Genomic DNA, 226046 nt, shown 5'->3' on the forward strand with positions numbered 1-226046 from the left:
AGCCCGTCGACCAGTGTGGCCGTGGCGGCGCGGCCGTGGGTCTCGACGACGGCGACGACCACGTCGCGGCCCTCGGCGCGCAGTCGGTGCCCCTCTTCGAGCATCGTGAACGTCTTGCCGACACCGGGCGCCGCACCGAGCAGGACCCGCAGCTTCCCGCGCTTCACGTGCTCATCCTCTCGCGTCCACCCTTGCTCCACGACCGATCGACTGATATTCTCCTCACAACCGTTCCCACCAAGGCTCGAGCATCAGCTTCCTCAAATCGGGTGGGACTGTCCCGTCCCGCGTCCGTCTCGGACGCGGGACGGTGTTCTTCCCCGCTCACGTTCGTTCCCTGCGCTGTAGTTGCTGCCGGCTTGCCCGAGATCACACGTTCCCCCGATCTCGGAGCCGATCGATGCCAGACCCAACGGTCGCGATGTCCCGCTACCGCCACGCGCAGTTCCGGCAGGCGTTGCAGGCGCTGGGGCTCGATGACTCCGCGTCCTCGGTCTGGCGGGTGCACGACTTCGACAGCTCGCTGCGATCGGTCACACTCGGTCTGGTCGAGCAGGTCGAACTCGCGCTCCGTGGTCGGCTCGACGTCGCAGCCGGAGCCCGTTTCGGATCGCGCTGGTACGTCGACCCGCGGTCCTTCCGCGCGACGTTCGACCACGGTGCGATGCTCCGCCGCGTTCGATCGGCACTCGAGCACGCGGCCGATCCCGCCGTCGGGTCGGCATGGCGCGAGCGGCGGTTCGAACGCGTCCCGTTCGGGATGCTCGCCGAAGCGCTCAGCCTCGGCGAACTGTCCCGGATCGCCGCAGGTGTCGAGCCGGCCACCCGCGACGAGATCGCCGCAGCGTTCCGGCTCCCACCCGCGACGCTCCGCCCCTGCCTGCAGCACCTGACGCACGTGCGCAACTGCTGCGCGCACCACACGCGGATCTGGGCCCGGAAGTTCCGGATCCCGCCGCCGACGTTCGGCTCCCCACCCGACCTCGTCGCGCGACTGTCGAGCCTGCCGAAGCGGACCCCGGTGCACTCGCTCGAGCTCCTGGCCCACCTCGCCGAGACGGTCGGACCGTGCGACCGCCACGCCGCAGCCGTCCGGCGCCTCGTCGACGAGCACGACGACCTGGTCGTCGGCATCGGCGGGCGGCCGACTTGGGCAGCGGCGTGACGGCACGGTCAGGACGCCTTCGCGAGCGCCAGGTTCAGCTCGAGCACGTTCACCACGGGCTCCCCGAGGAACCCGAGCTGCCGCGCCTCGGTGTGCTGCTCCACGAGCGTGCGCACCGCCGACTCCGACATCCCCCGCGCAGCGGCCACGCGGGACACCTGCTGCAGCGCGTACTCCGGGCTGATGTCCGGGTCGAGGCCGGAGCCCGACGCCGTCACCGCGTCCGCCGGCACGTCGGCGACGGGGACCCCGTCGGCCTTCGCGACCGCCGCACGCCGCTCCTGCACGCTGCGGAGGAGGTCGGGGTTCGACGGCCCGAGGTTCGACCCGCTCGACGCCCCGGCGTCGTAGCCCTTCTCCCCCGCGGCGCTCGGCCGCGACTGGAACCACCGGTCGGCTCCGCGGCCGTCGAACGACTGCCCGATGAGCGACGACCCGACGACGGTGCCGTCCGACGACGTCACCATCGAGCCGTTCGCCTGGTCGTGGAACGCGGCCTGGCCGACGCCCCACACCGCGAGCGGGTAGGCGATGCCGAGCACCACGGTGCTGAGCAGGGTGAGCCGGACGGCCACCCCGAGTGAGCGGAACGAGGAACGAGATGCAGACGTCATGAGGAGAACCCCGGGATGAGACCGACCACGAGGTCGATGAGCTTGATGCCGATGAAGGGGACGACCACGCCGCCGAGCCCGTAGAGGAGCAGGTTCCGGCCGAGGATCGACGATGCCGAGGCGGCGCGGTAGGCGACGCCGCGGAGGGACAGCGGGATGAGCGCCACGATCACGAGCGCGTTGAAGATGACGGCGCTGAGGATCGCGGACGCGGGACTGTGCAGCCCCATGACGTTGAGCGCGGCGAGCCCGGGGAACGCCATCTGGAACATCGCGGGGATGATCGCGAAGTACTTGGCGATGTCGTTCGCGATCGAGAACGTCGTGAGCGCCCCGCGGGTGATGAGCAGCTGCTTGCCGATGCGGACGACGTCGATGAGCTTCGTCGGGTCCGAGTCGAGGTCGACCATGTTGCCGGCCTCCTTCGCCGCGGTCGTCCCGGTGTTCATCGCCACGCCGACGTCCGCCTGCGCCAGGGCCGGGGCGTCGTTCGTGCCGTCACCGGTCATCGCAACGAGGTTGCCGCCCTCCTGCTCCTTGCGGATCAGGGCGAGCTTGTCCTCCGGCGTGGCCTCGGCGAGGAAGTCGTCCACACCGGCTTCGGCGGCGATCGCCTTCGCGGTGCGCGGGTTGTCGCCGGTGATCATCACCGTGCGGATCCCCATCTCGCGCAGCTCGGCGAACCGTGCCGCCATGCCGTCCTTGACGACGTCCTTGAGGTGGACGACCCCGAGCAGCGTGACCGCACCGGAGGGTGCGCGGCGTCCGACGACGAGCGGGGTACCGCCCTGGTCCGAGACCTCGACGACCGTGGCGTCGATGGCTTGCGCGACCTCCTCGGGGACACCGGCTGAACCGGTTGCAGCCCAGGCGAGCACTGCCGACGCGGCACCCTTGCGCACGGAGCTGCCGTCGGGCAGGTCGACGCCGGACATGCGCGTCTGTGCGGTGAAGGGCACCTCGACGGCACCGGCGGGGAGGTCCGGGGCGACGCCCGCTCCCGCGGCGAGGTCGACGATGGACCGCCCCTCGGGGGTCCCGTCCGCGGCGGACGACAGGGCGGCCGCCTCCATCAGGGCCGGCTCCGTGACACCGGGGACCGGCACAACACGCGACGCCCGGCGGTTGCCGTACGTGATCGTCCCGGTCTTGTCGAGCAGCAGGGTCGTGATGTCCCCGGCGGCCTCGACCGCACGGCCGGACATCGCCAGGACGTTGTGCTGCACGAGTCGGTCCATGCCCGCGATGCCGATCGCGGAGAGCAGGGCACCGATCGTCGTCGGGATGAGGCAGACGAGCAGGGCGATGAGCACCGGCACGCTGACGGTCGCCCCGACGAGCCCGGCGATCGGCTGCATCGTCAGGCAGACGATCACGAACACGATCGACAGCGAGGCGAGCAGGATGTTCAGCGCGATCTCGTTCGGCGTCTTCTGCCGGGCGGCACCCTCGACGAGCCGGATCATCCGGTCGATGAAGGTCTCACCGGGGGTCGACGTGATGCGCACGACGATGCGGTCCGAGAGCACCCGGGTGCCGCCGGTGACGGCACTCCGGTCGCCGCCGGACTCGCGGATGACCGGGGCGGACTCACCGGTCACGGCCGACTCGTCGACGGACGCGATGCCGTCCACGACGTCGCCGTCGCCCGGGATCACCTCGCCCGCGACGACGACCACGACGTCGCCCTTGGCGAGGTCGACGGACGCGACCTCCTCGGTCTCGTTGCCGGTCGCCGCCGCGTCGGACCGGTCGTACCGGAGCACCCGACGGGCACTCGTGGTCGAGCGGGTCTTCCGCAGCGTGTCGGCCTGTGCCTTGCCCCGGCCCTCGGCCACCGACTCCGCGAGGTTCGCGAAGACGACGGTGAGCCAGAGCCACACGGCGATGGCGATGGTGAACGCGGACGGCTCGACGACGGCTGCTGCCGTCGTCAGCGCGGCGCCGACCTCGACGATGAACATGACGGGGTTCCGCCACATCAGTCGCGGGTCGAGTTTGCGCAGGGCACCCGGGAGGCCCGCCACGAGTTGACGGGGTCCGAAGGCGGACGAGCGTGTGGCCGGCCTGGAGGCGCTGGTCGCCTCGTGCTCGGAGGTCGCGGTGGTCATGGTATCGGCTTTCATCGGGCGAGGGCTTCTGCGAGCGGTCCCAGTGCGAGCACCGGGAAGTAGGTGAGTGCGGTCACGACGACGGCGACGCCGCCGAGCAGGACGATGAACAGCGGCCGGTGCGTGGGCAGCGTGCCGACGGTCTCCGGCACCCGGTCCTGGGTCGCGAGGGACCCGGCGAGCGCCAGCACGAACACCATCGGGACGAACCGGCCGAGCAGCATCACGACGCCGAGCGCGGAGTTCATCCACGTCGTGTTCGCCGTCAGGCCGCCGAACGCCGAGCCGTTGTTGTTCGCGCCCGAGGTGAAGGCGTAGAGGAGCTCGGACAGGCCGTGGTTGCCCGGGTTGAAGATCGACGTGCCGACGACCTGCTCGCGGACGCCCGGGAGCACCAGGGACAGGCCGGTGCCGAGGAGCACCAGGGTCGGGGTGACGAGGATGTAGAGCGACGCGAAGGTCATCTCGCGGGCCCGGATCTTCTTGCCGAGGTACTCGGGGGTCCGACCGACGAGCAGCCCGCCGATGAACACCGTGATGACCGCGAGCACGAGCATCCCGTACAGCCCGGAGCCGACGCCGCCGGGGGTGACCTCGCCGAGCATCATGTTGACGAGCGCCATCATCCCGCCGATCGGCGTGAAGCTGTCGAACATGCCGTTCACGGCGCCGGTCGACGTCGCGGTCGAGGTCGTCCCGAAGAGCGTCGTGCCGAGGATGCCGAACCGCACCTCCTTGCCCTCCATGGCGGCCCCGGCGGCGTGGGTCGCGCTGCCGCCGCCACCGAGCTCGGCGATCGACATCACCGAGAGCGAGACGAGGAAGATCGCGCCCATCACGGCGAGGATCGCGTAGCCCTGACGGTCGTCGTCCACCAGGCGGCCGAACGTGCGCGGCAGCGAGAACGGGATGACGAGCATGAGGAAGACCTCGACGAGGTTCGTCCACGCCTGCGGGTTCTCGAACGGGTGCGCCGAGTTCGCGTTGAAGTAGCCGCCGCCGTTCGTGCCGAGTTCCTTGATGGCCTCCTGCGAGGCGACGAACCCGTCCGGGATGTGCTGCGTCCCGCCGACCAGGGTCGTGACGTCGGTGCCGCTCCCCCACGACTGGATGACACCACCGGCGACGAGCACGATCGCGAACACGAACGCACCCGGCAGCAGGAGCCGGCCGGTCCCGCGGACGACGTCCACCCAGACGTTGCCGAGCGTGCCGGAGCGTCGACGGGCGAAGCCGCGGACGAGCGCCACGGCGACGGCGAGCCCGACCGCCGCGGAGAGGAAGTTCTGCACCGCGAGGCCGGCCATCTGCACCGTGTACCCGACGGTGACCTCGGGCGAGTACGACTGCCAGTTCGTGTTCGCGACGAACGACGCCGCCGTGTTGAACGCGAGCGACGGCCCGACGTTCGGCAGCCCGAGGTCGCCGGGCAGCACGACCTGGATGCGCTGCAGGAGGTACACGAGCAGCAGCCCCACGGCACTGAAGAGCAGCACGCCGCGCAGGTAGGCGGGCCACGACTGCTCGGCATCGGGGTCGACGCCGATCACCCGGTAGACCCCGCGCTCGACCCGGCTGTGCCGCGTCGGCGTGAACACCCGCGCCATCCAGTCGCCGAGCGGCCGGTAGGCGACGACGAGCAGCAGCACGAGGGTGGCGACCTGGACGATCCCGGCCCACGTGTCCGCGGTGCTCATCAGAACTTCTCCGGGCGCACGAGGGCCCAGACGAGGTACACGAGCGAGGCGACGCCGAGGACGGCGGCGGCGATGGTGATGACGATCACAGCCGTTCCACCGCCTTGGCGATGAGTGCAACCACGCCGAACACGGCGAGGACACCGGCGACGACGAAGACGTCGAACACGAGGGACTCCAGAGGTTCACGGGGTCCGCGCCGGGCGACGCGGACGGCACCACGTGTGGTGCCGAACCGATGCTGGATCCGACACCGCACCTCCAGACCCGTCCCTAACGGTTTCCTGACGCGCTCCTGACACACGCATGCGCGTCACTAACGCCCGCTCGCTCGCCCCAGCCGCTCGGCGAGTACGGCCGTCGCCGCACGGAGTTCGTCGGGCCCCTCGACGGTGAAGTCCGCGGTGGCACCGGCGAACGCCGCCGCGAGGCCCTCCCACGACCAGGAGCCGCGCGTGAGACGGCACCGGTCCGGGCCGAGCGGCTCGAGCACGGCGTCGTCGGGGAGGTACGGCGCGACGGTCTCGGCCGGCACCTCGAGGACGGCGGTGCCGGTGCAGGGCCAGACGTCCTCGCGGTCGGACCCCTTGAACCGCGCGGCCACGAACGCTGCCGGATCGCCACCGGGCACGGGACGCGGCGTGAACGGCACGCGCGTCCGCATCCGCGGGGTGATGCGGTCGACGCGGTGGGTGCGCCAGTCGTCGCGGTCGAGGTCCCAGTCGAGCAGGTACCAGCGGCCGTTCCGGGCGACCACCGCGTGCGGCTCGACCCGGTGGGGCGTCTCGTCGGGGCCGTACCCGAAGCGGAGGACCTCGCCGAGGTGGACGGCCTCGCTCACCGCGACGAGGACCTCCGGGTCGACGGGGGTGCGACCGGCCGAGGTGACCGCGTCGATCGCGTCCACCCGTGTGCGCAGACGCGCGGGCATCACCTGCCGCACCGTCGCGAGCGCACGGGCGGCCGATTCGGCGATGTCCGCGCCGGACGCGGGCGCCACGGCGAGCGCGATGGCGATCGCGACCGCCTGGTCGTCGTCGAACAGGAGCGGGGGCAGGTCCGCACCCGCTGCCAGCCGGTACCCGCCGGCCGGGCCGCGCAGTGCCTCCACGCGGTAGCCGAGGCCGCGGAGCCGGTCGACGTCGCGGCGGAGCGTGCGCGGGCTGACCTCGAGCCGTCCGGCGAGCTCGTCGCCGGGCCAGTCCCGGTGCACCTGCAGCAGCGAGAGCAGCGCGAGCATGCGCGAGGACGGTCCGGACATGCCTCCAGTATCGGTGGAGAAGCGGACAGGATCTGACCGCAATGCCCGGGATGCTGGTCCCATGAGCATCGAAACGACAACCCACCTCAACTTCGACGGACAGGCCCGCGCGGCCCTCGACTTCTACGCCTCGGTCTTCGGCGGCGAGGTCGCGTCCATGACCTACGGCGCGATGGGCGCCTCGGACGAGCCGGACTGGGCCGACCGCATCGTCTGGGGTCAGGTCGCCACCGACGCCGGGCTGCGCGTGATGGCCTTCGACGTCTGGCCGGGGCAGCCGTACGACCAGGGCACGAACGCGTTCTACGTGTACGTGCACGGTGACGACGCGGCCGAGCTCGAGCGGTACTGGGCGGCGCTGTCCGAGGGGGCCGAGATCCGGCAGCCGCTCGGTCCGTCGGCCTGGGCGCCGCTGGCCGGGCAGCTCCGCGACCGCTTCGGCGTGATCTGGGCGCTCGACGTCGCGTGACGTTTCCGAGCCACTTCCCCACGAAATCCGACCGCCGGTAGCGTGCCGGCATGCCCGAGTTCCGTCCGATGCCCGGCTACGAGCTCGGCGACGGGTGGGTGGCCGCGCGTCGACGCCGCTCCCGGTTCGGCCGGGTGTGGCGCTGGGCCGGCCCGCCGGTGGCGCTCCTCGCCCTCGTCGCGGCCGTGCTGCTGTTCCGCTGGTACGCGGGCGTGGCCGACCAGGTCCGGTGGGAGTGCGCCGTGTCCACCTGCGGGACGAACGACCCGCGGTCCTTCGCGCCGGAGGGGTGCTGGGCGCTCCTGGTGCTGTCCGCGCTCGGCGTCGGACGGCTGCCGGGGCGCTGGTGGTGGCGAGCCGGAATGCTGCTGGCGTTCGCCGTCGTCGCCGCGTGGTCGATCGACTGGTGGAGGATGCCGGGGATGGACCTCGGCCTGTTCGTGACCCCGATCGGCACGGGTGGTGTCGGCGCCGTGCTCCTGCTCGCCCGGATCGGGATCGCGGTCGATCGTGCACGTGGGCGAGCCCACACCGCCCGGCGACAGGCGCGGTGACGGGCGGTCAGCGCGCGGGACTCCACGTGCTGACCGTCACGGCAGCGGTGACGCTCGTCGGCGCGAACACCTGCCCCGGGTCGACGTGGTGGTGGCTCGGCCCCATGTGCACCACGTCGTGGACGTCCTCGGCGGACAGCTCCATCGTCCACGTGAGGTCCTCGGCCGAACGCTGCTCGAACGCGGGCGTGAGGGAGTCGTGCAGCCGCCGTTCCTTCTCGGGGTCCACCGTGATCGTCGCCTCGGCCAGCTCCGCCAGGTGTCCGGTGCGCGGGGTCACCACCACGAGGAGGCCGTCGGGGTGCAGCACCCGGGCGTACTCCGTCTGGTTGCGTGGCGCGAAGACGTCCAGCACGACCGCGGCTGCGCCGTCGACGACCGGGAGGCGCTCGGTCACGTCCCCGACGACGGCCCCCGCACGCTCGTGGATGCGAGCGGCCCGTCGGATCGCGACGGCGGACAGGTCGAGTGCGACACCGAGCCGCGAGACGGCCTCGAGCGCGTGCGCGAGGTACGTGCCCGGCCCGGACCCGACGTCGAGGACGACACCGGGCACGTCCACCGACGCGACCGCCCGGGCCACGGCCCGTTCGACCGGCGCGTAGTGCCCCCGCCCCAGGAATCGGAGTCGGGCGTCGACCATCTCCGGGGTGTCCGCAGTCAGCGCACGACGCTTCGCGGGCAGCAGCGTGAGGTGCCCCTGCTTGGCCTCGTCGAACCGGTGGCCCGTGGCGCAGCCGACCTGGCCACCGTCGACACGGCCGAGGGGCTCGGCGCAGACGGGGCAGGCGAGCATCGGCAGCAGGTCGTCACGCACCGGCCCAGCGTACGGGGCCTCGCTAGCCTGGCCGGATGTCGCTGCAGCAGCTCTTCGGCCTCGACGGACGCACCGCCCTGGTGACGGGAGGCAGTTCCGGCATCGGGCGAGCGATCGCCACCGCCCTCGCGGACGCCGGCGCACACGTGCTCGTCGCGGCCCGGACCGCGGCGACCATCGACGCCACCGTCGCTGCGATCCGGCAGGCGGGTGGCTCGGCCGACGGCATCGTCGCAGACCTGTCCACGCGCGCCGGAGCCCACGCCCTCGCCGACACTGCGGGCGATGTCGACGTGCTCGTCAACTCCGCGGGGATCAACCTGCGGCCGCCCATGGCCGACCTCGACGAGGACACCTGGGACGCCACGATGGCCGTGAACCTCGACGCACCGTTCGTGCTCGGGCAGCGGCTCGCGCCCGGCATGGCGGCCCGCGGGTACGGTCGCATCATCGGCATCAGCTCCCAGCAGGCGCACCGCCCCTTCGCCGCCAGCGGCGCGTACGGGGTCTCGAAGGCGGGCCTGGAGGCGCTGGCCCGGTCCCAGGCAGAGGCCTGGTCCGGGCACGGGGTCACCTCCAACGTCCTCGTCCCCGGTTTCGTCCGGACCCCGCTCAACGAACGGCTCAGTGCCGACCCCGCGACCGTCGCCGCCCTCGCGGCACGGACCCTGGTCGGGCGGAACGGGCTCGCCTCGGACTTCGCCGCCGCCGCGGTGTTCCTCGCCGGCCCCGGTTCGGCGTACGTCACGGGGCAGTCGATCGCGGTCGACGGCGGGTTCTCCGTGCACTGACCCCGGTACGGTCGGGGCATGGCCGTCATCCACCGCGCAGAACTCCGCCCGTCGAAGCTCGAGGCGCTCGCCGCCTGGCTGCCGGACCAGCCCTGGAGCGGGGTCTCCGCCGGCGACGACCTCGCGATCGCCGGGAAGTTCCGGTTCGACGACCCCGCGGGCGAGGTCGGCGTCGAGACGGTGCTCGTGCGCACCACGGACGGCCGGGTGCTCCAGGCACCGCTGACCTACCGCGGGGCACCGCTCGACGGCGCCGAGGCCTTCCTCGTGACCGAGATGAACCACTCCGTGCTCGGACGACGCTGGGTCTACGACGCCGTGGGCGACCCGGCGTACGCCGACGTGCTGCGCCGGGCGATCGCCACGGGCGGGCACGAGGCCACCCTCGAGCGCGCCGACGGATCCGGGGCGTGGGACGCCGAGGGCACGGCCTCGGGCAGCGGGTCCGACGCCGACTCCCCCGCCGTGACGACCGTGGACGCGCAGACCTCCGGCGCCCTGACCTCCGTCGCGACCGACCACGGGACGCTCGTCGTCGCCCGTGTCGTCGGGGCGGAGCTGCCCGCAGGCCGCACGCTCACCGGCAGCTGGTCCGACGGGACCGGCGTGCTCGCGGTCCTGGTGCCCTGAACCGGACCGCCTGACAGCCGCGACGGCCGTGGCGGGCCGAGCCGCGCCTCCCGTCCGTCGCTCGCGCCGATGCCGGTACGGACAGGGCCTGCCTGCCCGGGCACGCCGATGGCAGGATCGAGGGCGTGAAGACACTGGAGTTGCCACAGACGGACCTCACCGCCTCCGACGTCGTCGTCGGCCTGATGCGGATCAACGACATGAGCGACGAGGACATCCGCGCGCTCTACCGCGCCTCGCGCGACGCGGGCGTGACCATGTTCGACCACGCCGCGGTGTACGGCGGGTGGCACGGCTGCGAGGAGCGCTTCGGCTCGGCCGTCACCCTCTCCCCCGCCGAGCGCGCCGAGATCGTGCTGCAGACCAAGGTCGGCATCCGCCCGACCCCGAACGGTGCGTACTTCGACTTCTCGTACGAGCACATCATCGAGTCCGTGCACGAGTCCCTCACGGCACTGCAGACCGACCACATCGACGTCCTCCTGCTGCACCGTCCCGACGCCCTCGTCGAGCCGGAAGAGGTCGCGAAGGCCTTCGACGAGCTGCACGCCGCCGGCAAGGTCCACCACTTCGGCGTCTCGAACCACACGCCGGGGCAGGTCGACCTGCTGCGCCGCTCGGTGCGGCAGCCGCTCGCGTTCAACCAGGTGCAGCTGAGCATCACGCACGCGAACGTCATCGCGCAGGGCGTCACGGCGAACATGGGCGGCCTCGACCAGTCGATCGACCGCGACAACGACATCCTCAACCACTCGCGCAGCAACGACATCACGCTGCAGGCCTGGTCGCCGTTCCAGAAGGGCTTCTTCGACGGCGTCTTCCTCGGCGATCGCGAGCACTACGCCGAGCTGAACGACGTCCTCGAGGAGCTCGCGGCCGCGCACGGGGTCACCCCGACGGGCATCGCCGTGGCGTGGATCACCCGCCACCCGGCGCACTTCCAGGTCGTCCTCGGCACGACGAACCCGCAGCGCGTCCGGGACTCGGCTGCCGGGTCGGACGTCGTGCTCTCGCGCGAGGAGTGGTACCGCGTGTTCACCGCCGCGGGGCACACCGTTCCGTGAGCGCATCGGGCAGGGTGGGACCCGTGCTCCACGACCTCACCCTGCCCGTCACCCTCGTCGCCCGCTCCGGCCCGGTCACCGTCCGGGACGCCTCGCCCGACGACCTCGACGCCCTGATGGCGCTGCTGTCGGACGACCCGATCAGTGCCGCACGCGGGGACGTCGCCGCGCCGGAGGACGAGCCGCTGTACGCCGCCGCGCTCCGGGCGATCGTCGAGGATCCGGCGAACGCGCTCCTCGTCGTGACGGACGAGCGGGACGTCGTCGTCGGCACGCTGCAGCTCACGCGGATCCCCGGGATGGCCCGGCGTGGGTCCGCCCGGCTGCTCGTCGAGGCCGTCCGGGTGAGCAGTGCCGTGCGCTCGGGCGGGATCGGCAGCGCGGTGATGCGGTGGGTGACCGACGTCGCCGCCCGGGAACTCGGGACGCCGCTCGTGCAGTTGACCTCGGACGCGGACCGGACGGACGCGCACCGGTTCTACGAGCGGCTGGGGTTCACGGGCTCGCACGTCGGGTTCAAGTACCGCGTGCCCGGCGGGCGCGCCGGGCGCTGACGCGCCGCGGGGCCCGCGGTCGCGGCCCGCGGCGCGCGGCCCGCGGCCGCGGCGTCGCTTGCCGTCGCACAACCGAACGCGCGTCGAACCGCGGTTCCGCGCGGTTCGTGGTGCGTTTGGTTGTGCGCAGCACAAGCGCTGCCGCGCGCGGCGCAGGCAGCAGCGCGCGGCGCGGGCAGCAGCAGCGCGCGGCGCGGGCAGCCGCGCGCGGGTCGGCGCGCGGGTCAGTCGGCGCGGGTGGGGGCGCTCGGGACCGCCACGTCCACGGGCGACACCCCCGCGGGGTCGGCCGACGCTCCGCCGACGACGTCGAACGTGATGCCGAGCTCGGCCGCCGACTCCTCGTCGAGCTCGAGCCCGTCTTCCTTCACCTGGTCCTCGGGGATGGCACGGCCACCGGACGGGTCCCACGAGTTCGCGATCGACATGCGCCCGAGCATGCCCGGTCCGCTTGGCAATCGCCCTGGAAACGCGTCAGAGATCGTCCGGGTGCAGGCGGTCGCCGGCCTGCGGTCGCCGGAACACTGGGCCGCCGCCGGCCTCGTCCTCGTCGTCGTGACGGACCGGTGAGACGCTCGGGTCGGCGGAGTCCTCGCCGACGTCGGCGCCGCGGTCCTCCTCGATCTGCAGTTCGTCCTCGTCGGAGCCGTCCACGGGGATCGAGCGGCCGTCCTGTTCGGGATCGAAGGGTGTGCTCATCGACATGAGCCGAGCATGCCCCCGCCCGGTGAACGGCGGGTCAACGCTGTCCGTCCGCCGCGATCAGCTCGAGCTGGGTGATCGGCAGGTCGGAGACGGCCGTGAACGTGAAGGCCGTCCCGGAGCCCTGCAACCGGAACACCCGGGTCTGCCCGGCCCAGTCGAACACCGCGTCCTGCACGGCGACGCGGGTGTCCCCGAGCGCGGCCTCCCACGAGTGGACCCCGGGTTCCGCCGCGGTGACCGTGTAGAGCGAGGTCGGGACGTCGGGGACGTCGAACGACACCGAGGTCCCCGCGGCGAGCACCGTGACCGTCCGCCCGGTGTCGTCGACGAGCGAGGAGGCGGGCGACGGGAGGTCGGCGGACGACAGGCCGACCGGCAGCAGGTCGACGGGGGTGTCCCGGTACCCGTGCACGTCGGACGCGGACACCGGGCGGGTGTCCGATGCCCAGCCCTGCGGCTCGGGCGACAGCGTGAACACGATCCGCGATGCCGACACCACCACCGAGTGGGGGATGCTCACCGACGTCCAGGGTGAGCCGTCGACCGTCACCGACGCGACGTACGCGCCCTCGGAGCCGTCGGCGACCTCGATGACGGTGGGCGCGCCTCCCGGCTGCTGCAGCACCGTCCTGCGGACCGACGGCGGCACGAGGACGTAGGTGCCCGTGGACGGGGCCAGCGGGTAGAGGCCGATCGTCGCGAAGACGTACCAGGCGCTCATCTCGCCGTTGTCCTCGTCGCCGGGGTAGCCCTGCCCGAGGTCGGACCCGACGAAGAGCCGTTGCAGCGCCTCGCGGACGATGCGGTGCGCCTCGTCGTGCCGCCCGGTGAACATCGGGGAGAACGGGATGTGGTGCGCGGGCTGGTTGGAGAGCCCGAGCATTCCCATCCGCACGTCGCGGGCCTCGGTCATCTCGTGGATCGGGAAGCCGTAGGAGCCGGAGCGGACGGTCGCGCCGGTCTCCGGGGTGGTGAAGAACGCGTCGAGCGCGGCGTCGAAGCGGGACGGGCCGCCGTGCAGGTCGACGACGCCGGACCCGTCGTGCGGAGCGGTGAAGGCGGTCCCCCACGCGTTCGTCTCGGTGTAGTCGTCGCCCCAGTCCCGCGGGTCGAACTCGGTGCCGACCCGCCACGACCCGTCGGGGTCGCGCCCGATGAAGAAGCCCCGTTCGGAGTCGAACACGTTCCGGTACTGCAGGGACCGACGGGCGAACCACTCCGACTCGGCTTCGTAGCGCGCGAGGTCGGCGGGTGTCCGGGCACGCGAGGCGAGCAGGCCCGCCATGACGGCGAGGCCCCAGTCGTTGATGGCCGCGTCGAGGGTCCAGCTCATCCCCTCGTGGGTCGCGGTGTCGACGTGGCCGCGGAAGGCACCCGGGAGGCTCCCCTTGCGTCCGACACGCTCGTCGCGCGGCGGGACGGTCGCGTTCCGCAGTGCGCTGCGGTACGCCTGCGCGAGGTCGAACCCGGTGACGCCCTTCACCGCGAGGTCCGCGAAGACGGTGTCGCTCGTGGTGCCGGTCATGCAGTCCTCGGCGCCGGGGGCACTCCACCGGGGCGTCCACCCGCCGTCGTGGTGGTGCTCGACGAAGCCCTGCGCGAGGTCGCCCGCCGTCTCCGGGGTGAGCAGGGCGAGGAGCGGCCAGGCGGTCCGGTAGGTGTCCCAGAAGCCGTTCGTGGTGGTGAACGGCCCGTCGACGACCTCGGGTCCCGGCTCGTCGCGGATCGGCTCGGCCTGCACGGAGCCGTACGGGGAGCGGTGCCGCGGAACCCCGTCGCGCGCGGTCTCGCCGGCACGGTTCGGGTAGAGGAACAGGCGGTAGAGCCCCGAGTACAGGCTCGTCAGCTGGTCGGGGGTCGCGCCCTCGACGGAGAGCGTGGCGAGCTCGTCCGTCCAGAGCTGCTCGGCACGGGCGCGCATGGTGTCGAACGGGCCGGCGGCGTCGAGGTTCGCGCGGGCGTCCTCGAACGAGACCGTGGAGATCCCGAGCAGCACGTCGGTGCCCTCGGCCTCGTCGGACAGCGACAACCAGCCGCGGAGCTGCTGCTCGCCGACGGTGGTGTGGTCGGCCGTCACCCCGGGGACCCGGACGTGCACGAAGTGGGGCGGGGTGCCCGGACGGTCGTCGAGCAGGGCCTCGACCACGGCGGTGCCGTCCGTGACCGTCACCGAGACGTCCGAGACCCGGCCGTGGTGGTCGAGCACGATGCTCCGGGTGCCGGTGAACCGGAAGCCGAGGGCGAACTCCCCCGCGGTCATCTCGGCCGTGACGCCCTCGTCGAGGTCGACCCGGTAGCGGTGCGGGCCGTCCTGCTCGTCGTCGTGGTCGAAGCCGAGGGCACGGGCGGCCCGGTCGGGATCGGGGGTGTCGAGCGGGGAGGGCATGACCTGGAAGACGCCCCGGTCCCCCATCCACGGTGACGGGATGTGGCTCGTCGCGAAGGCCTGGATCGCCGGGCGGACCCGGCCGGTCGCGTCGGTGCGGTCGTGCTCCTGGTAGGCGTACGGCCAGCGGTTGCTCGAGGCGTCGGTCATGGGGAGGCCGAAGACCCCGCCGTGCGGGATGCCGACCAGCGGGGCGTTGTTGCCGCGGGAGAACTGGGAGGACGCCTGCGTGCCGCGGGTCGTGCGGACGTGGTCGAGCGGGGTGCGCGGGACGGGGCGCGCGGGCCCGATGCGGACGGCGTCGAGCCAGCCGCGGAGGTGCGGGCGCGACCCGTCTGCGGTCGTGGGGTGCGGGGCGGAGCCGAGCCGCGCCTCCAGGCGGTCCACGACCCGGCCTGCGAGCGGGGTGAGGTCCACCGCCCGACGGTTCCACTGGTCGACCCACTGCTTGCGCGCGGCGTCCTGCGCCTCCGGCGTGAGCGCGTCGCCGTACTGGTCGCGCGCCGCGTCGCTCAGCCGCGTGCCGTCGGTGCAGACCAGGTCGAGCGCGAACGCCGTCGCGTCCCAGAAGTGCGGCAGGTCGTCCTCGGTGGGTTCCGTCGCACCGTCCGGCAGCACGCGCTCCGGGAACCACACCCACGAGAGTTCGTCACCCGACTCGATCGTCCGACCGGCGAACCCGGGGACGACCGCGGCGGCGACGTGCTCACCCGCGGGTCGTTCGACCAGCCAGCCCTCCGCCGAACCGAAGCCGACACCGTTCCGCGCGGCGACGGCCGTCGTCGGGCCACCGCTCCGTTGCAGTTCTCGCACCGGCCCAGCGTATTTGGTCCACCGTCTGGAGGAAAACCCTCGGCGTGTCAGCCCCGGTTGTGCCCCGGCGCGTTCGCCGAGTTCCCGGGGCCGGAGCTGCCCGGACCGCTCGTGTCGACGGCCGGGTCGGCGCCGTCCTGCGGAGCCTGCACGGGGTTGGACGCCGGGCTCGACGGCTGCGGCCCCACCGAGGGGTCGTCCGCCGGGTCGCTCGGCTGTGCCGGCTCGGACGGCTGCTCGGCCGGTTCGGACGGCTGCTGTGCGGGCTCGGACGGCTGCTCGGCCGGTTCGGACGGCTGCTCCGCCGGCTCGGACGGCTGCTCCGCCGGCTCACTCGGCTGCTGGTCGTCGGTCGAGGGCGAGCTCGACTCGGTCGGTGCCGGCGTCGACCCGTCGTCCCCGTTCAGGGCGAACACGGCGACGACGATGCCGGCGAGCACGAGCACACCGATCACCACGGCGGCGATGATCGGCCCGCGTCGGCGCCGAGGTCGGTCGTCCGGAGCCGGGGCCGGGGGTGCCGCGACCGGGCCACGGGGGCCTCCGGCACGGCCGACCGCTCCGGTCGCGCCCTCCGCACTGCGGCCCCCCTGCGCGCCGAGCACCGTGGTCGCGACGTCGTCGGAGGCGTTCGGCCGCTGCGCGTCCAGGACGCGCGTCGCGTCGTCGGCGCCGCCGGGCTGCGCGGTCGGCATGGCTCGCGTGGCGTCGTCGGCCCCGGAGGCGCGACTCGCCGGCATCGCCTGCGTCGCCTCGTCCGCACGGGCGGCACCCGCAGCGCCCGCCGCCACGGCACCGGCCGCCGCCCCCGCCACGGCCGGCGTGACCGTGCCGGGACGGCCGGGGAGGAGTTGCGTGGCCGGAGCGGCGTCGTCGTGGCCGAGCGCACGGAGTCGCTGTGCCGCCTCGGCCGCCGAGGGCCGGTCCGCCGGGTCCTGCGCGGTCATGACGTGCAGGAGCGTGCGCCAGGCGGTGGGCAGGTGCGGGTCGATCTCCGGACCGCGGGTGAGGCGAGCGGTCGCGGACTCGACCGCGCTGCCCGGGAACGGCTGCTTGCCGGTGAGCGCCTCGAGGAGCATGAGGCCGAGCGCGTACACGTCGGCCTTGCCGGTGATCGGCTGCGCCAGGACCTGCTCCGGTGCGATGTACGCCGCCGTGCCCATCACCGTGCCGGTCTGGGTGGCCCGGGCGCCGTCCCGCAGCAGGGCGATGCCGAAGTCGGCGAGCTTGACGTGGACGCCGTCGCTCTCGAGCAGCACGTTCGCCGGCTTCACGTCGCGGTGGACGATGCCCTGCGCGTGCGCCGCCGCGAGGCCGTCCGCGACCTGCGCCCCGACACCCGCGGCGGTGGCACGGTCGAGCGGCCCCTCGCGCAGTCGCGTCGCGAGGTCGCTGCCCGGGACGAGTTCCATCACGAGGTACGAGTCGCCGTCCACGTCGTCGAGCGCGGCGTCGTACAGGGTCACGAGTGCCGGGCTGCGGAGCGCCGCGAGGGTCTGGATCTCCGCCTCGGCACGGGCGCGTTCGCCGTGGTCGACCGCTCCGATGCGGAAGACCTTGACCGCCACCTCACGCCCGAGCTGCTCGTCGACCGCCCGGTAGACGGAGGCCATGCCACCGTGCCCGAGCGTTCCCGTGACGCGGTACCGACCGCCGAAGACCCGTTCTTCCATGCGGGGCAACCTACCGGGACGACCTGACGGGTCGCGCACCGCGGCGGAGCGCCGTGAGGTAGAGGCGGTGCGCCGTGATCACCAGCGCGAGCCAGGCGAGCCCGAGCGCCCACGCCGCCAGGACGTCGGTCAGCCAGTGGTGACCGAGGAACACCCGCGAGATGCCGACCGAGACGACGAAGAAGGTGCCGGCGACGATCGTCAGCACCCGGGTCACGAGCTTCGACTGCCGGAGGAGCAGCAGGTAGACGATCGTCCCGACGATGACGGTCGCGTTGAGCGTGTGCCCGGACGGGAACGACGGCGAGTGCTCGTACGGCGGGACGGCGTCGCGCAGCGGCGGCCGGGCACGGCCGATGAGGTCCTTGCCCGCGACCGTCATGAGCAGGGACCCGCCCGCGGCCGCGACGAGCAGCACGAGGGGCGTCCAGGCACGACGCTGGATCGTGAACCCGACGAGGAACCCCAGGGCGACGATCGGCATCCCGATGGTGCCGGCGACGTCCGTCCACCAGGTCACGAGGGTGTCGGCCGTCGGCGACCGGAGCGTGAGCATCCAGTCGAGCACGGGGCGGTCGAGCACGGCGACGTCGTCGGCCTCGCGCACGGCGTCGTAGACCTCGGAGGCCGCCCAGGTCGCGGTCACGGCGACCCCGATGCCGATCGCGAGGGTGACCACGAGCAGCGGGAGCGCGCCCCAGCGGTGGCCGAGCGCTGCCCAGCCGTCCGCGGACGCCCGGCCGGCGCGGGTGCGCCACGTCGTGAGGTCGACGTCGCCGACGCGCTGGTCGGGGGCCTCGGGGTGATCGGTCTGCATCGACCCACCCTGCCCGAGTCCCGGTGTGCGAGTGCGGGAGGTCAGCGGAGTGCCGGTGGACGCATCGTGACGGCCACGACGTTCGACGCGCGGAAGACCCTGATCCCCTGGCGCTCCACCTCGCTGAGGATGCCCAGCTCGCACAGCTTCGCCACGGCGTTGCTCGCGGCCTGGTACGTCCTGCCCGTCGCCGCTGCGAGCATCGGGATCGAGACGAACGGCGTACCGATGAGGAAGTCAGCGATCTCCAGCACCATCCCGCGTCCGCCGCTCGCGCGGATGCGCTCGCGGTACTCGGCCTGGACGGCGAGCAGCTCGGTCATGCGCGTGCCGGTGTCGATCGCCGACTGCTCGATGCCATCGGCGAAGAACCGCACCCAGGCGTCCCAGTCCCCGGACGCGCTGACCTCGGCCAGGTGGTCCTGGTACCGCTCTCTTCGCGCCTCGAACCACGGGGACACGCTCAGGAGCGGCTCGGTCAGCACTCTCGCACGCATCAGCTGCAGGACGATCAGGAGCCGACCGAGCCGACCGTTGCCGTCGTTGAACGGGTGGATGGTCTCGAACTGGTAGTGCGCCATCGCCGTTGCGAGGACCGGATCCTCCTGCCGATCGCCGGCATCCTCGATCCAGTGCACGAGGTCCGTGAGCGCCGCGCGCAACCCGGTACCGGGTGGCATCGGGACGAACCGCGCGTCCTCGATGCCGCCACCACGGGTGCCGATCGCGACCGGGACCTCACGGACGCGTCCTGCCTGCCCGGTGTCGGCAGCCGTGCCGCGGACGAGCAGCCCCTGGAGTTCCTCCAGGAGACCGAGGGTGACCGGCGCGGTCGCGACCCAGTCGAAGGCCCGCTCGGCGGTCTCGACGTAGTTCAGCACCTCGGACAGGGCAGCCGAGCGCCCGCTCCCCCCGACCGCCTCGGCTGCGAGCACGTCGTCCAGCGGCGCGAACGTCCCCTCGAGCGCTGACGTGCTCTGTGCCTCGCGTCGGAGGGTCGGTTGGCGGAGGATCCCGGGGTTCGGAAGCAGGACGGCGCCCTGTTCGAGCCGGCCCAGCGCACGGTTCGCCCGCGAGACAGCGGCCCAGGTACTCCCGCTGAGCGGTGGGGCATCCCCGAGCGGGTGCGGCGAGAAACCGAAGTGGTCGTACCGCAAGCCGGTGCGACCGTCGACACCGCCGACCGGTACGAGCGCACCGAGCGGGCTGTCGCGGAAGCGGGCGATGTTCACCTGACGAGTTTAGGCGCCAGGACTTGAATCACGAGAGAACATGTTCAATCAACAAGCCTGGTACTTGCATCATCGCCAGGTGGTTCAAGTCTTCGTCAGTCCTTCGCGGCGCCGTAGTCGTCGACGACCGCCACGGAGAGCGGGAACACCACCGGGAAGTCGCGGAACAGCAGTCGCCCGGCATCGGCAGCGGCGGCCCGGATCTGCTCGGCCACCCACTCGGCGTGCTCGGCCGGGGTGTGCACCACGATCTCGTCGTGCACGAAGAACACCAGGTGCGGGCCGTCCGTCACCGGCCCCGGGAAGCGCTCGGCGAGCCGCGAGCGCAACGACCCCATCCACGCGAGCGCCCACTCGGCAGCGGTGCCCTGCACGATGAAGTTCCGGGTGAACCGCCCCCAGCTCCGTGCCCGCGACTCCACCGCCCGCTGCATCGCCGGCGTCCCCTCGACCGTGTAGGCCTGGTTCCGCGCCGCGAACCACGAGGCGTCCGGCACCGGTGACGTCCGGCCGAGCAAGGTCGTCACGGGTTCGCCCCGCTCCCCCGCCCGGGCTGCCCGGCTGACGAGTCCGAGCGCGGCCGGAAACGCCCGCTCGAGCCGCGGGACGAGCCGCCCGCCCTCGCCCTGGGTCGCCCCGTACATCGCGCCGAGCATCGCGCCCTTGGCCTGCTGCCGGGTCTCGACCGCCCCGGAGGCCACGACGCCGTCGTACAGGTCGCGCCCGTCCCCGGCCGCCGCCATCGCCCGGTCGCCGGCCATCGCCGCGAGCACCCGGGGCTCCAGCTGCGCCGCGTCGGCCACCACGAGCTTCCACCCGTCGTCCGCGACCACGGCGGCGCGGATGCCCTTCGGCAGCTGCATCGCTCCCCCGCCGTCGGCCGCCCAGCGCCCGGTGACGACCCCGCCGACCAGGTACTTCGGGTGGAACCGACCGTCGTGCACCCACTCGTCGAGCCAGGTCCAGCCGTTCGCGGTCAGCAACCGCGCGAGCCGCTTGTACTCGAGCAGCGGTTCGATGACCGGGTGCTCGATCTCCTGCAGCTCCCACTTCCGCGTGCTCGTGACCATCAGGCCGGCCCGGCGCAGGGACTTCAGGACGTCGGCGGGCGAGTCCGGGTTGAGCGACGGGTCACCGAGCCGCTCGCGCACGACGGCCGCTATCTCCTCGAGCCGCCGAGGTCGCACGCCGTACGGCACCCGCGGTCCGAGCGCGTCCTCGAGCAGTCGTTCGTGCACGTCGGCGCGCCAGGGCAGCCCGGCGTGGAGCATCTCCGCCGCCACGAGCGCGCCGGCGGACTCCGCCGTCACCAGGAGCCGCAGCGCACCCGGCGCGGTCGACGACGCGACCGCGTCGAGCTGCGCCCGCAGCTCTGCCACCGGGTCCAGCTCGTCGTCGGGAGGCGACACGTCGAAGAGCGCGTCGTCGAAGAGGCGGGCGTGCGTCGGGCGGGTGACCCGCGCCTCCTGGACGGCGGCGTCCCACGCGTCGACGGGCGCGGCGGCGAGCGCGGTGTCCCGTGCCGCGAGGGCCGATCGCAGGATGCGGCGGCACAGGCGCAGGTCGATGCAGCGCCCGACCCGGCCGCCGGCCGCGAGCACGGCCGGGTACCAGCGCGCGGTGTCGTCCCACACCCAGCGCACGTCGGGCGCGTCCCGGGACGCGACGAACGCCGGGAGGCGCGGCTCGTCCACCCGGATCGGCTCGCCGTCTGCGGTCCCCGCGTCGGTCAGGGGCGTCGCGAGGACGCCGCCGTCGACGCGGCGGAGGACGAGGTGCACGGAACGATCATGCCGTGCGCCACCGTCAGTCGAGCTCGACGACCTCCGCGCCGGGCGCGTTCTGCTGCACGGAGGCGATGCCGTTCTTCGCACCCGCCTTCGAGGCGTACCCCTCGGACGTGGCGATGACCTCGCCGTTGCCCGCCTTGAGGTGGAAGCGGTACTCCCCCTTGGCGTCGGTCCAGATCTCGAACTTGCCGGCCATGTCGACTCCTCGCGTCGATCCGATGGTGCCCGTTGTCCGCGGAGCGCGGTCTGCTCCGCACGCTACTGGCCGGGACCGGATCGCGGAAGCCTCAATCCGCGGTGTTCGCGTCCCCGTCACCGCGGGGTCGCTGCGAGGTCCCGCCGCCGGGGCGGACCGCGGCGCTGTCGGAGACGTCGATGCGGACGTCGCCGTCCTCGGCGCGGGACACCTCGATCCGTGGGTCGGCGTCGTGCTCGTCGGAGCCGGACATGCGTCGGAAGGTGTCCTGGCGGCGTTCTTCGAAGGACATGTCGACACCGTCGTCGAGGTGGTCGCGGTCGGGCCTCGTCATGCGTGGGACGGTACGCCCGGGGTGCTGGCACCGGGTCGGGCGGCTCCGGACGATCGCGCTCCGGGCGGTCGCCCCGGGTCGGCGACCCGGATCGTCCCGGTGCGGGCCGTCCAGTGCTCGCCCGACCGCCACCGGGCTGCGACCCCGGCGGCGAGGCGGCCGGAAGGGATCGACCCGCGTGACACCGCCGCGCGGGCGTCGGGCAGCGTCGTGCCGAGGACGAACTTCGCGACACCGCCGTCCCCTTCGGCGGCGTCACCGGACGAGGGCGGTCCCAGTTCGAAGCGACGGGCGAACCGTACGAGGTTCGCGTCCGGGCCGAGCACGTCGGCGAGCCCGGGGTCGAGGATCCACGAGCGGCACTGCCACCAGCCGGCCACGTGCGCCGGTGCCACGGCACGGAGGAGCGCGGGCGCTTCGTCGAACGATCGGTCGCACGCGGGGGCGTCGAGGGGACCCGTCTCGGGGACGTGGACGCCCCAGGCCGCGGAGCCGTCGGCCGTCGTGTCGCCGATCTCGAACTGGAGGCGCCCCACCGTCACCACGCGGGCGGTGAGGATCGCGCAGAACCAGTCCAGACCGGTTCCCCGGAGGCCGTACCGCGCGAGCTTGCGGTCGACGTCCGCGATGCTGTCGGCCGCCTGGTCGGCCGAGGCGCCGTGGGCACGCAGCCAGGCTGCCGTCCGGGGTCGGACGGCGCGGAGGACGTCGACGATCGCGCTGTCGGGCAGGCCGTGGACGGTCGACTCGAGTGCGGCGGCCAGCTCTCCTGGGTCGGGGACGGTTCCGATCGCCGCGGCGAGGAGCTCGGTCCCGTCGTGCACGATCCGGTCGTGGTCGGGCCGGTCGCGGTCGAGCCGGTCGCGGTCGAGCCGGTCGTGGTCGGGCGTCACTTCAGTCCGGACGCGGCCAGGCCGTCGATCACGCGGCGTTGCAGCACGACGAACATGATCAGCACCGGCGCCATGGCCATGAGGCTCGCGGCCATGAGCACGGGGTAGTCGATCGTGCGGTCGCTGGAGAGGGTCGCGAGGCCTGCGGCGAGCGGCATGTCCTCGGCACGGGTCGACACGACGAGCGGCCAGAGCAGCTCGTTCCACGACCAGAGGACCGTGGTGATCGCCAGCACGCTGATCGACGGTCGGGCCAACGGCAGCATGATGCGCCAGAAGGTCGGGAACGGGTTCGCGCCGTCCATCCGAGCGGCTTCCTCGAGCTCCGGCGGGAGGTTGAGGAACGCGGTCCGCATCAGGAACGTCCCGAAGGCACTGAACAGCCCCGGTGCGACGATGCCCATCAGGGTGTCCAACCATCCGAGCCCCTGCACGATCTGGTACTGGGAGATCAGGTACACCTGCGACGGGACGAGCAGGATCGACAGGACGATGGCGAGCAGGATCGCCCGGCCGCGGAACCGCATGCGGGCGAACGCGTAGCCGGCGAGGGTGCAGAGCACGATCTGCGCGAGCGTCCGGATGATCGTGACCATCACCGACGTCCCGAGCTGGCTCAGGAACGGCAGGCGTTCGAACACCTGCGCGTAGTTCTGCCACTGCAGCTCCCCCGGCCAGAAGGTCGGTGTGACGGACTGCACCTGCGCGTTCGTCGACAGGGACATGATGATCTGCCACAGGAACGGGAACGCCATGACGAACCCGCCGACGCCGAGGACGACGTGGATCCACCAGTGGCTGCCGCCGCGGCGGCCCGGCCGGCGGCCGGTCCTGGTCGGTGTGACGGTGGCGGTCATGCCTGGACCCACTTCCGCTGGAACCGGAACTGCACGAGCGTGACGATGCCGATGAGGACGAAGATCACCATCGCGATCGCCGCCGCGAAGCCCTTGTCGTTGTCGATGAAGCCGGCGCTGTAGAAGTAGAAGACGAGGGACATCGTCTTCGGGATCACCGGGTTGGTGCTGCCGAGGATCGCGTAGAGCAGGTCGAACAGCTGGAAGCTCGAGATGGTCGTGACGATCACCACGAAGAAGATGCTCGGGCTGAGGAGCGGCACCGTCACCGATCGGAACTGCCGCCAGCGAGAGGCGCCGTCGAGCTCGGCTGCCTCGTACAGCTCGGGCGGGATGTCCTTGAGGCCGGCGCCGAGGATGATCATCGAGAACCCGAGCGAGGACCACAGCCCGACGAGGCTCACCGCGACGAGCGCGAAGCCGGGCGTCGAGATCCAGTACGGCCCGTCGATCCCGAACAGCCCGATGAACCAGTTCACGATGCCGTAGTCGCCGTTGAACATGATCCGCCAGACGAGTGCGATCGCGGCGGGCATGGCGACGTAGGGCAGGAAGAAGAGCACACGGTAGAACTGCGCGAACCGCAGGCCCGGGGTGTTGAGCAGACTGGCGAGCCAGACCGCCACGGGGATGCCGAGCAGGACGATCACGGTGTAGATCACCGTGTTGAGCAGCGACTGGTAGAGCTGCGGATCGGAGACCAGCCGGACGTAGTTCGCGATGCCGGAGAAGGTGGCGCCGCCGAACACACCCCAGGTGGTGAAGGAGTACCAGAACGTCTGGATGATCGGCCAGATGTAGAACGTCCCGACGCCGACGAGCAACGGGAGGACGAACAGCCACGGCCAGAACCCGTCGGTCCGGTGCGCCGGAGGTCTGGTCGTGCCGGCGGTCGGACGCCGGGAGCCCGGGGCCCCGGGCCCGGACGCACGCTGCGTCCGGGCCGGGGCGTCCGAGGTCGGGTGTCGCTCGGTGTGGATCGTCACGGTGTGGGGCTCACTGTTCCTTGGTGAGGGCGGCGTCCATCTTCTGCGCGAGCTGCTTCGCCACGTCGTCGACCGGGGTCGATCCGTCGAAGGCACTCGGCAGCAGGTTCGTCTCGAGGGTGTTCCACGCCGCCGTGTTCTTCGAGACCGGGAGCGGCTTGGCGTAGTCCACCGCGTCGAGGAAGACCTGCAGGTCGGCGTCCGGCATCGTCTTCGTGAAGGCGCTCTGCGTGCCCTCGTACGCCGGGATCACCGCACCCATGTCGCCCTGTTGCTGCTGGGCCTGCTTGCTCGCGAGGTAGACCTGGAGCGCCTGTGCGGCGGCCTTGTTCTTCGTGTTCGCGGACACGACGTTGGAGACACCGTGGATGACCGTCGCCTGCTCCTTGCCCTTGGGGAGCGGGTACACGACGACGTCCTTCTCGAGGTCGGTGCCGGTCAACGCGGAGCGGAACCAGCTGCCGCCCTGGTACATGGCGAGCTTGCCCGAGGTGAACCACTGGTCGGCGGTGGTGTCGGTCAGCTGCTTGATCGAGGGCGACGCCCCGGACGCGATGAGGTCGGTCCAGAACTGCAGCCCGGCCTCGGCGGCGGCGGTGTCGTACTCGGACTTCGTGCCGTCCGCGTCGATCACGTTCCCACCGGCCTGGAAGATCGTGTCGTAGTAGGTGGTCTGCCCGTCCATACCGCCGGCCGCGCCGTACGCGCCGTCGGCCGTGAGCTTCTCGGAGAGCTCGGCTCCGGTCTTCTGGAAGTCGTCCCAGGTCCAGTCCTTCGAGGGCATGGCGACCCCGGCCTTCTCGAAGAGCGCCTTGTTCATCCAGACGCCGATGGTGTCGAAGTCCTTGGGGACGCCGTACTGGGTCTTGTCGTACGTGTACAGGTCATTGAGGGCGGACGAGTACTTCGCGGGGTCGATCGCGCCGGCCTCGACCTCGCCGGTGATCGGCGCGAGCTTGCCGTTCGCCGCGTAGAGCTGGAAGTTCGGGCCGTTCATCCAGAACACGTCGGGCAGGGTGTTGCTCGAGCCCTGGGTCTGCAGCTTCGTCCAGTAGCTGGCGAACGGGGTCACGTCCACGTTGACCTTGATGTCCGGGTACTCCTCGTTGAACCCTTCGAGGTTCGCCTTGATCGCCTTGACCTGGTTCTCGTCCCAGACGGCGTACGTCAGGGTCGCCTTGGTGTCCTTGGCGGCCTTCTCGTAGTCGCCGCCGGCGCTGGAGGCGCCGGAGGACGTGCTGCAGCCGGCGAGGAGCACGGCTGCGCCGATCGCGGCGACGGCGCCGAGGAGCGCACGGCGACGGCCGCGGCCCTTGGCAGAGGTGGGTGCGTGCATCGGGTGTCCTTTCGCGAGTCCGTCAGCGGGTGACGGCCGGGGTGGGGTCGGTGAAGTGGGCGATCGTCGCGGCCGCGAGCGGCGGGACGTCGATGGGGACGGATCCGTTCCGGAGCGACCGGGTCGCGAGCGCTCCTGCGGCGACGGCGGCACGGGCCGCGATCGGCGAGAGGGTCGTCGGCTCCCCCAGCGCGACGTGCCGGAGGAACTCGGTCATCGTGAGGAGGTCGGCATCGGCGTGGCCGGCGGCGACCCCGTCGATCGGGTACTCGCGGTCCCCCGCGACGTCCCAGCCGCGACGACGGCTCCAGACCTTCACGACGCCACCGCCGGTGTCGCCGATGTTCTCGAGCCGCCCCTCGGTCCCGATGACCGTGTAGTTGCGCCAGTAGTCCGGCGTGAAGTGGCACTGCTCGTAACTCGCCTGCACACCGTTGTCGAGGGTCATCATCACCATCGACACGTCCTCGACGTCGACGACGGGGTTCAGCCCGGTCTGCTCGAGGGGCGGCCAGTTGTCGAGGGAGAACCAGTCCCCCATGAGCTCGCCGCTGCGGTCGCGACGGTCGGTGACGTCGCCGTAGACCGACAGCGACCCCATGCCGACGACCCGCGCGGTGTCCCCGCCGCCGAGCGCGTGGATGACGTCGAGGTCGTGGCTGGCCTTCTGCAGGAGCAGGGAGTTCACCTTGGTGCGGTCGGCGTGCCAGTCCTTGAAGTAGTAGTCGCCGCCGTTGCCGACGAAGTGCCGGCACCAGACCGCCTTGACCTGGCCGATCTCCCCGCGGTCGACGATCTCGCGCATCAGCCGCACGACCGCGGCGTGACGGAAGTTGTGCCCGACGTACAGCGGCGTGCCGGTCTCCGCAGCGGTGTCGAGGACGGCGTCGGCGTCCTCGACCGTGATGGCCATGGGCTTCTCGAGGTAGACCGCGATGCCGGCGCGGAGCAGGTCGATCGCGATCGCGGCGTGCGTCCAGTCGGGGGTCGTGACGATCGCCGCGTCGACGACCCCCACGAGTCCCCCGTGGTGCTCGACGACGAGGGCGTCCGGGTACTCGGCCCGGGCCCGCTCGCGCCCCTGCTCGGTGACCTCGGCGACGGCGACGACCCGCGCCTCCAGGTCGGGAGCGGCGGCAGCCGCCTCGGCCACGTGGCGGGCGATCGCCGCACGCTGCCCCATGCCGACGATGCCGACCCGTAGTGGTCGTGCTGTGAACGCGTCACCCATGCTCATCTCGCTCCCTTGCGTGATTGTGACGCCCATGATGCCGAATCGATCATGAATGCACAATAGGCGCTCAACGAACGCTCATGGGGAGGGTGTGGATGGTTTTACACGATCGAAACGTCGTGCACAGACCTACGCCGGGGAGTCCCCCGGAGGACTCGTCCGCTCAGTCGGCGACGACGAGCTCCACACCGGCACTGGCGAGCTCCGCGGCGAACGCGGACGGGACGGGCTGGTCGGTGACGAGTGCGTCGATCCGGTCGAGCGGACAGATCCGCGCGAAGGTCGCCCGTTCGATCTTGGTCGAGTCGGCGACCACGATCACCCGGCGCCCGACGGACGCGAAGTGCCGGCTGACCTCCGCCTCGCCCTCGTGCATGGTCGTGGCGCCGTACTGGCCGCTCAGCCCGTCGACACCGAGCACGACGACGTCGAGCGCGAACTCGTCCAGGGTGTCCCGGACGAGCGGGCCCACGAGCTCGTAGGACTGCCGCCGCGCGACGCCGCCCGTGACCACGATCTTGACGTTGGCGCGGACCGACAGCTCGTACCCGATGTTCAACGCGTTGGTGACGATCGTCACCCCGTACTCGCCGTCCGCCCGGGTGAAGCGCTCGCTCTTGCCGAGCTCACGGGCGACCTCGGTCGTCGTCGTCCCCCCGTTCAGCCCGACGGTGTCGCCGGGCTGCACCAGCCGCGAGGCGGCGCGGGCGATCGCGGTCTTCGCCTCGGCCTGACGGGCGATCTTGTACTGCAGTGGCAGTTCGTAGCCTGCCCCGAGCGCCGCGGCACCGCCGTGGGTGCGCGTGACCAGGCGCTGGTCCGCCAGCGTCGCGAGGTCGCGTCGGGCGGTCGCGGGCGAGATCCCGAGCAGCTCCCCGATCTCGGCGATCGACACGTTGCCGCGTTCGCTCACCAGTTCGAGCAGGGCGTTGAGCCGCTGTTGAGGGGTCATGTCGGCCATCTTATGGCGTCACCGCGCGCAGCCGATGATCGGGAATGACGTTTTGCTCTTCCATCGCGCACGATCGCTCGCTACGCTTCCTCATCATCGATCACCCGGATCGAACCGGACCGGAAGGCACCCATGACCGACACCTTCGTGAGCGCAGAACTGACGTCGCAGCCGGAGACGTGGCGCGCTGCCGCCGCGCTCCTCTCGTCGTTCGAGGCGTCGCTCCCCCAGCCCGGAGAACGCGTGGCCGTGGTCGGCTGCGGGACGAGCTGGTTCATCGCGATGAGCTACGCCGTCGCCCGTGAGCAGGCGGGCCTGGGCGTGACGGACGCCTTCGCCGGCTCGGAGTACCCGATCGGCCGCGACTACGACCGGGTCGTGACGATCAGCCGGTCCGGCACCACGACCGAGATCGTGGACCTGTTGCAGGCCCTGCGCGGTCGACGCACCGTGCTCGTCACCGCGGTCCCGGACAGCCCGGCCGCCGCCGTCGCCGACGTCGTCGTGGCACTGCCCTTCGCCGACGAGCGCTCGGTCGTGCAGACGCGCTTCGCGACGACCACGCTCGCGCTCCTCCGTGCGTCGATCGGTGACGACGTGGACGCCCTCGCAGCGCAGGCCGAGACCGCCCTCGGCCTCCCGATCGACGACCTCCTCGATGCTGAGCAGGTCACCTTCGTGGGCCGCGGTCCGGCGGTCGGCCTCACGTTCGAGGCCGCCCTGAAGACGCGCGAGGCAGCGCAGTTCTGGGCGGAGTCCTACCCCGCCATGGACTACCGGCACGGTCCGATCGCGATCGCCCAGCCCGGCCGACTCGTCTGGTCGCTCGGAACCGCGCCGGAGGGGCTCGCGGACGAGGTCGCTGCGACCGGTGCGCGCTTCGTCCAGCACGACCTCGACCCGATCGCCGGGCTCGTCGTGGTGCACCGGTTCGCGGTCGCCCTCGCCGAGGGACGCGGCCTCGACCCGGACAACCCCCGCTCGCTCACCCGTTCGGTCATCCTCACCTGATGCGCGGTGCAGGCGCGGTGCTCGGGGTCGACGTCGGCGGCACGGGCATCAAGGCCCGACTGACCGGCGCCGACGGACTCGTCCTCGACGAGACCCGCGTCCCGACGCCGCGCGGCGACACCGACGCGACGATGCTCGCCACCGTCGTAGCGGAGCTCGCCGAACGGGCGCTGCGCCGTGGCGACCTCGATGCGGTGGGCCTCGTGACGCCGGGTGTCGTGGACGACGGGGCCGGCACCGTCGTCCTCGCGGTGAACCTCGGGTGGCGGGACGTCCCGGTGCGGGACCGGGTCCGGGCCGAGTTCGCCGCACGGGGGATCGACGTCCCGCTGGCCTTCGGACACGACGTGCGTGCCGGCGCCCTGGCGGAGACCTCCGGCGCGGCACCGGCGCTCACCCGTGGTTCCGTCGCCTTCGTCCCGGTCGGCACCGGACTCGCGAGTGCCCTCGTCGTCGACGGCGTGGTCGTCGCGGGCGGCGGTTGGGCGGGGGAGATCGGACAGGTGCGGATCCCCACCGGGCCGCACGCGGGGCGCCGCGTCGAGGAGATCGCGTCCGCAGGGGGAGTCGCCCGTCGGTCGGGCGCCACCTCGGCACACGAGGCGATGCTCCGCGTCCGCGCCGGGGACCCGGTGGCCACCACGGTCTGGCACGAGTGCATCGACGTGCTCGCGGACGCCCTGGCGTGGACCACGACGGTCGCCGGCTGCCACACGATCATCGTGGGCGGGGGACTGGCCGAGTCCGGCCCGCTGCTGTTCGATCCGCTCCGGACGGCCCTCGTCGAACGGCTCCCGGGGTTGCGCGTCCCGGTCCTCGCCCCGGCACGGCACGGCGATGCGGCCGGTGCCATCGGTGCCGGGCTGTTGGCGCGCACGGCGCTCGACGCCGAGGTGCACGCATGAGCACCCTGGTGCGTGCGCGGCGGATCCTCACCGCGACGCACGACCTCCACGACGGGTGGCTGGCGGTCGACGACGCCGGTACGGTCCTCGAGAGCGGATCCGGGACACCCCCGCGGACCGACACCGCGGTGACGATCGAAGGAACGCTGCTGCCGGGGGCGGTCGACCTGCACGCCCACGGGGCGCTCGGGCACGACTTCGCCACGGCCACGACGGACGGTGCCGCACTCGCTGCGGGCCACCACCGCGCACGCGGGACGACGTCGCTCATCGCGTCCGTCGCGACGGGCCCGGCCGCCGAGACGATCGCAGCACTCGGACGCCTCCGTGTCCTCGTCGCCGAGGGCACGCTCGCCGGGCTCCACCTCGAGGGGCCGTGGCTGTCACCGGCGCGCCGCGGTGCCCACCGGGCGGACCTCCTGCACGCACCGGACCCGGCGGAGCTCGACGACTTCCTCACAGCGGCGGACGGCGCGCTCCGGATCGTCACGCTCGCGCCGGAACTCCCCGGAGCGATCGACGCCGTGGGCCGCCTCGTCGACGCCGGTGTCGTCGTCGCGATCGGTCACACCGATGCCTCCGCCGACGAGACGCGCGCAGCGATCGACGCCGGTGCCACCCTCGTCACGCACCTCTTCAACGGCATGCCCCCACTGCACCACCGCCGGCCGGGCCCGGTCGGCGTCGCCCTGACCGACGACCGCGTCCTGGTCGAGTGCATCGTCGACGGGCACCACCTCGATCCCGCGGCGGTCGAACTCGTGCGGCGAGCCGCGCCGGACCGCCTCGTGCTCGTCTCGGACGCGATGGCCGCCACCGGCTGCGGCGACGGCGAGCACGCGATCGCGGGTTCGGCGGTCTCGGTCCGTGACGGCGTCGCGCTGCTCGCCGACGGATCGTCCCTCGCCGGCAGCACCATCACCGTGCAGGACGCCGCCCGACGCCTCCTCGACGGTGGCACCCCGCTGCCCGAGGTCGTCGCGGCGACGTCGGCGCGACCGGCACGCCTGCTCGGCCTCCCGGCGCCGCTCTCGGTCGGCGCTCCCGCCGACCTGCTCGTGATCGACGAGGGCCCCAGCAGTGCCGCGCGGTCGGAGCCGTGGCGCGTCCTCGACCTGCGGACGACCGCGGCGGTGCTCCGGTGATCCTCATCGTGACGCCCAACCCGGCGGTGGACGTGACCTACCGTGTCGCCCGTCAGCGCGTCGGGACGACGCAGCGCGTCCTGGACGTCGCCCGTCGTCCGGGTGGCAAGGGCCTCAACGTCGGGCGGGTGCTCGACGCGGTCGGGATCCCGTCCCGCGCCGTCCTGCCGCTCGGTGCGGCTGCCGGCCGGTGGATCGCCGACGGCCTCGACGCCCTCGGTCTCGCGCACGTCGACATCGCGGTGACGGGGGAGACCCGCACCACGGTCACCGTCGTCGACGACGTCGAGCACCCGACGATGTTCGGCGAGCCCGGACCCGAGGTGACCACCGATGAGTGGATCGCCGTCACGGACGTGATCGGTCAGCAGCTCGACGGCGACGTCGAGTTCCTCGTCGTCTCGGGTTCCCTGCCGCACCGCGCCGACCCGGGCGTCGTCGCGGACTGGGTGGCCGCCGCTCGGATGCGCGGGGTGCCGAGCCTCGTCGACTGTCCGGGCGGTGCGCTCCTCGCGGCCGCCGACGCCGGGGCGACGATCTGCAAGCCCAACCGCGACGAACTCCTCGAGGCGACCGGCGCCGACGACGAGCGGAGCGGCTCCCTGCAGCTGCTCGACCGTGGCGCGGGCGCCGTCGTGGTGTCCCGTGGCGCGGACGGTCTGGCGGCACACACGCGCACCGGGGTCACCGAGGTGCGCGCCGTCCCGGGAGTCTCCGGCAACCCCACGGGTGCCGGCGACGCGGCCACCGCCGGGCTCCTCGCCGCGCTGTTGCGCGGGTCGTCCGACGGCCCGACGAGTCCGACCACGACCGCGCCGTCCACGCCCCGCGTCGACCACGCCGCGCTCCGATCCGCTGCCGCGTTCGGCGCCGCCGCCGTCCTCCGGCCCGTCGCCGGCGAGGTCGACGTCGACGCCGTCCGCCGGTTCCTCGCGGACGACGACGGTGCCCGGTCCGGCGCACGACCCTCCGACCCGACCTGGAGCCACGCATGATCACCGACCTCGCCCTCACCGGACTGCTCGACGCCGCACGGACCGCACACCGCGGCGTCGGGGCGTTCAACGTGGTGCTGCTGGAACACGCCGAGGCGATCGTCGCCGGCGCCGAGCGAGCGGGGCTCCCCGTGGTCCTGCAGATCAGCGAGAACTGCGTCCGCTACCACGGCGGCCTCGCCCCGATCACGACGGCGACCGCGGCGATCGCGCGGTCCGCGGACGTCGAGGTCCTCGTGCACCTCGACCACATCGAGGACCCCGAGCTCGTGCTCGCCGGCATCGACCTCGGGGTGGACTCGATCATGTACGACGGATCGCACCTCGACTTCGCCACGAACGTGGAGGCCACCCGTCGACTCGCGGTCCGGTGCCACGACGCCGGGGTCGCGATCGAGGCCGAGCTCGGTGAGGTGGGCGGCAAGGACGGCGTGCACGCTCCCGGTGTGCGCACGGATCCGCACGACGCCGCTGCCTTCGTCGCCGACACCGGTGTGGACGCACTGGCGGTCGCCGTCGGGACGTCCCACGCGATGCAGACGCGCGAGGCATCGGTGGACCGGACGCTCGTCGAGCAGCTCCGCGCCACGGTGCCGGTCCCGCTCGTCCTGCACGGCTCCTCGGGGCTGTCGGACGACGAGCTGCGGGCAGCCGTCCGGGCGGGCATGACGAAGATCAACATCTCCACGCACCTGAACGGCCTCTTCACCCGGGCCCTGCGAGCGGTGCTCGACGAAGGTCCGGACGTGGTCGATCCGCGCAAGTACGTCTCCGCGGGACGCGACGCCATCGCCACCGAGACCGCCCGGCTGCTGACGCTGCTGCACGGCTGACCCGCCCGAGGGCGGAGCTCAGCAGAGCGGGACGTTCACCGCGAGCCCGCCCATCGCGGTCTCCTTGTACTTCGTGGACATGTCGGCGCCGGTCTGCCGCATCGTCTCGACGACCTGGTCGAGCGACACGTGGTGCACGCCGTCACCCCGCAGCGCCATCCGCGCCGCGTTGATCGCCTTGTTCGCGGCGATGGCGTTCCGCTCGATGCACGGGATCTGGACGAGCCCGCCGATCGGGTCGCAGGTGAGCCCGAGGTTGTGCTCCATGGCGATCTCGGCGGCGTTCTCGACCTGCTCGGGCGTTCCTCCGAGCACTTCGGCGAGCCCTGCGGCGGCCATCGACGCCGCCGATCCGACCTCGCCCTGGCAGCCGACCTCGGCACCGGAGATCGAGGCGCGCTCCTTGTAGATCGAACCGACGGCGCCCGCGGTCAGCAGGAAGCGCACCACGGTGTCGTCGCGGTTCGCCGTCGTGACCGTCGGCACGTAGGTGAGCGCGTAGTACAGGACGGCGGGGATGATGCCGGCGGCACCGTTCGTCGGAGCGGTGACCACCCGTCCACCGGTGGCGTTCTCCTCGTTGACGGCCATCGCCATGAGGTTCACCCACTCCATCGCGAAGAGCGGGTCGTGCCCGGGGTCGTCGGCGGTGAGCTGCTCGAACCAGTTCGCGGCGCGGCGTCGCACGGTGAGTCCGCCCGGGAGCGTGCCGGAGCGCTCGACGGACCGTTCGACGCAGGACTCCATGACGCCGTGGATGCGGAGGAGGCCGGCGCGGACGTCGTCGGTACTGCGCGTGGCGGTCTCGTTGGCGAGTGCGACCCCGCTGACCGGCAGCCCGGTCGCCGCGCAGGCCGCGAGCAGCTCGGCGCCGCTCGAGAACGGGTACGGCACGGCGTCGTCGACGGGGATCGCGGTCTCGGCGACGTCCCCCTCGGAGTCGTTCGTGACGAAGCCGCCGCCGATCGAGTAGTACGTCTCCTCGGCGATGGTCGCCCCGGACGCGTCGGCGGCGCGGAGGCGCATCGCGTTCGGGTGGCGGGGGAGCATCGTCAGCGGGTGGAGCACGATGTCGGCGAGCCGGAACGGGACGCTCGACCCGCCCTGGAGCCGGAGCACGCCGGTCTCCTCGAGCTCGACGAGCGATCGGGTCATCGCGTCGGGGTCCACGGTCTCGGGGTCGGACCCCATCAGGCCGGCGACGACCGCGCTGAGCGTCCCGTGGCCCTGGCCGGTCGAGGCCAGCGAGCCGTAGAGGTCGACGGCGATCGTCGCGACGGGAGCCTCGGCCACGCGGGCGGCGAAGGCGCGTCCGGCCCGCATCGGTCCGACGGTGTGGGAACTCGACGGACCGATCCCGATGCTGAACAGATCGAAGACGGAGACCGGCACCCCGCCACACTAACCCGTCCGGACGGGTGGGGGATCAGCGCCGGGAGCCCTGGTTCGGCATGAGGATCCAGAGGACGACGTAGGCGATCCAGAGCGGCCCCGGGAAGAGGCTCAGGATGACCCAGGCGATGCGGACGAGGGTGCGGGACCAGCCGAACCGGTCGGCGATGCCGGCACAGACCCCGGCGAGGAGGCGGCCGGTGCGGGGGCGGATGAGTGTGTTCATGTCGTCGACGGTACGGACGATCGATCCGACATCGAATCCGGGGGACACCCGCATCCGTGGTGGGGACAACCCCACCCCCTCCACATATGGCTGCTGTGGACCGCTCCATCCCTGCTGTCATGGGAGAGTGACGACATGCCCATCCTCAACAAGGACATGCAGGTCTGCATCTCACTCGCCGCTCGACCGAGCAACATCGGCACCCGCTTCCACAACTTCCTCTACGACGAGCTCGGGCTGGAGTTCGTCTACAAGGCGTTCACCACGACCGACCTCCCCGGCGCGGTGACCGGCATCCGGGCACTCGGCATCCGCGGCTGCTCGGTCTCGATGCCCTTCAAGGAAGCGATCATCCCGCTCGTCGACGTCGTCGAGGAGTCCGCGGCGGCGATCGAGTCGATCAACACCGTGGTGAACGACGACGGCGTCCTCACGGCGTCGAACACCGACTACGAGGCAGTCGCGTCGCTGCTCGCCTCGCACGCCGTCGATCCGTCCGCGAGCGTGCTGCTCCGCGGCTCCGGCGGCATGGCCAAGGCGGTCACGGCGGCGTTCCGGGGTGCCGGGTTCGACGACCTCACCGTGGTCGCACGCAACGGGCAGGCGGGGCCGGCCCTCGCTGCGCAGTACGGGTACGAGTGGGTCGCCGACGAGCGGGACGCGCCGGTCACCGACGTCCTGGTGAACGTCACGCCCCTCGGCATGCGCGGCGACCAGCAGGACACGCTCGCCTTCGACCAGGATCGCGTCGGGGCGGCGACGACCGTGTTCGACGTGGTCGCGTTCCCGTCCGAGACCCCGCTGATCCGCGCCGGTCGCGCCGCGGACAAGCAGGTCATCACCGGTGCCGAGGTGATCGCGCTGCAGGCGGCGCGGCAGTTCGAGCGGTACACGGGCGTCGCGCTGACGGACGACCAGGTCCGCCGGGCGAGCGAGTTCAGTCGCAGCGAGGCCTGATCGGCTCGTCGGTGTACCGCATGCCCATCCGGGTGCGGACCTCATCGAGGGTCGCCTCGGCGATCTCGTTCGCCCGACGGTTCCCGGCCGCCAGCACCGAGGGGACGATCGACGGGTCGAGAGCGAGTTCGGCACGACGGCGTCGGTGCGCGGCGAAGCGCTCGTTGACCGCCTCGACCGCGACACGCTTCACCGCCGCCGCGCCCGCTGAGCCGATCTCGTCGGCGATCGCCTCCGGGGTCGAGTCCGTGCAGAGTGCCGCGGTCGTGAGGAGCGCTGCGACCCCCGGCCGGCGCTCGGGGTCGAAGGTGATGTGCCGATCACCGTCCGTGCGTGCCCGTCGGATGACGTCCGCGGTCTCGTCGTCGGTCATGCCGAGCGCGATGGCGTTGCCGTAGCTCTTGCTCATCTTCCGGCCGTCCACACCGGGGACCTCGGGGGACGTCGTGACGAGCGGTTCCGGCTCGGGGAACAGCGCGCCGAACCGGTCGTTGAACCGCCGAGCGATCGTCCGTGTCATCTCGACGTGCGGCAGGTTGTCCTTCCCGACCGGGACGAGGTTGCCCTTGCAGAACAGGATGTCCGCGGCCTGGTGGACGGGGTAGGTGAGCATCAGGCCGCTGAGCGCGCGACCGGATGCCGCGACCTCGGCCTTCACGGTCGGGTTGCGGTGCAGCTCCGCTTCGGTGACGAGGCTGAGGAACGGCAGCAGCAGCTGGTTCAGCGCCGGCACCGACGAGTGCGTGAAGACCGTCGTCGCGGCCGGGTCGAGTCCGGCCGCGAGGTAGTCGAGCACCGCCTCGCGGACGTTCGAGGCGACGTGGTCAGCGGTGTCCCGATCGGTGATGACCTGGTAGTCGGCGAGCACCAGGAAGGTCTCGACGCCGCGCCGCTGCAGCGCGACGCGCTCGGCGATCGTGCCGAAGAAGTGCCCGAGGTGCAGCCGACCGGTCGGCCGTTCGCCGGTCAGGACGCGGAACCGGTCCGGTCGCGCCCGGATGCGGGCGTCGAGGTCGTGCATGCGGTGTTGTGTGGCGGTGAACGTGTCCACTGGAGTTGCCCTCTCGAGAGAAAGGGCTGCACGACGGTCCTGCGGTCTGCGAGCTGCCGTGCAGCCCGCGACCATGCGTCAGGAGGCTGCTACCGCAGCCACCACGAAGAACGAGGAGAACGCATGTCGGGATCGTAGCGCGAGCGTCGGCGCAGCGACACCCGTCCCCACCGCTCGATGTCGGCGCTCTACGCTGGTCGGATGCTCTCCCGACGTGACGCCGCCGTCCGGCTCGACATCTCCCTCGAGATGGCGACCCGGCACGGGATCCCCTCGCACCTCAGCGAGGCCGAACTCACGGCGATCGAGCAGGACCCGCCCGCTTGGCTCGTGCAGTCCCGCGCCAACCGCACCGGCACCAGGAAGGTCTGGGTCCGTCTCGGGTGCGTGGTCTGCGGCTTCGCGGAAGAGGCACGTCCGAAGAAGTGGTGGCCCGACTGGGACCACCTGATGTGCGACTACCACGAGCCCTACCAGGCGCCGGACCCCGTCGCGGGCTTCACCCGGCACGAGGTCGAGGGCATCGGCAGCCGCTTCGTCGCGCTCGTCGACACCCGGCCGTAGCGCGGAGCGCACCCGCACCGTCCACGACGGAAGGCACGGTACCGTCCGGCACCGCGCCTCCCGTCCTGCCCGCACACGGCGCCCACCGGCGCCGTCACGCGGCTCCGTCAGTCGACGGCGTCCCCGATGGCGGCACCGACCCCGGCCGCCGCCACGACGGCGCCGGCCCAGGCCACCGCTGCCGGGGTGGCCGCGACGGGACGGAGACCACAGAACGTGGTCGCCTCGTCACTGTCGAACGGGACGGCGTCGAGCTGTCGTGTCTGCTGCATGCGCTGCTTCCTTCCTCGATGTCCTGCTGATCAGTTCCCGACGGCCTCTTCGACCGCGTACGCGGCGACCGCACCCGTGAAGACCGAGGTGGCGGCGAGCGCTGCGAGCGGGGTCGCGGCGAGGGGCTGCTCCGGTGCGAACCGCTGCCCGCGGTCGCTGTCGAACGCGATGTCGGCGATGGTGGTCATGCTGGATTCCTTCCGTTCTGCGATGGTGATGGTCGGGCGCTGGGCCCGGTTCCCGGCCCGGTGGGCCGAGGTCACTCTCGTCGTGCCGAGACGACGAAGACTGCGGCTGCGATGCCGAGCACGACCAGGACCGACAGCCACGCGAAGCCGGGCAGGTCGAACAGGAGTATCGCCACCGCGATGGCGATGAGCACGACGGGTGCTGCGAACCACAGCGCGGTCCGTGTGTTGGCGTTCATCTGGTCTCCTCCTTCGGTCGTGCGGACGCTGCGGAGGCGGCGTCCGGCTGCCGACGGGGGCCGTCCCCGTCGTGCATGGGTTCCCGTCGGGATGCGAAGAGCTCCTCGACGGGCACGCTGTCGTCGTGACCGCCCGTGCGGACGATCGCGAACTGGACGGCATCGGCGCGACCACCGGTCTGCGCGGCGACGACGCGGCGGACGAAGGCGAGCAGCGCGCGGTAGTCGGCGCCCGTCTCGTACCCGTCCGGCAGCTGTTCCGCTGCCACCAGGAACCGTCCGACCACGTCGAACAGGCCCTTGTCGACCCGCCGGTCCGGGAACCACAGCATGTGCCGGAGCCGGCGTGCTGCGACGTCCTTGGTCCGCGTCCACTCGCTGACCACGTCGTCCTGCCGGTACCGGTGCAGCAGCTCGAAGTCCATCGAGGCGGGGATCGGTGCGAAGAAGCGCCAGTTCGGGATGAGCAGCGCGGCGGTGTCGACCTGCCGGACCCGGTCGAACCGACGGTTCGGGTGCTGGCCGATGACCGTCGCGATGATCCAGAGCGCGAGGCCGATCGCGAGGGGCAGGGCCCGACCGTCCCCACGGCGGCTCATCGGTCCACCCCGATCGCCTCGCGGACGAGTGCGCCGACCCGTCGGACCGGTCCGGGGTGGACGAGCAGCCCGTCGTGGGTGGACCGGACGACCTCGCGGCGACCGTCGTGCTCGTTCGCGACGCGTTCGTGCGCGGCGCTCACGGCCGGTTGGAGTTCGTCGCTCGTGCTCGCCGTGACGACGAGCACGTCGGCACCCTCGGGGATGCGGCGTCCGGGTCGGTCGGCGACGAGGTCCGGCTCCGCGGCCTGCCACTCCGCGCGGCCGGTGCGCCACAGTCGGGCGTTCCGGTACACGGGGCTCAGGTCGTCGGACCGTCCCTGGCGTGCGGGGATCGCCCAGGTCGTGGCGTCGAGCAGCCATCCCCAGCCGGTCCGGAGGGACCACTCCATCAGCGGGAAGCCGTCGGTGAGCGACCGGACGGCGGTCAGGACGTCCTCGTCGGGTCGGTCCACGAAACCGGTGGTCGGGTCGAGGAGGACCACCCCGGCGACGTCGCGCCCGAGCTCGGCCGCGTGGCGTCGGAGCAGGTGCCCGCCGAACGAGTGCCCGACGAGCCAGATGGGTCCGTCGTCGGCGTGGCGGCCGACGAGGAAGCGGAGGTCCTCCGCGTAGGTGGCGAGCGTCGCACCGGGAGCCGTGCTCGCCCCGGTTCCGGGACGGTCGTACGTCAGCGTGGCGACGTCGCCGCCGAGCTCCGCGATGATCGGGTCCCAGTACTCCTGGACCGCGACGAGCGAGTTCTCGAACACCACCAGGGGTGCGCCGGGGCCCGAGGTCGCCGGCCGGTACCGCACGGCCAGGCGCGATCCGGTGGGCGTCTCGACCACGGTCTGCCCGGCACGGGGACGTCGACTGCGCCGGGCGTCCACGACCTGCCGGACCACGGCCTGCGTCCCGACCGCGGCCCCGATCACGCCGAGGACCCACGGGAACCCGTCGTGACGACGCGGCACGACCGATCGACGGTCCGCGGTGACGTAGAGCACCGCGGGCTGCAGTGCGAGGAACGCGGGAAGGAACCGACCGAGTCCCATGGTCGCGGCGATGGTGAGGTGCATCCCGGCGATCGCGCCGAGGTACGCCACGCGCATCCGCGGGCCGAGCACGAACACGATCGGGAACGCGCACTCGAGGACGAGCGTGGCGACCTCGCCCACCCGCGCCAGTGCCGGCCGGTCGCGCAGGACCCGCCACACCCACTCCGAACCGTAGGTCCGCGTGCGCATCACCCCGAGCAGCGCCGAGCCGTTCCGCCAGGGCTCACCCATCAGCTTCACCCACCCCGACACGAGGTACGACAGGGTCGCCTGGCTCGCGACCGCCCACAGCGCGGTGTCCACCGTCGCGGGTCGTCCGGAGGCCCGGGCCACACCCGACAGCCCCTGCGTGAAGAACGCCGCCTGGTCGCTGCCGTCGCCGCCGTTGTGGTGCAGCGGCCCGAGTGCGTAGCCGGTGAGCACCGTGACGGCGGACGCCGCGGCGCGGACGCGTCGGTCGCGGACCGGGGACAGGTGGACGAGGGCGGCGGCCACCCGGAGCCCGTGCATCGCGGTCACCACCCGGGGCCGGTAGACGCGGTCGAGCACGCGGCGCAGTCGCTCGTTGCGGACGAGCGCGGAGCCCCGCAGCAGGGTCCAGTCGTTCAGGCCGCCCGTCCGGCGGTTGTCCGCGTTCGCGAGGTGCTCGAGACTCCCCATCAGCACCACGAGCGCGGAGGCCCGCTCGGTCGCGGCGAGCACGTTCCCGCGGTCGGCCGACCGGTCGACGACACCGCGGACGACGCGGTCCACGAACCCGATCACGACGCCACCTCGAACTCGACCGTGTACGTGGGGGACTCCGGTGTCACCGGACCGCCGTCCCGGTCGCCCGTCACGGACCGCACCGCGAGCCCGAGCTCCGCACCGAGGCCCGTCAGGACCTCGACCGGTGTGAGGAGGCTCACCTCGTTCCCGATGGTCGTCCGTCCGCCGTCGTGCCACAGGTGACTGACCTGCCAGAGTCCGGTCGGCTCGTCCAGGGTCGCGTAGGTCTGCAGACCACGGCCGGCGCCCGGGTACGGGACGAACCAGGTCTCACGACGACGTCCGCCGTGCAGGCCGAGCACCGCGTCCGGGTTGTGCGTCTCGACGACCAAGCGGCCGCCGTCGGCGAGGTGGTCCCGCGCGGTGGCGAGCGTCTCGCGCTGGTGCTCGCGGGTCAGCAGCATCGAGATGGACGCGCAGACGCAGAAGACCAGGTCGAACCGCCGTCCGAGGCGGAGGTCCGTCATCGAGCCCTGCACCAGGTCGAGGTCGACGCCGGCGTCGTCGGCGCCGTCGCGGCACCGGTCGAGCATCTCGGCGGACAGGTCGACGCCGGTGACGCTGATGCCCCGCTGCGCGAGCGGGATCGCCACGCGACCGGTCCCCACGCCGAGCTCGAGCGCCGTCGCCGGTGCGCTGGAAGCGAGCACCTCGACGAGGCCCGGGTCCGGCGGGAAGACGTCGTCGTAGATCTCCGCGAACTGCTGCCCGTACGTGTGCTGCACGACCCGACCCCCCCTCGGCGCCGGGCTCCCTCGGCCCGACACCGAGGGACGGTAGGCCTGTACGTCCGCTCAGTCGCACGAGTCCCGACGATCGCTCAGGCTGCTCGGAGGCGTTCGCCAGGTCCGGTCGGCACCCCACCCCGGCGCGTGCGCCGCGTCGAACCGCACCAGCTCGGGGAAGCAGGCGGATGTGCACCGGATCGGGTCGGTCGGGCACACGGTGGACCGGTGTGTACCCCGGCCCCCCCCCCCCCCCCCCCCCCCCCCCCCCGGTCAGTCGGCGGCGGTCGCCGCGAGGTCGCTGTAGGTGGCCGCGTACCAGCCGACGGTCGAGTCCCCGGACGTCGGACCGATGGTGACCCACTCGCTCCGGGTGCGCAGGTACAGGTCCTCGTCGTGTCCGCACCGGATCTCGCCCGAGGCGAGCCGCTTACCGCTCTCGGCCCCGTCCACGATCCGGCCGGCCCACACCGCCATGTGGACGGTGCCGTCGCCCTGGCACGTGATCGACACCCTCACCCGGGCAGGTGCCCCGTCCTCGCCGGTGCCGAGGGACAGTCGGCTCGACGAGTCGTTCGAGCCGGTGCCGCTGCCGAGTTCGCCCGGCTGTCCCGCCCAGCGGTCCTGCACGCCCTTCGCCCAGTCCGGGAACGCATCGTCGAGGCCCACGGGCTCGGCTCGGTGCGAGCACCCGGAGACGGCGGTCGCGGCGATCAGCGCCAGGCCGACCACGAGGGTCGTGCGTCGGGGCCGGAGGGGGCGGTGGTCGGGTGCAGCGAGCATGTCCCGGTCAGTCTGGCGGACCCAGGACCCCGCCACAGCGTCCCCGTTCGCGGGGCCGGTGCCGAGGCGACCACAGGACGGACTGGAGGCGCGGTGCGGGCCCGCACCGCGCCTCCCGTCCCTCAGGACGTCGCGACGCGACCCGCGGCCACCCAGCCGAGCCGCCGCAGCGTCTCGCGGTTGCGGATCCAGATCATCGGCTGCATCAGGAGGTCCGGCACCCAGGCGCCCGGCCCCGCCACGGCGTTCTCCACGATGGTGACCTTGCAGCCACGGCGGTGCTCCTCGACGACGAGCTCGACCCGGGCCTCGCCGAGGGGCCACCCCTTCGGCTGGATGACCATGCGGTGCGGGGCGTCCCACTCGAGGACCGTCGTCACGTCGTCGATGACGAGCGGCCAGACGCCGAAGGAGTGGTGCAGGCGGGTGCCGACCGCTGGCCAGCCCGGGTCCTGCCCGCGCATCCGCGAGGCGCCGACGACCCACGTCGTGAAGAGCCAGCCGTCCGCGAGAACGTCGAAGACGTCCTCCGGGCGGCAGTGCAGGATGCGGACGTTCTTCGCCATGGTCAGTCCTCCGGTGTGAGATCGACGTGCTCGGGCAGCCCGAACGTGTGCCGCAGGGCGCCCCGGGCCGCGTGCCAGCCGGCCATGCCGTGCACACCGGGGCCGGGGGCGGACGCCTCGGAGCAGAGGTACATGCCGCCGCCCATGCGCCACGGGTCGGACGACAGCACCGGACGCTTGACCAGCTGCCAGAAGCTCGCGGCACCCGCGGCGATGTCACCGCCGACGTAGTTCGGGTTGTACGCGCCCATCTCGACCGCGGTGCGGCTGCTCGACTGCAGGACGGTGTCGCGGAAGCCGGGCGCGAACCGCTCGATCTGCCGCGTGATCGCCTCGGTCTGGTCGACGTCCGACCCGGCGGGGACGTGCGCGTACGCCCAGAAGACGTGCTTGCCCGCGGGCGCGCGGCTCGGGTCGACCACGGTGGGCTCCGAGCCGAGCACGTACGGTCGCTCGGCGTGCTGGCCGCGTGCGACCGCACCCTCGGCGGCCGCGATCTCGGCGCGGGTCCCGCCGATGTGCACCGTGCCGGCGCGGCGGAGCGCCTCGTTCGTCCACGGGACCGGGTCGGAGAGCGCGAAGTCGACCTTCGCGGCGGCGTTGCCGAACCGGAAGCGCCGGAGGGCACCCCGTCGCGGCGTCGGGATCTGCTTCCCGGCGATCCGCAGCATCCCGGGGACGCTCGTGTCGAACAGCACCGCCTTGGCCGGGGTGAGGTCGGCGAGCGAGCGGACCTCGCGCCCGGTCTCGATCCGGCCGCCGTGCGCGACGAGGTCGGCGGCGAGCGCGTCGACGATCGCCTGGCTGCCGCCGATCGGGACGGGCCAGCCCCGCGCGTGCGCGTAGGCGCCGAGGGAGAGCGCGGCGGCGGCCGTGGCGAGGGACGGCATGTGCTGGATCGAGTGGGCCGCGACGCCGGAGACCATGGCGGGGGCGACCTCGTCGCGGAAACGGAGGTTCCACGCACTCGTGCCCTGCTCCAGCGCCCGCAACCCGAACCGGAGGACGCTCAGCGGGTGCCGCGGGACGTGCAGCAGGGCGCCGGTGGCGAAGTCGGCGACCTGGTCGGCGTTGCCGGACAGGGGGGCCATGAGCTGCCGGAACGCCGGGCCGTCGATGCCGAGCGACTCGGCGGTGCGCGCGAGGTCCTGGTACGCGATCCCGGCACGGCCGCCGTCGAGCGGGTGCCCGTACTGGACCTCGGGCAGGCGGAGTTCGATGCGGTCCTCGAGACGGAAGCGCCGGAAGAACTCGGACTGCAGCGCCATCGGGTGCACGGCGGAGCACACATCGTGCAGGAACCCGGGCAGCGTGAGTTCGGCGGTCCGCGCACCACCGCCGATCGTGTCGGCGCGTTCGACGACCTCGACCGACAGCCCGGCACGCGCGAGCGTCACCGCCGCCGCGAGTCCGTTCGGTCCGGCTCCGACGACCACCGCATCCACCATGCCCCCGAGCCTAGGGACCGCTGCTGCGCGCCGTCTCGGGCAGCGCGCCCGCATCCCCCTCACGGCGAACGGTGATCGAGGCGCGCTCCGCACCGTTCGGCGCCCTGGAGGCGCGGGTCTGCCACGCCCCCGCGTGCAGCCCGTCATCGCGTCCGTTCCAGGGCCGTTCCCGGTTCTGCAGATGACCGTTCCGGTTCGCGAACCCCGTGATCCGCGAACCGGAACGGTCACGGCGCGGACGACTTCAGCAGATCCGCTCCGAGCCGCAGCGCGTGGACCGAGGTGCCGGGCATCAGGCGCGGGCCGGTTGCCGGCGACGGGCCGCAACGCCGTCGAGATCGCTGCGCTCCGACGGCCGGTCCGGTCAGACGCGCGTCGCGTCCGGGTCCGCCGGGTCCGACCCGTCGTCGCCCGCGTCCGCTGCGTCGGGCTCGTCGGCGTCCACCGGGGTCGACCCCACCGGGTGCTCCGCCAGCAGCGCCGCGAAGTCCTCGTCGAGCATCTGCTGCAGCCGGTCGTCGCGCCCGACCTCGTAGTCGTCCGCCGGACGCTGCGCCCACCCGAGCCGCCCGACGACGGTCGTGCCGATGTCGTCCCAGGCGCGGGCACGTGCGGCGAGGACGATGCCGTCGACGAAGCCCTGGTCGTCCCGGCGCTTGTCGAGCATCGTCGCGAGCTGCTCGTACGTCGCCTCACGCGTGCGGAGCTTGAGGTCGTCACCGCGGCGGTAGTCGTGCTGGTGCCGCGAACGGCCCTTCTGCTTGCTCGACCTCGAGCGGATCTCGCGCATCCGGGCAGCGTCGCCGCGCTGTTCCTCGGCCATGCGGTGGAGTTCCTCGCGCGCGGCGTCGGCGATGACGGCGTGGTCGAAGTACCCCTCGTCGCGGAGGGCGTTCGTGATGATCCGGTTGCCCACGGCGATGGTGACCGCGGCCTTCGCGATGAGGAAGCCCTCGTCGACGGCGCGCTTCAGTTCGACCTGACTGACGGGTCGGTCGCGCACGTCGTGCTTGCTGCGTCGTCCGAACAAGGCCATGCAGTCGACGATACCGGCGTCCGGTGACCATCCGTCCGCAGGTGGACCCGGATCAGGCCCTGGAGGGACGACCCGCCTCCCACGGACCCGTAGCGTCGGGTGCATGGTCACGTACTCGGAATCCCCCCGCACCGGGCTCGGCACGGCGAGTCTCGTCCTCGGCGTCTGCTCGTTGCTCGCCGGCTGGACGTTCGTCGCGCCGATCGTCGGGCTGTGCCTCGGCGTCGCCTCGCGGAGCCGCGAACCGTTCGCCCGCGGGCGTGCCGCGTGGGGGATCTTCCTGAACCTCGTCGCACTGGCGGTGTGGATCCTGCTGCTCGTGCTGCTCGTGGTGGGCGGCGCGTTCGCCGTGTGGTCGGGCGCGACGCAGGGCCGCTGACCCGGTCGACCCTCCGCCCCGGAGCTGCCCGCTCAGAACACGAGGCCGTACACGGCGACGTCCACCCGCACCGGCCCCAGCGGCATCGCGCTCCGCAGGGTGCCCTCGTGCGTGAAGCCGAGCCGCTCGGCGAGGCCCCGGCTGCGCACGTTGTCGACCGCCGTCCGGATCTCAGCACGCGCGGCGCCCCGCGCCCGGGCCACCCCGACGAGGACGGTGGCGGCGCGCCGGGCGACACCCCGTCCCTCCTGGCCCGCGTCCACCCAGTAGCCGAGCGATGCCTGCCCCAGGTACGGGTCGAAGGCGAGCGAGGCGGCACCCACGACCCGGTCGTCCTGCCGGATGACGCAGGGCAGCGCGCGGTCCATCGCGTACTGGCCGAGCAGGTGCTCGGTGTGCAGGCCGATCGTCTCGACGGTCTGCTCCTGCCACGCCCACGGCTCCGCGGCACGGAGCCGGTCGGCGTTCGCGACGACGAGCTCGTGCAGCGGCCGGACGGTGGTGAGGTCGCGCAGCGTCAGCGTGTACCCGTCCCCGAGGTCCCGTCCGAACGCCGCCACCCCTCGAGACTAGGCACGCGTGCGCCTACTCGTACCGGAGCGCCTCGATCGGGTTCTGCCGGGCCGCCCGACGCGCCGGCAGCGTGCCCGCGAGGAAGGCGATGAACATCACCACGAGGATGATCGTGATCACCGAGGACGGCGCGAACTGCATGATCTGCAGCCCCGGCAGGTCCTTGAGCACGGTCCCGGCGAGGACGTTCGAGATCCCCGTCCCGAGCAGGATCGCCACGCCCGCACCGATCGCGCTGCCGAGGAACCCGATGAACACGGCCTCGAGCGAGAACAGCGTGTAGACCTTCCCGCCGCCCATGCCCATCGCCTTCATCAGCCCGATCTCACGGGTGCGCTCCTGCACGCTCATGAGCAGCGTGTTGATGATGCCGAACCCGGCCGCGACGAGCGCGATCACGGCGAAGGCGTTGAGCACGCCGACGATGCCGTTGATGACCGTCTGGAACTGGCCGAGCTGGTCCTGGATGGTCTGCCCGGTGTAGCCGTCCTTCGACAGGGCGCTCTTCACGCTGCTGGCCGACGCACCGCTGTCGAGCGTGGCGGTGGCGCTGGCGTACGAGGTGGCGATCGACGAGGGCTTGCCGGTCTCCTGTGCGGCCTGCATCGCGTCGGTGAGCGCGGCGTTCGCACCGGCACCGCCGCCGAACAGCGACTCGTTCTGCACCCCCGCGATCGTGGCGGTCAGGGTGTGCTCCTTGCCCTGGTAGTCGTCGACCGCGACGGTCAGCTCCTTGCCCACGGCGGCCTTCGCGCTGCCGAGCCCGAGGTTCTCCAGGTAGTTCGTGGGCAGGAGCACCTGGTTGCCGGCGGAGGACGCGTCGTCGAGCTGCTTCCCGGCGGCGAGGTCGGCGTCGAGCTCCCCGGCGTTGGCGGCGATGTCGACGACGTACTTGCCCTTCCCGTCGTACTCGACCCACTTCGTGCTCAGGGCGACGGCGGGTCGGACGCTCTTCACCCCCGAGACGTCCGTGATCTTGTCGACGTCCGACTGGGACAGGTACGCGAACGAGGCCGGCCCGCGGTCCACGCTCTGGCTCGACTCGTCGGGGTCGTACTTCGCCGGCCCGGAGTCGGTCGACGACTCGACGGCCTTGGTGATCGTCAGCGACCCGGTGTCGCCGATGGAGGCCACCTGGGTGTCGATGTAGTTGCTGACGCCCGTGCCGATGGCCGAGGTCAGGGTGATCGTGAACGCGCCGATGAAGATGGCGATGACCGTCAGCGTCGTGCGCAGCTTCGACCGGAAGGTGTTCGCGACCGCGGTGCGGAAGAGGTCGAGGACGTTCATGCGGAGTGCCTTCCGTGGGTGGCCGGCGCGTCGACGGCGTCGTCGCTCCCGCCCACGATGAGTCCGTCGCGCACGTTGACGCGCCGGTCGCAGCGTTCGGCGAGTTCCTCGTCGTGGGTGACGACCACGAGGGTGATGCCCCGGTCGCGCTGCAGCCCGAAGAGCATGTCCTCGACCACCTGCCCCGTGTTCGTGTCGAGGTTGCCGGTCGGCTCGTCCGCGAAGATGACGCTCGGCTCCCCGACGAGTGCACGCGCGATGACCACGCGCTGCTTCTGCCCGCCGGACAGGTCGTTTGCGTCGTTCTTCGCCTTGTCGGCCAGGCCGAGGGCGTCGAGCGCGGCCATGCCCCGGCGCTTCCGCTCGGCACCGGAGACGCCGGCGATCTTCAACGGGAGCACGACGTTCTCGAGCACCGAGGTCTTCGGCGTGAGGAAGAACTGCTGGAAGACGAACCCGAAGGTGCTGTTCCGCGTGCGGTTCACCTGCCGCGCGCTGAGCGTCGCGGCGTCGGTGCCGTCGAGGAGCACCTGACCCGCCGACGGCTTGTCGAGCAGCGCGAGGAGGTGCATGAGCGTGGACTTCCCGGAGCCGGACTTGCCGACGATCGCGAGGCTCTCGCCCTGGTTCACCTGCAGCGACACCCCCTTGAGCGCGTCGAACCGCGTCGCGCCGCGGCCGTAGGTCCTGGCGAGGCCACGGGCCTCGAGCACGGGAGTGGTCATGCGCCCACCGTACTGTCCGCTGCAGGACTGCAAGTTTGCGTTTGCTGTAAACGATGTGACGTTCCGATTACAGTCGGGCCATGCCCGACACCGCGCCCGCCTCCGAGATGGGCCTCCGCGACCGCAAACGCCTCGAGACCCGGCACCGGATCGCCGAGGCGGCACGCTCCCTCGCACTCGAACAGGACATCGACCGCACCACGATCGAGCAGATCGCCACGCGCGCCGAGGTCTCCCCGCGCACGTTCTTCAACTACTTCGAGAGCAAGGAGGACGCGGTCCTCGGGCACACCGAGCTCGACCTCGCGCCCGAGACGCTCGACGCCCACCTGGCCGCCGTCGCGGGGGAGCCCGCGGCACAGGCCGTGGTGGACCTGGCGTTCCTGGTGTTCGGGGAGTCCTTCGGTGACGAGCACGAGCGGCTCGCCCGGAAGGAGGTGATCGTGCGCTTCCCGCAGCTCATGCGCCGCCAGGTCTCCCGGATGACCACGGTCGCCGAGGCGATGACGGGCGCGGTCCGGACGATCCTCGAGCGGGACCCGGCCTGGGGTCCGGACGCGGCCACGCCCCAGGCGGCCGAGATGCTGCTCGGCATGTGCATGACCGGGCTGCGGAGCTCGGCGCGCCACGAGGGGTCGGACCCGGAGGAGGTCCGCGCGCGGGTGGTCGCGACGATCCGCGACACCGCGGCCCGCATCACGGGCCAGTAGCGGCCGGGAGGCGCGGGGCGGGGCCGCCACGCGCCTCCCGTCCGTCGCACCACGCGCCTCCCGTCCGTCGCATGGTGAGCAGAAATGGTCGGGTGCCGCTCGGGGACCCGACCATTTCTGCTCACGATGCGAGCGCGGCGCGGCGCGCGCGGCGCGCCGCGCCCGCATCACGGCTTCGTGATGAAGCCCTCCTTGACCATCCAGTCGAAGGCGACGTCGGCGGGCTCCCGACCCTCGACGTCGACCTGCCGGTTCAGCTCCTGCAGCACGGCGTCCGTGAGCTTCGGCGAGATCTGGTCGTAGACGTCCTCGAGCTGCGGGTACTCCTTGAGCGTCGCCGAGTCGAGCACGGGCGCGACGTTGTACGCCGGGAAGAAGCCCTTGTCGTCCTCGAGCACGGTGAGCCCGAGCGACTTGATGCGGCCGTCGGTGGTGAAGACCTCGCCGAAGTTGCACTTGCCACGATCGGTCGCGGTGTAGACCGTGCCGGTGTCGAGGATGCTGACGTTCTTCGTCGGGATGCCGTTGTCGCCCGAGCCGCCGAGCTCGAGCCCGTACTTCTTCAGCATCGGCTTGAAGCCGTCGGCACGGGAGTTGAACTCGGACTCGACGCAGAACGTGCGATCGCTGACGGGGAGCTTCGTGATGTCGGAGAGGGTCTTGATGTCGCCGAGCTCCGACACGGCCTCGTCGCGGACGGCGAAGGCGTACGTGTTGTTCATCGGCGCCGGCTCGAGCCAGGTGAGGCCGTTGCCGGCGTCCTCCTGCTTCACCGCTTCCCACTGCTCGGTCTTGTCCGGGATGCCCTCGCTGTGGCCCATGAAGGTCAGCCAGGCCGTGCCCGTGTACTCGTACGTGAAGTCGGCGCCGTGCGAGGTCATCAGCTCGCGGACGGCGACGCTGCCCGGCACGTTCGTCTCGTCGGTGACGTCGAACCCGGCGGCCTTCGCGGCGAGCACGGCGATCTTGCCGAGCACGAGCTGCTCGGTGAAGTTCTTCGAGGTCACGGTGATGTGCGCGCCGTCCGGCAGGTCGTCGATGCGCTGGATCGAACCGGGGTCCGCGGCGGGGACGAAGGACGTCGCCGGCTGCAGGCCGCAGCCGGTCAGCACGAGGGCGGCCGCGCCCGCCACGGCGGTGGCGGTCGCGACCCGGCGACGGACGGTCGGACGGGAGGCGCGGCGTGCGCCCCGCAGATCGGCGCGCGGCGCGTCGTGGGTCGCGTTCGGGGCGTCGTGGGTCATCGGAGTCCCTTCGGTCGTGCGACCGTCTCGACCACGCGGCCGATCCAGTCGATGGACAGGGCGAGGAGCGCCACGAGGAGCGCCCCGGAGACGAGGACCTTCGGCAGGAACAGGTTCACGCCGGTGGTGATGAGCAGTCCGAGGCCACCGGCGCCGACGAACGTCGCCAGGCTCGCGGTGCCGACGAGCAGCACCAGCGCGGTGCGGATGCCGGAGAGCATGACCGGCACGGCCAGCGGCAGCTCGACCTTCACGAGCACGCTGAACGCGCTCATGCCCATGCCCCGCCCGGCCTCGACCAACCGCGAGTCGACGCTCTGGATGCCGATCATGGTGTTCCGGAGCACCGGCAGGATCGCGTAGAGCACGAGGGCGACGACGGCCGACCACGAGTTCAGGCCGAGCCACGCGGCGAGCAGCACGATGAGCCCGACGGCCGGTGCCGCCTGCCCGAAGTTGGCGACGGCGAGCACGTACACGCTCGCACGGCGGAGCGGCCCGCGGGTGAGCAGGACGCCGAGCGGGATGCCGATCACGAGCACGAGCACGGTCGACTCGAGGGTCAGCACGAGGTGCTGCCCGGTGAGCGCGAGGATGTCCGCCGGGTTGAGCGTGGTGCGCTCGGTCGGCGTGAGGTCCGCCGTGGCGAGCCAGACCGCGAACCCGGCGAGCACCACGAGGATGGCGATCGGCTGCACGAGCAGCCCCTTCCACCCGGTGCGGCTGCCCGTCCCCGCCCCGGCGGCGACCGCGCTCACAGGTCCTCCCCGCTGGTCGCCACCACGGGCGACGACGGCATGGTCTCGATCGGGTTCGTGTTCGTCCCGACCGGCGTGTAGGCCTGCTCCTGGGCGGCGGCGGCGCGCGACCGGGTGATCGCGTCCATGACCGTCTCGACGGTGATGACGCCCTGGAACGCCTCGCCGCGGCCGGTCACGAGTGCGGCGCCGGCGCTCGACACGAGCATGGTGTCGAGCGCGTCGTTCAGGGTTGCGGCCCCGCCCACGACGGGCAGGTCGGGCTCGATGCCCTCCGGGATCCGGTCGAGCCGCTCGAGCTGACGACGCGTCGGCCACCCGATCGGACGCTGTCGGCGGTCGACGACGACGGCGTGCCCGTGGCCACCGGCCTCCTGCATGCGCTGCAGCACGGCCTTCGCCTCCTCGCCCGGCGAGCAGGTCACCGCGGGGGCGAGCTCGACGTCGCGGACCCGGTTCAGCGTGAGCTGCTTGAGCCCGGCGCCGGACCCGATGAAGTTCTCGACGAACTCGTTCGCCGGCTCCGCGAGGATCCGCTCCGGGGTGTCGTACTGCACGATGTGGGCGCCCTCGGTGAAGATCACGATCCAGTCGCCGAGCTTCACGGCCTCGTCGAAGTCGTGGCTCACGATGACGATCGTCTTGTGCAGCTCCTCCTGGATGCGGAGGAGCTCGTCCTGCAGGCGCTGGCGGGTGATCGGGTCGACCGCGCCGAACGGCTCGTCCATGAGCAGGACGGGCGGGTCCGCGGCGAGCGCCCGGGCGACGCCGACGCGCTGCTGCTGGCCGCCGGAGAGCTCGCGGGGGAACCGGTCGCGGTAGGTGTCGGGGTCGAGCGAGACGAGGTCGAGGAGCTCGTCGACGCGGGCCGCGATCTTCTCCTTCGACCACCCGAGCATCTTCGGGACGATCGCGATGTTCGCCGCCACGGTCATGTGCGGGAAGAGCCCACCGGCCTGGATCACGTAGCCCATGCGGCGACGGAGCTCGTCCGCGTCGATCCCCGTGACGTCGTCCTCGCCGACGACGATGCGTCCCTCGGTCGGTTCGATCAGGCGGTTGATCATCTTGAGGGTGGTCGTCTTGCCGCAGCCGGACGGGCCGACGAGCATGACGATCTTGCCGGCCGGGATCTCGAGCGTGATGCCGTCGACCGCGGGCTTCGTCTGACCGGGGTACCGCTTCGTGACCTCGTCGAGCAGGATGCGGCGGCCGGTGACGTCGCCGGCGGGAGCGGTGGTGGTGGCGGAGTCAGTGCTGGACACGGATACCTCTCGAGATGGTCAGACGGCCGAGGCCGAGGAGGAGCAGGTCGAGGACGAGGGCGAGCAGGACGACCCCCACCACCCCGACCGTCACGGAGAAGAGGGCGTTCGCACCGCCGAGGCGGGACAGCCCGGAGAAGATGAAACCGCCGAGCCCGGGGCCGAGCGCGTAGGCGGCGATCGCGGCGATGCCCATCACCATCTGCGCGGACACCCGCACACCGCTGAGGATGATCGGCCACGCCATCGGCAGCTCGACCTGGAGCAGGGTGCGGAACCGGCTCATGCCGATGCCCCGCGCCGACTCGACGACCGTCGGCGGGATCTCGGCGAGGCCGACGACGGCGTTGCGCAGGATCGGCAGCGTCGCGAAGAAGACGACCGTCACCACGGACGGCACGACGCCGAAGCCGAGCGGAACGATGAGCAGACCGATGACCGCGAAGGACGGGAGCGTCAGGCCGATCGCCGAGACCCCGTTCGCGACGGAGGTGAGCCGTTCGCTGCGGTAGACGAGTGTGGCGAGGACCACGGCGATGAGCGTCGCGAGCACCGTGCACTGGACGACCAGTGAGAAGTGCTGCCACGACGCGAACCAGATCTGGTCCCACCGCTCCCCGATGTACTGGAACACGCGCAGAACGCTCCCCTCCGGTCGGCCGAACTGCCCACGGGTCGGGGCACAAGTGGGTTCGAACCTACGCAGGGGGCAGGGTCACCGCACAACCGGGGACGGGCGCCGGAGCGACTCCCTACGGATCCGCGAAGCCGGAAACACCCGGTCAGGACCGATGCAGCGCCCCGACCCTGGGAGAACGGTAACGATCCCGAGCAGTCGTCGGCTATGCGCCGAGGTCGCGGAGTCCCGACCGCTCGGCGACGTCGACGAGGTGCTCGCGCCAGAGGACCCACTCGTCCGGGGTCTTCTCGGCGAGGTTGCCGTCCCCGTCACCCGCGAGCCCGTCGAGCATCTCGCGCACGATGTCGGCGTGCCCCGCGTGCCGGGCCGTCTCGTACCCCATGTGCACGAGGATCCGGTGCAGGGTCACCCGCCGGCGGTCCTCCGGCCACCAGGGAACGACCCCGCGGGCGTTGAGGTCGAGCGCCTCGATCGTGGCGTCCGCGTGCGCGGCACTGCGGTGGTGGAACGCGACGACGTCGTCCAGGGTCTCGTCGAGCGTCGCGTACATGTCGTCGCCGTCCTCGGACTCGAGCCAGGCGGGCGCGTTCGGCAGCGGGCGTCCGAAGACCTCGCCGAAGTACATGGCCTGCACGCCCGCGACGTGCTTCACGAGTCCGAGCACGTTCGTCCCGGTCGGCGTGACCGGCCACCGCGCCTGCCGTTCGGCGAGCCCGTCGAGCTTGGCGACCAGTGCCGCGCGGTGCTTCTGCAGGTACCGGTGCAGCGTCCGCTTGAGGACCTCGGCGTCGATGCCGGTCGTCGACCCCTCGTCCGACAGCATCGAGCCGCCGCTCGAGGCGATGGTCGGTGCTGCCGGTGCGGGGTGGACCTCGGGGACCGGGTCGGCGCTCGTCATGCCCTCGATCGTGCCACCGAACGCTCGCGGACGCGCTCCGACTCCTGCACGGCGACCCGTTCGGCGGTGAGCAGGAGCCCGGCGACCTCGCCGGAGTTCCGCGCCGGGGCGTCGTTCCAGCTGGTCAGGTCGCGGACCCGTCCCATCCGGACGTCCGGTGCCGGGCACCAGAGGACCGGCTGTCCCTCGTCGACGGCGAGGGCGTGCCACACCAGGTCGAGGGCGCGCTGGACCTGCTGCGAGTGCACGGCGTGCGGGCCACCGGCAGCGGAGACCACGGACCCGACCAGGCACGCGGCGACGAGGGGGCGGCCCTGCACGTCCATCGCCGCGGCGCTGGAGGCCTTCCGCATCCGACCGTGCTCGTCGACGTACGCGAACCACGCGTGCTGGATCCACCCCCGTTCGATGACGCCGCGCGCCCCGGAGAGCAGCCGGGCGAGGTCGTCCAGCTCCTGCAACCGGGCCTCGACGCGACGGTCGCGCGCAGCGGAACGGCGTGCGGAGAACCGGTCGAGGAGCCCGCGGAAGCCGGTGCGGGTCGGGGTGGACGGGACGGGAGAGGCGTCGGTGGCGACGTCGTGCTGGACGCGGAACTCGAGGGTCATGACGGCCCCTCCGATCTTCACGTGCACGGATTGGTGCGGTCACGATAGCCCCGCGCGGACTCAGTCGTCCAGCACTTCTCCGATCACCCGGCCTGCGACGGCGCGGAACGCGCGGTCGTCGGACAGGTGGAGTGCCGAACCGATCGAGACGGCCCAGGCACGCGCCCGTTCCCAGGTGTCGTCGTCGGCCGCGACGCGCGCGCGGAAGGTGCGCCGCGCCTCCCGGTCGAGCGTGAGCCACGCGGTGGCGAGGTCGACGGCCGGGTCGCCCGCCGTCACGTCGCCGAAGTCGACGACCGCCGACAGGCGGGTCCCGCCGTCCGGCGCGGTGTCGACGAGCACGTTGAAGGGGTGCAGGTCGCCGTGCACCCAGACGGGAGGCCCGGCGTACGCGGGCAGCGCCGCCGCGGTCCGCCAGACTGCCGCGAGTTCACGGGCCCGGGGCACGTCCGCCGTCGCGAGTCGCGTCAGGACGCTGTCGCTGCGCGTGGCGAGCGGCACCGCGCGGACGGGGTTCACGGGGGCGTCCGGCGGCGCGGGGACGTGCAGCAGCTCGACGAACGCGGCGAGCGCCTCGGCCACCCGCACGCCACCGGCGCGTTCGCCCGCCGGGGTACCGGGCAGCCAGCGGACGACGCTCCACGACCACGGGTACCCGAGGGCCGGGCGTCCGGTGCGGACCGGATCGGGGACGGGCACGATCGCCGCCACCCGGTGCGCGATCTCCGGCAACCACCGCTGCTCGTGCTCGATGAGCGCCGCAGCGGCCGCCCGGCGGGGGAGCCGCACGGCGAGCAGCTCGCCGAGCCGGACCACGACGTTGTCCCAGCCGCTCGCCACGATCGCGAGCGGGAGGTCCGCGAGGTCCGGGTGCTGGTCGCGGAGCAGGGCGGCGACGAGCGGGACGTCGACGTCGACCTCGGCGGCGGGGGTGGCCATCGGGTCAGGGTAGCCGGGGGCGCGCACACCCGTGAACTGGGGAGAGCCGGGCGGGGCGGGCGCTCGGTAGCCTCGAGGGACCAGCGACGTGGGTGTCCATGGGGGGACCCGCGTCGCGTGGCGGTCGGGTCAGGCGTCGGGTCAGGCGTCGTCGGGCAGCGGGGCGATCAGCGCGACGAGCCGGGGGATCTCCGGGCGCACCCGGTCGGAGACGATGGCCGCGAGCAGGACCGTCCAGAGCTCACGGAGCCGGACGTACAGGTCCGACCGGTCGGCGAGGACGTCCGAGACGGTCTGCACCCCCGTGTACGCGGGGATGACGACGCGGCCGACGAGTTCCGGGTCCCACGCGGGGTCGACCTCGCCGGCGTCGATGCCCTGTCGGACGAGGTCGGTCACCACGGCGATCCAGTCGGCGTACGGGTCCTGCCGGGCCACGTCCGCCGTCGCGGCCTCGGTGGACAGACGGATGCCGGCGCTCACGACGGTCTCGTGGATCATCTGCGACGCGAGGCCCTGGGACATCCACATGAGCACCTCGAGCGGGGTCGTCCCGCGGGCGGCCGCCGCCTCGCCGTACCGCCGGGAGACCTCGTGCTGCCGGGCGATCACCGCGCCGGCGAGGTCGGCCTTCGACGTGAAGTGGAAGTACAGCGCACCCTTGGTGAGGCCGGCCCGCTCGGCGACGGCGTCCATCGAGGTGCCGAGGTACCCGCGCTCGTCGAACTCGCCCGCCGCCGCGTCGAGGATCGCGGCACGGGTGGCGACCGCCCGCTGCTGCCGCGTGCCACCGTCCTGCGCCATGATCCTGCAAGCGTACCGATGCGGCCGTCCCAGGCGGTGTCCGGGTGACGTCCGGGAACCTCCCCGGTCGGCTGTCGTACGGTTCCCGGCATGGACGGATGGCGGAACCCGGTGCGCTGGGCACGGACGGGTCGGTGGCTGCTGCTGCCGATCGCCGTGCTCGACTGGGTCGCGCTGGCGCCGCAGACCGTCGTCGTGCTGGCGTTCGCGATCGCCGTGGTCGGGCTGGCCGGCATCGCCGCGGCACTCGTCGCCCGGATGCTCCGAGGGTCGCGGGGTGCGATGGCGGCGCTCGGGGTGGTGCTCCTGCTCGGCGGGCTCGTCGTGTTCGGCCTCGATCCGTTCCCGGGGTCGTTCCCGCTCATCGACGGGTGGTGGCCGGAGTCGATCACGCAGCCGCAGGTCGTGGGGAGCGCCTACTGGCAGCTCGCCGGCCTCGGGATCGAGCTCGCCGGGTTCGGCATGCTCGCGACGCTGCTGGTCGTGTCCCTGACCGCGAAGCCCGCGCAGCGCTGACGACCGCGGGCGCTGACGGTCGGTCACGGGCGCGGGCGGCCCGTCGCGCTCAGTCGCGCCTGAGGACGAGGAGCGTGCCGGCCGTGGCGACACCCCGGACCCGGTCGACCAGGCTCGCGGTGTCGTCGGCGTCCCGCACCCATCCGATCAGCGTCTCGAGGTCACCGACCGCGGCCAGCAGTCCGTCGGTGCACAGCACGACGCGGTCTCCCGACGCGAGGTCGAGCGCACCGGGGGTCCGCGCCGTCGCCTCCGGTTGCAGGCCGATCGGCAGGTCGTGCGACCGGAGCACCGCGGCACCGCCGTCCGCGCGCACGACGGCCGCGAGGCCGTGCCCAGCGTCCCCGTACTCGACGTGACCCGACGCGGGGTCGAGCCGCAGGTGGAAGAGCGACCCGACGGTGTCCGCAGCCGACAGGTCGGCGGCGACCTGCGCCTCCAGGCCGACGATCGCGGTCTCCATGTCGACGTCGGTCCGCGCGATCACGGCTGCCCGGACCGCTGCTGCCAGCAGTGCCGAGGCGCGACCGGCTGCCGGGACGGCTCCAACGGTGCAGTGCAGGCGGCCGTCGGCGGCGACCCGCCAGTCCGCGACGTCGCCGGAGTCCTCGCGGGGGAGCGTCAGCACCTCCAGCGAGTACCCCGGGACCTCGACGGGTCCGGGGACGAGGCCCTCCACGACCCGCCGGACCCGGTCGCGCTCGATCGTGTGCCCGAGCTCCCGCTCCGCCCAGCGCGCGAGGTCGCGCAGCAGGTCGATGTCCTCGGCCGTCAGCGTGCGCGGCGCCGCGTCCATGATGCAGAGCGTGCCGACGCGCGTGCCGTCGAGCATCGACAGCGGTGCGCCCGCGTAGAACCGGATGCCCTGCTCGGTGACCGCGGCGAGGTGGGCGAACCGCGGGTCGAGCATCGTGTCCGGCACGACGATCGCTTCGTCGGTGAGGACCGTGGTGGCGCAGAACACCGACTCGGCCGGCACACTCGAGCCCTGGTGCCAGCCCTGCGTGGACTGCGCCGTGACGAGCCCGTCGTGCACGAGGTTGAGGAAGGACAGCGGGACCCCGAAGGCCTCCTGCGTCATGCGGGTGATGCGGTCGAAGCGCTCCTCGGGGCCGCTGCCGAGGACGCCGAGCGCCTCGACCACGGCCGACCGGTGCGCTGCGGCGTCGAGGTGGGTCACCCGTCCTGTCTACCCGCACCCTCGCCCAGGAACCAGTCCCGCGGGTGGGGGTCGGCGGTCAGTTCGCGTCGCTCGGACACCGGCGCCGCCCACGCGGCCGCGTTCGACAGCACCCGCTGGATGTCCGGGTGGTGGTACACCGGGTACTCCTGGTCACCGGGGGAGAAGTAGAAGACCTTCCCGAGGCCCCGGCGGTACGCGACGCCCGAGCGGAAGACCTCGCCGCCGGCGAACGTCGACAGGAAGACCTCTTCGTCGGGGCGCGGGATGTCGAAGTACTCGCCGTACATCTCCTGGCGGTCGATGACGATCGGGTGCGGGACGCCCGCGGCGATCGGGTGCTCGGGCGCCACGGTCCAGACGAGCTCGCGCTCCCCGTCGTTCCGCCACTTCAGGGAGCAGGTCGTGCCCATCAGGCGCTTGAACGGCTTCGAGTAGTGCCCGGAGTGCAGCACCACGAGCCCCATGCCCGCGTGCACGGCATCGACCACGAGGTCGACGACGGCGTCGCTGACCTCGTCGTGGGCGGCGTGGCCCCACCAGAACAGGACGTCGGTGGTGGCCAGGCGCTCGGCGGTGATGCCGTGGTCGGGCTCCTGCAGGGTGGCCGTGCTCACGGTCGCGTCGGGGTGGTGCTCGCGCAGCGCGGCGGCGATCACGGTGTGCATGCCGTCGGGGTAGTGCCCGACGACGGTCTCGTCACCCCGGCTCTCGTGCACGTTCTCGTTCCAGACGACGATGTTCAGGGGACGGGATTCGGTCGGCGTCGACATGGCTCCCACGCTAGTCCGCCTGGTCGTCGAATCGATACGACCACCGGAGTGTCGGGGCTTTCCCGGGAGGCGTCCGCGACGATGTCCGCATGACTCCCCGCTCCCTGTTCCGCGCCGCCGCGGTCGCCGAACTCGTGACCTGGACCATGCTCATCGCCGGGATGGTGCTCAAGTACGGCCTCGGTGCCGGCGATTGGGGCGTCCGGATCGGGGGCGGGGTGCACGGCTTCGTGTTCCTGGCGTACCTCGTCGTGACGACCGTCGTCGCGGTGAACCAGCGGTGGTCGGCCGGAGCGCTCGTGCTCGGGTGGGCGAGTGCCGTCGTGCCGTACGCGACGGTGCCGTTCGAGGTCGCCGTGGCCCGGCGCGGGATGCTCGAGGGCCCGTGGCGCCGCGGTGCCGAGGGGCGCGTCGGCTTCTGGGACCGCCTGCTGTTCTTCGTGGTGCGGCACCCCGCGGTGTCGATCCTCGTCGGCGTCGTCGCCGTCGCCCTGGTGTTCGTGGCGCTGCTGGCCGCCGGCCCGCCCGTCCCGTCCCGCGGCTGACGCGCTGCCTTCGTGAGCAGGAACGGTCGGGTTCGTGATGCGGACCCGACCGTTCCTGCTCACGAAGCGCGGCCCGGGTCGCCACCACACGACGGACAGGAGGCGCGGTGCCAGCCGGCACCGCGCCTCCTGTCCGTGCGTCCCGCGTCTACAGCGCGGCGAGGATCCCGTTCAACGTGGCGGACGGGCGCATCACGGCGCTCGTCTTGGCGTCGTCCGGACGGTAGTAGCCGCCGATGTCCGCCGGGTGCCCCTGCACGCTGTTCAGCTCCTCGACGATCGTCGACTCCTGCTCGTCGAGCGTCGCCGCGATCTCGGCGAACGCCGAGGCGAGCTGGGCGTCGGTCGTCTGCGCCGCGAGCTCCTGGGCCCAGTACTTCGCCAGGTAGAAGTGGCTGCCGCGGTTGTCGATCGACCCGAGCTTGCGCCCCGGCGACTTGTCCTCGTCGAGGAACGTGCCGGTCGCACGGTCGAGCGTCTCGCCGAGGATCTTCGCCCGCTCGTTGCCCGTCACACCGGCGAGGTGCTCGAGGCTGACCGCGAGGGCGAGGAACTCACCGAGGCTGTCCCAGCGCAGGTAGTTCTGCTCGACGAGCTGCTGCACGTGCTTCGGCGCCGAACCACCGGCACCGGTCTCGAACAGGCCGCCGCCGCCGAGGAGCGGGACGACGGAGAGCATCTTCGCCGAGGTGCCGAGCTCCATGATCGGGAACAGGTCGGTGAGGTAGTCGCGGAGCACGTTGCCCGTGACGGAGATGGTGTCCTCACCACGGCGGATGCGCTCGAGCGAGAAGCGCATCGCGTCCTCGGGGGAGAGGATCTCGATCTGCAGCCCGTCGGTGTCCTGCTCGGCGAGGTACGTCCGCACCAGGCCGATGAGGTTCGCGTCGTGCGCACGGGTCTCGTCGAGCCAGAACACCGCGGGGGAGCCGGTCGCACGGGCACGCGTCACGGCGAGCTTCACCCAGTCGCGGATCGCGACGTCCTTGGTCTGGCAGGCGCGCCAGATGTCACCGGCCTCGACCTCGTGCTCGATGACCGTCTCACCGCCGCTCGTGACCACGCGGACGCGGCCGGCTGCCGGGACCTCGAAGGTCTTGTCGTGCGAGCCGTACTCCTCGGCCTTCTGCGCCATCAGGCCGACGTTCGGCACCGAGCCCATGGTGGCCGGGTCGAACGCACCGTTGGCACGGCAGTCCTCGATCGTGGCCTGGTAGATGCCGGCGTAGCTCGAGTCCGGGATGACCGCGAGGGTGTCGTGCTCCTCGCCGTCCGGACCCCACATGTGGCCCGAGGTGCGGATCATCGCGGGCATGGAGGCGTCCACGATGACGTCGCTCGGGACGTGCAGGTTCGTGATGCCCTTGTCGGAGTCGACCATCGCGAGCTCGGGGCCCGCGTCGATGCCGTCCGCGAACGCCTGCTTGATCTCCGCACCGTTCGGCACGGCGTCGAGCCCGGCGAGGATCGAGCCGAGGCCGTCGTTCGGGTTGAGCCCGGCGGCGGCGAGGTCGGCGCCGAAGCGCTCGAAGACGCTCGGGAAGAACGCGCGGATGACGTGGCCGAAGATGATCGGGTCGGAGACCTTCATCATCGTGGCCTTGAGGTGCACCGAGAACAGGATGCCCTGCTCCTGCGCCGCGCGGATCTGGTCCTGCAGGAAGGCCTCGAGCGCGCGGACGTGCAGCACCGTGCCGTCGACGACCTCGCCCGCGAGGACGGGGATCGACTGCTTGAGGACCGTGGTCTCGCCGTCGGCACCGACGAACTCGATCGTCAGGACGTCGTCGGCGGGGGCGATCCAGGACTGCTCGTTCGAGCGGAAGTCGTCCGTGCCCATCGTCACGACGTTCGTCTTCGAGTCGTGGCTCCAGGCGCCCATGCGGTGCGGGTGCTTGCGGGCGTAGTTCTTGACGGAGAGCGGTGCGCGGCGGTCGGAGTTGCCCTCGCGCAGGACCGGGTTCACGGCGCTGCCCTTGGTGCGGTCGTAGCGGGCGCGGGCGTCGCGCTCGTCGTCGGTCGTCGGCTCGTCGGGGTAGTCCGGCAGGTCGTAGCCCTGCGCCTGGAGCTCCTTGATCGCGGCCTTGAGCTGCGGGATCGACGCCGAGATGTTCGGCAGCTTGATGATGTTCGCCTCGGGGGTCTTCGCGAGGTCCCCGAGCTCGGCGAGGGCGTCGTCCAGGCGCTGCTCGGCGGTGAGCCGCTCCGGGAACTGGGCGATGATCCGGCCCGAGAGCGAGATGTCGCGGGTCTCGACGTCGACACCTGCGGTGCCGGCGAAGGCCTGGATGACCGGGAGGAAGGAGTGGGTGGCGAGGAACGGCGCCTCGTCCGTGAGGGTGTAGATGATCTTGGCCATGCTGGCGGGTACTCCCTTGTTCGACCGTCGGTACGTCCACGCTACTCGCGCAACGGGATGTCTCGACATCAAGATACATGGTGCCGCCTGCGTGGAGCAGATGCTCGGATGGCTTCCTGGAGGCGCACTGTCGACTCATAGGAACGTCGCGTGGAGTGGTCTTCCGCACCACACGACCGCAGGAGGCGCGCATGTCGACGACACGGCAGACACCGGAGGACTTCGGGTGGTCCGCGGAGGACCTCCGTTCGGCGTACGCCGTGGACGGCAGCGGGCCGTACCGGTACGCACCGGACGGGTCCGGGCCGTTCTCGTACGACGAGGACGGCTCCGGGCCGTGGCTGGTCGGTCCGACGCCGCGTCGTGGGCTCGCCCGCTTCGCGCCGCGGGACCGTGGGTCGGGCTCGCGGCTGCGGCGGATCGGGACCGCCGTGACCGCGGGCACGCTCGCGCTCGTCCTGGCCGCCGGCAGTGTCGCGGTCGTCGCCCACGTCGTTCCTCCACACCACGCGGTCAACGCCTCGGCGGTCCACAGCGCGGAGCCGGACCGGGACTGATCGCCCGGAACGGTGCCACGCTGGGGGAGTGAACGAACTCCTCGTCATCGGTGTGGTCGCCCTGGTCGCCATCGCGGGCGCCGCCGTGCTCGGCCCGCGCATCGGGGTCGCCGCGCCGCTCGTCCTCGTCGCGGTCGGCGTCGCCGCGAGCCTCGTGCCGTGGATCCCGAACGCCCGGATCGAACCGGAGTGGATCCTCGCGGGGGTGCTGCCGCCGTTGCTGTACTCGGCGGCGGTGTCGATGCCGTCGATGAACTTCCGGCGGGAGTTCGGCGCGATCAGCGGCCTGTCGGTCCTGCTCGTCGTCGCGTCGAGCCTGGTGCTCGGGCTCTTCTTCGCGTGGGTCGTCCCGGGGCTGGGCTTCTGGTGGGGCATCGCGCTCGGGGCGATCGTCAGCCCCACCGACGCCGTCGCGACCTCGATCGTCAAGCAGACCTCGGTGTCACGGCGGGCGATCTCGATCCTCGACGGCGAGTCGCTGCTCAACGACGCGACCGCGCTCGTGCTGCTCCGCACCGCGATCTTCGCCGCGGGCGCGTCGTTCTCGTTCTGGGGCGCGCTCGGGGACTTCGCCCGGGCGGTGGCGATCGCCGTCGTCATCGGCTGGTTCGTCGGCTGGCTCAACGTCTGGGTGCGGTCCCGGGTGCCGAACGCCGCGGTGAACACGGCACTGTCCTTCGCGGTGCCGTTCGTCGCCGCGATCCCGACCGAGCACTTCGAGGGGTCCGGCCTGGTCGCGGCCGTCGTCGCGGGGCTGTTCACGGGCATCGTCGGCCCGCGCAGGCTCCCCCCGGGGCACCGGCTGTCGGACGCCCAGAACTGGCAGACGATCGAGCTCGTGCTCGAGGGTGCCGTGTTCCTGACGATGGGGCTGCAGCTCGCGTCGATCCTCGGCGATGTGCAGGACCAACACGCCGGGATCGGGCCGGCGCTCCTCATCGCCGTCGGCGCCCTCGTGCTCACCGTCCTCGTCCGGGCTGCATACGTCGTGCCGCTGCTGCTCGCCCTGTCCGCCAGCGCCAAGCGGGGCGAACGGATGCAGACCCGCTTCGCGGAGATGCACGCGCAGGACCGCGACGCCATGAGCGAGGTGATCCGCGAACACCGACCGGGCAACCGGGCTCCGTCCGAACGGGAACTCGACCGGTTCGCGGTGCGGGTCCGTCGCACCCTGGCGGACATCGCGTACTACACGAAGGCGCCGCTCGGCTGGCGGGAGGGCACCGCGGTGGTCTGGGCGGGGATGCGCGGCGCGGTGACCGTCGCGGCGGCCCAGACCCTCCCCGACGGCACGCCCCAGCGGTCACTGCTCGTCTTCGTCGCGTTCGCCGTGGCCCTGCTGTCGCTCGTGGTCCAGGGCGGGACGATCGGGCCGCTCCTCCGTCGCATCGCCGCACCGACGACGGACACCGCCGCGCAGGACACCGAGGAACGCAAGCGGCTCCTCGAGCTCATGCGGGCAGCGGCGGAGCAGGTCCCCGGGACGAGCGAGGCCGGACCCCGCGCGCGGGAAGAGCTCGAGGCCGCCGACCCCGCCGAACTCCGGGCGTGGATGGGGCGCGAGAAGGCCCGGCGCCTGGCGGTGCTCGAAGCGCAGCGCGCCGCGATCCTCGACGCCCGCGACGACGGCAGTTTCGACGCCGAGGTGCTCGAGTCGATGCTGCAGAACCTCGACGCCGAGCAGATCGCCCTCGAGCTCAGGGGCGCTCCCGCACGGTGACGGTCACTCGCCGATGCGCACCCGGAAGACCCGGACGCCGGCGGTCTTCAGTGCCGCGAGCCCCACGCGCATCCGGAAGTTCCGGAACGGCCGCTCGAACCCGGACGGTGCCGACGCCGCGCCGATCTGGTGGAGCACCTCGGACGTCAGCGTCCGCTCGACCTTCGGCGCGAGCCGGGTCAGCCCCGAGACCGTCACGACGATCCGGACCGCGTGCGGCCCGAGCAGCGGGTCGATCATCTCGGCGGCCTCGTGCGCACGGTGGAACGCCGGGTCGTCACCGGGCCGACGGATCGCGATGACCGCGAGTTCGGCGTCCCAGGTCTCCTCGGGATCGGGCAGGTCGTCCACCCCGACCACGCGCATCCGGGCGGCGTCGACCCCGGCCCGGACGGCAGCGGTCCGGAGCACCGGCAGGAGCTCCTGCGTCCCCGCGAGCACGACGTGCGCCGACGCCAGGTCGACCGGTTCGTGCCGCTCGCGCGGTGTTCGGGCCATGTGGAGGGTCCTTTCCGCTCGCTCACTGCGGACACTACTGATCGGGCGGCCGCCGGGGCCGGGGCTGGCTGTGGGATCAGCAGCCTCCCAGCACTTCGGTAACGATGAGATCACGAAAGGACCTGTACAAAGCGACAGAGTCGTGCAGAATGGTGGGCGGCCATGACGACTGCACGCGAACTCGACCAGCACCCGGACACCCCGGTGGTGCACCTGTCCCGTCGCGCCGCCCTCGAGGCCGAGCGCGCCGCAGCCCGCAAGCCGGCCCGCCGCGAGCGGACGCCGAAGGCCGAGCGCGCACCGAAGGCCGAGCGCACGCCCGCGCCGCCTCGCGCGCCGAAGCCCGAGCGCACCGGTCGCCGAGCGGCCGCCGCGCGTGCGACGACCGAGCACGTCGACGCCCGCATCCAGCGCGTCGTCCGTCGCCCCGCACCCAGCGTGCCCGCCGTCGCCCGGGCGACCCGCGCCTCCAGGTCCCGCCGCGCCAGCCGCGTGACGCTCACGAGCGCCCTCGCCGCCCTCGCGATGTTCGCCGCGTCCGCGATGCCCGCGCACGCCAGTGCCGGCACCTCGATGGCGACCGCGACCCTCGCACCCTCCGTCCGCACGCAGGACTACGCCGTGACGCAGGCGATCTCCGCCTCCGCCCTCGACCGCGACGGCTTCACGGTCGGCGGCGGTTCGGCCGGGGCCCCGGGCACGTCGGTGTCCTACGGCGGCGAGGTCCGGTCGCCGTTCCCCGGGCCGGTACGGATGAGCTCGGGCTTCGGCTACCGCTCGGCTCCGTGCGGCGCCTGCTCGTCGCTCCACCAGGGCCTCGACTTCAACCCGGGCATGGGCGCGCCGATCGGTGCCGTGGCCGCGGGGACCGTCCGGGTCTCCGGCACGTACTTCTCGTACGGCACCGCGGTGATCATCGACCACGTGATCGACGGGCGCGAGGTCTCGACGCTCTACGGCCACATGATCCCCGGCTCCTCGCCACTGAAGGTCGGCGACACCGTCGAGGCCGGGCAGTTCATCGGCAAGGTCGGCTCCTCGGGGGTCTCGACCGGGGCGCACCTCCACCTCGAGGTCCTGATGGACGGCGAGACCCCGATCGACCCGGAAGCCTGGCTCGAAGCGCGCATCGGGCGTTCCCTCACCGCCTGATCAGGTTCCCTGTGCATGCTCACAGGCATGGACGACTGTCACAGACCGCCCGCCCGTCGCCGATCTGAGCCGGCAGCCCGCTGATGGGACCCGACACCTGGATCGCCTTCGGGCTCGTGGTCCTCTTCGTGCTCGTCGGTGGCGTGTTCGCCGCAGCCGAGATCGCCCTCGTCTCCCTCCGTGAGTCGCAGCTGCAGCAGCTCGAGCGCCGCGGGTCCCGGGGGATGCGGGTCGCCGAGCTCGGCCGCGACCCGAACCGCTTCCTCTCCGCCGTGCAGATCGGCGTGACCGTCGCCGGGTTCTTCTCGGCCGCGTACGGCGCATCGTCGATCGCTCCGGACGTCGCGCCGCTGTTCACGGGCCTCGGACTCGAGCAGGGCGCTGCCGAGACGGTGGCACTGGTGCTGATGACCCTCGTGATCGCCTACCTCTCGCTGGTCTTCGGCGAGCTCGTGCCGAAGCGGCTCGCCCTGCAGCGAGCCGAGGGCTTCTCGATGGCCGTGGCCCCGACGCTCGACCGGTTCGCCACGCTCATGCGCCCGGTGATCTGGCTGCTCTCGAAGTCGACCGACACCGTCGTGCGGCTGCTCGGCGGGGACCCGAACGCCCGGAGCGAGTCGATGAGCACCGAGGAGCTCCGCGGTCTCGTCGAGGACCACGACGCCATCGACGCCCAGGGACGCCGGATCGCCCGGAGCGCCCTCGACGCGGGCGACCGGATCCTCCGCGAGTCGATGCGGCCCTGGTACGACGTGTCGACGATCGACGCGGGCACCTCGATCGCCGCGGCCACCGACCACGCGATCGACCTCGGGCACACCCGGTACCTCGTCACCGACGGCACGCGGGACCACGTCGACGGGTTCGTGCACCTGCGGGACCTGCTGCGCCCGGAGGACCCCACCGCACCGGTGTCGACCCTCGTGCGTCCGGTGCTCGCGCTGCCCGAGACGAAGTCGCTGTCGAGTGCGATCGCGGACATGCGCACCGAGGGACACCAGATCGCCCTGGTCGTCGACGAGTACGGCGGCGGCGCGGGCATGGTGACGCTCGAGGCGCTGCTCGAGGACCTCGTCGGACGCATCCGCGACGAGTACGACGAGCCCGCGGCCGAGCACGACGGCGTCGACGGGGCGACCGTGCTCGAGGACCTCGTGGCCGACGGCGGCCCGGCCCTCCCCGACGGCGACTACGAGACGGTGGGCGGCCTGGTGCAGGTGGCGCTGGACCGCGTGCCCGAGGTCGGGGACGTCGTCGAGGTCGGCGGCCACCGGCTCGAGGTGACCGCCATGGACGGTCACCGCGTGGCGCGCGTGCGCATCACGGCCGACGCAACCGCCTGACGCGGGCGCGCCCCGCTCGGCGGCAACGCGGAGCGTTGCGCGGGGCGCGCCGATCGAGCCTGCGAGGGAGGACGGTGCGGGGCCGCCCCGCGCCTCCCGTCCGTCCCGTCCCGGGTACGGGCAGGGCCTGCCGCGGTACCAGCCACGGGACGTACGCTCGTCGCATGGGTATCGACGTGCGCAACGAGATCCGCGACTTCCTGTCCTCGAGGCGGGCGCGGCTCACTCCCGAGCAGGTCGGCATGCCGTCGTTCGGCGGTGGTGTCCGACGGGTGCCGGGGCTGCGTCGGCACGAGGTCGCCATGCTCGCCGGCGTCAGCGTGGACTACTACACGCGGCTCGAGCGGGGGTCGCTCAAGGGCGTCTCGGACAGCGTGCTCGAGGGGCTCGCCGGTGCGCTGCAGCTCGACGAGGACGAGCGCGTGCACCTGTGGGACCTCGCCCGCCTGGCGAACGCCGGCGTGAAGGTCATGCACCGCAACGTCCCGACCCGCGTGCGCCCCGGTGTGCAGCGGCTGCTCGACTCGATCACGGGAGCGCCCGCCTGGGTGCGGAACGAGCGCGGTGACGTGGTCGCGACGAACGAGCTCGGTCGCGCGCTGTACGCGCCGATGTTCGCGGGCCCCGGTCGCCCGGTGAACACCGCGCGCTTCACGTTCCTCGACCCCGCGGCGAAGGAGTTCTTCGCGGACTGGGCGCAGACCGCTCGGGACGCGGTGGCGATCCTCCGTGCGGCCGCGGTCTCGAACCCGTGCGAGCCCGGACTCGTGACCCTCGTCGGCGAGCTGTCGACCCGGAGCGAGGAGTTCCGCACGTGGTGGGCCGCCCACGACGTCCGGATGCACCGCACCGGCAAGAAGCGGCTCGTGCACCCCATCGTCGGCGAGCTCCGGCTCGACTACGAGGCGCTGGAACTCGTCGCGGACCCGGGCCTGGTGATGTTCTCGTACTCGGCCGAACCCGGCAGCGAGTCCGAGCGGTCCCTGGCGCTCCTCGGGTCGTGGGCTGCGACCGAGCGTGCCGAGCACTACGCGGCGCTGCGCGAGTCGGAGACCGAGTCGGTCGACTGACCTCCCGCCGCCGCTCGATGGTCCCGTGCCGTCGCAGTGTTGACCGTTCTGGTTCGCGATCCCCGGGTTTCCTGAACCGGAACAGTCACGGACGGAACGGATCGTCCGTGTCCCGGGCCGATGCCACTCCGTCGCGGACAGGGCCGGTCCGTAGGCTGGGGCCGTGACGAGGACGACGGACGGTTCAGCGGGGGACGCCGACTCCGCCCGCAACGGTCAGGACCACCGGAAGTACCGTCGGCCGGAGCCGTCCTTCGCCCGGGCGATCGCGAAGGCCCTCGGTGACGCCCGGACGGTCCTCGACGTGGGCACCGGCGCCGGGTCCTACGAGCCCACCGACCGCGAGGTGACCTCGATCGACGCCACCGCCGAGGACCTGCCGTTCGCCGACGACACGTTCGACGCCGCGATGACGACCTTCTCCGTGCACGAGTGGGGCGACCTCGAGCGTGGGCTGGCCGAGCTGCGCCGGGTGACCCGGGGTCCGATCGTGATCCTGACGTGCGACCCCGACCGTGTCGAGGACTTCTGGCTCGCCGAGTACGCCCCCGAGGTCATGGCGACCGAGGCCCGGCGGTACCCCGCGCTCGCCCGGATCGCGGCGGCCCTCGCCGGCGACGCGGTGACGACCACGCGCCTGCCGATCCCGTTCACGTGCGTCGACGGGTTCTCCGAGGCGTACTACGCGCGGCCGGAACGCCTCCTCGACCCGGGCGCACGACGGGCGGACTCGGCGTGGAGCTCCGTCGACGAGATGGCCGCGCGGCGATCCGTCGCCGCGCTCCGGACGGCCCTCGAGTCCGGCGAGTGGGACCGAGCCCACGGCGCGCTCCGCACGCAGCCGACGTTCGAGGGCTCGCTCGTCCTCCTCGCCGCGCAGCCGCGCCCGGCTTGACACGTCGACGTAGGCTGGTCGGGTGAGCTTCCAGGAGGTGGTCGGCGCCCGTTTCGCCGACATCAGGGCGTGATGCCCCCGGTCGCACCGTTCGGTGCGGCCGCCGTCATCGAACCCTGAACCCTCCGCCCGGTGCGGCATGCGTCCGCGTGCCCCGGGCCCGTCCGAGAGCGAACCACCATGCTGCCCATCAGCGAGAAGACCATCCGCACGTCCTTCGTCAACGCCTCCCGCAAGGAGACCGGCGACCTCACGCTGCCCGCCGACCTCGAGACCGTCGACTGGGACGCGCTCGACTACCTCGGCTGGCGCGACCCGAAGCTCGCTCGGCGCGCGTACGCCGTCGTGCCGACCCTCGAGGGCGACCTCGTCGGCATCCTCTTCCGGCAGGCCGAGGCCTCGCCCCGTGCCCGGGCGCAGTGCTCGTGGTGCCAGGACGTGAAGCTCCCCAACGACGTCGTGTTCTACAGCGCGAAGCGGTCCGGCAAGGCGGGTCGCAACGGCAACACCGTCGGCACGCTCGTCTGCCAGGACTTCCAGTGCTCGCGCAACGTCCGGCGGACGCCGCCGCTCGCCTACGAGGGCTACGACGTCGAGGCCGCACGGCTGCAGCGGATCGAGGACCTGCAGCTCCGCGCGGCGTCCTTCGCCGCGGAGGTCTAGTCGCGACTGCGCACGCGGACGACGAGTGCGCGGCGTGCAGCGCGCGCAGACGTCGTCGAGGTGCGCACCTGCGGTTCGGGAGGCGCGGTGCGGGCCCGACCCGCGCCTCCCGTCCCACAGCGGCGACCGTTCCGGGACCGTCGGCCACCTCGCGCGGGAAACCACGGCGTAACCCCCGTGAAACGGGCGTTCCGTAGCGTGGCGGCATGGACATCGGCGATCTCGACGACGCGACCGTCTCCGACGCGGTCGCCACGGCCACCGGGTGGGCGGCGGTCCCGGCGTGGGCCGACGCGCTCGCCGCCGGACGGCCGTACGGCTCCGTCGCCGCGCTCCTGGCGCGTGCCGCCGCCGAGGCCCGGGGGTGGGGCGCCGCCGAGCTCGACGCCGCCCTCGCGCAGCACCCGCGAATCGGTGAGCGGGGCAGCGATGCCTCGTCAGCCCGGGAGCAGTCGGCCATGCGCACCGCGGACGACGACGTCGCCCGGGCGATCGCCACGGGGAACGCCGAGTACGAGCGGCGGTTCGGCCGGGTGTTCCTCGTGCGCGCGGCCGGCCGGACGCCCGAGGAGCTCCTCGCCGAACTCCGACGGCGGCTCGGCAACGATCCCGACGTGGAGGTCGCCGAGGCCGCCGGTGCCCTCGCGGACATCGCACTGCACCGCATCCGCGCGACCTTCGTCGTCGCCCAGCTGACCACGCACGTCCTCGACGCAACCCGGGGCAAACCTGCCGCGGGGGTGGGCCTCGTGCTGAGCACCGTCGACGGCGACGTCCTCGCGACCGGCACGACCGACACCGACGGACGCGCTGCCCTCGGGCCGGACGTCCTGCCACGAGGCGACCTCCAGCTGCGCTTCGATACGGGCGCGTACCACCGCGCCGCCGGGGTGCCGACGTTCCACCCGTTCGTCGTCGTGGCCTTCACCGTGCGCGGGACCGAGCACCTCCACGTGCCACTCCTGCTCAGCCCGTTCGCCTACACCACCTACCGAGGCAGCTGATCCATGCCGCGCGGGGCATGTGTCCGACCCCGCAGCGCCAGCGGGCGAAATACGCACGGCTCCCATGGCGAACGGCGCATGTTCCGCCCGCTCGCGGAGCCGGGCTGTCGGGCGTGGGTCGCGTCCGTCACCGGACCGACGCCCGGAAGGCACGCCGAGACGGCCTGGAGGGACGGTGCCAGCCGGCACCGCACCTCCAGGCCGTCGTCCGGTCGCGTCTACCGACCGATGGTCGACATGTCGGGGTAGCGGTCACCCGTCGGCACCGGCAGCGCCGACAGGTGCGCGATCTGGTCCGCGGTCAGGGTGAGGTCGGCTGCGCCGACGTTCTCCTCGAGTCGCGAGACCCGCTTCGTGCCGGGGATCGGCACGACGTCGTCGCCCTGCGCGAGCAGCCACGCCAGCGCCACCTGCGCCGGGGTCCCGCCGGCCTCGGTCGCGATCTCCTTGACGGCGTCGACGATGCGCATGTTCTCGGCGAAGGCCTCCTCCTGGAAGCGCGGGTTCGCCAGGCGGAAGTCGTCGGCGTCCAGGTCGGACGGCTTCGTGATCGCTCCCGTCAGGAACCCGCGGCCGAGCGGCGAGTACGGCACGAGGCCGATGCCGAGCTCGCGGAGGGTGTCGAGCACGTCGCCCTCGGGGTCCCGGGTCCACAGCGAGTACTCGCTCTGCAGTGCCGTGATCGGGTGGACCGCGTGGGCCTTCCGGATCGTCGCGGCGCTCGCCTCGGAGAGCCCGATGTGACGGATCTTGCCCTCCTGCACGAAGCCGGCGAGCTGCCCGATGACGTCCTCGATCGGGACGGCCGGGTCGACGCGGTGCTGGTAGTACAGGTCGATGTGGTCGGTGCCGAGGCGGCGGAGCGAGCCCTCGAGCGCCTCGCGCACGGACTCCGGTGCGGAGCTGATGCCGCGGCCCGTGGCGGGCGTCTCCTCGCCGGCGGTGTGCGTGATGAGGCCGAACTTCGTCGCGATGACGACGTCGTCGCGGCGGTCTCCGAGGGCCCGGCGGAGCAGGTCCTCGTTCGTGTAGGGGCCGTACGCCTCGGCGGTGTCGAACAGGGTGACGCCGAGGTCGATCGCGCGGTGGATGGTGCGGATCGACTCGTCGTCGTCGGTGCCGGCGCCCGTGTAGAAGGCGCTCATGCCCATGGTGCCGAGGCCGACGGGGCCGACCTCGAGGTCTGCGAGCTTGCGTGTCTGCATGGGTGCAGGTCTACTCCGGGTCCCTCGGTTGGAGGGAGGCACTGACCGGACCCGTCAGCCGGGAATGCCGGTTCGTGCGGTTCCTCCAAGGTTCCGCGCGTTCGTGGCCCGACCCTGGTGTGATCGTGGCGTGAACCTGTACTTCCGGCTGTTCCTGCTCCAGTTGCGCGTCCGGCTCCGCCCCGCGATCGGCGGACGACGACCGACGCTCTGGGACGAGGTCCGCACGCCGTTCCGGGTGACCCTGACCGACCTCGACCCGCTGCGGCACGTGAACAACGGGAAGTACCTGTCGATGCTCGACCTCGGGCGGCTCGACCTCATGCTGCGCTCGGGGCTCTGGGGTGCGATCGCCGAGCGCGGCTGGTACCCGGTCGTGTCGGCGCAGACGATCACGTACAAGCGGTCGTTGACGCTCGGGCAGCGGTTCGAGCTCGTGACCCGGGTGCTCGGGATGGACGACCGCGCGGCCTACCTGGAGCAGACGTTCGTCCGCCGCGGGGCCGTGGTGGCACGGGCCGTGGTGCAGGCACGGTTCCTGCTGCGCACCGGCGGGACGGTGTCCCCGTCGGAACTGCTCGAGGCCGCGGGCGCGACCGACCGGGACCTGTCGGTGCCGGAGTGGGTGCACGAGTGGGCCGGGGCCACCCGGATCAGCAGCTCGGGTACGCTCGCGGGCACGGGGTCCGAGACCCCGGGACGAGAGGGGACGTCATGACCATCGTGTGGATCGTGATCGGCGTCGCGGTGCTGATCGCCGCCGTCATCACCGTGCTCGAGGTGCAGAACCACCGACGAGCGAAGCGCCTCGCGCACCTCGGACCGGCCGACCCGCGGCTCGGGGCACAGGCGCGAGCGGACGCCGAGGCCGCGCACTCGGTGACCGAGGGGCTGTCGAAGGCCGCGCACCCGGGCATCACCGGCGCCGGCGGCGGGGTCTCCGGACCGTGACCCGTCCCGCCACCAGGCGTGCGGTGCTCGCCGGGGGAGTCGGACTCGGGATCGCCGGGGTGCTCGCCGCGTGCAGTCGACCGGCGCCGTCCCCGTCGGCCACGAGGACGCCCGGCCCCACGGGGACCCCGACCGCGTCACCGGCACCGGGCGGCCCCGACTCGTGGGACGCCCTCGCCGCCGCGGTCTCCGGACGGCTGCTGCGCTCCGGATCGAACGGGTGGAACAGCGCCCGGCTCGTCGAGAACCCCCGGTACGACGACGCCGACCCGCAGGGCATCCTGCGCGCGGCCGGCACCGCGGACGTCCAGGCCGGGCTGGCCTTCGCCCGGAACACGAACACACCGGTGGCGCTCCGTTCCGGCGGCCACTCGTACACGGGCTGGTCGGCGGGCGGCGCGAGCGGCACCGACGTCCCGCGGTCGCTGGTGATCAGCACGCAGGACCTCGACGGCATCGACGTGCACGACGACGGCACCGTGACGATCGGTCCCGGTGCGCAGCTCGGAGACGTCTACGCCACGCTCGCCGCCGCCGGACGGGCGATCGGCGCCGGCTCCTGCCCCACGGTCGGGATCGGCGGCCTGACGCTCGGCGGCGGGGTCGGTGTGCTCGTCCGCTCCTTCGGTCTGACGTGCGACCAGCTCACCGGTGCGACCGTCGTCACGCCGGACGGCACCGTGCACGAGGTCTCCGCGACCGCCGAGCCCGACCTGTTCTGGGCCTGCCGCGGCGGGGGCGGTGGAACCGTCGGCGTCGTCACCGCACTGACGTACCGGACCCAGGCCGCGCCCGGCGTCCTGCTCTTCTCGATCACTTTCGCGTGGTCGGCCGCCGCGGCGGTCGTGCGCGCCTGGCAGGACTGGGCGCCCACCGCCGACCCGGAGCTGTGGTCGACGCTCAAGCTGCTGAACGGGAGCCGGCACACCGCCCCGACGGTCACTGTGACGGGTGTGTGGACGGGTTCGAAGACCGGCGCAGACACCACCGTCGACGGTTTCATCGCCGCCACCGGAGCGAAGCCGCTCGCCCACACCGCGCGGCAGCTCACCTACGGTGCCGCGATGTCCGCGTTGGCGGGGAAGCCGCAGCGGGTGTCCGAGGCGGCGACGTCCTCGATCGGATCGGTGAAACTGTCCGACGACCAGATCGACGTGCTCGTCGCCCACGCCGAGGCGGCCGGCGACGTGGCGGGGAACCTCGAGGGCGGGGTCGCGCTCGACGCCCTCGGCGGTGTCGTCTCCGACGTCGGACGGACCGACACCGCGTTCCCGTGGCGGTCGGCGCTCATGACCGTGCAGTACACCGCCGTGTTCGCGGACGGATCGGACCCGGCACCCTTCGACGCCTACGTCCGGGGGTTCCGGAAGGCGATGCGGCCGGCGTGGGGTGACGCGGCGTACGCGAACTACTGCGACGCGGCGATCACGGACCCGGCGGACTACTTCGACGTGAACACCTCTCGGCTGCACCGGATCGCCGAGCAGGTGGACCCGGACGGGGTGCTGGCGCAGCCGAACTGGGTGTGAGCACCGCGCGCATGCAGAATGTTCTGGAACGGCACATCTGGTGTGCTTGTATTCCGTCGTGCGCACCCCCTCCGTCCCGGTCGCGACGACCGCCCGCCGCGTCCTGTCGATCGCGGCGCTGCTCCCGCTCGTCCTGACCACCACCGTCGAACTCCGGTCGGCAGCGCCGTGCGCGGCAGACCCCGCCGACCGGGCGGCCTGGGCGGAGTTCGACCCGCCGTACCGCACCGACGTCGGGACGCCACAGCACGAGGACTGCGCGGTGTACGCCGGCACACCGCTGGACTTCGGCGAGCTCACCGAGCCGCCGACCGTCGAACACGCGGCCGGGTCCGGGCCGGACGACATCGACGTGATCGCGCACTGGTACAACGACTTCGGTCTCGTGGGCGGATCCGGGTGGAAGGGCTGGTACGACTGGCGGTGGAACTTCCCCACGAACCGCGACGGGGGCGGGACGGATCCGCAGCTCGGCTACGACCCGGCTCGTCACCCGACGCTGGGGTTCTACGAGGGGGATGATCCCCGTGTCCTCGGGTGGATCGCGTACTGGCTGCGGAGCGCCGGCATCCGAGCGGTGAGCTTCCCCCAGTCGCGCGGCTTCACGACCGACGGCTGGAGCGGGAACGGCCGCGACTGGCTCGAGGCGTACTTCGAGCAGACGCCGAACTCGCGGGCGCTCGACTACGTTCTGCCGATCGGCAGCGTGGGCCCGGCGGCCGAGATCCAGCGCCGGGCCGAGCAACTGGTCGCCACCGTGCGTGACCACCCGAACGTGTACGTCTTCGCGGACGACGGCAAGCGCTACGCGACCGTGAACGCGTGGGACCTCGAGTCGCTGCGCGGCGCGTTCGACGGGTACGCGAACCTGAACATGCCGAAGACGCTCGCGTTCCTCCGGTCCCTCGCGTCGTCGTTCCGCGACCTCGGGTACGACGGCGTCGCCGTGCTCGGCCGCCATCCCGGCGTCCTCGGGGCGCGGTGGGAGCGGTACGTGGGCGACGGCATCCGGATCGTCAACGCGTCCTACGACGGCAACTACGACGACGGCACCGACCACGACACCTACGCCGACTACACGGAACACGTCGAGTACGGCGCCGTCCCCGACCTGCAGGAGAACGCGGCGATCGGCACCTTCACGGCGCTCGACACCGCACACCCGCACCCGTCCGGGTACCACTACGCCGGGTCGACCCCGCAGCTCTTCCGGAAGCAGCTCGACCGAGCCCGCGCCTACGTCGACGAGCACGACCTGCCGCGGGTGATGACGGTGTACAACGTGTCGGAGTGGGCCGAGGGCGGACCCGGCCTCATCCCGAACGTGCGGGACGGGTTCGGGTACCTCGAGGCGCTGCGACGGGCGATCGAGGGCGAGCCCGCGACCGTCGAGACGGACCCGCACGGAGTCGCGGTCGCGGGGACGTCGGGGAACCGGGATCCGGAGCGCCGCTCCAGGAGGCGCGGCACCGGTCCGGCGCGGCCCTCCGGACGACGGTGGGCCGCCCTACGATGACCGCATGGACGCGGACGACCTGGTGCTCCCCGACGCCGCTGCCTGGCGCGCCTGGCTCGACACGCACGAGGACGATCCCGACGGCGTATGGCTCGTCCTCGCGAAGAAGGGCACCACGGAGCCGACGGCGCTGACCTACGACCAGGCGCTCGACGAAGCGCTCTGCTCCGGCTGGATCGACGGCCAGAAGCGCGGGCGGGACACCGCGACGTTCCGCCAGCGGTTCACCCCGCGGCGCAAGGCGTCGATCTGGTCGCAGCGGAACATCGGACTCGTCGCCACCCTCGAGTCCGCGGGGCGCATGCGCGACCGGGGCCGGGCCGAGGTCGACCGTGCGAAGGGCGATGGCCGGTGGGACCGCGCCTACGCCGGTGCCGCGACGGCCACCGTGCCCGACGACCTGCGGGCAGCGCTCGACGCCGCTCCCGCGGCCGCAGCCCTGTTCGCCGAACTCGACGCCACGAACCGGTACGCGGTGCTCCACCGGATCACGACCGCGCCGAGTGCGACGGCGCGGGAGAACCGGCTCGCGAAGCTCGTCGGCGGGCTCGAGCGGGGCGAGACCCCCTACCCGCGGAAGCCCTGACGGCCGCGTCGAACCACGAAGACGACGTCGAACCAGGCGCGCGGGCTGGTTCGACGTCGGAAACGTGGTTCGACGCAGCCGCGCCGGCGCCCGCGCCCGCGCCCGCGCCCGCGCCCGCCGTCAGCGCCGCAGGCCGACGAGCACGCCCCGGTGGTCGCTGCCGTTCGCGGGCAGGACCTCGGTCGACGTCGCCCCGAGCCCCCGGGTGAACACGTGGTCGATCCGCACGACGGGCAACTGCGCCGGCCAGGTCGCCCCGAACCCGCCGCCCTCGTCGAGCATCCGGGTCAGCGGGAGCATCTCCGGGTCGGCCGCACCGCCGTTGAAGTCCCCCGCGACGACGAGCCGCTCCGATTCGTCGTCGCGGACCGCCTCGGTGAGCGACGCCAGCATCCGCGGCCGACCGTCCTCGCCACCCAGTCGCAGTGAGTCCATGTGCACGACGTACAACCGGACGTCGCCGACCCCGGTGTCCACCGTCACCCGGAGCGCCCGGGCCCAGCCCAGGCCGAGCGTCAGGGGTTCGCCGTCGCGCAGGGTCGTCCGGCTCCACACCCCGATCGACCCGACGCGGTAGTGGTGCGGGTACCGCTCGTCGAGGACGCCCGCGACCGCCGTGCCCGAGGTCTGGGTGAGCTCCTCGAGCGCGATGACGTCCGGGTCGCGTGCCGCGATCGACCTCGCGGTGGCGGCCGGGTCGGGGTTGGCGGCCTCGATGTTCTCGGTGACGACCGTCAGCTGCGGCGACCCCGAGGTGCCGGGAGCGAGCACGCCGGGCAGGACCGCGACGGCCCACGCGGCGGCGAAGGCGAGGGACAGCACGGCGAGCCGCTTCGACCGGGTGCCGAGTGCCGCACCGGCGACGGGGACGAGCAGGAGCGCGAGCCACGGCAGCAGCGAGCCGATCACGGACCCCGAGCTCCCGAGGACGCCCAGGACGGCGGGGACGAGGAGGACGACGATCCCGGCGAGCAACGCGATCCCGACGACACCGATGACGAACGAGCGGCCGGGACTCCGTCTGCGGGAGCGGAGGGGCACGCCGAGGAGCATAGGAACCGCTTCTGACAGATCCCGGGGGACACCGGTTCACCAGACCTGCAACGAAGCAGGCGTAGACCGGGGACATGACCACTGGCACCGACACCACGAACCGTCCGGCCGCCGCCTCCGGCACCTTCCGCATCGGTGGTGACCTCGAGGTCCACCGCCTCGGCTACGGCACCATGCAGCTCACCGGCCCCGGCGTCTGGGGACCCCCGAAGGACCACGACGAGGCGATCCGTGTCCTCAAGCGCGCCGTCGAGCTCGGCGTGGACTTCTTCGACACCGCCGACTCCTACGGCCCCTACGTCGCCGAGGACCTGCTCCGCGAGGCGCTGCACCCCTACGGCGACGACATCGTCATCGCGACGAAGGCCGGTCTCACCCGCACCGGGCCGAACGAGTGGCCGCCGGTCGGCCGCCCGGAGTACCTGCGCCAGGAGGCCGAGATGAGCCTCCGCCGCCTCGGCCTCGAGCGCATCGACCTGTTCCAGCTCCACCGCATCGACCCGAAGGTCCCGCTCGAGGACCAGGTGGGCGAGCTGAAGAAGCTGCAGGACGAGGGCAAGATCCGCCACATCGGCCTGTCCGAGGTGTCGGTCGACGAGGTGAAGGCTGCGCAGGAGATCGCCACGATCGTCTCCGTCCAGAACCTGTACAACCTGCAGAAGCGCGACGCCGAGGAACTCCTCGACTGGTCGACCGAGCAGGGCATCGGCTTCATCCCGTGGTTCCCGCTCGCGACCGGCGGTCTCACCGGCAGCGACTCCCCGCTGACCGAGATCGCCGAGCGCAAGGGCGCCACCCCGGCCCAGCTCGCCCTGGCCTGGCTGCTCAAGCGCTCGCCCGTGGTGCTGCCGATCCCCGGCACGTCGAGCGTCGCCCACCTCGAGGACAACCTCGCGGGCGCGACGGTCGAGCTGAGCGACGACGAGTTCGAGGAGCTGTCGAAGCTGGGTCACTGACGCGACACGGTGACGGACTGGAGGCGCGGTGCCAGCTGGCACCGCGCCTCCAGTCCGTCATGGGGTTGCGTTCACATACGCGGTATGTGCATACTCGGTATGTCCAAGGCGGACGGAACGAGGGGGAAGACGTCATGAGCGTACGGATGGGCGTACTCGCGCTGCTGGTGGCCGGGCCCGGCTACGGGTACCAGCTCCGGGGGGAGTTCGAGCACCGGACCGGGGGCAGCTGGCCGCTGAACATCGGCCAGGTCTACACGACGCTCGACCGCCTGGAACGCGACGGCCTCGTGGCCCGCGGTGACGCCGACGACGACGGACACGTCGTCTACACGGCGACCGACGCGGGTCACGAGGAGGTCGCACGCTGGTTCAGCGAGCCGGTCCCGCCGAAGCGCGGTCGTGACGAGCTCGCGATCAAGTTCGCCCTGGCGGTGACGGTGCCCGGCGTCGACGTGCCGCGCCTCGTGCAGGTCCAGCGCGCCGCCGCCGTGCGGAACCTGCAGGACCTGACCCGGCTGAAGCGCTCCTCGGACCCGGCGGACGACCTGGCCTGGTCGCTCGTGCTCGAGTCGATGCTCTTCCAGGCCGAGGCCGACGTCCGCTGGCTCGACCACGTGGAGTCGAGTGTCGCGCGCTACCGACCGTCCCCGACACCCGACTCGACGGCCGCTGCCGAGTCGTCCGACGCCACCGTGCGGAGCGCCCGGTGAACGCCGTCGCCCCGCTCCTCGAGCTCGACGCCGTGAGCGTGCAGTACGGCTCCGGCGCGAAGGCCGTCACCGCCCTCGCCGGCATCGACCTGCGGATCGCCCGAGGTGAGATGGTCGCCGTGATGGGCACCTCGGGCTCGGGCAAGTCGACGCTGCTCGCCTGCGCGGGAACGCTCCTGCCGCCGACCAGCGGCGAGGTCGTCATCGACCGCGACTTCGTGTCCGACCGGCCGGCCAAGGACCTCGCCGCCCTGCGTCGGCGTCTCGTCGGGTTCGTGTTCCAGGACTTCAACCTCATCCCCTCGCTGACCGCGGTCGAGAACGTGGCGCTGCCGCTCGAGCTCGACGGCTGGAAGGCGAGCCGTGCCCGGCGTGCAGCCGAACTCGCGCTCGAGAACGTCGAGCTCGGGCACCGCGCCGACGCCTTCCCGGACGACCTGTCCGGTGGCCAGCAGCAGCGGGTCGCGATCGCGCGCGGGGTCGTCGGCGAGCGCCGGCTGGTCCTCGCCGACGAGCCGACCGGTGCCCTCGACTCGCAGACCGGCGAGGTCGTGCTCCGCATGCTGCGCCGGCACGTCGACTCCGGGGCGGGCGCGCTGCTCGTGACCCACGATGCCCGGCACGCGGCGTGGGCGGACCGGATCGTGTTCCTCCGCGACGGCCGCGTCGTGGACGAGACCGTGTACTCGGGCGTCGAGATGGCGCTCACGGACCGGACCGCCTCGTGAACGCGCGTCGGCGACGTGCCGACGCCGGGGCCCGCTCGGGGCGTGACCGTCGCACGCCCTTCGCGCTGCGACCGGCGCTCCGGCTGGGCCGCCGGCTGGCGTTCGCGAAGGCCGGGCGGGCGGCGCTGATCGTCGCCCTCATCGGCATCCCGACCGCCGGGTTCGCCGCGGTGTCGGTCGTCGTGCAGTCGACGCAGCCGACCCAGGCGGAGAGCCTGCGGTACGACCTCGGGCACGCTGCAGCGCAGATGCAGGTCGTCGGCCCGGACCTCCCGGGCATGCGGCAGGACCCCGTCCAGTGGCAGTACACCGAGTCCGCGAAGGACAGCCCTGTGGCGAAGTCCGACGGCGAGGCCCGGTTCGCCGACGTCCTCGACCACGTGCCCGCCGGTGCCGTGTCGATCCCGGTCACCTCGGCGCAGATCGTGCTGACCGGGCCGAAGGAGCCGATCGGGATCCAGGCCGTCGAGGGAGCGGTCTGGTCGCGGGTCCTCGACGGGCACTGGCACGTGCTCGACGGCGCCGCACCGACCAGCCGTGACGAGCTCATGGTCACCCCGGCGACGCTCGAGCGACTCGGCGCGTCGATCGGCGACACGGTCGACCTGACCGACCCGGTGACGAAGCGCTTCACGATCACGGGCACCATGCGCGACGCCGCGTCCGACCCGGACGCCCAGGGCGTCTTCGTGCCGTGGGGCACCACGCAGCCGACGACCGGCACGGCCGCTGCGCCGTTCGACGTCACCGTGTACCTGGCCTCGGACGCCCCGACGTGGTCCGAGATCCGCGCGCTCAACGCCCACGGGATCACGGTGCAGTCGCGTCCCGTCGTGCTCGACCCGCCCGACGAGCGGTTGCACGGCGCCGGGCTCAGCAGCCCGATCGGCTGGTTCCTCGGGGCGATGGCGCTGCTCGGCGTCTTCGCGATGTTCGAGGTCGCCCTGCTCGCCGGTGCCGCGTTCCTCGTCGGGACCCGGGCGGACACCCGCTCGTACGCGATCGTCACGAGCGTCGGCGGGGACCGACGCTTCGTCCGGTCGATCGTCGCCGGATCCGGGCTCGTGCTCGGGCTCACCGGCGCCGTCCTCGGGGTCGCGCTCGGCACCGGCGTCGGGGTGCTCGCGTTCCACCTGGCCGACAACGGCAACGTGGGCTCGTGGCCCGGGCTGCACGTCCCGGTCGGCCTGGTCCTGTCGATCGGTGCCGCCGCCGTCCTCGCGGGGCTCGTGTCGGCGCTCGTCGCGGCCCGTGCGGCCACGCGGGTGAACGTCCTCGCCGCACTGCGCGGCTCGCTCCGCCCCGCGGTGGTGAACCCGCGCGCCGAGCGCCGCCGCCGGATCTGGGCACCGGTGCTCGTCGTCGCGGGCACCGTGATGACCCTGGCGTGCGGTGCGGGCGTGCTGCTCCTCAACGACCGTCCGGTGCAGCAGGACCACCTCGCCTGGATCGTCGGCGCCGGCGTCGCGATCGGCCCGTGCCTCATGCAGCTCGGGGTCGCGATGTCGTCGCCGTGGCTGCTCGCCCTCGTCTCCAGGACCGCGACGCGGCTCGGGCTCTCCGCCCGCATCGCCGCCCGCGACGCCCGGCGCAACCCGGTGCGGACCGTGCCGGTGCTCGCGAGCGTGATGAGCGTCGTGTTCGTGGCCTCGGTGGCGATCACGTGGAGTGCGTCCGAGCACGCGCAGTTCGTCCGCGACTACGAGTACCGCACCGCCGTCGGCGTCGCGACGGCCGACGTCTGGCTCTCGAACGAGGACGGCAGCGACGGCGGCTACGACGCCTCCGTCACGGCGAAGGCGGCGAAGATCGTCTCCGGTGTCCTCGACCACGACCGGGTCCGTGTGCTCGGCGTCGCGCCCGACGTCGCCGGCGACCAGCCGTCGACGCTCTCGCTCCTGCACTCGTGGGGGCGGACGGACTGCCGCGCGAACGACACCACGTCGTGCTCGCGCTACCTGGAGTCGCAGGACACCTCCGCGCCGCACATCTGGACCGGCACGGTGGACGACTACGCCGTCCTCACCGGACACCGTCCGTCCGCCGGGGTCCGCGACGCGCTCACCTCGGGCCGCGCCGTCGCCCTGTGGCCGGAGTACGCGCACGACGGCCAGGTCCGGATCGACGCGTTCCGCGACCAGACGTCGAACAGCCCCGCGATCACGGCCAAGACCCGTCCGGACGCCACGACGACGATCCCCGCGGTGCTCGACGTGCAGACCCCCCGCATCCAGGTCGGCGTCTTCATGACCCGCGAGACCGCCGAGCGGTACCGGGTCCCGGAGGTGGACGGCATGCTCGTCACGGAGCAGTCCGCGGACCTGACCCCGGCACAGTCCGACGAGCTGACCTCGGCGTGGCAGAGCCTCGGCGGCGCGGACCGCGAACGGTGGGGCGGCCCGTACTTCCAGTACGAGGCCGGTCCGGTCGACGCGCAGGGCATCGTCAAGGCGATCGTCCTCGCCCTCGCCGCGGCGGTGACGATCGGCGCGACCGCCGTCGCCATCGGGCTGGCCCGCTCGGACGGCCGACGCGACGACGAGGTCCTCGACGCGGTCGGTGCGGCACCCGTGCTCCGTCGCCGGGTGTCCGCATGGCAGGCCGCGATCCTGACGACCGTCGGTGCGGTGATCGGCACGCTGCTCGGGCTGCTGCCCATCCGGGCGCTCACCCTCCGCTTCTCGGCGGGACCAGCCGGCACCACGCACCTGCCGTTCGTGGCGGACTGGCCCGTGCTCGCCCTCCTCGGGCTCGGGCTGCCGCTGCTCGTCACCGCGGGGACTTGGGTCTTCGCGGGCCGCCGCCACCGCGTGGCACTGCGACGCACACCGTGACCGGACGCGGCGGGTCCCGGACCCGACGGGGGCGGCCGGCTGGGAACGGCCGCGAAGACCCACAGCCAGCGGCGCGGTTCCCCAGGTCTGGGGACTGGTACGGCAGGCCGATCCGGGGGATACCTGATGTCGTGTCCCGCACCCGTCGTCTCGCCCTCGTCGCGAGCATCGTCACCGCCGCCTGCCTCGTCGCCGGCGGATCCCTCGTCGTCGGCACGGCCGTCGTGTCGGCGAGCACCGCCGCAGCCGAGCGCGCACCGTCCGTGGGTCGCGCCTCCGCCGCGCCGGTCGAACGTGCGGACACCCGAGCCGCAGCCGGCGGAACAGCTGTCCGTGCCGCCACACCGGACGACGCCGTGACCGGGGCGCTCGGCTCCGGCGACCGGTCCGGCGCGGTCACCTTCGCGTACGCGGGCGACTCCATCACGGCACGGCCGGACTCCTGGCTCCACGACCTCGTGCCGGACACCCGGTTCCACGCCGTCGGCGGCTACGCGCACAGCGGGTACCGGTCCGACGAGGTCCTCCACGAGATCGGCCCCGTGCCGGACGCGGACGTCCTCGTCGTCGAGCTCGGCACGAACGACGTGAACCAGGCGATCCCGACCGCGACGACGATCGCGAACGTGGACGCCGTCGTCCGGAAGGTCGGTGCGCGGCACGTCCTCGTCGTCTCCGGCCCGCCGTCGAACTGGACCTGGAGCCAGTGGGGCGCCGACCGCCGCGCGGGACAGCTCGTCCTCAGCCGGGCGCTGGAGCGCGACGCGGCGGAGCACGGCTGGTCGTACGTCGACCCGTTCGCCGGGTTCCGGCAGGCGGACGGGGCCTGGGTCCGGGGTGCGTCGGCGGACGGCATCCACGGCGACGCGGCGACGAACGTCGTCGTCGCGCGCGTGATGGCGACGGCGATCACGCGCGCCGCGCGCTGATCGAGACGCGACCAGGGTCGGACAGGAGGGGCGGGGCGGCACTCCTCCCTCGCAGGCTCGGTCGGCGCGCCCCGCGCAACGCTTCGCGTTGCCGCTGAGCGGGGCGCGCTCCCGTCCGTCAGTCAGTCACTCGGGCAGCGGCTCGGCGAACGTCCGGAACGCACCGCGCTCGGTGTGGATCGCCCACAGGCGGTCCGCGATCGACGCACCGGAGTGCTCGGGCTGCCCGTCGTCGATGCCGAACGGGATGATGAGCTGGCCGACGTGGACGTCCTCGTCACGGACGGCGTCGTGCAGCAGCTGCGCGTAGGCGCTCTCGCCCGCGAACGCCACGGACGTGCCGGTGACCCGAGCACCCGGGCGCACCGCGCTGCCGCCGTTCACGAACAGGATCGTGCCGTGCCCGATCGCGCGCATGCCGGGCAGCACCTGGCGGACGGCGTTGACCGAGCCGTAGATCGAGAACTCGATCGGGCCGACCAGGTCCTCCGCCGTGGTCTCGAGCACCGGGCGCATGTACTCCTTGGCGGGCAGCGGGCTGTACTGCAGCACCTCGATCGGCCCGAGCTGCTCGGTCGCACGCTCGAGGGCGCCGCGGAGGGAGTCCCCGTCGCGGACGTTCGCGGCGAAGCCGGCGGCGGTGTACCCGTGCTCCCGGAGGCCGGCGGCGAGGGAGTCCAGGCGGTCCTGGTTGCGGGAGAGCAGGGCGATCGAGAAGCCCTCGCGGGCGAAGCGCTCGGCGACGGCGAGGCCGAGGCCCTTGCCGGCTCCGACGATGGCGATGGTGGTCATGAGGTGGTCCTTCCGGTGGTGTGGGGTCGTGCGAGGACGAGCAGTCCCCAGAGCGACACGAGCGCGCCACCGAGGACGAGGACGGCCATCGGGACGGCGGTGTCCGAGCCGCCGAGTCCCGCGATCGGAGCGGTCACGCCGGCCGTCGTCCACTGAACCAGACCGAGCACGGCTGAGCTCGTCCCGGGATGTGCGGGGACGGCGGACGATGCGAGGGCCCCACCGTTCGTGACGACCAGCCCGTTGCCGATCATGAGCACGAAGAAGCCGATCAGGGCCACGATCAGCGGCATCCCGAACCAGATCGCGCCGATGAGCATGCCCGCGCCGGCGACGCCCATGCAGGCCTGCCCGACGAGGATGATGCGTCTCGTGGACACCCGGCCGGCGAGTCGGGCGGCCACGAGGGACGCGATCGTCATCGCTCCCGCGTTCGCCGCGAAGTCGATCGCGTACGCCGTCGGCGACAGTCCGTTCATGGTCTGCAGCACGAACGGCGAGGTCGCGACGTACGCGAACACCCCGACGAACGCAGCGCACGCGGTGACGACGTAGCCGACGAACCGTCGATCACCGAGGACCTGCCGCGCCGCGAGCCGGAACGTGCGCAGGCCGCCGGCGTGCCGTCGGTCCCGTGGGAGGGACTCGGGGACGACGACGGCCGCGGTCACGCACATGAGCACCCCGAGGCCGGCGAGGACCCAGAACGTGGTCCGCCAGTCACCGAACCCCAGGATCGCGGCGCCGAACAGCGGCCCGAGCACCGGTGCGATCCCGCCGATGCCCATCACGACGTTGAGGACCCGGACGAGCTGGGCGCCGTGGGCGAGGTCGACGACCACCGACCGGGCGATCACCATCACCCAACCGCCCGCGAACCCCTGCACGAGGCGCGCCGCCGTGAGCACGCCGATCGACGGGGCGAGCGCGCACACGACCGAGGCCGCGACGACGAGCAGCGTGCCGGCGAGCAGCGGCAGGCGGCGCCCGCGCTGGTCGGAGAACGGTCCGCCGACGAGCTGCCCGAGGCCCATGCCCGCGAAGAACGTCGTGAGGGTCAGCTGCACGGCGGACGCGCTCGTGCGGAACTCGGCCTCGACGGTCGGGAACGCGGTGACGTACATGTCGGTCGCGAGCGGCGCGACCGCGGTGAGGAACACGACGGCGGCGACGAGGGCCGTCGGCACGGCGCGGGCGGTCGGGGGAGCGGGCGGGGTCACGGTGGCGGGCACGGACCCATCGAACGGCTGGTCGGTGCGCTGGTGGGAGTCCCTGCCGACAGGGGTTCCACCGCAACCCCCGTCACCCAGGGGATTCCCGACCGCCGCGTGTGCAATCGACCCACGACCCGGGAGGACCACCGTGCACACCACCGCTCGCACCCGCCGCACCCTGTCCGCCCTCGGCGCCTTCGCCGCTGCGGCCCTCGTCCTCGCGGCCTGCACCGACGACGACGCCCGCACGCTCGAGGGTCGGGCGACCGCCACGAGCAGCCCCTCGTCGAGCGCCACGACCCCCGCGGCGAGCGCCGCCGGACAGCTCGAACCCGGGGGCGAGACGACCGACATCGCCACCGGACTGGACGCCCCGTGGTCGGTGGTCCGCACCGGTGACGACGGCGACGCCCTGATCAGCGAGCGGGACTCGGCGACGGTGCTCGAACTGACCGGCGCCGGGAAGACGCGCGAGGTCGGCACGATCGCGGGCGTCCGGCACGGCGGTGAGGGCGGTCTGCTCGGACTCGCGCTGCACGAGGGCGACCTGTTCGTGTACTCGACGGGCGACGACGGCAACCGCATCCAGCGCTACGACCTGTCCGGGAGCGCCGGGTCCTACGCGCTCGGGGACGCCACGACCGTGATCGACGGGCTGCCGTCGAACAGCTTCCACAACGGCGGCCGGATCGCGTTCGGCCCGGACGGCATGCTCTACGCGAGCGTCGGCGACGCCGGTACCGGTTCGGACGCGCAGGACCGGGACTCGCTCGCGGGGAAGATCCTGCGGCTGACCCCGGACGGCCAGGTCCCCGGCGGCAACCCGTTGCCCGGGTCCCCGGTGTGGAGCCTCGGCCACCGGAACGTGCAGGGCATGGGGTGGACGGCCGACGGCACGATGTTCGCGTCGGAGTTCGGGCAGGACACCTGGGACGAGCTCAACGTCATCGAGAAGGGGAGGGACTACGGCTGGCCGGAGGTCGAGGGCACCGGCGGCACGAGCAAGGGCTTCGTCGACCCCGTGCAGCAGTGGGCCACCGACGACGCCTCACCGAGCGGCTTGGCGGTGATCGACGACACAGTGTTCATCGCGAACCTCCAGGGCGAGGTCGTGCGCGCCGTGCCGGCCGACGCCCCCTCGACGTCGACCGAGTACTTCGCGGGGGACTTCGGCCGCATCCGCACGGTGCTCGAGGGTCCCGAGGGTGCCCTGTGGTTCGTCACGAACAACACCGACGGGCGTGGCGACCCGACGGACGGCGACGACCGGATCGTGTCGGTGCCGCTCGCGACGAGCTGAGCCCGAGCGACGGACCCCGACCAGCACGAGGACCCAGCACGGGGGTTCCGGCAGCACCTCGCTCGCCCCCGCCCAGCCGAAGTACCGTGACCGGCATGGACCACCGCGACGAAGCCCGCGACTTCCTCTCCGGCCGCCGCGCCCGCATCACACCGGAGCAGGCCGGCGTCGAGACGTTCGGCACCCGCCGCCGCGTCACCGGGCTGCGCCGCGAGGAGGTCGCCCGGCTGGCCGGCGTGAGCATCGACTACTACACCCGGCTCGAACGCGGGAACCTGCAGGGCGTCTCGGACAGCGTGCTCGACGCCATCGCGGGCGCACTCCACCTCGACCCGGCCGAGCACGAGCACCTGCGGGACCTCGCCCGCCACCAGAACGCCACGCCCCGCCGTGCCGCCGCGGTCACACCGGTGGCGGCGGTGCGCCCGGAGCTCCAGTACCTGCTCGACGCCATCGCCGACGCCCCCGCGATGATCGTCAACAACCGACAGGACATCGTCGCCGCGAACACGCTCGGCTGGGCGATGCACTCGGACCTCGTCGCGGCGCGCGCACGGCCCTGCAACTTCTCGCGGTTCATCTTCCTCGACCCGCAGGCACGGAACTTCTACCTCGACTGGCAGCGCGCGGCGCACACGAACGTCGCGATCCTCCGGCGCGAGGCCGGGCGGACGCCGAACGACCCCGGGCTCGCGGCGCTGATCGGCGAGCTCTCGATGCGGAGCGACGACTTCCGCGCGCTCTGGGCGGCGCACGACGTCCGCCGGCACTACGCGGGGGTGAAGTCGTTCCGGCACGCGGTGGTCGGTCCGCTCGAGCTGCACTTCCAGACGCTCGAGCTCACCGAGGACCCGGGGCTCGCGCTGACGATCTACCCGGCGACGCCCGGGAGCCCGACGGCGGACGCGCTGCGGCTGCTCGCCTCGTGGGCGGCGACGGAGCGCATCGTGGAGCGTGCGCGCGAGCGCGTCTGACGCGGTGGTCGCGCCCACCTGCGGGACTGGAGGGACGGTGCCGGCCCGCACCGCGCCTCCAGGCCCCACCGGGTCGCGTCAGGCCTCCGGGATCACCCGTTCGAAGCGGCTCGTGTCGGTCCCGTCCGGGTCCGGCCCGCCGCGACGACCGGTGTCGAGGGCGTCGAGCGCTGCGAGCTCGTCGTCGGAGAGCACGAAGTCGAACACGTCGAAGTTCTCGGCGATGCGCCCGGGGTTCGTGGACTTCGGGATCGCGTTGCGGCCCTGCTGCACGTGCCACCGGAGCATCACCTGCGCCGGGGTCTTGCCGTGCGCCTCGCCGATGGCCCGGATCGTCGGGTCGTCGAGCACGCTGACCCGCTCGTCGCCCCAACCCGGGTAGAAGGTGATGCCACCGATCGGCGACCACGCCTGGTCGAGGATGCCGTGCTCGGCGTCGGCGCGCTGCACGTCCGGCTGCGTGAAGTACGGGTGCAGCTCGACCTGGTTGAGCGCCGGGATCACGTCCGTGGCGTCCAGGAGCGACCGGAGGTGGTGCGGCATGAAGTTGCTCACGCCGATCGCGCCGACACGGCCCTCGGCGTACAGCCGCTCGAGCGCCCGGTACGCCGCGATGGTCTGCTCGAAGCGGTCGGGTGCGGGCTGGTGCAGGATCAGGACGTCGACGTGGTCGAAGCCGAGCTTGCCGGTCGCCTTGTCGAACGCGTGCAGGGTCTCGTCGAGGCCGTAGTCGGAGACCCAGATCTTCGTCTCGACGACGATCTCGTCGCGGTCGACACCCGAGGCGCGGATGCCCTCGCCGACCTCGCGCTCGTTGCCGTACGCGGCGGCGGTGTCGATGTGGCGGTACCCGGTCTCGAGCGCGGTGCGCACGGCGTCGACCGTCTCGGCCGGCGCGCTCTGGAAGACGCCGAACCCGATCGCGGGGATCTCGAGTCCGTTGTTGAGGGTGAGTGTGTCCATGTCCACGACGCTACGACCGCCCGGACCGACCTGACGGGTACCAGCAGCCCCTGCTCCGACCTGTCGATCGGACCTACCGTGGAGGACATGGACACGAGAGACGAAGTCCGCGACTTCCTCCGCACCCGCCGCGAGCGCGTCACGCCGCAGCAGGTCGGGTTGCCCGACTTCGGCGGCGCGCGACGGGTGAAGGGCCTTCGCCGCGAGGAACTCGCCCTCATCGCGGGCATGAGCGTCGACTACTACATCCGCCTCGAGCGGGGGAACCTCACCGGGGTGTCCGAGAGCGTCCTCGGATCGTTGTCCCGGGCGCTCCGGCTCGACGACGCCGAGCACGCGCACCTGTTCGACCTCGCCCGTGCGCAGAACGCCTCGGCGACGACGCGTCGGAAGACCCCGACGTCGAAGGTCCGGCCGAACGTGCAGCGGGTGCTCGACTCGATGACCGCTCCCGCGTGGGTGCGGAACGGCCGGTCGGACTTCCTGGCCGGCAACGCCCTCGCCCGTGCGGTCTACGCGCCGCTCTTCCTCGACCCGTCCGGTACCCCGAACACCGCGCGCTTCGCCTTCCTCGACCCCCGCGGTCGCGAGTTCTGGCGCGACTGGGACAGCGTGACCGGAGACATGGTCGCCGTGCTCCGTGCCGAAGCGGCCCGGTCCCCGTACGACCGCGGGCTGACGGACCTCATCGGGGAGCTCTCCACCCGCAGCGAGGAGTTCCGCCAGCGCTGGGCCGCGCACGACGTGATGCGGCACCGGTCCGGCATCAAGCACGTGCACCACCCCGAGGTCGGCGACCTCGACCTGACGTACGAGACGATGGAGCTCGTCACGGACACCGGGCTGACGCTCATCGTCTACGGCGCGGAGCCCGGCTCGCCGTCCGAGGAGCGCCTGCAGCTCCTCGCCAACCTCGCGGCGACCACGGTCGCCGCCGTCCCGGAGAGGGAGGACGCATGAGCGAGACCGACTCGATCCGGATCACCCGCCCCGCGGAGCCGCTGACGTTCCTCGAGCGGGTCCGGTTCCGCCTGCGTGCCGAGCGCGAGATCGAGGAACTCACGCGCGACCGCGCGCGCGAGGACCGCATCCGCGCCGAGGCGGCCGTCCGGCTCGCACCGGGGCCGTGGCACCTCGCGGAGCTGTTCCGGCGGCGTCCGTGACCGACCGTGCGGGGATGACGCCCGCGCGCACGCTGCTGTTCGCGGTCGCCGGGGGCGCGGCCGTCGGCAACCTCTACTGGGCGCAGCCGCTCCTCGACGACATCGCGTCCTCGCTCGGGACGTCCGCCGCGGTCGCCGGGCTGCTCGTCACGCTCACCCAGGTCGGGTACGCGCTGGGCATCCTGCTCGTGGTGCCGCTCGGCGACGTGCTCGACCGACGACGCCTGATCCCCGGGGTGCTCGTCGCGTCCGCGGTCGCGCTGCTGTTCGCCGCCGTGGCCCCGTCGTTCGCCGTGCTGCTGGTGGCGCTCGCGCTCGTCGGCCTCACCACCGTCGCCGGGCAGCTGCTCATCCCGCTGGCCGGGGACCTCGCCGATCCCTCGTCCCGCGGGCGGGTCGTGGGCACGATCGCCTCCGGGGTCCTCACCGGCATCCTCGTGTCGCGGACGGTCAGCGGGCTCGTCGCGGACGCGTTCGGCTGGCGCGCGATCTACGTGGTCGCCGCCGTCGCGGCCCTGCTGTTCGCCGTGCTGCTCCGGCGGGCGATCCCCGAGCTCGACCGGCGCGACCGGGTGCGGTACCCCACGCTCATCGCCTCGGTGTTCCGTGCCGTCGCCGCGCACCGGGCCGTGCGGGTGACCCTCGTCATCAGCTCCGCGATGTTCGCCGTCTTCACGATGTTCTGGACCGCGCTGACGTTCCTGCTCAGCGCCGAGCCGTTCGGGTACTCCACGAGCGCGATCGGGCTCGTCGGTCTGGCCGGGCTCGCCGGGGCGGTCGCCGCGCAGCGGGTCGGTCGGCTGCACGACCGCGGGGTGTCCGTGCCGGTGACCGGTGCGGCGATCGTCGTCGTGCTCGTCTCGCTCGTGGTCGCGGGCCTCGGAGCGCGGTCGATCGTGGTCGTCCTCGTCGCGGTCGTCCTGCTGGACGTCGGTGTGCAGGCGACGAACGTCCTCAACCAGACCCGGCTCTTCGCGATCGACCCGGCGGCGCGCAGCCGACTCAACACCGCGTTCGTCACCGCGAACTTCATCGGCGGGGCGATCGGCTCGGCACTCGCCTCGGTGCTGTGGAACGCCGGCGGGTGGACCGCGGTCACCGTGGGCGGAGCGGTCCTGGTCGGGTTCGCCCTGACGGTCTGGGCGGTCCACCGCCGCCGCGGGCTGGTGGTCACCGCCCGCGCCTGACCTCAGATCGCGAGCTCGACGTCGTGTCCGTTGACCGTCACGATGATCCGGGGGTTCTGTGCCCCCGCCGCGGTGATGTAGCTCCGGAGTGTCGAGAGGAGCATGTCCTCCCGACGCTCCATCTGGGACACCGCGCCCTGGCTGATCCCCAGTTCGTGGGCGATCTCGACCTGGGTCCGCTTACCGGCTTCCCGCACCATCGCGAGGCTCATGGCGTAGATCCGGTCGAGCTCGTCCGCCTCCGTCTCGAGCGCCGCCACGGCGTCGGCCATGCCGGGGCGCTCGAGCATCCGCTCGAGTCGGTCGTTGCCGTGCACGAAGTCCTTCTCGCCCATCATGCTTCCTTCGTCTCGTTGACCCACCGGTCGATCAGTCGGTCGGCTCGGACGCCGACCGTGTCGTAGAACACGTCACCCATCGCGGCCTTGTCGCCGGAGAACAGCGCGATGACGACACGGTCCGTGCCCGGCGGGAACCAGCAGATCAACCGGAGCGCGGTCCCCTGGACGTACGGGTGCGACACCCGCCAAACGACGTGCTCCTTCGACTGCCGGACCCGCTTGATCACTGCGGTGTCCTGGCCAGTCGATCTGCATGCAGCGCACATTAGCCAAGGCTGATATTAGCCGCAACTGATCACAGGCGCAAGCACAACCTCAGACGACGAGGGGGCGCGCGACGTCCACCTCGCCGTGCTCCACCAGCCAGCGGAACGCGTCGAGGACCGTCGCCTCGGCCGTCCAGGCGGGCTCGTAGCCGAGCAGCCGCCGCGGCTTCTCGGTGCTGAACACCTGGCTGCGCGACAGGTGCTCCCAGCTCGCACCGGCGTGCTCCGGAGCCGTGGTCTCGCGGAACCGGTCCCACGAAACGGACTCGAGCCGCGCCTCCTGGCCGAACCACGACGCGACCAGGTGCGCGTACCCGCGTGCCGTGAGCGCCGTCGGAGCCGTGACGAAGAAGTCCTCGCCGGCCGCGGCGTCCCGGTGCTCGACCGCGAGCTGGAAGGCCTGTGCGACGTCGTCGGCGTGCACGTGCGCCATCGTCTCGGCACCGAGGCCGGGGACCTCGACGGGCTCGCCGGCGGACAGCTTCGTCCACACCGTCGGGTCGAGGTTGCCGAGCGGACCGATGGGCATCCAGCCCGGTCCGCTGATGTGACCGGGGTGCAACGAGGTCGTCACCAAACCCCCTTCGGCAGTTTCACGCTTGAGCATCCGGGCGATCGCGTCCTTCTGCACGCCGTAGTCGCCGAACGGCTCGGTCGCGTTCTCCTCGATGACGGGCAGCACGTGCGAGACCCCGGCACGCCAGATCGACCCGCAGTGCACGAGGTGGGTAGCGCTGCCGCGGAGGGCAGTGACGAGTGCCTCGGCGGACGGCATCGTGAAGCAGACGAGGTCGACGACGGCGTCGGCGCGGAGTGCGGCGATCCGGTCGCCGAACGTGCCGTCGCGGTCCTCCTGCTCGCGGTCGGCGGTGACCCGTTCGACCTGGTGCCACTCGGGGGAGTCGGCGTACGGGGTGCTGCTGCCGCGGGTGACGGTCACGACGTCGTGACCGGCGCGGACGAGACGGGGGACGAGGAACGTGCCGATGTGGCCGGTGGCTCCGATGACGACGATGCGCATGCCGGTCACGCTAGGCGCACGCGACTGGGCGTGGCAGGCCCGGACGGAACCCCTGTGCCGGACGGGAGGGACGGTGCGGGCCCGCACCGCGCCTCCCGTCCGTCAGCGGGTCGGCTCCAGGGCCGGGAGCGGCTGGTCCGAGTCCGCCGTGTGCGTCAGTCGCGCCATCAGGGGCGCGACCGGCCGCGAGGTCAGGACGTGGTGTGCGGCGCGCTGCGCCGCGAGACCGAGCTTCGTCTGCGGGTACGCGAAGTGCTTGATCCCGGACGGCATGGTCTGGATCCGGTCGACGAGCGGCCGCATCCACGCCTCGAAGGCCCCGAGTGCCGCGGTGGTGTCGGACTCGTCGGCGAGGGACGCGGCGAGGACGTACCCGGCGGTGAGCGCCAGCGAACTCCCGCCGCCGCCCATCGGTGTCACGCACCAGGCCGCGTCGCCGAGCAGCACGACGGAACCCCGGTGCCAGCTCGGGGCGTGGATCTGCGTGAGGTCGTCGACGTAGACGTCGTCCGACTGCTCGAACCCGTCGAGCACCCGGTCGGTCTGCCAGCCGGCGCCGGCGTAGCGGTCGCGCCGGTCGGGGACCTCGCCGTCGTCGTTGGTGTACGCGAGCATCGCCCTCGTCGTGCCGTGGTTGTCGGGCCGCAGGTGCACCTGTCGACCCTCGACGGCGTTGTACCAGCGCCAGGTGTCGTCGTCGGACGGGATCCGTGGGATCGTCCCGAACTCCATCGTGATGCCGAGCCGCCGGGGCTCGACGGTGAAGAGCAGGTCGCGGGTGCTCGAGCGGACACCCTCGGCGACGACGAGGAGCTCGGCCTGGAGCGTCGCGCCGCTCCGGGTGCGGACGGTGACGGGTCGTCCGTCCGAGCCGTCCTCGTCCACCGCGATCACGGCGTCGTCGAAGACCAGGCGCACGCGGTCCGGCAGCGCCTGCCGGATCGCGTCCGCGAAGTCGCCGCGCAGGACCTCGAGCTCCGCCGTCGCCCCCTCACCGGAGTCGTCGTCGGGCAGCCGGACGATGGTGTCCCCCTGCTCGTCGACGATCACCGTGCCGGTCTCGCCCGTGTTGGCCGAGCGGATCGCCTCGGTCAGCCCCATGCGGTCGAGGACCTCGCGGGCGACGCCCCGGACGTCGACGTTCTGGCCACCGGTGCGGAAGCCCGCCGAGCGCTCGAGGACGGTGACGTCCCAGCCCGTCCGGTCCAACCAGTAGGCGGCCGAGAGCCCGGCGATGCTGCCGCCGGTGACGAGGGCCCGACGCGGTGCCGTCACGAGGTGGTGATCACCTTGACGGAGCCGGCGATGGTCGCGGCGTCCTCGGCGAGCGCGACGACCGGGTCGGGGAGGCGGGTCGTGGCGCCGACGAGCTTGCGCGCACCCCAGCCGACGAAGCTGCCGACGATCGCGCCGACGCCGCCGAGGATCGCGCCCTCGATGCGCAGGTCGCGCCTGCCCGTCGTGCCGAGCGCGGCCCCGACGAGCGCTCCGGACGCCACGCGCCCGGCGAGGCCGGCGGGGGAGATCCGGTTCGGCGTCCCCGGCAGCTTGTCGCCGATGAGCTCACCGACGGCCGATGCGACGAGGACGCCACGGCCGAGGGGCGTGCTGAAGACCTTCCAGTCCTGCCACGAGCCCTTCAGCGAGGAGCGGTCGTGGTTCAGTGCCATGACGGCGAGCGGGGTGGCGCTCCGGCCGCCGCTGAGGATGCCCAGGACCAGGGTGCGGACCAGGGTGTGCTGCTCGTTCTTCGTGCTCATCGGTGCTCCTGTCGTGTCGGTTCGGAAACTACTCTTGCGCTCCTGGTACTCAGCGTTACTATGTACCAGTAGTCAGCGTCACTGAGTACAGCGCACGACACACGGCACCGACCGCAGGAGGCACGCATGCCCAAGCAGGAGACCGAGATGCTCAAGGGCATCCTCGAGGGGATCGTCCTCGCCGTGCTCGCCGGCCGCCCGGCCCACGGGTACGACATCACCGCCTCGCTCCGGGAGCAGGGGTTCACCGACATCGCCGAGGGCACCGTCTACGCCCTGCTCGTCCGCATCGAGCAGCGCGGCCTCGTCGACGTCGAGAAGGTCCCGTCGGAGAAGGGCCCGCCCCGCAAGGTGTTCACGCTGAACGCCCGCGGGCAGGAGCAGCTCGACGACTTCTGGCGGGCGTGGACCTTCCTCGCCGAGCGGCTCGACCACCTCCGGCACACCACCAGCAGCACGAACGGACAGGACTGATCATGGGGATCTCGATCTCGGACATCACGACCAAGCTCATCGGCGACAAGAAGCGCTGGAAGCAGTACAAGGCCCGCACGGCAGCGCTGCCGACGAGCCACCGCACCGCCGTCGACGGCATCGAGCGGTACCTCATGTACACCGGCCCGAGCGACGGCGAGCAGCTCATGCGCATGCTCGACGACCTCGCGGACCTGTTCGAGCAGAGCGCCGCCGACGGCACGAGCGTCCGCGCGGTGGTCGGCGACGACCCGATCGCCTTCGCCGAGGACTTCAAGGCGAACTACGGCCTCGGGTCGTGGCTCAGCAAGGAGCAGCAGCGCCTCGTCGACGCGATCGCGGCGGCCGATGCGGACGGGGAGCCGTCGTGACCGCGGCGATCCGGGTCCGGGGGCTCGAGAAGTCCTTCGGCGACCTGCGCGTCCTCCGTGGGGTCGACCTCGACGTCGAGGCCGGCTCCGTGGTCGCCCTGCTCGGGTCGAACGGCGCGGGCAAGACGACCGCGATCCGCATCCTCGCGACCCTGACGACGTCCACCGCCGGCACCGCGTCGGTCGCGGGGCACGACGTGGCCGCCGATCCGGGTGCGGTCCGCGAGGCGATCAGCCTCACCGGGCAGTTCGCCGCCGTGGACGAGGTGCTGACCGGCCGCGAGAACCTCGTCCTCGTCGCACGGCTCCGGCACCTCCGGCACGCCGGGCGCATCGCCGACGAGCTGCTCGACCGGTTCTCGCTCACGGATGCCGGGTCCCGCCGCGCGGGGACGTACTCGGGCGGGATGCGCCGCCGGCTCGACATCGCGATGAGCCTGATCGGCGACCCGTCGGTGGTCTTCCTCGACGAGCCGACGACCGGCCTCGACCCCGAGGCCCGCATCGAGGTCTGGGACGCCGTCCGCGCCCTCGCCGCGAGCGGCACCACGGTCCTGCTCACGACGCAGTACCTGGACGAGGCCGAGCAGCTCGCCGACCGGATCGCCATCCTGCACGAGGGCCGCATCATCGCCGACGGCACCCTCGCCGAACTCCAGCGACTGCTCCCGCCCGCGACGGTCGAGTACGTCGAGAAGCGCCCCACGCTCGAGGACGTCTTCCTCGCCGTCATCGGACACCGTCCCGACGCCGACACCACGAAGGCCGACACCACGAAGGAGGTGGCCTGATGTCCGCCCACCCGATCCACGACACCGCCGTCCTGACCGGGCGCTCCCTGCGACACGTGCTCCGCAGCCCGGACACGATCATCACCACCGCCGTGATGCCGATCGCCTTCCTGCTGCTGTTCGTGTACGTCTTCGGCGGCGCGATCGACACCGGGAGCACGCCGTACATCGACTACCTGCTGCCGGGGATCCTCCTCATCACGGTGGCGTCCGGGGTGGCGTACACCTCGTACCGGCTGTTCCTCGACCTGCAGGCGGGGATCGACGAGCGCTTCCGGTCGATGCCGATCGTGCGCGCGGCGTCGCTGTGGGCGCACGTGCTCACGTCCCTCGTCGCCAACACCGTGTCGGTGACCGTGGTGGTCGGGGTCGCCCTGCTCATGGGGTTCCGCAGCAGCGCGGGCGTCGGAGCGTGGCTCGCGGTGCTCGGGATCCTGGTGCTCTTCACGCTGGCGCTCACCTGGATCGCGGTCGTCGCTGGGCTCTCGGCGAAGTCGGTGGACGGCGCGAGTGCGTTCTCCTACCCGCTGATCTTCCTGCCCTTCATCAGCTCGGCGTTCGTGCCGACCGACTCCATGCCCGGGCCGGTCCGGTGGTTCGCGGAGCACCAGCCGGTGACGTCGATCGTGGACTCGATCCGTGCGCTGTTCGCCGGGCAGCCGCTCGACGCGGACCTGTGGGTGGCCCTCGCGTGGTGCGTCGGCATCCTGCTGGCCGCCTTCGGCGTCGCGACCCTCGTGCAGCGCCGGCGGGTCGGCTGACGCGACCGGCTGACGGACGGGAGGGACGGTGCCGGCCCGCACCGCGCCTCCCGTCCGCTGGTGCGCACCTCGCGCACCTCGCGCGCTGAGCCGCCGCGAGTAGCGTCCGACGCATGAGCAACGTCATCGTCCTCGGCGGCCACGGCAAGGTCGCACTCCTCGCCACCCGCATCCTCACCGACCGCGGCCACACCGTCACCTCGGTCATCCGCGACCCCGACCAGGCCGACGAGATCCGCGCACACGGCGGGCAGCCGCACGTCGCCGACATCCAGCAGCAGACCCTCACCGACTTCGCCGAGCTCATCCACGGACACGACGCCGTGGTCTGGTCGGCCGGTGCCGGCGGTGGATCGGCCGACCGCACCTGGGCGATCGACCGCGACGCGGCGATCCTGTCCGTGCAGGGGGCCGCGAAGGCCGGTGTCGACCGCTACGTCATGGTCTCCTGGTCCGGCTCGCTCCTCGACCACGGGGTGCCGCAGGACGACGACTTCTTCGCGTACGCGCAGTCGAAGATGATCGCCGACGCCGTCCTCCGCGACTCGGGGCTCCGCTGGACGGTCGTCGCGCCGAGCACCCTCACCGACGACGAGCCCACGGGTTCGGTCGACTGGGACGGCTCCTCGACGCAGGTCCCGCGCGGCGACGTCGCGCACGTGGTGGCCGACGCGGTCGAGGGCGACGAGACGATCGGCCGGACGATCCGGTTCAACACCGGTTCCACCCCGATCGCCGACTTCCTCCGCACGGCGGGCTGAGCGGTGGCGCGGAACCCCGAACCGTTCCGGGGCCGACTGGCCCTCGTGACCGGTGCGAGCGGCGGCATCGGCGAGTCGCTGGCGGAGGGCCTCGCCGCGGGTGGCGCCGACCTCGTCCTGGTCGCCCGGTCCGCCGACAAGCTCGACGCCGTCGCCTCGGGCATCCACGCACGCCACGGTGTGCGCGTGCGGGTGCTCCCGGCCGACCTGGCGACGGCCGACGGCGTCGACGAGGTGATCACGGCCCTCGACGGCACCCGCGTCGACGTCCTGATCGCGAACGCCGGGGTCGGGTGGCACGGCACCTTCGCCGAGCAGCCCGAGGACGGCATCCTGCAGCAGATCGCGCTCAACGAGACCGCGCTGGTCCGGCTGACGCGGGCGTTCCTGCCCGGCATGCTCGCCCGCGGCGTCGGCGGCGTGATGACCGTGGCCTCGACCGCGGCGTTCCAGCCCACCCCGCACATGGCGCTCTACGGCGCGACGAAGGCGTTCGTCCTGTCCTTCACCGAAGCCCTCTGGCAGGAGGCGCGCGGGCAGGGCGTCCGGGTGCTCGCCCTGTGCCCCGGACCGACCGCAACGGGCTTCTTCGACGCCGCCGGTGGCGGGTCGTTCCTCGAGGGCGGTCGGCAGTCGGCGGAGGAGGTCGCACGCGTCGGTCTGCGGGCGTTCTCCCGTGCCGGCGGACCCACGGTCGTCTCCGGCGCGCGCAACGCCGTCCTGGCGAGTGCGCACCGCTTCGTCCCCCGCGGCCTGATGACACGCATGTCCGCGATGGTGATGGAGTGACGAGCCCGACGGTCCTCTTCGTGCACGGCGCCCTCGTCCGTGACGGGGACTGGTGGTGGGCTCCGACCGGCGACCTGCTGCGCGAACGGACCGGGATCGTCAGCCGCGCCGTGGCCCTGCCGTCGTGCGGGGAGACCGACACCGGCGGCGGCTTGCAAGAGGACGCCGCCGCACTGCGCCGCGCCCTCGACGAGGTCCCCGACGCCATCGTCGTCGGACACTCCTACGGCGGGACCGTGATCGCCGAGGCGGGCCCGCACCCCGCGGTCCGGCACCTGCTGCTCGTGTCGAGCTACCTGCCGCCCGTCGGGGCGTCGCAGGGGTCGATCATGTCCAGCGAGCCGGACCCCGTCGCGGTGCGTCCGGACGCCGACGGGCGGATCGTCGTCGACGGGTACGACGAGCGGTCGTTCGGTGCCCGGTTCCTGCAGGACGCCGACGCCGCGACGCAGCGGGCGGCGTGGGACCGGGTCACCTCGCAGGACGTCCGCGCGTTCGGCACGCCGACGAGCGCCGAGGGGTGGGCCGGCGTGGACTCCACCGCGGTGGTGTGCGCCGAGGACCGCTCGACGACCGTCGCACTCCAGCGGGAGCACGCGGCGCGGGCCACCCGGTCGGTCGAACTCCCGACGGGGCACCACCCGTTCATCACCCGACCGGACCTCGTGGCCCGGCAGCTCGAGGCGTTCCTGCGCGACTGACCCGGGACCGCGGGCCGCTCGGCAGGTCGTCCCAGACGTCGGCCCAGATCGACTCGAAGTCCACCGGTCGGATCGCACCGGCACGGAGCGCCCGCTCCGGCACGGTCAACGCGTCGAGCGAGGCGCCGAGCAACCGGACGTCCCCGTGCACCTCGGGTCGCCCGGTGCCGTGGAAGGTCGTCACCGTCAGCGTCCGGACACCGGGACGGAGTCGACGAGCGGCCCGCCCGAGCACCAGGAAGCCGCCTGCGTACACCCCGACGGCGGCGACGGTCCCGAGGGCGGCGCGGGGTGCCAGCGCGGCCATCACGGCGATCGCCAGCAGTGCCCCCACGGCCGGCCACGCCGACCACGCGCGGAGCACCGCACGCTCGCGGCGGGTCGTACCAGGCGGGTAGACGACGAGGGTCCTCGTGCTCCACATCGTCCGGTCGACGGGACGCACCGAGTACCGGCCCCACACGTGCGGGCCGTCGACCACGCGTGTGCGCAGGTCGGAGACGGCGCTCACCGAACGACCTCGGCGCGGACCGGCACCACGACGTCGCGGTGCCGGATCGCGGTCACGCAGGGGAAGCAGAGCAGGTCGCCCTCGCGGACGTCCGCGGGCAACGGCGCCGGGAGCCGGTGGAAGGGACCGTCCTCCGCGCCGGCGCACGGGGTGAGGACGTACGTCCCGGTCGGGGCCGCCGTGCTCACCCGGCCGATGAGCCGCACCTGGTCGAGGACGGCGAACCGGGGGAGCACCGCGTCGAGTTCGAGCAGGACGACACCGGTCCGGGGGCGCCGCACGCGCAGCACCGACGCCACGGCGACGCTCACCTCGCCCGGCGTCCACGTGCGGGGTCGGTAGCGGGGCGGTGCCTGCTCGGCGGTGTGCACGCACGGTGTGCCGGCGAGTTCGGCCAGCCGGACCATCGACACGGCGGCGACCAGGACGTCCCCGGTCGTGGGTTCGGTGTGGGCGGGCCAGAGGGTCGGGTCCACGGGGTCGGGGAGGGACGCGCGGAGCGTCGGGAGGATCGCGGTCAGGGTCACCACTCCACGATCCGGCGGGGGCGGCCGTGCGGACAGCGTCCTGACGGATCGCTGACGCCGTCGGTCCGATCCCGTGCGCGGTCCTGACGCGGCGAGCGCGGAGGACGCGCCGAGCGCGCGGAACGTGCGGAGCGGCGGACGGGAGGAGGGCCCCACCCGCCGGTACCGGCGTGACGCGCCAGCGGCACGCCGGCCGTGACGGGAGGGACGGTGCGGGCCCGCACCGTCCCTCCCGTCCGCCCCCGGGTCACGCTGGCCGCATCACGCGAACTGCGCGTAGAACCGCTCGGGCGCCTCGGCGAGCGACGCCTTGACCCCGGCGCTCCAGTCGTCCACGACGACCTCCGCCGCGCCCCGCTCCACACCGTCGAGGGAGAGCCGGGCGACCTCGGCCGGGTCGACCTTCGGCCCCTCGTACCCGGCCATCATGTCGGTGTCGGCGGCTCCGAGGTGCAGCCCCTGGACGGCGACGCCCCGGCCGGTCAGCTCGAGGCGGACGGCGTTCGTCATGTTCCACTCCGCGGCCTTGGCGGCGGCGTACCCGCCCGAGCCCGGGTACGCGAACCAGGACAGCGCCGACAGGACGTTCACGATCGCGCCCCCGCCGTTGCGTTCGATCACCGGCGCGAACGACCGGACCATCCCGAGGTTGCCCCAGAAGTGCGTGTCCATCTCCCGCCGCACGTCGGTCAGGTCGTCCGTGAGCAGCGAGCCCTGCGTGGTGATCCCGGCGTTGTTGACGAGCAGGGTCACGTCGGACGCCGCAGCCGCTGCCGCCGCGACGGACGCCTGGTCGGTGATGTCGAGCGGGAGCACCTCGACCCCCTCGATGTCGACCAGTTCGGGGCGCCGGGCCGTGGCGTAGACCTTGGCGGCGCCGCGCTCGAGCAGCTGCTGCACGAACCGTCGTCCGATGCCCCGGTTCGAGCCCGTGACGAGTGCGACCGATCCAGCGATGTCCATGGTGTTCCTCCTGCCGAGCGGGCACCTCCCGCAGCGGCTCGGCTACGCTAAGACCTCACATCGATGTCAGGTGCAAGGAGGAGATCGTGCGCATCGGAGACCTCGCTGCGGCGACCGGCGTGAGCGTGCGGTCGCTCCGGTACTACGAGGAGCAGGGCCTGCTGCTGGCCGGACGGACGGCGAGCGGCCAGCGCTCCTACGCCGTGCCCGCCGTCGAGCGGGTCCAGCTCATCCAGCAGCTCTTCGCCGCCGGGCTGCCGAGCCGCACGATCGTGCAGCTGCTGCCGTGCGTGGACGCAGGGGTGGCGACGCCGGAGTCGTTCGCGCTCCTCGTCGCCGAGCGGGACCGGATCACGGCGCAGCTCGCCGAGCTCGAGGCCGCTCGGGACCGGCTCGACGAGGTCATCGCGATCACCGATCACCCGACGCCGGAGCACTGCCCGGCGCTGCGGGACCAGCCGCTGGCGGCGTGATCAGCGGGCCGCGCCGTTCAGCGGCGGCGCGCGGCCTGCCAGGTCTCGCGGGGCAGCACCCCGAACTCGTCGCGGTAGCTGCCGGCGAACCGTCCGAGGTGCGCGAAGCCCGAGTCCCGCGCCACGTCCCCGACGCTCCGGTCGTCCCCGGACTCCAGGCCCTCACGGGCGAGCAGCAGTCGGATGCGCCGGAGGTAGGTCGTCGGCGTGATGCCGTGGTGGCGCCGGAACGCGTCCTGCAGCCCGCGGATGCTCAGGCCCGCGGCCGCCGCGACGTCCTCGACGGTGATCTGTTCGGTCGCGTGCTCGAGCAGGTAGGCCTCGGCCCGGGCGAACCGTGCCGCCGCTGCCGTGCGGGGCTGGTCCTGCCCGACCGGCCAGTGCGGGACCGCTGTGAGCAGGCCGCCCGCCGCGAAGCGGGTCAGTTCGCGCTCGTGCTCCTCGGTGACCTCCTCCGGACCGCGCAGCACGTCGGCCGCCACCGCGCGCACCATCAACCACCAGGCGGCGAGCGTCGGGCCCTCGGGGATGTGGTGCGGCTGGAACTCGATCGGCCCGGGCTGCCAGGCGCCGCGTTCGGCAGCGACCTGCTCCACCGTGGTCCGGTCGATGCGGATGAGGTCGAGCTGGAACCCGTCCCACCGGACCTGCTGCGGGTCGTGGCGGAACAGGACCGGACGGCCGGTGGGCACACCGTCGCCGTCGACCGCACCGCTGCCGGACTTCAGCCAGAACAGGACCATCGCGGACTCGGCCTCGACCGTTCCCTCGACGACACCGGTGCTCGCCATCGACACGAGCGACAGCAGCTCGGAGCCACGTCGCCGTTCCTCGAACGAGAACCCCGAGGGCGCACCCTCGACCGTGGCCCGTCGGACGTCGGGGATCCGCGTGACGAGCTCCGCCGCGTCCGCCGGTTCGGACGTCACGACCGACCACTGCGACCGCTGCACGAAGGCGCTCACCGTGCGACCTGCAGCACCGCGTCGGCGATGTTCCGTGCCACCTGCTCGGGCGGGGTGTCCGTCGTGTCGACGACCTCGGCCGCGGCGTGCAGCCAGGTGCGTGCCGCCTCGGCGTAGGGCTCGACGCGGCTGGACCGGAACGTGGACGGCCCCATCACGGCGTCGTTCTGGATCCGGTCCCGCAGGGTCTCCTCTTCCGCGTGCAGCACGAAGTGCCGGACCGGGATCCCGTGCGCCGCGAACCCGTCCGCGATCTCCCGCCAGTACCGCTCGACGAGGACCGTCTGCGGCATGACGAGCGTGCCGCCCGCGAAGGCCAGGACCTGCCGCGCGGTCTCGACGACGAGCGGTCGCCAGGGGTCCCAGTGCTGGAAGTCGCCGGACTCGGGCAGCGGGGGCCGGACGTCCATGAGGGTCTCGCCGACCTTCTCCGGATCGAGCACGCGAGCGTCCGGCAGGAGCGGCTGCACCAGCCTGCTGGTGGTCGTCTTGCCGACGCCGTGCGTCCCGTTGATCCAGACGATCATGACCGGACCGTAGCGCACATCGCTGCGGGACGGGAGGACGGGACGGACGGGAGGCGCGTGGCGGGCCCGCACCGCGCCTCCCGTCCGCCACCGGCTCACTCGAGGTGCGCGTACTCCGGCAGGTCGATCGCCTCGGCCGGTGGGGTGGCGAAGCGGGCGCCGAGGCGCCCGACGAGGGGCAGCGACGCCACGCGGACGGCGGTGCCGAAGGCCGCGATCCCGAGCCGGGACCTCGGGTTCGCGATCCGCGGCGTGCCCGGCGGCAGCTGCTGCGCCTTCGCGACGTACGGGCGCATGATGCGCTCGTAGGCGCGCAGGGCGTCACGGTGGTGGACGTGGGCGGCGAGCTCCCCAGCGAGGACGTAGGCACCGGTGAGCGAGAGGCTCGTGCCCATGCCGCTCACCGGCGAGGCGCAGTACGCGGCGTCCCCGACGAGCACCACCCGGCCGTCCGACCAGCGCGGGGCGTGGACCTGTCCGATCGCCTCGGAGTAGAGGTCCTCGGAGTGGTCGAACCCCGCGAGGACCCGCTCGGCCTCCCACCCGGCGTCGCCGAACACCGCGTGCAGGCGGCGGCGCACCGCATCGAGGTCGCCGCGCTCGGAGCCGGCTCGCTCCCGCTTGCGGTCCGTCACGACCGACATCGCCGCGCGGATGGTCCCGTGCTGGTCGGGACGGAGGGTGATCGACCGGCCACCCGGTGCGTTGTACCAGCGCCACCAGTCGTCGTCCGCCGCGGTCCGGGGGATCGTGCCGTACGTCGTCTCGAGCCCGAGCGAGCGGATCTCCGGCTCGTCGCCGAACACCAGGCGACGGGTGCTCGATCCGATGCCGTCCGCCGCGACCACCAGGTCGAACCGGTCGTCCGGGCCGTGCTCGAACCCCACGGTCACGCCGTCGTCGTCCTGGTCGATGCGGGTGATCCGGTCGCCGTAGCGGTACTCGGTGGTGTCGGACGTCCCGTCGACGAGGAGCCGCGCGAGGTCACCGCGCAGGACCTCGAGCTCGGCGGTGGCCCCGCCGGAGTCCGAGGTCCCCGCCGGGAACGCCGCGATCGTCCGGCCGCTCGGACCGATGAACCGGGTGCCGACCTCGCCCGTCGTGGCAGCGCGGATGTCGTCCTCGATGCCCATCCGGCGCGCGACCTCACGCCCGGCTCCGCGCACGTCGACGTTCTGCCCGCCGGTGCGGAGGGACGGCGCGCGCTCGACGACGACCGTCTCGAACGAGAAGCGGTGGAGCCAGTGGGCGAGCGCCGGGCCGGCGATGCTCGCGCCGGAGATGAGCACGCGTCCGCGGGTGTGATCGGTCATGGTCCCTCACGTCGTTGATTACCAATGAGATTGGCAATGTACACGACTACCATGGTGGACGTGCCGAACGACGACCAGCACCCAGCGACCGACCACCCCGACGACCGGCAGGACCGCCACGACCGGGCGACGGCGCGACGCGACGGGCGATCACTCCCCGACGACGACATCCGGTCCCGCGTGCAGCAGGTCAGTGTCCGGCAGCAGCGCTTCGAGCGGCACCTCGCCGCGGCACTGTCGGTCGACGCGGCGGGACTCGAGGCGATGGACCACCTCATCGCGACCGGGCCGGCCACCCCGACCGAGCTCGCCCGTCGGCTCGAGATCTCGACCGCCGCGATGACGCTCGTCCTGAACCGGCTCGAGGGCGCCGGGCACGTCCGACGGGAACGGCACCCGAGCGACGGACGCAAGCTCGTCGTCACGGCGGCGGAGCAGTCTTCGGACCGTGCGTACGACCTCGTGCTGCCGCTCATCGAGGGCATCGAGGGCATCGTCGACGACCTGGATCCCGCGGAGCGTGCGACGGTGCAGACCTTCCTCGACCGGCTGATCGGGGTCTACGACGACGCGATGGACTGAGCCGTCGCGGAGTCCGTCGTCCGGGCCGACCTCCTGTGCGTCCGGTCAGGATCGGCGACAATGGACCGTGCCCTTCCGTGCCTTCCTCGCCACCGCCGCGTCGGCCGTCGCCCTGGCGTTCGTCCTCGTCACGGCGGCCCCCGCGTCCGCCCACGACGTCCTCGCCTCGACCGCACCCGCCGCGGACACGACGGTCGGGGGTGACCTCGACCAGGTCGCCCTCACGTTCTCCGAGCCACCGCTGGCCGGGCTCGAGTCCGGGATCGTCGTCAGCGTGACCGGCCCGGACGGCGCCGAGGTCGGCGCGGGGAGTGTCGACGTCGACGGCAGCACGCTGCGCACGGCCGCCGACCTCACGGCTGCCGGCTCGTACACGGTGACCTGGCGGAGCGTCTCGGTGGACGGACACCCGATCTCGGGGAGCTACCGGTTCACGTCGACCGGAGCACCGGCCCCGGCCCCGGCCCCGACCCCGACCCCGACGGCGACGGGACCGACGCAGACCCCGAGCGCGGGCACCCCGACGCCGAGCGCCACAGCCGGTGCCGGTGCCGGTGCCGGTGCGACCAGCGCCACGGCCGGGTCGTCCGGGCCCGGGGCGACGCCGTGGGTCCTCGGCGGGATCGCGATCGTGGTCGCCGCCGCGCTCGTCGCCGTCCTGCTGGTCGCCCGTCGCCGGACCACCCCCGACGACGACTGACACCAGCCGCGCCGCCGCGTCAGCGCCCGGCGTACCGCCCACGGTGGTGCCGCCGGTCCCAGACCGCGACGGCGATCCGGCCGACGCCGAGCGCGATCCAGACCGCACCGATGATCCACCGCCACGCGTCGTCGCCGCCCTCGACCGCGGCGAACACGAGCCACACCACGCCCAGGGCGGTCCACGCCACGGCCATCCAGAGCGCTGGGCGCCCGACGATCGACCGCCACAGCTGCTCGTCCCCGGCGCCATCGCTCATGGCGACACCGTAGACCGTCCGGTCCGCCCGTGCCAGGGCGTCAGGCGCGGTCGTGCAGCGTCACCTGGTACCCGTCCGGGTCGGCGAAGGTGAACGTCCGACCGAACGGGCCGTCGATCGGCGCGGACACGATCCGGTGGCCGTCGGCGACCAAGGCGTCGTGGATCGCCTGGACGTCGGTCGCGTGCAGCCAGATCGCCGCGCCGATGCCCGGCTGCGCCACGGCGTCGAGGTCGGTGCCGGGCACGAGGTCGCGCAGGGCGAACGCGATCGGCGTGGTCTCGAAGACCACCGCGTGCGGCGGACCCGCCTGCGACCGGACGAGGCCGAGGTACTGCTCGTAGAACGCCTGGGACGCGTCGAGGTCGCGGGTCTGCAGCGAGATGAAGTCGGGGCCGGTGACGGGCATGGGGTCTCCTTCGTTGGTGTCAGTTATCTGACACAGAAGAACCTATGTCAGACTACTGACATGCGTCAAGACGGACACGGTATCGACCTGGACACGTCCCTCGGGTACCTGCTCAAGGAGGCCGCGAGCGCGCTCCGCACCGCGATGGAGTCGGTCCTCCGCCCGCTCGGCATGACCGTCACGCACTACTCGTGCCTCGAGCTGCTCGCGCAGCGCCCGGGGTCGTCGAACTCCGACCTCGCTCGCGGGGCGTTCGTGACACGACAGTCGATGAACGTCCTGCTGCAGGCGCTCGAACGGGACGGCTCGGTGTCGCGCGCGTCGGAGGCACCGGTGGGCAAGGCGCTGCCAGTCCAGCTCACCCCGCTCGGGCGGGAGCGTCTCGCCGAGGCCTCGGCAGCCGTCCGCGGGGTCGAGGTCCGGATGCTCAGCGGGATGTCGGCCGACGAGCAGGGCGCGGCGCTCCGAGCACTGCGGAGCATGGTGCGGTCGCTGCGCGACGACGCGTGAGTCGCGCTACGGCGCGACCGGTCGACGCCCCGTGGACGACTGGAAGCGCAGCAGGTAGCCGTCGGGATCGGTGACCAGGAACTGCCGCACCCCGGCTTCCTCGTCGCCCACGCGGTACCAGCGCGTCTCCGCCGGCATGAAGAGCTCGACACCGCCGGCACGGAGCGACGCCGCGACGACGTCCGCGTCCGGGACACCGATCTGCAGGTTGATCCCGCGGCCGAGTGGTCGATCGAGCGGCCCGGTGAGCCAGTTCCGACCGACCCCGGTCTGCTCGAGCATGACGTGCGCCGACCCGAGGGTCAGGTAGGCGAACCGTTCCTCGGGACGCGCGTAGGCCACGGTGAACCCGCACAGGCCGGACCAGAAGGCGATGCTCGCGTCCACGTCGGTGACGAGGAGCTCGGGGACGAGGGCGGGGTCCGGATCGGTCACCAGGCCATGCTGCCAGCCGGCGTACCGGACCCGCACCGCGCCTCCTGAAGGTGTGGACAAGATCCGTGCTCGCCGGACCAGCGCCTCCGCTGCGGCCTAGCGTGAGAGCGTCATGGCACCCGAACACCGACTCCCCGCCGAGCCCGACGCGGCTCCCACCGTCGCGCACCACGATGCGCACCACGCGGCCACCGCCGCGCCCCCCGAGCGATCCGAGCACTCCGACGCCGGATCCGGCGACCAGCCGGACCCGAACCGGTGGAAGGCCCTCGTCATCTGCCTGCTCGGCGGCGGCATCGTCCTGCTCGACGTGTCGATCGTCAACGTCGCGCTGCAGTCGATCTCGTCCGGACTCCCCGGGGCCACCCCGGAGGCCGTGCAGTGGATCCTGTCCGGCTACGCACTGTCGTTCGGACTCCTGCTCGTCCCCGGAGGTCGACTGGGCGACGCCTCCGGCCGCCGGCGCATGTTCGTCATCGGGGTCGGCCTGTTCACCCTGGCGAGCGCGCTCTGCGGCTTCGCCCCGAACGGGATCGTGCTGGTCGTCGCGCGGCTGGTGCAGGGCCTCGCCGGTGGTCTGCTCACACCGCAGGTGACGGCGCTCATCCAGCAGCTGTTCCGCGGGAAGGAGCGCGGCACCGCCTTCGGGCTGTTCGGCGCCACGGTCGGCATCGCCACGGCGATCGGCCCCCTCGTCGGTGGTCTGCTCATCACGGCCTTCGGCACCGAGAACGGCTGGCGGTTCGTCTTCTTCGTGAACCTGCCCGTGGGACTCGTCACGATCCTCCTGGCCTTCCGCTACCTGCCGGCGGCGAGCCGGGTGGAACGCGGCCGGAAGCACGACTTCGACCCGGTCGGGATCGTCCTGCTCGGCGCCGCGGTGGTCGCCCTGCTGCTGCCGTTCGTGCAGTCGCAGGAGTGGAAGGGCACGGCGAAGTGGTGGCTCGTGGTCGCCGCCGTCGTGCTCGGCGCGCTGTTCGTGCTGTGGGAGCGGCGGTACGCGCGGTCCAAGGAGCCCGTCATCGACCTCGGACTGTTCCGCCGCCGGTCGTTCTCGCTCGGTGTCGGACTCGCGACGCTGTACTTCGCCGGGTTCACGCCGCTGTTCTTCGTCCTGACGCTGGCCCTGCAGTCCGGCCTCGGCTACTCCGCGCTGCTCGCCGGCCTGTCGTCCGTGCCGTTCGCGATCGGGTCCGGGGTCGCGTCGACCATCGGCGGTCGCGTCGTCTCGCGGTTCGGCCGACAGCTCATCGTCGTCGGGACCGTGCTGGTCCTGATCGGCCTCGGTGGGGTGATCTGGGTCGTCGCGAACCACTACCGGTCCGACCTCGGGTGGTGGCTCGTCGTGCCGCTCCTCGTCGCCGGTGTCGGCTCCGGACTGACGATCTCGCCGAACCAGACGCTCACGCTGTCCGAGGTGCCGGTGGAGCAGGGCGGCTCGGCCGGTGGGCTCATCCAGGTCGGTGCGCGCGTCGGGTCCGCGATCGGGATCGCCGCCGTCGGCAGCGTGTTCTACTCGGCGCTCGCGAGCTCGAAGGGCGACTACGCGCAGGGGTTGCCGCTCGGACTGGGCGTGGCGCTCGGGTTCGTCGCGGCGGCGTTGCTCGCGGGGATCGTCGACGTCGTCGTCGGGCGGATCCGGGGGACCGAGGCGACGGTGTGATCCGGGTCCTGCTGTACATCGCCACGATCGTCGTCGCGACGGCGCTGTCCCTCGGCGGCGGGCTGCTCGTGGCGCTCGAGCTCGGGAGCGCGGCGCACGGCTGGCTCGTCGCCGCGGCCGTCTGCACGCCGCTCGTCGTCATGGGACCGGTCCTCGTCGGGGCCTTGGCCGGCTACTACGACCACCGCTCGTCCCCCGAGAGCCAGCGCTCTCTGTTCCGAGTCTCGGCGGTCGTCGCCGCCGTCGACGTCGTGGCCGCCGTGGTCTTCGTGCTGGCGGCTCTGTCGGCGCAGGCGCCCCTCTGGGTGCCGGTGCTGCTCGTCGTCGGGGCCGGGGTGCTCCTCGCCGTCGCCCGCCCGCTCGGTGCGCTGTTCCGCGGCACCGAGGCGCCCATCAGCGACCTGAGCGACGACGTCCCCGGCGTCGGGCTGGTCCGACGCGCGATCCGCTCGATCGCGACGACATTCGTCATCGCTGCGGTGGTCTGCACGATCGGGGTGACGCTCATTGCGGCCTTCTCGGACCGGGGCGGCGCGCTCCTCCAGGTCGTGCTGCTCGGCGGCCAGCTGACCTTCACCGCGACGGCGATGGCCGCGATCGTCGTGGCGCTCCCGCTGAACCGCGCGCTCCGCGACAGCGGTGGGCGGGACCTCGGCCGCCTGCAGCGGTACGCGAAGGTGGTGCTGCGGGGCAAGGAGCTCCCGCTCGACGAGGCCGACCGCGCCGGAGCGGTCCGGTACGCCCGGATCGTCCCCCTGGCCCTGCAGTTCCAGCTGGTGTTCACGGGCCTGCTGTACGTCGCCATCGCGTTCCAGTTCGTGTCGTCCGCGGTCCGAGGCGACCTGGGGCTGCTGCCCGTCGTCTTCCTGGTCGCGATGGTCGTCGTGCTCGCCTGGGCGATCCCGCTCTCGGTCCGGCGGATCGGTCGTGCGCGTCGGTACGCGGAGCAGCACCGACCGACCTGATCGGCGTGGGTGGGCACCCGTCGGGGATGCGCTATCGTCGGGCGCAGAGGGAAAAGGCCCGCGCCCCATCGGCTGCCGGGTACTCACACGCGGCTCACGGGGGTCGCCACTTCTTCATCGAAGGAGTGCACCCGTGTCCGAAGTCACCACCCGCCCGCCGTTCGACCCCGAACTCGTGCCGTTCCTCGACGCCCTCGCAGCGCGCGGCCCCGTCACCATCACGCCCGAGGTGTTGCCGCACATGCGGCAGCTCGACGTCACCGAGGCCGAACTCGACGCACGGCTGCACGCCCGCGGGTACGAGCGTCGACGCATCACCGTGCCCGGTCACGGCGGCGACCCGATCGACCTCGCGGTGATCCAGCGCATCGGTCGCACCGGCGCGACCACGGGGGTCTACACGATCCACGGGGGCGGCATGGTGTTCGGCCACCACCTCGGGAACCTCGACTCCTACGACGACTGGCTGCTGGTCCACGACGTCGTGCTCGTCAGCGTGGACTACCGGCTCGCGCCCGAGTACCCGGACCCGTTCCCGGTCGAGGACTGCTACGCCGGGCTCGTGTGGGTGTCCGAGCACGCCGAGGAGCTCGGCATCGACCCGGACCGCATCGTCATCGCCGGTCAGAGCGCCGGGGGTGGCCTCGCAGCGGGCACGGCCCTGCTCGCCCGCGATCGACGCGGGCCGTCGCTGCTGGCCCAGATCCTCGTGTCGCCGATGCTCGACGACCGCGACGAGACCGTCTCCACCGTGCAGATCGACGGTGTCGGCGTCGCCGACCGCCAGCTGACCAGGTTCGGCTGGGACGCCTACCTCGGCAGCCGACGCGCCACCGACGACGTGTCCGTGTACGCCGCTCCCGCGCGGGCGACGGACCTCGCCGGACTCCCGCGCACCTACGTCGACTGCGGCAGCGCCGAGGTCTTCCGCGACGAGACCGTGGCCTTCGCGAGCGGACTCTGGGCGGCGGGCGTCGACGCCGAGCTGCACGTGTGGCCGGGAGCCTTCCACGGCTTCACGAGCATGCTCCCCGACGCCACGATCTCGAGGACGGCGACCGCCGCGCTGGCGGGGTGGACGAGCCGGACGCTCGGTGTCGACAACGGTTGAATGGGTCCATGCGGGCACTGGTGCTGGGTGGGACCGGATGGCTCGGACGTGCGATCGTCCGGGACCTCCTCGAGGACGGCGTCGAGGTCACCTGCCTCGCACGCGGTGCGACGGGTGACGTCCCGCACGGCGCCCGACTCGTCCGCACCGATCGTCGTGCGGACGGTGCCTACGAACCCGTGCGTGGCGCGTGGGACGAGGTGGTCGAACTCTCGTCCGATCCGGACCTCGTCCGTCCCGCGCTCGACGCGCTCGCGGACTCCGCCGCGCACTGGACGCTCGTCTCGACCACCTCGGTCTACGCCCGGAACGACGAACCGGGCGCGGACGAGACCGCCGAGGTCGTCGAACCCGTCGACCTGACGCAGTACGCGGACGCCAAGGTCGCCGCCGAGCGGAGCAGCGCCGACCGACTCGGATCGCGGCTCCTGGTCGCCCGACCCGGCCTCATCGTCGGCCCGGGCGACCCGAGCGACCGGTTCGGGTACTGGCCCGCCCGACTCAACCGACCCGGGCCGGTGCTGGTCCCCACGTCGGAAGGGCGTTCCGTGCAGGTCATCGACGTCGCGGACCTGGCCGCGTGGGTCGGACGTGCTTGGCGGACGGGTCACACCGGGGTCGTGAACGCCGTCGGCGAGGTCGTGCCGATGCGGGACTTCTTCCGCCTGGCCGTCGAGGCCACGGGCTTCGACGGCGAGCTCGTCGAGGTCGAGGACGACGTCCTGCTCTCACACGACGTGCAGTACTGGGCGGGGCCGAGGTCGTTGCCGCTGTGGCTTCCGCACTCCGATGCGGCGCTGATGCACCGGTCTGCGCGGGCGTTCCGCGATGCCGGGGGTCGGAGTCGTCCGCTGGCAGAGACCCTCGCCGGGGTGCTCGACGACGAGCGGGATCGCGGGGTGGAGCGGCCGCGGTGGGCCGGGCTCGGGGTGGACGAGGAGGCGGCGGTGCTCGCAGCGGTGCGCTGACCTCGATCGCGGTGCTCAGTCCAGCTTGCGTCGGCGCAGTCGCTCGAACCAGCCCGCCGTCGCGATCGACTGCCCGACGTCGCCGTTGCCGGCCATCGTTCCGGCAGCCAGCCCGAGGAAGGTCGTCCCGCACGCGTCGCACAGCGTCCGCGTAGCCGTCCGGACCGGCTCACCCTGGATGAGTCGTCGGCACTGGTCACAGCGTTGTTGCACGGTCCCCCGATCGTCAGCGGTGCCGCTCCAGCGTGCCCGAGGAACACTGCTGCGGCTGTGGCGGAGACCCTATACGCAATGCTCCGGGAATTGCAGTCCACAGAACAGCGGACTGTTGACCGCATCTCGCCGGTGTTAGCGTCCGAACGGGATCCCGAAGGCATTTCGGGGAATCCCCGAGCGGAAGTGAATGAGGCAACATGAACATCACCAGCCAAATCTCCCGAGAAACGACGTCGACCTTTACCGGTCGAAAGCGATTCGGCGCTCTCCTGCTGGTCGCCGTGGCCGTCGTCACCGCCACCCTGTTCACCGGAGGTCCGGCACACGCCGAGAAGATCGGGTCACTCCTGACCATCGGGTGCGGGAACAAGACCGCCCAGTTGAACTGGACGAGCACGGGTGAAGTCCACATCTTCGGTTCACCAGACCGCAATTCGGCCGGAACGAACCTGATCCGCGTGGTCACGAAGAGCGGTTCGTACAGCTACAACTCCGGGTACCACACGTACACGTTCCAGATCGGCGCTTCGACGGGCCACGTCACGAGCGTCAAGCAGGTCTGCGTCGCGCAGTCGTAAGGGCCACGGTCAACAGGAGCGACCCCGCTGGCAGCGGGGCCGCTCCTGTTCCGTTTCGTGGTCGAATGCGCGCCGTCGCGGCTCCCAGGCACCGGTGACGGTTCCGTCGAACCCGTGTGAGCGCCACGTCAGCGTGGCGTGAGCGGCACGGACGAGGCTGTGGTCCGTGAACGTGGTCCTGGTCGTGCAGCTCGTCCTCGTCGGTCTCCTCGCCGGTGAGGAGTTCATCGTGCGGTGGGGCGTCCAACCCGCGATGGCCTCCCTGCCGGACGATGCCCACCTCCGCACGCGGATCGCGCTCGTCAAGTCGCTCAAGGTCGTCGTGCCGATGCTGATGGTGCCGGCAGTGCTCGCCACGGTCGCGGTCCTGGTCGTCGCCGGCGCGGGCGACGGGCTCGGGTGGCGAGTGGCAGCCGCGGCGGCGCTCGGGGTGTTCGTCCTCGCGTCGTTCCTCGGCACGGTCCCGATCAACATCGGGGTCAACGACTGGGATCCGCTCGACCCGCCGGCGGACTGGAAGCGGGTCGTGGTGCGGTGGGAGCAGATCGACGTCCTCCGGTCGAGCGCGGCGATCGTGGCGTTCGTGCTGTCCGCGATCGGGGTCGTGCAGGTGGGGGCGTGACGGAGGGCCGGTCGATCGACGACCGGACGGGCGAGGAGGTCAGTCTGCGTTCCGCTCTCGGAGCAGATGCCGGACGGCTGCGTCCAGGACGTGCGCCGGCATCGCGTGTCCGCCGTTGAACACCTCGGTAGTCAGGATGCCTGGGCGGAACGCTTCGAGGACCTGCCGCACGCCGTGGAGCGGGAAGAGGCGATCGTCACGTCCGGTGGCGACGAAGACGGGCTGATCGACGGCGGAGGCGACGAGCGGAACGTCGCCGGCCGCGGTGAGCCCCGGGACGAACCACGCGGGATTGTGGCGAATGCGTTCCGACTCGAACGAGGCCAGCGTCCCGATGCCGCAGCTCACGACGCCCCGCGTCAGGCGGGGGTCGACAGCGAGGGAGAACAGCGCGACCTGACCGCCGAGCGAGTGCCCGATGATCTCGAGGTCGGTGCCGACCGCACCCGTGTCCTGCATCCAGCTCGTCACCGTTGCGATGTCGCGCGTGTGCTTCGCCTGCAGGCTGCTGCCGTTCGACACCCGGAACAATGCGTCGAGCCGTTCGTCCGCGGCGGGGTCGTCGGTCCAGTCGCGTCGTCGCTCCTCGAACCCGACGAGGTCCGGCAGGATCACCCGCGCTCCGGCACTCGCGAGCGCTGCACCGTAGGCGAGTGCCGGGTCGCCCGTCAGCCCCGCCGGCTCGCTCTTGCCGACAGTGAACGCCCCCGCGTGTTGGTGAACGGCGATGACGTCCACGCCGGCGGGATCATCCGGCGTGAGGAGGAGGCACGGGATCGTGTCGCCGTCGAGGGTGTCGAGCTCGATGCGCTCGCTCCACACCGAGCCCTCGTGGCAGAGCGGCGAACGGCGGACCGCCGTCGGGTGGATCGACTCCGGCGCCGGGATCGCGAGCAGCTCGCGGATCTTCGATCGAGCCGGACCGCCGATCGCTTGCGCCATCTCTGGACGCTACCAGCGCTCAGAGGCCGATCGGACGTCGTGACGCCTGCCGGACCGAGGTGGTGGATGGTGAACTGAGATCATGCGTATTCGATCAGCCGCAGTCGTCGTGCTCGATGAGCAGGTGCTGGTGATCAAGAGACGCAAGGACGGTCGGAGCTACTGCGTGCTCCCCGGAGGCGGCGTCGAAGAGGGCGAGAACCTGCGCGAGGCCTGCTTCCGTGAACTCCGCGAAGAGACCGGGCTCGAAGGCGACGTGGGCGATCTGCTCGACGTTCCCGTGGACGGCGACGTGCCCGCCGCCTACTTTGCGGTGCGAGTGACCTCCACGGAGGTGTCGCTCGGAGGACCTGAGCTGCGCCGTGCGTCGGCAGGTAACGAGTACGACCCGAGCTGGATCGCCGCAATGTCACTCGACGAGGAACGGCTTGTTCCTGACGAAGCGCGACAGGCAGTACATCTCGTCTTGAGCGCGCAACAGCCGCCCCGATCCGTCTCGTGAGCCGATCGGCCGTCGAGACGGCCACTGACCGCTGCAGCGGGCGGATCTCATATGCTCCGAGCATGGGGATGAACAAGGACCAGCAGCTCACGGTCATCGTCGGAGCCCTTGTGGCAGTGTTCGCCGGCGTGGGCGTGATCGTCGCGTGGGCGACGGAATTCATCAGCCTCTAGTCGCTCGCTGAGCGATCGATCATCGAGACGGTGGCTCAGGGTAGCGTTCGCTCCCACGTTGACGTCGGCTGCTACGCGCGCCACCGTGAGCTGCGACTCCTAATGCCAGGTGGCGGTGTCGGGGTCGATGCCGCGGGCGCGTGCGCCGGCGTCGATGATGCGACGCAACCACGAGGCGAGGCCGGTTCGGACGCCGTCGTAGTGTGCGGCGTACGCGGGATCGGCTTCGTACATGCGGCCGAGGACGACCTGCATCTGCCGGGTAATAGGGAAGTAGGCGGAGAACACCTCGCGGTGCTGTTCAACGAGAGCGTCCGCGGTCGGGCTGCCGGGTTCGACACCAGCATCCATTGCGTCGGCAAGGGCCTGATCAAACGCCGCCGACGCATCGGCGACGGCCTGCCAGTCGTCCACGGTTCGTGACGCGGAGCGTTCGGCGTAGTGCCGCCACTCCGGCGTATCGCCGTAGAGTTGCCGTGCCTCAGCCGGCCACTGCGGATTCCATCCAGGCCCGAACGTCGCGGTCTGCTCCTCAGCGGTCATGAGCAGCCCGTGCTCGTGGGCGTCGGCCATCCGGGCCAGGTCATCGCCCAGCGCGCTGAGATGCTCGATCCGCGCCGCAAGCTGGGACTGCTGGGCGCGCAGCGCAATGACAACAGCCGCACTCGGATCGTCGAGAACGCTCCGAATGGCTTCCAGGTCGAGCCCCAGCTCGCGGTAGACGACGATGCGCCGCAGCCGCTCGAGGTCGCCTTCGGCATAGAGCCGGTACCCGGCAGCTGACCGTGACGACGGCCTCGCAAGGGCGATCTCGTCCCAGTGATGCAACGTCCGGACCGTCACGCGCAGGCGCGCCGCGGCCTGACCAACAGTCAGGTCCACGGCGTCGCTGTCATCAGGCATGCGCTCCATTCTTCTCGCCGTCGGCGCCAGGTGCGGTGATACCGATCGCTTCGAGGTTTTTGGCGGTCTGGCTGGCCGGCTCGAAGGGTTTCGCGGCAGTGAAGACCACTCGCACCCTCTCCGGCGTGATCACCTCGACATCGCGGGTGCCCCAGGGAGTGTCCCGCGGCTCGCTCACCACGCCCGCCTCGTGGGCTCGGCACGCGGCGACGAGGGCGTCGATCTGGTTCAGGACGCACGCGAAGCTGAAGCTCACCGCCGGCGGCTGATCCGGAGCGGACGCGGTTGGGACCAGCAGGACGTCCTGAAAGGCCCACCGGCGCAGGTGCACGAGCTTGCCCGGCACGCTGAACAGGTCGAAGAAGCCCAGGCCGCGGGTCCAGAAGTCGACGGAAGCGGCCAGGTCGGTTGTCGGGATCGTCACGAACGACGGCATCCCGTAGATCCCGTGGAATGGCTCAGGCACGACCACGTCAGGGCCGGGGGCGGGGACCGGGCTCATCTCAAAGGCGTTGTAGTAGCTGCTCATGGGTCCACGTTCTGCCCTCACGCGGCGTGAGGGTCAAATCGGGGAACTCTGAGACCAACCTGTTGGCCCGGTTCACCGAGTTGCCGGCCCGCATCCGGAGAACGATCCTTGACCGGGCGGCGTGGTGCGAGAGCATGAGGTATGACCTACTCGCCGGTGACGAACGACGATGTCCAGGAGCTCCGCGCGTTCCTCAGCGAAGCTGACCTCACCATCGCTGGGCTCGACTCGACCGCCGTGCGAGTGTGGGTCGAGCGCGACCACGATGGCGAAATCGTCGGCAGCACCGGATACGAGACAAGCACTGACGGTGCAGACGTCTTGATCCGGAGCGTCGCAGTCTCGAGCACACGGCGCGCCGCTGGTGCCGGCACCCGTCTCGCGAGATTCGCCCTCGAGGAAGCAGCTAGCCTGGGCGCGCGACGCGGGCGTGGCTCTTCTCACGCCGATCGGGGCCCTTCTGGCAGAAGCTCGGATTCGGCCCGGCTGACCGGGGCGAACTCGCTGCCGTGCTGTCCGGCACGCAGCAAGTACGCCTCTTTGCCGAAACCGGTCAGCTCGAGCGGGCAGTGGCGTGGATGCGCGACCTCACAGCTCTCCGCTCCGCACCTGGCGGCCCTGCCCGGTAGGCGATCGTCAACCGGACGCAACGGCTCGCCGTGCTGGCAGTCACGGCCGTCTATCCATTTAGCTGATCGAGGGAGGGTGAACCTCTTCGGGTGCTGCTCCGACGTACCTCGCGAGTGCGCCGAGGTTGTCTCCGTGCTGCCAGCGGTGGGCAGCGAGTCCAAGGTGCTTCGCCGCCACGACGTTCGCGTAGGTGTCATCAATGAAGATCACTTCGCTCGGTTCGACCTGTAGGTCGGCGAGCACGTACTTGAAGTACCGCGCGGAGGGCTTTCCCGCTCCTAGGTTGCACGAGTAGTAGCTGCGGTCGAACCGCTCATCGAAGGCGAGTGCGTTGCCCATGAAGCGGGCGCGGCCAGGGTCCTGGTTCGTTGTGAGAGCGACGCGTCGTCCTGTGGAGCGCCAGCTGTCCACGAGTTCGAGCACGTCCTCGTGCAGGTGGATGCTCTCCCACAGCTGCACATAGACCTCTCGGGGATCGGCGTCCGAGCCGACCGCTCGTAGGAAGTCGCCCAGCACGGGGAGCACTTCCTGTCGTCCGGTGATGACCGGACCGTCGCCGCGGAACGTGTCAGCTAGCCAGGCCTCGGCCGTGTCTCCTGCGATTTGCTCAAGCGCGGTAACGAAGGGCTGCTCGGGAGACTGTAGGACGCCGTCGGCGTCGAGCAGGATCCACTTGTATCCCGCACTCCGCGTTGTCGAGTTCATCGGCCGAGGCTATAGACCCCGCGCAGTACCGGCAGGGGATCGGCTTCCGAGACGGGTCGAACTCGACGTCATCACCAGCGACGTCGTCGAAGCAGCCCGCAGCTCGACCTCGGCACCGGCATCGGCATCGGCATCGGCACCACCTGACCCGACCCCGATCGCGGCGAAAACGACAACACCGAGCGAAGCTGCTCACAGTCTTGACGATTCGGTGGCCGCGGAAGTACGGGGGTGACGTCGAGAGACCCAGCACAGACGATCGTTTATGCAGGACGTACCCGAACCGTATGATTCGAGCATGGCTCGACCTGATCCCCTCCAGATGGCCGCTGGCTACTACACCGCTGCGCGCTGGGGGGAGCAAGAGTGGCGTCAGTTCGGGCGTGAGACCGGCACCTCAGACATCTTGTCCTCACACCCCCGCCTCTACCGATCGCTCTCCTTCGGGGACGATGACTACGCGGACGCGGCGTTCGAGAGCATTGGTCGAGTCCTCGATGAGGGCGTCGGCGGAGCTGACGGTGAGGCTCAGCGCATGGAGGTGCTGGCACCGTCGATGCCTGACCTACCGGAATGGGTCGCGGAGCACGCGCCGAATCGAGTGAAGGACCTATTTCGGGAGTACCTCGACGCGAGAGACCCGTCGGAGGTTCCGACGTGGTGGCTGCCGACGGAACAGGAGGCCACCAACGAGGTGTTCCCGTTCCCGGATGCCACCAACGAGGTGTTCCCGTCCTCACCCAGCGTGACGTCGTCCGAGCCTGACTCATGGGCTCTTCCTGCAGACGAAGTCGACTCGTGGGCAGTCTCGGACGTTCCGCGTGCCGAGACACCAGAGCCGGCGCCACCACCCGCCGGCACGCCCGCTGCTGCACCCGCTGTGCAGTCTGCGGACCGCCAGATCTTCGTGGTGCACGGCCATGACGAAGCGGCGCTGAACTCGATCAGGGTCTACGTCCACCGTGTGACGGGCACGATGCCACTTTCCCTCGCCGAGGAGGCGGGGGGTGCCATGACGATCATCGAGAAGTTTGAGAGCTACGGCGCGAAGACCGGCTACGTGATCGTTCTACTCACCCCCGACGATGTTGGCGAGACGGTCGCCGACTATGACGCCGGAGTCAAGCCGAGCCCTCGTGCTCGCCAGAATGTTGTGCTCGAGCTCGGCTACTTCCTGGGGACTCTCGGACGCAAGCAGATGGTCGTGGTCAACGCCGGCGTTGAGAAGCCGTCTGACATTGCCGGCGTCGGGTACGTCCAGTACCCGGGGTCGAATTGGAAGGATGACCTGCGCAAGGAGCTCGTCGAGGCCAAACTAGTCCGACCGTAGGGCGCCGTCACTCGTCCCCGCGCGCCTCGGCATCAGGGAAGCGACGGATCTTCCGGTCGCTCCCGCGGCCGCTGGGGGTGGTGGTCCACATGAGGATCTGCGGCAGGAGCATGCCCGCGCCCAGGGCGAGCGCGCCGGCGAGGTGTGGGCAGCTTCGCTCGGTGTCGTCGTATTCGCGGCGCTCCGCGTCGTGGTCGCTTCCCGCAAGCCGATCGCCTAGCGGACGCCCTTGGTAAGTCGGGTTCCGAGCTTGGCTCGAGCCCATCCGTAGGATGCGACCGTGAGTGTGACTGGCGAGAAGTACCAGGCGTGGGCGAAGGTCGAAGCGCAGGACGTCTCCGATCTGTACTTTGATTGGGCGACTGGTGTCGCAGCCGATGACGACGTCGTGCAGCTGATCGAAGAACTGCCCGCGACGAAGCGGCAACCGAACCTTGTTTTCGCCTCTGCTCGGATGGCCGGCGTGCCCCTCGTGCCCTATCACGAGGCAAGGAGTGAGTTCGTCGCCAGGTGGGACGCGGTCCGCCAGGTAGTACTCACGCATGCGACGCAGACGAACGAGGTCCGCCGATGTGCCGTGCTCCTACCCGAACTGGCGAAGATCAGCGGACCTATCGCCCTGCTCGAAGTAGGTGCATCCGCGGGGCTATGCCTCTACCCGGATAAGTACGCGTACCGCTTCATCACCGAGAGCGGAGTCGACGAACTGGCACCTTCAAGCGGCAGCACCGTCGTGCTCGAAACCGAGCTACGCGGACGTCCGGCCCCGACGCAGCTACCAGATGTCGTCTGGCGTGCCGGCATCGACCTCAACCCGCTCGACGTAGCGGACTCGGCGTCACTGGAATGGCTGGAGACGCTCGTCTGGCCCGAGCATGACGAGCGCCGCCGGAACCTCCGCGCCGCCGCATCCCTCGTGGCGGCAGAACAACCGCTGCTCGTCGCGGGTGACCTGTACGAGGAGTTCGAGAAGGTCGCCGCGCGGGCTCCAGCTGATGCGACCTTGGTCGTGTTCCACAGCGCCGTGCTCGTGTACCTCAGTCCGGGCGCACGCGATTTGTTCGTCGGCAAGGTGCGTGCGAGCGGTGCTGTGTGGATCAGTAACGAAGGCAAGTCAGTACTTCCCGAAGTCGCGAAGCAGCTCCCGGCGGACGCCGACAACGGCACCGTCCTGTCGGTCAACGGCACACCTGTTGCCATCGTCGGCCCACACGGCCAGTTCTTCCACGCTCTCCCCGCCTCCTGAGAGGACGTCAGCTCGGCGTGCCCGTTGATGGATCGGCTATCGGACGGGCACCATCAGTGCGGATGCCGTTGTGTCGCGGTCCATGGACGCAGTGGTCCGTTAGCTTTCGACTGTGAGTGACATACGCGAGTTGCGCGATTCGATCGACCAACTGACTGCGTCCTTGGGGAACTGGGACTGGCCGAGCTTCCTGTCCACGCTGTTGGCCACGCTTGCAGGTGCTGGCGTAGCGGCGGGAGTCACCTGGCTTGTCCTGCGGCGCGAGCGCTCAGACCGATATCGGGAACGGATGTACGGGGCGATGACGGCCTTGGCTCCCAAGATCAATCAGTGGGCAGACCTGGCCATCAGTCCACAGCGCGGTGGTGTGCCAGAGCGGCGGATGGCTGCCCTAATTGACGTCCTCTCGGAACGCGTATTGATCGAGGCGCTTGCGAACGAGGAGGATCGAAAGAGTCTGGAGCTGTGGCAGGAGTTTTTCACCTCGATCGACACCATCTCAGAGGAGAAGGATCCCCCGAACCTGCAGCGTCGCACGTCGACGTTCGCTCACAAGCTGTTGGAACACCTGCGGGACATCGTCGCCGGTTCAAAGAGTGGCCACGTTATTCGAGAGGAGATCCGTGCGAGTCTCCGTGAAGTCGAGGCGTTCGAGCGCGGAGCGACGGCTTCCTGAGGTGTGCGAGACGCTGTCCGCTCGCCTATCGGGTATCGAGACGCCGTCAGGCGCAGTTCATTGGGCCGGGTGCTCGCGCGACTCCGCGCCGTCGAGCGTCAGGGTGAACGGCAACGTTCCAGTCGTGCGCGACACTGTGCGTCCTCTCATTTGACGGGGTAGACAGACCGGGTCACCCTCAGAGAAGCGCAGCTGGAGGGGCTAGCTGCCTTCGAGGGGACACACAATGAAGCGCATCACCGCGCTGCTGAGCTCTGCTCTGATCGCGTCGGCGACCATCATCGCCATCGCACCAGGGACGGGGAACGCGGCTTCACTCACCCACGATCAGCGACTCGACCTCGTACCGGCCGCAACTGCCGCCGTCGGCCTGAAGGACGACCAGCTTGCGACCTGGTACCTCGATGATTCCGGCGTCACACACGTCGGGCTGACCTCCTACACGGCAGGCCAAGCCGTCGGCCTCCGGGCACGACTCGGAGCAAACACCGTCATCACGCAGGAAGACCTGGTGCACAGCGCCGTCGGCTTCGCCGACATCTCCGCGCCCGTGCCGGAGCGGAAGCTGCAGGCTACCGCCCGGCCGACGACGGGCCCAGGCTCTGGTTCCGGAACCCCCGGCAACACCATCACTCCAGGTCTGACACCCGGCTACTACGCCCCGTTCCTCGACGTGCCGCCATACGTCGGTGGGGACCGCATTGTGCGGCAGAGCGGAAGCAAGGTGATCTGGTGCACGGTGACCAGCCTCTGGAGCGGGAAAATGCTCACCGCGGGCCATTGCGGACCGAACGGCACCGCGTGGGAGCAGGGGTACTTCGACGGGACCGTCATGCAGACCACCGGCTCCATCGGGAAGGCAACAAGCGTCCACTACGAGGCGAACAACCCCGACGTGGCGCTCCTCAGCGGCGGTCAGGGGTTCACCACCGGGCTCTACATCTCCCGCGACAAGGGCGACGTCACCTACGTGAAGGTCGCCGGAGCAGCAATCTCCCAGGTCGGCACCGAAGTGTGCACGGATGGAACCACGACCGGCTACCAGTGCGGGGCGAAGGTGACCATCGTGAACGGGTGCGTCAACCAGTACGAGGACCTCATCGACAAGACCACCAAAATCTGCGGCCTGGACGCGGCGTACAACCCGAACGCTCTCATTTCACAGCCGGGCGACAGTGGCGGCCCCGTCATCACGAAGACCAGCAACGGCAAGGTCATCGTCGCCGGCAACATCTCCGGTAGCGGGGCGGACTACCACACCGTCTGGTACTCGAACATCTCGCGGATCAAGCAGATCCTCGGCTCAAGCATCTCGGTCAGCCCGTGAGAATCGTCGTGCTCGGCGTCGCAGTGGCGCTCACACTTGGCGTGGGGCTTACCGGCTGCGCCGCCCGCGACGGCGTAACCGCTGGGCCGACAACCTCGACGCCGAATACGACTTCCCCATCCACACTCACTGTGCTGACGGACACAGAAGGCATGGTGACCCTTCCGTGGACAGACACCTCACGCATTGAGAACGGCAACCCCGTTGTCAGCATCACGAACAAGACATGCGTAACTCCGAAGGGCGTCACCGTTCGTGAAACCGACTCAACCGTGGACATCACCGCTTGGGGCACAGAGCACAAAGCCCCATGCAGTGCAATCGGCTACGCACTACTCGGCGCCGTACCGCTGACCAGACCACTTGGCGATCGGAAGCTGACCGGCTCCGACAGCTGACCAAGTCGACGACACCATGAGCAACGGCCCACGGGAACAATCCCGCGGGCCGTTGCTCATGTGTCCGACAGCGGACACCTGGGGCCGGGGGCCGGCGAACGGGAGTTCGGACTGGCGGCGTGGTTGCGGACTGAGGTGCGAGGCGCGTCGGCCGTGCTCAGTACGCTCGAAGGGACGGGAAGGGGCAGCGTTCGCGTCGTGTGCCCGGTGTTCGACGTCCGCTATGTCAGCATCAGGAGAGGCGTGAGCCAGTCGCCTAGTGGACGTGTCGGCGCCCATCAGACATCGCCACTCCCAGTCTCGACAGTGGATCGGCTGGTGAGACAGCGCCCGCCGGTCACCGGAACGTGCTAACTCAATCGTTCGTCAGCCAAGACGAAGGACCTGATCGCCTTGTTGATCAGGACCCAAATTTTCTGGCGCTCTTTCGTGTTCGGTTCGCTGCGGCTGTTGAACCAGTCGAGGAGGAATTGGTAGTCGCGCTCTCCGTCGCCGCGGTTGAAGTCGTTGTCGGGGAAGGCGCCGTGCTCCCACAAGTCAGCCAGCAGCGCACGAGAGAAGTAGTCGGTCGTGAGTGTCACGGGCTTCCGATCGATGAACGCGGCGCGCAAGTCGAACAGCCTCCGAAGGGCGGACACGCTCTCCGTCAGTTCCGCGACCTCGAAGTACTCAACGCACACGCTTCCGATGGGGAACAACTGCTGACCTGTCGTGGCGTTCCGGATCGTATAGAGGTAGCGCAGACCGGTATTGCCGCATACGCACACGCCCGTCGCCGTTGGGTCTTCCTCCAGGGCCACCACTTCCCACTCCTCGACCGCTCCTGCCCAGGTGGTGGCTCTCGACTCAGCGATCACCGCGCCGCGCAGGGTCTGAAAGTTGTGACTGGTCATCTTGCCCTCCTTCGAGGAAGGTACTGCTGATGACACGAGGTAGGTGTTCACGACGCCGAACGTCTATCGCTCACTCCCGGGGGTCGCTACGGTCCTCGTATGTCCACACGTGATGACCTCCTGACCAAAGCGCTGATCGCCCACCGGCAACGCTCCGACGTCCGTGCACGTCAGAAGGCTGCAGCGGAGCGTGAGCAAGCCACTCGTGCTGCCCGATTTGTGACCCACCACCAGGACCAGTGGAGTCGCTTCCTCGGCGACAAGCTGTTCGGGGACGCCGAAGCACCCGACGCAAGGCGCAACGACTGGTTCGTCTTCGGCGAGACTCAGGCGGCATACGAGTTGACTGATGAGGAGCCCCCGCGCTATGAACAGCGCCATACCGGCCAGAAACCTGATCACTTCCGCGTGTGCACCTGGATCGACGAGGACGCGCTACTCAGCATGACGGTCGACCCAAGCGGCCAGCCCACCGGCATTTTCGTGAACATTGACGGCTATAAGCCGAAGCGCGTTACCGACTTGGCTGACTTGGGCGAGGAGGTCGAGCGCCAGCGCGCCGATCACCAACCGTCGCCATCCGCGACCGCGAGCTGAGGCGCCCGTCGTCCGATCGTTCGCTGAAGCGTCCTAGCTCTAGTCCAGCACCCAAGGTTGCGACTGAGCGTCCTCGCGGATCCGCTCCCGAAGCACAGCACGATCTACCCCAATCTGGAGAGCACACCAAGCTCGCACGATGAGGACGCATTCCCGTTCAGCATTCAGCACATCGAGAAGGTCGGGCATGTCTCGGTTGGCGTGTTTGATCCCGTTGTAGGTGCTCACCATCCGCGCAGCCCAGTCCGCGCCGTCGAATGGGAGGACGTCACCGACATCGGCGAGTATCCGGGCAAAGCGACTCGCCAGGATCACCCTGCCAGCCTTTTTCCTGCTCATCCCGTCGCGGCGGGATAGCTCATACCCCAAGGCCTCAACGCCGGGTCCCACTTGCGCAAGCAACGCGACAGGGGTGACGTTGCGCATATCGATGCTGCTCACGATCGGATCGATGACACGCTGCAGCCGAGCCCAGATTGCAAACCAGCGACGAAGGCCGTCCGGTCCGAGATCCTCGTAGGTAATGAGGTGGTGTCGGCGCTTGGGCCGGACGGCGGTCTTCTCCTGACCGGAGGTCACCGGCCGCCAGAACATTCGCTCGTCGCCGTCGCGGTATATGTACGCGTCCGCTGGATGCTGCACAGAGTGCATCGCACCGACCTCCGCATGCCAACCCGACACGACGAGGAGGTCGCGGAGTGCGGTATGTGCGCGAAGGTGACGCTCCCATGGGACCGCTGTTCGTGCGCGGGTCTCAACCAGAAGCTCGGTGCGGAGCTCGATGAGGTCGCTTTCCTCGCGTTCAGCCATCCGGGCCTGCGGCCGCAGCACAATATCGACGGCACCCCACCGTCCGAGTTCGACATCCTCCGACAGCTCACGGCGGTACTCCAACGCCGTCTCGGACGACTCGTACGCAGTCCAGGCGCTCGCGCCGATCCAGTTACGGAGGTGGGACACGGTCGTTCGAAGCGCGAACGCGGCGCTGTAGTCGCACTGCTCTCGGCCACCGAAGACAGCGTGCTGCACGCGGACACGTCCGCTGCCCGGACCTCCACTTCTGGCGCTGTAACCGCCCTTACGGCAGCCGAGAAGTGTGACGAGCCCCCTCCGGTCACGGAACTGGAGCAGCCGCGGCACATCGGGCGACGTCGGGGTCTCCTCGAGGTTCGAATGCTCGATCAGGTCGAATATGTCTGATTCCGCGCGGAACCAACGTGGAACCGGCCCATCATCAGGTGACGACCACGTCATCTCCAACACAATGCCATCGTCCGTGCGTTCCAGGACGACGTCGCCACCGCCAACCCTCGCTAGGTCACCAACCAGACGACCAATGCGACGCTCCCCCACGGTCAAGGTGTTCGAATCCAACGAACTCGTCATCCTCCGAATGTACGGGCATCCCAGCACACCGTGGACTGGGATCTCGACGTGGTTGGGGCAGCGGGACGAGCCCCATCTCGGCAGCTGATGGCCTCGCGCAGCTACCCCATTACCCGATCATCCAAAGCAACCGGTGCGACTCATCAGTCGGCAGTTGGCACCGTCCCCGGCGTCCGGTAGCCGATCGGCTATTGAGGCGGTGTGGTGCGGTTTGATGATCCGGGTCGATCTGTTGCCGGACGCGGCTGCCCGCAGCCATCTGGTGCAATGGTGGCGAGAACAACTTGGTGAGGTCGAGTTCGGTCGCTGCTCTGGTCGTCGTCGCTGCCGTCGGGGCGTTGCCGTCGGGGCGCTGCCGGGATGCTCAGCACAGGACCTCAGTGGATGGTCGAGTCCCGGGTGTCGACGTCCGCGGGCCGTGTCGGGGTGGTGAGTTACCACACGGTGCAGCCGGGTGCTGGTGCGGTGGACTTCGAGAACACAAGTGAGCACGACGCTCATCCGAGCTCTCCGGTGCCAGGCTGCGCGCCGTCTACTCCCCGTGCGTCGTAGCGAAACTCGCCTCCCCCGCCCTAGCGCGCGACGCTGATTGCGGCACTGCCACAGGCGGGACTTGATCCGCGGGGTGGCAATCATCCACGCGACTTCCCCATGCGCTGGCGCGGTCACTGCCACGCTCGGTGAACGACCTCGTCAACGGTCTTCGACCACGACTTCTTCCGCACCGCGCCGAGCGGCGCTGCTTGCACCTATCTCGACTGCTCGGGGAGCCATCCCGCAGCATTTAGCGCTACTGCCCACTGGCCCTTGTCGCGGGTGTTTGAGACCTTAATGACAGCCCCGTTGGCCCCTGACCAGGCGGCCGGCAGCACGGCGGTTGCTCCGCATGTGATCGTCCCCGTGCTGATGACAGAACCGTTGTGAAGCACGGAAACTGTCATCCTGTCCGTGTCAGCGCAGACGGCTGCAACCGTGTAAGCGCCAGCCGCGACGGACTCGACCTTGTACGCGCCGGATCCCGTGCCGCCACCGGCGCCGTAGCCGTGCTCGTCACTAATGGCCGCCACGAGGCGCTGTTGCCCTCAGGAGGGGTCAGCGCTCACACCGCTCGTCGGCGTGTGGCCTGCTCGCGTCTCGTCAGAGCAACCACCGCCGCACACAGGTTCGGGGGAGGCCCCACAGCGGTCGTATCCAGGCAACTCAGCGGTCACGGGGCTGGTCGTCGTGCGGATTACGATTGTGCAGCCATCGCGTTCGGCGCCGAAGTCGGACCGGCCGCATAGGGTCATGGAGTCGGACCGGCCGCATAGGGTCATGGAGAGCGGGAGGAACAGGATGCTGCGAGATCAACGACAACGCGAACATGACGCATGCCGGATCGTCGCCGCCCTGGATCTCGGGACAGTCCTCGGTGATGCCCGGTGACTGCGGAGCTGCACCCGATTCCTCTGTCGTTCCGCGACTCGGTGCCCGATCACCATCGGGTGTTCTGCCACTCGGGCGTCTTCGACGGCGCTGCGCTGACCGTCGTGTACGGGGTTGATTTAGCCGAACATCGCCGTCGTGTCCGGAGCGCTGTGTCTGCGGTGCCGGACGAACAACTGCTGGCGGCTGCGATGACGCTTCCAGACGATGATCTAGCTCCGGTTTCGCCGCGTTTCACCGCACTCCTAACTGGTCATGAAGGTCACACTGTTGCTGCTGTTGTCGCGGATCCCGCAGGCGAGGTGTGGGGGCGCCGTATTCTCGAGCCGGTGGTCGACGTGCTCGAGATCACAGCGGAGGCGGACAGCTGGACGCGTGGGTGTGCTGTCGCCCACGAGTGGGTCGGATACGGCCCACGCGTCGTTCGGGTTGCAGAGCAAGGTACTGCCGACTGGTCGATGCTAATGACCGAAGCCTCGCATTACGGCATCGGCATCGTCTGCGGCCTGCAGGACGATCGAGTCCTTGAACCGGCGCCCTTCAGGCCTCGCCGATGGACTGCGGCGAGATGGCGGTTCTCCGAGCTCGTATACGAGCAGTTCCTGCGCCTTCTCCCGGGCGGTCACCTCATTTGACCGGCTCTGCCCACACTTCGAGGTCATCCGCAATCGGCAGTGGCCGGCGGATGTGGGTCTCGAGCTGCGGGTAGGTGTCCAGCGCTCCCCTCACCTGATCGTCCCAGGCGGCGAGCCGAGCGCTGGGTGCGAGACCTGTGGTCGCGTCGTGCAGCCGCCCGATCTCCACCAGGTTGTGGAGGTGCCCGGTGTTCCGGTCTTCGTCCGTTCCGAAGAGGCGATCGATGGGCTGTCCGTCACAGACGACGCAGAAGCACACGAACGGTTCTGCTTCCGCGAACCACACCCGCCGCATCTGCTTGGTGCGGACGAACCGGAGCATGTCGCCAACGAGCATGTGTGGGGCCATGTCTGCAGGGTCGATGGCGCTTCCGCGGGTGCCGACCGGGTTGAGCCGGCGCACCGAGGGGTACGCGCCGATCGCTGAGGCGATCGCGCCGTGGGCGACGGCATCGAAGCCGAACATGTCGACCCGGTACGCGAGGACGGTGCCGGTCGTCTCGGTGATGAGTCGTCGGTATGCGCGCATGCGCTTGCGGCTCTCGAGCGGGTTCTTCTTGTCGGTGAAGGTCAACGCGACCGGGTGGCGGCTGCGGTCGATGACCTTCACGACCTGTCGGGCGTAGTCGGGGTTGCTCAGCCATCCTGCGCTCAGCGGCAGGGTGAACAGGACGTCGTCGCGGTCGATGGCGTTCGCTTCGCGGAGGGCGTTCTTGAGGGTGCGGGAGTCTCCCGCCTTGATCTGTCCGGTCGGGGTCATCGCCAACGCGCTTCCGGCCATGCGTTGCATGCTGAGGTGCCAGTCGAGGCTGGGAGGGATCAGTTCGTTCTCGTCTCGGTCGAGCTGGAACGGGGCGTCTTCAGTCGCCCAGTAGTTCCGCACGGCGGCGGGTTCCGCGATCATCGGTACCGTCGGGTGCTGCGATTGCAGACGCTGCACCCGTGACATGGCGTGAGCGCCGGCTGCGAAGACACCGCCGGTGTAGCGGGAGACAGAGTCCATCGCGTGGAGGACGTTGTCGCCGCAGACGTGGAATTGCCGGCCTGCGAGCAACTCGCGAGCGTCCTGTTCGATGGGACGTGGCGTGGGGCTCGCAGGAGCGAGCGCCGACAGTGCGGTGTTGTTGATGACTGAGAACTGGGTCGTCATGCGTGTTCCTCCATGAACGTTGATGAGAACTCCTGTGGAAGCATGTGTGCCTTGCGTGCAAGCTGATCGATCGTTGTTCCGCCGTCGAGGGCGGCGGCGATGGATTTCGTAAGTGCTTGAGGTTGTTCAATGGGGATCGGGTCTGGTTCGCGACGGTGCATCCCGGAGGTGCTGAGCCGGATGCTCCATTCACGGTAGGTCCGGTCGTCGATGAGCGCCTCGTCCTGGGCGCGACGGATCAGCGCAGCGAGTGAGATCTTCCACCGCCGTTTGAGGGGCAACAGCGTCTCCAGGCTCGGGTCTGCTGGCCACTCGACCCGCAGTTTTCGGCCTGGGAGGAGGAACTCGCCAGCGAAGGCGTCCGCTTGGCGTTCCTGCTCGTCACCGCCAGCGTCGTTGTGCATCACGGCGTGCCCGAGCTCGTGCGCGATCGTGAATCGCTGGCGCTCGGCGGGAACGTGTTCGCCGACGAGGACGACTGGCCGACCTTCGGCCGGCCACGTCGCGATTGCGTCGACCTGCAAGGACTCGAGGGGCCACCGCAAGACAGCGACGCCCGCAGCTTCGACTGTTGCGATCAGGTCAGAGATCGGGTCCTGACCGAGCCGCAGTTCGGAGCGCACGTCCTGGGCAACTTCCTGCGGCGTGACGAACCCATCTTCGAGGTCGTGCCGACGCAGCTCGGAGCGAGCGTGGCCGAGGATCGCGTCCGCACGTTGCTGCATCAGGGCCGCGTCTGCGCCGATCTTGGTGAGGGCGCCCTTCGGGGTCGACTTCTTCTTTCGGTGGAACACCCGAGCCGGAACTATCGCTGCCCGTGCCTCGAGGAAAGCCTCCACGGGTACACCGAGTGCGTCTGCAACGGCGGCCCAGCGCTCAGGATCGAGGTCGAGCAGACCGGTTTCGACCTTCGACAGGGTGCCTTGCGACACCCCGGATACCTCCGCGAGAGCAGTCTGCGTCAGACCTCGAGACAGCCTGACCGTCTCGAGGAGTGATGCGCGCGGGGAGAGGTCGTCCAGGACACCAGCATACACGCGGTTACGGAATATTCCGAGCGCATGGCGATTTTCGATGCACGCAAGGGAGGAGCGCCGGAAGGAGAGGCCCTGAGCGCTCCCTAGGCGCACGCAGTCTCTGAGGCGCCAGGAGAAGATCCCGTCCTGACGGAAAACAGCGTTGCTACCGGAGGGAGACCAGGACTCGGCGATGCCCTCGGCAGCTGAAGTGTGCCCGGATCGAATAGAGCTTCGACACAGTCTGTTGCACCTGGGCGGCACCTGCGCGTACGCAACGAAACTTGTCCTCCAACCCATCAGCGGTGCTGGCCAAGCAGCAATACTTGTCAAAAGCGAGGCCTTGGACAATATAGGCTGCGCGTTTGACATGTAATACCGGCAGCCACAACAACAACCGCCTACTGCGGCATGTCCACGAACCTCGAGAACATCCCGTGGAACGCCACCGTGATCGTGTCCGTCGGCCCGTTGCGGTGCTTCGCCACGATGAGGTCCGCCTCACCCTGCCGCGGGTTGTCCTTCTCGTACGCCGACTCGCGGTGCAGCAGGATGACCATGTCGGCGTCCTGCTCGATCGACCCGGACTCACGCAGGTCGGAGATCTGGGGCTTCTTGTCGGCACGCTGCTCGGGACCACGGTTCAGCTGCGACAGTGCGACGACGGGGACCTGGAGCTCCTTCGCCATGAGCTTCAGCGCACGTGAGAACTCGGAGACCTCTTGCTGGCGGGACTCGACCTTCTTGCCGGAGGTCATGAGCTGCAGGTAGTCGATGACGACCATGCGGAGGTTGTGCTGCTGCTTGAGGCGCCGGCACTTCGCCCGGATCTCGACGAGCGTCATGTTGGGGGAGTCGTCGATGAAGAACGGCGCGTCGTTGATCCGACCACGGGTCTGCGCGATGGTCGTCCAGTCGCGGGAGTCGACGGTGCCCTTGCGCATGTTCTGCAGGGGCACGCTGGACTCGGCGGAGAGCAGACGCATCGCGATCTCGGCGCGACCCATCTCGAGCGAGAAGAACGCGGCGGTCTCGTTGTGCTTGATGGCGGCCGCGCGGCAGAGGTCGAGCGCGAGCGTCGACTTCCCGAGGGCCGGGCGGGCGGCGATGATGATGAGCTGGCCGGGGTGGAAGCCGTTGGTGAGGCCGTCGAGCTGGGCGAAGCCGGTCGGGACACCGGTCATCTGCCCGTCGCGCCCCTTCGCGGCCTCGATCTCGTCGAGGGCGGCGGAGATGGCGTCGGTGAGGGGGACGTAGTCCTCGGTCTGGACTCCACCGGCGACGTTGTAGACCTCGGCCTGGGCGCTGTTCACGAGGTCGGTGACCTCACCCTCGGACGCGTAGCCCATCTGCACGATGCGGGTGCCCGCGTCGACGAGGCGGCGCAGCACGGCCTTTTCCGCCACGATCGCCGCGTAGTACCCGGCGTTCGCCGCGGTGGGCACCATGCTCGTGACGCTGTGCAGGTACTCGGCGCCGCCGGCGCGGGACAGCAGACCCGTCTTCGTCAGCTCGTCGGTGACGGCGATGACGTCGGTCGGCTCACCGTGCGAGTAGAGGGACAGGATCGCGTCGAAGATGACCTCGTGCTTGGGGATGTAGAAGTCCACGCCACGTGCGGTCTCGATGACGTCGGCCACGGCGTCCTTCGACAGGAGCATGCCGCCGATCGTCGACTGCTCGGCGAGCATGTCGTGCGGGGGAGTGCGTTCCGCGCCACCACGATCCGCGTAGTCCTGCGGCGCGGGTTCGAGATGCGCGATCGACACACTTGCTCCTCTTTGTTCAGTGGCGGCTCGTCCAGTGGCTGCGACGGGTCCGCCCGACGGCGGCCGTCACGAACCGACCGTCCCTGTTCTACCCCGGGCGACCGACATCGCCGAGTCGCTGGGCCAAGCTACGGGGACAGAGTTATCCCCAGCAAACGGCCCTGTGGATAACTCTGTGGAGAGCCTGCGGAACACGCCGGGATGGTGTGTGGACAACTGTGGACAGGGGTGTGGACAACTGGGCTGGGGAACACACTTTCGACCGCTTGACCTGGGGTTTCATGTTCCACACCATGTGTGGAGAAGTGGGGTTCAAGTACGCATTGAAGGTTGCCGATCCGACCGTTTCGCCTGTGTAAAAACAGTTGACAAACGGAAACCTGAGGACAACTTTCCCAAGCCGTTCCCAGCAAGCGCGAGCCTGTCTGAGAAGTAACCGGTCAGCGCGGGACGAGCCGCGCCTCCTGGGTCGGAACCGCCACCGACGACCCCGGAACGCGACGACGGGCGGGCCTCCCGGAGGAGACCCGCCCGTCGTGAGCGGAAGACCGCAGCCAGTGTTACTTGGCGGCGACGACCTGGAGCGAGATCACGGCAGTGATGTCCTCGCGCAGACGCACGGTGGCCTCGTGGTCACCGACGGTCTTGATGGTCGCGGGGACCTCGACCTTGCGCTTGTCGAGCGAGCCGACGCCCTGCGCCTGGACGGCGTCAGCGACGTCGCCCGGACGGACGGAGCCGAACAGACGACCGTCCTTGCCGGCCTTGACGGTCAGCTTGATGGTCGCGTTCTCGAGCTTCATCTTGAGGTCCTGTGCCTCTTCGATGGTGGCGAGCTCGCGAGCGGCACGTGCCGCACGGATCGACTCGACCTGCTTCTCGCCGCCCTTGGACCACGCGACAGCGAAGCCCTGCGGGATCAGGTAGTTGCGGGCGTAGCCGTTCTTGACGTCGACGACGTCACCGGCGGAACCGAGGCCGGAGACCTCGTGGGTGAGGATGAGCTTCGACATGTGTCGACCTCCGATCAGCGGCCGGAGCCGGCGTAGGGGAGGAGCGCCATCTCACGGGCGTTCTTCACGGCACGGGCGATGAGGCGCTGCTCCTGGACGGAGACGCCGGTGATGCGACGGGCGCGGATCTTGCCACGCTCCGAGATGAACTTGCGAAGGGTCGCGACGTCCTTGTAGTCGATGACGCCGACCTTGATCGACTTCGCGGGAGCGGCGTTCTTGCCGCCCTTACCGCGAGGCTTCCGGCGATCGCCGGTGCTCTTTCCAGCCATTGTTTGTCCTTAAGAAGTGGAAGTTGTGTCCGTTGAACCGCGGAGGATCAGAACGGGGTCTCGTCGTCGTACGTGCCGCCCGGGGTGCTCCACACGTCGTTCGACTGTGCGTTGCCGCCCTGCTGGCCACCCTGGGGGGACCAGGGCGCGTCCGACTGACCGCCGCCGTTGTTGTTCCAGCCGCCGCCGTTGCCGCCGTTGCCCGCCGGGGCGTTGCCGCCACCGACCTGGCCACGACCGCCGCCGGAGCCACCCGCAGCACGGGTGATCTGCGCGGTCGCGTAGCGGAGCGACGGGCCGATCTCGTCGACCTCGAGCTCGATGCTCGTGCGCTGCTGGCCCTCACGGTCCTGGTACGAGCGCTGACGGAGACGACCCTGCGCGATGACGCGCGAGCCCTTCGTCAGCGAGCCCGCCACGTGCTCGGCGAACTCGCGCCAGACGCTCGCACGGAGGAACAGCGCGTCGCCGTCCTTCCACTCGTTCGCCTGACGGTCGAACGTGCGAGGAGTCGACGCGATGGTGAAGTTCGCCACGGCGAGCCCGTTCTGCGTGTACCGCAGCTCCGGGTCCGCGGTGAGGTTGCCCACCACCGTGATGACGGTTTCGCCGGCCACGGGTTACTCGGCGCTCGCGGTCGCGGTTGCGTTGGCGGCCTTGCGGGCCGCGCGGGCCTCGTCGCGCTGCTTCTGGGCGGCGACCTGCGCGATGCCCTCTTCGGCGCGGAGGACCTTCGTGCGGAGCACGGCCTCGGAGAGGCCGAGCTGACGGTCCAGCTCCTTGGCGGCCTCGGGGGTGGACGTGAAGTCCACGACGGCGTAGATGCCCTCGGACTTCTTCGCGATCTCGTAGGCGAGACGACGACGGCCCCAAACGTCCACGTTGTCGACGGTGCCACCGTCGTTGCGGATCACAGCGAGGAACTTGTCCAGGCTGGGAGCGACAGTGCGCTCGTCGATCTCGGGGTCGAGGATCGCCATCAGTTCGTACTGGTGCATGCGGAACCCACCTCCTCTGGTCTCAGCGGCCCCGAGCAGTTCTCGGGGCAGGAGGGTTGATGCATGTGTCCTGCCACGCAGTGTGCGTGCGGACAACCCGGCAAGCTTAGCGGACGGCCTGGAGGCGCGCCACCGGCTGTGCAGAACCGATCGCGTCCGTCAGGCGGTCGCGTCGCGGGCGGCCCACCACTCGCGCAGACGCGCTTCGGCATCGTCGGACCCGAGGGGGCCCTCGTCCATCCGCACCTCGAGGAGGAAGCGGTAGGCCTCGCCCACGGCACGCCCCGGCGGGATGTCGAGGATGCGCATGATGTCGTCGCCGGAGAGGTCCGGACGGATCGAGTCGAGCTTCTCCTGCTCGGAGAGTTCCCGGATCCGGTCCTCGAGGTCGTCGTACGCGAAGGCGAGCCGGTCGGCCTTCCGGCGGTTCCGGGTGGTGACGTCGGAGCGGGTGAGCTCGTGCAGGCGTTCGAGCTGGTCGCCGGCGTCCCGGACGTAGCGACGGACGGCGGAGTCGGTCCACGCGCCGTCGGTGTAGCCGAAGAAGCGGAGGTGCAGCTCGATCAGGCGGCTGACGGCGGCGATGGTGTCGTTGTCGAAGCGCAGGGCACGGAGCCGCTTCTTCGCGAGCTTCGAGCCGACGAGGTCGTGGTGGTGGAAGCTCACGGCGCCGCCGGGCTCGAGCTTGCGGGTCGCCGGCTTCCCGATGTCGTGCAGGAGTGCGGCGAGTCGGAGCACCGTGTCGGGGGCCTCGCCGGGGTGCCGCTCGGCCTCGTAGCCGATCGCCTGCGTCAGGACCGTGAGGGAGTGCTCGTAGACGTCCTTGTGGTGGTGGTGCTCGTCGATCTCGAGCCGCATCGCCGGCAGTTCGGGGAGGAACCGCTCGGCCAGCCCGGTGTCGACGAGCAGCCGCACGCCGTCCACCGGTTCGTCCGTGTTCAGGAGCTTGACCAGTTCGTCGCGGACCCGCTCGGCGGAGACGATGTCGATCGAGTCGACCAGGTCCGTCATGGCCTCGCGCACCTCGTCCGAGACCGTGAAGCCGAGCTGCGCGGTGAACCGGGCGGCGCGCATCATCCGCAGGGGGTCGTCGCGGAAGGAGACCCGGGCGGCCTGGGGCGTGTGCAGGCGCTCGGCGAGGAGGTCCTCGACGCCCCCGTGCACGTCGACGAGCTCCCGTGCGGGCAGACGGAGCGCCATCGCGTTGACGGTGAAGTCGCGGCGGAGCAGGTCGTCCTCGATGGTGTCGCCGAACGCGACCTCGGGCTTGCGGGTCTCGCCGTCGTAGACGTCGCTGCGGTAGGTGGTGATCTCGACCTGCTCGCCGGCCACCCGCGCGGCGATGGTGCCGAACTGCCGACCGACGTCCCAGGTGTTGCTCGCGATCGGTCCGACGATCCGCAGGATGTCGTCCGGACGGGCGTCGGTGGTGAAGTCGAGGTCGGTGACCGCTCGCCCGAGGAAGGCGTCGCGGACGGGCCCGCCGACGAGGGCCAGTTCGTGTCCGGCGTCGGCGAAGGCCCGAGCGAGGATGGCGACGGGCTCGGTGGCGGCGAGTGCGTCGAGTCGCTCGACGGCCTGGGCAACGGACTGCATGACGGTCCTCATCCTCCCAGATCGCAGGCCTGAGTTCTCCACAACGTGCGCGCGCACGGGAGCGTTCATGGTCGGGCCTCATACACTCGTGGACGGCCCGAACCGACCCCGTGGCCCCTCCCGCATGCAGATCTTCCGCACCACGCTCGCCGCCGCCGCGTCGGCCCTCGTCGCGCTCGGCCTCGTCGTCGCGCCCGCTGCGGCCGACGGTGCACTCGCCACGACGGCCTCCACGACCACGACGCACGCCGCACACCCGGCGGCTGCCGAGCAGGGCCGGACGACGATCACGATCGCGCCGGCGAACCGCGGGATCGTCCAGCGCGACGAGGACCTCGAGCTCTCCGTCACGGTCACGAACGACACCGACGCGGACGTCCCCGCCGGCACCGCGGAGCTCGACATCTTCCGCTCCGTGAGCACGCGCGACGTCCTCTCCGACTGGCTCGCCGACACCAGCACGACCGGTTACCTCGGCGCCCCGATGGACTCCGTGGACGTCCCGGCGGTCCCTGCACACCGATCCGTCACGCTCGGCTCGGTGAAGATCGTCTCGGGCAACGTCGCCCTCGGCGGGTACTCGTCGTTCGGTGCCCGACGCATCGCCGCCGAGTACACGGCCGGTGACACCTACGCCGTGGCGCGGTCCGCGATCACCTGGTACCCCGAGACGGACCAGACGCCGGTGAGCGTCTCGGTCGCGATGCCCATCACCGTCCCAGCGACGAACCAGGGCGTCCTGACGGCCGGCGTCCTGGCCTCAGCGACCGCCGTCGACGGCACGCTCACCCAGCAGCTCGACGCCGCCGAGGACCACAACGTCGCCGTCGCGATCGACCCGCGGATCATCGCGTCCATCCGGATCCTCGGTGAGAACGCACCGTCGTCGGCGACCGCGTGGCTGGACCGGCTCGAGTCGCTCCGGAACGAGACCTTCGCGCTCCCGTACGCCGACGCCGACGTCACCGGCCTCCGGCAAGCGGGAGCCGACGGGGTCCTCTCGCCGATATCCCTCGACCAGGAGATCAAGCAGCAGAACTTCCCCGGCGCGTCCACCCCGACCCCGACCCCGACGGCGGACCCGCAGAGCCCGACGGCCGACCCCTCCGCCTCGACGTCACCGACCGACGACGCCACCGCCGATTCCGGGACGGACGACGAGGCACCCGCGACGCTGCCCACCACCGATTCCCTGCTCGACTTCCCCTACTCGATGGACGGGATCGCCTGGCCGTCGGACGGCACCGTCACCGCGGCGGACCTGCCGGCGCTCGCGAAGGCCGGTTCCAAGACGACGATCGTGTCGAGCGGCAACACGTCGGCCGGCGCGGACACGACGATCGCCGCGTCCGAGCAGATCGCCGGGCAACACGTCCTCGTGTCCGACCAGTCGATGTCCGCCCTGCTCCGCACCGCGGCGACCGCGTCGAGCCAGCAGGAGTGGTCGACGGCCATGTCCGAGCTCACCGCGACGCTCGCCACCTCCGCCCGGGCGGGCACCGCCGAGGCACCGATCCTGCTGACCCTCGGTCGCGACTGGCCGACGAACTCCGCGCGGCTGAGCCAGGCCCTCGACGCGCTCGAGGACACCGCCTGGGTCGCCCCGGCGGACCTCTCCACCGCGGCCTCCGCCACGGCCGGCTCCCTCACGCTGTCCGCCGGGACGAACGGCGACGCCCGCATCGACCAGCTGCAGCGACTGGTGGACGGCGAGCAGGACCTCGCCGGGTTCGCGTCCGCGCTGGACACCCCGACCGACCTGACCGCGCCCGCCCGACTCCGGCTGCTCGCCCTGGCCTCGAACGCCTGGCGCACCGACATGGGAGGCCTCGCGACCGCCGTCGACGCCCAGGTCGCGAACTGGGCGGGCAAGACCTCGCAGATCAGCATCCCCGACTCGAGCAGCCTCACCCTGCTCGGCGACCGGTCCTCGCTGCCGATCTCCATCCGGAACCGCTCCGACTTCCCGGTCACGGTGCTGTTGTCCGTGCAGCCGTCCAACTCCGCGCTGCGGGTGGTGCGGAACGACATCGAGGTGAAGATCCAGCCGGACTCCTCCACCCGCACGACGGTGCCGGTCCAGTCGGTCGCGAACGGCAAGGTCAACCTGACCCTCTCCCTCACGAGTCCGACCGGGGTGAAGATCGCGACCCCGGCCACCGTCGAGCTGAACGTCCAGGCGCAGTGGGAGACCGTGATCACCGCGGCCGCGGCGGTGGCGCTCGTCGCGATCTTCGGGTTCGGCATCTTCCGGAGCATCCGGAAGCGTCGCCGTCGCCGGAACGGCGACGTGGACGAGGACGACGACGAGGACCCGAACCGGCTGCTCGAGGTCCAGCCGGTGGTCGGTGGGGACCCCGTGCCCGCCGCATCGCCGCACGACGGGCGGGCACCGTTCCTCCAGTCCGACACCGCGGTGCGCGACGCACCGACAGCCGACCCCGAGGAGCCGACCATCAGCGCCACCCAGCCCGAGCCGTCCGTCGACGCGGAGCCGGCCGCCGAGCGCAGTCTCGGCCGTGCCAGCGCGATGCTCGCCGCCGGCACGATGCTGTCGCGCATCCTGGGCTTCGCGAAGACCTTCGTCCTCGCCTTCGCGATCGGCAACACCGGCTCCGACGCCGCGAACGCCTTCGGCATCTCGAACCAGCTGCCGAACAACATCTACGCGCTCATCGCCGGCGGCCTGCTGTCCGCCGTGCTCATCCCGCAGATCGTCCGGTCGATGAAGCAGCACACCGACGGCGGCGTGGCCTACGTCAACAAGATCGTGACGCTCGGCGGGTCGGTGTTCATCGTCATCGCGATCGTCGCGACGCTCCTCGCACCGTTCCTCGTCTCCGTGTACAGCCAGCAGGCGTCCGGCGACAGCAAGGGCTTCACCGACGCGCAGACCGACCTCGCCGTCGCCTTCGCGTTCTGGTGCCTGCCGCAGATCCTCTTCTACGCGATGTACTCGCTCCTCGGCGAGGTCCTCAACGCGAAGCAGGTGTTCGGGCCCTTCACCTGGGCGCCGCTGCTCAACAACGTCATCGCCATCGCTGGACTGATCGTCTTCATCGCGCTGTTCGGCGGTCGCGACGTCAACTCCTCCACCGAGGGGTGGACGGCGATCAAGATCGCCGTCCTCGCCGGCAGCGCGTCACTGGGCGTGTTCGCGCAGGCCGCCTTCCTGCCGTTCTTCTGGCGGCGTGCCGGACTGACCTTCCGACCGGACTTCCGCTGGCGCGGGGTGGGGCTGCGCTCCACCGGGACGGCCGCCGGGTGGCTCTTCGCGATGATCCTCGTGACGCAGCTCGCCGGCATCGTGCAGTCCCGCGTCGCATCGCTCGCCGGGGGCGCCGGCATCGCCACCCTCGGCACGACGTGGCTGCTGTTCATGCTCCCGCACTCGATCATCGCGGTCTCCATCGCGACGGCGTACTTCACGCGGATGAGCCACGACGCCGAACGCGGCGACCTCGGAGCAGTCCGCCGGAACCTCTCGCTCTCACTGCGGATCGTCGGCCTGTTCACCGTGTTCGCGAGCGTCGCGCTCATCGTGCTCGCGATGCCGTTCGCCCGGATCTGGGAGAACCGGTTCGACCACACCCAGGCGATGGCCGAGGTCCTGTGGGCCTACATGCCGGGTCTCGTGCTGTTCAGCATGCTCTTCATCATCCAGCGGGTGTTCTGGGCCCTGCACGACCACCGCACGCCGTTCCTGATGCAGTGCGTCCAGTCGGTGCTCTTCGTCATCGGCGCCCTCGCCGTCGCGACCTTCCCCGGCAACGTGATCGGCGTCTCGATCGCGGTGTGCACGACCGTCGCGGGGACCGTGCAGACGATCATCGCGCTCGTCCTCGTCCGCAAGCGTCTGAACGGCATCGAGGGGCCGATCGTCACCCGGTCGCACGTGCAGTTCGTCATCGCCGCGCTCATCTCCGGCGTCGTGGGGCTCGTCGTCGTCAACTTCTTCGGCGGCTTCTCGGCCGACGGGTTCGCGATGTCCGACGTCTCCGGCGCACTGATCACCATCGCCCTCACCGGCGCCGTGATGGTGCTCGTCTACTTCGGGGCGCTCGTCGTCGCGAAGAACGGCGAGATCCGGGGCGCGGTCGACATCCTGCGGAAGCGGCTCGGTCGCTGACGCGCTCCCGGGTGATGCGGAATGCCACGCCGGTAGCATGTGTTGACCCGGTCAGCTATCTACGGAAGGGCAGCGAGGCATGCGCCAGCTCATCATCATCGGTTCCGGCCCGGCCGGGTTCACCGCCGGCATCTACGCGGCACGCGCGGAGCTCAAGCCCCTGATCGTCGCCTCCAGCGTCGAGACCGGCGGCGAGCTCACGAAGACGACCGAGGTCGAGAACTTCCCGGGCTTCCCCGAGGGGATCCAGGGCCCGGACCTCATGATCAAGATGCAGGAACAGGCCGAGAAGTTCGGCGCCGAGGTCCTGTACGACGACGCCGTGTCGGTCGACCTCACCGGTGACGTCAAGAAGGTCACGGTCGGCTCCGGGGAGACGTACGAGGCCCTCGCGGTCATCTACGCGACCGGTTCGGCGTACCGCCACCTCGGCCTCGCCGACGAAGAGCGGCTGTCCGGCCACGGCGTCAGCTGGTGCGCGACCTGCGACGGCTTCTTCTTCCGCCAGAAGAACATCGCCGTCGTCGGCGGTGGCGACTCCGCGATGGAAGAGGCGACGTTCCTCACCCGCTTCGCCGACAAGGTGACGGTCATCCACCGCAAGGACACCCTGCGCGCGTCGAAGATCATGCAGGACCGGGCGATGAACGACCCGAAGATCGAGTTCGCGTGGAACAAGGAGGTCACCGGCATCACGGGTGACTCCGCGGTGACCGGCGTCACGCTGCGCGACACGGTGGACGGCACCGAGAGCGAACTTTCCCTCGACGGCCTCTTCATCGCGATCGGCAACGACCCGCGCACGCACCTGATCCACGGCCAGATCGACATTGCTCCCGAGGGGACGATCGCGGTCCAGGGCCGCTCCTCGAAGACGAACCTGCCCGGCGTGTTCGCCGCCGGTGACGTCATCGACCCGACCTACCGCCAGGCCATCACGGCTGCCGGCTCCGGCACCGTCGCGGCGCTCGACGCGGAGAAGTACCTCGCCGAGCTCGACGACGCCCTGACCGGCCCCGCCGAGGGCGTCACCCCGGAGTCGCCCGTCACGGTCGACGTCGAAGCCGCCCACGCCTGATCCACGGAATACCGCAGCGCCCCGGGCGTTGCACCCACTGATCGACTTCTCGAAGGAGCACACATGTCCAACGCCAAGGCAGTCACCGACGCCACCTTCTCGGACGAGGTCCTCAAGTCCGACAAGACGATCCTCGTCGACTTCTGGGCCGAGTGGTGCGGCCCGTGTCGCGCGGTCTCGCCGATCCTCGACCAGATCGCCGAAGAGCACGCCGGCAAGATCGAGATCGTGAAGCTCAACGTGGACGACAACCCCCAGTCGGCCATGAACTACCAGATCACGTCGATCCCGGCGATGAAGGTCTTCAAGGGCGGCGAGGTCGTCAAGACCGTCATCGGCGCGAAGCCGAAGCCGGCGCTCGAGGCCGACCTCGCAGAGTTCCTCGCGTAGGCACCTGCCCCACCGAGCGGCCCCGCACCCCACCGGGTGCGGGGCCGCTCGCGTTCCCGGGCCACGGGTTCAGGATCGGCCCCGTCGCGGGGCCCGGGTTTCCGGGGTCGATGTCGTAGTGTGGCGGGAATGTGAGTGGCGGGCAGGTCCCGCTGGAACGGAGCCAAGATGACGAACGGCAACAGCCTCGACCCCTGGTACGACTCCTACGCCCAGCGCACCGCCGGGCTGAGCGCCTCCGAGGTCCGAGCTCTGTTCGCCGTCGCGTCGCGGCCCGAGGTGGTCTCGCTCGCCGGCGGCATGCCGTACGTCTCCGCCCTGCCGCGTGAGCTCGTCACGGGCTCCCTCGACCGTGTCATGGCCGAGGATGCCGCCATGGCGCTCCAGTACGGCGGAGGACAGGGCCTGCGGTCCCTGCGCGAGCACATCGTCGACGTGATGAGCCTCGAGGGCATCCGTGCCAGCGCCGAGGACGTCGTCGTCACCACCGGTTCGCAGCACGCGCTGGACCTCGTCACCCGGCTCTTCATCGACCCGGGCGACGTCGTGCTCGCCGAATCGCCGTCCTACGTCGGCGCGATCGGGGTCTTCCGGTCGTACCAGGCCGAGACCGTGCACGTCACCACCGACGAGAACGGTCTCGTCCCCGAAGCGCTGCGCGAAGCGATCGCGAACCTGCGGACCCAGGGCAAGCGGATCAAGTTCCTCTACACGATCCCGAACTTCCACAACCCCGCCGGTGTGACCCTCAGCCGCGAGCGTCGCATCGAGATCCTCGACATCTGCCGGTCGAACAACATCCTCGTGCTCGAGGACAACCCGTACGGCCTCCTCTGGTTCGACGAGCCGGCGCCGCAGGCGATCCGATCGATCGACGAGGAGGGCGTGGTCTACCTCGGCTCGTTCTCCAAGACGCTCGCGCCGGGCTTCCGGGTCGGCTGGGCCCTCGCACCCCACGCCATCCGCGAGAAGCTCGTCCTCGCCAACGAGTCGGCCGTCCTCGCGCCGAACTCCTTCGGCCAGTACGTCGTGAACGCCTACCTCGACGCCGCGGACTGGAAGGGTCAGGTCGACACCTTCCGGGGCCTCTACGCCGAGCGTCGTGACGCCATGCTGTCCGCGCTGGGGGAGTTCCTGCCGGACCTGTCCTGGACGAAGCCGAACGGTGGGTTCTTCGTCTGGCTGACCCTGCCCGAGTCCCTCGACTCGAAGGGGATGCTGCCGCGGGCGGTGAAGGAGCTCGTCGCGTACACCCCGGGGACGGCCTTCTACGCCGACGGACGCGGCGGCGGTCACATCCGGCTGTCGTTCTGCTACCCGACGCCGGAGCAGATCCGCGTCGGCGTGAAGCGGCTCGCGAACGTCGTCAACGACGAGCTCGAGCTGGTCGAGACCTTCGGGTCCGCGACGCGGCCCAACGCGGTCGTCCGACCCGCATCGTCCGTCAGCGCTCCGCCGCCGAACATCTCCTGATCAGCACTTTTCACCGTTCCACCCGCAGTACCGGAGGTCCATCCGCATGGCCGAGCTCACCCGCCGTCACGTCGTCGTCGTCGCGGGAGGGATCTCGCACGAGCGTGACGTCTCCCTGCGGTCCGGTCGCCGTGTGGCCGACTCGCTGACCGGGTACGGCTGGCAGGTGGACCTCCGCGACGCAGACGCATCGTTGCTCCCGACCCTGCGGGAGAGCCGCCCGGACGTCGTGTGGCCAGCTCTGCACGGCGCCTCCGGTGAGGACGGCGCCCTGCGGGGCATCCTGGAGGCGCTGGACATCCCGTTCGTCGGCTCACGTTCGACGTCGGCCCGGCTGGCATGGGACAAGCCCACCGCTTCGGCGCTGGTCGCGCGGGCGGGCGTCCGGACCCCGCGCTCGGTCACGCTCTCGCACGACGTCTTCCGGGAGCTCGGCGCGGTCGGCGTCCTCGAGAGCATCGCTGTCGAGCACCCGGTCCCACTCGCCGTCAAGCCGGCCCGAGGCGGCAGCGCCCAGGGCGTCACCCTCGTCGACGACGTGAACGACCTGCCGCGCGCGATGGTCACCGCGTACACGTACTGCGACGACGTCGTGGTCGAGCAGCTCATCCGTGGGACCGAGGTCGCGGTCGGCATCATCGACACCGGCGACGGTCCGGTGGCGCTCTCCGCCGTCGAGATCGTCCCGCGCAGCGGCATCTACGGGTTCGAGGCTCGGTACAACGCCGGCGAGACCACCTTCTACACGCCGGCCCGCCTGTCCGAGGAGTTCGCGGCCGCTGCGTCCGCCGCCGCCGTGGCAGCCCACGAGGCCCTCGGTCTGCGACACATCTCGCGCGTCGACCTCATCGTCGACGCCGCTGGGACGCCCTGGTTCCTCGAGGCGAACGTCCTCCCCGGGCTCACCGAGACCTCCCTCGTGCCGCAGGCCCTCTCCGCGTCGGGCTTCGACCTGGGATGGACCTACGCCGAACTCGCGGAGCAGGCGATCCGCGACCACCGGGCCTGACACCGCGATCGTGGGGTGCCGACACGTTCCACGTGGAACATCCCTTGCCGCCGTCCTGGCGGCCGTGGGTCTCGTGACACTGGCCGCAGGCGAAGCCGTGCACTGCCGGGCCGCACGTCGGGCTGGACGGCTTCCACGACCGACGAAGGGATCTACTGGGCTCGTCGTCGTCCTGGGGTTCGGCAATCGGGGTCGTCGCATCAACGTCGTGAACCGGTGGCGGGCCCGGATCGCTGTCCGCACAGCACGCTCGGCTCGCGCTGCCGGCGCTTCCGCTCAGATCCTCTGCAGTGGGGGAGCGGTGCTTGGGACGGTCGCGGAGGCCGGGCTCCTCCGCGACTACATCGAGAGCGCTCTCGGGTGGGACGGTCCGATCGCGATCGAGTCGGAGAGTCGTTCGACGTGGGAGAACGTGCGCAATGCGCTGCCGTGGATCAAATCCGCTAACTGGGTCGCCTTCGCATCGAACGGACTGCACGCTGAGAAGGCGCGTGTCTACCTCGGGCGTCAGCGACCGGAGCTCGTTGGGCGGCTCGCGGCTGCCGACGACTACCGGCTCGGAGAGATGATCCTGCTGAAGCCGGTGTTCGCGGCCGTCGGGCTGTGGAAGCTTCGTGCCGTGTTCCACGTGAAACCTCCGGCCTGATCCACCCGTTCCACGTGGAACATTCGCCCAAGCCCGCGCGGAAGACACTTGGGAGACATCGCGGCCTCCAGTGTCTACCTCTCCACGATCCATAGGCGCCGCCGGAGGGCTGCACCCAGAGCGAGCCGGCCCGAAGCCACAGCCCTCACTTCGATGCATGCCGGGACGGGTGCGGGATCCCTGCGTACGGCCGTGACGCAGGATCTCGACGGAGCCATCAGTTGGCCCGCGCCCATCTCATCGCACTCGAGCAGGAGCTCTTCGCAGCGTCTCGCAGACCGAGGGCTCCGTGCCAGGCGCCGAGATGGTCGTTCGCAGCTCATCGCCCAACGGGGGGAGCAGCCCGGCCCGAGCGCCCCGCCCATCACGGATCGCGGCGTTGCCGCAGGGGACCCCGGGGACCTACTCCGCCTCGTACCGCGCGGGTCATCCGACATCCATACGCATGCGAACGTGCCGCTCGGCACAAGGCCGGATTCGAGACGCGCCGCAGCCGCTCGACTGCCCCATCGCGAGTACATCGCCCGGATGACCGCGACGGCGGGCTCCTGAGAGCCGCTGGTTTCGACCCCTGGCCGCTCCCGGCCGCTCCGTGCAGGGGTGAGATCGCTCGATCTGACGGCTCCGGTAGGCGCGAGCACGGCGCCACGATCGGACAGAACGGCGTTTGCTGGCCGACACGAACCACCCTCGGCGCTTCAACTCGATGTTCCACGTGAAACGCTGCTGCACGATCAGGTACCCGAACAACGGGGTACCCGAGAGGCCACAGCAGGCTCACTCAGGGCCCAGTAGACCCGCCGTCAGACCCACGGACCCGACGACGCCGTCGAGCCGGCAGGCGGCCGCACAGCGCCGTACAGAGACATCCGCGGTAGGAGACGGCCGAACGTCAGCCCGCGACGTCCTCGATACCGAGCTCCCCGAGGATCCGGTTGAGGTCATCCCCGTTCGCGAAGTCGATCGTCACCGAGCTCTTCCGCGCCCCGACAGCGATCTTGACCCGCGTGTTCAATCGATCCCCGAGCCGCTCCGCCAGGTCGTTGAAGTGCACCTGCCGCTTCGACGGCTCCGCCTTGGGCTTCACCGGCGTCTTCGCCGCGAGCTGCTGCGCGATCGACTCGGCGGCCCGAACGGACAGGTCCTCGTTGACGATCTTCTCGGCGAGGTACTCCATGGCCTCGGCATCAGGCGCAGCGAGGATCGCACGTGCGTGTCCGGCCGAGAGCACGCCAGCTGCCACACGCCGCTGGACGGGGGAGGGGAGACGCAGAAGACGGATCGTGTTGGTGATCTGCGGACGGGAGCGGCCGATCCGCTGGGCGAGCTGCTCCTGCGTGATCCCGAAGTCCGCCAGCAGCTGCTGGTACGCCGACGCCTCTTCGAGCGGATTGAGGTTCGCACGGTGGAGGTTCTCCAACAGGGCATCGCGGAGCATCGCATCGTCGGGCGTGTCCTTGACGATGGCCGGGATGGTGCTCAGCCCGAGCTCCTTGGTGGCCCGGAGTCGGCGCTCACCCATGATCAGCTCGTACTGCGGCTCGGTCCCAGCGGCGCCGGCGATCGGGCGCACGACGATCGGCTGCAGGACACCGATCTCGCGGATCGAGTGGACGAGTTCCTGCAGTTCCTCTTCGCGGAACTCCTTGCGCGGCTGCTGCGCGTTCGGCACGACGTCGAGCGGGTTCAGGTTCGCCAGACGCGCGCCGGGAACCGCAACGAGCTCCTCCGCGGTCGCACCGTCGACGAGCGGTGCAGACGCCGGCGATCCGCCGGTCGGGAAGAACACGTCGACAGGGCGGTCCTGCTGCTCCGACGCCGTCGGGATGAGGGCTCCGATACCCCGTCCGAGTCCAGTTCGCTTCGGTGCCATCAGTGCTGTGCTCCTCGTGCTGCGATCTCGGCTGCCGCCTCCAGGTAGGAGAGCGAGCCGGTTGAGTTGACGTCGTACGCAACGACGCTCTGCCCGTAGCTCGGGGCTTCGCTGACGCGGACGGATCGGGGGATCACGGCCTCGAGTACCTGTTCGCCGAAGTGCTCCCGCACGTCTGCTGCGACCTGGTTGGAGAGGTTCGTCCGGCTGTCGTACATCGTCAAGAGGATGGTCGACACGGCGAGGTTCGGGTTCAGGTGCCGCTCGATGAGCTCGATGTTCCGGAGCAGCTGACTCAACCCTTCGAGCGCGTAGTACTCGCACTGGATCGGGATGAGGACCTCGCGCGCTGCGACGAACGCGTTGATCGTGAGCAGTCCGAGCGACGGAGGGCAGTCGATGAAGACGTAGTGGTACGGCTCGTCCAGCGACTCGAGGTACTGGTCCAGTGCGGTCCGCAGGCGCTGTTCGCGAGCGACGAGCGACACCAGTTCGATCTCGGCGCCGGCGAGGTGGATCGTGGCCGGTACGCACCAGAGCGTGTCCGACTCGGGGGAACGCTGGACCGTGTCGGCGATCGGTGCCTCGTCGACGATCACGTCGTAGATGCTCGGGACCTCGGCCTGGTGGTTGACACCGAGCGCCGTGGAGGCGTTGCCCTGCGGGTCGAGGTCGATCACCAGCACGCGCGCTCCGCCGTGCGCCAACGCCGCGGCGAGGTTGACCGTGGTGGTGGTCTTGCCGACGCCACCCTTCTGGTTCGACACCGTGAAGACACGCGTCTTCGGAGGCAGCGGGAACTGCTGCGTCGCGATCGCACGGCGACGACGGTTCAGATCAGCGATCTCACGGGCGAGCGGTGTCGACGCGTCGTAATCGGTCGATGAACTCAACGAGTGCCTCTTCCCCGGTTCGGTGTTTCACGTGGAACGCGGAGCCACTGGTGGCCGGTCGAACCGGCCCGAGCCGCAGCGTCAGTCAACTGTAGCCCGGAAGACGCGCGTGGTCTCCTCGACCACACCGACTCCGAGCTCGAGCACCTCGACATCGGCGAGACGCTTCCGGAGGATGACCTTTCGGGCCTTCTCCATCTCGTCCTCGACGCGGGCGCCCTTCATGAGGATGAGCTGGCCACCGGATCGAACCAGGGGCACGGTCAGGGGGATCAGCTTCGACAACGCGCTGACGGCCCGAGCAGTCACCTGGTCGACCACGATGTCGTCGGCGACGTCCTCAGCACGGGCACGGACGACCTCGACGTTGTCGAGGCCGAGGCGCGAGGCCTCTGACGTCAGCCAATCCACTCGCCGTTCCATCGGTTCGATGAGCGTGAGGTGCACGTCGGGCCGGGCGATCGCGAGCACCAGGCCGGGGAGTCCAGCACCGGAACCGACGTCGGCGACCCGGCCCCGTTCCTCCAGGAGTGGAGCGAGCACCGCAGAATTGAGGATGTGTCGCGTCCACAAGCGCGGCAGTTCGAGCGGGCCGATCAGGCCGAGCTCCTCACCGCGTCGAGCAAGCTCGTTCGTGAAGGAACGCGCCAGGTCGAGGCGATCGCCGAAGAGCGTCGCAGCGGCCGCAGGCTCCGTCTCGAGGACGGGAGGCGCGGTCTCGGTCATCGGGTGACGACCGTGTGGCGGTCCCGACCCTCACCCTCGGACTCCGAGTGGAAGCCCTTCTCGGCAACCAGGTCGTGGACCAGCTTGCGCTCGTACGACGACATCGCGGGGAGTGCAGCCGTGGTCGAGCCCGCCTCGATGCGCTCGATGGCGGTGTCGACGAGCCGCTGCAGTTCGGACGCACGAGCATCGCGCGAGCCGCCGACGTCGAGGATCAGCCTGCTGAACTCGCCGGTCTCGGCCTGGACGGCGATGCGCGTGAGCTCCTGCAGGGCCGAGACGGTGTCCGGCTTCGACAGCACGCGGAGCGCGTCGCCCTCGTCCGTGACGGACAGGTAGACGCGGCCCGCACGCTCCTCGATCTCGATGTCGCCGTCGAGGTCGCAGATGTCGAGGAGTTCCTCGATGTAGTCCGCCGCGATGTCGGCTTCGTCGCGGGCGTCGTCGTCGACGGTCGCGGTCGAGGTGTCGACGGTGGTGTCCACGGCGTCCGCGGTGTCCTGCTCGGTCACTTACTTCTTCCCGTTCTTCTTGGCACGGTTCTTGCCGACCGGCTGCTGCCGCTGGGTCGTCACGCGGACGGCCTCGATCTCGGCGGCACCGGCCCCGGCGCCGGCCTCAGCGAGGACCGGGGTGGCCGCACCGCGACGCTGCGCCTTCTTCGCGAGACGTGCCTCACGAGCGAGTGCGGCCTCGGAACCGGGGGTCGGCATGCTGCGGATGACGAAGTACTGCTGCGCCATCGTCCAGACGTTCGAGGCGAGCCAGTAGAACATGACGCCGAGGGGGAACGACAGACCGGAGATGACGAACACCAGCGGGAGGATGTACAGCATCATCTTCTGCTGGCGGTACATCGGAGACTCCTTGGTCTCCGGCGACATGTTCTTCGCGACGAGCTGCAGCTGGGTGATGAACTGCGAGGCGGTCATCACGACGATCATGACGCCGGCGATGACCCGGACCTCCCAGCCGGAGGCGTTCGTGAACGTCTCGTGCAGGGGAGCGCCGAAGAGCGATGCGTTGCCGAACGACGCGGCGAGGTCGTTCGTGAGCAGGCCGATGCCCGTCTTGTTGATCTGCGCCTCGTGCAGCACCGAGTACAGCGAGAAGAAGATCGGCATCTGGATCAGCAGCGGCAGGCAGGAGCTCAGCGGGTTCGTCCCGGTCTCCTTGTACAGCGCCATGGTCTCGCGGCTCATGGCCTCACGCGAGAACTGGTCCTTCTTGCCCTTGTACTTCTCTTGGATCTTCTTGAGCTGCGGCGCCACCTCGAGCATGCGGCGCTGCGACTTGATCTGGCGCACGAAGATCGGGATGAGCGCGGCGCGCACCACGAAGGTCAGGAAGATGATGGAGAGCACCCAGGTGATGCCGGCTCCGGGGTCCATGCCGATGCTCTCGAAGATCCAGTGGAAGCCCACGAGGATGGCCGAGACCACCCACTTGAGCGGCCAGAGGATCGTTCCGATGAATCCGAGGTCCATGGGGACTGTCACGCCTTTCGAGTGCGCTGGGGGAGCAGGACCGGCAGGGTGGAACCACCCGTGGGCTGCGGCTGCGGCTGGGTCGGTGCGAGCACGAACCCGAACCGGTTGACGTCGTAGGGGCGACGCCGTGCACGGACGTCGTCGATGCCCCCGGCTGCCCAGGGGTTGCACCGTGCGATGCGCCATGCACCCATGGCGGATCCGCGGACGACGCCGAACTGCTGGATCGCCTCGAGCGCGTACCGGGAGCACGAGGGGTGGTACCGACAGACGTTGCCGTAGAGCGGTGAGATCACGGCACGGTAGGCGCGCAGCACGATGACGCACACGTTGCGCGGGAGCAACGCGACGGCCCAGGCGAGCCGGGTCCACAGGTTGCGGTTCATGCTGCCTTCTCCACACCACGCGTACAGGAGCGCGAGACGTCTTCGAGCAGGGTAGGCCATCCGGCCTGCGCAGCGGCTGGCAGTGCGCGGACCACCACGTCGTAGCCGACGGGGATGTCGGCGAGCAGTCCGTGCGCGATCGCCTTGAGGCGACGCCTGACCAGGTTCCGGGTCACGGCGTTGCCCACCGTCTTCGCCACGATGAACCCGAACCGTGTCGGACCGGTACCGCTCGACGGGTCGCCCGAGGTGCGACGGACCACCGATACGACGGCGTGCGCCGTGGCGCTTCTGCGACCACGACGCACGACGGACCGGTAGTCGTCACCTCGGACGATCCGGTTGGCGCGGGCCAACACGAGTCGGTACCGGAGGACGAGATCAGGCGGGGAGCCTGATCAGGCGCTGAGCTCGGTGCGGCCCTTGGCGCGACGTGCGGCCAGGATGGCGCGGCCGGCACGGGTGCGCATGCGGGCGCGGAAGCCGTGCTTCTTGGCGCGGCGGCGGTTGTTCGGCTGGAAGGTGCGCTTGCTCATGATGTTCTCCACACGGCTGCTCGCGGCGAGCCGTCACGTATGTGTAGTCGCTCGGTGCCGAACGACGCAGATGGGCGCGACCGAACGGCCGCAGTCAACTGGTTAACGGTACGTGACAGGGGCGAGCAGGTCAAACGCCGTCGTCGACCCGACCGCGGGAGCGGTGCGCACGTTCATTATCCACATTGGGGAAAACGTGCGTTCGGTACGACGCGCTCGAGTCCTTTACAGTGGGGTGATCGACCGGCCAGCGGCCCGGTACGACGGGGGATTCCCCTCGTCGTGCGGCTCGCGCCGGTCGTGGACAAGACTGTGGACAACCCTGTGGACCACCATGCGGGACGACACGTGTCCGGGACGTCGACGATGCCACCCGGACTCACGACGACCCGCCAGGAACGATCCGGCGGTCGACGCTGCGCCGGTCCGTCCGGCGGCGGTGGACACCCAGTGCAGACGAGCACCAGCGACGAGCACGACACGACATCAGGAGACGAGCGCGACATGACGATGCCGGCCGACCCCGTCGAGGACCTCTGGTCATCCGTCCTCGGACTCCTCTCGGAGGACGACCGCATCACCCCGCAGCTGCACGGCTTCCTCAACCTGGTCGAGCCGAAGGGCGTGCTCGCCGGCACCCTCTACCTCGAGGTGCCGAACGACCTCACCCGCGGCATGCTCGAGCAGCGGATCCGCATCCCGATCACCGAGGCCGTCTCCCGCATCGGTGACGACACGGTCGCGAACTTCGCCATCACGGTGAACCCGGACATGGCGTCCGAGCCGCGGGTCGACACGCAGGTCACGAGCAACGTCCCCGAGTACGCCGAGCCGGTGCAGGAAGCCGTCGAGCAGAGTGCGGCCCCCCGCCAGTACATCGAGGCGCCGTTCGTCCCGAGCCAGATCGACTCCCCGGGGACCAGCGGTCGCCCCGAGTCCCGGCTCAACCCCAAGTACAACTTCGACAACTTCGTCATCGGCTCGTCGAACCGCTTCGCCCACGCGGCGGCGGTCGCGGTGGCCGAGGCGCCGGCGAAGGCCTACAACCCGCTCTTCATCTACGGCGACTCGGGCCTCGGCAAGACCCACCTCCTGCACGCGATCGGCCACTACGCCGAGAGCCTCTACCCGGGGATCCGGGTGCGGTACGTGTCCAGCGAGGAGTTCACGAACGACTTCATCAACTCGATCGCGAACAACCGGTCGAACCAGTTCCAGCAGCGGTACCGCGACATCGACATCCTGCTGATCGACGACATCCAGTTCCTGCAGGGCAAGGACTCCACGCAAGAGGCGTTCTTCCACACCTTCAACACGCTGCACGACCACAACAAGCAGGTCGTCATCACGTCGGACGTCGCACCGAAGCACCTGACCGGGTTCGAGGACCGGATGCGCTCCCGCTTCGAGTGGGGCCTCATCACCGACGTCCAGGCGCCGGACCTCGAGACCCGCATCGCGATCCTCCGCAAGAAGGCGCAGTCGGACCACCTGCAGGTGCCCGACGACATCCTCGAGTTCATCGCGTCGAAGGTGTCGAGCAACATCCGCGAGCTCGAGGGCACCCTGATCCGCGTCACGGCGTTCGCGAGCCTCAACCGGACGGCCGTCGACATGGCCCTGGTGCAGACGGTGCTCAAGGACCTCATCACGCTCGACGACGACAACGTGATCGCGCCGACGGACATCATCAACCACACCGCGGAGTACTTCAAGCTCTCCGTCGACGACCTCTACGGGTCCTCCCGCTCGCAGGCGATCGCCACGGCGCGGCAGATCGCGATGTACCTCTGCCGTGAGATGACGAGCCTGTCGCTGCCGAAGATCGGACAGCTCTTCGGCAACCGGGACCACACCACGGTCATGTACGCCAACAAGAAGATCGCGGAGCTCATGAAGGAGCGTCGCTCGATCTACAACCAGGTCACGGAGCTGACCAGCCGCATCAAGCAGGACCGCCGCTACCGCTGACGCACGTCGCGTTGCGTCGCGCTGCGCACATCTGGTAGGGCCCTGGAGGCGCGGCTGACGACCGTCAGATCGGCCTGCTTCCGCGCGCATCCACCATCTGAGACGGTTCCATACGCCGGACTTCACACAGTGTGGAAAGCCTGTGGATAACTGTGGAGGACACGCCGGTCGGTTGTTCACAGCGGAGGGGCCACCTGTGGAGACTGGGGATGGAAGTGGATAGATGAGATTCATTCATCCAGACGCCGCCCACACACCACTCACAACTCACACGTGTGTAGTTCCCTGTGGACAAGCGGTGTTAACAGGGTTATCCACAGTGTGCACAGGCGTTAACACCATTACTCCTGGTTAACGATTGATCTCAGCGGGCCAACCTTGTGGACGGCGGGATGACAAGAAATCCGGGCCTCGCCGGGCTGTGCCACAATGGGGCGGCCGGACAGTCCAACCGATCGACAGGGGTTCCAGCTGTGAAGTTCGAGGTCAACCGGGACGTCTTCTCCGAAGCCGTCTCCTTCGCGGTGAAGCTCCTCCCACAGCGCACGACCCTCCCGATCCTCTCGGGCGTCCTCATCCACGCCGACGGCGATCGACTCACGCTCTCGTCGTTCGACTACGAGGTCTCGGCGCAGACGTCCATCGCCGCGCAGATCGACGACCCCGGCACGGTGCTCGTCTCCGGCCGGCTCCTCAACGACATCGCGAGCCGCCTGCCGAACGCCCCGGTCACCTTCACCACCGAGGACTCGAAGATCTCGGTCACCTGCGGGTCGGCGCACTTCACGCTGCTGTCCATGCCGGTCGAGGAGTACCCGACGCTCCCCGAGATCGGCGAGCAGACCGGCGTGATCCCCGGCGACGCCTTCTCCGAAGCCGTGTCCCAGGTCGCCGTCGCCGCCAGCCGCGACGACGTCACCCCCGTGATCACCGGCGTCCAGCTCGAGGTCGGCGACAACGACCTCTCGCTCATCGCGACGGACCGCTACCGTGTCGCCGTCCGCACCATCGCGTGGGACTCCGGCCGCGTCGGGTCGGACCCGCTGCACGCGCTCGTCCCGGCCCGCACCCTGCAAGAGGTGGGCCGCACGTTCGGCTCGGCGTCCACCGTCTCGGTGTCGATCAGCGGCTCGTCCGACCGCGAGCTCATCGCGTTCCACGCGGACGACAAGACCGTCACCTCGCTGCTCATCAAGGGCAACTACCCGCCGGTGCGCCGGCTCTTCCCCGAGACCGTCCAGGACCACGCGGTGATCAACACCGCGGAACTGGTCGAGGCGGTCCGGCGGGTCTCCCTCGTCCTGGAGCGCGAAGCCGCCCTCCGGTTCTCCTTCACGGTCGACGGGCTCACGCTCGAAGCGATCGGTTCCGAACAAGCGCAGGCGTCAGAGTCGATCAGTGCGTTGCTGACCGGTGAGGAAACGGTGGTCTCGCTGAAGCCCGCCTTCCTCCTGGACGGGTTGAACGCGGTGCACTCCGAGTTCGTCCGGATCTCCTTCACCAAGACGGAGAACCCCAACAAGCCGGGCCCGGTGCTCATCACCGGCCAGACCTCGCAAGAGGCCCCGGCCGCGGACGGATACCGGTACCTGCTGCAGCCCAATCTCCTGCTGCGGTAAGCGCAACAGCCGAACACTGCGCTGACGCGCCATCCCTGCATCAGCGCGACGACGAACAGAAGAGGAAATCATGCACATCGGTCTTGTCGGCCTCGGTCGCATGGGCAACAACATGCGTGCCCGTCTCCGCAACGCAGGCATCGAGGTCACCGGCTACGACGCGAACCCCGCCGTCTCGGACGTCGCCGACCTCGGCGCACTCGCCGCGGCGCTCCCCGAGGGCAAGAAGCTCGTGTGGGTCATGGTCCCGCACGGCAAGATCACCGACGACGTGATCACCGACCTGTCGAACGTCCTGAGCGAGGGCGACCTCGTGATCGACGGCGGCAACTCGAAGTGGCTCGACGACGAGGTGCACGCCAAGCAGCTCGACGCGAAGGGCATCCGTTACATGGACGCCGGCGTCTCCGGTGGCGTCTGGGGCAAGGAGAACGGCTACGGCCTCATGGTGGGCGGCGCCCCCGAGGACGTCGAGTTCGCCATGCCGGTCTTCGACGCGCTCCGTCCCGAGGGCCCGCGCGAAGAGGGCTTCTCGCACGCCGGCGGCGTCGGCGCGGGCCACTACGCGAAGATGGTCCACAACGGCATCGAGTACGCGATCATGCAGGCCTACGGCGAGGGCTACGAGCTCCTCGAGGCCAAGGACATCGTCCACGACGTCCCGGCGGTCTTCGCCGGATGGCAGCGCGGCACGGTCGTCCGCTCCTGGCTGCTCGACCTCCTCGTCCTCGCGATCAACGAGGACCCGAAGCTCGACGAGCTCGAGGGCTACGTCGACGACTCGGGCGAGGGTCGCTGGACCCTCGAAGAGGCGATCGAGCTCGCGGTGCCGATGCCCGCGCTCTCCGCGGCGATGTTCGCCCGCTTCGTCTCGCGTCAGGGCAGCGAGTCCCCGACGATGAAGGCCGTCGCGGCGCTCCGCAACCAGTTCGGCGGCCACGCCGTCAAGAAGGCGTAGTCCAACCGGGGCAACCCGGCCACGGCCCGCGTGCACGTCGACCACCTGCAACTCACGGACTTCCGGAACTACCGGGAGGCCGAGGTCGACCTCGCACGCGGGCCGAACCTGTTCGTCGGCCGGAACGGACAGGGCAAGACCAACCTCGTCGAGGCGATCGGCTACCTCTCCACCCTGGGATCGCACCGGGTCCCGACGGACGCGGCACTCGTGCGGCAGGGCTGCGACGCGGCGATCGTCCGCGCTCGGCTCGCGCACGAGGACCGCAGCATCCTCGCCGAGGTCCAGATCAACCGCACCGGCTCGAACCGGGCGCAGGTGAACCGCTCGGCCATCAAGCCCCGCGAGCTCCCGCGCTACTGCACGAGCGTCCTCTTCGCTCCCGAGGACCTCGCGCTGGTCCGGGGCGAACCGGCCGGCCGACGCCGGATGCTCGACGAGCTCCTCGGGCAGATCGCCCCGCGCATGCAGGGCGTCCTCGCCGACTACGACCGGACGCTCCGGCAGCGGAACACCCTGTTGAAGTCGGCCCGGGCGACCGGTGCGAAGGCGGGTTCGCTCGCGACGCTCGACGTCTGGGACGAGCGACTCGTGGCGTTCGGCGCCGAGATCATCGCCGCCCGTGACCACCTCACCCGGCGGCTCGCCCCGTTCGTGGCCGAGGCCTACGCGACCGTCGCCGGCGAACGGCACGAGGCGTCGATCACCGGCGTCCTGAGCGTCCGCGGCGGCGACCCGGAGGACGCGGCCGCGACGGATCCCGTCCTCGGGACACCCGACGAGCCGGTCACCGTCACCGCGGCTGCCGATGCCTTCCGAGCAGCACTCGAACGGCGTCGACGCGACGAGCTCGACCGCGGCCTGACGCTCGTCGGTCCCCACCGCGACGACGTCCTCTTCCAGCTGAACGGGTTACCTGCCCGCGGCTACGCCAGTCACGGGGAATCGTGGTCGTTCGCGCTCGCCGTGCAGCTGGCCAGTGCGTCGATCCTCCGCGCGGAGTCGAGCCTGGGGGATCCGATCATCATCCTCGACGACGTGTTCGCCGAACTCGACGAGTCCCGCCGGGAACGCCTGGCCGGGGCGGTCGCCGACTACGAGCAGGTGCTCATCACCGCGGCGGTGTTCGGTGACGTGCCCGAGCAGCTGGCCGCGCACACGGTCCGGATCGAAGCGGGCACGATCGTGACCGACGAGGCGGAGCCGAGCCGCGCCTCCAGTCCGACCGAGGACCCGGGCGACCACCCGGCGGAGGCTGACGTCTGATGCCGAAGCCGTCGAGACCCACCGAGCCCTCACGGGTCTACCGGCACCTCCGCGCCGTCTTCGGCGACCCCTCGAAGCGCGGCGTCGACGCGCGCCGGCGCCGTATGAAGGGACTCGACCCCGACTCCGTGCCCTACGGTCGCGGTCGCGAGCCCGCCGGACTCGGTGACGTCGTCGGTTCGCTCGCGCAGGAACTGGGCTGGACCGAGCCCCTCGCCCGGTCCGAGCTGTTCGTGGACTGGCCCGCCGTGGTGGGCGAGGAACTCGCGAAGCACTCCCGACCCGTGACCATCGACGACGGTGCACTCGTCATCCGGTGCGACTCGACGGCCTGGGCGACCCAGCTCCGACTGATGCGCAACACCGTCACGACGACCATCGCCGAGCGGCACCCCGAGGCGGGGGTGCAGTCGATCCGGGTTTCGGGCCCCGACGCCCCCACCTGGAAACGCGGTCCCAGGACGGTTCAGGGGCGCGGTCCCCGCGACACTTACGGGTAGGGCGACGAAATCGTCCGGGAGGACGAAAAAAGGCCGTCCACGGCCGGAATCCGCCCTCGGAGGAGGGGGTCCTGCGGTAGACTGAGAGGTGCAGTGCGCGGGTGTTCCGCGCGCAGGCAGGAGCACCTTCGAATGACATCCGGATCTGACGACGACCGACAGAACTCGTCCGGCGAGGCGACCCCGCAGAGCGATCCAGCGTACGGCGCAGACCAGATCCAGGTGCTCGAGGGACTCGAAGCCGTCCGGAAGCGTCCGGGCATGTACATCGGGTCGACCGGTCCCCGTGGTCTGCACCACCTCGTGCAGGAGATCGTCGACAACTCCGTCGACGAAGCACTCGCGGGCTACTGCGACACGATCAACGTCACCATCCGCGAAGACGGCGGCGTCCGCGTGGTCGACAACGGCCGTGGCATCCCCGTCGGGATCCACGCTGCCGAGGGCGTCTCGACCGTCCAGGTCGTGCTCACCGTCCTGCACGCCGGCGGCAAGTTCGGCGGCGGCGCGTACGCGGTGTCCGGCGGCCTGCACGGCGTCGGTTCGTCGGTCGTCAACGCACTGAGCTCCGAGCTCGACGTCGAGGTCCGCCAGCAGGGCCACGTCTGGCGCCAGAGCTACACCGACGGCGTCCCGGTCGCGCCCCTGTCGAAGGACGAGGAAGACGACGGCCACGGCACCACGATCACCTTCTGGCCGAACGCCGACATCTTCGAGACCGTCGTCTTCGACTACGAGACCCTGCGCACGCGCTTCCAGCAGATGGCCTTCCTCAACAAGGGTCTGCGGATCACCCTGACCGACGAGCGCACCCCGGCCGAGGGTGAAGAGGCACGGCACGACTCGTTCCTCTACGAGCGCGGCCTCGCCGACTACGTCGAGTACCTCAACGCCCAGAAGAAGGCCGACCTGGTGCACCCGGACGTCATCGGCTTCGAGGCCGAGGACCCGGAGCGCAAGATCGCGCTCGAGGTCGCGATGCAGTGGAACACCTCCTACCAGGAGAGCGTCCACACCTTCGCGAACACGATCAACACGCACGAGGGCGGCACCCACGAAGAGGGCTTCCGCGCGGCGCTGACGTACCTGGTCAACAAGTACGCGCGCGAGGCGAAGATCATCAAGGAGAAGGACGACAACCTCACGGGTGACGACATCCGCGAAGGGCTGACGGCCGTCATCTCCGTGAAGCTCGGCGAGCCGCAGTTCGAGGGGCAGACGAAGACCAAGCTCGGCAACACCGAGGCGAAGGGCTTCGTCCAGCGCGTCGTCGGCACCGAGCTCACCCACTGGTTCGAGAGCAACCCGACGCAGGCCCGCGACGTCGTGCGCAAGGCGATCCAGGCCTCGCAGGCCCGTCTCGCCGCACGCAAGGCGCGCGAGACCACCCGTCGCAAGGGCCTCCTCGAGTCGGGCGGCATGCCCGGCAAGCTCAAGGACTGCCAGTCGAAGGACCCGACGGTCTCCGAGATCTTCATGGTCGAGGGTGACTCCGCCGGTGGTTCCGCCGTGCAGGGTCGCAACCCGATGACGCAGGCGATCCTGCCGCTGCGCGGCAAGATCCTCAACGTCGAGAAGGCCCGCCTCGACCGTGCCCTGGCCAACCAGGAGATCCAGTCGATGATCACGGCGTTCGGCGCCGGCATCGGCGAGGACTTCGACCCGGACAAGGCCCGGTACCACAAGATCGTGCTGATGGCCGATGCCGACGTCGACGGCCAGCACATCACGACGCTGCTCCTCACCCTGCTGTTCCGCTACATGCGGCCGCTCATCGAGCGCGGCTACGTGTACCTCGCGCAGCCGCCGCTCTACCGCCTGAAGTGGTCGAACTCGGCGCACGAGTACGTGTTCAGCGACCGGGAGCGCGACGCCCTGATGCAGGCCGGCCTCGCCGCCGGCAAGCGCATCCCGAAGGACAACGGGATCCAGCGCTACAAGGGTCTCGGCGAGATGGACTACAAGGAGCTGTGGGACACCACGATGAACCCGGACACCCGGACGCTCCTGCAGGTCACGCTCGAGGACGCCGCCGCGGTGGACAGCGTCTTCGCGACGCTGATGGGTGAGGACGTCGAGTCCCGTCGCCAGTTCATCCAGCAGAACGCGAAGGACGTCCGGTTCTTGGACATCTGATCCTGGCCTGGAGGCGCGGCGTGAGTCGCGCGGACCAGTCCTGACCACCTGTGGTCGCGCCCGGCGCGACTGACGGAACCACAGCCTCCAGGCTGTCCAGAAAGGGAACGAAGCCACATGGCTGACGACAACGAGAACGGCGCCGACGAGCAGCCCGAGATCGTCCACGGCGACAGCGGGGACATCGTCGTCTCCGGTGACCGCATCTCGCAGGTCGACCTGCAGCTCGAGATGCAGCGCTCGTACCTCGACTACGCGATGAGCGTCATCGTCGGTCGTGCCCTGCCCGAGGTCCGTGACGGACTGAAGCCGGTGCACCGCCGCGTGATCTACGCGATGTTCGACGGCGGCTACCGTCCCGACCGGGCCTTCTCGAAGTGCTCGCGCGTCGTCGGCGACGTCATGGGGCAGTTCCACCCGCACGGTGACAGCGCGATCTACGACGCCCTCGTCCGCCTGGTGCAGCCGTGGTCGCTCCGGTACCCGCTCGCGCTCGGCCAGGGCAACTTCGGTTCCCCGGGCAACGACGGCGCCGCTGCCCCGCGGTACACCGAGACCAAGATGGCGCCGCTCGCCATGGAGATGGTCCGGGACATCGACGAGGACACCGTCGACTTCCAGGACAACTACGACGGTCGCACGCAGGAGCCCGCGATCCTGCCGGCACGCTTCCCGAACCTGCTGGTCAACGGGTCCGTCGGCATCGCGGTCGGCATGGCGACGAACATCCCGCCGCACAACCTGCGCGAGGTCGCTGCGGGCGCCAAGTGGGCGCTCGAGCACCCCGACGCCACGCGTGAAGAGCTCCTCGGCGCGCTCATGCAGCGGATCAAGGGCCCGGACTTCCCGACCGGGGCGCAGATCCTCGGCACGAAGGGCATCCAGGACGCCTACCGCACCGGTCGTGGCTCGATCACGATGCGTGCGGTCGTCAACGTCGAGGAGATCCAGGGTCGCACCTGCCTCGTCGTCACCGAGCTCCCGTACCAGGTGAACCCCGACAACCTCGCGATCCGCATCGCCGAGGGCGTGAAGGACGGCAAGCTCGCCGGCATCGCGGACATCCGCGACGAGACCTCGGGTCGTACCGGTCAGCGCCTCGTCATCGTGCTCAAGCGCGACGCCGTCGCCAAGGTCGTCCTCAACAACCTGTACAAGCACACGCAGCTGCAGGAGAACTTCGGCGCGAACATGCTCGCGATCGTCGACGGCGTGCCCCGCACCCTCGCGCTCGACGGGTTCATCTCGGCGTGGGTCGACCACCAGATCGACGTCATCGTCCGCCGCACCCAGTTCCGGCTGCGCGAGGCCGAGAAGCGCGCCCACATCCTCCGTGGCTACCTGGCCGCGCTCGACGCCCTCGACGAGGTCATCGCGCTCATCCGCCGGTCGCCCGACGTCGAAGAGGCCCGCACCGGCCTGATGGACCTGCTGTCCGTCGACGAGATCCAGGCGCGCGCGATCCTCGAGCTCCAGCTCCGTCGTCTCGCCGCCCTCGAGCGGCAGAAGATCCACGACGAGGCCGAGGAGCTCGAGCGCAAGATCGCCGACTTCCAGGACATCCTGGCGTCGGAGACCCGTCAGCGCACGATCATCGGCGACGAGCTCGAGGAGATCGTCGAGCGGTTCGGCGACGATCGCCGCAGCGAGATCCTGCTCGGCTTCGACGGCGACATGTCCATCGAGGACCTCATCCCCGAAGAGGAGATGGTCGTCACCATCACCCGCGGCGGGTACGTCAAGCGGACGCGCAGCGACAACTACCGGTCGCAGCACCGCGGCGGACGCGGGGTCAAGGGTGCGCAGCTGCGCGCCGACGACATCGTCGAGCACTTCTTCGTGACGACGACGCACCACTGGCTCCTCTTCCTCACGGACAAGGGGCGGGTCTACCGCGCCAAGGCCTACGAGCTGCAGGAGGCCAGCCGCGACGCCAAGGGTCAGCACGTCGCGAACCTGCTCGCCATGCAGCCGGACGAGCAGATCCAGCAGGTGCTCGACATCCGCGACTACGAGGCGGCGCAGTACCTCGTGCTCGCCACGGCGCACGGTCTCGTGAAGAAGACCCCGCTCACCGAGTACGACACGAACCGCACCGGTGGCATCATCGCGATCAACCTGCGCGACGGCGACACCCTGGTGCAGGCACTCCTCGTCGACGAGCACGACGACCTCCTGCTCGTGTCGAAGCACGGCATGTCGCTGCGCTTCACCGCGACGAACGACACCCTGCGCCCGATGGGTCGTTCGACCTCCGGTGTGAAGGGCATGTCCTTCCGCGACGACGACTCGCTGCTCGCAGCCCGGGTCGTCTCGGACGACGGCTACGTGTGGGTCATGACCGAGGGCGGCTACGCGAAGCGCACGTCGGTCGACCAGTACCGCGTGCAGGGCCGTGGTGGTCTCGGCATCAAGGTGGCCAAGCTGGCCGCCGACCGAGGCGACCTTGTGGGTGCTCTCATCGTGGGCGAGGACGACGAGGTGCTCGTCGTGCTGCAATCGGGCAAGGTGGTAAGGTCTGCCGTGGCCGAGGTGCCCGCCAAGGGTCGCGACACGATGGGTGTGGTCTTCGCGAGGTTCGCGGAGAACGACCGGATCATCGCGGTGGCCCGGAACACAGAGCGGAACCTGGACGACCAGGACGACGCCGAGATCGAGCCTGCGGGCCCGGTGGAGACGGTCAGCCCGGACGAAGCGGCCGCCGACCCCGCCGACACAGTGCCCACGGACACCGTGGCCGGAGAGGACCAGTCAAGCAATGAGTAGTGTCGCCGAGAAGCTCCAGAAGAAGGCGAAGCGGCCCGTCGGCACCCGTCAGGTGCGGCTGCGGCTCGTGTACGTCGACTTCTGGTCGATGGTGAAGCTCAGCTTCCTCATCGCCCTGGCCGGCTCGATCGTGATCGTCGTCGCCACCGCGCTGGTGTGGGTCATCCTGAACCAGACCGGTGTCTTCACCCAGATCGACGCCCTGCTGAAGGACGTCACCGGGCAGAACAACTACTCGATCATGGACCAGTTCTCGCTGGGCCAGGTGCTCGGGTTCTCCATCGTCGTGGGCATCCTCAACGTGGTCGTCGGCACCGTGCTCGGCGCCATCGTGAGTGTCCTCTACAACCTCAGTGTGCGGATCACCGGCGGCTTGCTCGTCGGCTTCACGAACAACTGACACACCCGGGCCGGATGGGCCGACCGCCTCGATTTCGTTCTGCGAGATCCGTACGGTAGGCTTTCATCCGGTCTGAGGGGCTATAGCTCAGGCGGTTAGAGCGCTTCGCTGATAACGAAGAGGTCCAAGGTTCAAGTCCTTGTAGCCCCACCACTTCCTCCGACACTCCGTACGATGGGTGTCACGGGGCCTTAGCTCAGTTGGTAGAGCGCCTGCTTTGCAAGCAGGATGTCGGGAGTTCGATTCTCCCAGGCTCCACTCCCTCGGCGTGAGCGATGCTCCGCTCGTTCCTCGCTTCGCCTCGCTCGGTCGTCGTGTTCGTCTGCGCCTTCGGCGCGCCGCTCCGCGATCGGTTCCGTTGCGCGACGTTCTTGCGGGCTCGAGGTTTGCCGATTGTGGCATCTCGCGCCGGCTTGGCGGCCGTTGGCGGGACCTCGGTGGACGTGAGCGGCGCGTCGTGCGACCGCGACAGCGCTCCGGGTGGACCCGGTGGACGTGCGTGGCGGGTCGTGCGACCTCGCCGCGTGGCGGGGTGGGCCGAACGCGACGGCGGACGGGAGGCGCGGGGCGGGCTTACCGCGTGCCTCCCGTCCGCCGCCGGGCCGACGCCGGGCCGGTGAGCGGGCACGACATGCCGTGGGTCGTGCGCCGAGTGGGCACGAACGGCCGCTTCGGCGGGGTGAACGGGACGTATTCTGCCCGCTCGCCGCTCCGGCCACGGCCGGCGCGCCGCTGGCCCACGGACGACGAAGGGCCCCGGCGCGTGCCGGGGCCCTTCGTGCGAACCGGGAGGTCAGGCGGCAGGCTTCTCCGCCGTGTCAGCGTCGTCGGCGACCCACAGGTCGTCGTCCGCGCGGAGCGTCTGGTACGCGGCGTAGGCGGCGCCCGCCACGGCGACGACACCGACCACGATCAGCGCGACACCGCCGAAGCCGATGCCCTTCTTCTGGTGCGGCACGTACTTCTCCGCAGCCTTCTTGGCCTTCTTGCCCTTCTTCTGGGCGTTCTTCACGATCTTCTTGACGCGGGGGTCCTTCGCGAGGTCACCCACGCTGAGGACTGAGCCCGCCGTCGCGACGAGTCCGGGGACGACCTCGGACTGGAAGCGGTGCGAAGCACTCTGCGCTGCGCTCGTGGCAGCATGCACCCCCGTGGCGACAGCCGGACGGATGCCGTTGTCGATCGCGTTCTGCACTCGCGGAGCGATGTCCTTGCGAGCGGTGTCCACGGCGTGGGACCGCGCCTCCGCAAGGATCGCGTTCGCGTGCTCGAGGACCTTGCGCTGCTCGCCGAGGAGCGAGGCGGTCTGGCCCTTGAGCTTCTTGATCTGCTTCCGGCGCTTGCGCGGGATCTCGATCGTCGTCATCTGGTACCTCCATCGGAACGGCGTGACCCCCATCCTGCCACCGCAGTGCCTGACAGGTCACGGAGCCTCACCTGTGTGATCCGTCTGACCGTCAGCAGTACATGCGAGAATCGGAACATGTCTCTGCACACCGCTGTCGCAACGATCCACACGAACAAGGGCGACATCCGCGTCAACCTGTTCGGCAACCACGCTCCGAAGACCGTCAAGAACTTCGTCGACCTCGCGACGGGCAAGCAGGAGTGGACCCACCCCGGCACGGGCAAGGTCTCGACCGACAAGCTGTACGACGGTGTCGTCTTCCACCGCATCATCAAGGACTTCATGATCCAGGGCGGCGACCCGCTCGGTCAGGGCATCGGCGGACCCGGCTACCGCTTCGACGACGAGATCCACCCGGAGCTCACCTTCCAGAACCCGTACATCTTCGCCATGGCGAACGCCGGCATCCAGGGCGGCCGCGGCACCAACGGCTCGCAGTTCTTCATCACCACGGTGGCGACGCCGTGGCTGCAGGGCAAGCACACCATCTTCGGCGAGGTCGCGGACGACGAGTCCCGCGCGGTCGTCGACGCGATCGAGGGTGTGGCGACCGACGGCCGTGACAAGCCGCTCGAGGACGTCGTCATCCAGAGCATCGACGTCGAGGACGTCTGAGCCACCACGTGACCGATCAGGCGTACAACCCGAACAACACCTGCTACCGGCATCCGGACCGGCAGAGCTTCGTGCTCTGCCAGCGCTGCGGGCGGACGATCTGCCCGGAGTGCCAGACGCCGGCGGCGGTCGGGGTGCACTGCCCTGAGTGCGTGCGCGAGCAGCGTGCGCAGTTCCAGGCGAACCGTCGGGCGTCCGGAGGCCCCAGCGGCCTGACGGTCGCCCGGCGGCGCTTCGCCATGCTCGACCAGAAGGCGACGGTCGTGATCGTCGCCGTCTCGGTCGCGATCTGGTTGCTCGACCAGGTCTCGGGCGGGTTCTTCACGAACCTGTTCGCCTACAACTCGCTGCTCCTGCCCTCGCAGCCGTGGCGAGCGGTGACGGTGCTCTTCGTGCACTCGGGCCTCTTCCACATCCTGTTCAACATGTGGGCGCTGTGGATCTTCGGCCGGATGCTGGAGAACATGCTCGGGGCCTGGCGGTTCCTGGCGCTCTACTTCATCACCGGGATCTTCGGGTCGATGCTCGTGACGTTCCTGGCCCCTGGCACGTGGGTGGTCGGAGCGTCCGGCGCGATCTTCGGGCTGTTCGCGGCGTTCTTCGTCCTGCAGCGCAGTCTCGGCAACAACGCCGTGCAGCTGCTGGTCATCATGGGACTCAACCTCGTCGTGGGGTTCCTGCCCGGCACGAACATCTCGTGGCAGGCGCACGTCGGCGGGATCATCGGCGGCTTCGTGGTCGGGTTCGTGTTCGCACGGACCCGCAACATCCGCCAGCGTCCGCTGCAGATCGCACTGCTGGTCGCCGCCGCCGTCGTGGGCATCGCCCTGACTGCCGTCGGCTACGCGGTGACGATCGGCTGACAGCCGCACAGCAGCACCACCGGACGCCCCGTCGCTCAGCGGCGGGGCGTTCGTGCGTCCGGGAGGGCTTTTCCACACGTGCACGACCGAGTTGTCCACAGCTGTGGAGAACGCGGTGAGTTACACGCATGTGATTATCCCCACTGTGGAGTCCGCTGTGGATAACTCCGGGACGGGGGTGTGGATGGATGTGTGGAGAGTGTGGAGAACTGTGGAGAACGCGCGCGGAGGTGGGGACAAGGGCCACGGCGGGGCGACTGCATTGTGGACAACCGCACGAACGACGACGCCCGCCGCACCAGCAGGTGCGACGGGCGTCGAGAGGTGTGTGGCCGGGGTGCTACCGCCAGCGCGTGGTCATCAGGAAGCCGACGAACATGATGCCGAAGCCGATGAGGATGTTCCACGAACCGAGGGACGGCACCGGCAGCGTCGTGTTCGAGATGTAGAAGACGATCACCCAGGCGAGGCCGATGAGCATGAAACCGAACATGACCGGCTTGAACCACACGGGGTTCGGCTGGTCCCCCGCGGTGTCGACCGAGTCGGCTCGGGTCGTCCGGGCGGGCTTGGTGCGGTCCTTGTCCTTGGCCATGGCCGGTATCCTACCGTGACCGCGGGTGTGGGAAGCCTCTCAGCCCGCCGCACACATCCCCCACGAGTACGGTGAACCGACCATGACCAAGATCCTCGTCGTCGACAACTACGACAGCTTCGTCTACACGCTGAACGGCTACGTGCAGCAGCTCGGGGCGGAGACCGACGTGGTCCGGAACGACGCATTCCCCGCGTCCGAGATCGCCGACCGCATCGCCGAGTACGACGGTGTGCTCCTGTCTCCCGGCCCCGGGACGCCCGCGGACGCCGGCGTCTCCGTCGAGACCGTGCACGCCGCCATCGCCGCGGACAAGCCTCTGCTCGGTGTGTGCCTCGGCCACCAGGCCATCGCCGAGGCGCTCGGTGCGACGGTCACCCACGCCGAGGAACTCATGCACGGCAAGACCTCGCAGGTCGACCACGACGACAGCCCCCTCTTCGCCGGCGTCCCGCATCCCTTCACGGCGACGCGGTACCACTCGCTCGCGATCGTCGAGGGCACGGTCCCCGACGAGCTCACGGTGACCGCCCGGACCGGTGGCGGCGTCATCATGGGCGTGCAGCACCGCGAGCACTCCGTGTACGGCGTGCAGTTCCACCCGGAGTCGGTCCTCACCGAGGGCGGCTACCGGATGGTCGGCAACTGGCTCGAGACGACCGGCCTCGCCGGTGCAGCAGAACGCGCTGCGGGCCTGAACCCGCTCATCGCGGCCCACCGGGCCTGACAGCGGCGGGCCACTGACGCGACCGCCCTGCGGGACGGTCGGGATGTGGCGGGGTCGAGCCGCGCCTCCGGGAAGGCAGGCCGACACGGCGCCGGACAGGAGGCACGGCGCACCCCCGCCGCGGAGCATCCGTCAGGACGCGGTCAGGTCACTGACCGTCGTCGCCGCCGTCCTTGCCAGCGTCGGCGGGTGCATCCGTCGCCGGCGGCTGCGAGGGCTGCGCCGAGCCGGCGCAGTACGTGAGCGTCACGGTGCTGCCCTGCGCGATGTCGCCGGCGGGGGCGCTCTGCTGCGTCACGGTGCCACCGATGCACGAGTACGACGGCGCCGGCGTGACCTTCAGCCCCAGCTGGGCGAGGGTCGCGTTCGCCGTGGAGAACGGCTGCTGGGTGACGTTCGGCAACTCGACCTTGCCGTTCGACACCGTCAGGTTCACCACCGTGCCCTTGGTGTGCTGCGACGAGGCGGCGGGGTCGGTGCTCATGACCGTCCCCTCGGGCACGTCGGGCGAGTAGTCGGAGTTGATCGCACCGACGGCGAAGCCCGCCTGCTCGAGGGTCTTCTGCGCTGCGTCCTGCGCCTGCCCCGCGAGGTCCGGGACGGCGACCTGTTCGGGGCCGAGCGAGACGATCACGCGGACGTTCTGCTTGCGCGCGACGTTCGTGCCGGAGCCGGGCTCGGTGCGGATGACCGATCCCCGGTCGACGTCGTCGGAGTTCTCCTCGACCTTGACGGGGACGAGGTCCTTCTTGCCGAGCGCGGAGGCCGCGGAGTCGTAGGTCGCACCGACGACGTTCGGCACGCTGACCGAGGACGTGACGGGAGGCTTGCCCGGACCGAGGTTCGCCACGAAGAACACGACCGCCACGATGACCGCCGCGGTCAGGATGATGCCGACCCAGATCCAGGCGACGGGCGGGCGGTTCTGGGTGCGCTGTGGACGGTGCTCGGCGGTGTCGTCGTCGAGCTCGCGGAAGGCCACCGCGGGGTTCGAGGTCGTCCGGGGGTTCACACCGAACAGCACCGTCGAGGCGTCGTGGGCGGCCTGCTGCTGGAGCTTGCGGGTCGACGCGGGGACCTTGCCCGCCGCGGCCTGCTGCAGTTCCGTCCGGAACTCCGCCGCGTTCTGGTAGCGGCGCGTGCGGTCCTTCACCAGGGCGTGCAGCGTGACCGCGTCGAGCGCCGGCGAGACCTCGGGCGTGAGGGATGACGGAGCGACGGGCTGTTCGCTGACGTGCTGGTAAGCGACGGCGACGGGGGTGTCGCCGAGGAACGGCGGGCGGCCGGTGAGCAGCTCGAAGAACACGACACCGGTGGAGTAGACGTCGGTACGGGCGTCGACGGTCTCGCCGCGGGCCTGTTCCGGGGAGAAGTACGACGCGGTACCGAGGATCGAGGTCGTCTGGGCGACCGTCGCGGAGGTGTCGGTGATGGCGCGGGCGATGCCGAAGTCCATGACCTTGACGTGGCCGGAGTGCGTCACCATGACGTTCGCGGGCTTGATGTCGCGGTGCACGACGCCGGCACGGTGCGAGTACTCGAGCGCGGTGAGGATGCCCTCGGTGATGCGCACGGCTTCGTCCGGGGCGACCGGGCCATCGCCGATGATGTCGGAGAGCGGACGGCCCTCGACGTACTCCATGACGATGAAGGGCACCTGCACCTCGGCACCGGAGGTCTCGGTGACCGTCTCTTCGCCGGCGTCGTAGACGCGGACGATGGTGGGGTGGGCCATGCGGGCGGCCGCCTGGGCTTCCTGCCGGAAGCGCGTGCGGAACGCCGGGTCGTTGGCGAGGCTGGGCTTCAGCAGCTTCACCGCCACCTTGCGTCCGAGCCGGGTGTCGTTGCCCAGATGCACAGTGGCCATGCCGCCCCGACCGATGACGTCACCGATCTCGTAGCGGTTGGCGAGGAGGGTGATCCCCGCGGTCACACCTTCTGGCACGTACTCCTCCGAATGTCCGTCCGGGCAAGTGTACGGCAGGCTTCGCTGGTGAGACGCTGGTGACGGGGGGCTCGACCGAACCGTTACGCAACGGTGTCGCGAGCCCCCGTCCGGGGGTGGATCACAGCGGGTCTTGCGGGGTTTCGGTGCTGCCCGGCTCAGGAGTTTGGTCGGGCGTCTCCTGCCAGGCGTCGCTCGACGCGGCCTCGGACGCCGCCGACGCCGCGAGGTTGCCGCACGTCACGGTGTAGCTCAGCGAGGCCGAGGTGTCGATCTTGTCGATCTGCACGGTGACCGATCGGTGGTCGGCGTCGAGCGTGCCCGAGGTCTGGCTCGAGGCGTCCTTGCCGCCGGTGATCGTGTACGCGTACGACGACACGGTGTACCCGGTCGGGCACGTCGCCGCCGCCCAGCTGAAGGTCACCACGCCGTCGGCGGACACCGCACCCGGGGACGCCGAGTTCGGCTGGTTGACCGTCGGCTGCGCCGTGTACTGCTGCAGCACGACGAGCGAGCCGGGCGCCAGGCTGCCGGTGGGGCTGATCGACTGGACGGTGTTCGCCTGCTCGGGCTTCGGAGCGGGGTCGCCGTCCTCGACGCGGGAGGTGAGGTTCAGCGCCTCGAGCTTGGCCTGCGCGTCCGCGACCGACAGCCCGACGAAGTCCGCCGAGTTCACGGTCACGCGGGTCTCGGTCGGAGACGGCGTCGGGGTGTTGGACGGCTTCGGCGTCGCGCTGCGCGTCGTCGCGGACTTCGTCGGCTCCGGCTGACCGTTGCTGTTCAGGGCGAACGCGCCGACGACACCGGCGATGATGAGCACTGCGACGATGCCCACGACCCACCAGATCCAGGCGCGCTTCTTCTTCGGTTCCTCGTCCTCGCCGTCGACCGGCGAGCCCGGGGTGCCCGGACCGCCCGTGACCGCACCGGCCTGGGTGCCGATGAGCGCTGTCGCAGCGTCGTTCCCCGGTGTCTGCGGCGGGTTGAACGCCACGGTGCCGCCGGCGGCGATGGCCGGGACGGCGACGGTGGCGGCCGCGACGTCCCCGCGGCGGAGCGCCTGCGCCGCACGGGCCAGGTTCGCCGCCGTCGCCGGACGGTCGGCCGGCTTCTTGGCGATGCACGACATCACGAGGGCGGAGACCGGCTCCGGGATGTCCCCCGGGAGCGCCGGCGGCTGCTCGTTGATGTGCGCCATGGCGATCGCGACCTGCGACTCGCCCGTGAAGGGACGACGGCCCGCCAGGCACTCGTACGCGACGATGCCGAGCGAGTAGATGTCGGTCGACGGCGACGCCGGGTGCCCGCTCGCCTGCTCCGGCGAGAGGTACTGGACGGTGCCCATGACCTGTCCGGTCGCGGTGAGCGGCACCTGGTCGGCGATGCGCGCGATGCCGAAGTCGGTGATCTTGACGCGGCCGTCCGGCGTGATGAGCAGGTTGCCCGGCTTGATGTCGCGGTGCACGAGCCCGACGGCGTGCGCGGCCTGCAGGGCGTTCGCGGTCTGCGCGACGATGTCGAGGACCTTGTCGACCGGCAGCGTGTGCTCCCGCTCGATCATGGTCGAGAGTGCCTCGCCGGGGACGAGCTCCATCACGAGGTAGGCGCTGCCGTCCTCCTCGCCGTAGTCGAACACGTTGGCGATGCCCTCGTGGTTGACGAGCGCAGCGTGACGGGCCTCGGCGCGGAAGCGCTCGAGGAAGCCCGGGTCGCCGAGGTACTCGTCCTTGAGGATCTTGAGTGCGACGGTCCGGCCGATGACGAGGTCGGTGGCCTGCCACACCTCTCCCATGCCGCCGATGGCGACGCGGGACGAGAGTTGGTACCGCCCACCGAAGGTGAGTCCGCTGGTGGGTCTCATTTGTTCAGCACCGCCTCCATGACTTTCTTCGCGACCGGGGCCGCGACCGTGTTGCCGACTCCGGACTGCCCGAGTCCGCCGCCGTTCCCGACGACGACCGCGACGGCCACCTCCGGGTCCTTCGCCGGGGCGAAGCCCGTGAACCAGAGTGTGTAGGGATCGCCCGTGCCGCCTTCGGCCGTGCCCGTCTTCCCTGCGACGTCGACACCGTCGATCTTGGCATTGGTGCCGGTCCCCGAGCTGACGACGCTCTGCATGGCCTCGGTGAGGTCACTCGATTCGGAGGCCGAGAGCGGGTCGCTGTACTGCTTCGGGGAGAAGGACTCGACGGTCTTCAGGTCGCTCGTCGTGATCGAGTCGACGAGCGAGGGCTGCATGACCTTGCCGCCGTTCGCGATGCCGGCGGAGACCATGGCCATCTGCAGCGGGGACACCCGGACGCTGGCCTGGCCGAACGAGCTCAGCATGAGCTGCGCGGTGTCGTCGCTGACGTCGGGGTACTGGCTGGCGGTGGCGCGCATCGGGACCTCGATCGCGTCGCCGAAGCCGTACTTGTCCGCCATGCTCTTGATCGCGTCGTAGCCGAGCTTCTGGCCGAGCTCCGCGAAGGGGATGTTGCACGAGTACTGGATCGCCGTGCGCAGCTTGACCTTGTCGCCGCCGCCGCACGAGCCGCCCTCGGCGTTGTTGATGTACGTGCTCGTGCCGGGCAGCTGCAGCCGCGACGGGTTCGGGAACTCGGAGTCGAGGTTGTACTTGCCGCCCTCGAGCGCCGCGGACGCCACGACGAGCTTGAAGACCGACCCGGGCGTGTACAGGTCGCCGCCGATGGCCCGGTTCTGCAGGGGCTGCGCGGCGTTCGACTCGAGCGCCTTGTACTGGTCGATGACGTTCTGCGTGTCGTGCGACGTCAGCGTGTTCGGGTCGTAGCTCTGCTTCGACACCATCGCGAGGATCTTGCCGGTCTTCGGCTGGATCGCGACGACGGCGCCGGTGTTGTCGCCCAGTGCGTCGTACGCGGCCTTCTGGACGTCGGGGTCGATCGTCAGGTTGACGTTGTCGCCCTGGACGTCCTGGCCGGTCAGGATCGCGTTGAGGTTCTGGAAGAACGAGGCGTCGGAGTTGCCGGAGAGCACGGTGTTCTCGGCGCCCTCGATGCCGGAGTTGCCCTGGCCGATCGTGAAGTACCCGGTGACGGCCGAGTACAGGTCGCCGTTCGTGTACTTCCGCTGGTACTGGTACTGGTCGTCCACCGGGGTCGACTCCGCGATGGGACTGCCGTTGACGAGGATCGCGCCGCGCTTCGTGGAGTAGCTGGCGAGGATCGTCCGGGAGTTCCGCGAGTCCGCGCGGAGGGAGTCGGCCGAGAAGAACTGGATGGAGGTCGTCGACACGAAGAGTGCGACGAACATGAGCACGATGACGGTCGAGACACCGCGGAGCTGTCGGTTCACCGGCTGCGCTCCTTCCTGGTCGTCCCGCGACCACGAGCAGCCGGGATCGCACCCTGCTGCACGCGCTGTTCGGCGGGGATTGCATCGGTCAGGCGCAGCAGCATCGCGGCGATGATCCAGTTGGCGACGAGGGACGAACCACCGGCCGCCATGAACGGCGTCGTGAGGCCGGTGACCGGGATGACCCGGGTGATGCCGCCGACGACGACGAACACCTGCAGGGCGATGATGAAGCCGAAGCCCACGCCGAGCAGCTTGCCGAAGTCGTCCTGCGCCATGAACCCGACGCGGAGGCCACGGGACGCCAGGATGATGAACAGGGCGAGGATCGCGAAGACGCCGATCAGGCCGAGTTCCTCACCCAGCGACGCGATGATGTAGTCCGCGTTGGCGACCGGGGTGATGTACGGACGCCCCTGGCCGAGACCGGTGCCCGTGATCCCGCCGTTCGCGAAGCCGAACAGGCCCTGCACGAGCTGGTAGCTGCCCTGGGTCTGCCGGGTGAAGATCTCCTGGTTGAACGGGTCGAGCCACTGCTCGAACCGGCCGTGCACGTAGACGAGCACGGACTGGGCGACGAGCGCGCCGCCGACGAACAGCACCAGCCCGATGAGGACCCAGCTCAGCCGCGCCGTCGCGACGTAGATCATCACGAGGAACAGGCCGAAGTAGAGCAGTGCGGTGCCGAGGTCGCGCTGGAACACCAGGACGCCCATGGCCGCGGCCCACATCACGAGGATCGGCCCGAGGTCGCGCGCCCGCGGGAACGTCATGCCGAGGAACTTCCGGCCGACGATCGACAGTGAGTCCCGTGCGGTGACGAGGTAGCCGGCGAAGAACAGCGCCATCGTGATCTTGGCGAGCTCGCCCGGCTGGAAAGTGAACGAGCCGAGCTTGATCCAGACCCGCGCGCCGTTCACGTTGAGTCCGATGCCCGGCAGCATCGGCAGCAGCAGCAGCGCGATCGTCAGGAACATGAAGATGTAGCGGTACCGCTGCAGGAACCGGTGGTTCCGGACGACCGAAACCGTGATGATCGCCAGGACCATCGCGAGCATCGTCCAGACGATCTGCTTCACGCCGATCGCGCCCCAGCCGGTCAGGCCGTTGTGGACGTCGATGCGGTAGATCTCGGCGATCCCGATGCCGTTCAGCACGAGTGCGACCGGCAGGATGAACGGGTCGGCGTTCTTCGCGACGATGCGCAGCACGACGTGCATCACGAGCGCGAGCCCGAGGATGCCGGCGCCGACCCAGAGCACCGAGGTGTCGAACAGCTTGCCCTTCGTGCCGAGCTGCACGAGGACCATCGCGCCGGCGCAGATGCCGCACGCGATGACGAGCAGCACGAGCTCGAGGTTGCGGGCGCGGGCGGGCTCCCGCAGCTTGATCGTGATCGCCTGCGTGAAGGACTGGGCGGTGGCGCTGCTCATCGCTTCGCCCCTGGTGACGGCGACGGCGACTTCGTCGGGGACGAGGAGGGCGTCGGGGACGGTGATCCGCCGTCTCCGCCGGTGCCCGCCTGGTCCTGACCGGTCTCGGCGGCCTTCCGCAGCCGGTCGACGATGTCACGGGCGTCGTCGAGCGACTGCGCGTTGATCGTCGAGCGGACGTTCTCGCGGGTGTACTCCGGCAGCCCGGACACCGAGATGTCGGTGTCCTCGTACACGTCGGACAGCGCGATCGGCCCGATCGACTGCTGCACGCCCTTGTAGATCGCGACGGTGCCGCGGTCGGTCCCGACGTAGTAGTGGTCCTGGATGATCCGCCAGCCGAGGAAGACGGCGCCGACGAGTGCGGCGACGGCCACGACGAGGGCGATGGTCCACGAGACACGACGGCGGATCCGGCGACGGCGGTCCTCGGCGATGAGCTCGGCGAAGAACTGGTCGGACTCGGGCTCGAAGTGCGAGTCCTCGGGGGCGGTCGTGACCTTGAGCGGGTGGAGCAGGATCGTGGGGAGGCGGATCGGCTTGCGGCCGGTCGACGCCTCGAACGTGAGCGGTGCCGCCGCGGACCCGACCGTGGTGGCCGCGTCGTCGTCGTCATCGGGCTCGGTGTCGGTGACGTCCATCACGACGACCGTCACGTTGTCGGGCGCGCCGTGGTCGAGCGTCTCCTTCACGAGGCGCTGCGTGACCTGGTTCGCGTCCATGTTCGACGCGAGCGCGTGCCGGATGCGCTCTTCGGCCAGGTAGGACGAGAGACCGTCGGAGCAGAGCAGCCAGCGGTCGCCCGGCTGGATGTCCATGATCGCGGTGTCGACCTCCGGCGCGGCGTCGACGTCGCCGAGCACCCGCATGAGGACGGAGCGTCGCGGGTGCACCGCGGCCTCTTCAGGCGTGATCCGGCCGCTGTCCACGAGCCGCTGCACGAAGGTGTGGTCGGACGTGATCTGCTGGAGCTCGCCGTCGCGGTGCCGGTAGATGCGCGAGTCGCCGATGTGCGCGATGGCGATCTGTTCGCCGACCCGGATCATCGCGGACACCGTGGTGCCCATGCCGGTGAGCTCCTGGTGCTCGAACACCGTCTCGGTGATGAGCTGGTTCGCTGCGATCAGCGACGACTGCAGTGCGAACTCGGCGTCGTGCGCCGACGGGAACTCGCGGTCGACCTCCCTGATGCGGCGGATCGCGATCGCCGAGGCGACGTCACCGCCCGCGTGCCCGCCCATGCCGTCGGCCACCGCGAACAGGTGCTGTCCGGCGTAGCCGGAGTCCTGGTTGTTCGCGCGGATGCGTCCGACGTGGGACACAGCGGCGCTCAGCGTGCGAGCGGTCATCCCGGGTTACCGCCGCAGCTCGAACGTCGTCGTCCCGATCGTGATCGGCGTCCGCTCCGCGATGATCACGGGAACGGTCACCTTCTGACCGTTGACGAACGTGCCGTTCGTGGACTCGAGGTCGGTGAGGAGCCAGCCGTCGGCCCGGAGGTCGAGGCGGGCGTGGTTGGTGGACGTGTAGTCGTCGCGGATGACGACGTTGGACTCGCTCGACCGGCCGATCGTGATCGGGCCGCCACCGAGCGGCATCTCCATGCCCTCGCGCGAGCCCTCGGTGATCACGAGGCGGGTCGCAGCCGGCGTGGCGGACTGCTGCGCCCCCGTCGCTTGACCGATGAGGTCCGTGAAGGCACCGGCCGACGCGGCGGCCGGAGCCGCTGCTGCCGGCACCGCGGGGGTCGTCGGACCCGACGCACCGGCCTTCGGATCGGTGGGGATCGTGCGCACGCGTTGGCCGAACAGATCGCTCCGCAGGGCGAAGACGATCACGAACACGAACAGCCAGAGCACCGCGAGGAACGCGAAGCGCAGGACGAGCAGGGTCAGCCCTGTGGTCACCTGGTACCTCCGTCGTTCTCGGGTATCACCCGGAACACCATACGGGTACGACCGATCTCGATCGTGGAATCCGGCTCCACGATGGCCTGCTGGAAGCGCTCACCGTTCAGTTTCGAGCCGTTCGTCGACCCGAGGTCGTTGGCCTGGGCGTGCTTGCCGTCCCAGATGAGCTCGACGTGCTTGCGGCTCGTGCCCGTGTCGGCGACGGTGATGTCGGCGTCCGTCCCGCGACCGATCACGGTGCGACCACGCTGCAGCTTGTGCCGCTGCGAGCCGATGTCGAGCACCGCGACCCAGGCGACGTCGCGCTGCACCGTCGTCGAGTCGATCTGCAGGATCCCGGTGGAGAGGGTGCCGTCCTGCTGCAGCCGGATCGTGACCGGTCCGGAGAAGGAGTAGTTCTGCGCGACCGCGTGCTGCTGCACCATCTGCGAGAGCTCGTCGACGAGCGGCCGACCGATGTCGTTCATGCGCGTGTAGTCCGGCGGCGCGAGTCGCACCGTGAACTCGTTCGGCACGAGGATGCGTTCGCGGGAGACGACGGCTGCCTTGGTGTCGAGCTCGCGGCGGAGGGCGCTCGAGATCTCGACGGGCTGCACGCCGGAGCGGAAGGTCTTCGCGAACGCGCCGTTCACGGCGCGCTCCAGCCCTCGCTCGAAGCTGTCCAACAGGCCCATGGGTCTCCAGTGTTCTCGGTCGTCGACCTCTGCATGGTAGTGGTTGGCGTCTGGCAGCGTCTGTGCGTGGTAGTGTTCTCGGGCTGGCGCGAGTGGCGGAATTGGTAGACGCGCACGGTTCAGGTCCGTGTGCTGGAAACGGCGTGGGGGTTCAAGTCCCCCCTCGCGCACCAGACAACGCAAGAGGCCCCCGGAGAGATCCGGGGGCCTCTTGCGTTCCGCAGCGGCGTCAGTTCCGAGGGTGGTCGGGATCCGTCGGCCTGGAGGCGCGGCTCGGCTCCGACACGTCGGTGCGCCGGAAGAACGGGCGTGCGCTGGGCAGGAAGAGCAGCACCGCGGCGACGACCGACACCAGGATCAGCGCGGTGGACAGGCCCCCGTCGGTGATGCTCAGGACGGCACGGAGCGCGGCGATCGCCACGAGCACGATCCGGGCCACCGCGGAGCCACGGAGCACCAGGATCGTCGCAGCGGCGACGGCGGCCCAGACGACGAACGACAGCACGAGTGCGAGGACGCCGCCGACCCCGGTCAGTCCCGACCCGGACGCCGAGACGACGACGGTGGAGACGACGCCGACGACCAGCCAGACGGCCCAGAGGACGACCGCCGTCCGGACGACCGGTGGCGGGGTCGGTCGGGAACGTCGCAGGTCGTCCGTCGTCGTCATGTGCTCCCCGTCCCCGCCGCTCCCTGGTGCGGCGTGACGATCGTACCGGCGGCCTGCCCGCGCCGGCGGGACGCTAGCGTGACGACGTGGACGACGCGCGCACGACCGACCCCCGACCCGGTACCACCGTCCCGGACGCCCGCGGTCGCACCGGGCTCGACGCCGTCGGCCGCGACCTCGACCGCAACCCGGACGTGGTCGTCCGTGACGTCGAGGTCGTCTCGGACGGCTGGCACGTGCTCCGCCGGACGACGCTCGACGTGCGGCGCCGTGACGGTCGTTGGGACCGGCAGCAGCGCGAGACCTACGACCGCGGCAACGGTGCTGCCGTGCTGCCCCACGACCCCGAGCGCGACACCGTGCTGCTCACCCGGCAGTTCCGCTGGCCCGCCTACGTCAACGGCCACCCGGACGGGATGCTCGTCGAGGCGGCGGCGGGGCTCCTCGACGAGGACGACCCGGAGACGGCCGTGCGGCGCGAGGCGGCGGAGGAGCTCGGCATCCGGCTCGGCACCCTCAGGAAGGTGTTCGACGCGTTCATGAGCCCCGGGTCCGTGACCGAGCGCGTGCACGGGTACGTCGGTGCCTACACGCCCGACGACCTCGTGCACGCCGGCGGCGGGCTGGAGGACGAGGGCGAGGACATCGAGGTGCTCGAGCTCCCGTTGGACGAGGCCCTGGCGATGGTCGCGGACGGGCGCATCGCCGACGGCAAGACGATCATGCTCCTGCAGTGGGTGGCCCTGCAGCGCTGAGGGCAGCGGCGTCCAGCCCGACGGCGTGCGCGATCGTCGTGCGGACGAGACCCTCGCGCGTCGGCCGGTCGAGGTAGTCCACGAGGGCGTACCCGTTCGTGGCGTCCACGAGCGCGAACAGCAGCCGGCCGACCGCGTCCGGGTCGTCGGTGTGCATGACCCCGTCGCGGACGCCGTCGCGGACCACCCCGGTCGCGAGCGCCTGCCAGTCGTCCATGGCGTCACGCGCGGCGGTGGCGAGCGCACCGTTGGTCCGGCCGAGGCTCCACGCGTCGGCCCAGAGCGCGGCGACGTCGTCCCGGGTGGGGTCGGCGATGCAGGCCAGCAGGGTCCCCAGGCGTGCGGTCGGGTCGGACCGTTCGTGCACGATCCGGCGGACCTCGGCCACCTCGGCGCTCGCGACGGTGCGGAAGGTGTCGCCGACGAGGTCCTCCATCACCGGGCGGTAGTGCGCCACGAGCGAGGGCGCCACGCCGATCGCAGCGGCCACACCGCGCAGGGTCACGGCGGCGAGGCCCTCGGCGCGGGCGACGGCGACGGCCGCGTCGGCGATCTGGGCCTCCCGCTCGGCCGGGCTCAGGCGCCGGCGGGTCGGAGTGGTCGGCACGACGCCAGCCTAGGCGCGCCTCACGCGCCCTCGACGACGAACGCCGCCCAGAGGTCGGCGCGGGTGGGGAACGCCGACAGGTCCCGTTCGAGCAGCCGTCCCGCGTGCTCGACCCGCGCGCGGGCGGTGTGCCGGTGGATGCCGAGTGCCTGGGCGGTGCGGTCGTACTCGCAGTTCTGCTCGAGCCAGGTCCGCACGGTGCGGGTCAGCTCGGTGCCGGCCGTCCGGTCGTGGTCGAGCAGGGGTGCGAGGAACGCGCGGGCGACGGCACCGGCGTCGACGTCCACGTGGGCGAGGTGGGCGAGCACCCCCTCGCGGGCGAGGTCGCCGAACTCGGTGGTGCCGGGTCGCCCCTCGCGCCGGCGGTCGAGTGCCTGCACCGCCTCGGTCCGCGCACGGCCGAAGTACCGGTACGAGGCGCCGTCGGAGAGCCCGGCGTGCAGGTCGAAGCGGTCCACGAGTTCCTCGACGATCGCGGTGTCCTCCGCGCCGACGCAGAGGAACAGCTCGTCGTCCGCCGCGAAGAAGAGCCGGCCGGGGCGGTCCTGCACCCACAGCTCGAGCCAGTCGACCACGGTGTCGAGGTCCTGGTCGGGGACGTCGACGGCGGCGATCCGGACGGGTTCGGCCGGCAGCGGTCCCCACACCTCGCGCGAGGTCGTGTCCACGACGGCGGGGTCACCCACCGACAGCATGGTGAGGAGCCCGGTGCGGAGGAGCCCGCGCGCACGGGCGAGTTCGCGGTTCTGCTGCAGTGCGAGTCCGGCCAGGGCGATCACGGCGGTGACGACCTCGCGGCCAGCCCGGTCGAGCGCGCCGCCGTTCGCGATGGCGAGCACGCCGCTGAGGTGGCCGCCGCTGCCGAGGGTCTGCAGCGAGAACCCGGTGCGGTGCTCGGTCGTCACGGGCAGGCTCGCCCGCTGGCCGGCTCGGAGGAGCCGGAGCGCCTCGGTCCGGAGCACCTCGAGGTCCTCGGCGGGGACACCGTCGGCCGGGTGACCGCGGTCGAGTCGCCCGGAGACGTCGAAGAGGCCGACCCACCCGTCGAGCTGCCGGGACAGCTCGGCGATGGTCGCCCCGAGGCCGTCGGGGCGCATGGCCGCGAGCGAGATGGCCCGCTGCGCGGCGAGGGCCCAGGCGTTGCGGGCGTTGGCGTCACGGGCGACGGCGTCCGCGTTCGCCTGCGCGACGGCGATGAAGGAGGTCTCGTACGGGACCTCGAAGAGTGCGAGTCCCTGTTCCGTGCAGGCGTCGACGAGCTGCGGCGGGGTACCGGTGCGCACGACCTCGTCCCCGAAGCCGAGCGCGACGACGCCCCGGCGCAGCAGTCGGGCGACGTAGGCGTCCGCGACCGCCGCCGTGACCTCGGTGTCGTCGCCGAACTGCGTACCGGTGGTGAGCAGCCCCTGCCCGTCGGCGAGGAACGGCGTCGGGTCCTCGAGGTCGGAGCTGTGCAACCAGGACAGCGGCGCATCGAGGGCTGCGTCGGTGGCCGTCAGGAGCCGGAGCCGCAGGTCGGCGCGGTGGAGCAGGGAGCGCAGGGTCGCGGGCATGGGTGCACCCTATCCGCTGCGTCGACCGAGGTGGCCTCCGGTGTACACGGTGGACAGCGGCACCGCAGGGGAGTGGCTCCTACGATCGCGGCATGTCCTCCACCGTCGCACCCTCGACCAGCGCCGCCGCGGGCGGCCCCTCGCTGCCCCAGGAACGGCGGCTCGTCACGGAGGTGCCGGGCCCCCGCTCCCGAGCGCTCTTCGACCGCAAGGCCGCCGCCGTGGCGTCCGGCGTCGGGGTCGCGGTGCCGATCGCCGTCGTCGCGGCCGGTGGGGGCGTGGTCGTCGATGCGGACGGCAACTCGTTCGTCGACCTCGGCTCCGGGATCGCCGTGACGAGCGTCGGCAACGCGCACCCGGGCGTGGTCGACGCCGTGCAGCAGCAGGTCCAGGCGTTCACGCACACCTGCTTCACCATCGCCGCCTACGACGGGTACGTCGAGGTCGCCGAGGCGCTCAACCGGCTCACCCCCGGCGACCACGAGAAGCGGAGCGCGCTCTTCAACTCCGGCGCCGAGGCGGTCGAGAACGCGGTGAAGATCGCCCGCAAGCACACCGGTCGGCAGGCGATCGTGGTGTTCGACCACGCCTACCACGGTCGGACGAACCTCACGATGGCGCTCACCGCGAAGAACCAGCCGTACAAGAACGGCTTCGGTCCCTTCGCGCCCGAGGTGTACCGCGTCCCGATGTCGTACCCGTTCCGCGACGGCGGACTGTCCGGGGCCGAGGCGGCGAGGCGCGCGATCAGCCAGATCGAGAAGCAGGTCGGCGCGGAGAACACCGCCGCGGTGCTCGTCGAGCCGATCCAGGGCGAGGGCGGCTTCGTCGTCCCGGCACCCGGGTTCCTCGCCGCGCTGTCGGAGTGGACCACCGCGAACGACGTCGTGTTCATCGCCGACGAGGTGCAGACCGGGTTCGCCCGCACCGGCGCCATGTTCGCGAGCGAGCACGAGGGCATCGTCCCCGACATCGTCACCACCGCCAAGGGCATGGCCGGCGGGATGCCGCTCTCCGCCGTCACCGGGCGCGCCGAGATCATGGACTCCGCCCACGTCGGCGGACTCGGCGGCACGTACGGCGGCAACCCCGTCGCGTGCGCCGCAGCTCTCGCCGCGATCCACGCCTTCGAGCACGACGGCCTGGTCGAGCGCGCTGCCGAGATCGGTGACGTGCTGCTCGGACGACTCCGCGCCGCACAGGCGACCGACCCCCGCATCGGCGACGTCCGCGGCCGCGGCGCCATGATCGCGATCGAACTCGTCGACCCGGCGACCGGGGAACCCGACGCCGCGCTCACCGGACGGGTCGTACGGTACGCGTACGAGCACGGCGTGATCGCCCTCACCGCGGGGACGTACGGCAACGTCCTCCGCTTCCTCCCCCCGCTCGCGATCGACGACGACCTGCTCCACGAGGGGCTCGACATCGTCCTGGAAGGACTCGCAGCAGCATGACCGACACCCAGCAGACCACCCAGCGCACCGACGCCGAACGCGAGCTGCTCGCGAAGGTCCCCACGGGCCTCCTGGTCGACGGCACCTGGCGACCGGCGGCCGACGGCGGCACGTTCGGCGTCGTCGACCCCGCCACCGGTGAGACGCTCCTCGAGATCGCCGACGCAACCCCCGAAGACGGTGTCGCGGCCCTCGACGCCGCCGAAGCGGCGAAGCACGGCTGGGCGACGACCCCGCCGCGCGAGCGAGCCGAGGTCCTGCGCCGCGCCTTCGACCTGCTCCAGGAACGTCGCGCCGACTTCGCCCTCCTCATGACGCTGGAGATGGGGAAGCCGCTCGCCGAGGCGAACGGCGAGGTCACCTACGGCGGTGAGTTCCTCCGCTGGTTCTCCGAGGAGGCCGTCCGCATCGGCGGCTCCTACGGCACCAACCCCGAGGGCACCGGCCGTGCGATCGTCAGCCACAAGCCCGTCGGCCCGGCGTTCCTCATCACCCCGTGGAACTTCCCCCTCGCGATGGCCACCCGCAAGATCGCCCCCGCGCTCGCCGCCGGGTGCACGGTCGTCGTGAAGCCCGCCGAGCTCACCCCGCTCACCACCCTGCTGTTCGCCGATCTGCTGGTCGAGGCGGGCGTGCCGGCCGGGGTCGTCAACGTCGTGCCGACCACGCACGCCGGTGCGCTTTCCGAGCCGATCATCGCCGACCCGCGACTCCGGAAGCTCTCGTTCACGGGATCGACGCCGGTGGGCCGGACCCTCCTCGCCCAGGCGGCGCAGAACGTGCTGCGGACGAGCATGGAGCTCGGCGGCAACGCCCCGTTCCTCGTGTTCGCCGACGCGGACCTCGACCTCGCCGTCGAGGGGGCGCTCGCCGCGAAGTTCCGGAACACCGGGCAGGCGTGCACCGCGGCCAACCGGTTCCTCGTGCACGAGGACGTCGTCGAGGAGTTCGCCAGCCGGCTCACCGACCGCGTCGCGGCCATGTCGGTCGGCCGCGGGACCGAGGACGGCGTCGCCATCGGCCCGCTCATCGACCAGCGCGCCGTCGACAAGGCGCACCGGCTCGTCACCGACGCCCTCGACCGCGGTGCGACCCTCCGGACCGGCGGCCACCCCGTCGACGGCCCCGGCACGTTCTACGCGCCCACCGTGATCACCGACGTGCAGCCCGGCAGCGACCTGCTCCGCGACGAGATCTTCGGACCCGTCCTGGCGATCCGGACGTTCTCGACCGAGGACGAGGCCGTCGCGGCGGCGAACGACACCGAGTACGGGCTCGTCGGCTACGCGTTCACCGAGGACCCCGCGCGCGGACAGCGCCTCACGGAACGGCTCGAGACGGGCATGCTGGGGCTCAACACCGGTGTCGTCTCGAACGCGTCGGCACCGTTCGGCGGGGTCAAGCAGTCCGGCCTCGGACGCGAGGGCGGCGGCGAGGGCATCGCCGAGTACCTCGAGACCATGTACACGCTGACGCCCGACCCGTTCGGGCGCACGAAGGGAGCGCAGCGATGACCATCGAGAAGGACGTCGTCGTCATCGGCGCCGGGGTCACCGGCCTCATCGCCGCGAACCGCCTCGTCGCCGAGGGGAAGCGCGTGGCCGTGCTCGAGGCCCGCGACCGCGTCGGTGGCCGCACGTGGACGAACGACATCGAGGGCGTCACCCTCGAGATCGGCGGCCAGTGGGTCTCCCCGGACCAGACCGCCCTGCTCGAGACCCTCGACGAACTCGGACTCGAGACGTACGACCGCTACCGCGAGGGCTCCAGCGTCTACATCGACGAGCACGGCACCCGCACCGAGTACACCGGCGACATCTTCCCGCTGCCGGAGGCCACCGCCGCCGAGATCGAGCGGCTCGTCGCCGTCGTCGACGAGTACGTGGCGACGGTCGACCCGGCGCGCCCCTGGGAAGCGCCCCACGCCGCCGCGCTCGACGAGACCTCGTTCCGCGCCTGGCTGCACACGCTGAGCGACGACCGGGTCGCGACCGACAACGTCGAGCTCTTCATCGCCGGCGCCATGCTGACCAAGCCCGCGCACGCCTTCTCGGCGCTGCAGGCCCTGCTCATGGCCGCCTCGGCCGGGAGCTTCTCGAACCTCGTCGACGCCGACTTCATCCTCGACAAGCGCGTCGTCGGCGGCATGCAGCACGTGTCCGAGCGGCTCGCCGCCCGGCTCGGTGCGGACGTCCACCTGAACGCCCCGGTGCGCACCCTGCGCTGGGACGACGAGGGCGTCACAGCGCTCGCCGACGGCGGCATCGAGGTCCGTGCCCGCCAGGCACTCGTGGCCGTCCCGCCGCCCCTGTACTCCCGCATCTCGTACGAGCCGCCGCTGCCGCGTCGCCAGCACCAGCTGCACCAGCACCTGTCGATGGGGTTCGTCATCAAGGTGCACGCCGTCTACGACCGGCCGTTCTGGCGCGGCGCCGGGCTGTCCGGCACCGCGTTCAGCCCGTACGAGCTCGTGCACGAGGCGTACGACAACACCTCGTACGGGCAGGAGCAGGGCACGCTCGTCGGGTTCGTGTCCGACCAGCACGCCGACGACGTCTTCGCCCTCTCCGCCGAGGAGCGCAAGGCCCGCGTGCTCGACTCGCTCGCGCACTACTACGGCGACGAGGCACGTCGACCGGTCGTCTACTACGAGAGCGACTGGGGTACCGAGGAGTGGACCCGTGGCGCCTACGCGGCGAGCTTCGACCTGGGCGGGCTCGTCCGGTACGGCGCCGACCAGCGTGCTGCCGTCGGCCCGATCCGGTTCGCGTCGAGCGACCTCGCCGGGCACGGGTACCAGCACGTGGACGGGGCGGTGCGGATGGGCCGCGAAGCGGCGGCCGAGATCCTCGCCTCGTTGCCGCAGCCGGCGGTGCAGTAGACCCACGCCGAGACGGACGGGAGGCGCGGTGCGGGCTGGCACCGCGCCTCCCGTCCGTCATCGGTGTGGGTTCGGCCGGTACGGTCGTCCCATGGGTGACCCGCACGACGAGGCCGTGGTGATCCGCCCGGCGACGACCGCCGACGCCGAGGGCATCGCCAGGGTGCACACCACATCGTGGCGCGAGACCTACGGCCGGTTCGTGGACGATCCGGAGACCGACCCGTGGTTCGACCTCGGCCGGCGACTCGACATGTGGCGCGCGAACCTCGCCCAGGGGACGTTCGCGACCGTGGTGGCCGACGGCGCTGACGGGATCGTCGGCTTCGCCGCGGTGGAGGCGACGACCGAGCCCGACGCCGTCCGACCCGAGGAACTCACGATGCTGTACGTGCTCGGGCGCGCCCACGGCGACGGCAGCGGTCAAGCGCTCCTCGACGCGGTCCTCGGTGACCGTCCGGCGTCGCTGTGGGTCGCCGAGGACAACCCGCGTGCCCACGCCTTCTACCGACGGAACGGATTCGTGCCGGACGGCGCTACGTCGAGCTTCGGCCCGATCGGCTCCACCGTGCGGCTCGTCCGCTGACCGACGCCCGTCCTGGACGGACACCGGACGCAGCGCGCGTACGGTCCGGGACATGAGCGACACCAGCGGAACCAGCGACCCCACCGACGCCGAGCGGCAGTACACCGAGGACCTGCCGGACGGCTCGCCGTCGGGCGACGCCACGAAGGACCCGGAGCAGGACAGCGACCACGACTCGGGCGGCGAGCCGGCGGACCCGCAGTAGTCCGCCCTGGTCGTCCCGCGCGGCGTCGGCGGCCCCTGCGATGATCGTGGCATGGACGAGACGACCGCTGCGGCGATCAGTGCGGTGGCCGCGACGGTGAGTGTCCCGGTGGCGGTCGCGTCCGCCGTCGTCGCATGGCGGGCGGGTCGGGCGGCCAAGCGCGCGGCGGATCAGCAGAACCAGCTCGGGCACGCCGCGTGGGTCGGCTCCTGGCAACCGACCGTCGACATGGTGCTCGACGCGGTCACGTACCGGTGGGCGACCGACACGGAGGTCTGGGAGCCCGGCGCCCAGACGGACCCCGGCCTCGTTCCGGGCGAGGGCGTCTCGCCGCGACGAGCACGTGACGAGCGCCTGCACGTCGAGGTGGTGGTCTCGGGACGCCTCGTCAACCACTCATCGCGTGAGGTGCTGGCGACCGCACACGCACTTCGTCGTCGGCGGGTGCGGTTCCCGTTGCGGAACCAGGGGGTGTTCCTGGTGGACGGCGTCGACCGCCACCAGGCCGTGGTCGCTGCGAACTCGACCATCGCCTTCCGGTGGATCGACCGGCTCCCGGTGGACGATTGGCTGCGGCACCTCGCGGCCTCGGACCGGTGGCCGGCCTTCGACGTGCCGATCGGGCTCCGGCGTCGTGGGCGGACGGATTCGCTGCAGTCCGGAGGCTTCCGCGTGGTGTTGGACAGTCGGGCCGCCGAGCGGGTCTCCGAAGTCTGGACGGCGATCCTCGAGCGCCCAGCGGTCCGGCCGTGCGGTCGGGACGACCGGGACGAGCTGCTGTGGGCTCCGGCCGAGTCTGCTTCCGCCCCCATCGACGACGACGTCATCCGGTACCGGTGCGCTGCCGACAGCACGCTGGCACAGCTCCGGCCGCCGCGGCTGCGTCTCGTGCCGGGTCGACTCTGACCCCGGGTGCTGTCCAGCTGATCCCGCCCGGTCAGGCGCCGACGAGCCGTTCGGCAGCCGCCCGCGCCGCCGCTGCCCAGGGCCGCGACGGGTCAGCCTGCGCGCTCGCCATCGCGCCGTCGTAGAGCAGGCAGAGCTGCAGCGCCGTGCCGTCCGGATCGGCTGCGCCGGCCTCTGCGAGCAGTGACGTGAAGAGTCCCCGGACCCACGTGCGGTGCTCGAGCGTCACCTCGTGCGTGGGGTGCCCGGCGCCGTACTCCGCCTCGACGTTGATGAACGGGCAGCCCCGGTAGCCCGGGGCGGCGAACCACTCCCCGAGCAGGTCGAACACCGCCAGGACGCGGTAGCGCGGCGTGCTCCCGCGCACAGGCAGCTCGTCGGCGACGTGCTCCTGCCACGACCGGCTCCGTCCTTGCAGGTAGCCGAGCACGAGGTCGTCCTTCGTCCGGAAGTGCGTGTAGAGGCTCGCCTTCGAGATGTCCGCCTCGGCAGCGACCTGGTCCACCCCGACCGCGTGGATCCCCTGCTCGTAGAAGAGCCGGTCGGCCGTGGCGACCGCGCGCTCGTACGCGGGACGGCGGCGGGTTCGGGGGGTCGATGTGTCGGACATGGTTTGACTTTACTGCACTGATCTGTACAGTTACCAGCAATTCAACCAAACCGATCTGTTCAGTTAGGACATCGACCATGACCACCACCGCCCTCGTCACCGGGTCCACCAGCGGCATCGGCCGCGCCACCGCCGAACGCCTCGCCGCGGAGGGGATGCACGTCGTCGTCTCCGGCCGGAACGCCGAGCGAGGTGATGAGGTCGTACGGGGGATCCGTGCGGCCGGTGGCACGGCCGACTTCGTCCGGGCGGACCTGCGTGACGCCGCCAGCGCGAAGGAGCTCGCCGAGGCGGCACTCGCGATCGGGGGCGGCCGGGTCGACGTGCTCGTCAACAGCGCGGGCATCTTCCCCTTCGGCGCGACGGCTGACACCACCTCGGAAGGTTTCGACGAGGTCTACGACGTCAACGTGAAGGCGCCGTACTTCCTGGTCGCTGCTCTCGCTCCGGGCATGGCAGAGCGCGGTGCGGGCGCGATCGTGAACGTCACGACGATGGTCGCCGAGTTCGGTGCGGCCGGCATGGGCCTGTACGGATCGACGAAGGCGGCGCTCGTCCTGCTGACGAAGTCGTGGGCGGCGGAGTTCGGCCCCGCCGGCGTCCGCGTCAACGCCGTGAGCCCCGGTCCGACCCGCACCGAGGGCACGGCCGCCATGGGGGAGAGCCTCGACCAGCTCGCCGCTGCCGGTCCGGCCGGACGGCCGGGCACGGCCGGGGAGATCGCCGAGGCGATCGTCTTCCTCGCCACCGACGCGGCCTCGTTCGTCCACGGCGCGGTCCTGCCGGTGGACGGTGGCCGGATCGCGGTCTGACGCGACCCCCTGACGGACGGGAGGCGCGGTGTCAGCTCGCACCGCGCCTCCAGTCCTCGTGCGCTTCGTCCAGTTGCCACGAAGGACCCGGAGCAGGACAGCGTCTGGTCCGCGCCCTCGTCAGTCGGCGGCGCGGATGGGCTCGCCGGTGTCCGGGTCCCAACCGACCACCCGCGGCTGCGCGACCCGGGCAGCAGGGCGCTGGCTTGGCGGGAAGTACCCGCGAGCAGCGGGCAGGTACGGCAGGAACGCGGCGACGGCACCCAGGACGCCGTTCGCGGTGGTGAGTCCGTACGGCGGCAGGAGGGCGCCGATGGCTCCGACCACACCGAGCGCCGCCATCCAGAACCGCGCGCGTCCGGAGCCACGGCCGACGCGCAGTGCACCGAACACGAACCAGCCGAGGATCGCCAGGCCGATGGCGACCGGCACGAGGGCCCAGGGGCCACCGGACGACACCGTTCCGGGCAGGTCCATGAGCCGTGTGACCAGGTCGCACGCGAACAGCACGAGCCACAGCACGACGGCAGCGGTCACGAGGACGGGGCGGGAGCGCGGGACACCGGTGGTCACGTGGTGATCCTAGGACCGGAGTTGCGCTGCGCACCACGCGTGGACGGTGCCGCTCGCACTACGATCGCGATGTGGACCCGAACGCGACCCCGCTCCGGAGCGGCCCTGCTGCGCCGACCCTGCTGACGGCGGGCCAGCACGCCCTCCAGCTTGCGCTCGTGGCCGTCGTGCAACTCGCGAGCAACGGTCTGTTCCCCGGCCTCGGGCTCGTGTTCCTCGCGCTGCTCGGGACGCCGTGGTTCCGTCGCCGGCCCGACCGGGTCGTACTGGTGCTCGGCGCTGCGCTGAGCCTCGCCCCCGTCGTGGTGATGCTGGTCGACCTCGTGTCCGGCGCCCAGGTCGGCGTCGAGTTCGGGCCGAGCCCCCGGTAACCGGAAGGGGTACGTCGGCGAGCCGGGGACACAGTCGCCGACCGGTAGAACGACGACATGACCACTTCTTCCCGCACCCCGCTCGGCGTGACACTCGTCGACGGCGGCGCGAACGTCGCTCTCTTCTCCAGCACCGCCGAGCGCGTCGAGTTCTGCCGGTTCGACGAGGACGGCACCGAACACCGCACCGAGCTCACGAACCGCACCGGCTACACCTTCCACGACGTCGTCCCGGACGTGACCGTGGGGACTCGCTACGGCTTCCGCGTCCACAGCGCATGGGACCCGGCGAAGGGCCTCCGCCACAACCCGGCGAAGCTGCTGCTCGACCCGTACGCCACCGCCGTCGACGGCACGTACCAGTGGGGCCAGGCACTGTTCGGCCACGACATGCAGCACCCCGAGCAGATCGACGAGACCGACTCGGCCGCTGCGATGCCGAAGTCGGTCGTCGCCGACCGCGACTTCGACTGGGGCGACGATGCGCGCCCCCGCACGGCCCTCGCCGACACCGTCGTGTACGAGGTCCACGTCAAGGGCTTCACGAAGCAGCACCCCGACGTGCCCGAGGAGATCCGCGGCACGTACGCCGGACTCGCGCACCCGGCGGCGATCAAGCACCTCACCGACCTCGGGGTGACCGCCGTCGAGCTGCTGCCGACGCACCAGTTCGTGCAGGACTCGACCCTCGCCGACAAGGGCCTCCGCAACTACTGGGGCTACAACAGCATCGGGTTCTTCGCCCCCCACGACGAGTACTCGTCCTCCGGCACCGCCGGCCAGCAGGTCGCCGAGTTCAAGGCGATGGTGCAGGCCCTGCACGCCGCCGGCCTCGAGGTCATCATGGACGTCGTCTACAACCACACGGCCGAGGGCAACCACATGGGCCCGACGCTCTCGTTCAAGGGCATCGACAACGAGTCGTACTACCGCCTGGTCGAGGGCGACGAGGCGAACTACTTCGACACGACCGGCACGGGCAACAGCCTCAACGTGTCGCACCCCGCGGCGCTCGGCCTCGTCATGGACTCGCTCCGGTACTGGGTCGAGGAGATGCACGTCGACGGCTTCCGCTTCGATCTCGCGACGACGCTGACCCGTCAGGGCGGCGAGGCGGAGAAGCACTCGGCGTTCCTCGACATCATCCACCAGGACCCGGTGCTCCGCGAGGTGAAGATGATCGCCGAGCCGTGGGACACCGCCGGCTACCAGGTCGGCGGCTTCCCGGCGGACTGGTCGGAGTGGAACGGCAAGTACCGCGACGACCTGCGCGCGTTCTGGCGCGGCGACGCGGGCACCCTCGGTGACGCCGTGCAGCGCGTGCTCGGCAGCCCGGACGTCTACGAGGGCTCCCGGCGCTCCCCGCTGTGCTCGGTCGACTTCGTCACCGCCCACGACGGTTTCACCCTGGCGGACCTGACGATGTACGCCGAGAAGCACAACGAGGCGAACGGCGAGGACAACAACGACGGCGAGAGCGACAACACCTCGTTCAACGGCGGCGTCGAGGGCCCGACCGACGACGGCGTGGTGAACGACTACCGCAACCGGCAGCGCCGCAACTTCCTCGGCACGCTGCTGCTGTCGGCGGGCGTGCCGATGATCCTCGGCGGCGACGAGATCGCCCGGTCGCAGGGCGGCAACAACAACGCCTACTGCCAGGACGACGAGATCTCGTGGTTCGACTGGGCCGCGGCCGACCGGGACCTGCTGGCCTTCACGACCGAGGCGATCGCGTTCCGCCGCGACCACGTGTCCCTGCGTCCCGAGTGGTACCGCACGGCCCCGGGCGACTCGGCGTCCACGGTCGACGTGCTCCGTGCCGACGCGAAGGGGTTCGACGACGCCGACTGGGCGGACGGCGGGAACCGGGCGGTCATGCTCGTCCTGCAGCAGGGCGACGACACCGTGGCGGTGCTGCTCAACGCGTCGGAGACCACCGTCGAGTTCACCCTGCCGGAGAAGCCGGGTGGCGGGCGCTGGTCCCTCGGGCTGTCGAGCGACCCGGACCAGGCCGTCGGCGACGACGCGTCGACCGTGCTGGTGCGCGACGCGTCGTTCACGGCCTTGGTCTAGACCAGGGGGCGGACGGGAGGCGCGGTGCCGGCTGGCACCGCGCCTCCCGTCCGCCCGTGGGCCGGGTCCAGGGCGTCAGCCGCCGATGCGGATCAGCTTCTTGTTGACGAACTCGTCGGCCCCGAGGGGGCCGAGCTCGCGGCCGAAGCCGCTCGCCTTGACGCCGCCGAAGGGGAGCTCCGGGCTGTCCGCGCCGACGATGTTCACGTAGACCATCCCGGCCTCGATGCGATCGGCGACGCGCAGTGCCTGCTCGGCGTCGGTCGTGAAGAGGTACGAGCCGAGGCCGTACGGGGTGTCGTTCGCGATCGTGATCGCGGCGTCCTCGTCCTCGACCCGGTAGACGGCGGCGACGGGGCCGAAGAACTCCTCGCGGTAGGCGTCGTTGTCGGGTGTGACGCCGGTCAGGACCGTCGGGGTGAAGGCGTTGCCCTGACGCTGGCCGCCGGTGACGACGGTGGCGCCCTGGGCGGTGGCCGCCGCGAGCTGCTCCTGCAGCCGGTCGGCAGCGGCGGGGGAGGACAGCGGACCGAGTTCGGCACCGGGCGTGGTCGGGTCGGTGGGCGAGACCGCGGCCATCGCGTCGGTGAACTTGGCCAGGAAGTCGTCGTACAGGTGGTCGGCGACGAGGAAGCGCTTGGCGGCGTTGCAGACCTGGCCGTTGCCCTCGAGGCGGGTGGCGACGGCTGATTCGACCACGGCGTCGAGGTCGTCGGTCGACAGCAGGATGAACGGGTCCGAGCCGCCGAGCTCGAGGACGACCTTCGTGAGGTTGCGGCCGGCGATCTCCGCGACGGCGGCACCGGCGCGTGCGGAGCCGGTGAGGGAGACGCCCTGGACGCGCGGGTCGGCGATGACGTCGGCCGCCTGGTCGTTCGTGGCGAAGACGTTCGTGTACGCGCCCTCGGGGAAGCCCGCGTCGTGGAAGACCCGCTCGATCGCGAGTGCGGACTCCGGGCACTGCGGGGCGTGCTTGAGGAGGACGGTGTTGCCGATGACGAGGTTCGGACCGGCGAACCGGGCGATCTGGTACGCGGGGAAGTTCCACGGCATGATGCCGAGCAGGACGCCGATCGAGGACTTCCGGATGAACGCGCTGCCCTCGCTGCCGTCCGCCAGGGTGATCGGCTGGTCGGCGAGGAACTCCTCGGCGTGGTCCGCGTAGTAGTCGTAGATGTCGGCGCAGAAGTCGACCTCGCCCACGGCCTGGTCGATCGGCTTCGCCATCTCGCGGACGATCGTGGCGGCGAGGTCGTCCCGACGCTCCCGGTACAGCTCGGCGACGCGGTGCAGCAGCGCGGCGCGGTCGGCGACGGTGCTCGTGCGCGACCACTGGGCGTGCGTGCGGTCGGCGGTGTCGATCGCCGCGCGGAGCTCGTCGTCGGTGATCGTCGGGAACGTGGCGAGGGTCTGGCCGGTGGCCGGGTCGGTGACCGCGTAGACGGTGGCCGTGTCGTTCATCGTGTCTCCTGTGTGGTTCAGACCTGGTCGGTCAGCTGCTTGTTGACGCCGGTGACGGGCTGGTTCTCGTCGAAGCCCTTCGGCTGGATCCGGAACCCCTTCGTGATCACCAGCAGGTACACGAAGCCGATCGCGGCCCAGACGCCGCCGGCGATGAGGGCGTCGGCGTGCAGCTGAGACCAGAGAACACCGGTCAGCAGCATCGCGACCCCGGGGAGGACGATGAAGGCGAACCGGTCACGGGCGGTGTGCCGGCGGCCCTCGCGCCAGGCGAAGTGCACGATGACCGTGAGGTTGACGAACGTGAACGCGATGAGGGCGCCGAAGTTGATGTACGCCGAGATCGTGTCGAGCGAGAACGTCATCGCGAGCAGGGTGACCGCCCCGACGATGACGACGTTCGGGATGGGCGTGCGGGTCCTCGGGCTCACGTAGCCGAAGACCTTCTTCGGCAGGACGTTGTTGCGGCCCATCACGAGCAGCATGCGGGCGACGCTGGCGTGCGAGGCCAAGCCCGAGGCGAGCGCGGCGACGAACCCGGCGGCGACGAGGATCGCCTGGAACACCCTGCCGCCGACGAGCAGCCCGATCTGGGGCAGCGGGTCGTCGGTGAACTCGCCGAACGGGGCGTTGGTCGGGAAGCGGAGCTGGGCGAAGTACGCCGAGACGAGGAAGATGAGCCCGCCGATGAGGACGGTCAGCAGGATCGCCTTCGGCATGATGCGGATGCTCTTCGCCTCCTCGGTGTACATCGTCACCGCGTCGAACCCGATGAACGAGAAGCACACGACGGTCGCCCCGGTGAGGAGCGCCGACATCGTCACGCCGTCGTGCACGAAGGGCTCGGCGCTGACCACCGTGCCGGCACCGGCACCCTCGACGAGTTCGATCACGGCGAAGACGACGAACGCGATCATCGCGAGGATCGCCCCGATGAGCAGGACCATGTTGAGGTTCGACGTCCCACGCATCGACAGGCAGATCACCGTCGTGACGAACACCGTGTAGACGACCACCGTCACCCACGCGGGCAGTGCCGGGAAGACCTGCTCGAGGTACAGACGGATGATGAGCGCGTTCACCATCGGGAGCAGCAGGTAGTCGAGCAGGGACGCCCAGCCGACCATGAAGCCGGCGTTCGGGTGGATCGACTCCCGCACGTACGTGTAGGCCGATCCCGCGGCCGGGTAGACGCGGACCATCTTCCCGTAGCTGATCGCCGTCAGGAGCATGATCACGAGGGCGATGAGGTACGCACTCGGCACGGCGCCGTTCGTCTCGCCGGAGACGATGCCGAAGGTGTCGAACACCACGGTCGGCGTCATGTACCCGAGGCCGAGTCCGACGATCGCCCACAGCCCGAGACTCCGCTTCAGGGACCCACCGCGCGCGGTGCCGGGCGGGGCGGTGACGATGGTCGGTGACGCCATGGGGAGTTCCTCCTGCTCGCAACCGGAGCTGCGGGGGCCGGGGTCCGCGCGGCGGTGCGCGGACCTGATCGGGTGGACCGATCCGCTGACGATACCGACGCCGCGGGCAGCGTCGGACCCGCCACGGAGTACACGATGCGAGGCAGGGATGTACGCGGTGTCGCTTGCCGACCGGAGCCTGGGACCGGCCGGGAAGATGCTCAGCCACGGTGCCGGAACCGCGGGCGCACTCCCGGCACGGCTCCCTACGATCGGCTCGGCACGACCGGCACCGGGCCGGACGTCGACGGACGAGGACGACCGATGACACGGACACGAGGGTTGATCGCCGCCGGGCTGGTGGTCGGCCTCGCGCTCGGCGCGGCCGGTGGGTGGGGCATCGCCCACGCGACCGGTGCGGGTGGGACGGGCTCCGCCGCTGGCGGGCGGGCCGTCGTCGCGGAGCCGAGCCGCGCCTCCACGGCCCGCGCGACGACCGTGCCGAGCGCACCCCCCTCCGCGCACGCCCCGATCGCGACCACGGCCGGCGGGATCCCCGCTGCCGAGGCACCCGGGTCCACTCCCGCTTCGGCGAGCGTCGACCTGGCGCGGACGTGGACCGCTCCGGCCGACCTGCCGACGCAGGGGCGGCTGCTCCGGGTGACCATCCCGGCCACGCGATCGCACTTCGTCGCACGCCAGGCCCTGCTGTACCTGCCCCCGGCCGCGCTCACCGCCGACCCACCGGCGCTGCCCGTCGACGTGCTCCTGTCCGGCCAGTCCCGCGGTGCCGGTCCCGAGGACGTGCAGACCGGCGGGGCGATCGAGCAGACGATGGACGCGCTCGCGACCGTCGACCGCGGCCTCGCACCGATCGTGGTCGTCCCCGACCAGCTCGGCCCGCGGTCGGCGAACCCGATGTGCGTCGACGGGGCGCTCGGCAACAGCCGGACCTACCTCACCGAGGACGTCCCGGCGTGGGTGACGAGCCATCTGCGGGTGCAGACCGCGGCCTCCGCGTGGACCATCGGCGGGTTCTCGCAGGGTGGGACGTGCGCGATCCAGCTCGGGGCGGGAGACCCCTCGCGGTTCGGCAACCTCATCGACGTCTCCGGCGAGGACGGGCCCACGCTCGGCAGCGAGAGGAAGACCATCGACGAGGGCTTCGGTGGGAACCGGGCGGCGTGGGCGGCTGCGCAGCCCGCGGCACTGCTGCGTGCCGGTGCGCCGTTCCGGGACTCGAACGCGTTCTTCGCGGCCGGGGCCCTCGACACCACCTACGGGCCGGTGATGCCCGTGATGGCCGAGCGGGCGCGGGCAGCGGGAATGCACGTCGCCACATGGGTGGTGCCGGGTGGGCGGCACAGCTGGGTGACGGCGCGGGCGGCGCTCGCCGCGGGGCTCGACTGGTTGCAGCCGCGGGTGGGGCTCGGGGCACCGGCGGCCTGACGTCTACTGCGCCGCGGGCTCCTGCTGCGTGATGCAGTGCAGCCCACCGCCCCGCGCGAACACCTCGCGCGCGTCGATCGTCCGCACCTCGCGCCCCGGGTACACGTCCGCGAGGATCCCCCGCGCCCGCTCGTCCGCCGTCGGCTCCCCGAAGCCGCACGCGATCACCGCGCCGTTCACCACCACGTGGTTCACGTAGTTCCAGTCGACGGGTCCGTCGGCGTCGGCGAGCGTCGTGGGTGCGGGCAGCTCGACGATGGTGGCGTCCGTCGCGTCCTCGATCGCCCGCCGGACGATCGGCATCACGAGGTGGTCCGGGTGGCCGGGGTCCGGCTGGGCGTGCAGCAGGACGGTGTCCATCGCGGCGCCGGCGAAGGTCGCCACCATGTCGACGTGCCCCCGGGTGCCGAAGCCGTCGTAGTCGCGGGTGAGGCCACGGGGCAGCCAGACCACGTCGGTCGCGCCGATCGTCCGCGCCAGCTCCTGCTCCACCCGCGCGCGGTCGGCGTAGGGGTTCCGTCGGGGATCGAGCTGGACCGTCTCGGTGACGAGGACGCGTCCGGTCCCGTCGACGTGGATCGCCCCGCCCTCGTTCACGAGCAGTGACGGGATCCGTTCCACGCCCGCGGCCGCGGCGACGGTGGCGGCGACCTCGGCGTCGCGCGTCCACGTCGACCACGGGTTCGCGCCCCAGCCGTTGAAGACCCAGTCCACCGCGCCACGGGCCCCGGTCACGTCGTCGACCACGAACGTCGGACCGATGTCGCGCATCCAGAAGTCGTCGAGGGGCGCCTCGAGCACGTCCACGGCGCCGGACAGGAGGCGTCGGGCGTCGTCGCGCGCGACCGGGTCGACGACCACGGTGACGGCCTGGTACTCGCTGATCGCGTTCGCGGTCGCCGCCCAGACGGCACGCGCCGCCTCGGCGCTCGCCGGGTCGTCGCCGAGCGTGAGCCCGGGCCGCGGGAACGCCATCCAGGTGCGTTCCTGCGGGGCGGTCTCGGGAGGCATGGCCCACGTCATGCGCGCACCTCGCGTCCGGTGGGGGTCGCCGCCACGGCGATGGCCGCGTCGATCGCGTCGCGTGCGCCGTACGCGTGGCGTTCCTCGTCGACGGGGGCGACGAGCGTGCCGTACAGGTCCGGACGGCGCGTGACGTAGAAGGGGAAGAGCCGGAGCCACTCCGTGCGGGCGTCGAGGTCGAGGTCCGCGACGAGCACGACACTCGCATCGCGCGGTGCCTCGACGAGGACGCGGCCGAACGGGTCGGAGATGAACGACGAGCCGTAGAAGGTGATGTCGCCCTCGTCGCCCCAGCGGTTCGGGACCACCATGAACTGCCCCGAGGTGATGCCGTTCGCCACGATGACCTGCCGCCAGATCGGGGCGGTGTCGAACGCGGGGAACGACGGCTCGGACCCGATCGCCGTCGGGTACGCGAGGACCTCGCTGCCGGCGAGACCGTACGACCGCGCGACCTCGGGGAACCACTCGTCCCAGCAGGTCGGCAGGCCCACACGGGCGCCGAGTCCGGCCGGCTCGTACACCGGGAAGGCGTCGGCGTCGGTGCCCGGGCGGAAGTAGGTGTCCTCGTAGTAGCCGGCGCTGATCGGGATGTGCGTCTTGCGCGTCCGACCGACCAGCGTGCCGTCCGGCGCGACGAGGACGGCCGTGTTGTAGCCGCGCGGGTCCTCGGGCCGGTCGTCGGCGGCCGGACGCTCGTACAGCGAGGCGTGCACGAACACCCCGTGCTCCGCCGCCTGGGCGCGAGCGAACGCGACCGTCGGGCCGTCCTCGAGCGACTCGGCCGACTCCTTCGGTGCGCCGGTCGCGGGGGTGTCGCCCGGGTAGCGCGAGAGCGTCAGTTCGGGGAGGAACACCGCGGTGGCGCCGTTCGCCGCTGCCGTCGCGATGCCGTTCGCGAGCTGGGCACGGTGGGCCGCGGGATCCTCGAGCCACCGGGACTGCACGAGGCCGACGCGCACCCGGCGTCGGGGTCGGCCGGTGTCCTCGTGCAGGGGAGACCGCTGCGGTGTGCCGGTGATGACGTCCATGACGCCATTGTTGATCGCATGATCAACGAGCGCAACCCCCTCGAGGTGTTGTGTGGACGCATGAGCGAACCCATCGTCACACCGCTCGGCTTCTCGCACGTCCGGTTGACGGTCACCGACATCCGACGCAGCAAGGCCTTCTACGAGCGGTTGTTCGGGATGCCACCGGGGAGCGACTTCAGCGACCAGATCGACGACCCGACGATCCACGACGACCCGTGGCGGACCTACGGCGGGTGCTCCTTCACGTTCGGCGGGCAGACGCTGGGCCTGCGGCCGGTCGCGCCGGCGGGGGACCGGTTCGACGCCGACCGGGTCGGCCTCGACCACGTGTCGTTCCGGGTCGCTTCGGTCGACGAGCTGCACGCCGCGGTGGGCCGGCTCGACGCGGCGGGGATCGAGCACGGCGAGGTGACCGACCTGCCGCCGTTCGGGCTCGTGATCCTGTCCGTGCAGGACCCGGACGACGTCAACCTGGAGTTCGCGGCGCCCCGGGCGTGAGTCGGTGTCGCCCGAGGGGCTGTCCGGTCGGCGCGCGCGTCCCCCGGGCGTCGAGGTGACACCCGTGCCCCGGGCGTTGGCTGATCCGGTCAGACAACAGGAGGACACATGAGCAAGACCTGGTTCATCACCGGCGCGTCCAAGGGCTTCGGCCGCGAGTGGACGGAAGCGGCACTCGAGCGCGGGGACTCCGTCGCCGGGACCGCCCGCAACCCCGACGACGTGCACGACCTCGTCGACCAGTACCCGGACACGTTCCTCGCACTGCAGCTCGACGTCACCGACCGTGCAGCCGACATCGCCGCGGTCCAGCGTGCCGCCGAGCACTTCGGCTCCCTCGACGTCGTCGTCAACAACGCCGGCTACGGCCACTTCGGCATGGTCGAGGAGCTCACCGAGGACGAGGTGCGCGCGCAGCTCGAGACGAACCTGTTCGGTGCGCTCTGGGTCACCCAGGCGGCGCTGCCGATCATGCGCGAGCAGGGGTCCGGACACATCGTCCAGGTGTCGAGCATCGGCGGGATCAGTGCGTTCCCGACGGTCGGGGCGTACCACGCGTCGAAGTGGGCGCTCGAGGGGATCTCGCAGTCGCTGTCCCAGGAGGTCGCGGGCTTCGGCATCCACGTCACCCTCGTCGAGCCCGGTGGGTTCTCGACGGACTGGTCCGGTCCGTCCTCGAAGCACAGCGAGGAGATCGCCGCCTACGCCGACGTGCGCGAGGCCGCGTCCAAGCGCCCGTCCGCTGCCGATCCCGGCAAGCCGGAGGCCACCCGGTCGGCGATCCTGAAGGTCGTCGACGCGGACGAGCCGCCGCTGCGGGTGTTCTTCGGGAAGGCGCCGCTCGGCATCGCGGAGCGGGACTACGAATCGCGGTTGGCGACCTGGCGCGAGTGGCAGCCGGTGGCCGAGGAGGCACACGGCGCCTGACGACCTGCGAGGTCAGGCACGACCGACCGCCGAGCCGACCACGGCGAGCAGCCGGAGTCGCTCGGCGGTCTCGCTGCCGGGTTCGGCGGTGTACACGAGCAGGTTCTGCGAGCTGTCGGGGTCCTGCAGCACCTGGCACTGCAGGGTGAGGAGCCCGACCTCGGGGTGGCGGTAGGTCTTCACATCCCGCGGGCGGATGCCGACCTCGTGGCGCGCCCAGACCTCGCGGAACTCCTCCCTCGTCGCGAGCAGCCGTTCGGCCAGGTGTGCGGCCCGGGAGTCGGGTCCGCGGCGAGCGATGACGGTGCGGAGACCCGAGGCGTACATCCGGGACAGGAAGGGGTGGTCCTCGACCGGGTGGACGTCCCGGGACGCCGGGTCGGCGAACCACCGGTACCCGATGCTCCGGTCGTCGCCCCGTCGGCCGCTGGCGTCACCGGTGAGTTCGGCGGCGAGGGACGTCTGCTGCAGCGTCTCGCCCAGCTCGGTGACGATCTCGGCCGGGCTGTCGGCGAGTCGGTCGAAGATGCGCATCATGCCGGGGCTGACGTGGTCGCCGCCGGACGCCGCGGTCGGGGGCTCGTGTCCGGCGAGGCGGAAGAGGTGGTCGCGCTCCGCGATCGTGAGGCGCAGGCCCTGCGCGATCGACGCGAGCATCTGGTCGGACGGCTGCGGTCCGCGCTCCCGTTCCAGCCGCGCGTAGTAGTCGACGGACATGTTGCTCAGCAGCGCCGCCTCCTCGCGCCGCAGCCCGCTCGTTCGACGGCGCTGGCCCCGGGGCAGGCCGACGTCCTCGGGTTGCAGGGCCGTCCGACGGCTGCGGAGGAAGTCCGCGAGGGACGCTCGGTCGATCATGCGCCCATCCTCTCCCGGGGCGTCGACCGCAGCCACGGATCGTCAGGCCGTGGTTGCGCGTCCACGACACGGCGACGATCGTCTCGGGTGCCGGATCGGGTGCTCACCACGACGGAAGAGGCGGACCATGGCACGGAACGAACGACTCACCCTCCCGGACCTCGGCGGGCGCCGGGTCCTGGTGACCGGAGCGAGCGACGGCATCGGACTGGAGATCGCCGCGCGCTTCGCCGGCGCCGGGGCGGAGGTGGTCGTGCCGGTGCGCAACCGCGACAAGGGAGCGGCGGCCGTCGCCCGGATCACCGCGCAGCACCCGGATGCATCCGTGCTGCTCGAGGACCTGGACCTCTCCTCGCTGGAGTCCGTGTCGACGCTCGGGGAGCGGATGCGGTCCGAGGGCACGCCGATCGACGTGTTCGTGGGGAACGCCGGCGTGATGAACCCGCCGGAGCGGCAGACGACCCGGGACGGCTTCGAGCTGCAGCTCGGCACGAACCACCTCGGGCACGTCGCACTCGTCGGCGCCCTGCTCCCCCTGCTCCGTGCCGCTGGTGGCCGCGTCGTGATGCAGTCGAGCGTGGCGGCGCAGCGTGCCTCGATCCGGTGGGACGACCTGCAGTCCGAGCGGGACTACGACGTCGCGCGGGCGTACGGGCAGTCGAAGCTCGCGTGCGCGCTCTTCGCCCTCGAGCTCGGTCGGAGGAGCCGGGCCGGTGGGTGGGGGATCACGAGTGCGGTCAGCCACCCAGGCGTCGCACCCACGAGCCTGCTCGCCGCACGACCGGAGATCGGACGCTCGGGCGACACCGTGGCCGTCCGGCTGATCCGCTGGCTGTCGGCGCGCGGGCTCCTCGTCGGGACACCGGCCTCGGCGGCCGAGCCGGCCCTCCTCGCGGCGACCGACGCCGACCTCGACGGAGGCTTCGTCGGTCCGACCGGACCCGGGCAGCTCGGCGGACCGGCAGGCCGTCGGAAGCCGTGGGCGCCGTTGCTCCGTGACGACGACGCCGCTCGGCTCTGGGACGTGTCGGAGTCGCTCGTCGGGAGTTCGGTCAGCTGATGATGTTCACCGCGCGCGAGATCACGAGCGCCAGCAGGATGAACCCGCCGATCGACTGGTAGGCCATGATCATCTTCGCCCGGATGGTCATCGGCATCGTGTCCGTCGGGCTGAACGCCATCATGTTCGTCAGCGCGACGTAGAGGTAGTCGAGGTACACCGGCCGCCAGGCCGCTGTCTTCGGGTCGGTCTCCTGCGGGAACTGGAAGTCGGCGCGGTCGGTCACCCACAGCCCTGGCTGCCGTCGGGCGACGGGGCCGCCCCGGTCGAGCTCCCAGTACACGAGCCCGAACGCGATGATGCTGCTCACCCAGACCTGCAGGGCGGTCAGGAGCACCGCGCCGCCGTCGGGGTGCCCGTGCAGCAGCTCGTCGATCGTGCGGACGACGGTCAGCTGGTTCGCGACGGTCAGCAGGACCGCGAGGCCCGTGGACAGCCACCGCGACCAGGTGGTCTCACGGGTCAGCCGCCGAGGGTTGAACACGATGAGCGGGGTGAGGAGCAGCACCCCGAGGAGCGGGACCACCCAGGACGGGAAGAACAGGACCTCGTCGGGCAGGAACAGGCTCAGCGCGAGGTTCACCAGCACGGCGACGGCGACCGGCCCGCGGTGCTCGTGCCGGGGTGTGGTCCGCGTCGTCGTCACGGCTCCGAGTGTGGCACTCGAACACCGTTCCGGGCCCGTGCGACCCGTGAGGGTCCGGTCAGCGCGACCCCCGTGTCGCTCTCACCGGAACATGGAACATCAGTAGGCTGGTGGCGGGCCGCGTCACCGCCGGATCGTGGCCCGAGCAAGGATGAAGCCCACCGCTGGGGAAACAGCGATGGGCTTCGATTTGCTCTCCGAGTGGAGAACGAGGGACACGATGCGTCCCGAGCTTGAACTCGGAACCAGTGTAGCCCGATCACCGTCGGGTCGCACGTCCCTCGGCCCCTGCTCTTCGTGTCCGCCGGCGCTGACACGGAAGGTGGTTCGGATGTCCTCCGACGACGAACCGCGTCGACGCCGTCAGGTGCCGTGGTTGGGGATCGCGACGTTGCTCGTGACCCTGGCCCGGTTCCTGCACGACGTGTGGCGCAAGGGTTGAGCCCAGGGTGTCCCGCGCCCTCGCCGGCGCGGGGCACCCGTCGGACCCGCTCAGCCGACGCGCGCCGGTACCCGGTCGTCCTCGACCTCCGCCCGGATCACCGCGAGCGCGAACCCGCGCCGGCCGCGGGTCGCCCACACCGCGATGACCGACGTCACCGCGAGCACGAAGGCGAGGAACGCGGAGAACGGGACGTCCAGGGCGAGCAGTGCCGCCCACCCGCCGGAGCCGAGCGCCCAGCGCACCACGCGCCTCCCGGTCCCCGGAGTCGGGGCCGGACGGAGCCGGACGACGTGCTCACCGAGGGTCCGGCCCGTCGCGAGCACGACCACGAGCTGTGCGAACGGGGCGACCAGTGCACCGGCGGTGATGAGCGTGCCGAGCACCGGATCCTGGTCGTCCCGCCCGGCGATCGCCCACACCAGGGCGGTCCCGACGCTCAGCGTGCCGGACAGGAGCCAGATCGCCAGCACGTCGGCGAGCATGCCGGAGAACCGTCGTGCCGCGGTGACCGGGCGCGGGGCGTCCGCGTCGGTGGGCCGCCCGGACCCGGCGAGCAGTCCCACGAGCGGGGCGAGCAGCGTGCCGACCACGGCGCCGGTCGTGTTCGCGAGCAGGTCGTCGACGTCGAAGAGGCGGTACGAGCACGGGTAGAGGAACCAGTCGCCGGTGAGCTGCGTCGTCTCGATGAGCAGGGACACCACGAACCCGGCGCCGAGCCCGACGAGCAGGCCGGCGAACACGCGCCTCCGGGCGACCGCGTGCCGGGCGAGTGCGCCGAGGGGCACGAAGAGCAGCACGTTGAACAGGACCTGCGCCGACGCCGGGTTGGACAGCAGGGACCGGGGTCCGGAGATCCCGCCCTCCTTCGCGACGTCCCCGAGGAACGCGAACGGCGTCAGCTGCGGCGAGGCCGCGTTCCGGCACATCGTCGCGACGTCGTCGGGCAGCGGCAGCAGCGTGTAGGTGACGAGCGCGAGGGCGTAGACGAGCGTGCCGAACGCGACGAGCGAGCGTCGGAAGCCGAGCTGTCCGTGACGGCGGTACTCCCACGCCGTCCACGGCACGAGCGCACCGACGGCGAGGACGACCCCGACGACGAACGCGATCACGCCTGGCAGCACGGTTCCCATGCGGTCGACGGTACTGACCGCGCGGGCGGACGGAGCCGATGTCAACCGCTCGGAGGACCCGGGATCGATCCGACGTCGCACGGGGTCGCGTCGCCCGGGGGACGATCCGCGGGCGGTCGGTGCGCAGGCTGGTGGCATGTCCGAACGCAACCGTCCCACCGTCCGTCTCCTCGCCGCCGCCGTGGTCGCCGGCTCCGTCGCGGTGCTCGCGACCGGGTGCAGCTTCGTCCAGCAGCAGACGGGCGATGCCTGGTCAGTGACCTACGAGGTCCGCGTCGACCAGCCGAGCGGGGCCGCCCTCACCGACGTGCGCGTCGAGGGTGCCGAGCGGCGCGGCGAGGCACCCGCGGTACACCGGCTCGACGCGCAGGAGACCGGGTCCTCGGACGGCGAGGGGTCGCGCTGGGAGCACGACGCGATCGTCCTCGCCGAACAGCGGGCGTCGGTGCGGGCGACGCCGGGCGCCGGGGCCACGGCGACGTGCCGGATCCTGCTCGACGGGAAGCGCGAGATCGCGAGCGAGACGTCGGCGCGGCCGGGCGACGCGGTGCGGTGCTCGGCGGACACCCCGGCCTTCGACTGACGGAGCGTCACGCCCGACCGGCCGGCGGGTGTCGGCCGGAACCGGCCGACACCGGCCCCGTCCGTCAGCCGGGCAGCGGCCCCGCCAACGACCCGGCCGACACCTCGTGCCCGAGCAACCGCCCAGCCGCCCGCAGCCCGGAGAGCAGCGCCCCGTGCACGGTCGCGGGGTCGTCGCCCCACGTGGCCTCACCGGCGAGCTGCACCCGCCCCGACGGGGTGCCGAGCAGGTCGTGGTCGTCCGGTGACGCCCCCACGTGCAGGTACGAGTACGACCCGCGCGCGAAGGGGTCCGCCGCCCACCGGGTGATCCGCACGCCGTCCGGCTGCGGGACCGAGGGCCCGAACATCCGGCGCAGCGCCTCGACCGCCTCGTCGACGACCAGGGCATCGGGCAGCGACTCGATCCGCCGCGCGCCGGCACCGCCCACGAGCGCCGCGAGCACCGGTTCACCGGTCACGCGGGACATGTCGTACCAGGAGTGCCAGTCGACTCCGGCCGGCCCCTGCTGGCGGACCACCCACGACTCGCCCCAGAACCGCTCGGGGAACCGCAGGAACACCTTGTCGTAGACGCCCATCCCGAGTCGGCCCATCGCGTCGAGCACCGCGGGCTCGAGCGGTGGCTCGAACGTGATCGCGCCGGCCTGCAGCACGCCGAGGGGTGCCGTGACGACGACCTCCGCAGCGGACACGGTCGTCCCGTCGGCGAGCCCGACGACCACGCCCGAGGACGACGAGCGCACGGCGGCGACGACGGAGGACAGCCGCACGTCGAGCCCGGCCGCCAGGGCGTGCGCGTACTGGGCGTAGCCGCCGGGGAACACCACCTCGTCGCCGGCGACGTGCTCCTCGTCGAGCCCGTGCGCGTCGAGCACGGTGACCGGGGCTCCGCAGAGGTCCTCGGAGCGGTGCGCCGTGTACTCGCGGATCCGCGCGGCCCGGTCGCCCTGCCACTGCAGGGACCGCAGCGCGGTGTCGACGGCGGACGCGTAGGTCGCCGGCGGCGGGGCGTCGGCGACCACCGCGGCGAGGGCCGCGTCGACGGTGTGCAGGTCCGCGACGAACGACGCGGCCTCGGGCGCGGTCAACCGCCGTCCGGACGGGGCGTGCCAGCCGATCGGCCGCCCGTCGAACTGGAAGCTGCCGACGGTGAACTCGACGGTCTCGATCCCGAACGCGGACGCCAGGGACCAGAGCGGGTTGCCCTCGATGCCGTGGATCCACGAGGCTCCGAGGTCGACCGGCACCCCGATCTCGTCGTCGGTCCAGGTGCGGCCACCGATGCGGTCGCGTGCTTCGAGCACGACGACGCGCTGCCCGCCCTGCACGAGCGCTCGAGCAGCGGCGAGCCCGGCGACCCCGGCCCCCACGACGACGACGTCGGCATCGCGTGCAGCCATCAGTGTCCTCCGGTCAGCGGTGCCATCAGGCGGGCGGCGAGGCTCGGCCGTCCGGTCAGTGCTTCCTCGCGGTCGGCCAGGTCGGTGGCCACGAGTCCGGCGTTCGCCCCGAGGAACCGCAGCGGCTCCGGCTCCCAGTCCGGCGACCGGTGGTTCACCCACGGCAGCGCGGTCAGCGGCGAGGACACACCCCGCACGAGGTCGGCGAGCGTCCGTCCGGCGAGGTTCGTCGTGGACAGGCCGTCGCCGACGTAGCCGCCGGCGGTCCCGACGTGGCCGTCCCAGGTGACCGAGGCGCACCAGTCACGGGGCACCCCGAGGGGTCCGCCCCACGTGTGGGTGACCGGGGCGTCGGCGACGGCGGGGAACAGCTCGACCAAGGACCGCCGCAGGTGTTCGAACACGCGTGGTACCCGGTCGTAGCCGGGGGTGATCGCGGACCCCCAGTGGTAGCGGGCTCCGCGCCCGCCGAACGCCAGTCGGTCGTCCGCCGTGCGCTGCCCGTACACGAGCAGGTGCCGGTAGTCCGAGAACGTCTGCCCGTGCTCGAGCCCGACGCGGTCCCACACCGCCGCGGGCAACGGTGCCGTCGCGATCATGAGCGAGTACAGCGGCAGGATGCGCCGTTTCGTCTGCTCGAGCTGCGCGCCGTAGCCCTCGACCGCGATGACCACGGCACCGGCCGTGACGGTCCCGCGCGACGTGACCACGTGCCCTGGACCCCACGACACGGCGGGCGTGTGCTCCGCGATCCGGACGCCCCGCGCCTCCAGGTCCGCCGCCAGGCCGCGCACCAGCGCTGCGGGCTGGACCCGCGCGCAGTCCGGTGTCCACGCGACACCGGCCGATCCGGCGGCATCGCCGGGGCGTGCGTCGCGGTACGTCATGTCGTCGCCCCACGCGGCCGAGGCGGCGACCTCGTCGCGGGCCGCGCGTTCCTGCACGGCGGAGCGCGCGTAGAGGACGGTGCCGCCCTTGACGTAGTCGCAATCGACTCCGGCCTCGGACGCTGCGCGCCCGACCTCGTCGACGGTGTCGCGCATCGCTCGACGCAGGGCGAGGGCCGCGTCGCGGCCGTGCTCGCGGGCGATCGCCTCGGCGGACCGCGGGAACAGTGCGGAGCACCAGCCGCCGTTGCGTCCGGACGCGCCGAAGCCCGCGATCTCGCGTTCCACGACGACGACCTGGAGGCGCGGGTCGGCCTGGTGCAGGTACCACGCGGTCCAGAGACCCGTCAGTCCACCGCCGACGATGCAGACGTCCGCGGTGGTGTCGCCGTCGAGCGGCGGGCGGGGCGTCAGGTCGTCGCGGCCACTCGTGACGAGCGCGTCGAGCCAGAACGAGACGCCCCGGTAGCCGGTCACGGTCAGATCTTCGTCCAGGCCTCGGACAGGACGCTCCGCAGGATCGAGGTCATCTCGCGGAACTCCGGCTGCCCGATGGTGAGCGGCGGCGCGAGCTGCACGACGGGGTCGCCGCGGTCGTCGGCACGGCAGTACAGCCCGGCGTCGAACAGCGCCTTCGACAGGAACCCGCGGAGCAGGCGCTCCGACTCGGCGTCGTCGAAGGTCGTCTTGGTGGCCTTGTCCTTCACGAGCTCGATGCCGTAGAAGTACCCGTCACCACGGACGTCCCCGACGATGGGCAGGTCGCGCAGCGTGTCGAGCTCGGCCTTGAAGAGCGGGGCGTTCTGCTGGACGTTCTGCAGGAGCCCCTCTTCCTCGAAGATGTCGAGGTTCTCCATCGCGACGGCGGCGGAGACCGGGTGCCCGCCGAACGTGTAGCCGTGGTAGAAGGTCGTGTCGCCCGTGGAGAACGGCTCGAAGAGCTTGTCGCTGATGATCGTCGCGCCGATGGGGGAGTAGCCCGAGGTCATCGCCTTCGCGCACGTGATCATGTCCGGCACGAAGCCGTAGGTGTCGCACGCGAACATCGTGCCGATCCGACCGAACGCGCAGATCACCTCGTCGGAGACCAGCAGCACGTCGTACTCGTCGCAGATCTCGCGGACCCGCTGGAAGTACCCGGGCGGCGGGGTGAAGCAGCCGCCGGAGTTCTGCACCGGCTCGAGGAAGACCGCGGCGACGGTGTCCGGACCCTCGAACTCGATCATCTCGCGGATGCGCTCGGCCGCCCAGAAGCCGAACTCCTCCTCGCTCTCGCCGGCGAAGCCCATCTCGGCGGCGCGGTAGTAGTTGGTGTTCGGCACGCGGAAGCCACCCGGCGCGAGCGGCTCGAACATCTGCTTCATCGCCGGGATGCCCGTGATCGCGAGCGCTCCCTGCGGGGTGCCGTGGTACGCGACCGCGCGGGAGATGACCTTGTGCTTCATCGGCTTGCCGCGGAGCTTCCAGCAGTACTTCGCGAGCTTGAACGCGGTCTCGACGGCCTCGCCGCCGCCGGTCGAGAAGAACACCTTGTTGAGGTCGCCGGGGGCGTGGTCGGCCAACCGGTCCGCGAGCTCGATCGCCGCGGGGTGCGCGTACGACCAGATCGGGAAGAACGACAGCGTCTCGGCCTGCTTGGCGGCCATCTCGGCCAGGCGCTTCCGGCCGTGGCCCGCGGCGACGACGAACAGGCCGGAGAGCCCGTCGATGTACTCCTTGCCGTGGCTGTCGTAGACGTGGTGCCCCTCGCCGCGGACCATGATCGGCACGTCGGCACCGGCCTGGTTCGCACCGTGCCGGGCGAAGTGCATCCACAGGTGGTCGCGCGACTTCTGCTGCAGCGCGGCGTCGTCCACCGGTGCGAACGGGTCGTACGAGCCGAGACGGGTGGTGGGTCGTTCGGAGATGGTCATCGCGTTCCCCAGTCGTAGAGCTGTTTGCGGAGTTGCAGGTAGACGAAGGTCTCGGTGCCGGCCACGCCCGGGATCGCCCGGATGGTGCCGTTCAGGAGTTCGATCAGGTCGTCGTCGTCCTCGCAGACGACCTCGACCATGAGGTCGAAGCTCCCGGCGGTCATGACGAGGTAGTCGACCGCCGGGAGCCGTTCGAGTTCGTCGGCGACGGTTCGGGTGTCGCCGCTGACCCGGATGCCGATCATCGCCTGGCGGTGGAACCCGAGTTGCAGGGGGTCCGTCACCGCGACGATCTGCATGACGCCGGTCTCGGTCAGCTTCTGGACGCGCTGCCGGACCGCCGCTTCGCTGAGACCGACCGCCTTGCCGATCTCGCCGTACGGACGGCGCCCGTCCGCCTGGAGTTGTTCGATGATCCGCTTCGAGGTGTCGTCGATCGGTCCCGGACGTCGTGGTGCTGCCGCCATGCCGGACAGCATTGCAGCGCCATCGCCCAGAAAGCAAGGGAATCCGTTGTGAACACCGTGTTTCACGACGATTTCCGTTGTTACAAGTCTTCCGAACCGGCTTTTTCCGTGCCAGTATCGCCGCCATGCGGGAGACCACGAAGACGAGCGAGGTCCGGAACTTCATCGGGGGCGCGTCCGTCGAGGTCCGTGCCGACGCGGCCTTCGACCTGATCGACCCGACCGACGAGCACGTCTACGGCACGTCGCCGGTGTCCAGCGCCGCCGACGTCGACGCGGCCTTCCGTGCGGCGAGCAGCGCGTTCGGGACGTGGGGCCGCACCACACCGGCGGAACGACAGCTCGCGCTCTTCCGGATCGCCGACGCGATGGAGCAGCGGGCGGAGGAGTTCGCCGACCTCGAGTCGCTCGACACCGGGAAGCCCCGCGCCACCCTCGTCGAGGACGAGATCCTGCTGTCCGTCGACCAGATCCGCTTCTTCGCCGGCGCCGCCCGGAACCTCGAGGGGCGGAGCGCCGGCGAGTACATGACCGACCACACGTCGTTCGTCCGCCGCGAGCCGATCGGTGTCGTCGCCCAGGTCACCCCGTGGAACTACCCGCTGAACATGGCGGTGTGGAAGTTCGCGCCGGCGCTCGCCGCGGGGAACACGACCGTGCTCAAGCCGAGCGACACCACCCCGCTGTCGACCCTGCTGCTGGCCGAGGTCGCCGCGGAGTTCCTGCCGTCGGGCGTGCTCAACGTCGTCGTGGGGGACCGGACGACCGGTGCCGCGATGATCGACCACCCCACGCCGCAGCTCGTGTCGATCACCGGCTCCGTCCGCGCCGGCATCGAGGTCGCCCGCGCCGCCGCCGGTGACCTCAAGCGGACCCACCTCGAACTCGGCGGCAAGGCCCCGGTGATCGTGTTCGACGACGCCGACGTCCCCGCCGCCGTGGCCGGCATCGTCGCCGCCGGCTTCTTCAACGCCGGGCAGGACTGCACCGCCGCCACCCGCCTGCTCGTGCAGGACGGCATCCACGACGAGTTCGTGGCGGCGCTCGCCGAGGCGGCGCGGACCGACGCGCAGACCGGTCCGGACGCACCGAGCCCGTACTTCGGCCCGGTGAACAACGCGGCCCAGCTCGCTCAAGTCCGGTCGTTCATCGACACCCTCCCCGACCACGCGTCCATCGAGCTCGGCGGCCACCGCCTGGGCGACCGCGGCTTCCACCACGAGGCGACGATCGTCTCCGGGCTCCGGCAGGACGACCGCGCGGTGCAGCAGGAGATCTTCGGCCCGGTGCAGACCGTCCAGCGTTTCTCGACCGAGCAGCAGGCCCTCGCGTGGGCGAACGGCGTCGAGTACGGCCTGGCGAGCTCGGTGTGGACGACGGACCACGCGCGGGCGATGCGCTTCGCCCGCGACCTCGACTTCGGGTGCGTGTGGATCAACACCCACATCCCGATCGTCGCCGAGATGCCGCACGGCGGCTTCAAGCACTCCGGCTACGGCAAGGACCTGTCCCAGTACGGGTTCGACGACTACACCCGCATCAAGCACGTCATGTCCTACATCGGCTGAGCCCGAACCCGACCCCGAGCAGCACGAGCAGCAGGAGGCACCATGGCAATGACCGGCACCTTCGCCGAATCGGGAGCCGATCTCCGGCTCGACCGGATCACCAAGTCCTTCCCCGGCCACACCGCGGTCGACACCCTCGACCTCACCGTCCCGGCCGGCTCGTTCTTCGCGCTGCTCGGCCCGTCCGGCTGCGGCAAGACGACGACACTCCGGCTCGTCGCCGGCCTCGAGGAGCCCACGAGCGGCACGATCACGATCGGCGGACGGGACGTCACCGACACGAAGCCGTACCAGCGGCCGGTCAACACGGTGTTCCAGAACTACGCGCTGTTCCCGCACATGAGCGTGCTCGAGAACGTGGCGTTCGGGCTGAAGCGCCGGCGCATCCCGGACCCGATGACGAAGGCGACCGAGGCGTTGCGGCTCGTCGAGCTCGAGGGTTCGGCGTCGAAGCGTCCGGCGCAGCTGTCCGGCGGCATGCAGCAGCGCGTCGCCCTCGCCCGCGCGATCGTGAACCGCCCGGCCCTGCTCCTGCTCGACGAGCCCCTCGGCGCCCTCGACCTCAAGCTGCGGCACCAGATGCAGCTCGAGCTGAAGACGATCCAGGCCGAGGTCGGTCTCACCTTCCTGCACGTCACGCACGACCAGGAGGAGGCGATGACGATGGCCGACACGGTCGCCGTCATGAACGGCGGCCGCATCGAGCAGATGGGCAGCCCGCAGGACCTGTACGAGCTGCCCCGCACGGCGTTCGTCGCGAACTTCCTCGGGCAGTCGAACCTGCTCGAGGGCGAGGTCCGCGGCACCGACGGCGGACTCCTCGTCGTCGCGACCGCGGCCGGCACGATCGCCGTCCCGACCGACCGGGCCGTCGCGACGACCGGACACGTGGTGGTCGGCGTCCGTCCCGAGAAGCTCAAGATCCGCACCGCCGAGCCGGCACCCGAGGCCGGTCGCAACATCCTCGGCCCCGGCCGTGTGGTCGACGTGTCGTTCTCCGGCGTCAGCACCCAGTACCTCGTGGACGTGCCGGGCGCGGGCCGCGTCTCCGTCTTCGCGCAGAACTCCAAGGGCGGACCGCGCATCGCCACCGGTACCGAGGTGTGGCTCACGTGGGGCGTCGACCACGGTTTCGGCCTGGAGGCGCACCCCGCGTCCGACGCGACCGTCACCGCCGGAGCCGACCCGCGCCTCCAGTCCGCACCCGCCACCGCGGGGGTCGTCGCGTGAGTCCGCGGCCGGACCTGGTGCGCGGACTGACGTCCGCACGCGTCAGCCGTCGCGGGTTCCTCGCGGGCGGCGGGGCCGCCGCGGTCGCCGCACTGCTCGCCGGCTGCAGCATCAAGGGGTCGGCGGCGTCGCTCGCCGAGCACCCGGTGGACTGGGAGCGGTTCTGGAAGGACCAGCAGGCGACGAAGCAGCTCAACTTCGCGAACTGGCCGCTCTACATCGACTCCGACCACGGCAAGTCCGAGTCGATCCAGCTGTTCGAGCGGGCCACCGGGATCTCGGTCGACTACCAGGCCGTGATCCAGGACAACGCGACGTTCTACGCGACGGTGTCACCGATCCTCCGCGCGCAGGGGGCGACCGGCTACGACCTCGTCGTGATGACGAACGGCTTCGAGCTGACGCAGATGATCAAGAACGGGTTCGTGTGCGAGCTCGACCACTCGCGGCTGCCGAACTTCGCGGCGAACGCGGGCGACTCCGTGAAGGACCCGACCTACGACCCCGGGAACAAGCACTCGGTCGTGTGGCAGACCGGGTTCACCGGGATCGCCTACAACCCGAAGTACATCGACCGCGAGATCACGTCGTTCCAGGACCTGCTCGATCCGGCGTTCCGGGGCCGCGTCGGGCTGATGAGCGACAACACCGAGCTCGGGTCCCTCGGGCTGCTCGCGAACGGCATCGCCCCGGAGACCTCGACCCCCGCGGACTGGCGGACGGCCCAGGACTGGCTGCGGAAGCTCCGCCCGAGCGTCACCGGGTTCTACGACCAGAGCTACATCAACAAGCTCGAGAACGGTGACACCTGGATCACCCAGGCGTGGTCCGGCGACGTGTTCCAGGCGCAGCAGTCCGGGTTCGAGCACTTGAAGTTCGTCACGCCGGAGGAAGGCCAGATGATGTGGCACGACAACCTCATGATCCCCCGGCAGGCGGCGAACCCGGTGTCGGCCCTGGAGTGGATGGACTTCTACTACACGCCGAAGATCGCCGGCATCGTCGAGGACTACGTCAACTACGTCTGCCCGGTGCCCGCCGCCGAGGACTACGTCCGGGACGAGCTGGACGACCCCACCGTGGCGGACAGCCCGCTGGTCTTCCCGTCGTCCGAGGTGCTCGACAAGTCGCACGAGTTCCGGGTGTTCGAGAACTACGACGAGTACTCCGAGTGGAACGGCATCTTCAACGCGGTGGTGCAGTCGTGAGCGCCGTCGGGACGGCCGGGACCGCCGGTCTCGGGGCCGGACCGGGACCCGCGCCCGTGCGGCACGGTCGTCGCCTGCGGGTGCCGTTCCTGCTCGCCGTCGTCGGCACCGCGTACCTGGCCGTGTTCTTCGTCATCCCGCTCGTGTCGGGACTCATCGTCTCGCTCATGTCGGGCAACCCGGACGACGGCTACACGTTCACGTGGAACTGGGGGATCTACGGCTCGCTGTTCAGCGACCCGCAGGTGCCGTACCTGACGTTCCTCGGCCGGTCGCTCTGGTACGGCGCGGCCGCGACCGTCGTGACGATCATCGTCGGGTACCCGGTGGCGTACTTCATCGCGTTCCGGGTGTCGCCGCGGTGGAAGAACCCGCTCCTCATGCTCGTGTTCGTGAGCTTCCTCGTGTCGTTCGTCATCCGCACCGACATGTGGGCGTTCGTGCTCGCCTCGCAGGGGCCGGTCGTCACGGCGCTGCAGGCGATCGGCCTGGCCGGCAAGGACTTCCACATCCTCGGGACCGGTGGCGCGGTGGTCTTCGGCGACGCCTACAACGACCTGGCGTTCATGGTGCTGCCGATCTACGCCGCGCTCGAACGCATCGACCCCCGACTCGGCGAGGCGGCGAACGACCTCTACGCCGGCAAGGTCCGGGCGTTCTGGCACACCACGCTGCCGCTGTCCCGCTCGGGCATCTTCGCCGGTGTCCTGCTCGTCTTCATCGACAGCGTGGGCGACCCGGTGAACTCGGCGCTCCTGGGCGGCACGAACACGTACACGATCGGGCAGGCGATCCAGGACGCCTACTCCGGCAACCAGCAGTACAACGTCGCCGCGGCGCTCTCGACCGTGCTCATGGTCGTGCTCGGCATCATCCTGTTCATCTACGCCCGCGTCTCCGGCACCGACGACCTCGAGGACCTCGTATGACCGCCGTCGCACCGCCCCGCGCCACCGCTCCCGCCGCACCCGCCACCGGGACGGCCGCGCGCCGACCCGGCCGGCACGGGGTGAACCGCCGCGGGCCGTGGCTCGCGATCGTGTACTGGGTCACCATCGCGATCACCCTCGTGCCGATCGTCTACATGATCGTGTACTCGTTCAACGACGCCCCGACGAACCGGCTGTCGTTCGCGTGGAACGGGTTCACGACCTACTGGTACGCGAACCTCGTGAACGTCTCCGGCCTCGGACAGGCGTTCGTCACCTCGGTCGTCATCGCCTTCCTCGCCGCGATCATCTCGGTCGCGATCGGCCTGCCGCTGGCCCTGGCGCTCGAGCGCTACCGGTTCCCCGGGCGCGGTGCCGTGAACGCCGTCGTGTTCGCGGACATCGCGGCGCCGTCGATCGTCGTCGGGTCCGCGTCGCTGTCGTTCTTCCTGTCGGTCGGGCTCGGCACCGGCTTCCTGACGATCCTGCTCACGCACGTGGCGTTCGACGTCGCCTACGTCGTCGTGGTCCTCCGGGCGCGGATCGCGGGGACGTCACGGGCGCTCGAGGAGGCCGCGGGGGACCTCGGCGCGACACCGTTGCAGGCGTTCCGGCTCGTGACCCTGCCGTTGCTCGCGCCGGGCATGCTGGCCGCGGGGTTGCTCGCGCTGGCGATGTCGATCGACGACTACGTGATCACCTCGTTCGTCGCCGGGCCCTCGGTCACGTTCCCGCTGTTCGTGTACGGCGCCGCCAAGGCCGGGATGCCGCCGCAGGTGCTGTGCTTCGGCACGCTGGTCTTCGCGGTGGGGCTGCTCGTGGCGCTGCTGAACGGGGCGCTGAACCGGCGGTTGGCGCGCACCCGCGGTTGACCGGCCTCGTAGGCTCGGGGGATGGACGTCATCGAGGTCGACGAGCGCGACAGCACGTGGGAGGACCCGCGCCCGCGCTTCCGCGTGTACGTCCAACGCCCCGACGGCGACGTGTTCGCGACGGAGACGACCGACCTGCTCGAGGCCGACGTCCTGCAGGCCGTCGACTGGGCCCAGCGCCGTGCCGCCGAGCACGAGGGCGCGCTCTGGTCGATCGCACTCGTCTCCGACGACCGGCGCGGGTTGCGCGGGCTCACCTGGCTCGTGGGATCGGACGCGAACGACCCACCGGAGGACGACCTCGACGTCCACCGCCGTGCGCGCATGCGTGCGCGCCGGGCGGATCCGGTCGTGGTGCCGATCGAGGACCGGGCACCCGCCGACGACTGACCGTCACCGATGACGGACGGGAGGCGCGGTGCGAGCCCGCACCGCGCCTCCCGTCCCTCGGCTCGCGCGTCAGGCGACGGCGGTCGCGGCCTGCTCGCGGTCGGACGAGGCGTCGTCGCGGAGCAGCCGGTCGGCGGTGCGGAGCGACAGCGCCATGATCGTCAGCGCCGGGTTCGCGATGAGGGAGCTCGGGAACACCGAGTTGTCCACGACCCACAGGTTCGGCACGTCCCACGACCGGCCAGCGGCGTCCACGACCGAGTTCCCCGCGTCGGTGCCCATCCGCGCCGTGCCGACGGTGTGCGCCGTGCGGTCGAGGACCCGGACGTCCGTGCCGCCCGCTGCCTCGACGATCGCGGTCATCGTGCGGACCGCGTGGCGGGTGATCGCTTCCTCGTTCGACCCGGGCGAGAACGTGACGCGGGCCTTCGGCACCCCGTTCGCGTCGACCTCGTCGGCGAGCACGAGCCGGTTGTCGTCGTACGGCAGGCACTCGGCGTTGATGCCGACGCCGGCCATGCGCGGGTAGTCCTGCAGCGCCCGGACGAGCGCGGCACCGCGGAGTCCGCCGCCCCGCACGAGCGAGGTGGCGAGCGTCAGCGGCTGCACGCCGAGGCTCTGGATCAGGTAGCCGCCCGCGAAGTCCGCGTCGGTCGGGCGGACGAAGTCCTCGGTGATGATCGACGACGGGTACCCGCGGTAGGACCGCATCGACTCGTCGAAGGTCGCCCAGACCTGGGTGGCCCCGTGCGCGGTGAAGTTCCGGCCGACCTGGCCGCTGCTGTTCGCGATCCCGGTGTGCAGCAGCAGGCGCGGGGTCTCGATGCCACCCGCGGCGAGGACGAGCGTGCGGCAGCGCTGCCGGTGGTCGCGGCCGTCCTGGCGGTAGACGACGGCCTCGACCCGGCCCCTGGCGTCGAGCTCGATGCCGTGCACGAACGCCTCGGCGCGGATCTCCGCACCGAACGCGACGGCGGCGGGCAGGTAGGTGGTGTCCATCGACACCTTCGCCCCGTTCCGGCAGCCCTGGTGGCAGGAACCGCAGGACACGCAGGCCTGGCGGAGCCCGTGGTGCTCCTGGTGCCGGTCCTCGGTGGTGAGGCCGACGGGAGCGTCCGTGGCGGTGATGCCCACGGCGGCGGCACCCCGGATCATCATGTCCGACGAGGCGTTCCGTGGCGGCGGGCCCATGCGGTAGCGGCGCTCCGGGTCCCACGGGTAGTGCGCGGGTCCGGCCACGCCGACGTCGTGCTCGGCCTCCTCGATCCAGCGGGTGAGCTCGGCGTGGTCGATCGGCCAGTCCTCGCCCTGCCCGGAGTCGGTGCGGAGCCGGATGTCGTGCTGGTTCGGCCGCGGTGTGAACGCGCCCCAGTGCAGGGTCGAGCCGCCGACGCCGGTCCCGCTGTTGTTCGGGCCGAAGGCGGTCGGGGCGCTGCCGCCGCTGATCCGCTCGTCCATCCAGTTGATGTCCCCGGGCGCCTCGACCTCGTCGGGCGTGTACTGCTCCGGGTCGGTGTTCGGGCCGGCCTCGAGCGCGACGACGCTGAGGCCGCGGCGGGCGAGGGTCGCGAGCAGCGGTGCGCCGCCCGCGCCGGTCCCGACGACGACGACGTCGACGACCTCGTCCTCGCTGTGGTGGCGCTGGTGGTCGAGTCTCATCGTCCGGCTCCCGTCGGTTCCCATGCTTCGCGCTCGCCGGCTCCGAGGAGCAGGAAGCCCTGTTTGCGCAGCCCGTCGCCGCCGTTGGCGAAGCCGTCGTAGTCCACCGCGGCCATCGTCGCGGGGTGCGCCATCCACTGCTTGGCGAGGTCGACGCTGGCGTCCTCGAGCCAGGCTCGCAGCTGCGAACCGTCGAGCGGGCCCGCCGTCGGTGTGTACTCGCCCGCGGTGACCGCGTCGAGCACCCCGGCGAGGTGCTCGTCGCCCTGCGCGGCGTCGCTGCGGAGTGCGTCGAGTCCGGCACGGTACGCCTCGACGTCGGCGGGCAGGCCGTCCGGTCGCCAGCCGTCGCCGAGTTCGTCGGCGAGCTGGTCGTCGATGCGGAGCGCGAGGTCGAGGTGGCGGTCGCCCGGCTGCGGGACGACGACGCGGGCCACGGCTCGCAACGTGTCGAGCTGCTCGCGGGTGAGGGCACGCGGGTCGCGGTCCGGGGCGTCCGGGAGCGCTCGGACGGCGAGGATGCCGCGGGTCCGTGCGCTCACGCGGGGGGAGGCGATGACGCGGGCGGTCTCGGCGGGGACGAGCGGACCGTGGTCGACCCGACGGTGCCAGAAGTCGCGGATGCGGTCGGCGACGGCGTCGGGCTGCTCCCACGGCAGCAGGTGCGCGGCGTCCGGCACCGCGTCGAACTCGCCCGCGGTCCAGTGCGGCAGGTTCAGCGTCCGCTGGGCCTCGGGGCCGAGGTCGCCGTCCTCGGCGCCGGCCAGCACCAGGGCGGGGACCGGGTTCGGCGGGAAGACGGTCGACCAGTCCTCGCGGCTGCCGCGGACGAGCCAGTCGGTCCAGGCCTGCGGGACGGCGCGCTCGACGTCGTGCACGGCGATCGCGTGCGGCTCCGGGTCGAGGCGGGACGCGGTGTTGGCGTCGACGAACGCATCCGCCTCGTCCGGGCCGATCTCGCCGTCCGACGCCCAGTCGAGCATGGTCTGCCGGCGCTCCTCGTCCATCGGCTCCGGGGAGAGCGGCGACGCGGCGAGCAGCACCACGGCACGCAGGCCGAACAGGCCGTTGCTGCCGTCGACGGTGCGCGAGGCGACGACGGACGCCACCTTCCCGCCCATCGAGTGCCCGATCAGCGCCCAGTCGGTGGCACCGCTCCGGCCGATCGCACGTTCGACGAGCACGACCATCTCCTCGACGGTGGTGCCGGTCGCGGCCGTGCTGGTGCCGAACCCGGGCAGGTCGATCCCGACCAGGTCGAGCGTCCCGGCGAGGCGGGACCGCAGCCCGACGAACTCCTCGGAACTCGATCCGAGGGCGTGCAGGCAGAACACGGTGGTGGGCATCCTTCGTTCCTACGTGCCGCGGCGCCGGCGCTCCCAGCGGGGTGTACCCCGTGCGGCATTGTTTCGAGCATGCGACGATCTGCCGTCGGGCGGGGCCTTCCACAAGGTGCGGCGATAGGTTCGGCCCATGAGTGCAGAGCTGACGCTCGGCGCCGAGGAAGAACTGCACCTCATCGACCTCGATTCCGGACGACTTTCCGCGAAGGCCCCGCGCCTTCTGCCCAAACTGCCCGCCGACCGGTTCGGCGCTGAACTCCAGCGCACGACCATCGAGACGAACACCCCCGTGGTGCGCACCCTCGACGACCTGAGACGGGTGATCGTCGACCTGCGCAGCGAGCTGAGCGCCGCGATCGCCCCCGCCGGGGTCACGATCGCGGCTGCCGGCACCGCGCCGCGGTCGGAGTACGCCGACTTCGAGCTGACCTCCGGTGGGCGGTACGGCCGCATGCAGGAGCAGTACCGGATGCTCGTCGACGAACAGCTCATCTGCGGCCTGCAGGTGCACGTCGGTGTGAGCGACCGCGACCTGGCGGTGCAGATCGCCCAGCGGGTGGCCCCGGTGCTGCCGGTGCTGCTGGCGCTCAGTGCGTCGAGTCCGTTCTGGAACGGGCAGGACACCGGCTACTCGTCGTTCCGCAGCATCATCTGGCAGCGCTGGCCCTCGGCGGGCAGCTTCGGGCGTGTCAAGGACGCCGCCGAGTACGACGCGATGCTCGACGACCTCATCGCGTCCGGGGTGATCGCCGACAAGAAGATGGCGTACTTCGACGTGCGGCCGTCCTCGCACGCCCCGACGCTCGAGCTCCGGGTGTGCGACGCGACGCCGATCGTGGACGACGCCGTGCTCATCGCCGGGTTGTTCCGCGCCGCCGTCCGCAAGGCGGAGAAGGCGGTCGAGTCCGGTGCCGAGTGGCGACCGCGCAGCGAGCCCCTGCACCGGGCGGCGATGTGGCAGGCCGCCCGCGGTGGCCTGACCGGCGAACTGCTCGGGCTCGGGCAGCACCCGGAGCGGCTGCCCGCCGAGACCGCCGTCCGCCAGCTCGTCTCACGGCTCCGTCCGGAGCTCGAGGAGCTCGGCGACTGGGGCACGGTGGCGGAGCTCGTCGAGGACACCCTCGCCCGCGGGAACTCCACGGACCGGCAGCGCACCGCGTACGCCGAGCGCGGCGAGCTCGACGACGTCGTGGCCTCGGTCGTCGAGGACACCGCCGGGACGCCCTCCGGCCGCACCGAGCACCCGACCGTGACGCTGCCGTCGTACCGCGTCCGCGCCGGTGACGAGGCCGTCGGTCCGGGAGCCCGGCCCCGCCCCGCGTTCCGCGACCTCGCGGTGTTCTTCCGCGGGTGGGACGCCGAGACCACCATCGAGCGCTGCACCGCCCGCGACGCATGGACCCGCGAGCACGAGGTCGGCTTCGTGGTCGACGGCGGCGTCCAGGCGTTCGGCTGCGACCTCGTCCCGCGGACCGTCAGCGCGTACGAGTGGCGCCAACTCGCCGCCGGCCTCGGGCAGCGCGCCCGCGCGATCGAGCTGTTCCTCCGCGACGCGTACGGTCCCCGGCGGATCGTGGCGGACGGCGTGATGGACGAGCACCAGTTCGTCGGGGCCAACGGGTGGGACCCGGCGGCCGCCCGGCTGCCGCAGGACGCCGTGCGTGCGCCCGTGATGGGGTTCGACCTGGTCCGGAACGAGTTCGGCGGGTGGCGCGTGCTCGAGGACAACGTCCGGTCGCCCTCCGGCGTCGCGTACGGCATCGCGCTCCGCGAGCTGATGGACGAGGTGGTGCCGGACGCCCCGCGGCCGGAGCACCTGCTCGACCCGCACGGAGTGGTCGACCGCCTCCGCGACACGCTCCGCACGAACGCGACCGCCGTGACCGGTGAACCGGACCCGGTGATCGCGCTGGTCAGCGACGGCCCCGCCGCCGGCGCGTGGTTCGAGCACCGCAGGCTGGCCGACGGGGCCGGGTTGCGCCTCCTGGCTGGCTCGGACCTGGACGTCCGCGACGGACACGTCGTCGAGGCGCGGACGGGTGACGTGCTGCACGGGCTGTACCTGCGCATCGACCGCGACGTCAGCGCGCTCGCGGCGGAGCACGCACCGGACCTCGGTGCGCGCATCCTCGACGTCGCCGAGGCCGGTGGCGTGCACCTGGCGAACGCGCCGGGCAACGCGCTCGTCGACGACAAGGCGATGTACGTCACCGTGCCGGACCTCATCTGGTACTACCTCGACGAGAAGCCGCTGCTCGACTCGGTCCCCACGTACCGGACCAGCATCGAGGGCGAACGGCTCTCCGTGCTCGACCGCGTCGGCGAGCTCGTGACGAAGCCCGTCGACGGCGAGGGCGGTCGGGACGTCCTGATCGGTCCGAGCGCGAGCGCTCCCGAGGTCGCCGAGCGGCGCCGGGCGATCGCCGCCGACCCCGACCGCTGGGTCGGGCAGGAGGTCGTGCAGCTGTCGTCGCACCCGACCATCGGCCCGGCCGGCCTCGACCCCCGGCACGTCGACCTGCGTGCCTTCGTCTACGTCACGGGCACGGGGCCGGACGACACCCACCTCGCCGACGTCGCGCTCACGCGGGTGGCGCCGGAGGGGAGCATGGTCGTGAACTCCTCGCGCGGCGGCGGCGCCAAGGACACCTGGATCACCGGAACGGCAGGGGACAGCTGATGTGCGGACTCGCGGGAGAACTCCGGTTCGACGGGACGGCGCCGGACGTCGCGGCCGTGGCGCGGATGACGGGCTGCCTCGTGCACCGCGGCCCCGACGGCGACGGGCTGTGGGCACGCGGACCGGTCGCGCTCGGGCACCGACGGTTGTCGATCGTCGACCTGTCCACCGCGGGCGCGCAGCCGATGGTGCACCCCCGTGCCGGACTGACCATCGCCTACAACGGCATGGTCTACAACTACCGACAGCTCCGCGACGAGCTGCGCGGCCGTGGCCACGAGTTCTTCTCGACCTCGGACACCGAGGTCATCCTCGCCGCCTACGCCGAGTGGGGCACCCGGTTCGTCGACCACCTGGTCGGGATGTTCGCGATCGCCATCTGGGAGCACGCCAGCGGCCGGCTCGTCCTCGCCCGCGATCGGCTCGGCATCAAGCCGCTCTACGTCGCCGAGGTCCCCGGCGGGGTGCGGTTCGCGAGCTCCCTGCCCGCCGTCCTGGCCGGTGGTGGCGTCGACACGAGCATCGACCCGGTCGCCTTCGCGTCGTACATGACCTTCCACTCGATCGTCCCGGCGCCCCGCACGATCCTGTCCGGCGTCGGCAAGCTGCCGCCGGCGACCGTCCGGGTCATCGAGCGCGACGGGACCTCCCGCGACGAGACGTACTGGGAGCCCCGCTTCGAGCGCGACCCGGACAAGGCCGACTGGAACGACCAGGACTGGCAGGAGGCCTTCACCGCGAAGCTCCGCACCGCGGTCGAGCGCCGCATGGTCGCCGACGTGCCGGTCGGCGTGCTGCTCTCGGGCGGGATCGACTCCTCGCTCGTCGTGGCACTGCTCGCCGAAGCCGGGCAGCAGGACCTCGCCACGTTCAGCATCGGCTTCGAGTCGGCCGGTGGCGAGTCCGGCGACGAGTTCGAGTACTCCGACGAGGTCGCGCGCCACTTCGGCACCGACCACCACCGCATCCGCATCCCCTCGTCGCGCCTGCTCGACGGCATCGACGGCGCGATCGGCGCGATGAGCGAGCCGATGGTCAGCCACGACTGCGTCGCCTTCTACCTGCTCTCGGAAGAGGTGTCGCAGCACGTCAAGGTCGTGCAGTCCGGGCAGGGTGCGGACGAGGTGCTCGGCGGCTACAGCTGGTACCCGCCGCTCGCCTCCGTCCCGCGGGACCAGGCCGCCGAGGTCTACCGCTCGGTGTTCATGGACCGCCGGTGGCCGGCACTCCAACCCCTGCTCGGGGAGCGCTGGCGGAGCGACGACGACACGCCCTCGGCGTTCGTGGACGCCGCGTTCGCCGTGCCGGGCGCCGAGACCAGCGTCGACGCCGCGCTCCGCAGCGACACGATGACGATGCTCGTCGACGACCCGGTGAAGCGCGTCGACAACATGACGATGGCGTGGGGACTCGAGGCGCGCGTGCCGTTCCTCGACCACGAGTTCGTCGAGTTCGCCGGCGCGATCCCACCCGAGCTCAAGCTCGCGGACGGCGGCAAGGGCGTCATGAAGCGCGCGGCCCGCGGCATCGTCCCCGACGCCGTCATCGACCGGACGAAGGGGTACTTCCCGGTGCCGGCGATCCGGCAGCTCGAGGGTCCGTACCTCGAGCGCGTCCGGCAGGCGCTGCACGCCCCGGAGGCGCGGGAGCGCGGGCTCTTCGATCCGGGTACGGTCGAGCGGATGCTCCAGGACCCGAACAGCACGCGGACCGAGATCGGCGCGAACGCGCTCTGGCAGCTCGGCCTGATCGAGATGTGGCTGCAGCAGCAGGGGGTGCGGTGAGCGGGCCCGCCGTGCGGCCAGGAGGCGCGACCCACCTCGAGCCGTCGGCCCGCGCCCGGCAGGCGGCCGACCTGGGCGAGCGCCTCGTCGCGGCCTGGGGATCGTGGGGGCCCACCATGACGCGGAACGCCCGCCGCGTCGCGTTCGTGAGCGACCGGCACGGCACCCCCGAGGTCTTCGTGCAGGACGTCGTCGTCGGCGACGAAGCACCAGAGCCCGTGCGGATCCGGCTGTCCGACGACCCCGTGATCCGGGTGACGTGGTCCTCCGACGGGGAGTGGCTCGCCGTGGCCATCGCGACCGACGGCGGCGTGAAGCAGCAGGTCTGGGTGGTCCGACCCGACGGCACCGACGCCGCGCAGATCGCCGGGTCGCGGTACCAGCACGCCGAACTCGGCCCGTGGAGCCGCAGCGGCCACCGGGTCGTCATCACCCTGCCGTCCACCGAGGCCGACCAGCCCGCCCGCTCGTACCTCGTCGACCCCGTCTCCGGCGACCGCGACGACCTCGCGGTGGGGGAGCTCATCCACATCCTCGACCTCAGCGTCGAGGAGCGCCTCGTCGTGCTCCGGGACGGGCAGCGCGGCCACGAGTTCGTCGTGGTCGTCGACCGGCTCACCGACGAGAGCCACGCGCTGCTCGCCGAATCGCCGGACGGCTCGGCGGAGATCGCCTTCCTCCGACCGGCACCCGCGAGCGAGACCAGTCCGCTCGTCGCCTACGTCGCCACCGAGGCCGGGCTGCCCCGCCGCGGGCTCGTGGCCCAGCCGGTCGGCCCGCACGGCTGGCGCGGTGCACCCCGGCGGATCACCGAGCGCGACGGCGCCGAACTGGAGTACCTCGACGCCGACGACGCCGGCCGGACCCTGCTGCTCGTCTGGAACGTCGACGGCCGGAGCGAACTCGACCTCATCAACACGCACGACGCCTCGCGGACGCCCGTGCCGGACCTGCCCGGGTACGTCGTCACCGACCCGGTCCTCAGCCGCGACGGGCGCAGCGTGCTCCTCGCCGTCGAGGGACCCCTGCGGCCCCGGGAGCTCTGGCGCCTCGACACGAACGCGCTGACGTGGAGCCGGGTCACCGGCGTTCCCGGGCTGCCGGAGGTGCCCCTGGTCGAGCCGACGCTCGAGCGCTTCGCGGCGCGCGACGGACTGGAGATCACCGGCTGGCTGTACCGGGCGGTGGAGCCGGCCACGTCGTCGACCGGTGGCGGTCCCGACGTCGGTGCCGTGCCTCCCGAGCCGCGCGCAGCGCTCGTCCACCTGCACGGCGGACCGGAGTCGCAGGAGCGACCCACGTTCTCCCCGCAGCACCAGGCGCTCGCCGCCGCGGGCATCACGGTGTTCGCGCCGAACATCCGCGGGTCCAGCGGGTACGGGCGCGACTTCGTGCGCGCGGACGACCTCGGACTGCGCTGGAACGCGCTCGCCGACGTCGTGGACTGCGCGCGGTTCCTCGTGTCCAACGGGTACGCGGACCGCTCCCGCGTCGCCGTCGAGGGCCGCTCGTACGGCGGGTACGCCACCCTCGCGTCCCTGGCCTTCACCCCGGACGTCTTCGCGGCCGGCGTCGCCGTGTGTGGGATGAGCGACTTCGCGACCTTCTACCGGGACACCGAGCCGTGGATCGCCTCCGCGGCCGCGACGAAGTACGGCCACCCCGTGGACGACGCCGCGCTGCTCGACTCGCTGTCGCCGATGCGGGCGATCGACGACGTCACCGCGCCGCTGCTCGTCGTGCACGGCGAGCTCGACACCAACGTGCCGATCGGTGAGGCGCACCAGGTGGTCGAGGCGCTCACGGCGAGGTCGCACGACGTGGAGTACCTCGAGCTCGCGGGCGAGGGGCACGAGTACCGCCGGGCCACGTCGCGCGCGGAGCTCGTGCGGCGGATGGTGGCGTTCGTGGCGGCGCGGCTGGCGTAGCGCTGGCCGCCGGCCGCTGTGTCACGCGGTGCAACGATGTGCGGTCGGTGTCCTCGGCGTCGCAGGATGGACCCATGACGACCGATGCCCCGACGACCGACCTGACCCGACCCGGAGCGGTCGTCCTGACCACCGCGACGGACGTCGAGGCCGTCGTCGGCCACGCCCGCAACACCTACGCCGCCGCCGTCGTCGCGGACACGGCCGGCTGGGAGGACGGGGACCGGCGCCGCCTCGAGGACCTCGGCTTCCGCGGCGGCGACCCCCGCGGCACGGCGGTGCGGACGCTCGACCTCACGATCGCCGACGACGGCACCCCGACCCGGCTGCTCGACAACCCCGCGCTCGCGTCCCTGAACGGCGAGCACGCCCGGTTCGCCGAGCGTCGCGGCGACATCGCGCGGTACCTGCCCGACGTGTCGGTCTGGACCGGGATCCCGGAGCGACCGACGGCCGCGGACTGGGACGACGTGCGCGCGCTGCTCGGACCCGGTGCGGTGTTCGGCGTCGGCGCGTCCGCCGTCCTCCCCGAGGGCTGGCACGCCGTCGAGGGTTCCGGGGGTGTGCAGCTCACCGGCGAGGACATCGAGGGCGCTCCGGACCCCGAGGCCGTCGAGCTCACCCCCGACGACGTCCCCGAGATCCTCGAGCTCATCGCCCGCACGAAGCCCGGGCCGTTCCTGCCCCGCACGATCGAGCTCGGCCGGTACGTCGGCGTCCGGCGCGAGGGCCGCCTCATCGCCATGGCCGGGGAACGTCTGCACCCGCCGGGGTGGACCGAGATCAGCGCGGTGTGCACGGACGCCGACTTCCGCGGGCAGGGGCTCGGACGGCGCCTCGTGCTCGACGTCGCGCACGGCATCCGCGCGCGGGGCGAGACGCCGCTCATGCACGCCGCCGCCGGCAACACCGGGGCGATCGGGCTGTACCAGCACCTCGGGTTCCGGTTGCGGGAGCGGGGTGCGCCGCGGTTCGTGCAGGTGCCCTGAGCACAGTCTCGGCGCGTGTGCACGGCCAGTTCGGGGGGTTGACCGCGCCGTCCGGGGGTCCGCACACTGACTGCGCCCGGCAGGGGGCTGCCGGTACAGGGGACCAGGAGGGTCGACAACGTGCGGATGTCCACCGTGACCGCAGGGGCGGTCGTGCTCGGGATCGCGCTCGCCGCGGTCGTCACCACGTCGGTCGGCGTCCCGCACGCCGATGCCGCACCGTCCTGCCGCGGGGACCGGATCACCGTCACTGCGCTGTCGTCGGGGTGTGCCGTGTCGTCCGGCACGGTCGTGCTGCCCGACGGTCGGCAGTTCCGGGTGCCGCCGGTCGGGACGACGGTCTCCGCGATGCCGGTCGGCGCCGCGGGCAGTACCGACGACGGGGACGTGTCGGTGACGAACACCGGTCGCGCTGGCGTCGCGGTCCTCGTGCACGACCAGTGGTCCGGGGCACCGGCAGCCATCCGCCAGGAGCGTGCCGCCCTCGCGCACCGGACGCTCCCGGGCGGTTCCGGACTCCGGGCCACGGGCGGAGCGGCATCGTCGACGGCGGCCACGGGCAAGACGTCCAGCTGCTCCGCGACGGCGTACACGAAGCTCGGCTTCCGCTGGGCCAACACCGTCGAGTGGAGTTACAACCCGAACAACCAGAAGGTGTCCGGCGCAGCAGCCATCGGCGCCGGTGCCGACGCCTGGACCGGGACCACGTCGGCGTGCGGCCGGACGGTGAAGTCGACGGCGGACGACACGCCCCTCGGCAGCCGCAAACGCGCGATGGGCGTCACCGCGACCGGTGGCTGCGGCGCGTCCGACGGCTCGAACATGGTCGGGTGGGGATCGCTGCGCTCCGGGACCCTCGCGGTGACCTGCGTCTGGTCGCGATCGGGCGTCGCGGTCGAGGCCGACCAGCGGTACTCGACGTCGGTCGACTGGTCCGCCGCGTCGACCTGCTCGGGGAAGCGCTTCGACCTGCGCGGGGTCGCCACGCACGAATGGGGGCACGCGTACGGCCTCGGGCACACCGCGGCGACGAGCGGCCTCGTGATGAAGCCCGCGTCGACGACGTGCGAGACCGGCCAGCGGACCCTCGGCCTCGGCGACCTGATCGGCATCGACGCGCTCTACTGATCCGGACCGGGGCGAGGCGCCCGTGATCCTGGATTCTCTAGGATCGATGCATGTCGACCACGATGCCGGGCTTCGGGACCGAGCGCATCACCCAGCTCGGGCTGCGCGACCGCGTCTACGACCGGGTGCTCGAGGTCCTGATGGGGCACGACGTCGAACCGGGCATGCGCCTGTCGATCGACGGACTGGCCCGCTCCCTCGGCGTCTCGCCGACCCCGGTGCGCGAGGCGCTCGTGCAGCTCGAACGCACCGGGCTCGTCACGCGTGAGGCCAACAAGGGGTACCGGGTGTCCCTGCCGCTCGCCGGCGACCAGCTCGAGGCCCTCTTCGACGCCCGACTCATCGTGGAGTCGGGGGCCGTCGAGCTGGCTGCGCGCGGCGACGTCCCCGCCCTGCGGTCACGGTTGGCGACGGCACTCGCCGAGCAGGCGGCCGTGGCCGAGGAGATCGCCGCGATCGGTGCGGGTGCGGCGTCCGAGGAGCTGATGGCGCGGTTCTTCCGGGCCGACTGGCAGTTCCACCAGGTCGTCTTCGACGCGACGCGCAACCCGTTCCTCGAGGAGATGTCCGAGATCATCACGACCCGCGTCCACCGGATGCGGCAGATCGTCGAGGGTGGTGGCGACGACACCGACCGTGCCGTGCAGGAGCACCGCGCCGTCCTCGACGCACTGGCCGAGGACCCCGCATCGGCGGTCGCGGCGATGCGGCACCACATCGACGCCGTGCGCCTCCGGTCGCGAGCGGACGCGTCGCACACCGCCTGATCCGGCCCGGGCGGACGCCCGTCCCGAGGTTCGGGTCAACGGGACGGGCGTCCTGATCCTCCGTGCCCGCCCTCCTTCGGAGCCCCCCGGACGAGGGGTTTGGTCCGATCGGTTGCGAATCTCCGACGACGGAGTATCTTTCCTATAGGAAAGAGGTTCGACGATGAACCCCGACATGCGAAGGAGCATCCCGTGAGCACACCGCAGGACTGGGTCGACCAAGACTGGGACTCCAGCAGCTGGACGGCCGACACCTGGCCGATCGCGACGTGTCTGCACGGGTTCCCGCAGGTGACGCGGGACGGCGTCGCCTTCCACGACGCGGACCCGGCCGTGTGGGACGACGTGTTCGCGCAGATCGAGGCCGTCGGGTTCTCGCTCGCCGAACTCGCCGACAGCCACATCCGGCCCGCCGACCTCGAACGGTCCCGCCGCGACGAGCTGTTCGCGATCGCGAAGGCGCACGGCGTCGGCATCCCGTCGGTGCACCTGCAGCGCAAGAGCGTCGTCCAGCCCGGGCACGAGGAGGACAACCTCGCCTACGCCCACCGCACGATCGACGCGGCGGCCGAGTGGGGCATGCAGGTGTTCTCGACGGGGCTCCACCAGCCGTTCAACGAGGCCCAGCGGAAGGCGCTCTGGTTCTGGACCGCGCAGGGCCCGAAGGACCCGGACGACGCGGAGGTCCGTGCCGCTGCCGTGTCCCGTCTGCGTGAGCTCGGCGAGCACGCCGCGAGCGTCGGACTCCCGATGGCGCTGGAGCTGTACGAGGACACCTACCTCGGGACCGCGGACAGCGCCGTCCGACTCGTCGAGGAGATCGGCCTCGACAACGTCGGGCTGAACGCCGACGTCGCGAACCTCATCCGCCTCCACCGTCCGGTCGATGACTGGAAGGAGCTGTTCGCGAAGACCCTGCCGTACACGAACTACCTCCACGTGAAGAACTACACGCGGGACGAGGCCGGCGACGGCAGCTGGGCGACGAGCGCGCCGAGCACCATGGAGGCCGGACTCATCAACTACCGCCAGGTCCTGCGCGACGCGGTCGCCGACGGCTTCCGCGGGATCGTCATGACCGAGCAGTACGGCGGGGACAGCCTCGGCGTCTGCGCCACCAACCAGCAGTACATCCGTTCCGTCCTCGCCACCTCGGTGGTCGGGGCGACGAAGCAAGGAGTCACCCGATGAGCACCCTCGACATCGCCGTCGTCGGATCCGGCTACATGGGCGGCGGGATCGCCCAGGTCCTCGCCCTCGCCGGTCACACCGTCCGGATCGCCGACGTCTCGGCGGAGATCGCCGCGTCCAACCGCGCCCGGCTCATCACGGAGACGGAGCAGTTCGTCGCGGACGGGCTGTTCCCCGCTGATGCCGTGTCGCGGGTGGACGCCCACCTCAGCGCCGCCGCCTCGATCGAGGAAGCGGTCGCCTCGGCCGACTTCATCGAGGAGGCCGTCCCCGAGAAGCTCGAGATCAAGCACGCGACGCTCCGGCGCATCAGCGAGGCCGCCCGCCCGGACGCCGTCATCGGCTCGAACACGTCGACGATCCTCATCGAGTCGCTGGCCGAGGCCGTCGTGGGTCCGGAGCGGTTCCTCGGCGTGCACTTCTCGAACCCGGCGCCGTTCATCCCCGGCGTCGAGCTCATCCCGCACCCGACGACGAACGAGCACGCGATCACGGTCGGCGAGACCGTCGTCGCGGCCACGGGCAAGCAGTCCGCGCGGGTGAAGGACTCGACCGGGTTCGTGCTGAACCGCCTGCAGT

Annotated in this window: 230 protein-coding genes, 3 tRNA genes and 2 pseudogenes (2 of these 235 cut by a window edge); 116 read left to right on the forward strand and 119 right to left on the reverse strand. The window is 71.1% G+C overall.

What is annotated here, in order from left to right; translation table 11 throughout:
• A protein-coding gene (locus BM028_RS06620) for an ATP-binding protein (RefSeq protein ID WP_092385378.1) crosses the window boundary here: on the reverse strand, positions 1-167 show its start. 2326 nt of this gene lie to the left of the window's left edge; 167 of the gene's 2493 nt are visible here — the first part of the coding sequence; its start codon is at positions 165-167; its stop codon lies beyond the left edge, outside the window.
• A gap of 233 nt (positions 168-400) precedes the next feature.
• On the opposite strand from BM028_RS06620, the gene BM028_RS06625 reads away from it, so the two are divergent.
• Complete coding sequence (locus BM028_RS06625; RefSeq protein WP_092385380.1) at positions 401-1165, forward strand: Abi family protein; 765 nt, start codon at positions 401-403, stop codon at positions 1163-1165.
• An 8-nt stretch (positions 1166-1173) separates the two neighbouring features.
• Here the strand turns inward: BM028_RS06625 and kdpC are convergent, their stop codons facing one another.
• The 5 genes from kdpC to BM028_RS06650 all read right to left on the reverse strand — a co-directional run bounded on the left by kdpC (position 1174) and on the right by BM028_RS06650 (position 6848).
• Entirely contained in the window at positions 1174-1779 is a 606-nt protein-coding gene (kdpC, locus tag BM028_RS06630; protein WP_092385382.1) for a potassium-transporting ATPase subunit KdpC, read from the reverse strand.
• The gene (gene kdpB, locus BM028_RS06635; RefSeq protein WP_092385384.1) at positions 1776-3890 is read right to left on the reverse strand and encodes a potassium-transporting ATPase subunit KdpB; all 2115 of its coding nucleotides are present in this window, start codon (positions 3888-3890) and stop codon (positions 1776-1778) included. Before kdpB ends, kdpC begins: the two co-directional genes overlap by 4 nt.
• Before the next feature lie 11 nt (positions 3891-3901).
• Complete coding sequence (kdpA, locus tag BM028_RS06640) at positions 3902-5587, reverse strand: potassium-transporting ATPase subunit KdpA (protein ID WP_092385386.1); 1686 nt, start codon at positions 5585-5587, stop codon at positions 3902-3904.
• On the reverse strand, positions 5587-5676 hold the full coding sequence (gene kdpF, locus BM028_RS06645; protein ID WP_070417610.1) for a K(+)-transporting ATPase subunit F: 90 nt from the start codon (positions 5674-5676) through the stop codon (positions 5587-5589). The genes kdpA and kdpF overlap by 1 nt, the downstream gene beginning before the upstream one ends.
• Before the next feature lie 227 nt (positions 5677-5903).
• Complete coding sequence (locus BM028_RS06650; RefSeq protein ID WP_092385388.1) at positions 5904-6848, reverse strand: helix-turn-helix transcriptional regulator; 945 nt, start codon at positions 6846-6848, stop codon at positions 5904-5906.
• A 61-nt stretch (positions 6849-6909) separates the two neighbouring features.
• On the opposite strand from BM028_RS06650, the gene BM028_RS06655 reads away from it, so the two are divergent.
• Entirely contained in the window at positions 6910-7317 is a 408-nt protein-coding gene (locus BM028_RS06655; RefSeq protein WP_092385390.1) for a VOC family protein, read from the forward strand.
• Positions 7318-7367: 50 nt separating this feature from the next.
• Entirely contained in the window at positions 7368-7871 is a 504-nt protein-coding gene (locus BM028_RS06660; RefSeq protein WP_092385392.1) for a hypothetical protein, read from the forward strand.
• Between the two features lie 7 nt (positions 7872-7878).
• On the opposite strand, the gene BM028_RS06665 is transcribed toward BM028_RS06660, so the two are convergent.
• Entirely contained in the window at positions 7879-8688 is an 810-nt protein-coding gene (locus BM028_RS06665) for a putative RNA methyltransferase (RefSeq protein WP_092385394.1), read from the reverse strand.
• Between the two features lie 35 nt (positions 8689-8723).
• Between BM028_RS06665 and BM028_RS06670 the strand changes: the two genes are divergently transcribed.
• From BM028_RS06670 to BM028_RS06685, 4 genes are all read left to right on the forward strand, one after another.
• Positions 8724-9479, forward strand: coding sequence for an SDR family NAD(P)-dependent oxidoreductase (locus BM028_RS06670; protein ID WP_092385396.1), 756 nt, complete (start codon positions 8724-8726; stop codon positions 9477-9479).
• 18 nt (positions 9480-9497) lie between these two features.
• Complete coding sequence (locus BM028_RS06675) at positions 9498-10109, forward strand: CG0192-related protein (RefSeq protein ID WP_092385398.1); 612 nt, start codon at positions 9498-9500, stop codon at positions 10107-10109.
• 125 nt (positions 10110-10234) lie between these two features.
• On the forward strand, positions 10235-11173 hold the full coding sequence (locus BM028_RS06680) for an aldo/keto reductase (protein ID WP_092385400.1): 939 nt from the start codon (positions 10235-10237) through the stop codon (positions 11171-11173).
• A 23-nt stretch (positions 11174-11196) separates the two neighbouring features.
• Positions 11197-11727: a GNAT family N-acetyltransferase gene (locus BM028_RS06685; protein WP_092385402.1), complete on the forward strand. Its 531-nt coding sequence runs from the start codon at positions 11197-11199 to the stop codon at positions 11725-11727.
• A 224-nt stretch (positions 11728-11951) separates the two neighbouring features.
• On the opposite strand, the gene BM028_RS06690 is transcribed toward BM028_RS06685, so the two are convergent.
• The 15 genes from BM028_RS06690 to BM028_RS06760 form a co-directional block, all read right to left on the reverse strand.
• Positions 11952-12155 carry a hypothetical protein gene (locus tag BM028_RS06690; protein ID WP_139201893.1) on the reverse strand — a complete coding sequence of 68 codons (204 nt, stop codon included), beginning with the start codon at positions 12153-12155 and terminating at the stop codon, positions 11952-11954.
• Between the two features lie 46 nt (positions 12156-12201).
• Complete coding sequence (locus BM028_RS06695) at positions 12202-12426, reverse strand: hypothetical protein (protein ID WP_139219767.1); 225 nt, start codon at positions 12424-12426, stop codon at positions 12202-12204.
• Between the two features lie 40 nt (positions 12427-12466).
• A complete protein-coding gene (locus tag BM028_RS06700) occupies positions 12467-15631 on the reverse strand; it encodes a GH92 family glycosyl hydrolase (protein WP_254789435.1) in 3165 nt (1054 codons plus the stop codon).
• 47 nt (positions 15632-15678) lie between these two features.
• Positions 15679-17304 (reverse strand): serine/threonine-protein kinase, encoded by a 1626-nt coding sequence (locus tag BM028_RS06705; protein ID WP_092385404.1) that lies wholly within the window; start codon positions 17302-17304, stop codon positions 15679-15681.
• 10 nt (positions 17305-17314) lie between these two features.
• Positions 17315-18121 (reverse strand): phosphatase PAP2 family protein, encoded by an 807-nt coding sequence (locus BM028_RS06710; RefSeq protein WP_070417601.1) that lies wholly within the window; start codon positions 18119-18121, stop codon positions 17315-17317.
• 41 nt (positions 18122-18162) lie between these two features.
• Positions 18163-19353 carry a Fic family protein gene (locus tag BM028_RS06715; RefSeq protein WP_092385406.1) on the reverse strand — a complete coding sequence of 397 codons (1191 nt, stop codon included), beginning with the start codon at positions 19351-19353 and terminating at the stop codon, positions 18163-18165.
• A gap of 95 nt (positions 19354-19448) precedes the next feature.
• Positions 19449-21134 (reverse strand): bifunctional 3'-5' exonuclease/DNA polymerase, encoded by a 1686-nt coding sequence (locus tag BM028_RS06720; protein WP_092385408.1) that lies wholly within the window; start codon positions 21132-21134, stop codon positions 19449-19451.
• Positions 21135-21159: 25 nt separating this feature from the next.
• Positions 21160-21339: a YegP family protein gene (locus BM028_RS06725; RefSeq protein ID WP_070417598.1), complete on the reverse strand. Its 180-nt coding sequence runs from the start codon at positions 21337-21339 to the stop codon at positions 21160-21162.
• A 91-nt stretch (positions 21340-21430) separates the two neighbouring features.
• Positions 21431-21673 carry a hypothetical protein gene (locus BM028_RS06730; RefSeq protein WP_092385410.1) on the reverse strand — a complete coding sequence of 81 codons (243 nt, stop codon included), beginning with the start codon at positions 21671-21673 and terminating at the stop codon, positions 21431-21433.
• Positions 21670-22566 (reverse strand): hypothetical protein, encoded by an 897-nt coding sequence (locus BM028_RS06735; RefSeq protein ID WP_092385412.1) that lies wholly within the window; start codon positions 22564-22566, stop codon positions 21670-21672. Before BM028_RS06735 ends, BM028_RS06730 begins: the two co-directional genes overlap by 4 nt.
• Positions 22563-23423: a carbohydrate ABC transporter permease gene (locus tag BM028_RS06740; protein ID WP_254789438.1), complete on the reverse strand. Its 861-nt coding sequence runs from the start codon at positions 23421-23423 to the stop codon at positions 22563-22565. Before BM028_RS06740 ends, BM028_RS06735 begins: the two co-directional genes overlap by 4 nt.
• Entirely contained in the window at positions 23420-24409 is a 990-nt protein-coding gene (locus BM028_RS06745; RefSeq protein ID WP_071295637.1) for a carbohydrate ABC transporter permease, read from the reverse strand. Before BM028_RS06745 ends, BM028_RS06740 begins: the two co-directional genes overlap by 4 nt.
• A 10-nt stretch (positions 24410-24419) precedes the next feature.
• The gene (locus BM028_RS06750; protein WP_092385414.1) at positions 24420-25745 is read right to left on the reverse strand and encodes an ABC transporter substrate-binding protein; all 1326 of its coding nucleotides are present in this window, start codon (positions 25743-25745) and stop codon (positions 24420-24422) included.
• Between the two features lie 22 nt (positions 25746-25767).
• Positions 25768-26982, reverse strand: a complete 1215-nt coding sequence (locus tag BM028_RS06755) for a Gfo/Idh/MocA family protein (protein WP_254789441.1) — start codon at positions 26980-26982, stop codon at positions 25768-25770.
• Positions 26983-27142: 160 nt separating this feature from the next.
• Positions 27143-27931: a DeoR/GlpR family DNA-binding transcription regulator gene (locus BM028_RS06760; RefSeq protein ID WP_070419335.1), complete on the reverse strand. Its 789-nt coding sequence runs from the start codon at positions 27929-27931 to the stop codon at positions 27143-27145.
• A 132-nt stretch (positions 27932-28063) separates the two neighbouring features.
• Here BM028_RS06760 and BM028_RS06765 point away from each other — a divergent pair, with 132 nt between their 5' ends.
• From BM028_RS06765 to BM028_RS06785, 5 genes are read left to right on the forward strand one after another with little or no spacing between them, the layout of a single operon-like run.
• Entirely contained in the window at positions 28064-28942 is an 879-nt protein-coding gene (locus BM028_RS06765) for an SIS domain-containing protein (protein ID WP_070417591.1), read from the forward strand.
• Positions 28942-29847, forward strand: coding sequence for an ROK family protein (locus BM028_RS06770; RefSeq protein ID WP_092385418.1), 906 nt, complete (start codon positions 28942-28944; stop codon positions 29845-29847). Before BM028_RS06765 ends, BM028_RS06770 begins: the two co-directional genes overlap by 1 nt.
• Positions 29844-30992 (forward strand): N-acetylglucosamine-6-phosphate deacetylase, encoded by a 1149-nt coding sequence (gene nagA / locus BM028_RS06775; protein WP_092385420.1) that lies wholly within the window; start codon positions 29844-29846, stop codon positions 30990-30992. Before BM028_RS06770 ends, nagA begins: the two co-directional genes overlap by 4 nt.
• On the forward strand, positions 30989-31987 hold the full coding sequence (locus tag BM028_RS06780; protein ID WP_092385812.1) for a 1-phosphofructokinase family hexose kinase: 999 nt from the start codon (positions 30989-30991) through the stop codon (positions 31985-31987). The genes nagA and BM028_RS06780 overlap by 4 nt, the downstream gene beginning before the upstream one ends.
• Entirely contained in the window at positions 31984-32820 is an 837-nt protein-coding gene (locus tag BM028_RS06785) for a class II fructose-bisphosphate aldolase (protein WP_092385422.1), read from the forward strand. The genes BM028_RS06780 and BM028_RS06785 overlap by 4 nt, the downstream gene beginning before the upstream one ends.
• An 18-nt stretch (positions 32821-32838) precedes the next feature.
• Here the strand turns inward: BM028_RS06785 and BM028_RS06790 are convergent, their stop codons facing one another.
• Both BM028_RS06790 and BM028_RS06795 read right to left on the reverse strand, forming a co-directional pair.
• Positions 32839-34212 carry an L-serine ammonia-lyase gene (locus BM028_RS06790; protein WP_092385424.1) on the reverse strand — a complete coding sequence of 458 codons (1374 nt, stop codon included), beginning with the start codon at positions 34210-34212 and terminating at the stop codon, positions 32839-32841.
• 34 nt (positions 34213-34246) lie between these two features.
• The gene (locus BM028_RS06795; RefSeq protein WP_070419334.1) at positions 34247-34438 is read right to left on the reverse strand and encodes a PspC domain-containing protein; all 192 of its coding nucleotides are present in this window, start codon (positions 34436-34438) and stop codon (positions 34247-34249) included.
• A 135-nt stretch (positions 34439-34573) separates the two neighbouring features.
• On the opposite strand from BM028_RS06795, the gene BM028_RS06800 reads away from it, so the two are divergent.
• Positions 34574-35395: a shikimate 5-dehydrogenase gene (locus BM028_RS06800; protein ID WP_092385426.1), complete on the forward strand. Its 822-nt coding sequence runs from the start codon at positions 34574-34576 to the stop codon at positions 35393-35395.
• Here BM028_RS06800 and trpS read toward each other — a convergent pair.
• On the reverse strand, positions 35376-36446 hold the full coding sequence (trpS, locus tag BM028_RS06805) for a tryptophan--tRNA ligase (RefSeq protein ID WP_092385428.1): 1071 nt from the start codon (positions 36444-36446) through the stop codon (positions 35376-35378). The two genes, BM028_RS06800 and trpS, sit on opposite strands and share 20 nt — an antisense overlap.
• A 201-nt stretch (positions 36447-36647) precedes the next feature.
• Between trpS and BM028_RS06810 the strand changes: the two genes are divergently transcribed.
• Positions 36648-37010: a DUF5997 family protein gene (locus tag BM028_RS06810; RefSeq protein WP_092385430.1), complete on the forward strand. Its 363-nt coding sequence runs from the start codon at positions 36648-36650 to the stop codon at positions 37008-37010.
• Positions 37011-37117: 107 nt separating this feature from the next.
• Here the strand turns inward: BM028_RS06810 and BM028_RS18470 are convergent, their stop codons facing one another.
• The 10 genes from BM028_RS18470 to BM028_RS06850 all read right to left on the reverse strand — a co-directional run bounded on the left by BM028_RS18470 (position 37118) and on the right by BM028_RS06850 (position 44675).
• Complete coding sequence (locus BM028_RS18470) at positions 37118-37282, reverse strand: hypothetical protein (protein ID WP_175496010.1); 165 nt, start codon at positions 37280-37282, stop codon at positions 37118-37120.
• Positions 37283-37312: 30 nt separating this feature from the next.
• Positions 37313-37471 carry a hypothetical protein gene (locus BM028_RS18475; protein WP_156794815.1) on the reverse strand — a complete coding sequence of 53 codons (159 nt, stop codon included), beginning with the start codon at positions 37469-37471 and terminating at the stop codon, positions 37313-37315.
• A gap of 71 nt (positions 37472-37542) precedes the next feature.
• The gene (locus BM028_RS18480) at positions 37543-37710 is read right to left on the reverse strand and encodes a hypothetical protein (protein ID WP_022905510.1); all 168 of its coding nucleotides are present in this window, start codon (positions 37708-37710) and stop codon (positions 37543-37545) included.
• On the reverse strand, positions 37707-38309 hold the full coding sequence (locus tag BM028_RS06820; RefSeq protein WP_092385432.1) for a hypothetical protein: 603 nt from the start codon (positions 38307-38309) through the stop codon (positions 37707-37709). The genes BM028_RS18480 and BM028_RS06820 overlap by 4 nt, the downstream gene beginning before the upstream one ends.
• The gene (locus tag BM028_RS06825) at positions 38306-40114 is read right to left on the reverse strand and encodes an alpha/beta fold hydrolase (RefSeq protein WP_092385434.1); all 1809 of its coding nucleotides are present in this window, start codon (positions 40112-40114) and stop codon (positions 38306-38308) included. The genes BM028_RS06820 and BM028_RS06825 overlap by 4 nt, the downstream gene beginning before the upstream one ends.
• Positions 40111-40842, reverse strand: a complete 732-nt coding sequence (locus BM028_RS06830; RefSeq protein ID WP_175496011.1) for a class I SAM-dependent methyltransferase — start codon at positions 40840-40842, stop codon at positions 40111-40113. Before BM028_RS06830 ends, BM028_RS06825 begins: the two co-directional genes overlap by 4 nt.
• Positions 40843-41115: 273 nt before the next feature.
• Positions 41116-41625 (reverse strand): hypothetical protein, encoded by a 510-nt coding sequence (locus BM028_RS06835; protein WP_092385438.1) that lies wholly within the window; start codon positions 41623-41625, stop codon positions 41116-41118.
• A 122-nt stretch (positions 41626-41747) separates the two neighbouring features.
• Entirely contained in the window at positions 41748-42191 is a 444-nt protein-coding gene (locus BM028_RS06840; protein WP_092385440.1) for an SRPBCC family protein, read from the reverse strand.
• 2 nt (positions 42192-42193) lie between these two features.
• Entirely contained in the window at positions 42194-43639 is a 1446-nt protein-coding gene (locus tag BM028_RS06845; protein ID WP_092385442.1) for a phytoene desaturase family protein, read from the reverse strand.
• Positions 43640-44003: 364 nt separating this feature from the next.
• Positions 44004-44675, reverse strand: coding sequence for a hypothetical protein (locus BM028_RS06850; protein WP_092385444.1), 672 nt, complete (start codon positions 44673-44675; stop codon positions 44004-44006).
• A gap of 103 nt (positions 44676-44778) precedes the next feature.
• Here BM028_RS06850 and BM028_RS06855 point away from each other — a divergent pair, with 103 nt between their 5' ends.
• Positions 44779-45054, forward strand: a complete 276-nt coding sequence (locus BM028_RS06855) for a hypothetical protein (RefSeq protein WP_092385446.1) — start codon at positions 44779-44781, stop codon at positions 45052-45054.
• Between the two features lie 32 nt (positions 45055-45086).
• Here the strand turns inward: BM028_RS06855 and BM028_RS06860 are convergent, their stop codons facing one another.
• The 3 genes from BM028_RS06860 to BM028_RS06870 are packed head-to-tail and all read right to left on the reverse strand — an operon-like array spanning position 45087 to position 47642.
• Positions 45087-45614: a GNAT family N-acetyltransferase gene (locus BM028_RS06860; RefSeq protein WP_070417574.1), complete on the reverse strand. Its 528-nt coding sequence runs from the start codon at positions 45612-45614 to the stop codon at positions 45087-45089.
• Positions 45615-45639: 25 nt separating this feature from the next.
• Positions 45640-46917, reverse strand: coding sequence for an ABC transporter permease (locus BM028_RS06865; RefSeq protein WP_071294164.1), 1278 nt, complete (start codon positions 46915-46917; stop codon positions 45640-45642).
• On the reverse strand, positions 46914-47642 hold the full coding sequence (locus BM028_RS06870) for an ABC transporter ATP-binding protein (protein ID WP_070417572.1): 729 nt from the start codon (positions 47640-47642) through the stop codon (positions 46914-46916). Before BM028_RS06870 ends, BM028_RS06865 begins: the two co-directional genes overlap by 4 nt.
• Before the next feature lie 80 nt (positions 47643-47722).
• Between BM028_RS06870 and BM028_RS06875 the strand changes: the two genes are divergently transcribed.
• A complete protein-coding gene (locus BM028_RS06875; protein ID WP_092385448.1) occupies positions 47723-48352 on the forward strand; it encodes a TetR/AcrR family transcriptional regulator in 630 nt (209 codons plus the stop codon).
• A gap of 167 nt (positions 48353-48519) precedes the next feature.
• On the opposite strand, the gene BM028_RS06880 is transcribed toward BM028_RS06875, so the two are convergent.
• From BM028_RS06880 to BM028_RS06915, 8 genes are all read right to left on the reverse strand, one after another.
• Entirely contained in the window at positions 48520-49596 is a 1077-nt protein-coding gene (locus BM028_RS06880; protein ID WP_175496012.1) for a glycine betaine ABC transporter substrate-binding protein, read from the reverse strand.
• A complete protein-coding gene (locus tag BM028_RS06885; RefSeq protein ID WP_092385450.1) occupies positions 49593-50354 on the reverse strand; it encodes an ABC transporter permease in 762 nt (253 codons plus the stop codon). The genes BM028_RS06880 and BM028_RS06885 overlap by 4 nt, the downstream gene beginning before the upstream one ends.
• Positions 50351-51619, reverse strand: coding sequence for an ABC transporter ATP-binding protein (locus BM028_RS06890; protein ID WP_070417569.1), 1269 nt, complete (start codon positions 51617-51619; stop codon positions 50351-50353). The genes BM028_RS06885 and BM028_RS06890 overlap by 4 nt, the downstream gene beginning before the upstream one ends.
• A complete protein-coding gene (locus tag BM028_RS06895) occupies positions 51606-52253 on the reverse strand; it encodes an ABC transporter permease (RefSeq protein ID WP_070417568.1) in 648 nt (215 codons plus the stop codon). Before BM028_RS06895 ends, BM028_RS06890 begins: the two co-directional genes overlap by 14 nt.
• 208 nt (positions 52254-52461) lie before the next feature.
• The gene (locus tag BM028_RS06900) at positions 52462-53157 is read right to left on the reverse strand and encodes a DinB family protein (RefSeq protein WP_092385452.1); all 696 of its coding nucleotides are present in this window, start codon (positions 53155-53157) and stop codon (positions 52462-52464) included.
• Positions 53154-53765: a DUF6197 family protein gene (locus BM028_RS06905; RefSeq protein ID WP_139199256.1), complete on the reverse strand. Its 612-nt coding sequence runs from the start codon at positions 53763-53765 to the stop codon at positions 53154-53156. The genes BM028_RS06900 and BM028_RS06905 overlap by 4 nt, the downstream gene beginning before the upstream one ends.
• 60 nt (positions 53766-53825) lie before the next feature.
• On the reverse strand, positions 53826-54704 hold the full coding sequence (locus tag BM028_RS06910; protein WP_092385454.1) for an aminoglycoside phosphotransferase family protein: 879 nt from the start codon (positions 54702-54704) through the stop codon (positions 53826-53828).
• Between the two features lie 141 nt (positions 54705-54845).
• Positions 54846-55508, reverse strand: coding sequence for a ScbR family autoregulator-binding transcription factor (locus BM028_RS06915; protein ID WP_071302407.1), 663 nt, complete (start codon positions 55506-55508; stop codon positions 54846-54848).
• 90 nt (positions 55509-55598) lie between these two features.
• Here BM028_RS06915 and BM028_RS06920 point away from each other — a divergent pair, with 90 nt between their 5' ends.
• Entirely contained in the window at positions 55599-56024 is a 426-nt protein-coding gene (locus BM028_RS06920) for a hypothetical protein (protein ID WP_071302406.1), read from the forward strand.
• Positions 56025-56073: 49 nt separating this feature from the next.
• Here BM028_RS06920 and BM028_RS06925 read toward each other — a convergent pair whose 3' ends face one another.
• Entirely contained in the window at positions 56074-57204 is a 1131-nt protein-coding gene (locus BM028_RS06925) for a GAF domain-containing protein (protein WP_092385456.1), read from the reverse strand.
• Positions 57201-57977, reverse strand: coding sequence for a ThuA domain-containing protein (locus tag BM028_RS06930; protein ID WP_229084831.1), 777 nt, complete (start codon positions 57975-57977; stop codon positions 57201-57203). The genes BM028_RS06925 and BM028_RS06930 overlap by 4 nt, the downstream gene beginning before the upstream one ends.
• Before the next feature lie 89 nt (positions 57978-58066).
• Here BM028_RS06930 and BM028_RS06935 point away from each other — a divergent pair, with 89 nt between their 5' ends.
• Positions 58067-58522 (forward strand): DUF3817 domain-containing protein, encoded by a 456-nt coding sequence (locus tag BM028_RS06935; RefSeq protein WP_092385458.1) that lies wholly within the window; start codon positions 58067-58069, stop codon positions 58520-58522.
• 148 nt (positions 58523-58670) lie between these two features.
• Here the strand turns inward: BM028_RS06935 and BM028_RS06940 are convergent, their stop codons facing one another.
• The gene (locus tag BM028_RS06940; protein ID WP_092385460.1) at positions 58671-60881 is read right to left on the reverse strand and encodes an NADP-dependent isocitrate dehydrogenase; all 2211 of its coding nucleotides are present in this window, start codon (positions 60879-60881) and stop codon (positions 58671-58673) included.
• 191 nt (positions 60882-61072) lie between these two features.
• Between BM028_RS06940 and BM028_RS06945 the strand changes: the two genes are divergently transcribed.
• Positions 61073-61438: a hypothetical protein gene (locus tag BM028_RS06945; RefSeq protein WP_139219768.1), complete on the forward strand. Its 366-nt coding sequence runs from the start codon at positions 61073-61075 to the stop codon at positions 61436-61438.
• A gap of 28 nt (positions 61439-61466) precedes the next feature.
• Positions 61467-63158 carry a cation:proton antiporter gene (locus tag BM028_RS06950; RefSeq protein WP_092385464.1) on the forward strand — a complete coding sequence of 564 codons (1692 nt, stop codon included), beginning with the start codon at positions 61467-61469 and terminating at the stop codon, positions 63156-63158.
• A 3-nt stretch (positions 63159-63161) separates the two neighbouring features.
• Here the strand turns inward: BM028_RS06950 and BM028_RS06955 are convergent, their stop codons facing one another.
• Positions 63162-63656, reverse strand: coding sequence for a hypothetical protein (locus BM028_RS06955; RefSeq protein ID WP_092385466.1), 495 nt, complete (start codon positions 63654-63656; stop codon positions 63162-63164).
• Between the two features lie 162 nt (positions 63657-63818).
• Between BM028_RS06955 and BM028_RS06960 the strand changes: the two genes are divergently transcribed.
• The 7 genes and pseudogenes from BM028_RS06960 to uraH all read left to right on the forward strand — a co-directional run bounded on the left by BM028_RS06960 (position 63819) and on the right by uraH (position 69783).
• Complete coding sequence (locus BM028_RS06960; protein WP_092385468.1) at positions 63819-64808, forward strand: M23 family metallopeptidase; 990 nt, start codon at positions 63819-63821, stop codon at positions 64806-64808.
• 83 nt (positions 64809-64891) lie between these two features.
• Positions 64892-66151 carry a hemolysin family protein gene (locus BM028_RS06965; RefSeq protein WP_092385470.1) on the forward strand — a complete coding sequence of 420 codons (1260 nt, stop codon included), beginning with the start codon at positions 64892-64894 and terminating at the stop codon, positions 66149-66151.
• A 164-nt stretch (positions 66152-66315) separates the two neighbouring features.
• Positions 66316-67221, forward strand: coding sequence for a helix-turn-helix transcriptional regulator (locus BM028_RS06970; protein ID WP_070417554.1), 906 nt, complete (start codon positions 66316-66318; stop codon positions 67219-67221).
• Between the two features lie 163 nt (positions 67222-67384).
• Positions 67385-68116, forward strand: coding sequence for a class I SAM-dependent methyltransferase (locus BM028_RS06975; protein WP_092385472.1), 732 nt, complete (start codon positions 67385-67387; stop codon positions 68114-68116).
• Between the two features lie 180 nt (positions 68117-68296).
• Positions 68297-68779: an FBP domain-containing protein gene (locus tag BM028_RS06980; protein ID WP_071302396.1), complete on the forward strand. Its 483-nt coding sequence runs from the start codon at positions 68297-68299 to the stop codon at positions 68777-68779.
• Positions 68780-68985: 206 nt separating this feature from the next.
• Positions 68986-69441 (forward strand): annotated as a pseudogene (uraD, locus tag BM028_RS06985) (2-oxo-4-hydroxy-4-carboxy-5-ureidoimidazoline decarboxylase); the annotation flags it as partial.
• Positions 69442-69444: 3 nt separating this feature from the next.
• On the forward strand, positions 69445-69783 hold the full coding sequence (uraH, locus tag BM028_RS18485; protein ID WP_175496026.1) for a hydroxyisourate hydrolase: 339 nt from the start codon (positions 69445-69447) through the stop codon (positions 69781-69783).
• A gap of 218 nt (positions 69784-70001) precedes the next feature.
• Here the strand turns inward: uraH and BM028_RS06990 are convergent, their stop codons facing one another.
• Complete coding sequence (locus BM028_RS06990; protein WP_092385474.1) at positions 70002-70988, reverse strand: aldo/keto reductase; 987 nt, start codon at positions 70986-70988, stop codon at positions 70002-70004.
• A gap of 130 nt (positions 70989-71118) precedes the next feature.
• On the opposite strand from BM028_RS06990, the gene BM028_RS06995 reads away from it, so the two are divergent.
• The 5 genes from BM028_RS06995 to BM028_RS07010 are packed head-to-tail and all read left to right on the forward strand — an operon-like array spanning position 71119 to position 75570.
• On the forward strand, positions 71119-71706 hold the full coding sequence (locus BM028_RS06995) for an acyl-CoA thioesterase (protein ID WP_092385476.1): 588 nt from the start codon (positions 71119-71121) through the stop codon (positions 71704-71706).
• Entirely contained in the window at positions 71703-71939 is a 237-nt protein-coding gene (locus BM028_RS18490) for a hypothetical protein (protein WP_071302341.1), read from the forward strand. The genes BM028_RS06995 and BM028_RS18490 overlap by 4 nt, the downstream gene beginning before the upstream one ends.
• On the forward strand, positions 71936-73468 hold the full coding sequence (locus tag BM028_RS07000; protein ID WP_175496013.1) for an FAD-binding oxidoreductase: 1533 nt from the start codon (positions 71936-71938) through the stop codon (positions 73466-73468). Before BM028_RS18490 ends, BM028_RS07000 begins: the two co-directional genes overlap by 4 nt.
• 58 nt (positions 73469-73526) lie before the next feature.
• The gene (locus tag BM028_RS07005; RefSeq protein ID WP_092385480.1) at positions 73527-74984 is read left to right on the forward strand and encodes a glycoside hydrolase family 71/99 protein; all 1458 of its coding nucleotides are present in this window, start codon (positions 73527-73529) and stop codon (positions 74982-74984) included.
• Positions 74985-74988: 4 nt separating this feature from the next.
• Positions 74989-75570, forward strand: coding sequence for a YdeI/OmpD-associated family protein (locus tag BM028_RS07010; RefSeq protein WP_092385482.1), 582 nt, complete (start codon positions 74989-74991; stop codon positions 75568-75570).
• Between the two features lie 120 nt (positions 75571-75690).
• Here BM028_RS07010 and BM028_RS07015 read toward each other — a convergent pair whose 3' ends face one another.
• Positions 75691-76611, reverse strand: coding sequence for an endonuclease/exonuclease/phosphatase family protein (locus BM028_RS07015; protein ID WP_139219769.1), 921 nt, complete (start codon positions 76609-76611; stop codon positions 75691-75693).
• 86 nt (positions 76612-76697) lie between these two features.
• Here BM028_RS07015 and BM028_RS07020 point away from each other — a divergent pair, with 86 nt between their 5' ends.
• From BM028_RS07020 to BM028_RS07035, 5 genes are all read left to right on the forward strand, one after another.
• On the forward strand, positions 76698-77579 hold the full coding sequence (locus BM028_RS07020; protein WP_092385486.1) for an aldo/keto reductase: 882 nt from the start codon (positions 76698-76700) through the stop codon (positions 77577-77579).
• 134 nt (positions 77580-77713) lie between these two features.
• On the forward strand, positions 77714-78292 hold the full coding sequence (locus BM028_RS07025; RefSeq protein ID WP_070417543.1) for a PadR family transcriptional regulator: 579 nt from the start codon (positions 77714-77716) through the stop codon (positions 78290-78292).
• Positions 78289-79020 carry an ABC transporter ATP-binding protein gene (locus BM028_RS07030; RefSeq protein ID WP_092385488.1) on the forward strand — a complete coding sequence of 244 codons (732 nt, stop codon included), beginning with the start codon at positions 78289-78291 and terminating at the stop codon, positions 79018-79020. The genes BM028_RS07025 and BM028_RS07030 overlap by 4 nt, the downstream gene beginning before the upstream one ends.
• Complete coding sequence (locus tag BM028_RS18195; RefSeq protein WP_139219770.1) at positions 79017-81854, forward strand: FtsX-like permease family protein; 2838 nt, start codon at positions 79017-79019, stop codon at positions 81852-81854. The genes BM028_RS07030 and BM028_RS18195 overlap by 4 nt, the downstream gene beginning before the upstream one ends.
• Positions 81855-81985: 131 nt before the next feature.
• Positions 81986-82783: an SGNH/GDSL hydrolase family protein gene (locus BM028_RS07035; protein WP_070417540.1), complete on the forward strand. Its 798-nt coding sequence runs from the start codon at positions 81986-81988 to the stop codon at positions 82781-82783.
• A gap of 126 nt (positions 82784-82909) precedes the next feature.
• Here the strand turns inward: BM028_RS07035 and BM028_RS07040 are convergent, their stop codons facing one another.
• Both BM028_RS07040 and BM028_RS07045 read right to left on the reverse strand, forming a co-directional pair.
• Positions 82910-83575, reverse strand: coding sequence for an SDR family NAD(P)-dependent oxidoreductase (locus tag BM028_RS07040; RefSeq protein ID WP_092385492.1), 666 nt, complete (start codon positions 83573-83575; stop codon positions 82910-82912).
• A complete protein-coding gene (locus BM028_RS07045; protein ID WP_092385494.1) occupies positions 83572-84807 on the reverse strand; it encodes a multidrug effflux MFS transporter in 1236 nt (411 codons plus the stop codon). The genes BM028_RS07040 and BM028_RS07045 overlap by 4 nt, the downstream gene beginning before the upstream one ends.
• 130 nt (positions 84808-84937) lie before the next feature.
• Here BM028_RS07045 and BM028_RS07050 point away from each other — a divergent pair, with 130 nt between their 5' ends.
• Positions 84938-86089: a PQQ-dependent sugar dehydrogenase gene (locus BM028_RS07050; protein ID WP_254789443.1), complete on the forward strand. Its 1152-nt coding sequence runs from the start codon at positions 84938-84940 to the stop codon at positions 86087-86089.
• 95 nt (positions 86090-86184) lie between these two features.
• On the forward strand, positions 86185-87063 hold the full coding sequence (locus BM028_RS07055; RefSeq protein ID WP_092385498.1) for a helix-turn-helix transcriptional regulator: 879 nt from the start codon (positions 86185-86187) through the stop codon (positions 87061-87063).
• 78 nt (positions 87064-87141) lie between these two features.
• On the opposite strand, the gene BM028_RS07060 is transcribed toward BM028_RS07055, so the two are convergent.
• Positions 87142-88026 carry an aldo/keto reductase gene (locus tag BM028_RS07060; RefSeq protein WP_092385500.1) on the reverse strand — a complete coding sequence of 295 codons (885 nt, stop codon included), beginning with the start codon at positions 88024-88026 and terminating at the stop codon, positions 87142-87144.
• Between the two features lie 87 nt (positions 88027-88113).
• Here BM028_RS07060 and BM028_RS07065 point away from each other — a divergent pair, with 87 nt between their 5' ends.
• From BM028_RS07065 to BM028_RS07075, 3 genes are read left to right on the forward strand one after another with little or no spacing between them, the layout of a single operon-like run.
• On the forward strand, positions 88114-88986 hold the full coding sequence (locus BM028_RS07065) for a helix-turn-helix domain-containing protein (protein ID WP_092385502.1): 873 nt from the start codon (positions 88114-88116) through the stop codon (positions 88984-88986).
• A complete protein-coding gene (locus tag BM028_RS07070) occupies positions 88983-89189 on the forward strand; it encodes a hypothetical protein (protein ID WP_092385504.1) in 207 nt (68 codons plus the stop codon). Before BM028_RS07065 ends, BM028_RS07070 begins: the two co-directional genes overlap by 4 nt.
• A 14-nt stretch (positions 89190-89203) precedes the next feature.
• On the forward strand, positions 89204-90376 hold the full coding sequence (locus tag BM028_RS07075; protein ID WP_092385506.1) for an MFS transporter: 1173 nt from the start codon (positions 89204-89206) through the stop codon (positions 90374-90376).
• Positions 90377-90378: 2 nt separating this feature from the next.
• On the opposite strand, the gene BM028_RS07080 is transcribed toward BM028_RS07075, so the two are convergent.
• The 5 genes from BM028_RS07080 to BM028_RS07100 all read right to left on the reverse strand — a co-directional run bounded on the left by BM028_RS07080 (position 90379) and on the right by BM028_RS07100 (position 93764).
• Entirely contained in the window at positions 90379-90714 is a 336-nt protein-coding gene (locus BM028_RS07080) for a sigma factor-like helix-turn-helix DNA-binding protein (protein WP_217647232.1), read from the reverse strand.
• Positions 90711-90944 carry a hypothetical protein gene (locus tag BM028_RS07085; protein ID WP_217647233.1) on the reverse strand — a complete coding sequence of 78 codons (234 nt, stop codon included), beginning with the start codon at positions 90942-90944 and terminating at the stop codon, positions 90711-90713. The genes BM028_RS07080 and BM028_RS07085 overlap by 4 nt, the downstream gene beginning before the upstream one ends.
• Before the next feature lie 88 nt (positions 90945-91032).
• Entirely contained in the window at positions 91033-92004 is a 972-nt protein-coding gene (locus BM028_RS07090) for an NAD-dependent epimerase/dehydratase family protein (protein ID WP_092385818.1), read from the reverse strand.
• Positions 92005-92106: 102 nt separating this feature from the next.
• A complete protein-coding gene (locus BM028_RS07095; RefSeq protein WP_092385508.1) occupies positions 92107-93279 on the reverse strand; it encodes an FAD-dependent monooxygenase in 1173 nt (390 codons plus the stop codon).
• Positions 93276-93764, reverse strand: coding sequence for a DUF4126 family protein (locus tag BM028_RS07100; RefSeq protein WP_070417531.1), 489 nt, complete (start codon positions 93762-93764; stop codon positions 93276-93278). The genes BM028_RS07095 and BM028_RS07100 overlap by 4 nt, the downstream gene beginning before the upstream one ends.
• Positions 93765-93890: 126 nt before the next feature.
• Between BM028_RS07100 and BM028_RS07105 the strand changes: the two genes are divergently transcribed.
• The 7 genes from BM028_RS07105 to BM028_RS07135 all read left to right on the forward strand — a co-directional run bounded on the left by BM028_RS07105 (position 93891) and on the right by BM028_RS07135 (position 98412).
• Positions 93891-94238, forward strand: coding sequence for a PadR family transcriptional regulator (locus BM028_RS07105; RefSeq protein WP_070417530.1), 348 nt, complete (start codon positions 93891-93893; stop codon positions 94236-94238).
• Between the two features lie 2 nt (positions 94239-94240).
• Positions 94241-94609 carry a DUF1048 domain-containing protein gene (locus tag BM028_RS07110; RefSeq protein ID WP_071294194.1) on the forward strand — a complete coding sequence of 123 codons (369 nt, stop codon included), beginning with the start codon at positions 94241-94243 and terminating at the stop codon, positions 94607-94609.
• A complete protein-coding gene (locus BM028_RS07115) occupies positions 94606-95400 on the forward strand; it encodes an ABC transporter ATP-binding protein (RefSeq protein WP_092385510.1) in 795 nt (264 codons plus the stop codon). The genes BM028_RS07110 and BM028_RS07115 overlap by 4 nt, the downstream gene beginning before the upstream one ends.
• Entirely contained in the window at positions 95400-96161 is a 762-nt protein-coding gene (locus tag BM028_RS07120; protein ID WP_092385512.1) for an ABC transporter permease, read from the forward strand. The genes BM028_RS07115 and BM028_RS07120 overlap by 1 nt, the downstream gene beginning before the upstream one ends.
• Before the next feature lie 113 nt (positions 96162-96274).
• Complete coding sequence (locus BM028_RS07125; protein ID WP_070417526.1) at positions 96275-96922, forward strand: SDR family oxidoreductase; 648 nt, start codon at positions 96275-96277, stop codon at positions 96920-96922.
• A 45-nt stretch (positions 96923-96967) separates the two neighbouring features.
• Positions 96968-97711 carry an SDR family NAD(P)-dependent oxidoreductase gene (locus tag BM028_RS07130; RefSeq protein ID WP_217647234.1) on the forward strand — a complete coding sequence of 248 codons (744 nt, stop codon included), beginning with the start codon at positions 96968-96970 and terminating at the stop codon, positions 97709-97711.
• Positions 97708-98412 carry an alpha/beta fold hydrolase gene (locus tag BM028_RS07135; RefSeq protein ID WP_092385514.1) on the forward strand — a complete coding sequence of 235 codons (705 nt, stop codon included), beginning with the start codon at positions 97708-97710 and terminating at the stop codon, positions 98410-98412. Before BM028_RS07130 ends, BM028_RS07135 begins: the two co-directional genes overlap by 4 nt.
• Here BM028_RS07135 and BM028_RS07140 read toward each other — a convergent pair.
• From BM028_RS07140 to BM028_RS07150, 3 genes are all read right to left on the reverse strand, one after another.
• Positions 98360-98923, reverse strand: a complete 564-nt coding sequence (locus BM028_RS07140; protein WP_092385516.1) for a DUF6611 family protein — start codon at positions 98921-98923, stop codon at positions 98360-98362. The two genes, BM028_RS07135 and BM028_RS07140, sit on opposite strands and share 53 nt — an antisense overlap.
• Positions 98920-99450 carry a hypothetical protein gene (locus tag BM028_RS07145; protein ID WP_071294344.1) on the reverse strand — a complete coding sequence of 177 codons (531 nt, stop codon included), beginning with the start codon at positions 99448-99450 and terminating at the stop codon, positions 98920-98922. The genes BM028_RS07140 and BM028_RS07145 overlap by 4 nt, the downstream gene beginning before the upstream one ends.
• A gap of 261 nt (positions 99451-99711) precedes the next feature.
• The gene (locus BM028_RS07150) at positions 99712-100413 is read right to left on the reverse strand and encodes an SDR family oxidoreductase (RefSeq protein ID WP_092385518.1); all 702 of its coding nucleotides are present in this window, start codon (positions 100411-100413) and stop codon (positions 99712-99714) included.
• A gap of 86 nt (positions 100414-100499) precedes the next feature.
• Here BM028_RS07150 and BM028_RS07155 point away from each other — a divergent pair, with 86 nt between their 5' ends.
• Positions 100500-100886 carry a MerR family transcriptional regulator gene (locus BM028_RS07155; RefSeq protein ID WP_092385520.1) on the forward strand — a complete coding sequence of 129 codons (387 nt, stop codon included), beginning with the start codon at positions 100500-100502 and terminating at the stop codon, positions 100884-100886.
• A 17-nt stretch (positions 100887-100903) separates the two neighbouring features.
• Here BM028_RS07155 and BM028_RS07160 read toward each other — a convergent pair whose 3' ends face one another.
• From BM028_RS07160 to BM028_RS07170, 3 genes are all read right to left on the reverse strand, one after another.
• Positions 100904-101851, reverse strand: a complete 948-nt coding sequence (locus BM028_RS07160) for an AraC family transcriptional regulator (protein WP_070417521.1) — start codon at positions 101849-101851, stop codon at positions 100904-100906.
• Positions 101848-102378 (reverse strand): P-loop nucleotide/nucleoside kinase family protein, encoded by a 531-nt coding sequence (locus BM028_RS07165; protein ID WP_092385822.1) that lies wholly within the window; start codon positions 102376-102378, stop codon positions 101848-101850. The genes BM028_RS07160 and BM028_RS07165 overlap by 4 nt, the downstream gene beginning before the upstream one ends.
• Positions 102379-102473: 95 nt before the next feature.
• The gene (locus BM028_RS07170; protein ID WP_092385522.1) at positions 102474-103691 is read right to left on the reverse strand and encodes an FAD-dependent monooxygenase; all 1218 of its coding nucleotides are present in this window, start codon (positions 103689-103691) and stop codon (positions 102474-102476) included.
• A gap of 60 nt (positions 103692-103751) precedes the next feature.
• Here BM028_RS07170 and BM028_RS07175 point away from each other — a divergent pair, with 60 nt between their 5' ends.
• Positions 103752-104273 (forward strand): MarR family winged helix-turn-helix transcriptional regulator, encoded by a 522-nt coding sequence (locus BM028_RS07175; protein WP_254789446.1) that lies wholly within the window; start codon positions 103752-103754, stop codon positions 104271-104273.
• 67 nt (positions 104274-104340) lie between these two features.
• The gene (locus tag BM028_RS07180; RefSeq protein ID WP_092385526.1) at positions 104341-104973 is read left to right on the forward strand and encodes a copper resistance CopC family protein; all 633 of its coding nucleotides are present in this window, start codon (positions 104341-104343) and stop codon (positions 104971-104973) included.
• Positions 104974-104992: 19 nt separating this feature from the next.
• Here BM028_RS07180 and BM028_RS07185 read toward each other — a convergent pair whose 3' ends face one another.
• Together BM028_RS07185 and BM028_RS07190 are read right to left on the reverse strand one after the other, a co-directional pair.
• Entirely contained in the window at positions 104993-105232 is a 240-nt protein-coding gene (locus BM028_RS07185) for a hypothetical protein (RefSeq protein WP_092385528.1), read from the reverse strand.
• Between the two features lie 40 nt (positions 105233-105272).
• Positions 105273-105641: a VOC family protein gene (locus tag BM028_RS07190; protein WP_070417517.1), complete on the reverse strand. Its 369-nt coding sequence runs from the start codon at positions 105639-105641 to the stop codon at positions 105273-105275.
• A 60-nt stretch (positions 105642-105701) separates the two neighbouring features.
• Between BM028_RS07190 and BM028_RS07195 the strand changes: the two genes are divergently transcribed.
• Complete coding sequence (locus tag BM028_RS07195) at positions 105702-106151, forward strand: MarR family winged helix-turn-helix transcriptional regulator (protein WP_070417516.1); 450 nt, start codon at positions 105702-105704, stop codon at positions 106149-106151.
• Between the two features lie 6 nt (positions 106152-106157).
• Here the strand turns inward: BM028_RS07195 and BM028_RS07200 are convergent, their stop codons facing one another.
• Positions 106158-106586, reverse strand: coding sequence for a bleomycin resistance protein (locus tag BM028_RS07200; RefSeq protein ID WP_092385824.1), 429 nt, complete (start codon positions 106584-106586; stop codon positions 106158-106160).
• 112 nt (positions 106587-106698) lie between these two features.
• Between BM028_RS07200 and BM028_RS07205 the strand changes: the two genes are divergently transcribed.
• The 4 genes from BM028_RS07205 (at position 106699) to BM028_RS07220 (ending at position 111293) form a co-directional block, all read left to right on the forward strand.
• The gene (locus tag BM028_RS07205; RefSeq protein ID WP_139201801.1) at positions 106699-108249 is read left to right on the forward strand and encodes an MFS transporter; all 1551 of its coding nucleotides are present in this window, start codon (positions 106699-106701) and stop codon (positions 108247-108249) included.
• On the forward strand, positions 108246-109214 hold the full coding sequence (locus BM028_RS07210; protein ID WP_092385530.1) for a hypothetical protein: 969 nt from the start codon (positions 108246-108248) through the stop codon (positions 109212-109214). The genes BM028_RS07205 and BM028_RS07210 overlap by 4 nt, the downstream gene beginning before the upstream one ends.
• 133 nt (positions 109215-109347) lie before the next feature.
• Positions 109348-110325 carry an alpha/beta hydrolase gene (locus BM028_RS07215; protein WP_092385532.1) on the forward strand — a complete coding sequence of 326 codons (978 nt, stop codon included), beginning with the start codon at positions 109348-109350 and terminating at the stop codon, positions 110323-110325.
• A gap of 8 nt (positions 110326-110333) precedes the next feature.
• Positions 110334-111293: an NAD-dependent epimerase/dehydratase family protein gene (locus BM028_RS07220; RefSeq protein WP_092385534.1), complete on the forward strand. Its 960-nt coding sequence runs from the start codon at positions 110334-110336 to the stop codon at positions 111291-111293.
• Positions 111294-111308: 15 nt separating this feature from the next.
• Here BM028_RS07220 and BM028_RS07225 read toward each other — a convergent pair whose 3' ends face one another.
• Positions 111309-111506: a hypothetical protein gene (locus tag BM028_RS07225; protein ID WP_092385536.1), complete on the reverse strand. Its 198-nt coding sequence runs from the start codon at positions 111504-111506 to the stop codon at positions 111309-111311.
• A gap of 284 nt (positions 111507-111790) precedes the next feature.
• Between BM028_RS07225 and BM028_RS07230 the strand changes: the two genes are divergently transcribed.
• Both BM028_RS07230 and BM028_RS07235 read left to right on the forward strand, forming a co-directional pair.
• Positions 111791-112087 carry a hypothetical protein gene (locus BM028_RS07230; protein ID WP_092385538.1) on the forward strand — a complete coding sequence of 99 codons (297 nt, stop codon included), beginning with the start codon at positions 111791-111793 and terminating at the stop codon, positions 112085-112087.
• Between the two features lie 166 nt (positions 112088-112253).
• Complete coding sequence (locus BM028_RS07235; protein ID WP_217647235.1) at positions 112254-112709, forward strand: anthrone oxygenase family protein; 456 nt, start codon at positions 112254-112256, stop codon at positions 112707-112709.
• 39 nt (positions 112710-112748) lie between these two features.
• Here BM028_RS07235 and BM028_RS07240 read toward each other — a convergent pair whose 3' ends face one another.
• On the reverse strand, positions 112749-113651 hold the full coding sequence (locus BM028_RS07240) for an alpha/beta hydrolase family protein (protein WP_092385540.1): 903 nt from the start codon (positions 113649-113651) through the stop codon (positions 112749-112751).
• An 82-nt stretch (positions 113652-113733) separates the two neighbouring features.
• Here BM028_RS07240 and BM028_RS07245 point away from each other — a divergent pair, with 82 nt between their 5' ends.
• A complete protein-coding gene (locus BM028_RS07245) occupies positions 113734-114153 on the forward strand; it encodes an NUDIX domain-containing protein (RefSeq protein WP_092385542.1) in 420 nt (139 codons plus the stop codon).
• Positions 114154-114425: 272 nt separating this feature from the next.
• Here the strand turns inward: BM028_RS07245 and BM028_RS07250 are convergent, their stop codons facing one another.
• A complete protein-coding gene (locus BM028_RS07250) occupies positions 114426-115229 on the reverse strand; it encodes a MerR family transcriptional regulator (RefSeq protein ID WP_175496015.1) in 804 nt (267 codons plus the stop codon).
• Entirely contained in the window at positions 115222-115758 is a 537-nt protein-coding gene (locus BM028_RS07255; protein WP_092385546.1) for a VOC family protein, read from the reverse strand. Before BM028_RS07255 ends, BM028_RS07250 begins: the two co-directional genes overlap by 8 nt.
• Before the next feature lie 141 nt (positions 115759-115899).
• Here BM028_RS07255 and BM028_RS18755 point away from each other — a divergent pair.
• Positions 115900-116124, forward strand: a pseudogene (locus tag BM028_RS18755) (GNAT family N-acetyltransferase); the annotation flags it as partial.
• 321 nt (positions 116125-116445) lie between these two features.
• On the opposite strand, the gene BM028_RS07265 reads toward BM028_RS18755, so the two are convergent.
• Positions 116446-117093 (reverse strand): HAD family hydrolase, encoded by a 648-nt coding sequence (locus BM028_RS07265; RefSeq protein ID WP_092385548.1) that lies wholly within the window; start codon positions 117091-117093, stop codon positions 116446-116448.
• A 298-nt stretch (positions 117094-117391) separates the two neighbouring features.
• On the opposite strand from BM028_RS07265, the gene BM028_RS07270 reads away from it, so the two are divergent.
• The 4 genes from BM028_RS07270 (at position 117392) to BM028_RS07290 (ending at position 121672) form a co-directional block, all read left to right on the forward strand.
• On the forward strand, positions 117392-118423 hold the full coding sequence (locus BM028_RS07270) for a TIR domain-containing protein (protein WP_175496016.1): 1032 nt from the start codon (positions 117392-117394) through the stop codon (positions 118421-118423).
• 280 nt (positions 118424-118703) lie between these two features.
• Positions 118704-119669, forward strand: coding sequence for a DUF2332 domain-containing protein (locus tag BM028_RS07280; RefSeq protein ID WP_092385554.1), 966 nt, complete (start codon positions 118704-118706; stop codon positions 119667-119669).
• A 112-nt stretch (positions 119670-119781) separates the two neighbouring features.
• Positions 119782-120345, forward strand: coding sequence for a hypothetical protein (locus BM028_RS07285; RefSeq protein WP_092385556.1), 564 nt, complete (start codon positions 119782-119784; stop codon positions 120343-120345).
• Between the two features lie 226 nt (positions 120346-120571).
• The gene (locus BM028_RS07290) at positions 120572-121672 is read left to right on the forward strand and encodes a chymotrypsin family serine protease (RefSeq protein ID WP_092385558.1); all 1101 of its coding nucleotides are present in this window, start codon (positions 120572-120574) and stop codon (positions 121670-121672) included.
• A 748-nt stretch (positions 121673-122420) separates the two neighbouring features.
• On the opposite strand, the gene BM028_RS07295 is transcribed toward BM028_RS07290, so the two are convergent.
• Positions 122421-123014: a hypothetical protein gene (locus BM028_RS07295; RefSeq protein WP_139219771.1), complete on the reverse strand. Its 594-nt coding sequence runs from the start codon at positions 123012-123014 to the stop codon at positions 122421-122423.
• A 48-nt stretch (positions 123015-123062) separates the two neighbouring features.
• On the opposite strand from BM028_RS07295, the gene BM028_RS07300 reads away from it, so the two are divergent.
• Positions 123063-123560: a hypothetical protein gene (locus tag BM028_RS07300; protein ID WP_139219772.1), complete on the forward strand. Its 498-nt coding sequence runs from the start codon at positions 123063-123065 to the stop codon at positions 123558-123560.
• 39 nt (positions 123561-123599) lie between these two features.
• On the opposite strand, the gene BM028_RS07305 is transcribed toward BM028_RS07300, so the two are convergent.
• The gene (locus BM028_RS07305; RefSeq protein WP_139219773.1) at positions 123600-124946 is read right to left on the reverse strand and encodes an ApeA N-terminal domain 1-containing protein; all 1347 of its coding nucleotides are present in this window, start codon (positions 124944-124946) and stop codon (positions 123600-123602) included.
• A 1421-nt stretch (positions 124947-126367) separates the two neighbouring features.
• Between BM028_RS07305 and BM028_RS18200 the strand changes: the two genes are divergently transcribed.
• Complete coding sequence (locus BM028_RS18200) at positions 126368-127006, forward strand: hypothetical protein (protein WP_139219774.1); 639 nt, start codon at positions 126368-126370, stop codon at positions 127004-127006.
• Here BM028_RS18200 and BM028_RS07315 read toward each other — a convergent pair.
• The 8 genes from BM028_RS07315 to BM028_RS07350 all read right to left on the reverse strand — a co-directional run bounded on the left by BM028_RS07315 (position 126999) and on the right by BM028_RS07350 (position 134820).
• Positions 126999-128156, reverse strand: a complete 1158-nt coding sequence (locus BM028_RS07315; protein WP_092385568.1) for a hypothetical protein — start codon at positions 128154-128156, stop codon at positions 126999-127001. The genes BM028_RS18200 and BM028_RS07315 overlap by 8 nt on opposite strands.
• Positions 128153-129544 (reverse strand): helix-turn-helix domain-containing protein, encoded by a 1392-nt coding sequence (locus BM028_RS07320; protein WP_092385570.1) that lies wholly within the window; start codon positions 129542-129544, stop codon positions 128153-128155. Before BM028_RS07320 ends, BM028_RS07315 begins: the two co-directional genes overlap by 4 nt.
• Before the next feature lie 29 nt (positions 129545-129573).
• A complete protein-coding gene (gene dnaB / locus BM028_RS07325; protein ID WP_070417481.1) occupies positions 129574-130941 on the reverse strand; it encodes a replicative DNA helicase in 1368 nt (455 codons plus the stop codon).
• Positions 130942-131501: 560 nt separating this feature from the next.
• Positions 131502-131954, reverse strand: a complete 453-nt coding sequence (gene rplI, locus BM028_RS07330; protein WP_069712629.1) for a 50S ribosomal protein L9 — start codon at positions 131952-131954, stop codon at positions 131502-131504.
• Positions 131955-131968: 14 nt separating this feature from the next.
• A complete protein-coding gene (rpsR, locus tag BM028_RS07335; protein ID WP_017887834.1) occupies positions 131969-132226 on the reverse strand; it encodes a 30S ribosomal protein S18 in 258 nt (85 codons plus the stop codon).
• Between the two features lie 47 nt (positions 132227-132273).
• Positions 132274-132843, reverse strand: coding sequence for a single-stranded DNA-binding protein (locus tag BM028_RS07340; protein WP_070417480.1), 570 nt, complete (start codon positions 132841-132843; stop codon positions 132274-132276).
• A 3-nt stretch (positions 132844-132846) separates the two neighbouring features.
• Positions 132847-133224, reverse strand: coding sequence for a 30S ribosomal protein S6 (gene rpsF / locus BM028_RS07345; protein WP_070417479.1), 378 nt, complete (start codon positions 133222-133224; stop codon positions 132847-132849).
• A 159-nt stretch (positions 133225-133383) separates the two neighbouring features.
• Positions 133384-134820, reverse strand: a complete 1437-nt coding sequence (locus BM028_RS07350) for a CCA tRNA nucleotidyltransferase (RefSeq protein WP_092385572.1) — start codon at positions 134818-134820, stop codon at positions 133384-133386.
• 124 nt (positions 134821-134944) lie between these two features.
• On the opposite strand from BM028_RS07350, the gene BM028_RS18760 reads away from it, so the two are divergent.
• From BM028_RS18760 to BM028_RS07380, 6 genes are all read left to right on the forward strand, one after another.
• Positions 134945-138949 (forward strand): DUF6049 family protein, encoded by a 4005-nt coding sequence (locus tag BM028_RS18760; RefSeq protein ID WP_254789449.1) that lies wholly within the window; start codon positions 134945-134947, stop codon positions 138947-138949.
• A 79-nt stretch (positions 138950-139028) separates the two neighbouring features.
• On the forward strand, positions 139029-140027 hold the full coding sequence (gene trxB / locus BM028_RS07360) for a thioredoxin-disulfide reductase (protein WP_092385574.1): 999 nt from the start codon (positions 139029-139031) through the stop codon (positions 140025-140027).
• Positions 140028-140090: 63 nt separating this feature from the next.
• Positions 140091-140417: a thioredoxin gene (gene trxA, locus BM028_RS07365; RefSeq protein WP_017887828.1), complete on the forward strand. Its 327-nt coding sequence runs from the start codon at positions 140091-140093 to the stop codon at positions 140415-140417.
• Between the two features lie 168 nt (positions 140418-140585).
• Entirely contained in the window at positions 140586-141890 is a 1305-nt protein-coding gene (locus BM028_RS07370; protein ID WP_071294222.1) for an aminotransferase-like domain-containing protein, read from the forward strand.
• 46 nt (positions 141891-141936) lie between these two features.
• Entirely contained in the window at positions 141937-142899 is a 963-nt protein-coding gene (locus BM028_RS07375) for a D-alanine--D-alanine ligase family protein (protein ID WP_092385576.1), read from the forward strand.
• Positions 142900-142996: 97 nt separating this feature from the next.
• Positions 142997-143545 (forward strand): ElyC/SanA/YdcF family protein, encoded by a 549-nt coding sequence (locus BM028_RS07380; protein WP_302847569.1) that lies wholly within the window; start codon positions 142997-142999, stop codon positions 143543-143545.
• A gap of 892 nt (positions 143546-144437) precedes the next feature.
• Here the strand turns inward: BM028_RS07380 and BM028_RS07385 are convergent.
• From BM028_RS07385 to rpmH, 8 genes are all read right to left on the reverse strand, one after another.
• On the reverse strand, positions 144438-145418 hold the full coding sequence (locus BM028_RS07385; RefSeq protein WP_092385578.1) for a ParB/RepB/Spo0J family partition protein: 981 nt from the start codon (positions 145416-145418) through the stop codon (positions 144438-144440).
• Positions 145418-146311: a ParA family protein gene (locus BM028_RS07390; protein ID WP_071294225.1), complete on the reverse strand. Its 894-nt coding sequence runs from the start codon at positions 146309-146311 to the stop codon at positions 145418-145420. Before BM028_RS07390 ends, BM028_RS07385 begins: the two co-directional genes overlap by 1 nt.
• Before the next feature lie 81 nt (positions 146312-146392).
• A complete protein-coding gene (gene rsmG / locus BM028_RS07395) occupies positions 146393-147037 on the reverse strand; it encodes a 16S rRNA (guanine(527)-N(7))-methyltransferase RsmG (protein WP_092385580.1) in 645 nt (214 codons plus the stop codon).
• Entirely contained in the window at positions 147034-147549 is a 516-nt protein-coding gene (locus tag BM028_RS07400) for a Jag family protein (protein ID WP_175473651.1), read from the reverse strand. The genes rsmG and BM028_RS07400 overlap by 4 nt, the downstream gene beginning before the upstream one ends.
• Positions 147550-148524 carry a membrane protein insertase YidC gene (yidC, locus tag BM028_RS07405; protein ID WP_070417471.1) on the reverse strand — a complete coding sequence of 325 codons (975 nt, stop codon included), beginning with the start codon at positions 148522-148524 and terminating at the stop codon, positions 147550-147552.
• 8 nt (positions 148525-148532) lie between these two features.
• Positions 148533-148913 carry a membrane protein insertion efficiency factor YidD gene (gene yidD, locus BM028_RS07410; protein ID WP_175496019.1) on the reverse strand — a complete coding sequence of 127 codons (381 nt, stop codon included), beginning with the start codon at positions 148911-148913 and terminating at the stop codon, positions 148533-148535.
• The gene (gene rnpA, locus BM028_RS07415) at positions 148910-149272 is read right to left on the reverse strand and encodes a ribonuclease P protein component (protein WP_092385582.1); all 363 of its coding nucleotides are present in this window, start codon (positions 149270-149272) and stop codon (positions 148910-148912) included. Before rnpA ends, yidD begins: the two co-directional genes overlap by 4 nt.
• A 39-nt stretch (positions 149273-149311) precedes the next feature.
• A complete protein-coding gene (gene rpmH, locus BM028_RS07420) occupies positions 149312-149449 on the reverse strand; it encodes a 50S ribosomal protein L34 (RefSeq protein ID WP_058724833.1) in 138 nt (45 codons plus the stop codon).
• Between the two features lie 504 nt (positions 149450-149953).
• On the opposite strand from rpmH, the gene dnaA reads away from it, so the two are divergent.
• From dnaA to BM028_RS07470, 10 genes are all read left to right on the forward strand, one after another.
• On the forward strand, positions 149954-151420 hold the full coding sequence (gene dnaA / locus BM028_RS07425) for a chromosomal replication initiator protein DnaA (RefSeq protein WP_070419317.1): 1467 nt from the start codon (positions 149954-149956) through the stop codon (positions 151418-151420).
• Positions 151421-151893: 473 nt separating this feature from the next.
• A complete protein-coding gene (gene dnaN, locus BM028_RS07430; protein WP_070417468.1) occupies positions 151894-153039 on the forward strand; it encodes a DNA polymerase III subunit beta in 1146 nt (381 codons plus the stop codon).
• Between the two features lie 70 nt (positions 153040-153109).
• Positions 153110-153997: a phosphogluconate dehydrogenase (NAD(+)-dependent, decarboxylating) gene (gnd, locus tag BM028_RS07435; RefSeq protein ID WP_092385584.1), complete on the forward strand. Its 888-nt coding sequence runs from the start codon at positions 153110-153112 to the stop codon at positions 153995-153997.
• 30 nt (positions 153998-154027) lie between these two features.
• Positions 154028-155263 carry a DNA replication/repair protein RecF gene (gene recF / locus BM028_RS07440; protein ID WP_092385585.1) on the forward strand — a complete coding sequence of 412 codons (1236 nt, stop codon included), beginning with the start codon at positions 154028-154030 and terminating at the stop codon, positions 155261-155263.
• Positions 155263-155763, forward strand: a complete 501-nt coding sequence (locus tag BM028_RS07445) for a DciA family protein (RefSeq protein WP_092385587.1) — start codon at positions 155263-155265, stop codon at positions 155761-155763. The genes recF and BM028_RS07445 overlap by 1 nt, the downstream gene beginning before the upstream one ends.
• Positions 155764-155895: 132 nt before the next feature.
• Positions 155896-157899: a DNA topoisomerase (ATP-hydrolyzing) subunit B gene (gene gyrB, locus BM028_RS07450; protein WP_070417464.1), complete on the forward strand. Its 2004-nt coding sequence runs from the start codon at positions 155896-155898 to the stop codon at positions 157897-157899.
• Positions 157900-158016: 117 nt separating this feature from the next.
• Positions 158017-160665: a DNA gyrase subunit A gene (gyrA, locus tag BM028_RS07455; protein WP_070417463.1), complete on the forward strand. Its 2649-nt coding sequence runs from the start codon at positions 158017-158019 to the stop codon at positions 160663-160665.
• Entirely contained in the window at positions 160658-161065 is a 408-nt protein-coding gene (locus tag BM028_RS07460; RefSeq protein ID WP_070417462.1) for a DUF3566 domain-containing protein, read from the forward strand. Before gyrA ends, BM028_RS07460 begins: the two co-directional genes overlap by 8 nt.
• Before the next feature lie 76 nt (positions 161066-161141).
• A tRNA-Ile gene (locus tag BM028_RS07465) sits at positions 161142-161218 on the forward strand.
• 32 nt (positions 161219-161250) lie between these two features.
• Positions 161251-161323: transfer RNA gene (locus BM028_RS07470), tRNA-Ala, on the forward strand.
• Between the two features lie 535 nt (positions 161324-161858).
• On the opposite strand, the gene BM028_RS07475 is transcribed toward BM028_RS07470, so the two are convergent.
• Positions 161859-162431: a hypothetical protein gene (locus BM028_RS07475; RefSeq protein ID WP_083295136.1), complete on the reverse strand. Its 573-nt coding sequence runs from the start codon at positions 162429-162431 to the stop codon at positions 161859-161861.
• A gap of 117 nt (positions 162432-162548) precedes the next feature.
• Here BM028_RS07475 and BM028_RS07480 point away from each other — a divergent pair, with 117 nt between their 5' ends.
• Positions 162549-163088 (forward strand): peptidylprolyl isomerase, encoded by a 540-nt coding sequence (locus tag BM028_RS07480; protein ID WP_070417461.1) that lies wholly within the window; start codon positions 162549-162551, stop codon positions 163086-163088.
• Between the two features lie 8 nt (positions 163089-163096).
• Positions 163097-163951 (forward strand): rhomboid family intramembrane serine protease, encoded by an 855-nt coding sequence (locus BM028_RS07485; protein WP_071294232.1) that lies wholly within the window; start codon positions 163097-163099, stop codon positions 163949-163951.
• 340 nt (positions 163952-164291) lie between these two features.
• Here the strand turns inward: BM028_RS07485 and BM028_RS07490 are convergent, their stop codons facing one another.
• On the reverse strand, positions 164292-164546 hold the full coding sequence (locus tag BM028_RS07490) for a cell division protein CrgA (RefSeq protein WP_070417459.1): 255 nt from the start codon (positions 164544-164546) through the stop codon (positions 164292-164294).
• Between the two features lie 82 nt (positions 164547-164628).
• Between BM028_RS07490 and BM028_RS07495 the strand changes: the two genes are divergently transcribed.
• Positions 164629-165273, forward strand: coding sequence for an anthranilate synthase component II (locus BM028_RS07495; RefSeq protein WP_092385589.1), 645 nt, complete (start codon positions 164629-164631; stop codon positions 165271-165273).
• Between the two features lie 148 nt (positions 165274-165421).
• Here BM028_RS07495 and pknB read toward each other — a convergent pair whose 3' ends face one another.
• From pknB to BM028_RS07530, 7 genes are all read right to left on the reverse strand, one after another.
• Positions 165422-167218 (reverse strand): Stk1 family PASTA domain-containing Ser/Thr kinase, encoded by a 1797-nt coding sequence (gene pknB, locus BM028_RS07500; protein ID WP_302847563.1) that lies wholly within the window; start codon positions 167216-167218, stop codon positions 165422-165424.
• 121 nt (positions 167219-167339) lie between these two features.
• Complete coding sequence (locus BM028_RS07505; protein ID WP_092385591.1) at positions 167340-169079, reverse strand: protein kinase domain-containing protein; 1740 nt, start codon at positions 169077-169079, stop codon at positions 167340-167342.
• Positions 169076-170533 (reverse strand): peptidoglycan D,D-transpeptidase FtsI family protein, encoded by a 1458-nt coding sequence (locus BM028_RS07510; RefSeq protein ID WP_092385593.1) that lies wholly within the window; start codon positions 170531-170533, stop codon positions 169076-169078. The genes BM028_RS07505 and BM028_RS07510 overlap by 4 nt, the downstream gene beginning before the upstream one ends.
• The gene (locus BM028_RS07515) at positions 170530-171966 is read right to left on the reverse strand and encodes an FtsW/RodA/SpoVE family cell cycle protein (RefSeq protein ID WP_070417454.1); all 1437 of its coding nucleotides are present in this window, start codon (positions 171964-171966) and stop codon (positions 170530-170532) included. Before BM028_RS07515 ends, BM028_RS07510 begins: the two co-directional genes overlap by 4 nt.
• On the reverse strand, positions 171963-173315 hold the full coding sequence (locus BM028_RS07520; protein WP_092385595.1) for a Stp1/IreP family PP2C-type Ser/Thr phosphatase: 1353 nt from the start codon (positions 173313-173315) through the stop codon (positions 171963-171965). Before BM028_RS07520 ends, BM028_RS07515 begins: the two co-directional genes overlap by 4 nt.
• Before the next feature lie 6 nt (positions 173316-173321).
• Positions 173322-173873 carry an FHA domain-containing protein FhaB/FipA gene (locus BM028_RS07525; protein ID WP_070417452.1) on the reverse strand — a complete coding sequence of 184 codons (552 nt, stop codon included), beginning with the start codon at positions 173871-173873 and terminating at the stop codon, positions 173322-173324.
• Positions 173870-174550 carry an FhaA domain-containing protein gene (locus tag BM028_RS07530; RefSeq protein ID WP_092385596.1) on the reverse strand — a complete coding sequence of 227 codons (681 nt, stop codon included), beginning with the start codon at positions 174548-174550 and terminating at the stop codon, positions 173870-173872. The genes BM028_RS07525 and BM028_RS07530 overlap by 4 nt, the downstream gene beginning before the upstream one ends.
• An 86-nt stretch (positions 174551-174636) precedes the next feature.
• Here BM028_RS07530 and BM028_RS07535 point away from each other — a divergent pair.
• Positions 174637-174723, forward strand: a tRNA-Leu gene (locus BM028_RS07535).
• 56 nt (positions 174724-174779) lie between these two features.
• Here BM028_RS07535 and BM028_RS07540 read toward each other — a convergent pair.
• Complete coding sequence (locus BM028_RS07540; RefSeq protein WP_092385598.1) at positions 174780-175220, reverse strand: hypothetical protein; 441 nt, start codon at positions 175218-175220, stop codon at positions 174780-174782.
• An 86-nt stretch (positions 175221-175306) separates the two neighbouring features.
• Here BM028_RS07540 and BM028_RS07545 point away from each other — a divergent pair, with 86 nt between their 5' ends.
• Entirely contained in the window at positions 175307-175975 is a 669-nt protein-coding gene (locus BM028_RS07545) for an NUDIX domain-containing protein (RefSeq protein ID WP_092385600.1), read from the forward strand.
• Here BM028_RS07545 and BM028_RS07550 read toward each other — a convergent pair.
• Both BM028_RS07550 and BM028_RS07555 read right to left on the reverse strand, forming a co-directional pair.
• Positions 175941-176582, reverse strand: a complete 642-nt coding sequence (locus BM028_RS07550) for a TetR/AcrR family transcriptional regulator (protein WP_092385602.1) — start codon at positions 176580-176582, stop codon at positions 175941-175943. The two genes, BM028_RS07545 and BM028_RS07550, sit on opposite strands and share 35 nt — an antisense overlap.
• 20 nt (positions 176583-176602) lie before the next feature.
• Entirely contained in the window at positions 176603-178135 is a 1533-nt protein-coding gene (locus tag BM028_RS07555) for a PucR family transcriptional regulator (protein ID WP_071302282.1), read from the reverse strand.
• 92 nt (positions 178136-178227) lie between these two features.
• Between BM028_RS07555 and gabT the strand changes: the two genes are divergently transcribed.
• The 6 genes from gabT (at position 178228) to BM028_RS07580 (ending at position 184170) form a co-directional block, all read left to right on the forward strand.
• Entirely contained in the window at positions 178228-179592 is a 1365-nt protein-coding gene (gene gabT, locus BM028_RS07560) for a 4-aminobutyrate--2-oxoglutarate transaminase (RefSeq protein WP_092385604.1), read from the forward strand.
• Positions 179589-181106 (forward strand): NAD-dependent succinate-semialdehyde dehydrogenase, encoded by a 1518-nt coding sequence (locus BM028_RS07565; RefSeq protein ID WP_092385606.1) that lies wholly within the window; start codon positions 179589-179591, stop codon positions 181104-181106. Before gabT ends, BM028_RS07565 begins: the two co-directional genes overlap by 4 nt.
• Entirely contained in the window at positions 181103-182473 is a 1371-nt protein-coding gene (locus tag BM028_RS07570; protein ID WP_092385608.1) for a flavin monoamine oxidase family protein, read from the forward strand. Before BM028_RS07565 ends, BM028_RS07570 begins: the two co-directional genes overlap by 4 nt.
• Positions 182474-182564: 91 nt before the next feature.
• Complete coding sequence (locus BM028_RS07575) at positions 182565-183059, forward strand: GNAT family N-acetyltransferase (protein WP_092385610.1); 495 nt, start codon at positions 182565-182567, stop codon at positions 183057-183059.
• Between the two features lie 52 nt (positions 183060-183111).
• On the forward strand, positions 183112-183264 hold the full coding sequence (locus BM028_RS18495) for a hypothetical protein (RefSeq protein WP_175475652.1): 153 nt from the start codon (positions 183112-183114) through the stop codon (positions 183262-183264).
• Between the two features lie 51 nt (positions 183265-183315).
• The gene (locus BM028_RS07580; RefSeq protein ID WP_092385612.1) at positions 183316-184170 is read left to right on the forward strand and encodes a hypothetical protein; all 855 of its coding nucleotides are present in this window, start codon (positions 183316-183318) and stop codon (positions 184168-184170) included.
• A gap of 31 nt (positions 184171-184201) precedes the next feature.
• Here the strand turns inward: BM028_RS07580 and BM028_RS07585 are convergent, their stop codons facing one another.
• On the reverse strand, positions 184202-184780 hold the full coding sequence (locus tag BM028_RS07585) for a TetR/AcrR family transcriptional regulator (RefSeq protein ID WP_092385614.1): 579 nt from the start codon (positions 184778-184780) through the stop codon (positions 184202-184204).
• 77 nt (positions 184781-184857) lie between these two features.
• Between BM028_RS07585 and BM028_RS07590 the strand changes: the two genes are divergently transcribed.
• Positions 184858-185592, forward strand: a complete 735-nt coding sequence (locus BM028_RS07590; protein ID WP_092385616.1) for an SDR family NAD(P)-dependent oxidoreductase — start codon at positions 184858-184860, stop codon at positions 185590-185592.
• Between the two features lie 120 nt (positions 185593-185712).
• Here BM028_RS07590 and BM028_RS07595 read toward each other — a convergent pair whose 3' ends face one another.
• Entirely contained in the window at positions 185713-186165 is a 453-nt protein-coding gene (locus tag BM028_RS07595; protein WP_092385618.1) for a hypothetical protein, read from the reverse strand.
• A gap of 71 nt (positions 186166-186236) precedes the next feature.
• On the opposite strand from BM028_RS07595, the gene BM028_RS07600 reads away from it, so the two are divergent.
• A complete protein-coding gene (locus tag BM028_RS07600; protein WP_092385620.1) occupies positions 186237-186536 on the forward strand; it encodes a hypothetical protein in 300 nt (99 codons plus the stop codon).
• Positions 186537-186593: 57 nt separating this feature from the next.
• Positions 186594-188612, forward strand: a complete 2019-nt coding sequence (glgX, locus tag BM028_RS07605; protein WP_092385622.1) for a glycogen debranching protein GlgX — start codon at positions 186594-186596, stop codon at positions 188610-188612.
• Positions 188613-188687: 75 nt separating this feature from the next.
• On the opposite strand, the gene BM028_RS07610 is transcribed toward glgX, so the two are convergent.
• Positions 188688-190073 carry an NAD-dependent succinate-semialdehyde dehydrogenase gene (locus BM028_RS07610; RefSeq protein ID WP_092385624.1) on the reverse strand — a complete coding sequence of 462 codons (1386 nt, stop codon included), beginning with the start codon at positions 190071-190073 and terminating at the stop codon, positions 188688-188690.
• Between the two features lie 17 nt (positions 190074-190090).
• Positions 190091-191503 (reverse strand): APC family permease, encoded by a 1413-nt coding sequence (locus tag BM028_RS07615; RefSeq protein ID WP_092385626.1) that lies wholly within the window; start codon positions 191501-191503, stop codon positions 190091-190093.
• A 303-nt stretch (positions 191504-191806) separates the two neighbouring features.
• Here BM028_RS07615 and BM028_RS07620 point away from each other — a divergent pair, with 303 nt between their 5' ends.
• Positions 191807-192931, forward strand: coding sequence for an alpha/beta hydrolase (locus BM028_RS07620; protein WP_139219775.1), 1125 nt, complete (start codon positions 191807-191809; stop codon positions 192929-192931).
• A gap of 3 nt (positions 192932-192934) precedes the next feature.
• On the opposite strand, the gene BM028_RS07625 is transcribed toward BM028_RS07620, so the two are convergent.
• Together BM028_RS07625 and BM028_RS07630 are read right to left on the reverse strand one after the other, a co-directional pair.
• Positions 192935-193954 (reverse strand): agmatine deiminase family protein, encoded by a 1020-nt coding sequence (locus BM028_RS07625; RefSeq protein WP_092385630.1) that lies wholly within the window; start codon positions 193952-193954, stop codon positions 192935-192937.
• Positions 193951-194985 carry a nitrilase-related carbon-nitrogen hydrolase gene (locus BM028_RS07630; RefSeq protein WP_092385632.1) on the reverse strand — a complete coding sequence of 345 codons (1035 nt, stop codon included), beginning with the start codon at positions 194983-194985 and terminating at the stop codon, positions 193951-193953. Before BM028_RS07630 ends, BM028_RS07625 begins: the two co-directional genes overlap by 4 nt.
• A 60-nt stretch (positions 194986-195045) precedes the next feature.
• On the opposite strand from BM028_RS07630, the gene BM028_RS07635 reads away from it, so the two are divergent.
• Together BM028_RS07635 and BM028_RS07640 are read left to right on the forward strand one after the other, a co-directional pair.
• A complete protein-coding gene (locus BM028_RS07635) occupies positions 195046-195486 on the forward strand; it encodes a VOC family protein (protein ID WP_092385634.1) in 441 nt (146 codons plus the stop codon).
• A gap of 108 nt (positions 195487-195594) precedes the next feature.
• Positions 195595-196413 carry an SDR family oxidoreductase gene (locus tag BM028_RS07640; protein WP_092385636.1) on the forward strand — a complete coding sequence of 273 codons (819 nt, stop codon included), beginning with the start codon at positions 195595-195597 and terminating at the stop codon, positions 196411-196413.
• Between the two features lie 12 nt (positions 196414-196425).
• Here the strand turns inward: BM028_RS07640 and BM028_RS07645 are convergent, their stop codons facing one another.
• The gene (locus BM028_RS07645) at positions 196426-197268 is read right to left on the reverse strand and encodes a helix-turn-helix transcriptional regulator (protein WP_092385638.1); all 843 of its coding nucleotides are present in this window, start codon (positions 197266-197268) and stop codon (positions 196426-196428) included.
• Between the two features lie 127 nt (positions 197269-197395).
• On the opposite strand from BM028_RS07645, the gene BM028_RS07650 reads away from it, so the two are divergent.
• On the forward strand, positions 197396-198328 hold the full coding sequence (locus BM028_RS07650) for an SDR family oxidoreductase (RefSeq protein WP_092385640.1): 933 nt from the start codon (positions 197396-197398) through the stop codon (positions 198326-198328).
• Here the strand turns inward: BM028_RS07650 and BM028_RS07655 are convergent.
• Together BM028_RS07655 and BM028_RS07660 are read right to left on the reverse strand one after the other, a co-directional pair.
• A complete protein-coding gene (locus BM028_RS07655) occupies positions 198321-198974 on the reverse strand; it encodes a DUF1345 domain-containing protein (protein WP_070417431.1) in 654 nt (217 codons plus the stop codon). The two genes, BM028_RS07650 and BM028_RS07655, sit on opposite strands and share 8 nt — an antisense overlap.
• 492 nt (positions 198975-199466) lie before the next feature.
• Positions 199467-200549: a VanZ family protein gene (locus BM028_RS07660; RefSeq protein ID WP_175496020.1), complete on the reverse strand. Its 1083-nt coding sequence runs from the start codon at positions 200547-200549 to the stop codon at positions 199467-199469.
• Positions 200550-200685: 136 nt separating this feature from the next.
• On the opposite strand from BM028_RS07660, the gene BM028_RS07665 reads away from it, so the two are divergent.
• Positions 200686-201132, forward strand: coding sequence for a hypothetical protein (locus BM028_RS07665; protein ID WP_092385644.1), 447 nt, complete (start codon positions 200686-200688; stop codon positions 201130-201132).
• 64 nt (positions 201133-201196) lie between these two features.
• On the opposite strand, the gene BM028_RS07670 is transcribed toward BM028_RS07665, so the two are convergent.
• Genes BM028_RS07670 through BM028_RS07685 form a run of 4 tightly spaced genes read right to left on the reverse strand, consistent with a single transcriptional unit; the run spans position 201197 to position 205813 of the window.
• Positions 201197-202534 (reverse strand): flavin monoamine oxidase family protein, encoded by a 1338-nt coding sequence (locus BM028_RS07670; protein ID WP_092385646.1) that lies wholly within the window; start codon positions 202532-202534, stop codon positions 201197-201199.
• Complete coding sequence (locus BM028_RS07675; RefSeq protein ID WP_092385648.1) at positions 202534-203898, reverse strand: NAD(P)/FAD-dependent oxidoreductase; 1365 nt, start codon at positions 203896-203898, stop codon at positions 202534-202536. Before BM028_RS07675 ends, BM028_RS07670 begins: the two co-directional genes overlap by 1 nt.
• Before the next feature lie 2 nt (positions 203899-203900).
• A complete protein-coding gene (locus BM028_RS07680; RefSeq protein ID WP_092385650.1) occupies positions 203901-205334 on the reverse strand; it encodes an aspartate aminotransferase family protein in 1434 nt (477 codons plus the stop codon).
• Complete coding sequence (locus BM028_RS07685) at positions 205331-205813, reverse strand: Lrp/AsnC family transcriptional regulator (RefSeq protein WP_070417426.1); 483 nt, start codon at positions 205811-205813, stop codon at positions 205331-205333. The genes BM028_RS07680 and BM028_RS07685 overlap by 4 nt, the downstream gene beginning before the upstream one ends.
• Before the next feature lie 113 nt (positions 205814-205926).
• Between BM028_RS07685 and BM028_RS07690 the strand changes: the two genes are divergently transcribed.
• Genes BM028_RS07690 through BM028_RS07715 form a run of 6 tightly spaced genes read left to right on the forward strand, consistent with a single transcriptional unit; the run spans position 205927 to position 211998 of the window.
• Positions 205927-207369, forward strand: a complete 1443-nt coding sequence (locus BM028_RS07690) for an aminobutyraldehyde dehydrogenase (RefSeq protein WP_092385652.1) — start codon at positions 205927-205929, stop codon at positions 207367-207369.
• Positions 207370-207411: 42 nt separating this feature from the next.
• Positions 207412-208599: an ABC transporter ATP-binding protein gene (locus BM028_RS07695; protein WP_092385654.1), complete on the forward strand. Its 1188-nt coding sequence runs from the start codon at positions 207412-207414 to the stop codon at positions 208597-208599.
• Complete coding sequence (locus BM028_RS07700; protein ID WP_092385656.1) at positions 208596-209807, forward strand: ABC transporter substrate-binding protein; 1212 nt, start codon at positions 208596-208598, stop codon at positions 209805-209807. The genes BM028_RS07695 and BM028_RS07700 overlap by 4 nt, the downstream gene beginning before the upstream one ends.
• Positions 209804-210736, forward strand: a complete 933-nt coding sequence (locus tag BM028_RS07705; RefSeq protein WP_217647236.1) for an ABC transporter permease — start codon at positions 209804-209806, stop codon at positions 210734-210736. Before BM028_RS07700 ends, BM028_RS07705 begins: the two co-directional genes overlap by 4 nt.
• On the forward strand, positions 210733-211608 hold the full coding sequence (locus BM028_RS07710; protein ID WP_070417422.1) for an ABC transporter permease: 876 nt from the start codon (positions 210733-210735) through the stop codon (positions 211606-211608). Before BM028_RS07705 ends, BM028_RS07710 begins: the two co-directional genes overlap by 4 nt.
• A 21-nt stretch (positions 211609-211629) precedes the next feature.
• On the forward strand, positions 211630-211998 hold the full coding sequence (locus tag BM028_RS07715; RefSeq protein ID WP_092385658.1) for a hypothetical protein: 369 nt from the start codon (positions 211630-211632) through the stop codon (positions 211996-211998).
• Between the two features lie 69 nt (positions 211999-212067).
• On the opposite strand, the gene BM028_RS07720 is transcribed toward BM028_RS07715, so the two are convergent.
• A complete protein-coding gene (locus BM028_RS07720) occupies positions 212068-213657 on the reverse strand; it encodes a GMC family oxidoreductase (protein WP_092385660.1) in 1590 nt (529 codons plus the stop codon).
• The gene (locus BM028_RS07725) at positions 213654-215003 is read right to left on the reverse strand and encodes an alpha/beta hydrolase (protein WP_092385662.1); all 1350 of its coding nucleotides are present in this window, start codon (positions 215001-215003) and stop codon (positions 213654-213656) included. Before BM028_RS07725 ends, BM028_RS07720 begins: the two co-directional genes overlap by 4 nt.
• Positions 215004-215130: 127 nt before the next feature.
• On the opposite strand from BM028_RS07725, the gene BM028_RS07730 reads away from it, so the two are divergent.
• The 8 genes from BM028_RS07730 to BM028_RS07765 all read left to right on the forward strand — a co-directional run.
• Positions 215131-217680: a carboxylate--amine ligase/circularly permuted type 2 ATP-grasp protein gene (locus BM028_RS07730; protein ID WP_092385664.1), complete on the forward strand. Its 2550-nt coding sequence runs from the start codon at positions 215131-215133 to the stop codon at positions 217678-217680.
• A complete protein-coding gene (locus tag BM028_RS07735; protein ID WP_092385666.1) occupies positions 217680-219464 on the forward strand; it encodes an N-acetylglutaminylglutamine amidotransferase in 1785 nt (594 codons plus the stop codon). Before BM028_RS07730 ends, BM028_RS07735 begins: the two co-directional genes overlap by 1 nt.
• Positions 219461-221392 (forward strand): S9 family peptidase, encoded by a 1932-nt coding sequence (locus BM028_RS07740; protein ID WP_217647237.1) that lies wholly within the window; start codon positions 219461-219463, stop codon positions 221390-221392. Before BM028_RS07735 ends, BM028_RS07740 begins: the two co-directional genes overlap by 4 nt.
• Before the next feature lie 74 nt (positions 221393-221466).
• Positions 221467-222381: a GNAT family N-acetyltransferase gene (locus tag BM028_RS07745; RefSeq protein ID WP_092385668.1), complete on the forward strand. Its 915-nt coding sequence runs from the start codon at positions 221467-221469 to the stop codon at positions 222379-222381.
• Positions 222382-222507: 126 nt separating this feature from the next.
• Positions 222508-223509, forward strand: coding sequence for a matrixin family metalloprotease (locus BM028_RS07750; RefSeq protein ID WP_092385670.1), 1002 nt, complete (start codon positions 222508-222510; stop codon positions 223507-223509).
• A 50-nt stretch (positions 223510-223559) separates the two neighbouring features.
• Positions 223560-224276, forward strand: coding sequence for a GntR family transcriptional regulator (locus BM028_RS07755; protein ID WP_092385672.1), 717 nt, complete (start codon positions 223560-223562; stop codon positions 224274-224276).
• 192 nt (positions 224277-224468) lie between these two features.
• Entirely contained in the window at positions 224469-225467 is a 999-nt protein-coding gene (locus tag BM028_RS07760; RefSeq protein ID WP_092385674.1) for a sugar phosphate isomerase/epimerase family protein, read from the forward strand.
• A protein-coding gene (locus BM028_RS07765; protein ID WP_092385676.1) for a 3-hydroxyacyl-CoA dehydrogenase family protein crosses the window boundary here: on the forward strand, positions 225464-226046 show its 5' portion. Its footprint extends 371 nt past the window's final position; 583 of the gene's 954 nt are visible here — the first part of the coding sequence; it begins with the start codon at positions 225464-225466; its stop codon lies off the right edge, out of view. The genes BM028_RS07760 and BM028_RS07765 overlap by 4 nt, the downstream gene beginning before the upstream one ends.

Origin of the sequence: Curtobacterium sp. YR515 (genome assembly GCF_900113095.1) — a bacterium.
Taxonomy (GTDB): domain Bacteria; phylum Actinomycetota; class Actinomycetes; order Actinomycetales; family Microbacteriaceae; genus Curtobacterium.

Coding starts and splice junctions, on each gene's coding strand:
- BM028_RS06625 (WP_092385380.1), top strand. CDS start 401: ATGCCAGACCCAACGGTCGCGATGTCCCGCTACCGCCACGCGCAGTTC.
- kdpC (WP_092385382.1), bottom strand. CDS start 1,779: ATGACGTCTGCATCTCGTTCCTCGTTCCGCTCACTCGGGGTGGCCGTC.
- kdpB (WP_092385384.1), bottom strand. CDS start 3,890: ATGACCACCGCGACCTCCGAGCACGAGGCGACCAGCGCCTCCAGGCCG.
- kdpA (WP_092385386.1), bottom strand. CDS start 5,587: ATGAGCACCGCGGACACGTGGGCCGGGATCGTCCAGGTCGCCACCCTC.
- BM028_RS06650 (WP_092385388.1), bottom strand. CDS start 6,848: ATGTCCGGACCGTCCTCGCGCATGCTCGCGCTGCTCTCGCTGCTGCAG.
- BM028_RS06655 (WP_092385390.1), top strand. CDS start 6,910: ATGAGCATCGAAACGACAACCCACCTCAACTTCGACGGACAGGCCCGC.
- BM028_RS06660 (WP_092385392.1), top strand. CDS start 7,368: ATGCCCGAGTTCCGTCCGATGCCCGGCTACGAGCTCGGCGACGGGTGG.
- BM028_RS06670 (WP_092385396.1), top strand. CDS start 8,724: ATGTCGCTGCAGCAGCTCTTCGGCCTCGACGGACGCACCGCCCTGGTG.
- BM028_RS06675 (WP_092385398.1), top strand. CDS start 9,498: ATGGCCGTCATCCACCGCGCAGAACTCCGCCCGTCGAAGCTCGAGGCG.
- BM028_RS06690 (WP_139201893.1), bottom strand. CDS start 12,155: ATGTCGATCGCGAACTCGTGGGACCCGTCCGGTGGCCGTGCCATCCCC.
- BM028_RS06695 (WP_139219767.1), bottom strand. CDS start 12,426: ATGAGCACACCCTTCGATCCCGAACAGGACGGCCGCTCGATCCCCGTG.
- BM028_RS06705 (WP_092385404.1), bottom strand. CDS start 17,304: ATGGAAGAACGGGTCTTCGGCGGTCGGTACCGCGTCACGGGAACGCTC.
- BM028_RS06710 (WP_070417601.1), bottom strand. CDS start 18,121: ATGCAGACCGATCACCCCGAGGCCCCCGACCAGCGCGTCGGCGACGTC.
- BM028_RS06725 (WP_070417598.1), bottom strand. CDS start 21,339: ATGGCCGGCAAGTTCGAGATCTGGACCGACGCCAAGGGGGAGTACCGC.
- BM028_RS06730 (WP_092385410.1), bottom strand. CDS start 21,673: ATGACGAGGCCCGACCGCGACCACCTCGACGACGGTGTCGACATGTCC.
- BM028_RS06740 (WP_254789438.1), bottom strand. CDS start 23,423: ATGACCGCCACCGTCACACCGACCAGGACCGGCCGCCGGCCGGGCCGC.
- BM028_RS06750 (WP_092385414.1), bottom strand. CDS start 25,745: ATGCACGCACCCACCTCTGCCAAGGGCCGCGGCCGTCGCCGTGCGCTC.
- BM028_RS06755 (WP_254789441.1), bottom strand. CDS start 26,982: ATGAGCATGGGTGACGCGTTCACAGCACGACCACTACGGGTCGGCATC.
- BM028_RS06760 (WP_070419335.1), bottom strand. CDS start 27,931: ATGACCCCTCAACAGCGGCTCAACGCCCTGCTCGAACTGGTGAGCGAA.
- BM028_RS06765 (WP_070417591.1), top strand. CDS start 28,064: ATGACCGACACCTTCGTGAGCGCAGAACTGACGTCGCAGCCGGAGACG.
- BM028_RS06770 (WP_092385418.1), top strand. CDS start 28,942: ATGCGCGGTGCAGGCGCGGTGCTCGGGGTCGACGTCGGCGGCACGGGC.
- nagA (WP_092385420.1), top strand. CDS start 29,844: ATGAGCACCCTGGTGCGTGCGCGGCGGATCCTCACCGCGACGCACGAC.
- BM028_RS06785 (WP_092385422.1), top strand. CDS start 31,984: ATGATCACCGACCTCGCCCTCACCGGACTGCTCGACGCCGCACGGACC.
- BM028_RS06795 (WP_070419334.1), bottom strand. CDS start 34,438: ATGAACACACTCATCCGCCCCCGCACCGGCCGCCTCCTCGCCGGGGTC.
- BM028_RS06800 (WP_092385426.1), top strand. CDS start 34,574: ATGCCCATCCTCAACAAGGACATGCAGGTCTGCATCTCACTCGCCGCT.
- BM028_RS06810 (WP_092385430.1), top strand. CDS start 36,648: ATGCTCTCCCGACGTGACGCCGCCGTCCGGCTCGACATCTCCCTCGAG.
- BM028_RS18470 (WP_175496010.1), bottom strand. CDS start 37,282: ATGCAGCAGACACGACAGCTCGACGCCGTCCCGTTCGACAGTGACGAG.
- BM028_RS18475 (WP_156794815.1), bottom strand. CDS start 37,471: ATGACCACCATCGCCGACATCGCGTTCGACAGCGACCGCGGGCAGCGG.
- BM028_RS18480 (WP_022905510.1), bottom strand. CDS start 37,710: ATGAACGCCAACACACGGACCGCGCTGTGGTTCGCAGCACCCGTCGTG.
- BM028_RS06820 (WP_092385432.1), bottom strand. CDS start 38,309: ATGAGCCGCCGTGGGGACGGTCGGGCCCTGCCCCTCGCGATCGGCCTC.
- BM028_RS06835 (WP_092385438.1), bottom strand. CDS start 41,625: ATGCTCGCTGCACCCGACCACCGCCCCCTCCGGCCCCGACGCACGACC.
- BM028_RS06840 (WP_092385440.1), bottom strand. CDS start 42,191: ATGGCGAAGAACGTCCGCATCCTGCACTGCCGCCCGGAGGACGTCTTC.
- BM028_RS06845 (WP_092385442.1), bottom strand. CDS start 43,639: ATGGTGGATGCGGTGGTCGTCGGAGCCGGACCGAACGGACTCGCGGCG.
- BM028_RS06850 (WP_092385444.1), bottom strand. CDS start 44,675: ATGGCCTTGTTCGGACGACGCAGCAAGCACGACGTGCGCGACCGACCC.
- BM028_RS06855 (WP_092385446.1), top strand. CDS start 44,779: ATGGTCACGTACTCGGAATCCCCCCGCACCGGGCTCGGCACGGCGAGT.
- BM028_RS06865 (WP_071294164.1), bottom strand. CDS start 46,917: ATGAACGTCCTCGACCTCTTCCGCACCGCGGTCGCGAACACCTTCCGG.
- BM028_RS06870 (WP_070417572.1), bottom strand. CDS start 47,642: ATGACCACTCCCGTGCTCGAGGCCCGTGGCCTCGCCAGGACCTACGGC.
- BM028_RS06875 (WP_092385448.1), top strand. CDS start 47,723: ATGCCCGACACCGCGCCCGCCTCCGAGATGGGCCTCCGCGACCGCAAA.
- BM028_RS06880 (WP_175496012.1), bottom strand. CDS start 49,596: ATGACCCACGACGCCCCGAACGCGACCCACGACGCGCCGCGCGCCGAT.
- BM028_RS06900 (WP_092385452.1), bottom strand. CDS start 53,157: ATGACGAGCGCCGACCCGGTCCCCGAGGTCCACCCCGCACCGGCAGCA.
- BM028_RS06905 (WP_139199256.1), bottom strand. CDS start 53,765: ATGACCCTCGAGTTCCGCGTCCAGCACGACGTCGCCACCGACGCCTCT.
- BM028_RS06910 (WP_092385454.1), bottom strand. CDS start 54,704: ATGGCCACCCCCGCCGCCGAGGTCGACGTCGACGTCCCGCTCGTCGCC.
- BM028_RS06915 (WP_071302407.1), bottom strand. CDS start 55,508: ATGGCGCAGGACGGTGGCACGCGGCAGCAGCGGGCGGTCGCCACCCGT.
- BM028_RS06920 (WP_071302406.1), top strand. CDS start 55,599: ATGGACGGATGGCGGAACCCGGTGCGCTGGGCACGGACGGGTCGGTGG.
- BM028_RS06930 (WP_229084831.1), bottom strand. CDS start 57,977: ATGTCGACGCCGACCGAATCCCGTCCCCTGAACATCGTCGTCTGGAAC.
- BM028_RS06935 (WP_092385458.1), top strand. CDS start 58,067: ATGACTCCCCGCTCCCTGTTCCGCGCCGCCGCGGTCGCCGAACTCGTG.
- BM028_RS06940 (WP_092385460.1), bottom strand. CDS start 60,881: ATGGCCAAGATCATCTACACCCTCACGGACGAGGCGCCGTTCCTCGCC.
- BM028_RS06945 (WP_139219768.1), top strand. CDS start 61,073: ATGTCGACGACACGGCAGACACCGGAGGACTTCGGGTGGTCCGCGGAG.
- BM028_RS06955 (WP_092385466.1), bottom strand. CDS start 63,656: ATGGCCCGAACACCGCGCGAGCGGCACGAACCGGTCGACCTGGCGTCG.
- BM028_RS06960 (WP_092385468.1), top strand. CDS start 63,819: ATGACGACTGCACGCGAACTCGACCAGCACCCGGACACCCCGGTGGTG.
- BM028_RS06965 (WP_092385470.1), top strand. CDS start 64,892: ATGGGACCCGACACCTGGATCGCCTTCGGGCTCGTGGTCCTCTTCGTG.
- BM028_RS06970 (WP_070417554.1), top strand. CDS start 66,316: ATGGGTATCGACGTGCGCAACGAGATCCGCGACTTCCTGTCCTCGAGG.
- BM028_RS06980 (WP_071302396.1), top strand. CDS start 68,297: ATGCTGCCCATCAGCGAGAAGACCATCCGCACGTCCTTCGTCAACGCC.
- BM028_RS06990 (WP_092385474.1), bottom strand. CDS start 70,988: ATGCAGACACGCAAGCTCGCAGACCTCGAGGTCGGCCCCGTCGGCCTC.
- BM028_RS18490 (WP_071302341.1), top strand. CDS start 71,703: ATGACCATCGTGTGGATCGTGATCGGCGTCGCGGTGCTGATCGCCGCC.
- BM028_RS07010 (WP_092385482.1), top strand. CDS start 74,989: ATGGACGCGGACGACCTGGTGCTCCCCGACGCCGCTGCCTGGCGCGCC.
- BM028_RS07020 (WP_092385486.1), top strand. CDS start 76,698: ATGACCACTGGCACCGACACCACGAACCGTCCGGCCGCCGCCTCCGGC.
- BM028_RS07025 (WP_070417543.1), top strand. CDS start 77,714: ATGAGCGTACGGATGGGCGTACTCGCGCTGCTGGTGGCCGGGCCCGGC.
- BM028_RS07040 (WP_092385492.1), bottom strand. CDS start 83,575: ATGACCACCATCGCCATCGTCGGAGCCGGCAAGGGCCTCGGCCTCGCC.
- BM028_RS07055 (WP_092385498.1), top strand. CDS start 86,185: ATGGACCACCGCGACGAAGCCCGCGACTTCCTCTCCGGCCGCCGCGCC.
- BM028_RS07060 (WP_092385500.1), bottom strand. CDS start 88,026: ATGGACACACTCACCCTCAACAACGGACTCGAGATCCCCGCGATCGGG.
- BM028_RS07065 (WP_092385502.1), top strand. CDS start 88,114: ATGGACACGAGAGACGAAGTCCGCGACTTCCTCCGCACCCGCCGCGAG.
- BM028_RS07070 (WP_092385504.1), top strand. CDS start 88,983: ATGAGCGAGACCGACTCGATCCGGATCACCCGCCCCGCGGAGCCGCTG.
- BM028_RS07075 (WP_092385506.1), top strand. CDS start 89,204: ATGACGCCCGCGCGCACGCTGCTGTTCGCGGTCGCCGGGGGCGCGGCC.
- BM028_RS07080 (WP_217647232.1), bottom strand. CDS start 90,714: ATGATGGGCGAGAAGGACTTCGTGCACGGCAACGACCGACTCGAGCGG.
- BM028_RS07090 (WP_092385818.1), bottom strand. CDS start 92,004: ATGCGCATCGTCGTCATCGGAGCCACCGGCCACATCGGCACGTTCCTC.
- BM028_RS07100 (WP_070417531.1), bottom strand. CDS start 93,764: ATGAGCACGAAGAACGAGCAGCACACCCTGGTCCGCACCCTGGTCCTG.
- BM028_RS07105 (WP_070417530.1), top strand. CDS start 93,891: ATGCCCAAGCAGGAGACCGAGATGCTCAAGGGCATCCTCGAGGGGATC.
- BM028_RS07110 (WP_071294194.1), top strand. CDS start 94,241: ATGGGGATCTCGATCTCGGACATCACGACCAAGCTCATCGGCGACAAG.
- BM028_RS07120 (WP_092385512.1), top strand. CDS start 95,400: ATGTCCGCCCACCCGATCCACGACACCGCCGTCCTGACCGGGCGCTCC.
- BM028_RS07125 (WP_070417526.1), top strand. CDS start 96,275: ATGAGCAACGTCATCGTCCTCGGCGGCCACGGCAAGGTCGCACTCCTC.
- BM028_RS07150 (WP_092385518.1), bottom strand. CDS start 100,413: ATGGACATCGCTGGATCGGTCGCACTCGTCACGGGCTCGAACCGGGGC.
- BM028_RS07165 (WP_092385822.1), bottom strand. CDS start 102,378: ATGATCGTCTGGATCAACGGGACGCACGGCGTCGGCAAGACGACCACC.
- BM028_RS07170 (WP_092385522.1), bottom strand. CDS start 103,691: ATGACCGATCACACCCGCGGACGCGTGCTCATCTCCGGCGCGAGCATC.
- BM028_RS07185 (WP_092385528.1), bottom strand. CDS start 105,232: ATGAGCGATGGCGCCGGGGACGAGCAGCTGTGGCGGTCGATCGTCGGG.
- BM028_RS07190 (WP_070417517.1), bottom strand. CDS start 105,641: ATGCCCGTCACCGGCCCCGACTTCATCTCGCTGCAGACCCGCGACCTC.
- BM028_RS07195 (WP_070417516.1), top strand. CDS start 105,702: ATGCGTCAAGACGGACACGGTATCGACCTGGACACGTCCCTCGGGTAC.
- BM028_RS07205 (WP_139201801.1), top strand. CDS start 106,699: ATGGCACCCGAACACCGACTCCCCGCCGAGCCCGACGCGGCTCCCACC.
- BM028_RS07220 (WP_092385534.1), top strand. CDS start 110,334: ATGCGGGCACTGGTGCTGGGTGGGACCGGATGGCTCGGACGTGCGATC.
- BM028_RS07240 (WP_092385540.1), bottom strand. CDS start 113,651: ATGGCGCAAGCGATCGGCGGTCCGGCTCGATCGAAGATCCGCGAGCTG.
- BM028_RS07245 (WP_092385542.1), top strand. CDS start 113,734: ATGCGTATTCGATCAGCCGCAGTCGTCGTGCTCGATGAGCAGGTGCTG.
- BM028_RS07250 (WP_175496015.1), bottom strand. CDS start 115,229: ATGCCTGATGACAGCGACGCCGTGGACCTGACTGTTGGTCAGGCCGCG.
- BM028_RS07255 (WP_092385546.1), bottom strand. CDS start 115,758: ATGAGCAGCTACTACAACGCCTTTGAGATGAGCCCGGTCCCCGCCCCC.
- BM028_RS07265 (WP_092385548.1), bottom strand. CDS start 117,093: ATGAACTCGACAACGCGGAGTGCGGGATACAAGTGGATCCTGCTCGAC.
- BM028_RS07270 (WP_175496016.1), top strand. CDS start 117,392: ATGGCTCGACCTGATCCCCTCCAGATGGCCGCTGGCTACTACACCGCT.
- BM028_RS07290 (WP_092385558.1), top strand. CDS start 120,572: ATGAAGCGCATCACCGCGCTGCTGAGCTCTGCTCTGATCGCGTCGGCG.
- BM028_RS07300 (WP_139219772.1), top strand. CDS start 123,063: ATGTCCACACGTGATGACCTCCTGACCAAAGCGCTGATCGCCCACCGG.
- BM028_RS07305 (WP_139219773.1), bottom strand. CDS start 124,946: ATGACGAGTTCGTTGGATTCGAACACCTTGACCGTGGGGGAGCGTCGC.
- BM028_RS07315 (WP_092385568.1), bottom strand. CDS start 128,156: ATGACGACCCAGTTCTCAGTCATCAACAACACCGCACTGTCGGCGCTC.
- BM028_RS07320 (WP_092385570.1), bottom strand. CDS start 129,544: ATGTCAAACGCGCAGCCTATATTGTCCAAGGCCTCGCTTTTGACAAGT.
- rplI (WP_069712629.1), bottom strand. CDS start 131,954: ATGTCGAAGCTCATCCTCACCCACGAGGTCTCCGGCCTCGGTTCCGCC.
- rpsR (WP_017887834.1), bottom strand. CDS start 132,226: ATGGCTGGAAAGAGCACCGGCGATCGCCGGAAGCCTCGCGGTAAGGGC.
- rpsF (WP_070417479.1), bottom strand. CDS start 133,224: ATGCACCAGTACGAACTGATGGCGATCCTCGACCCCGAGATCGACGAG.
- BM028_RS07350 (WP_092385572.1), bottom strand. CDS start 134,820: ATGCAGTCCGTTGCCCAGGCCGTCGAGCGACTCGACGCACTCGCCGCC.
- BM028_RS18760 (WP_254789449.1), top strand. CDS start 134,945: ATGCAGATCTTCCGCACCACGCTCGCCGCCGCCGCGTCGGCCCTCGTC.
- trxB (WP_092385574.1), top strand. CDS start 139,029: ATGCGCCAGCTCATCATCATCGGTTCCGGCCCGGCCGGGTTCACCGCC.
- trxA (WP_017887828.1), top strand. CDS start 140,091: ATGTCCAACGCCAAGGCAGTCACCGACGCCACCTTCTCGGACGAGGTC.
- BM028_RS07370 (WP_071294222.1), top strand. CDS start 140,586: ATGACGAACGGCAACAGCCTCGACCCCTGGTACGACTCCTACGCCCAG.
- BM028_RS07375 (WP_092385576.1), top strand. CDS start 141,937: ATGGCCGAGCTCACCCGCCGTCACGTCGTCGTCGTCGCGGGAGGGATC.
- BM028_RS07385 (WP_092385578.1), bottom strand. CDS start 145,418: ATGGCACCGAAGCGAACTGGACTCGGACGGGGTATCGGAGCCCTCATC.
- rsmG (WP_092385580.1), bottom strand. CDS start 147,037: ATGACCGAGACCGCGCCTCCCGTCCTCGAGACGGAGCCTGCGGCCGCT.
- yidC (WP_070417471.1), bottom strand. CDS start 148,524: ATGGACCTCGGATTCATCGGAACGATCCTCTGGCCGCTCAAGTGGGTG.
- yidD (WP_175496019.1), bottom strand. CDS start 148,913: ATGAACCGCAACCTGTGGACCCGGCTCGCCTGGGCCGTCGCGTTGCTC.
- rpmH (WP_058724833.1), bottom strand. CDS start 149,449: ATGAGCAAGCGCACCTTCCAGCCGAACAACCGCCGCCGCGCCAAGAAG.
- dnaA (WP_070419317.1), top strand. CDS start 149,954: ATGACGATGCCGGCCGACCCCGTCGAGGACCTCTGGTCATCCGTCCTC.
- gnd (WP_092385584.1), top strand. CDS start 153,110: ATGCACATCGGTCTTGTCGGCCTCGGTCGCATGGGCAACAACATGCGT.
- BM028_RS07445 (WP_092385587.1), top strand. CDS start 155,263: ATGCCGAAGCCGTCGAGACCCACCGAGCCCTCACGGGTCTACCGGCAC.
- gyrB (WP_070417464.1), top strand. CDS start 155,896: ATGACATCCGGATCTGACGACGACCGACAGAACTCGTCCGGCGAGGCG.
- gyrA (WP_070417463.1), top strand. CDS start 158,017: ATGGCTGACGACAACGAGAACGGCGCCGACGAGCAGCCCGAGATCGTC.
- BM028_RS07460 (WP_070417462.1), top strand. CDS start 160,658: ATGAGTAGTGTCGCCGAGAAGCTCCAGAAGAAGGCGAAGCGGCCCGTC.
- BM028_RS07475 (WP_083295136.1), bottom strand. CDS start 162,431: ATGACGACGATCGAGATCCCGCGCAAGCGCCGGAAGCAGATCAAGAAG.
- BM028_RS07480 (WP_070417461.1), top strand. CDS start 162,549: ATGTCTCTGCACACCGCTGTCGCAACGATCCACACGAACAAGGGCGAC.
- BM028_RS07490 (WP_070417459.1), bottom strand. CDS start 164,546: ATGGCCAAGGACAAGGACCGCACCAAGCCCGCCCGGACGACCCGAGCC.
- BM028_RS07495 (WP_092385589.1), top strand. CDS start 164,629: ATGACCAAGATCCTCGTCGTCGACAACTACGACAGCTTCGTCTACACG.
- BM028_RS07505 (WP_092385591.1), bottom strand. CDS start 169,079: ATGAGACCCACCAGCGGACTCACCTTCGGTGGGCGGTACCAACTCTCG.
- BM028_RS07515 (WP_070417454.1), bottom strand. CDS start 171,966: ATGAGCAGCGCCACCGCCCAGTCCTTCACGCAGGCGATCACGATCAAG.
- BM028_RS07520 (WP_092385595.1), bottom strand. CDS start 173,315: ATGACCGCTCGCACGCTGAGCGCCGCTGTGTCCCACGTCGGACGCATC.
- BM028_RS07530 (WP_092385596.1), bottom strand. CDS start 174,550: ATGGGCCTGTTGGACAGCTTCGAGCGAGGGCTGGAGCGCGCCGTGAAC.
- BM028_RS07540 (WP_092385598.1), bottom strand. CDS start 175,220: ATGACGACGACGGACGACCTGCGACGTTCCCGACCGACCCCGCCACCG.
- BM028_RS07555 (WP_071302282.1), bottom strand. CDS start 178,135: ATGCCCGCGACCCTGCGCTCCCTGCTCCACCGCGCCGACCTGCGGCTC.
- gabT (WP_092385604.1), top strand. CDS start 178,228: ATGTCCTCCACCGTCGCACCCTCGACCAGCGCCGCCGCGGGCGGCCCC.
- BM028_RS07565 (WP_092385606.1), top strand. CDS start 179,589: ATGACCGACACCCAGCAGACCACCCAGCGCACCGACGCCGAACGCGAG.
- BM028_RS07570 (WP_092385608.1), top strand. CDS start 181,103: ATGACCATCGAGAAGGACGTCGTCGTCATCGGCGCCGGGGTCACCGGC.
- BM028_RS07575 (WP_092385610.1), top strand. CDS start 182,565: ATGGGTGACCCGCACGACGAGGCCGTGGTGATCCGCCCGGCGACGACC.
- BM028_RS18495 (WP_175475652.1), top strand. CDS start 183,112: ATGAGCGACACCAGCGGAACCAGCGACCCCACCGACGCCGAGCGGCAG.
- BM028_RS07580 (WP_092385612.1), top strand. CDS start 183,316: ATGGACGAGACGACCGCTGCGGCGATCAGTGCGGTGGCCGCGACGGTG.
- BM028_RS07585 (WP_092385614.1), bottom strand. CDS start 184,780: ATGTCCGACACATCGACCCCCCGAACCCGCCGCCGTCCCGCGTACGAG.
- BM028_RS07590 (WP_092385616.1), top strand. CDS start 184,858: ATGACCACCACCGCCCTCGTCACCGGGTCCACCAGCGGCATCGGCCGC.
- glgX (WP_092385622.1), top strand. CDS start 186,594: ATGACCACTTCTTCCCGCACCCCGCTCGGCGTGACACTCGTCGACGGC.
- BM028_RS07610 (WP_092385624.1), bottom strand. CDS start 190,073: ATGAACGACACGGCCACCGTCTACGCGGTCACCGACCCGGCCACCGGC.
- BM028_RS07615 (WP_092385626.1), bottom strand. CDS start 191,503: ATGGCGTCACCGACCATCGTCACCGCCCCGCCCGGCACCGCGCGCGGT.
- BM028_RS07620 (WP_139219775.1), top strand. CDS start 191,807: ATGACACGGACACGAGGGTTGATCGCCGCCGGGCTGGTGGTCGGCCTC.
- BM028_RS07625 (WP_092385630.1), bottom strand. CDS start 193,954: ATGACGTGGGCCATGCCTCCCGAGACCGCCCCGCAGGAACGCACCTGG.
- BM028_RS07630 (WP_092385632.1), bottom strand. CDS start 194,985: ATGGACGTCATCACCGGCACACCGCAGCGGTCTCCCCTGCACGAGGAC.
- BM028_RS07635 (WP_092385634.1), top strand. CDS start 195,046: ATGAGCGAACCCATCGTCACACCGCTCGGCTTCTCGCACGTCCGGTTG.
- BM028_RS07640 (WP_092385636.1), top strand. CDS start 195,595: ATGAGCAAGACCTGGTTCATCACCGGCGCGTCCAAGGGCTTCGGCCGC.
- BM028_RS07645 (WP_092385638.1), bottom strand. CDS start 197,268: ATGATCGACCGAGCGTCCCTCGCGGACTTCCTCCGCAGCCGTCGGACG.
- BM028_RS07650 (WP_092385640.1), top strand. CDS start 197,396: ATGGCACGGAACGAACGACTCACCCTCCCGGACCTCGGCGGGCGCCGG.
- BM028_RS07660 (WP_175496020.1), bottom strand. CDS start 200,549: ATGGGAACCGTGCTGCCAGGCGTGATCGCGTTCGTCGTCGGGGTCGTC.
- BM028_RS07665 (WP_092385644.1), top strand. CDS start 200,686: ATGTCCGAACGCAACCGTCCCACCGTCCGTCTCCTCGCCGCCGCCGTG.
- BM028_RS07670 (WP_092385646.1), bottom strand. CDS start 202,534: ATGGCTGCACGCGATGCCGACGTCGTCGTCGTGGGGGCCGGGGTCGCC.
- BM028_RS07680 (WP_092385650.1), bottom strand. CDS start 205,334: ATGACCATCTCCGAACGACCCACCACCCGTCTCGGCTCGTACGACCCG.
- BM028_RS07685 (WP_070417426.1), bottom strand. CDS start 205,813: ATGCTGTCCGGCATGGCGGCAGCACCACGACGTCCGGGACCGATCGAC.
- BM028_RS07690 (WP_092385652.1), top strand. CDS start 205,927: ATGCGGGAGACCACGAAGACGAGCGAGGTCCGGAACTTCATCGGGGGC.
- BM028_RS07695 (WP_092385654.1), top strand. CDS start 207,412: ATGGCAATGACCGGCACCTTCGCCGAATCGGGAGCCGATCTCCGGCTC.
- BM028_RS07710 (WP_070417422.1), top strand. CDS start 210,733: ATGACCGCCGTCGCACCGCCCCGCGCCACCGCTCCCGCCGCACCCGCC.
- BM028_RS07715 (WP_092385658.1), top strand. CDS start 211,630: ATGGACGTCATCGAGGTCGACGAGCGCGACAGCACGTGGGAGGACCCG.
- BM028_RS07720 (WP_092385660.1), bottom strand. CDS start 213,657: ATGAGACTCGACCACCAGCGCCACCACAGCGAGGACGAGGTCGTCGAC.
- BM028_RS07725 (WP_092385662.1), bottom strand. CDS start 215,003: ATGCCCACCACCGTGTTCTGCCTGCACGCCCTCGGATCGAGTTCCGAG.
- BM028_RS07730 (WP_092385664.1), top strand. CDS start 215,131: ATGAGTGCAGAGCTGACGCTCGGCGCCGAGGAAGAACTGCACCTCATC.
- BM028_RS07735 (WP_092385666.1), top strand. CDS start 217,680: ATGTGCGGACTCGCGGGAGAACTCCGGTTCGACGGGACGGCGCCGGAC.
- BM028_RS07745 (WP_092385668.1), top strand. CDS start 221,467: ATGACGACCGATGCCCCGACGACCGACCTGACCCGACCCGGAGCGGTC.
- BM028_RS07750 (WP_092385670.1), top strand. CDS start 222,508: ATGTCCACCGTGACCGCAGGGGCGGTCGTGCTCGGGATCGCGCTCGCC.
- BM028_RS07755 (WP_092385672.1), top strand. CDS start 223,560: ATGTCGACCACGATGCCGGGCTTCGGGACCGAGCGCATCACCCAGCTC.